Origin of the sequence: Trebonia kvetii, from assembly GCF_007827045.1 — a bacterium.
In the GTDB taxonomy this organism is placed as follows: domain Bacteria; phylum Actinomycetota; class Actinomycetes; order Streptosporangiales; family Streptosporangiaceae; genus Trebonia; species Trebonia kvetii.
This window is the reverse complement of the sequence record NZ_RPFW01000004.1, coordinates 229,399-456,604: the sequence shown is the minus strand read 5'-3', so window position 1 is coordinate 456,604 and position 227,206 is coordinate 229,399. Positions and strand designations below refer to the sequence as shown.

At 70.3% G+C, this 227,206-nt stretch carries 206 protein-coding genes and 1 pseudogene (2 of these 207 running past the window's edge); 83 read left to right on the top strand and 124 right to left on the bottom strand.

Annotation, left to right across the window (positions count from 1 at the left end):
• The 13 genes and pseudogenes from EAS64_RS22070 to pyrR form a co-directional block, all read right to left on the bottom strand.
• Positions 1–460, bottom strand: partial view of an MGH1-like glycoside hydrolase domain-containing protein gene (locus EAS64_RS22070; protein WP_187366096.1) — the start only. Its footprint begins 2,405 nt before the window's first position; only the first 460 of its 2,865 coding nucleotides appear in the window; the start codon lies at positions 458–460; the stop codon falls past the left edge of the window.
• 67 nt (positions 461–527) lie between these two features.
• A complete protein-coding gene (locus EAS64_RS22065; RefSeq protein ID WP_145855610.1) occupies positions 528–1,817 on the bottom strand; it encodes a bifunctional phosphopantothenoylcysteine decarboxylase/phosphopantothenate synthase in 1,290 nt (429 codons plus the stop codon).
• A 62-nt stretch (positions 1,818–1,879) separates the two neighbouring features.
• Complete coding sequence (gene rpoZ / locus EAS64_RS22060) at positions 1,880–2,140, bottom strand: DNA-directed RNA polymerase subunit omega (protein ID WP_145855608.1); 261 nt, start codon at positions 2,138–2,140, stop codon at positions 1,880–1,882.
• 86 nt (positions 2,141–2,226) lie between these two features.
• Entirely contained in the window at positions 2,227–2,871 is a 645-nt protein-coding gene (gene gmk / locus EAS64_RS22055; protein ID WP_145855606.1) for a guanylate kinase, read from the bottom strand.
• Between the two features lie 53 nt (positions 2,872–2,924).
• Positions 2,925–3,245, bottom strand: a complete 321-nt coding sequence (mihF, locus tag EAS64_RS22050; protein WP_145855603.1) for an integration host factor, actinobacterial type — start codon at positions 3,243–3,245, stop codon at positions 2,925–2,927.
• A gap of 956 nt (positions 3,246–4,201) precedes the next feature.
• Positions 4,202–4,894: pseudogene (gene pyrF, locus EAS64_RS45985) on the bottom strand (orotidine-5'-phosphate decarboxylase); the annotation flags it as partial.
• A gap of 608 nt (positions 4,895–5,502) precedes the next feature.
• Positions 5,503–6,462, bottom strand: coding sequence for a dihydroorotate dehydrogenase (locus EAS64_RS22040; RefSeq protein ID WP_145855601.1), 960 nt, complete (start codon positions 6,460–6,462; stop codon positions 5,503–5,505).
• Between the two features lie 155 nt (positions 6,463–6,617).
• Complete coding sequence (locus EAS64_RS22035; protein ID WP_145855599.1) at positions 6,618–7,538, bottom strand: iron-sulfur cluster-binding protein; 921 nt, start codon at positions 7,536–7,538, stop codon at positions 6,618–6,620.
• 232 nt (positions 7,539–7,770) lie between these two features.
• The gene (gene carB / locus EAS64_RS22030) at positions 7,771–11,103 is read right to left on the bottom strand and encodes a carbamoyl-phosphate synthase large subunit (RefSeq protein WP_145855597.1); all 3,333 of its coding nucleotides are present in this window, start codon (positions 11,101–11,103) and stop codon (positions 7,771–7,773) included.
• 3 nt (positions 11,104–11,106) lie between these two features.
• Positions 11,107–12,315 carry a glutamine-hydrolyzing carbamoyl-phosphate synthase small subunit gene (gene carA / locus EAS64_RS22025; RefSeq protein ID WP_145855595.1) on the bottom strand — a complete coding sequence of 403 codons (1,209 nt, stop codon included), beginning with the start codon at positions 12,313–12,315 and terminating at the stop codon, positions 11,107–11,109.
• Positions 12,312–13,607, bottom strand: coding sequence for a dihydroorotase (locus EAS64_RS22020; protein WP_145855593.1), 1,296 nt, complete (start codon positions 13,605–13,607; stop codon positions 12,312–12,314). The genes carA and EAS64_RS22020 overlap by 4 nt, the downstream gene beginning before the upstream one ends.
• Complete coding sequence (locus EAS64_RS22015; protein ID WP_145855591.1) at positions 13,604–14,575, bottom strand: aspartate carbamoyltransferase catalytic subunit; 972 nt, start codon at positions 14,573–14,575, stop codon at positions 13,604–13,606. Before EAS64_RS22015 ends, EAS64_RS22020 begins: the two co-directional genes overlap by 4 nt.
• Positions 14,572–15,246: a bifunctional pyr operon transcriptional regulator/uracil phosphoribosyltransferase PyrR gene (gene pyrR / locus EAS64_RS22010; RefSeq protein WP_145855589.1), complete on the bottom strand. Its 675-nt coding sequence runs from the start codon at positions 15,244–15,246 to the stop codon at positions 14,572–14,574. Before pyrR ends, EAS64_RS22015 begins: the two co-directional genes overlap by 4 nt.
• 592 nt (positions 15,247–15,838) lie before the next feature.
• Here pyrR and bldD point away from each other — a divergent pair.
• Positions 15,839–16,336: a transcriptional regulator BldD gene (bldD, locus tag EAS64_RS22005; RefSeq protein ID WP_145855587.1), complete on the top strand. Its 498-nt coding sequence runs from the start codon at positions 15,839–15,841 to the stop codon at positions 16,334–16,336.
• Between the two features lie 97 nt (positions 16,337–16,433).
• On the opposite strand, the gene EAS64_RS22000 is transcribed toward bldD, so the two are convergent.
• Entirely contained in the window at positions 16,434–16,940 is a 507-nt protein-coding gene (locus EAS64_RS22000) for an SAV_6107 family HEPN domain-containing protein (RefSeq protein WP_187366094.1), read from the bottom strand.
• A 381-nt stretch (positions 16,941–17,321) separates the two neighbouring features.
• On the opposite strand from EAS64_RS22000, the gene EAS64_RS21995 reads away from it, so the two are divergent.
• The 3 genes from EAS64_RS21995 (at position 17,322) to EAS64_RS21985 (ending at position 19,793) form a co-directional block, all read left to right on the top strand.
• The gene (locus EAS64_RS21995; RefSeq protein ID WP_145850856.1) at positions 17,322–17,741 is read left to right on the top strand and encodes a DUF6788 family protein; all 420 of its coding nucleotides are present in this window, start codon (positions 17,322–17,324) and stop codon (positions 17,739–17,741) included.
• On the top strand, positions 17,636–19,081 hold the full coding sequence (locus tag EAS64_RS21990; protein WP_145855585.1) for an ISKra4 family transposase: 1,446 nt from the start codon (positions 17,636–17,638) through the stop codon (positions 19,079–19,081). The genes EAS64_RS21995 and EAS64_RS21990 overlap by 106 nt, the downstream gene beginning before the upstream one ends.
• A 106-nt stretch (positions 19,082–19,187) precedes the next feature.
• Complete coding sequence (locus EAS64_RS21985) at positions 19,188–19,793, top strand: GNAT family N-acetyltransferase (protein ID WP_145855583.1); 606 nt, start codon at positions 19,188–19,190, stop codon at positions 19,791–19,793.
• Here the strand turns inward: EAS64_RS21985 and metF are convergent.
• The 4 genes from metF to EAS64_RS21965 all read right to left on the bottom strand — a co-directional run bounded on the left by metF (position 19,718) and on the right by EAS64_RS21965 (position 22,143).
• Complete coding sequence (gene metF, locus EAS64_RS21980) at positions 19,718–20,713, bottom strand: methylenetetrahydrofolate reductase [NAD(P)H] (RefSeq protein ID WP_145855581.1); 996 nt, start codon at positions 20,711–20,713, stop codon at positions 19,718–19,720. The genes EAS64_RS21985 and metF overlap by 76 nt on opposite strands.
• A 241-nt stretch (positions 20,714–20,954) precedes the next feature.
• Complete coding sequence (locus EAS64_RS21975; RefSeq protein WP_246115805.1) at positions 20,955–21,299, bottom strand: Rv2175c family DNA-binding protein; 345 nt, start codon at positions 21,297–21,299, stop codon at positions 20,955–20,957.
• Between the two features lie 72 nt (positions 21,300–21,371).
• Positions 21,372–21,665: an ArsR/SmtB family transcription factor gene (locus EAS64_RS21970; protein ID WP_145855579.1), complete on the bottom strand. Its 294-nt coding sequence runs from the start codon at positions 21,663–21,665 to the stop codon at positions 21,372–21,374.
• 10 nt (positions 21,666–21,675) lie between these two features.
• A complete protein-coding gene (locus EAS64_RS21965) occupies positions 21,676–22,143 on the bottom strand; it encodes an SRPBCC family protein (protein ID WP_145855577.1) in 468 nt (155 codons plus the stop codon).
• 208 nt (positions 22,144–22,351) lie between these two features.
• Here EAS64_RS21965 and EAS64_RS21960 point away from each other — a divergent pair, with 208 nt between their 5' ends.
• The 3 genes from EAS64_RS21960 to aroF are packed head-to-tail and all read left to right on the top strand — an operon-like array spanning position 22,352 to position 26,421.
• The gene (locus EAS64_RS21960) at positions 22,352–24,424 is read left to right on the top strand and encodes a Stk1 family PASTA domain-containing Ser/Thr kinase (RefSeq protein WP_145855575.1); all 2,073 of its coding nucleotides are present in this window, start codon (positions 22,352–22,354) and stop codon (positions 24,422–24,424) included.
• Between the two features lie 4 nt (positions 24,425–24,428).
• Positions 24,429–25,337 (top strand): deoxyribonuclease IV, encoded by a 909-nt coding sequence (locus EAS64_RS21955; protein WP_145855573.1) that lies wholly within the window; start codon positions 24,429–24,431, stop codon positions 25,335–25,337.
• A 40-nt stretch (positions 25,338–25,377) separates the two neighbouring features.
• Positions 25,378–26,421, top strand: coding sequence for a 3-deoxy-7-phosphoheptulonate synthase (gene aroF / locus EAS64_RS21950; protein WP_145855571.1), 1,044 nt, complete (start codon positions 25,378–25,380; stop codon positions 26,419–26,421).
• Positions 26,422–26,575: 154 nt separating this feature from the next.
• Here aroF and thiI read toward each other — a convergent pair whose 3' ends face one another.
• Positions 26,576–27,811 carry a tRNA uracil 4-sulfurtransferase ThiI gene (gene thiI / locus EAS64_RS21945; protein ID WP_145855569.1) on the bottom strand — a complete coding sequence of 412 codons (1,236 nt, stop codon included), beginning with the start codon at positions 27,809–27,811 and terminating at the stop codon, positions 26,576–26,578.
• 271 nt (positions 27,812–28,082) lie between these two features.
• On the opposite strand from thiI, the gene EAS64_RS21940 reads away from it, so the two are divergent.
• Both EAS64_RS21940 and EAS64_RS21935 read left to right on the top strand, forming a co-directional pair.
• Positions 28,083–28,523 carry a hypothetical protein gene (locus tag EAS64_RS21940; RefSeq protein ID WP_145855567.1) on the top strand — a complete coding sequence of 147 codons (441 nt, stop codon included), beginning with the start codon at positions 28,083–28,085 and terminating at the stop codon, positions 28,521–28,523.
• Positions 28,524–28,645: 122 nt separating this feature from the next.
• Complete coding sequence (locus EAS64_RS21935; RefSeq protein ID WP_145855565.1) at positions 28,646–30,019, top strand: MFS transporter; 1,374 nt, start codon at positions 28,646–28,648, stop codon at positions 30,017–30,019.
• Here the strand turns inward: EAS64_RS21935 and EAS64_RS21930 are convergent.
• Positions 29,982–30,461, bottom strand: coding sequence for an Lrp/AsnC family transcriptional regulator (locus EAS64_RS21930; protein WP_145855563.1), 480 nt, complete (start codon positions 30,459–30,461; stop codon positions 29,982–29,984). The two genes, EAS64_RS21935 and EAS64_RS21930, sit on opposite strands and share 38 nt — an antisense overlap.
• Positions 30,462–30,567: 106 nt before the next feature.
• Here EAS64_RS21930 and EAS64_RS21925 point away from each other — a divergent pair, with 106 nt between their 5' ends.
• The 3 genes from EAS64_RS21925 (at position 30,568) to EAS64_RS21915 (ending at position 33,431) form a co-directional block, all read left to right on the top strand.
• Complete coding sequence (locus EAS64_RS21925; RefSeq protein ID WP_145855561.1) at positions 30,568–32,628, top strand: amino acid permease; 2,061 nt, start codon at positions 30,568–30,570, stop codon at positions 32,626–32,628.
• Between the two features lie 68 nt (positions 32,629–32,696).
• Positions 32,697–32,960, top strand: coding sequence for a type II toxin-antitoxin system Phd/YefM family antitoxin (locus EAS64_RS21920; protein ID WP_222849500.1), 264 nt, complete (start codon positions 32,697–32,699; stop codon positions 32,958–32,960).
• A gap of 3 nt (positions 32,961–32,963) precedes the next feature.
• Positions 32,964–33,431: a type II toxin-antitoxin system VapC family toxin gene (locus tag EAS64_RS21915; protein ID WP_145855558.1), complete on the top strand. Its 468-nt coding sequence runs from the start codon at positions 32,964–32,966 to the stop codon at positions 33,429–33,431.
• Between the two features lie 46 nt (positions 33,432–33,477).
• Here EAS64_RS21915 and EAS64_RS21910 read toward each other — a convergent pair whose 3' ends face one another.
• The 5 genes from EAS64_RS21910 to EAS64_RS21890 all read right to left on the bottom strand — a co-directional run bounded on the left by EAS64_RS21910 (position 33,478) and on the right by EAS64_RS21890 (position 37,996).
• Positions 33,478–34,302: an ABC transporter permease gene (locus EAS64_RS21910; RefSeq protein WP_145855556.1), complete on the bottom strand. Its 825-nt coding sequence runs from the start codon at positions 34,300–34,302 to the stop codon at positions 33,478–33,480.
• Positions 34,299–35,081, bottom strand: a complete 783-nt coding sequence (locus EAS64_RS21905) for an ABC transporter ATP-binding protein (RefSeq protein WP_145855555.1) — start codon at positions 35,079–35,081, stop codon at positions 34,299–34,301. Before EAS64_RS21905 ends, EAS64_RS21910 begins: the two co-directional genes overlap by 4 nt.
• Positions 35,082–35,256: 175 nt before the next feature.
• A complete protein-coding gene (locus EAS64_RS21900; RefSeq protein ID WP_145855553.1) occupies positions 35,257–35,949 on the bottom strand; it encodes a PadR family transcriptional regulator in 693 nt (230 codons plus the stop codon).
• 219 nt (positions 35,950–36,168) lie between these two features.
• The gene (locus tag EAS64_RS21895) at positions 36,169–37,206 is read right to left on the bottom strand and encodes a 6-phosphofructokinase (protein ID WP_145855552.1); all 1,038 of its coding nucleotides are present in this window, start codon (positions 37,204–37,206) and stop codon (positions 36,169–36,171) included.
• Between the two features lie 10 nt (positions 37,207–37,216).
• On the bottom strand, positions 37,217–37,996 hold the full coding sequence (locus tag EAS64_RS21890; RefSeq protein WP_145855550.1) for a lysophospholipid acyltransferase family protein: 780 nt from the start codon (positions 37,994–37,996) through the stop codon (positions 37,217–37,219).
• 70 nt (positions 37,997–38,066) lie between these two features.
• Between EAS64_RS21890 and EAS64_RS21885 the strand changes: the two genes are divergently transcribed.
• The 3 genes from EAS64_RS21885 (at position 38,067) to EAS64_RS21875 (ending at position 40,071) form a co-directional block, all read left to right on the top strand.
• Positions 38,067–38,825: an alpha/beta hydrolase gene (locus tag EAS64_RS21885; protein WP_145855548.1), complete on the top strand. Its 759-nt coding sequence runs from the start codon at positions 38,067–38,069 to the stop codon at positions 38,823–38,825.
• Positions 38,826–38,936: 111 nt separating this feature from the next.
• The gene (locus tag EAS64_RS21880; protein WP_145855545.1) at positions 38,937–39,632 is read left to right on the top strand and encodes a hypothetical protein; all 696 of its coding nucleotides are present in this window, start codon (positions 38,937–38,939) and stop codon (positions 39,630–39,632) included.
• A gap of 187 nt (positions 39,633–39,819) precedes the next feature.
• A complete protein-coding gene (locus EAS64_RS21875) occupies positions 39,820–40,071 on the top strand; it encodes a hypothetical protein (RefSeq protein WP_145855543.1) in 252 nt (83 codons plus the stop codon).
• A 74-nt stretch (positions 40,072–40,145) separates the two neighbouring features.
• Here the strand turns inward: EAS64_RS21875 and EAS64_RS21870 are convergent, their stop codons facing one another.
• Positions 40,146–40,925: a metallophosphoesterase family protein gene (locus EAS64_RS21870; protein WP_145855541.1), complete on the bottom strand. Its 780-nt coding sequence runs from the start codon at positions 40,923–40,925 to the stop codon at positions 40,146–40,148.
• 19 nt (positions 40,926–40,944) lie between these two features.
• On the opposite strand from EAS64_RS21870, the gene EAS64_RS21865 reads away from it, so the two are divergent.
• On the top strand, positions 40,945–42,771 hold the full coding sequence (locus EAS64_RS21865) for an AMP-dependent synthetase/ligase (RefSeq protein ID WP_342782063.1): 1,827 nt from the start codon (positions 40,945–40,947) through the stop codon (positions 42,769–42,771).
• Between the two features lie 7 nt (positions 42,772–42,778).
• Here EAS64_RS21865 and EAS64_RS21860 read toward each other — a convergent pair whose 3' ends face one another.
• The 3 genes from EAS64_RS21860 to EAS64_RS46805 form a co-directional block, all read right to left on the bottom strand.
• Positions 42,779–43,912 carry a glycosyltransferase family 4 protein gene (locus EAS64_RS21860; protein WP_145855539.1) on the bottom strand — a complete coding sequence of 378 codons (1,134 nt, stop codon included), beginning with the start codon at positions 43,910–43,912 and terminating at the stop codon, positions 42,779–42,781.
• A 40-nt stretch (positions 43,913–43,952) separates the two neighbouring features.
• Positions 43,953–44,996, bottom strand: a complete 1,044-nt coding sequence (locus EAS64_RS21855) for a C40 family peptidase (RefSeq protein WP_145855537.1) — start codon at positions 44,994–44,996, stop codon at positions 43,953–43,955.
• Positions 44,997–45,157: 161 nt separating this feature from the next.
• Positions 45,158–45,286 carry a hypothetical protein gene (locus EAS64_RS46805; protein WP_281283298.1) on the bottom strand — a complete coding sequence of 43 codons (129 nt, stop codon included), beginning with the start codon at positions 45,284–45,286 and terminating at the stop codon, positions 45,158–45,160.
• 285 nt (positions 45,287–45,571) lie between these two features.
• Between EAS64_RS46805 and EAS64_RS21850 the strand changes: the two genes are divergently transcribed.
• A complete protein-coding gene (locus EAS64_RS21850; RefSeq protein ID WP_222849499.1) occupies positions 45,572–46,387 on the top strand; it encodes an exonuclease domain-containing protein in 816 nt (271 codons plus the stop codon).
• An 84-nt stretch (positions 46,388–46,471) separates the two neighbouring features.
• Complete coding sequence (locus tag EAS64_RS21845) at positions 46,472–46,756, top strand: Lrp/AsnC family transcriptional regulator (RefSeq protein WP_145855533.1); 285 nt, start codon at positions 46,472–46,474, stop codon at positions 46,754–46,756.
• Between the two features lie 74 nt (positions 46,757–46,830).
• Here the strand turns inward: EAS64_RS21845 and qcrB are convergent, their stop codons facing one another.
• The 4 genes from qcrB to ctaE all read right to left on the bottom strand — a co-directional run bounded on the left by qcrB (position 46,831) and on the right by ctaE (position 51,127).
• Entirely contained in the window at positions 46,831–48,492 is a 1,662-nt protein-coding gene (gene qcrB, locus EAS64_RS21840; RefSeq protein WP_145855522.1) for a cytochrome bc1 complex cytochrome b subunit, read from the bottom strand.
• A gap of 73 nt (positions 48,493–48,565) precedes the next feature.
• A complete protein-coding gene (qcrA, locus tag EAS64_RS21835; RefSeq protein WP_145855519.1) occupies positions 48,566–49,636 on the bottom strand; it encodes a cytochrome bc1 complex Rieske iron-sulfur subunit in 1,071 nt (356 codons plus the stop codon).
• The gene (qcrC, locus tag EAS64_RS21830; protein WP_145855517.1) at positions 49,629–50,456 is read right to left on the bottom strand and encodes a cytochrome bc1 complex diheme cytochrome c subunit; all 828 of its coding nucleotides are present in this window, start codon (positions 50,454–50,456) and stop codon (positions 49,629–49,631) included. Before qcrC ends, qcrA begins: the two co-directional genes overlap by 8 nt.
• Before the next feature lie 14 nt (positions 50,457–50,470).
• On the bottom strand, positions 50,471–51,127 hold the full coding sequence (ctaE, locus tag EAS64_RS21825) for an aa3-type cytochrome oxidase subunit III (RefSeq protein WP_145855514.1): 657 nt from the start codon (positions 51,125–51,127) through the stop codon (positions 50,471–50,473).
• Between the two features lie 128 nt (positions 51,128–51,255).
• Here ctaE and EAS64_RS21820 point away from each other — a divergent pair, with 128 nt between their 5' ends.
• Both EAS64_RS21820 and trpD read left to right on the top strand, forming a co-directional pair.
• Positions 51,256–51,657: a hypothetical protein gene (locus EAS64_RS21820; RefSeq protein WP_187366091.1), complete on the top strand. Its 402-nt coding sequence runs from the start codon at positions 51,256–51,258 to the stop codon at positions 51,655–51,657.
• A gap of 80 nt (positions 51,658–51,737) precedes the next feature.
• On the top strand, positions 51,738–52,844 hold the full coding sequence (trpD, locus tag EAS64_RS21815) for an anthranilate phosphoribosyltransferase (protein ID WP_145855511.1): 1,107 nt from the start codon (positions 51,738–51,740) through the stop codon (positions 52,842–52,844).
• 255 nt (positions 52,845–53,099) lie between these two features.
• Here the strand turns inward: trpD and EAS64_RS21810 are convergent, their stop codons facing one another.
• From EAS64_RS21810 to EAS64_RS21795, 4 genes are read right to left on the bottom strand one after another with little or no spacing between them, the layout of a single operon-like run.
• On the bottom strand, positions 53,100–53,819 hold the full coding sequence (locus tag EAS64_RS21810; protein WP_145855509.1) for an ABC transporter permease: 720 nt from the start codon (positions 53,817–53,819) through the stop codon (positions 53,100–53,102).
• Positions 53,820–53,830: 11 nt separating this feature from the next.
• Complete coding sequence (locus tag EAS64_RS21805; RefSeq protein ID WP_145855507.1) at positions 53,831–54,742, bottom strand: ABC transporter ATP-binding protein; 912 nt, start codon at positions 54,740–54,742, stop codon at positions 53,831–53,833.
• Complete coding sequence (locus tag EAS64_RS21800; protein WP_145855505.1) at positions 54,739–55,704, bottom strand: ABC transporter permease; 966 nt, start codon at positions 55,702–55,704, stop codon at positions 54,739–54,741. Before EAS64_RS21800 ends, EAS64_RS21805 begins: the two co-directional genes overlap by 4 nt.
• Complete coding sequence (locus tag EAS64_RS21795; protein ID WP_246115804.1) at positions 55,694–56,638, bottom strand: ABC transporter ATP-binding protein; 945 nt, start codon at positions 56,636–56,638, stop codon at positions 55,694–55,696. The genes EAS64_RS21800 and EAS64_RS21795 overlap by 11 nt, the downstream gene beginning before the upstream one ends.
• A gap of 295 nt (positions 56,639–56,933) precedes the next feature.
• On the opposite strand from EAS64_RS21795, the gene EAS64_RS43720 reads away from it, so the two are divergent.
• Positions 56,934–58,427, top strand: coding sequence for a sensor histidine kinase (locus tag EAS64_RS43720; RefSeq protein WP_187366090.1), 1,494 nt, complete (start codon positions 56,934–56,936; stop codon positions 58,425–58,427).
• On the top strand, positions 58,424–59,215 hold the full coding sequence (locus tag EAS64_RS45980) for a response regulator transcription factor (protein WP_145855502.1): 792 nt from the start codon (positions 58,424–58,426) through the stop codon (positions 59,213–59,215). The genes EAS64_RS43720 and EAS64_RS45980 overlap by 4 nt, the downstream gene beginning before the upstream one ends.
• Positions 59,216–59,311: 96 nt before the next feature.
• On the opposite strand, the gene EAS64_RS21780 is transcribed toward EAS64_RS45980, so the two are convergent.
• The 3 genes from EAS64_RS21780 to ctaC are packed head-to-tail and all read right to left on the bottom strand — an operon-like array spanning position 59,312 to position 62,289.
• Positions 59,312–59,707, bottom strand: coding sequence for a cytochrome c oxidase subunit 4 (locus EAS64_RS21780; protein WP_145855501.1), 396 nt, complete (start codon positions 59,705–59,707; stop codon positions 59,312–59,314).
• Positions 59,708–59,722: 15 nt separating this feature from the next.
• On the bottom strand, positions 59,723–61,462 hold the full coding sequence (ctaD, locus tag EAS64_RS21775; protein WP_187366163.1) for an aa3-type cytochrome oxidase subunit I: 1,740 nt from the start codon (positions 61,460–61,462) through the stop codon (positions 59,723–59,725).
• Positions 61,459–62,289: an aa3-type cytochrome oxidase subunit II gene (gene ctaC / locus EAS64_RS21770; RefSeq protein WP_439333621.1), complete on the bottom strand. Its 831-nt coding sequence runs from the start codon at positions 62,287–62,289 to the stop codon at positions 61,459–61,461. Before ctaC ends, ctaD begins: the two co-directional genes overlap by 4 nt.
• A 313-nt stretch (positions 62,290–62,602) precedes the next feature.
• Here ctaC and EAS64_RS47965 point away from each other — a divergent pair, with 313 nt between their 5' ends.
• Positions 62,603–63,175 carry a sulfurtransferase TusA family protein gene (locus EAS64_RS47965; protein ID WP_439333614.1) on the top strand — a complete coding sequence of 191 codons (573 nt, stop codon included), beginning with the start codon at positions 62,603–62,605 and terminating at the stop codon, positions 63,173–63,175.
• Between the two features lie 3 nt (positions 63,176–63,178).
• Here the strand turns inward: EAS64_RS47965 and EAS64_RS21760 are convergent, their stop codons facing one another.
• From EAS64_RS21760 to EAS64_RS21730, 7 genes are all read right to left on the bottom strand, one after another.
• Positions 63,179–64,168 (bottom strand): cytochrome c oxidase assembly protein, encoded by a 990-nt coding sequence (locus EAS64_RS21760; protein WP_145855496.1) that lies wholly within the window; start codon positions 64,166–64,168, stop codon positions 63,179–63,181.
• Positions 64,169–64,366: 198 nt separating this feature from the next.
• Positions 64,367–65,341, bottom strand: a complete 975-nt coding sequence (locus tag EAS64_RS21755) for a carbohydrate kinase family protein (RefSeq protein WP_145855495.1) — start codon at positions 65,339–65,341, stop codon at positions 64,367–64,369.
• 73 nt (positions 65,342–65,414) lie between these two features.
• Positions 65,415–65,765, bottom strand: a complete 351-nt coding sequence (locus EAS64_RS21750) for a HesB/IscA family protein (protein WP_145855493.1) — start codon at positions 65,763–65,765, stop codon at positions 65,415–65,417.
• A 159-nt stretch (positions 65,766–65,924) separates the two neighbouring features.
• A complete protein-coding gene (gene pspAB, locus EAS64_RS21745; RefSeq protein ID WP_145855491.1) occupies positions 65,925–66,518 on the bottom strand; it encodes a PspA-associated protein PspAB in 594 nt (197 codons plus the stop codon).
• Positions 66,519–66,524: 6 nt separating this feature from the next.
• Positions 66,525–67,481, bottom strand: a complete 957-nt coding sequence (htpX, locus tag EAS64_RS21740; RefSeq protein WP_145855489.1) for a zinc metalloprotease HtpX — start codon at positions 67,479–67,481, stop codon at positions 66,525–66,527.
• A gap of 218 nt (positions 67,482–67,699) precedes the next feature.
• Complete coding sequence (pspAA, locus tag EAS64_RS21735) at positions 67,700–67,993, bottom strand: PspA-associated protein PspAA (protein WP_222849498.1); 294 nt, start codon at positions 67,991–67,993, stop codon at positions 67,700–67,702.
• Positions 67,990–68,778 carry a PspA/IM30 family protein gene (locus tag EAS64_RS21730; RefSeq protein ID WP_222849497.1) on the bottom strand — a complete coding sequence of 263 codons (789 nt, stop codon included), beginning with the start codon at positions 68,776–68,778 and terminating at the stop codon, positions 67,990–67,992. The genes pspAA and EAS64_RS21730 overlap by 4 nt, the downstream gene beginning before the upstream one ends.
• A gap of 220 nt (positions 68,779–68,998) precedes the next feature.
• Here EAS64_RS21730 and EAS64_RS21725 point away from each other — a divergent pair, with 220 nt between their 5' ends.
• Positions 68,999–69,661 (top strand): DUF3043 domain-containing protein, encoded by a 663-nt coding sequence (locus EAS64_RS21725; RefSeq protein WP_145855485.1) that lies wholly within the window; start codon positions 68,999–69,001, stop codon positions 69,659–69,661.
• A 78-nt stretch (positions 69,662–69,739) separates the two neighbouring features.
• Here EAS64_RS21725 and EAS64_RS21720 read toward each other — a convergent pair whose 3' ends face one another.
• From EAS64_RS21720 to EAS64_RS21690, 7 genes are all read right to left on the bottom strand, one after another.
• Positions 69,740–69,949 carry a hypothetical protein gene (locus EAS64_RS21720; protein WP_145855483.1) on the bottom strand — a complete coding sequence of 70 codons (210 nt, stop codon included), beginning with the start codon at positions 69,947–69,949 and terminating at the stop codon, positions 69,740–69,742.
• A gap of 129 nt (positions 69,950–70,078) precedes the next feature.
• The gene (locus tag EAS64_RS21715; protein ID WP_145855481.1) at positions 70,079–70,627 is read right to left on the bottom strand and encodes an ATP-binding protein; all 549 of its coding nucleotides are present in this window, start codon (positions 70,625–70,627) and stop codon (positions 70,079–70,081) included.
• A 113-nt stretch (positions 70,628–70,740) separates the two neighbouring features.
• Positions 70,741–71,487 (bottom strand): DedA family protein, encoded by a 747-nt coding sequence (locus tag EAS64_RS21710; RefSeq protein ID WP_145855479.1) that lies wholly within the window; start codon positions 71,485–71,487, stop codon positions 70,741–70,743.
• A 191-nt stretch (positions 71,488–71,678) separates the two neighbouring features.
• Positions 71,679–72,986, bottom strand: coding sequence for a citrate synthase (locus EAS64_RS21705; protein ID WP_145855477.1), 1,308 nt, complete (start codon positions 72,984–72,986; stop codon positions 71,679–71,681).
• Positions 72,987–73,403: 417 nt separating this feature from the next.
• On the bottom strand, positions 73,404–74,291 hold the full coding sequence (locus EAS64_RS21700; protein WP_246115803.1) for an aldehyde dehydrogenase family protein: 888 nt from the start codon (positions 74,289–74,291) through the stop codon (positions 73,404–73,406).
• Between the two features lie 55 nt (positions 74,292–74,346).
• Entirely contained in the window at positions 74,347–75,813 is a 1,467-nt protein-coding gene (locus tag EAS64_RS21695; protein WP_145855473.1) for an aldehyde dehydrogenase family protein, read from the bottom strand.
• Positions 75,814–76,183: 370 nt separating this feature from the next.
• The gene (locus tag EAS64_RS21690; RefSeq protein ID WP_145855471.1) at positions 76,184–77,308 is read right to left on the bottom strand and encodes an amidase; all 1,125 of its coding nucleotides are present in this window, start codon (positions 77,306–77,308) and stop codon (positions 76,184–76,186) included.
• A gap of 190 nt (positions 77,309–77,498) precedes the next feature.
• Between EAS64_RS21690 and EAS64_RS21685 the strand changes: the two genes are divergently transcribed.
• Positions 77,499–77,885, top strand: coding sequence for a DUF3054 domain-containing protein (locus tag EAS64_RS21685; RefSeq protein ID WP_246115802.1), 387 nt, complete (start codon positions 77,499–77,501; stop codon positions 77,883–77,885).
• 32 nt (positions 77,886–77,917) lie between these two features.
• Here EAS64_RS21685 and EAS64_RS21680 read toward each other — a convergent pair whose 3' ends face one another.
• Complete coding sequence (locus tag EAS64_RS21680; protein WP_145855469.1) at positions 77,918–78,319, bottom strand: ricin-type beta-trefoil lectin domain protein; 402 nt, start codon at positions 78,317–78,319, stop codon at positions 77,918–77,920.
• Between the two features lie 49 nt (positions 78,320–78,368).
• The gene (locus EAS64_RS21675; protein ID WP_145855467.1) at positions 78,369–79,016 is read right to left on the bottom strand and encodes a cysteine hydrolase family protein; all 648 of its coding nucleotides are present in this window, start codon (positions 79,014–79,016) and stop codon (positions 78,369–78,371) included.
• A gap of 70 nt (positions 79,017–79,086) precedes the next feature.
• Between EAS64_RS21675 and EAS64_RS21670 the strand changes: the two genes are divergently transcribed.
• A complete protein-coding gene (locus EAS64_RS21670; RefSeq protein ID WP_145855465.1) occupies positions 79,087–79,647 on the top strand; it encodes a hypothetical protein in 561 nt (186 codons plus the stop codon).
• A gap of 96 nt (positions 79,648–79,743) precedes the next feature.
• On the opposite strand, the gene EAS64_RS21665 is transcribed toward EAS64_RS21670, so the two are convergent.
• Complete coding sequence (locus EAS64_RS21665; RefSeq protein WP_145855463.1) at positions 79,744–83,877, bottom strand: PDDEXK-like endonuclease domain-containing protein; 4,134 nt, start codon at positions 83,875–83,877, stop codon at positions 79,744–79,746.
• Positions 83,878–84,113: 236 nt separating this feature from the next.
• Between EAS64_RS21665 and EAS64_RS21660 the strand changes: the two genes are divergently transcribed.
• From EAS64_RS21660 to EAS64_RS21645, 4 genes are all read left to right on the top strand, one after another.
• On the top strand, positions 84,114–85,961 hold the full coding sequence (locus tag EAS64_RS21660; RefSeq protein ID WP_145855462.1) for an ArnT family glycosyltransferase: 1,848 nt from the start codon (positions 84,114–84,116) through the stop codon (positions 85,959–85,961).
• A gap of 93 nt (positions 85,962–86,054) precedes the next feature.
• Positions 86,055–86,465: a GntR family transcriptional regulator gene (locus EAS64_RS21655; protein WP_145855460.1), complete on the top strand. Its 411-nt coding sequence runs from the start codon at positions 86,055–86,057 to the stop codon at positions 86,463–86,465.
• A complete protein-coding gene (locus EAS64_RS21650; RefSeq protein WP_145855458.1) occupies positions 86,462–87,409 on the top strand; it encodes an ABC transporter ATP-binding protein in 948 nt (315 codons plus the stop codon). The genes EAS64_RS21655 and EAS64_RS21650 overlap by 4 nt, the downstream gene beginning before the upstream one ends.
• Complete coding sequence (locus EAS64_RS21645; protein WP_145855456.1) at positions 87,406–88,407, top strand: ABC-2 membrane transporter-related protein; 1,002 nt, start codon at positions 87,406–87,408, stop codon at positions 88,405–88,407. The genes EAS64_RS21650 and EAS64_RS21645 overlap by 4 nt, the downstream gene beginning before the upstream one ends.
• A 106-nt stretch (positions 88,408–88,513) precedes the next feature.
• Here the strand turns inward: EAS64_RS21645 and EAS64_RS21640 are convergent, their stop codons facing one another.
• A complete protein-coding gene (locus EAS64_RS21640; protein WP_246115801.1) occupies positions 88,514–89,545 on the bottom strand; it encodes an LLM class flavin-dependent oxidoreductase in 1,032 nt (343 codons plus the stop codon).
• A gap of 145 nt (positions 89,546–89,690) precedes the next feature.
• Between EAS64_RS21640 and EAS64_RS21635 the strand changes: the two genes are divergently transcribed.
• The 4 genes from EAS64_RS21635 (at position 89,691) to EAS64_RS21620 (ending at position 94,320) form a co-directional block, all read left to right on the top strand.
• Entirely contained in the window at positions 89,691–90,827 is a 1,137-nt protein-coding gene (locus EAS64_RS21635; RefSeq protein ID WP_145855454.1) for a glycosyltransferase family 4 protein, read from the top strand.
• A 43-nt stretch (positions 90,828–90,870) separates the two neighbouring features.
• The gene (locus EAS64_RS21630; RefSeq protein ID WP_145855452.1) at positions 90,871–91,749 is read left to right on the top strand and encodes an SGNH/GDSL hydrolase family protein; all 879 of its coding nucleotides are present in this window, start codon (positions 90,871–90,873) and stop codon (positions 91,747–91,749) included.
• A 187-nt stretch (positions 91,750–91,936) separates the two neighbouring features.
• Positions 91,937–93,148 (top strand): MFS transporter, encoded by a 1,212-nt coding sequence (locus EAS64_RS21625; RefSeq protein WP_187366089.1) that lies wholly within the window; start codon positions 91,937–91,939, stop codon positions 93,146–93,148.
• A gap of 203 nt (positions 93,149–93,351) precedes the next feature.
• On the top strand, positions 93,352–94,320 hold the full coding sequence (locus tag EAS64_RS21620; RefSeq protein ID WP_145855448.1) for an amidohydrolase family protein: 969 nt from the start codon (positions 93,352–93,354) through the stop codon (positions 94,318–94,320).
• Between the two features lie 69 nt (positions 94,321–94,389).
• Here EAS64_RS21620 and EAS64_RS21615 read toward each other — a convergent pair whose 3' ends face one another.
• Positions 94,390–96,093 carry a DUF885 domain-containing protein gene (locus EAS64_RS21615; RefSeq protein WP_246115800.1) on the bottom strand — a complete coding sequence of 568 codons (1,704 nt, stop codon included), beginning with the start codon at positions 96,091–96,093 and terminating at the stop codon, positions 94,390–94,392.
• A gap of 353 nt (positions 96,094–96,446) precedes the next feature.
• Between EAS64_RS21615 and EAS64_RS21610 the strand changes: the two genes are divergently transcribed.
• A complete protein-coding gene (locus EAS64_RS21610) occupies positions 96,447–98,045 on the top strand; it encodes an APC family permease (RefSeq protein ID WP_145855446.1) in 1,599 nt (532 codons plus the stop codon).
• 319 nt (positions 98,046–98,364) lie between these two features.
• Positions 98,365–99,567, top strand: coding sequence for a S1C family serine protease (locus EAS64_RS21605; RefSeq protein ID WP_145855444.1), 1,203 nt, complete (start codon positions 98,365–98,367; stop codon positions 99,565–99,567).
• A 142-nt stretch (positions 99,568–99,709) separates the two neighbouring features.
• Here EAS64_RS21605 and nagA read toward each other — a convergent pair whose 3' ends face one another.
• On the bottom strand, positions 99,710–100,870 hold the full coding sequence (nagA, locus tag EAS64_RS21600) for an N-acetylglucosamine-6-phosphate deacetylase (RefSeq protein ID WP_145855443.1): 1,161 nt from the start codon (positions 100,868–100,870) through the stop codon (positions 99,710–99,712).
• Between the two features lie 87 nt (positions 100,871–100,957).
• A complete protein-coding gene (locus tag EAS64_RS21595; RefSeq protein WP_145855441.1) occupies positions 100,958–102,208 on the bottom strand; it encodes an ROK family transcriptional regulator in 1,251 nt (416 codons plus the stop codon).
• Between the two features lie 323 nt (positions 102,209–102,531).
• On the opposite strand from EAS64_RS21595, the gene EAS64_RS21590 reads away from it, so the two are divergent.
• The 4 genes from EAS64_RS21590 to EAS64_RS21575 are packed head-to-tail and all read left to right on the top strand — an operon-like array spanning position 102,532 to position 107,455.
• The gene (locus tag EAS64_RS21590; RefSeq protein WP_145855439.1) at positions 102,532–103,941 is read left to right on the top strand and encodes an extracellular solute-binding protein; all 1,410 of its coding nucleotides are present in this window, start codon (positions 102,532–102,534) and stop codon (positions 103,939–103,941) included.
• A gap of 21 nt (positions 103,942–103,962) precedes the next feature.
• Entirely contained in the window at positions 103,963–105,021 is a 1,059-nt protein-coding gene (locus EAS64_RS21585) for a carbohydrate ABC transporter permease (RefSeq protein WP_187366088.1), read from the top strand.
• On the top strand, positions 105,018–105,950 hold the full coding sequence (locus EAS64_RS21580; RefSeq protein ID WP_145855436.1) for a carbohydrate ABC transporter permease: 933 nt from the start codon (positions 105,018–105,020) through the stop codon (positions 105,948–105,950). Before EAS64_RS21585 ends, EAS64_RS21580 begins: the two co-directional genes overlap by 4 nt.
• Complete coding sequence (locus tag EAS64_RS21575; RefSeq protein WP_145855434.1) at positions 105,947–107,455, top strand: glycoside hydrolase family 3 protein; 1,509 nt, start codon at positions 105,947–105,949, stop codon at positions 107,453–107,455. The genes EAS64_RS21580 and EAS64_RS21575 overlap by 4 nt, the downstream gene beginning before the upstream one ends.
• A gap of 247 nt (positions 107,456–107,702) precedes the next feature.
• Here EAS64_RS21575 and EAS64_RS21570 read toward each other — a convergent pair whose 3' ends face one another.
• Both EAS64_RS21570 and EAS64_RS21565 read right to left on the bottom strand, forming a co-directional pair.
• Positions 107,703–109,388, bottom strand: coding sequence for an acyl-CoA dehydrogenase family protein (locus EAS64_RS21570; RefSeq protein WP_145855432.1), 1,686 nt, complete (start codon positions 109,386–109,388; stop codon positions 107,703–107,705).
• 109 nt (positions 109,389–109,497) lie between these two features.
• Positions 109,498–110,595 (bottom strand): alpha/beta hydrolase family protein, encoded by a 1,098-nt coding sequence (locus EAS64_RS21565; protein WP_145855430.1) that lies wholly within the window; start codon positions 110,593–110,595, stop codon positions 109,498–109,500.
• A 136-nt stretch (positions 110,596–110,731) separates the two neighbouring features.
• Between EAS64_RS21565 and nhaA the strand changes: the two genes are divergently transcribed.
• Complete coding sequence (gene nhaA / locus EAS64_RS21560) at positions 110,732–112,717, top strand: Na+/H+ antiporter NhaA (protein ID WP_145855428.1); 1,986 nt, start codon at positions 110,732–110,734, stop codon at positions 112,715–112,717.
• A 41-nt stretch (positions 112,718–112,758) separates the two neighbouring features.
• Positions 112,759–114,003 carry an amidohydrolase gene (locus tag EAS64_RS21555; RefSeq protein ID WP_246115799.1) on the top strand — a complete coding sequence of 415 codons (1,245 nt, stop codon included), beginning with the start codon at positions 112,759–112,761 and terminating at the stop codon, positions 114,001–114,003.
• Here EAS64_RS21555 and EAS64_RS21550 read toward each other — a convergent pair.
• The 12 genes from EAS64_RS21550 to EAS64_RS21495 form a co-directional block, all read right to left on the bottom strand.
• Positions 113,980–115,845, bottom strand: coding sequence for a protein kinase domain-containing protein (locus EAS64_RS21550; protein WP_145855426.1), 1,866 nt, complete (start codon positions 115,843–115,845; stop codon positions 113,980–113,982). The two genes, EAS64_RS21555 and EAS64_RS21550, sit on opposite strands and share 24 nt — an antisense overlap.
• Positions 115,846–115,960: 115 nt before the next feature.
• The gene (locus tag EAS64_RS21545; RefSeq protein ID WP_145855424.1) at positions 115,961–116,842 is read right to left on the bottom strand and encodes an anti-sigma factor family protein; all 882 of its coding nucleotides are present in this window, start codon (positions 116,840–116,842) and stop codon (positions 115,961–115,963) included.
• Positions 116,835–117,407, bottom strand: a complete 573-nt coding sequence (locus tag EAS64_RS21540; RefSeq protein WP_222849495.1) for an RNA polymerase sigma factor — start codon at positions 117,405–117,407, stop codon at positions 116,835–116,837. The genes EAS64_RS21545 and EAS64_RS21540 overlap by 8 nt, the downstream gene beginning before the upstream one ends.
• 21 nt (positions 117,408–117,428) lie before the next feature.
• Positions 117,429–117,914, bottom strand: a complete 486-nt coding sequence (locus tag EAS64_RS21535; protein ID WP_145855420.1) for a hypothetical protein — start codon at positions 117,912–117,914, stop codon at positions 117,429–117,431.
• 165 nt (positions 117,915–118,079) lie between these two features.
• Positions 118,080–118,700, bottom strand: coding sequence for a COG4315 family predicted lipoprotein (locus EAS64_RS21530; protein ID WP_222849494.1), 621 nt, complete (start codon positions 118,698–118,700; stop codon positions 118,080–118,082).
• A gap of 173 nt (positions 118,701–118,873) precedes the next feature.
• Positions 118,874–120,121, bottom strand: coding sequence for a type II toxin-antitoxin system HipA family toxin (locus EAS64_RS21525; protein ID WP_145855418.1), 1,248 nt, complete (start codon positions 120,119–120,121; stop codon positions 118,874–118,876).
• A complete protein-coding gene (locus EAS64_RS21520) occupies positions 120,108–120,440 on the bottom strand; it encodes a helix-turn-helix transcriptional regulator (protein WP_187366087.1) in 333 nt (110 codons plus the stop codon). Before EAS64_RS21520 ends, EAS64_RS21525 begins: the two co-directional genes overlap by 14 nt.
• 71 nt (positions 120,441–120,511) lie before the next feature.
• Positions 120,512–121,051: a G/U mismatch-specific DNA glycosylase gene (gene mug, locus EAS64_RS21515; RefSeq protein WP_246115798.1), complete on the bottom strand. Its 540-nt coding sequence runs from the start codon at positions 121,049–121,051 to the stop codon at positions 120,512–120,514.
• Between the two features lie 8 nt (positions 121,052–121,059).
• The gene (locus EAS64_RS21510; protein WP_145855415.1) at positions 121,060–121,938 is read right to left on the bottom strand and encodes an NAD-dependent epimerase/dehydratase family protein; all 879 of its coding nucleotides are present in this window, start codon (positions 121,936–121,938) and stop codon (positions 121,060–121,062) included.
• A gap of 102 nt (positions 121,939–122,040) precedes the next feature.
• Entirely contained in the window at positions 122,041–123,045 is a 1,005-nt protein-coding gene (locus tag EAS64_RS21505; protein WP_145855413.1) for a glutathione S-transferase family protein, read from the bottom strand.
• Between the two features lie 9 nt (positions 123,046–123,054).
• The gene (locus tag EAS64_RS21500; RefSeq protein ID WP_145855411.1) at positions 123,055–123,690 is read right to left on the bottom strand and encodes a DJ-1/PfpI family protein; all 636 of its coding nucleotides are present in this window, start codon (positions 123,688–123,690) and stop codon (positions 123,055–123,057) included.
• Positions 123,691–123,700: 10 nt separating this feature from the next.
• Entirely contained in the window at positions 123,701–124,693 is a 993-nt protein-coding gene (locus tag EAS64_RS21495; RefSeq protein WP_187366086.1) for a GlxA family transcriptional regulator, read from the bottom strand.
• Positions 124,694–124,870: 177 nt separating this feature from the next.
• Between EAS64_RS21495 and EAS64_RS21490 the strand changes: the two genes are divergently transcribed.
• Positions 124,871–126,790 (top strand): S53 family peptidase, encoded by a 1,920-nt coding sequence (locus EAS64_RS21490; protein ID WP_222849492.1) that lies wholly within the window; start codon positions 124,871–124,873, stop codon positions 126,788–126,790.
• A 116-nt stretch (positions 126,791–126,906) separates the two neighbouring features.
• Here the strand turns inward: EAS64_RS21490 and EAS64_RS21485 are convergent, their stop codons facing one another.
• The 10 genes from EAS64_RS21485 to EAS64_RS43715 form a co-directional block, all read right to left on the bottom strand.
• Positions 126,907–128,148 (bottom strand): styrene monooxygenase/indole monooxygenase family protein, encoded by a 1,242-nt coding sequence (locus EAS64_RS21485; protein WP_145855407.1) that lies wholly within the window; start codon positions 128,146–128,148, stop codon positions 126,907–126,909.
• Between the two features lie 45 nt (positions 128,149–128,193).
• The gene (locus EAS64_RS21480) at positions 128,194–128,751 is read right to left on the bottom strand and encodes a GTP-binding protein (RefSeq protein ID WP_145855405.1); all 558 of its coding nucleotides are present in this window, start codon (positions 128,749–128,751) and stop codon (positions 128,194–128,196) included.
• A gap of 16 nt (positions 128,752–128,767) precedes the next feature.
• The gene (locus tag EAS64_RS21475) at positions 128,768–129,112 is read right to left on the bottom strand and encodes a DUF742 domain-containing protein (protein WP_145855403.1); all 345 of its coding nucleotides are present in this window, start codon (positions 129,110–129,112) and stop codon (positions 128,768–128,770) included.
• Positions 129,109–129,558, bottom strand: a complete 450-nt coding sequence (locus EAS64_RS21470) for a roadblock/LC7 domain-containing protein (RefSeq protein WP_145855401.1) — start codon at positions 129,556–129,558, stop codon at positions 129,109–129,111. The genes EAS64_RS21475 and EAS64_RS21470 overlap by 4 nt, the downstream gene beginning before the upstream one ends.
• 2 nt (positions 129,559–129,560) lie before the next feature.
• Positions 129,561–131,069 carry a sensor histidine kinase gene (locus EAS64_RS21465; RefSeq protein ID WP_145855399.1) on the bottom strand — a complete coding sequence of 503 codons (1,509 nt, stop codon included), beginning with the start codon at positions 131,067–131,069 and terminating at the stop codon, positions 129,561–129,563.
• 250 nt (positions 131,070–131,319) lie between these two features.
• Positions 131,320–132,504, bottom strand: coding sequence for a MalY/PatB family protein (locus EAS64_RS21460; protein ID WP_145855396.1), 1,185 nt, complete (start codon positions 132,502–132,504; stop codon positions 131,320–131,322).
• Between the two features lie 136 nt (positions 132,505–132,640).
• Positions 132,641–133,864, bottom strand: coding sequence for an ABC transporter permease (locus EAS64_RS21455; RefSeq protein WP_145855394.1), 1,224 nt, complete (start codon positions 133,862–133,864; stop codon positions 132,641–132,643).
• Positions 133,861–134,577, bottom strand: a complete 717-nt coding sequence (locus tag EAS64_RS21450; RefSeq protein ID WP_145855392.1) for an ABC transporter ATP-binding protein — start codon at positions 134,575–134,577, stop codon at positions 133,861–133,863. Before EAS64_RS21450 ends, EAS64_RS21455 begins: the two co-directional genes overlap by 4 nt.
• Before the next feature lie 23 nt (positions 134,578–134,600).
• Positions 134,601–135,812, bottom strand: a complete 1,212-nt coding sequence (locus EAS64_RS21445) for a peptidoglycan-binding protein (protein ID WP_187366084.1) — start codon at positions 135,810–135,812, stop codon at positions 134,601–134,603.
• Complete coding sequence (locus EAS64_RS43715; RefSeq protein WP_187366083.1) at positions 135,793–136,317, bottom strand: hypothetical protein; 525 nt, start codon at positions 136,315–136,317, stop codon at positions 135,793–135,795. The genes EAS64_RS21445 and EAS64_RS43715 overlap by 20 nt, the downstream gene beginning before the upstream one ends.
• A 327-nt stretch (positions 136,318–136,644) precedes the next feature.
• On the opposite strand from EAS64_RS43715, the gene EAS64_RS21440 reads away from it, so the two are divergent.
• The 4 genes from EAS64_RS21440 to EAS64_RS21425 all read left to right on the top strand — a co-directional run bounded on the left by EAS64_RS21440 (position 136,645) and on the right by EAS64_RS21425 (position 140,295).
• Positions 136,645–138,390: a HAMP domain-containing sensor histidine kinase gene (locus EAS64_RS21440; RefSeq protein WP_145855389.1), complete on the top strand. Its 1,746-nt coding sequence runs from the start codon at positions 136,645–136,647 to the stop codon at positions 138,388–138,390.
• The gene (locus EAS64_RS21435) at positions 138,387–139,037 is read left to right on the top strand and encodes a response regulator (protein WP_145855387.1); all 651 of its coding nucleotides are present in this window, start codon (positions 138,387–138,389) and stop codon (positions 139,035–139,037) included. The genes EAS64_RS21440 and EAS64_RS21435 overlap by 4 nt, the downstream gene beginning before the upstream one ends.
• A gap of 86 nt (positions 139,038–139,123) precedes the next feature.
• On the top strand, positions 139,124–139,744 hold the full coding sequence (locus tag EAS64_RS21430; RefSeq protein ID WP_145855385.1) for a DUF2461 domain-containing protein: 621 nt from the start codon (positions 139,124–139,126) through the stop codon (positions 139,742–139,744).
• Positions 139,745–139,815: 71 nt separating this feature from the next.
• Positions 139,816–140,295, top strand: a complete 480-nt coding sequence (locus tag EAS64_RS21425) for a GNAT family N-acetyltransferase (RefSeq protein ID WP_145855383.1) — start codon at positions 139,816–139,818, stop codon at positions 140,293–140,295.
• 320 nt (positions 140,296–140,615) lie between these two features.
• Here EAS64_RS21425 and EAS64_RS21420 read toward each other — a convergent pair whose 3' ends face one another.
• From EAS64_RS21420 to EAS64_RS21405, 4 genes are read right to left on the bottom strand one after another with little or no spacing between them, the layout of a single operon-like run.
• Entirely contained in the window at positions 140,616–141,722 is a 1,107-nt protein-coding gene (locus EAS64_RS21420) for a DNA polymerase IV (protein WP_145855381.1), read from the bottom strand.
• A 27-nt stretch (positions 141,723–141,749) separates the two neighbouring features.
• A complete protein-coding gene (locus EAS64_RS21415; RefSeq protein ID WP_145855379.1) occupies positions 141,750–142,148 on the bottom strand; it encodes a hypothetical protein in 399 nt (132 codons plus the stop codon).
• Positions 142,149–142,176: 28 nt separating this feature from the next.
• Complete coding sequence (locus tag EAS64_RS21410; protein WP_145855377.1) at positions 142,177–143,019, bottom strand: hypothetical protein; 843 nt, start codon at positions 143,017–143,019, stop codon at positions 142,177–142,179.
• On the bottom strand, positions 143,000–143,434 hold the full coding sequence (locus EAS64_RS21405; RefSeq protein ID WP_222849491.1) for a PadR family transcriptional regulator: 435 nt from the start codon (positions 143,432–143,434) through the stop codon (positions 143,000–143,002). The genes EAS64_RS21410 and EAS64_RS21405 overlap by 20 nt, the downstream gene beginning before the upstream one ends.
• Positions 143,435–143,588: 154 nt before the next feature.
• Between EAS64_RS21405 and EAS64_RS21400 the strand changes: the two genes are divergently transcribed.
• Both EAS64_RS21400 and EAS64_RS21395 read left to right on the top strand, forming a co-directional pair.
• Positions 143,589–145,160 (top strand): 3' terminal RNA ribose 2'-O-methyltransferase Hen1, encoded by a 1,572-nt coding sequence (locus tag EAS64_RS21400; protein ID WP_145855375.1) that lies wholly within the window; start codon positions 143,589–143,591, stop codon positions 145,158–145,160.
• A 32-nt stretch (positions 145,161–145,192) separates the two neighbouring features.
• Positions 145,193–147,925: a polynucleotide kinase-phosphatase gene (locus tag EAS64_RS21395; RefSeq protein ID WP_439333613.1), complete on the top strand. Its 2,733-nt coding sequence runs from the start codon at positions 145,193–145,195 to the stop codon at positions 147,923–147,925.
• Between the two features lie 140 nt (positions 147,926–148,065).
• Here EAS64_RS21395 and EAS64_RS21390 read toward each other — a convergent pair whose 3' ends face one another.
• Positions 148,066–148,989 (bottom strand): aldo/keto reductase, encoded by a 924-nt coding sequence (locus EAS64_RS21390; RefSeq protein ID WP_145855373.1) that lies wholly within the window; start codon positions 148,987–148,989, stop codon positions 148,066–148,068.
• Between the two features lie 133 nt (positions 148,990–149,122).
• Here EAS64_RS21390 and EAS64_RS21385 point away from each other — a divergent pair, with 133 nt between their 5' ends.
• Positions 149,123–149,524, top strand: coding sequence for a VOC family protein (locus EAS64_RS21385; protein WP_187366082.1), 402 nt, complete (start codon positions 149,123–149,125; stop codon positions 149,522–149,524).
• An 8-nt stretch (positions 149,525–149,532) separates the two neighbouring features.
• Here the strand turns inward: EAS64_RS21385 and EAS64_RS21380 are convergent, their stop codons facing one another.
• Together EAS64_RS21380 and EAS64_RS21375 are read right to left on the bottom strand one after the other, a co-directional pair.
• The gene (locus EAS64_RS21380; protein WP_145855369.1) at positions 149,533–149,934 is read right to left on the bottom strand and encodes a DUF2237 family protein; all 402 of its coding nucleotides are present in this window, start codon (positions 149,932–149,934) and stop codon (positions 149,533–149,535) included.
• Positions 149,935–149,998: 64 nt separating this feature from the next.
• Positions 149,999–150,550, bottom strand: coding sequence for a hypothetical protein (locus EAS64_RS21375; protein ID WP_145855367.1), 552 nt, complete (start codon positions 150,548–150,550; stop codon positions 149,999–150,001).
• A 271-nt stretch (positions 150,551–150,821) separates the two neighbouring features.
• Here EAS64_RS21375 and EAS64_RS21370 point away from each other — a divergent pair, with 271 nt between their 5' ends.
• Positions 150,822–152,018 (top strand): aromatic ring-hydroxylating oxygenase subunit alpha, encoded by a 1,197-nt coding sequence (locus EAS64_RS21370; protein ID WP_222849490.1) that lies wholly within the window; start codon positions 150,822–150,824, stop codon positions 152,016–152,018.
• Between the two features lie 99 nt (positions 152,019–152,117).
• On the opposite strand, the gene EAS64_RS21365 is transcribed toward EAS64_RS21370, so the two are convergent.
• The 3 genes from EAS64_RS21365 to EAS64_RS21355 all read right to left on the bottom strand — a co-directional run bounded on the left by EAS64_RS21365 (position 152,118) and on the right by EAS64_RS21355 (position 154,953).
• The gene (locus EAS64_RS21365; protein ID WP_222849489.1) at positions 152,118–152,492 is read right to left on the bottom strand and encodes a pentapeptide repeat-containing protein; all 375 of its coding nucleotides are present in this window, start codon (positions 152,490–152,492) and stop codon (positions 152,118–152,120) included.
• A 63-nt stretch (positions 152,493–152,555) separates the two neighbouring features.
• A complete protein-coding gene (locus EAS64_RS21360; protein ID WP_145855363.1) occupies positions 152,556–153,638 on the bottom strand; it encodes a sensor histidine kinase in 1,083 nt (360 codons plus the stop codon).
• A 130-nt stretch (positions 153,639–153,768) separates the two neighbouring features.
• Positions 153,769–154,953 carry an acyl-CoA dehydrogenase family protein gene (locus tag EAS64_RS21355; protein WP_145855361.1) on the bottom strand — a complete coding sequence of 395 codons (1,185 nt, stop codon included), beginning with the start codon at positions 154,951–154,953 and terminating at the stop codon, positions 153,769–153,771.
• Positions 154,954–155,098: 145 nt separating this feature from the next.
• On the opposite strand from EAS64_RS21355, the gene EAS64_RS21350 reads away from it, so the two are divergent.
• The 6 genes from EAS64_RS21350 to EAS64_RS21325 all read left to right on the top strand — a co-directional run bounded on the left by EAS64_RS21350 (position 155,099) and on the right by EAS64_RS21325 (position 162,393).
• Positions 155,099–156,316 carry an NAD(P)/FAD-dependent oxidoreductase gene (locus EAS64_RS21350; protein ID WP_222849488.1) on the top strand — a complete coding sequence of 406 codons (1,218 nt, stop codon included), beginning with the start codon at positions 155,099–155,101 and terminating at the stop codon, positions 156,314–156,316.
• Entirely contained in the window at positions 156,313–156,684 is a 372-nt protein-coding gene (locus EAS64_RS21345) for a cupin domain-containing protein (RefSeq protein WP_145855359.1), read from the top strand. The genes EAS64_RS21350 and EAS64_RS21345 overlap by 4 nt, the downstream gene beginning before the upstream one ends.
• Positions 156,685–157,007: 323 nt before the next feature.
• Positions 157,008–158,072 (top strand): helix-turn-helix transcriptional regulator, encoded by a 1,065-nt coding sequence (locus EAS64_RS21340; protein ID WP_145855357.1) that lies wholly within the window; start codon positions 157,008–157,010, stop codon positions 158,070–158,072.
• 117 nt (positions 158,073–158,189) lie between these two features.
• Entirely contained in the window at positions 158,190–158,804 is a 615-nt protein-coding gene (locus EAS64_RS21335) for a hypothetical protein (RefSeq protein WP_145855355.1), read from the top strand.
• 92 nt (positions 158,805–158,896) lie between these two features.
• Positions 158,897–159,988 carry a class I SAM-dependent methyltransferase gene (locus tag EAS64_RS21330; RefSeq protein WP_145856609.1) on the top strand — a complete coding sequence of 364 codons (1,092 nt, stop codon included), beginning with the start codon at positions 158,897–158,899 and terminating at the stop codon, positions 159,986–159,988.
• Between the two features lie 29 nt (positions 159,989–160,017).
• Positions 160,018–162,393 carry a LuxR family transcriptional regulator gene (locus EAS64_RS21325; RefSeq protein WP_145855354.1) on the top strand — a complete coding sequence of 792 codons (2,376 nt, stop codon included), beginning with the start codon at positions 160,018–160,020 and terminating at the stop codon, positions 162,391–162,393.
• On the opposite strand, the gene EAS64_RS21320 is transcribed toward EAS64_RS21325, so the two are convergent.
• From EAS64_RS21320 to EAS64_RS21310, 3 genes are all read right to left on the bottom strand, one after another.
• On the bottom strand, positions 162,284–163,054 hold the full coding sequence (locus EAS64_RS21320; protein ID WP_145855351.1) for an SDR family NAD(P)-dependent oxidoreductase: 771 nt from the start codon (positions 163,052–163,054) through the stop codon (positions 162,284–162,286). The two genes, EAS64_RS21325 and EAS64_RS21320, sit on opposite strands and share 110 nt — an antisense overlap.
• A gap of 5 nt (positions 163,055–163,059) precedes the next feature.
• On the bottom strand, positions 163,060–165,282 hold the full coding sequence (locus EAS64_RS21315) for an acetate--CoA ligase family protein (RefSeq protein ID WP_222849487.1): 2,223 nt from the start codon (positions 165,280–165,282) through the stop codon (positions 163,060–163,062).
• A gap of 110 nt (positions 165,283–165,392) precedes the next feature.
• Positions 165,393–167,024 (bottom strand): phytoene desaturase family protein, encoded by a 1,632-nt coding sequence (locus tag EAS64_RS21310; RefSeq protein WP_145855349.1) that lies wholly within the window; start codon positions 167,022–167,024, stop codon positions 165,393–165,395.
• Positions 167,025–167,177: 153 nt separating this feature from the next.
• Here EAS64_RS21310 and EAS64_RS21305 point away from each other — a divergent pair, with 153 nt between their 5' ends.
• Positions 167,178–167,861, top strand: a complete 684-nt coding sequence (locus EAS64_RS21305) for a TetR/AcrR family transcriptional regulator (protein WP_145855347.1) — start codon at positions 167,178–167,180, stop codon at positions 167,859–167,861.
• Between the two features lie 35 nt (positions 167,862–167,896).
• Entirely contained in the window at positions 167,897–169,030 is a 1,134-nt protein-coding gene (locus EAS64_RS21300; protein ID WP_145855345.1) for an ABC transporter ATP-binding protein, read from the top strand.
• 391 nt (positions 169,031–169,421) lie between these two features.
• Here EAS64_RS21300 and EAS64_RS21295 read toward each other — a convergent pair whose 3' ends face one another.
• The 4 genes from EAS64_RS21295 to EAS64_RS21280 form a co-directional block, all read right to left on the bottom strand.
• Positions 169,422–170,387, bottom strand: coding sequence for an ABC transporter permease (locus EAS64_RS21295; RefSeq protein ID WP_145855343.1), 966 nt, complete (start codon positions 170,385–170,387; stop codon positions 169,422–169,424).
• Positions 170,384–171,271, bottom strand: a complete 888-nt coding sequence (locus EAS64_RS21290) for an ABC transporter permease (protein WP_145855341.1) — start codon at positions 171,269–171,271, stop codon at positions 170,384–170,386. The genes EAS64_RS21295 and EAS64_RS21290 overlap by 4 nt, the downstream gene beginning before the upstream one ends.
• Before the next feature lie 13 nt (positions 171,272–171,284).
• On the bottom strand, positions 171,285–172,511 hold the full coding sequence (locus tag EAS64_RS21285; protein ID WP_145855339.1) for an extracellular solute-binding protein: 1,227 nt from the start codon (positions 172,509–172,511) through the stop codon (positions 171,285–171,287).
• A 176-nt stretch (positions 172,512–172,687) separates the two neighbouring features.
• Positions 172,688–174,049 carry an aspartate aminotransferase family protein gene (locus EAS64_RS21280; protein WP_145855338.1) on the bottom strand — a complete coding sequence of 454 codons (1,362 nt, stop codon included), beginning with the start codon at positions 174,047–174,049 and terminating at the stop codon, positions 172,688–172,690.
• Between the two features lie 129 nt (positions 174,050–174,178).
• Here EAS64_RS21280 and EAS64_RS21275 point away from each other — a divergent pair, with 129 nt between their 5' ends.
• Positions 174,179–174,667: a glutathione peroxidase gene (locus EAS64_RS21275; protein ID WP_145855336.1), complete on the top strand. Its 489-nt coding sequence runs from the start codon at positions 174,179–174,181 to the stop codon at positions 174,665–174,667.
• Positions 174,668–174,761: 94 nt separating this feature from the next.
• On the opposite strand, the gene EAS64_RS21270 is transcribed toward EAS64_RS21275, so the two are convergent.
• Positions 174,762–175,343, bottom strand: a complete 582-nt coding sequence (locus EAS64_RS21270; protein ID WP_145855334.1) for a hypothetical protein — start codon at positions 175,341–175,343, stop codon at positions 174,762–174,764.
• A gap of 170 nt (positions 175,344–175,513) precedes the next feature.
• The gene (locus tag EAS64_RS21265) at positions 175,514–176,140 is read right to left on the bottom strand and encodes a hypothetical protein (protein WP_145855332.1); all 627 of its coding nucleotides are present in this window, start codon (positions 176,138–176,140) and stop codon (positions 175,514–175,516) included.
• A 193-nt stretch (positions 176,141–176,333) separates the two neighbouring features.
• Between EAS64_RS21265 and EAS64_RS21260 the strand changes: the two genes are divergently transcribed.
• Entirely contained in the window at positions 176,334–177,047 is a 714-nt protein-coding gene (locus EAS64_RS21260; RefSeq protein WP_145855330.1) for an alpha/beta fold hydrolase, read from the top strand.
• Between the two features lie 417 nt (positions 177,048–177,464).
• Here the strand turns inward: EAS64_RS21260 and EAS64_RS21255 are convergent, their stop codons facing one another.
• Positions 177,465–179,117 (bottom strand): glycoside hydrolase family 53 protein, encoded by a 1,653-nt coding sequence (locus EAS64_RS21255; protein ID WP_145855328.1) that lies wholly within the window; start codon positions 179,115–179,117, stop codon positions 177,465–177,467.
• A gap of 300 nt (positions 179,118–179,417) precedes the next feature.
• Entirely contained in the window at positions 179,418–181,619 is a 2,202-nt protein-coding gene (locus EAS64_RS21250) for a beta-galactosidase (protein ID WP_187366081.1), read from the bottom strand.
• A gap of 208 nt (positions 181,620–181,827) precedes the next feature.
• Between EAS64_RS21250 and EAS64_RS21245 the strand changes: the two genes are divergently transcribed.
• From EAS64_RS21245 to EAS64_RS21210, 8 genes are all read left to right on the top strand, one after another.
• A complete protein-coding gene (locus EAS64_RS21245) occupies positions 181,828–183,201 on the top strand; it encodes an ABC transporter substrate-binding protein (RefSeq protein WP_145855326.1) in 1,374 nt (457 codons plus the stop codon).
• 37 nt (positions 183,202–183,238) lie between these two features.
• The gene (locus tag EAS64_RS21240) at positions 183,239–184,120 is read left to right on the top strand and encodes a carbohydrate ABC transporter permease (RefSeq protein WP_246115797.1); all 882 of its coding nucleotides are present in this window, start codon (positions 183,239–183,241) and stop codon (positions 184,118–184,120) included.
• 6 nt (positions 184,121–184,126) lie between these two features.
• On the top strand, positions 184,127–185,041 hold the full coding sequence (locus tag EAS64_RS21235; protein ID WP_145855322.1) for a carbohydrate ABC transporter permease: 915 nt from the start codon (positions 184,127–184,129) through the stop codon (positions 185,039–185,041).
• Between the two features lie 23 nt (positions 185,042–185,064).
• Positions 185,065–186,072, top strand: coding sequence for a LacI family DNA-binding transcriptional regulator (locus tag EAS64_RS21230; protein WP_145855320.1), 1,008 nt, complete (start codon positions 185,065–185,067; stop codon positions 186,070–186,072).
• Positions 186,073–186,090: 18 nt separating this feature from the next.
• Positions 186,091–186,756: a DUF1345 domain-containing protein gene (locus tag EAS64_RS21225; protein WP_145855318.1), complete on the top strand. Its 666-nt coding sequence runs from the start codon at positions 186,091–186,093 to the stop codon at positions 186,754–186,756.
• A 106-nt stretch (positions 186,757–186,862) separates the two neighbouring features.
• The gene (locus EAS64_RS21220; protein ID WP_145855316.1) at positions 186,863–187,837 is read left to right on the top strand and encodes a sigma-70 family RNA polymerase sigma factor; all 975 of its coding nucleotides are present in this window, start codon (positions 186,863–186,865) and stop codon (positions 187,835–187,837) included.
• A gap of 117 nt (positions 187,838–187,954) precedes the next feature.
• Positions 187,955–188,689 carry a type 1 glutamine amidotransferase gene (locus EAS64_RS21215; protein ID WP_187366080.1) on the top strand — a complete coding sequence of 245 codons (735 nt, stop codon included), beginning with the start codon at positions 187,955–187,957 and terminating at the stop codon, positions 188,687–188,689.
• A gap of 83 nt (positions 188,690–188,772) precedes the next feature.
• Positions 188,773–189,705, top strand: a complete 933-nt coding sequence (locus EAS64_RS21210; RefSeq protein WP_145855311.1) for a sulfite exporter TauE/SafE family protein — start codon at positions 188,773–188,775, stop codon at positions 189,703–189,705.
• A 74-nt stretch (positions 189,706–189,779) separates the two neighbouring features.
• On the opposite strand, the gene EAS64_RS21205 is transcribed toward EAS64_RS21210, so the two are convergent.
• Complete coding sequence (locus EAS64_RS21205) at positions 189,780–190,289, bottom strand: MarR family winged helix-turn-helix transcriptional regulator (protein ID WP_145855309.1); 510 nt, start codon at positions 190,287–190,289, stop codon at positions 189,780–189,782.
• 143 nt (positions 190,290–190,432) lie between these two features.
• On the opposite strand from EAS64_RS21205, the gene EAS64_RS21200 reads away from it, so the two are divergent.
• Both EAS64_RS21200 and EAS64_RS21195 read left to right on the top strand, forming a co-directional pair.
• On the top strand, positions 190,433–190,789 hold the full coding sequence (locus EAS64_RS21200; RefSeq protein WP_145855307.1) for a DoxX family protein: 357 nt from the start codon (positions 190,433–190,435) through the stop codon (positions 190,787–190,789).
• Between the two features lie 81 nt (positions 190,790–190,870).
• Entirely contained in the window at positions 190,871–192,376 is a 1,506-nt protein-coding gene (locus tag EAS64_RS21195; protein WP_145855306.1) for a glutamine synthetase family protein, read from the top strand.
• Positions 192,377–192,388: 12 nt separating this feature from the next.
• On the opposite strand, the gene EAS64_RS21190 is transcribed toward EAS64_RS21195, so the two are convergent.
• Positions 192,389–192,658 carry a hypothetical protein gene (locus EAS64_RS21190; protein WP_145855304.1) on the bottom strand — a complete coding sequence of 90 codons (270 nt, stop codon included), beginning with the start codon at positions 192,656–192,658 and terminating at the stop codon, positions 192,389–192,391.
• Between the two features lie 121 nt (positions 192,659–192,779).
• On the bottom strand, positions 192,780–193,508 hold the full coding sequence (locus EAS64_RS21185) for a hypothetical protein (protein ID WP_145855303.1): 729 nt from the start codon (positions 193,506–193,508) through the stop codon (positions 192,780–192,782).
• 278 nt (positions 193,509–193,786) lie between these two features.
• On the opposite strand from EAS64_RS21185, the gene EAS64_RS21180 reads away from it, so the two are divergent.
• From EAS64_RS21180 to EAS64_RS21170, 3 genes are all read left to right on the top strand, one after another.
• Positions 193,787–194,917, top strand: a complete 1,131-nt coding sequence (locus EAS64_RS21180) for a cobalamin-independent methionine synthase II family protein (protein ID WP_145855301.1) — start codon at positions 193,787–193,789, stop codon at positions 194,915–194,917.
• Positions 194,918–194,943: 26 nt separating this feature from the next.
• On the top strand, positions 194,944–195,462 hold the full coding sequence (locus tag EAS64_RS21175; RefSeq protein ID WP_145855299.1) for a hypothetical protein: 519 nt from the start codon (positions 194,944–194,946) through the stop codon (positions 195,460–195,462).
• A gap of 87 nt (positions 195,463–195,549) precedes the next feature.
• On the top strand, positions 195,550–197,025 hold the full coding sequence (locus EAS64_RS21170; RefSeq protein ID WP_145855298.1) for a hypothetical protein: 1,476 nt from the start codon (positions 195,550–195,552) through the stop codon (positions 197,023–197,025).
• Between the two features lie 57 nt (positions 197,026–197,082).
• Here the strand turns inward: EAS64_RS21170 and EAS64_RS21165 are convergent, their stop codons facing one another.
• From EAS64_RS21165 to EAS64_RS21155, 3 genes are all read right to left on the bottom strand, one after another.
• Positions 197,083–198,780, bottom strand: coding sequence for a formate--tetrahydrofolate ligase (locus tag EAS64_RS21165; protein WP_187366079.1), 1,698 nt, complete (start codon positions 198,778–198,780; stop codon positions 197,083–197,085).
• A 168-nt stretch (positions 198,781–198,948) separates the two neighbouring features.
• Positions 198,949–199,920, bottom strand: a complete 972-nt coding sequence (locus tag EAS64_RS21160; protein ID WP_145855296.1) for a M56 family metallopeptidase — start codon at positions 199,918–199,920, stop codon at positions 198,949–198,951.
• A 27-nt stretch (positions 199,921–199,947) separates the two neighbouring features.
• Positions 199,948–200,388, bottom strand: coding sequence for a BlaI/MecI/CopY family transcriptional regulator (locus tag EAS64_RS21155; RefSeq protein ID WP_145856603.1), 441 nt, complete (start codon positions 200,386–200,388; stop codon positions 199,948–199,950).
• Between the two features lie 240 nt (positions 200,389–200,628).
• On the opposite strand from EAS64_RS21155, the gene EAS64_RS43710 reads away from it, so the two are divergent.
• Both EAS64_RS43710 and EAS64_RS21140 read left to right on the top strand, forming a co-directional pair.
• Positions 200,629–202,113 carry an undecaprenyl-diphosphate phosphatase gene (locus EAS64_RS43710; protein WP_187366078.1) on the top strand — a complete coding sequence of 495 codons (1,485 nt, stop codon included), beginning with the start codon at positions 200,629–200,631 and terminating at the stop codon, positions 202,111–202,113.
• 177 nt (positions 202,114–202,290) lie between these two features.
• Positions 202,291–202,635, top strand: a complete 345-nt coding sequence (locus EAS64_RS21140) for a TMEM14 family protein (protein ID WP_145855294.1) — start codon at positions 202,291–202,293, stop codon at positions 202,633–202,635.
• Between the two features lie 18 nt (positions 202,636–202,653).
• On the opposite strand, the gene EAS64_RS21135 is transcribed toward EAS64_RS21140, so the two are convergent.
• On the bottom strand, positions 202,654–203,358 hold the full coding sequence (locus EAS64_RS21135; RefSeq protein WP_145855293.1) for a response regulator: 705 nt from the start codon (positions 203,356–203,358) through the stop codon (positions 202,654–202,656).
• Positions 203,355–204,665: a sensor histidine kinase gene (locus tag EAS64_RS21130; RefSeq protein ID WP_145855291.1), complete on the bottom strand. Its 1,311-nt coding sequence runs from the start codon at positions 204,663–204,665 to the stop codon at positions 203,355–203,357. The genes EAS64_RS21135 and EAS64_RS21130 overlap by 4 nt, the downstream gene beginning before the upstream one ends.
• 221 nt (positions 204,666–204,886) lie before the next feature.
• Between EAS64_RS21130 and EAS64_RS21125 the strand changes: the two genes are divergently transcribed.
• A complete protein-coding gene (locus EAS64_RS21125; RefSeq protein WP_145855289.1) occupies positions 204,887–207,082 on the top strand; it encodes an MMPL family transporter in 2,196 nt (731 codons plus the stop codon).
• Positions 207,083–207,217: 135 nt separating this feature from the next.
• Here EAS64_RS21125 and EAS64_RS47960 read toward each other — a convergent pair whose 3' ends face one another.
• The 9 genes from EAS64_RS47960 to EAS64_RS21080 form a co-directional block, all read right to left on the bottom strand.
• Complete coding sequence (locus EAS64_RS47960) at positions 207,218–208,348, bottom strand: 1-acyl-sn-glycerol-3-phosphate acyltransferase (RefSeq protein ID WP_145855287.1); 1,131 nt, start codon at positions 208,346–208,348, stop codon at positions 207,218–207,220.
• A 19-nt stretch (positions 208,349–208,367) separates the two neighbouring features.
• On the bottom strand, positions 208,368–209,198 hold the full coding sequence (locus EAS64_RS21115) for a patatin-like phospholipase family protein (protein ID WP_145855286.1): 831 nt from the start codon (positions 209,196–209,198) through the stop codon (positions 208,368–208,370).
• A 58-nt stretch (positions 209,199–209,256) separates the two neighbouring features.
• Complete coding sequence (locus EAS64_RS21110) at positions 209,257–210,033, bottom strand: SAM-dependent methyltransferase (RefSeq protein ID WP_187366077.1); 777 nt, start codon at positions 210,031–210,033, stop codon at positions 209,257–209,259.
• Positions 210,034–210,127: 94 nt separating this feature from the next.
• Positions 210,128–211,303, bottom strand: coding sequence for an XRE family transcriptional regulator (locus EAS64_RS21105; protein WP_246115796.1), 1,176 nt, complete (start codon positions 211,301–211,303; stop codon positions 210,128–210,130).
• Entirely contained in the window at positions 211,290–212,159 is an 870-nt protein-coding gene (locus EAS64_RS21100; RefSeq protein ID WP_145855282.1) for a hypothetical protein, read from the bottom strand. The genes EAS64_RS21105 and EAS64_RS21100 overlap by 14 nt, the downstream gene beginning before the upstream one ends.
• Positions 212,160–212,218: 59 nt before the next feature.
• Positions 212,219–212,803 (bottom strand): helix-turn-helix domain-containing protein, encoded by a 585-nt coding sequence (locus tag EAS64_RS21095; protein ID WP_145855281.1) that lies wholly within the window; start codon positions 212,801–212,803, stop codon positions 212,219–212,221.
• An 18-nt stretch (positions 212,804–212,821) separates the two neighbouring features.
• Positions 212,822–213,604 (bottom strand): SAM-dependent methyltransferase, encoded by a 783-nt coding sequence (locus EAS64_RS21090; RefSeq protein WP_187366076.1) that lies wholly within the window; start codon positions 213,602–213,604, stop codon positions 212,822–212,824.
• A gap of 51 nt (positions 213,605–213,655) precedes the next feature.
• On the bottom strand, positions 213,656–214,981 hold the full coding sequence (locus tag EAS64_RS21085; RefSeq protein ID WP_145855277.1) for a TIGR02679 family protein: 1,326 nt from the start codon (positions 214,979–214,981) through the stop codon (positions 213,656–213,658).
• 202 nt (positions 214,982–215,183) lie between these two features.
• Complete coding sequence (locus EAS64_RS21080) at positions 215,184–219,578, bottom strand: ATP-binding protein (protein WP_145855276.1); 4,395 nt, start codon at positions 219,576–219,578, stop codon at positions 215,184–215,186.
• Positions 219,579–219,769: 191 nt separating this feature from the next.
• Here EAS64_RS21080 and EAS64_RS21075 point away from each other — a divergent pair, with 191 nt between their 5' ends.
• The 6 genes from EAS64_RS21075 to EAS64_RS21050 all read left to right on the top strand — a co-directional run bounded on the left by EAS64_RS21075 (position 219,770) and on the right by EAS64_RS21050 (position 226,445).
• Complete coding sequence (locus tag EAS64_RS21075; RefSeq protein ID WP_145855274.1) at positions 219,770–219,976, top strand: hypothetical protein; 207 nt, start codon at positions 219,770–219,772, stop codon at positions 219,974–219,976.
• A 139-nt stretch (positions 219,977–220,115) separates the two neighbouring features.
• Positions 220,116–220,430, top strand: a complete 315-nt coding sequence (locus EAS64_RS21070; RefSeq protein ID WP_222849486.1) for a helix-turn-helix domain-containing protein — start codon at positions 220,116–220,118, stop codon at positions 220,428–220,430.
• Positions 220,430–221,686: a type II toxin-antitoxin system HipA family toxin gene (locus EAS64_RS21065; protein WP_145855270.1), complete on the top strand. Its 1,257-nt coding sequence runs from the start codon at positions 220,430–220,432 to the stop codon at positions 221,684–221,686. Before EAS64_RS21070 ends, EAS64_RS21065 begins: the two co-directional genes overlap by 1 nt.
• A gap of 99 nt (positions 221,687–221,785) precedes the next feature.
• Positions 221,786–222,001, top strand: coding sequence for a hypothetical protein (locus tag EAS64_RS21060; protein WP_145855268.1), 216 nt, complete (start codon positions 221,786–221,788; stop codon positions 221,999–222,001).
• A 455-nt stretch (positions 222,002–222,456) separates the two neighbouring features.
• Positions 222,457–224,451: a hypothetical protein gene (locus tag EAS64_RS21055; RefSeq protein ID WP_145855266.1), complete on the top strand. Its 1,995-nt coding sequence runs from the start codon at positions 222,457–222,459 to the stop codon at positions 224,449–224,451.
• An 80-nt stretch (positions 224,452–224,531) separates the two neighbouring features.
• On the top strand, positions 224,532–226,445 hold the full coding sequence (locus EAS64_RS21050; RefSeq protein ID WP_145855264.1) for an ATP-binding cassette domain-containing protein: 1,914 nt from the start codon (positions 224,532–224,534) through the stop codon (positions 226,443–226,445).
• An 80-nt stretch (positions 226,446–226,525) separates the two neighbouring features.
• Here EAS64_RS21050 and EAS64_RS21045 read toward each other — a convergent pair whose 3' ends face one another.
• Positions 226,526–227,206: the 3' portion of a class I SAM-dependent methyltransferase gene (locus EAS64_RS21045; protein ID WP_187366075.1), read on the bottom strand. The gene runs 147 nt beyond the window's last position; the window shows 681 of its 828 coding nt (coding positions 148–828); its start codon lies beyond the right edge, outside the window; it ends in the stop codon at positions 226,526–226,528.

Sequence of the window (227,206 nt, the reverse complement as noted above, 5' to 3'; positions counted from 1 at the left end):
TGGCGTCGGTGTAGAAGTAGCACTCCTTCACGTCCTCGCCGTGGTTGCCCTCGGAGTTGGTCAGGCCGAACAGCCGCTCCTTGAGCACCGGGTCGCGGCCGTTCCACAGCGCCAGCGCCAGGCACAGCCGCTGCTTGTCGTCGCTGATGCCGGCCAGGCCGTCCTCGCCCCACCGGTAGGCCCGGTACCCGGCCTGCTCATGCGTGAACGACGACCAGGTGTCGTGCCCGCCGCCGTAGTCCTCCCGTACCGTTCCCCATTGCCGCTCGCTCAGGTACGGCCCCCACCGCCGCCATGTGATGCCGTCCTTGTCCGCCTCGTCTACCCGCCGCCGCTCCGCACTGACCATGGTGACCACGCCATTCGCTCGGTGTGTGGTGAAGTGATCGCAGTCAAGACCAGCGGGTGTCGATCCGGGAATGGCCGCAGGCACCAGCGTCCAGGCGTGCGCCGATGCCACGCGTCACCCGCGCGGAGTGATTCGCCCTGTGGTACGGGCCTGCGTCCCCTCAGGGGGCCCGCCGGGGTCAGGACAGGCGGGCGGCCGCCAGGGACAGCACGACCTCGGCGAGCGCGTCCTTGGAGCGGCGTGGCACCGGCGTGGCGCCGCCGTCGGCGGCGAGCACGACCCACTCGTTGTCGGCCGCTCCGAAGCCCTCGCCGTCGCCGACCCGGTTCAGCACGAGCAGGTCGCAGCCCTTGCGGGCCAGCTTGGATCGCGCCGCGTCCAGGCTCGGGTCGGTCTCGGCGGCGAAGCCGACGATCACCTGGCCCGCCGGGCCGCGCTCGGCGCGGCGCCGCGACAGGCCGGCCAGGATGTCCGGGTTCTCCGTCAGCTCGATCGGCGGCGGCAGGGCGCCGTCCTTCTTGATCTTCGCCTCCGCCCGCACGACGGGCCGGAAGTCGGCGACGGCGGCCGTCATCACGATCACGTCGGCGCCCGGCGCCTCGGCGAGCATGGCGGCGTCCATGTCCCTGGCGGAGACCACCCGGACGACCTTCGCTCCCGCGGGGTCGGGTAGCTCCGTGTTCGCCGCGACCAGGGTCACCACGGCGCCGCGCGCCACCGCCGCCCGCGCGAACGCGTAGCCCTGCCTGCCGGTGGACCAGTTGCCGAGGAAGCGCACCGGGTCGAGTTCCTCGCGGGTCCCGCCGGCGGAGATGAGCACCGTCCGCCCGGCGAGCGAAAGACTTTCCTCCGGAACGGGTGCGTGGTTCCCGCCGCGGGAAGCGTTGCCATGATCCGCGGGCAGCGTGGCGGGCGTGCCGGAGTCAGCCGAACCCGTTCTGTATCCAAGGATTGCCTGTGCGAGGGCGAACAGCGCCTCGGGCTCCGGCAGGCGCCCCTTGCCCGTGTCCTTGCCGGTGAGCCTGCCGACGGCGGGCTCGACCACGATGGTGCCCCTGGCGCGCAGCGTGGCGACGTTGTGCTGGGTTGCCGGGTGCTCCCACATCTCGGTGTGCATCGCGGGGGCGTAGACCACCGGGCAGCGCGCGGTGAGCAGCGTCGCGGTCAGCAGGTCGTCGGACATGCCGGCGACGGCGCGGGCGAGGAGGTCCGCGGTGGCGGGAGCGACAAATACCAGGTCCGCGGTCTGGCCGAGCTTCACATGCGGCACATCGGATACGCCGTCCCACACGCCCGTGGTGACCGGCTCGCCGGATAGCGCCGACCAGGTTGGCTCGCCGACGAAGCGGAGCGCGTCGGGTGTCGGCACCACCCGGACGGAATGCCCGCTCTCCTTGAACAGGCGCAGCAGCTCGCAGGCCTTGTAGGCGGCGATGCCAGCGCCAACGCCGAGGATGACCCGCGCCATGTCGCTACTCCGATGCCGTTGTTGCCCGCGGCGGTCTGGGGCGGTCCCCGGCCCTGGAGGCTTTAGCCCTCGGTCGCTTCGACCTTCAGCAGGCCCTCGCGGGCCTCTCGCAGCGCGATCGACAGCGGCTTCTCCTGCACGCGGGTCTCGACGAGCGGGCCGACGTACTCGAGCAGGCCCTCGCCGAGCTGCGAGTAGTAGGCGTTGATCTGGCGAGCCCGCTTCGCGGCGAGGATCACCAGCCGGTACTTGCTGTCAACGATCTCGAGCAGGTCGTCGATCGGCGGGTTGATGATGCCGTCCGCACCCTGGGTCGCAGCCACCTGTCGCATTGTCCTTCCAGTGAGCTCAGCCCTCAATAAGGAGAGCCGCTATGTGAGCAGCCAGCGAGCCCGGACAGTGCCGGGCTTCAAGGAAGGCTGTTAATCAACGTTACCATCTGCCGGCAAACCTCATCGATCGAAGTGTTCACCAGCGTCACGTCGAACTCGCCTGCCGCGGCGAGTTCTTCCCTCGCCACGGCCAGGCGCCGCTCCACGACGTCGGCCGGCTCGGTGCCGCGGCCGGTCAGCCGGCGGACGAGCTCAGCCCATGAGGGGGGCTCGAGGAAGACGAACAGCGCGTCGTCCTTCATGACCTCGCGAACCTGCCGCGAGCCCGTGAGATCGATCTCCAGCAGGGTCGGCAGGCCCGCGTCGAGCCTTTGCCGCACCGGTTCCGCCGGGGTGCCGTATTTGTTGCCCGCGAACTCGGCCCACTCGAGAAGTTCCCCGGCGCCGACCATGCGGTCAAACTCCGCGTCGTTAACAAAATGATATTCCCGCCCGTTCACCTCTCCCGGGCGGGGCCTTCGCGTTGTCACGGAAACCGAAATCCAGATCTCCGGGCTGCGACGGCGTAGTTCCGCGACGACTGTGCTCTTCCCGACCCCGGAAGGCCCGGAGAGCACAGTCAGCCGCGAATTCTTCCGCTCCGCAGGCAGGCGGGCGCCTTTCGGCCCCCTTTTCTCGGCGGCGGCGGTTTCGCGCGATTTACCGTCGGATGCTTCGGCCATGCCCTCGCACCCGTGACGGCCGCGCTGATCGCACGCCGATCCGGTTAGCCGCCTTACAGATCCGCACCGAACTCCTGCTCAAGCGCGGCGCGCTGGTTCGCACCAAGCCCACGAACTCGTCGCGACTCGGCGATGCCGAGTCGTTCCATGATCTGCTTCGCGCGCACCTTGCCGACTCCGGGCAGCGACTCAAGGAGAGCCGAGACCTTCATCTTGCCAATGACGTCGTCGGTGGACCCGTCCTTGATGACTTCGGAGAGGGTCACGGCGCCACGCTTGAGGCGATTCTTAACTTCGGCGCGTTCCTTGCGCGCTATCGCGGCCTTCTGCAGGGCCTCGGCGCGCTGTTCGGGAGTGAGGGGAGGAAGAGCCACTCGGGGTCACCTCGGGTTTCGTCGAAAAAAAGGTTGGTCGGGAGGGGAAACTAGCGAGTCAGAGACCCTTTCGGCAACGCGAACCTCCGTTTATGTCATCACAAATCTAAATATATTACTCTACATACACGCATCGTGACTCAAAGTAGTCAATAGCAGGTCCTGAGCGTCGACGCGCTCTCACATAGTGAAAACGAAATCGCGCCGAACACCTCCTCGAAGGCTCGCTCTCGCCTGGGTAAAATGTTCCATATGTCTGTTTCACCGGCCGCAGCGCCGCGGCGCGCAACGCGCCCCCGGTGCCCGCCGCCTCCACCATACACGCGACGGCGCGGCCGGGACGTACCGGCGCAAAGCCCTGTTCAGGGACCCGCCTCGGCCCATCGGGACAGGCGCACGCGGCCGCCCGCGCCTGGGCGCGCCCCGGTTCGCCGCCCGGCCGCCATCGGGGCGGCTGCGACATCTGCGCTTTACGCCGACTTATTTCCCGTTTTTCCATAGGGCAGGATGTTCCACGGTCAGTAGTCCCAGGGGGACATATTACCCATCGATGCGCCCCGATCACAGGCCTGGGCCGATGAATCGTCGCAGGTAGGGTTTGTTACGCCGAACACATCTCCGGTCACGAGATAACGTTTGATGCCAGTGTGACCCCTGACGACGCCGCCCGCCACCCCGATCGCGGGACCGGGCGCATTATCCGGGCTTCTCTGAACGCGGCAACATGGGCCATTCCGGGCCGGGCGGCGGCAAGAATGTACCGTTAGGCCTCCTATTGCCGGCCCAACGGCACATTCTTACGGGAAACGAACGTCGTGCGGGCGAGGGCCGCGCGGATGGCGTCGGCGGGGTTGCGGGACAGCGCGGCGTTGGGTGTCAGGTGGCGGTGACGCCCGGGCGGCGTGTCGGGTGGGCGGGGGCTGGGTGTGAGGTGGCGGCGGCGCCCGGGCGGCGTGTCAGGTGGCGGTGGCGGCGCGGCGCAGCGAGGCGCCGATGGCGGCGGCGGCTGCGCCCGGGTCCGGCGCCCTGGTGATGGGGCGGCCGATCACCAGCAGGTCCGCGCCCGCCTTGAGCGCCTCCTCCGGGGTGGCGATCCTGGCCTGGTCATCGCTGGTGGCGCCCGCGAGGCGGATGCCCGGGGTGATGAGCAGGATGTCCGGGCCGACCTCGGCACGGACGGCCGCCACCTCCTGCGGCGAGCAGACCAGTCCGCGCGCGCCCGCGCCGACCGCCAGCGAGGCCATCCGGCGCACCGCGTCGCTGACCGAGCCGTCGACGCCGAGCTCGGCGAGGGCCTTGTCACCGATCGAGGTCAGCAGCGTCACCCCGGCGACCATCGTGCCGGGAGCGGCCTCCACGGCCGCCTTGATCATGTCCGAGCCGCCCGCCGCGTGCACGGTGAGGATCTCCGGCCGCAGCTTGGCGACCGCCCGGGCGGCGCCCGCCACCGTGTTGGGGATGTCGTGCAGCTTGAGGTCGAGGAACACCCGCACGCCGCTGCCGCCGCGGACCGTCGCCACCACAGCCGGCCCGTACCGCAGGTACAGCTCCAGCCCGATCTTGACCGTGGACACGTACGGCGTGACGAGCGTCGCCCAGTGCGCCGCGACCTCGATGTCGGGCGCGTCGAGGGCGACCGCGACCGGCGCGAGCCGCCGGTCCGCCGCGCCGGCCTCCGGCCATCGGTCAAGCCCACTCGAGGCACGGGGGGCGGTTCCCCCGGCGGATGTCTGCACGACACTCTCCTCTCTCGAATCCGGTGGGGGCTCCCCTGCCGGGGCGACCCGCGCTGATGACGCCGGCCCTGCCGAGGCCGGCCGTGCTGACGCCGGCGGTGCCGACGCCAATTGCTGCTTGCGGTCCGCGACCGCCGCCACGGCGCTGCCAATGGCCCGGCTCGCCCGCTCGGTGAGCGCGGCCAGGCTGGCGCGCAGCGCCGCGCGGTCCACGGAGGTGGCGGCGTTGTCCAGCCGCGCCGTCAGCGCTTCCTGCTCCGCCTTGAGCGCGGAGTGCGCCGCCGCGAGTTCGGCGAGCGCGGGCGGTAGCGTGAACGTCCTCGCCGGCTGGTCCCCCGTCCGCATGGCGGCGCTCACCAGGCCCAGGATGAGCGCGCCCAGGTCCCGCATCAGGCCCGCGAGCTCCGCGAGGAGGTCGCCGAGCTCGGCAAGCTCCCGCAGCTCCCCCGCGGGACTGGCAGGGGAGCCCGCAGGAATGTCCTGCTCGCCGTGGCTCATGATCACTCCCCGTTATCCCACCATTACACCCAAGTATGACGCTCCGCGGCATACGCGGCCGGCTGGTGGGCCCGCCCCACGACGTCGGTCACCCGGTCTACCCCGCGCGCGGTCAGTTCCTCCTCTAGTTCCCGCTGGATCCGTGAGCACGCCGACGGGTCATGGAAGAGCACGGTGCCGACGGCCACCAGGCTGGCGCCCGCGAGCAGGAACTCCAGGGCGTCCCTGCCGGTGCGCACGCCGCCGCAGCCGATGATGGGGACGTCGGGCAGCGCCTCACGCACCGCCCACACGCAGCGCACCGCCACCGGCCTGACCGCGGGCCCGGACAGGCCGCCCGCCAGGCCGGCCAGGGCCGGCCGGAAGGTCACCGGGTCGATGGCCATGCCGGGCAGGGTGTTGATCATCGACAGGCCGTCGGCGCCAGCGGCCACGCAGGCCCTGGCCACCGCAACGATGTCGGTGACCTCCGGTGAGAGCTTCGCGAACACTGGGATGTCGTAACGGGTGCTGCCCCGCACGGCGGCCACCACGGCGCCCGCCGCGGCCGCGTCGAGCGCGAACGGCCGTCCCGCCGCCGCGGCGTCCGGGCAGCCCAGGTTGACCTCGAGCGCCGTCACCCCGGCGGAGTCGGACAGCCGGGAGGAAACCTCGCCGTACTCGCGGGTCGTGTGGCCCGCCACGGAAACGAATGCACGGGCGCCGCGCGACAGCAGCCAGGGCAGGTCGCGTTGGAGGAAGCCGTCGAGCCCGGGGCCCTGCAGCCCTGTCGACGACAGCAGGCCGCTCGGCGTCTCCGCCATCCGGGGCGCGGGATTGCCCGCCTTAGGCTCGAGGGTGACCGACTTGGTGATGATCGCGCCGATCCGCGCCACGTCGGAGAACTGCGCAAGTTCCCGCCCGCTCCCCGCGCACCCGGACGCCGTAAGGATCGGACTAGGCAGGTCCAGATGGCCGATCCTGGTCCGCAAATCAGCAGGCAATGCCGACCTCCTCCCCGCGAGCCAAAGCGCGCGCCCCCGTCCTCGGACTGAGGAGGGAGGGAGCGAGGCACGAGCGACCGAGTGACGAGGGAGAAGACGGGGGTCCCGAGCGCGCGGAGGCGAGCGGGGCAGACAGAGTGAGCGGGGAGGAAAGACTAGCTGGCATTGGTGCGCTCCCCGGCGGCGGTGGTGCCCTGCTTCGGCTTCCAGCCGGGCGCGCCGAGTGCGTCGAAGGGGATGGTGCCCACGTCGTCCCAGCGCACCAGGTCGCCGCGGAACACCGGGCCTTCCGCGCAGGCGCGGACCATGCGGGTGACGCCGTCGGTGCCCACCGCGGGCAGCACGCAGCCCATGCACAGTCCGGTGCCGCAGATCATCGCCGGCTCGGACACCAGCGCCTGCACGGGGATGCCGTACCTGCCCGCCATGGCGCACACCGAGCGGAGCACGCCGGTCGGCGCCGAGGCGTAGATGACGTCGGTGCGCGCCTGCTGCACCACTGTCGGCAGCATGTCCACCACCGAGCCGCGCGCGCCGAGTGAGCCGTCGGCCGTGGCGATGATCGCCGAACGGCCGGTGCGGCGCGCGGTCAGCGCGCCGAACACCCGGTCGGCGCTCTCCGCGCCGAGCAGGTAGTCGGTGTGCGAGCCGCGCTCGGCGAGCCTGGACGCCAGCGCGAACAGCGGCGCCGCGCCTGGTCCCACGCCGAGCAGCAGGCACGAGGCCGCGTCGCGCGGCACCGGGAAGGGCCGGCCGAGCGGCCCCACCACGTCGAGGACGTCACGCGAGCGGCAGTCCGCCAGCCACTGAGAGCCCGGCTCGCGCGGCAGGAACACGAACTCGACCGTGCCACCATGGTCGGGCCGCACATCATGGATGGAGAACGTGCGCCGCCCGATCATTCCCGACTGCGGGCCGCCCACCGCGATCGCGACAAACTGGCCGGGCCGGAACCTGGTGGCGATGGCGGGAGCGACCACGGTCATGGCGACGTACGCGTCGACGCGCCGCACGGTGAGCACCGTCCCGCGCACCTGAACCGGCGCCACGCCGCCGTCCCGATCGTTGCCTGCCATCCCGGCCGCCGCCAGTCCCCTCTGTCAGTTATCCCCGCCTACGTTATCCGCCCCTCCGCTGGCCACAGGCCAGCATCGGGGGCGAGTACTCCAATTTTGCGCCGGGGCCGAGAAGCTACTTCCAGCAAGGGCAAAATTGGAGCACTCGTTCGGGGGTCGTCCCCCCGGAAGATGGCGGAGGATTGCGCCCGATATGATGGCGGTTTTTGCCATCGGGCGCAATCCTCCGCGGCTAACCGCGCATCGCCGCCGCATGTTCCTGGAGGGAGCGGACACCCATGTCGCCGCGGATGGTGGCCTCGATGCCCTGCACCGCGGCGGCGAGTCCCGCCACGGTGGTCACGCAGGGCACTCCCCTGCGGACCGCCGCCGTGCGGATCTCGTAGCCGTCGAGGCGCACCGCGGCCGAGGCCGTCGACACCGCGCCGAACGGGGTGTTCACGATCAGGTCTACCTCACCGTCGAGGATGCGGGTGACCACGGTCGGATCCCCGTCGAGACCGGCACCGTCACTCTGCTTTCTGACGATCTTGGCACGAACACCGTTCCTGCGCAGTACCTCCGCCGTTCCCGACGTCGCCCAGATCTCGAAGCCGAGATCGGCGAGGCGCTTGACGGGGAACACCATGGCGCGCTTGTCCCTGTTGGCCACCGACACGAACACCCGCCCCTTGACCGGGAGCGAGCCGTAGACGGCCTCCTGGGACTTGGCGAACGCGGTGCCGAACGATTCGTCGATGCCCATGACCTCGCCCGTGGAACGCATCTCCGGGCCGAGCACGGTGTCCACGCCCGCCCCTGACGCGTCGCGGAACCTGCCGAACGGCAGCACCGCCTCCTTGACCGCGACCGGCGAGTCGAGCGGCAGGGTGCCGCCGTCCCCGGTGGCGGGCAGCACGCCGGAGGAGCGCAGCGAGGCGACGGAGGCGCCCATCATGACGAGCGCCGCCGCCTTGGCGAGCGGCACCGCCGTGGCCTTGGAGACGAACGGGACCGTCCGCGACGCGCGCGGGTTGGCCTCAAGGACGTAGAGCACGCCGGCGGCCAGCGCGTACTGCACGTTGAGCAGGCCGCGCACGCCGACGCCGTGCGCGATCTTCTTCGTGGCCTCGCGGATCGCCTTGATGTCGCTGCCGCCGAGGGTGATCGGCGGCAGCGCGCAGGCCGAGTCGCCAGAGTGGATGCCCGCCTCCTCGATGTGCTCCATCACCCCGCCCAGGTACAGCTCATCGCCGTCGTAGAGCGCGTCCACGTCGACCTCGATCGCGTCGTCGAGGAAGCGGTCGATGAGCACCGGATGATCCGGTGATGCCTGGGTGGCGCGGCTGACATAGCCGCGCAGCGTCGCCTCGTCGTAGACGATCTCCATGCCGCGCCCGCCGAGCACGTAGGACGGCCGGACCAGGACCGGGTAGCCGATCTCGGCCGCGGCGACCGCGGCCTCGTCGGCGGACAGCGCGACCTTGCCGAGCGGCGCGATCAGCCCCGCCTCGGCTAGGACCTCTGCGAACGCGCCGCGGTCTTCCGCGGCGTGGATCGCGGTGGGCGAGGTGCCGACGATCGGCACGCCCGCCACCTCGAGCGCCCGCGCGAGCCCGAGCGGCGTCTGGCCGCCGAGCTGCACGATCACCCCGGCGACCGGCCCGGAACGCTGCTCGGCGTGCACCACCTCGAGCACGTCCTCGAGGGTGAGCGGCTCGAAGTACAGCCGGGAGGAGGTGTCGTAGTCAGTAGAGACGGTTTCCGGGTTGCAGTTGATCATGACCGTCTCGTAGCCCGCCGCGCGCAGCGCCATCGAGGCGTGCACGCAGGAGTAGTCGAACTCGATGCCCTGGCCGATGCGGTTAGGCCCGCTGCCGAGGATGATCACCTTGTGGGTGTCGCCGCCCGGCACCTCGTCGCCCTCGTCGTAGGTCGAGTAGAGGTAGGGCGTGCGCGCCGCGAACTCGGCGGCGCAGGTGTCCACCGCGTGGAAGACGGGGCGGACGCCGAGCGAGTGGCGCAGCGCGCGGATCTCCCCCGCCGTCAGGCCGCGCAGCTCGGCGATGGCGGCGTCGGAGAACCCCTCGGCCTTCGCCGCCCATAGCAGGTCCGTGTCGAGTTCGGCGGCGCCCGCAACCGTTCTGGATACGTCTTTGAGGTGTTCCAGCTGTTCGACGAACCACGGGTCGACGCCGGTAACCTCGGCCACCGACTCGGCGCTCGCTCCGGCGCGCAGCGCCTGGAGCATCGTGTTGAGGCGGCCGTCGTGCGGGGTCCGGCAGTGGTCGAGCAGCTCGTCGGCGGTGGCGTGGATTTTCTCCGTGAACCGCAACGGGCCCGTCTGGCTCTCCAGGCTCCGCTGCGCCTTCTGCAGCGCCTCGGCGAACGAGCGGCCGATCGCCATCGCCTCGCCGACCGACTTCATGTGCGTGGTGAGCGTCTGGTCGGCGCCGGGGAACTTCTCGAACGCGAACCGCGGGATCTTCACCACCACGTAGTCCAGCGCGGGCTCGAACGACGCCGGGGTCTGGCCGGTGATGTCGTTGGGTATCTCGTCGAGCGTGTAGCCGATAGCGAGCCTGGTGGCGATCTTGGCGATCGGGAAGCCGGTGGCCTTGGAGGCCAGCGCGGAGCTGCGGCTGACGCGCGGGTTCATCTCGATGACGACCATGCGGCCGGTCGCGGGGTTCACCGCGAACTGGATGTTGCAGCCGCCGGTGTCCACGCCCACCGCGCGGATGATCTTGATGGCGGTGTCCCGCATCGCCTGGTACTCGCGGTCGGTGAGGGTCATCGCCGGCGCCACGGTCACCGAGTCGCCGGTGTGCACGCCCATCGGGTCGACGTTCTCGATCGAGCAGACGATCACCACGTTGTCGTGGCGGTCGCGCATCAGCTCGAGCTCGAACTCCTTCCAGCCGATGATCGACTCCTCGAGGAGGACTTCGGTCGTCGGGCTGGCGTCCAGGCCGGACCCGGCGATCCTGCGCAGGTCCGCCTCGTTGTACGCGATGCCCGAGCCGAGGCCGCCGAGGGTGAAGGAGGGGCGGACCACGACGGGGAAGCCGAGGCCGTTCCCTTCGTCGGGGGCGCCTGGGCTGCCGTAGGTAGCGGCGAGGCACTCCTCGATGGTGTGGCAGATGAGCGAGCGCGGCACCTCGGCGCCGAGCCCGGTGACGATGCCCTTGAACTTCTCCCGGTCCTCGCACGCCTCGATCGCGTCGATGTCGGCGCCGATCAGCTCGACGCCGTACTTCTTGAGCGTGCCGTTGGCGTGCAGCGATACCGCGGCGTTGAGCGCGGTCTGGCCGCCGAGCGTGGGCAGCACGGCGTCCGGGCGCTCCTTGGCGATCACCTTGGCGAGCACGTCGGGGGTGATCGGCTCCACGTAGGTGGCGTCGGCGAACTCCGGGTCGGTCATGATCGTGGCCGGGTTGGAGTTGACCAGGGAGACCCTGATCCCCTCGGCCTTCAGCACCCGGCAGGCCTGGGTGCCCGAGTAGTCGAACTCGCACCCCTGCCCGATCACGATCGGACCTGACCCGATCACCAGGACGGACTTGAGGTCTTCACGGCGCGGCATGGCTTACTTCTTCCCTCGTCCGTGCGCACTGGCCATGAGCCCAGTGTCCATTAGGGCTGCGAACTGGTCGAAAAGGTCCACCGCGTCGTGCGGGCCAGGCGCGGCCTCGGGGTGGTACTGGACGCTGAAGGCGGGACGGTCGAGCAGCCGGATGCCCTCTACCACGCCGTCGTTGAGGTTCACGTGGGTCACCGCGGCCTCGCCGTACGGTGTGCCGAACGGCTTGCGGGCGCCTGGCGGCACGTGCGCCCAGGCATCGCCTGTGCGGCTGGTGTCGGCCTCCGGCGGGAGCGCCGCGGCGAAGCCGTGGTTGTGGCTCGTGATGTAGACCCGGCCGGTGGCCAGGTCCATGACCGGCTGGTTCACGCCGCGGTGGCCGTAGCGGAGCTTGTAGGTGTCAAGGCCGATGGCGCGCGACAGGATCTGGCTGCCGAAGCAGATGCCGAAGATCGGCACGCCGGCGTCGAGGACGCCGCGCATCGCGGCCACCGCGTACCCGGCGGCGGCGGGGTCGCCCGGCCCGTTGGAGAAGAACACCCCGTCCGGGCTGACGGCGAGGATGTCCCTGGCCGTGGAGGTGGCCGGCAGCACCTTTACCTCCATGCCGCGCTGCGCCATGTTGCGCGGGGTGGCGGCCTTGATGCCGAGGTCGACGGCGGCGACCCGGTACCTGGTGGCGACGCCGCTCGGCGGCGCCACCGTGTACGGGTGCGGCGTGGTGACGATCCGCGCCAGGTCCGCGCCTGTCATGCCGGGGCTGGCGAGGACGCGCTCGAGCAGGCGTGCTGGGTTGTTCTCGACCGTGGATACCGCCGCGCGCATCGCGCCGTGCTCGCGCAGCCGCATGGTGAGCGCGCGGGTGCCAGGCACCGAGATGCCGGTGATCCCCTGCGCCTTGAGCTCAGCCTCCAGGCTGCGCTGCGCCCGCCAGCTTGAGGCGAGCCGCGACGGCTCGCGGACCACGTAGCCGCTGACCCAGATGCGGTGGCTCTCCGGGTCCTCGTCGTTGATGCCGGTGTTTCCGATGTGCGGTGCGGTCATGGCGACGATCTGGCCGCAGTAGGACGGGTCGGTGAGCGTCTCCTGGTAGCCGGTCATGCCGGTGTTGAACACCATCTCGCCGAACGACTCGCCATAGGCGCCGAACCCCTTGCCGCGCAGGGTGGTGCCGTCCTCGAGGACCAGCATCGTGTCGGGGCCTGTAGAGCTCATCGGGTTACCTTTCCGTCAAGTACCGTCGCGCCGCCGCGCAGGAACGTCGCGACCACGGCGCCGGGCAGCGGCATCCCGGTGAACGGGCTGTTGCGGCTCTTGGAGGCGTGCGCGGCCGGGTCCACTGGCGTGGCGGGGACAGCGGGGTCATACAGCGTCAGGTTCGCGGGAGCGCCAGCGGCGAGCGGCTGGCCGTGGCCCGGCACGCGGCCGATCGCGGCCGGGCGCGCGGACATGCGGTCCGCGACGCCGGCCCAGTCGAGCAGCCCGGTGTCGACCATGGCGAGCTGCACGACGCGCAGCGCTGTCTCCAGGCCGGTCATGCCGTTGGCCGCCTCGGCCCACTCTGTCTCCTTGGCCTCCACCGGGTGCGGGGCGTGGTCGGTGGCCACGCAGTCGATGGTGCCGTCGGCCAGGGCGAGCCGCAGCGCCTCGATGTCCGCCTTGGTGCGCAGCGGCGGGTTGACCTTGAACCGCGGGTCGTACTCCACGGCCAGGTCGTCGGTGAGCAGCAGGTGGTGCGGCGTCACCTCGGCAGTCACCCGCCAGCCCTTGGACTTGGCCCAGCGGATGATCTCCACGCTGCCCGCGGTGGAGACGTGGCAGACGTGCAGGGCGGAGTCCACGTGCGCGGCGAGCAGCACGTCGCGCGCGATGATCGCCTCCTCGGCGGCGGCCGGCCAGCCGGCCAGGCCGAGCCTGCTCGACATCTCCCCCTCATTCAGCTGCGCGCCCTCGGTCAGCCTCGGCTCCTGCGCGTGCTGCGCGATCACGCCGTCGAACGCCTTGACGTACTCGAGCGCCCGGCGCATCAGCAGCGGGTCGGCGACGCAGAAGCCGTCGTCGGAAAAGACGCGGACCCGGGCCGCGGAGTCGGCCATCGCGCCGAGCTCGGCGAGCTGCTTGCCGTGCAGCCCCACGGTGACCGCGCCGACCGGGCGGACGTCGGCGTACCCGGCCTGCTCGCCGAGCCGCCAGACCTGCTCGACCACGCCTGCCGTGTCGGCGACCGGCTCAGTGTTGGCCATCGCGTGGACCGCGGTGTAGCCGCCGAGTGCGGCGGCGCGGGTGCCCGTCTCCACCGTCTCCGCGTCCTCACGGCCCGGCTCGCGCAGGTGCGTGTGCAGGTCAACGAGGCCGGGCAACGCAACTAGGCCGGCCGCGTCGAGCACGGTCGCGTCCGGCGCGCTGACGCCGTCGCCGATCGCGGCGATGACGCCGTCCTTGAGGTGAATGTCCTTCGGGTCTCCGCCCGTGACGGCGGCGCCCCTGATCAGCCACTCCTCGCTCATGCAGCTTCCTCCCCATCCGCCATGCCGCCGAGCATCAGGTAAAGGACCGCCATCCGGACAGTCACGCCGTTGGCGACCTGCTGGACGATCGTTGACCGGGCGGAGTCCGCCACGTCGGCCGCGATCTCGACGCCGCGGTTCATCGGGCCCGGGTGCATCACGATGGCGTGCTCGGGCAGCAGCGCCATCCGGCCCGTGTCGAGGCCGTAGCGGCGGCGGTACTCGCGGATGGTCGGGAAGTAGGCGGCGGTCATCCGCTCCTGCTGTACCCGCAGCATCATCACCACGTCGCTCTTGCGCAGCTCGCTGTCCAGGTCGTAGCCGGCCCGGCATGGCCACGTGTCGACCGCGTGCGGCATGAGGGTGGGCGGGGCGACCATGGTGACCTGCGCGCCGAGCGTGGACAGCAGCAGCACGTTGGAGCGCGCCACCCGGGAGTGCAGCACGTCGCCCACGATCGTCACCCGCAGGCCGTCAAGGTCCCTGCCGCGCCGGTCGGCCTCGGCCCCTGCTCCCGCCCCGATGAGCCGCTGGCGCATCGTGAAGGCGTCGAGCAGCGCCTGGGTGGGGTGCTCATGGGTCCCGTCGCCCGCGTTCACCACGCGGCCGCTGATCCACCCGGTCAGCCGCCGCGGCGCGCCGGAGGCAGGGTGCCTGATCACCACGGCGTCCGCGCCCATGGCCTCCAGGGTCAGCGCGGTGTCCTTCAGCGACTCGCCCTTGGCGACGCTCGACCCTTTGGCGGAGAAGTTGATGACGTCGGCGCTCAGCCGCTTGGCGGCGGCCTCGAATGAGGTCCGCGTCCGCGTGGAGTCCTCATAGAAGAGGTTGACCACGGTCCGGCCGCGCAGGGTGGGCAGCTTCCTGATCGCCCGCCCCTCCACGCTGGCCAGTTCCTCGGCCGTGTCCAGGATCAGCACGGCGTCATCGCGGCTCAGGTCGGCCGCGGAGATGAGATGCCGGTTCACGCCTGTCCCTCCCCGAGCAGCACCAGATCCTCGCCGTCGGTCTCGGTCAGCAGCACGCGCACCTTCTCGCGGTGCGCGGTGGGCAGGTTCTTGCCCACGTAGTCGGCGCGGATGGGCAGTTCTCTGTGGCCGCGGTCGACGAGGACCGCGAGCTGGACCGAACGCGGCCTGCCGAGGTCGTTAAGCGCGTCGAGTGCGGCGCGGATGGTGCGCCCGGAAAAGAGCACGTCGTCGACGAGGACCACGGTCTTGCCGTCCACCCCGTCGGACGGCACCTGGGTCCGCTGCAGCGCGCGGGCCGGCCGCAACCGCAGGTCGTCGCGGTGCATGGTCACGTCGAGCGAGCCGAAGGCCGCCTGCGTGCCCTCGAACTCGCCGATCCTGGTCGCCAGGCGCCGTGCCAGGTAGACGCCGCGGGTGGGGATGCCGAGCAGCACGATCCCCTCGCCGCCATGGGTGCGCTCGAGGATCTCGTGGGCGATACGGCTCAGCGCGCGCCGGATCTCCTCCGGGGTGAGTACCGCTTTCCAGCCCGTGGAATCGAGCTTGCTCCCACCGCTTCCGCCGGGAAGCGCGGAGCCACCGGAATCGCCAGGGCCACTGGACTTGCCTGGGCCGCTGGACTCGCCTGGGCCGCTGGGGCCCGGCTCGTGAACTGGTTCAGGCCGCATCGCGCACACCAGTCACGACCTCCTTTCCCGTCTCACGGGACGGTCCTTAAAGGATGCCTACGTCTCCACCGTATCAGCACGATTCCCGCAGGTAGCGGATGCCATGTTTGGCACCGGGCGCGGCGGGCAGGCCGGCACGGACAGTTGGCCACCAGTGGCAACACAATCACCACAGAAAGTCACTAGACTGGTGTTTCCCCGGCTCGCCGATAATCCCCCTCCGTAACTTTCCAGCCCGCCGTCACGAGCAACCTGTCCGCTGATTCCCGGTGCGCCCGTCAGCTGGCCTCACTACACGTCGACCACACGTCCCGGGAAGATGTGATTTGCGTCACATTGGACATACGCCGCCATAACGTTCCGAGAGCGACCGCCAGGCCCGCTTTGACCCCTCTGTGCACGGGAAAGCCGATTACAGCGGGGGTTGTCGCGTTCGGGCGGGGGGTACACACCACTAGGGAAGGGCAATGCCGGTTACTGGACGAGTTCAACCAGTTTTTGCCATTCGGCTTGACCTTGTCGCTATTGCCGCTTACCGTCACTGTGCGTAACCGTTACCGTAAGCGACGACTGGCCGGGAAACCGAGGAAAAATGCCATCTGAGTACGCCAAGACCCTGGGCGCGCGACTGCGCGCCATCCGCACCCAGCAGGGCCTCTCACTGCACGGTGTCGAGGAGAAGTCCCGCGGCCGCTGGAAGGCGGTTGTGGTCGGCTCCTACGAGCGCGGCGACCGGTCGGTCACGGTGCAGAAGCTCGCCGAGCTTGCGGAGTTCTACGGCGTTCCGGTCTCCGAGCTCCTGCCCGGCGACGCGGCGCCGACTCCCATCGCGACGGCGCCGAAGCTGGTGATCGACCTTGAGCGGATGAACCAGCTGCCCAAGGAGAAGGTCGGCCCCCTCGCCCGCTACGTGGCCACCATTCAGGCCCAGCGCGGCGACTACAACGGCCGGGTGCTCTCCGTGCGGCACGAGGACCTGCGGTCGCTTGCGGTCATCTATGACAAGTCGCCTGCTGACCTCACTGAGGAGCTCATTAGCTGGGGTGTGCTTGACGCCGACGCGCGCAGCAACTCCATCGAGTCCTTCTAAGGCTCCCCCTGGGCTTCACCGCCCGGCAGGGGCGTAACGGCCCCGCTGCCCCATCCGGCGTGACCCGGCGATCGCCGGGTGGGGTGGTCACGCTGTTTCAGCTCGCGTGCCGCAGTGACAGCGGCAGCATGGGCTCACCCTCGAGGCCGAGTGCCCGCTCGGCCACCGTCAGGAACGTCCCGGCGTCGCGCAGCAGGTCGTCCGCCTCGCGCGCGGTCGCCGCCCTCGGCAGTCCAGCCTCGGCCGCGGCGCGCTTGGCAGCGCTTGCCGCGAAGAACGCCGCCCACTCGGCGAGCGCCGGCTCCACCTGCGGCAGCAGCTCCCAGACCGATCGCGGCCTGCGGCGTCGCGATCCCGTGCCCGGCTCGCCCCGCGCCGCCACGATCGCCGCCGCCGCGCGCAGCGCGGCCAGGTGCGCGCCAATGTAACGGGTTCCCGTGTCCGTCTCCGTCTCCGCCTCAGCCAGGCCCTGCCGTGCGTTGCGCAGCAGGGTCAGCGCCGTGGCGGGCAGGCGGGCAGGCACAGGAGTCGGAAATGGCCCCGCAGCCTTAAAAGGCAACGCGTTGCCCGCGGACGGTCCCGCCGTCGTCAGCGTGCCGCTCATGGTCATCACTTCCTTCAGGTGATGCGCCGAAGTCCGCCGTCGTCAGCCCGGGGAGGGCCTTGCCCGCGATGGCTTGCCCGCGATCGGGAGAATCCGCCGGCCGGGCGAAGCGCTTCCCCACGCCCCGCCCGGCCGGCACCGGCCGCCAGGGGTCGCGGCGACCGGAGTCAACCCCGTCATTCGAACACATTCTCATTCGAACACAGGTTCGCGTCAAAGTCCAGCCCATTTGCTGACGAGTTCGAAGTTACCCAGGGGGTCTGACATTCCTGGTGCGTGACTGTCGTCAGGGGTGTGCGACACGTTTATTGAGGTCCCGCGTTTTGGCTGGTTATGCTGGGAGCCTGGTTGCTCATGCTGCAATCAGGTGAAGGGGCATCCATGACCGAGCCGACGCTTTCGGATCTGGAGGCGGAGCGGGACCGGCTGTATGCGCGGCTGGCGGCGGTGGGCGACTTCCGTCGGGGGTCGGTGAGCGAGAACTGGCGCCGGTGCGGCAAGCCGAACTGCGCGTGCGCGCAGCCGGGTCATCCTGGTCACGGGCCGCGGATGCTGTGGACCCGGTCGGAAAGCCAGGGCAAGACGGTGGGCCGGCAACTGGCGGCAGGAGAAGTTGACAAGGTCCGCGGCGAGATCGCGCGGCACGCGGAGTTCACCGAGATCTCGCGGAAGATCGTGGAGGTGAACGAGCGGATCTGCGAGGCCAGGCCGGCGGCCGGCACGCAGCCGTCCTCCGTGCCGGAGGACGGCGAAAAAAGGGGGTCTCCGCCGCGCTCGCGGCGGCGTGGTCCGCTGAGGTAGGGCGGCTGGCGGGGGAGGCAGCGCGGGCGCTTGCCCCGGGCGGGGACGGCCTGGCGGCGGCCGAGGCCGTGATCCGGGAGGGCGTGCTGCGGCTCGGCGGCGGGATCCTGGGGGAACTGCTGTCCGCCGACACCGGCTACCGTGGTCCCCGGGTGGCCTGCGGGAACGGGCACGAGGCCGCGTTCACGGGTTACCGGGGCAAGGTCATCGACACCGTCGTCGGGGAGGCACGGCTCCGCCGGGCCTGGTACCACTGCGCCCGGTGCAGGCGCGGGCGCGGGCACGGCCGGGGGCTGGCCCCGAGGGATGCCGAGCTCGGGATCACGGGAGCCTCTCTGTCGCCCGGGCTGGCCGCGATGGCCGCCACCGCCGGGGCAGCTGTCCCGTTCGCCAGGGCCGCGGGGCTGATAAGGGACCTGGCCGGGATCCGGCTGACCGTCAAACGGGTCGAGCGGGCCGCCGAGGCGGCCGGCGCGGCCGGGGCCGCCGCCGCCCGGCAGGAGGCCGGGCTCGTCGCCCGCCGCAAGGTCGTCCCGCTGCCGCCGGCCCCGCTGCCGGACAAGCTCTACGCCGTCATCGACGGCACCGGAGTCCCCGTCACCAGGAAGGAGACCGAGGGCAGGGACGGCAAGGGCGAGGACGGCCGGGCACGCACCCGCGAGGTCAAGATGGCCGTCTTCTTCACCCAGGACAAGGTGAATGACGAGGGCTACCCGGTCCGGGACCGGGCCTCTTCCAGCTACATCGCCACCTTCGAGCCCGCCAGCCAGTTTGCGGGCCTGGTGAAGGCCGAGGGCATCCGCCGCGGCTCCGATCACGTCCGCCAGATGACCGTCATCGGCGACGGCGCCGCCTGGATCTGGAACATCGCCAGCGACAAGTTCCCCGGGGCGACCCAGATCGTCGACCTTTACCACGCCCGCGAGCACCTGCACTCCCTCACCCGGTCGCTGGAGTTCATGCTGCTCGGCCGCAAGGACGAGTGGCTCGCCGCCCGCCTCGAAGACCTCGACTACGGCTACATCGACGGCATCGTGGACGCCACCAGGAAGTATCCCCTGATCGGAATCAAGAAAGACGAGGTCGACAAGGAGCTCGGCTACTTCCTCAACAACGCCCCGCGGATGCGCTATCACTGGTTCCGCCAATGCGGGCTGTTCGTCGGCTCTGGCGTCGTCGAGGCCGGATGCAAGTCCGTCATCGGCCAGCGCCTCAAGCAGTCCGGCATGCACTGGACCGTTGACGGCGCCGACTCGATCATCGCCCTGCGCACCGCCGAAGCCAGCAGCCAGTGGGAAGCCACCTGCCTCAACCGGCACAACCAGACACCAGCCGCCTGACCAGCCGGTCACCAAAGATGATCTTCAGCCCCTACAAAAGTGTCGCGCACCCTGTCGTCAGCCGATGCCGCCGCGGCAGCGTTCGCCTGATGCATACCATTGCCTGATGAGGGTCAGTTACCGCGAGCTCGGGCCCGCGCAGTTCCGGGCCGCGATCCGCGAGCTCCTCGCCGTGTACTCCGCCGCGATGAACCCGCCGGACCGCACGCTGTCCGGGCGGGAGGCCATCATGGAGCGGCACGCGGCGAGCCCTGGCTTCCGCGGCCTGACCGCGCACGACGACGGGCGGCTCGTGGGCTTCTGCTACGGATTCCACGGGGAGAACGGGCAGTGGTGGCACGACATGGTGGCCGCCGCCCTCGGCTCGCGCTGCGGCGGTACGGGCTCCGCTGGCGCGGTCTCCGCGCAGCGCGGCTGGCTCGACGACTCCTTCGAGATCGCCGAGCTGCACGTGCTGCCGACGTCGCAGGGCAAGGGGATCGGCCGCTCGCTGCTGCTGACAATCGCCGCCGGGCGGCCCGAGCGCACCGCCGTGCTTTCCACGGCCGACGCCCCGACCCGCGCCAGGCGGCTGTACCGCGGCGTCGGGTTCACCGACCTGCTGACGGACTTCCGGTTCTCCGGCGGCGAGCCACCCTACGCGGTCATGGGCGCGACGCTGCCGCTCGACGCGAGCGCGGCGCCGCGGTCCCCCAGGCCAAGCAGCTGGTAGATCTCCATCGTCGCGCGCGAGGCGTTGAGCGTGATGAAGTGCAGGCCGGGCACTCCCTCGTCGAGCAGCCTTGCGCACATCTTGGCCGCGTAGTCGACGCCGATGGCGCGGACCGTCGCCGCGTCGCCGCGCGCGTCCGCCTCCCTGAGCTGGTCGAGCAGCCCGACGGGTACCTTACAGCCGCTGAGCTTGATCGAGTTTTCGACAACGCGGAGGCTGGTGACCGGCATGATCCCCGGGATGATCGGCACGTCGCAGCCGTGCCTGCCGACCCGGTCCCTGAGCCTTAGGTAGTCCTCGGGGTAGAAGAACATCTGGGTGATGGCGAAGTCGGCGCCCGCACGGCACTTCTCGAGGAAGTGCCTGGTGTCCGTCTCCTCATCGGGCGAGCGCGGGTGCAGCTCGGGGAACGCGGCCACGCCGACGCTGAAGTCACCAGAGGCCTTGACCAGTTCGACGAGCTGGCTGGCGTAGCGGAAGCCCTCGGGGTGGGCAACCCACGGCCCGTTCGGGTCGCCCGGCGGGTCGCCGCGCAGCGCAAGGACGTTGCGCACGCCGACGCTCGCGAGGCTGCCGATGACGTTGCGCAGCTCGGCAACCGAGTGGTTGACCGCGGTGAGGTGAGCCATCGGGTTCAGCTCGGTCTGCTCGGCGATCGCGCCGGTCATCTGGACGGTGCCCGCGCGCGTGGAGCCGCCCGCTCCGTACGTCACGGAGACGAACGCGGGCTTGAACGGCTCGAGGCGGCGCATGGTGCCCCAGAACTGCTGCTCCGCCTGTTCGGTCTTAGGCGCGAAGAACTCGAAAGAGAACGACTGTCCCGTTTTCAGGATGTCGGCGATCTTCGGCGTTGGCCGTGAGACGCGGCGGGCTTGCTGGGACGCGAGCGAAGCCTTTGGCAGTCGCGGTCTGGGCGGCATGTGTCTAAGCATAACCGGAAGGTCAAGTTTTTATGCTTGGACCACAACATACCGCTCGAGACACCCGGCGAAACCCGACCATCCGGGCACGCCAAAAGCGCGCGTCACGAGATCGCGCGACGGCGTTAGGTGTTGATGACCGCGCTCCGCTCAGCGCGCGGCCCAGCGGAAGGAAGGGCAGGCGCTTGGCGCCGTCGCGGACAGGCATGCGCGCCCGCGACGGCGCGGCCGCCGTAACGGGCTAAAAGGCCAGCGCCTGGGCTCGGCGGTTGACCTCGGTGCCGCGGTGCTTGTAGAGCGCGTCTATCGGCGTGCCGGGCAGCGTCTCGTCGGCCGTGAACAGCCAGCGGAGGGCTTCCTCGTCGTCGAACCCGCAGTCGAACAGGACCGTCAGCGTGCTGGACAGGCCCTTGACGACCTGCTCGCCGTCGAGGAACGCGGCGGGGATCGCGCGATCGCCGTTGGGACGGGTGACCGCGAGGAGCTTGCGGTCGCGGAGGAGCTGCTTGACCCGGCTGATGGGGAGACCAAGCCGGGTGGCCACCTCGGGGAGGGACAGCCATTCGCCGACGAGGGAGTCAGCCACGGGGTTTATTTGTGCCACGAGTCCAATGTCCCACGTCTTTGCCGGTCCCAAACACCCGACATTCCCTCACAATCATGCATCTTTCCCCTGGTCAGCGGAGTCGGGGCCGGTCCCCCAGGCCGCCGCGCGATCGGTCAGCCAGCCCGCGGTGGCCGCCAGGCCCTCCAGACGGACGGTGAACAGCACCCGACGCCCCGCCCGACGGCGGGTGACGAGGCGGGCCTCCTCGAGGACCGCCAGGTGCTGCGCGACCGCCTGTCTTGACACCGGGAGGGCCGCCGCAAGCCCGCCGGCGCTCGCGCCTGGCCCGCTGCCGAGCAACTCGAGCAGTTCGCGCCTGCGCGAGTCCGCCAGCGCGGCGAACACCCGCTCCGGGTCAGCGTCGGGTTGTACGGGGGGTCGTCCCTCCTGGCGGTAACTTCTCTGCACGGGTCCGCAGGCCGGCGAGTTCGTACTGCCAGCTCCCCTGGCTGCCCTTCCACTCGTCCTCGCGCAGCGAGTCGGGCAGGTCGAGTTGCGAGAAGCCGCTCTCCACCACCGTGACGCCGAGTTCGTCGCCGACGGGCCGGAGGTAGAACTCGACGAGCGTCGCCCTTCCCGGCGCGGGCTCGGCGCCGCCGAACCTGCTCGCCCAGCGGAACGAGGCGTAACCCTGCGGCTCGACGCGGACGATGTCAATCACGTACGGCCGGACGTCGCCGCTGTAGGTGACCGACACGCGCCCGGGGCCCCGCGCGGGCTCGGCGTCGCTGCCTGGCAGCCACCAGCCGGGGCGGGTCACAAGTTGCCATACCTTGTCCTGAGTCGCACGAATGGTGATCCGCTGTTCGATACGGTCTTCCATGAAACGCCTCCCTCACCCCTGGGCAACAGCGGCCCGAGTCTTGCACAACGCCGCAAAATGGTGCAACTCGACACTTGCAGATGCAGCCAGCCGGTAAATCCCCGCTCCCGCGCCGGTGATGCGCCCCGGGTCAGCCGTACGCGGGTGATGCTGACAATGTGATTAACACGGCCAAAGCCAGCGGCTGCCGGCCGTAAAATCGCCCCTAATGGAAGCTGCGCCCGCGGACACGCTCGCCGGGCGGATGCTCGACGGGCGCTACCACGTCCGCTCGCGTATCGCGCTCGGTGGCATGGCCACCGTCTACCTCGCCACCGACACCCGGCTCGACCGTGAGGTGGCGCTTAAGGTGATGCACGCCGACCTGGCGCGTGACGCCGACTTCGTCGGCCGGTTCATCGGCGAGGCCAAGTCGGTCGCCCGGCTGTCCCACCCGAACATCGTCGGCGTCTACGACCAGGGCTCGGACGGGCACTACCTGTACCTGGCGATGGAGTACGTGCCCGGGCAAACGCTGCGCGCGCTGCTGCGCGAGCGGGGCTGGCTGCCCTGGCAGGAGGCGCTGAACGTCATCGACCCGGTGCTCGCGGGGCTCGCCGCCGCGCACCAGGCCGGGATCGTGCACCGCGACGTCAAGCCGGAGAACGTGCTGCTCACGGCGGACGGCCGGGTCAAGGTCGTGGACTTCGGCCTCGCGCGGGCATCCGCCGCGGTCGGCAACACGCGGGCGGGCATGATCATCGGCTCCGTCGCCTACATCGCGCCAGAACAGGTCACCGGGGCGCCGAGCGACGCGCGCACCGACGTGTACTCGGCGGGCATCATGCTGTTCGAGATGCTCACCGGGCGGCAGCCGTACAGCGGCGAGTCGCCGCTGGCGGTCGCGTACGCGCACGTCAACTCCGACGTTCCCGCGGTCAGCTCGCTTGTCGGCGGGATACCGCCTGGCGTGGACCAGCTGGTAGGCGCGGCGACGAGCAGGGACCCGCAGCGGCGGCCGCCAGACGCGGGCACTTTCCTGCGGGTGACGCGGGCGCTGCGGGGACTTCCCGACCCCGCCGAGTCCGTCTCCGGCGCCTGGCCGACGCCGACGCAGGCGCCAGCCGGCCAGTACCAGGGTCCGTACAACGGGGCCGGCGGCATGGCGGGAGCGGGCAACGGCGCGGGCGGCGGGTCGCACACGATGGTGGTGGGCCCCGGATTCGACGGCTACGAGAGCGCGGGCTACGGCGCGACCACCGGGCGCTATGACGCAGGCTACGGCGGGACCACCGGCGGTTACGACCGCGGCGGCGCTGGCAGGCTCGGCTCGGCCTTCGCCGGGCTGCTGCGCGGCGACGGCGCGGACGGGCCCGGCGTCCACCGCGCGGCGCACGGCGGCGAGCCAGAACCCTTCCTCCAGCGGTGGCTGTTCAGCAGGCGCTTCGTCTACGTGGCGGCCGCCGTCATCGCGCTGCTCCTGTTCGGCGGCGGCGGATGGTGGCTGACCTCAGGCCGGTACGCGCCCGTTCCCGCGGTCGCCAAGATGACGGCGGCGTCGGCCGAGCGGGCACTGGAGCAGGCCGGGTTCCACGTGAAGACCGGGGCCTCGGTGATCGACGACAACGTGCCCGAGGGCGAGGTGATCAGGACATCGCCGTCCGGGCGCGCGCTGCCCGGCGCGACGATCGTGCTCACCATCTCCAAGGGCCCGAAGATGATCGTCATACCGCAGATCCCGTCGGGCGACACGGCCGCGCAGGCCATCGCACTGCTGCGCGGGGCGGGGCTGGCCGTCAACTCGACACCGAAGCAGGTCGGCGTCGCCAGCAACCCGGTGATCGGCCAGGTCGCGGGCACCACGCCGGCCGCGGGTACCTCCGTGCCGGAGAACCAGCCGGTCTCGGTTAACGTGGTCGCCGGTCTCACGCTACCGAACCTGGTCAACCAGGACATCAACAGCATCCAGGCGTGGGCGGGCGCCAACCACATCACCATCGCGCCCACCAATGTCGACAGCGACAAGCCGCAGGGCATCATCGTGTCGCAGTCCATCCCCGCGGGCACTCCGGTGCAGCCTGGCGCGACGACGGTGAACGTCACCGTGTCGAACGGTCCGCCTGAGGTGGCCTTCCAGGACATGCGCGGCCAGCAGTACGACCAGGTCAAGGCGCAGCTCGAGCAGCTCGGCTTCAAGGTTGTCGGCAAGCACTACTTCTTCGGCAACAAGGTGTTCAGCACGTCGCCGTCCGGCCAGGCACCCGCGGGGTCGACGATCACCGTGTACTACGGCGGGTTCTAGCCGGGTGCCGCTCATCGGATCGCACGCGACCACCACGGGCGGGCTCGCGACGGGGGCGCTCGCCTACGCCGCGGCGGTCGAGGCCGAGGTCATCCAGGTCTTCGTGTCCAACCCGCGCGGCTGGGCGGCGGGCCAGGGCGACGCCGCACAGGACGCGCTGCTTCGCGACGCCGATGTTCCGGTGTTCGTGCACGCCACGTACATGATCAACCTCGGGTCAGGCAACCAGGAGGTGGCCGCGAAATCGGCCGACGCGGTGGCGTACGCGCTGCGGCGTGGCGCGGAGATCGGTGCGCGCGGCGTCGTGGTGCACACCGGCTCGGCGGCCGGCTGGGCGCCCGACGATGGCGGCCTGCCGGGCAGCGCCCGCACCGCCGGGGACAGCACCGCCAGGGAACGGGCGCTGCGGCAGATCGGCGAGGCGGTAGTACCGCTGCTCGACAAGCTGGGCGACGACGACCCCGACCTGCTGTTCGAGCCGATGGCCGGGCAGGGGCAGATGCTCTGCGCGGCGGCGGGCGACCTGGCCGAGTACCTGACCGCGGTGGAGTACCACCCGAAGGCTGGCGTCTGCCTCGATACCTGCCATGCCTTCGCCGCCGGCCACGACCTGACGGCGCCAGGCGGAGTGGCCGCGATGCTCGGCGAGGTGTGCGCTGCCGCGGGTCCTGGCCGGGTCAGGCTGGTGCACGCGAACGACTCGCTGCTCGGCTGCGGGTCGCGGCGCGACAGGCACGAGACGATCGGCGCGGGCACGATCGGCACCGAGCCGTTCCGTGCACTGCTCGCCCATCCCGCGCTGGCCGGCGCGCCGTTCGTGGTGGAGACTCCCGGTGGCAAGGCCGGGCACGCCCGGGACATCGCTACCCTGAAGGGACTGCGCGGCGGCGATATGACGAGCCGCGCCGGCTAGAGGGTCGGGGCATACGGGTCGGCCGGAGGAGCTGGGTCAGATGGTTGTTGTGATGACCGCGGACGCGACCGCGTCCGACGTGGATCATGTGGTTGCCGTGGTGCGCGACGCGGGCGGCGAGGCGTTCGTCAGCCGCGGCGAGTCACGGACGATCATCGGGCTCAGCGGCGACATCGAGCGATTCACTGCCACGCTTAACCTGGCCAGCCTGCCCGGCGTGGCCGACGTGGTGCGCATTTCTGTGCCGTACAAGCTGGTCTCACGCGAGCACCGGCGCCAGCGCTCGATCATCAGGGTGGCGGGGGTGCCGATCGGCCCCGACACACTCACCGTGATCGCCGGGCCGTGCGCGGTGGAGACGCCCGAGCAGACCCTGGCGGCCGCGCAGATGGCCCGCGCGGCCGGCGCGTCGCTGCTGCGCGGCGGCGCGTTCAAGCCCCGCTCATCGCCGTATGCCTTCCAGGGGCTCGGCGAGACCGGACTGAAGATCCTCGCCGAGGTCCGCGAGGAGACCGGGCTGCCCATCGTGACCGAGGTCATCGACCAGCGCGACGTGGACCTTGTCTCCAAGTACGCCGACATGCTCCAGGTCGGCACGAGGAACATGCAGAACTTCCCGCTGCTGCAGGCCGTCGGCGCGGCCGGCAAGCCGGTCATGCTCAAACGCGGCATGTCGTCCACCATCGAGGAGTGGCTGATGGCGGCCGAGTACATCGCGCAGCGCGGCAACCTGGACATCGTGCTGTGCGAGCGCGGCATCCGCACGTTCGAGAAGGCGACGCGCAACACCCTGGACATCTCGGCGGTGCCGGTCGCGCAGCGGCTGTCGCACCTGCCGGTGATCGTGGATCCGTCGCACTCCGGCGGCCGCCGCGACCTGGTGCTTCCGCTGTCCCGCGCGGCGATCGCCGTCGGGGCGGACGGCATCATCGTCGACGTCCACCCGCATCCGGAGAGCGCGCTGTGCGACGGGCCGCAAGCGCTCATCGACTCCGACCTGCGGGAGCTGGCCAGCATCGCGCAGCACCTGTCGCCGCTGGTGGGTCGCACCCTCACCCCGGCCCCGGTTGCCGCCCGCGCGTAGCCCCGCCACGCACGTAGCCCCGCCACGCGCGCAGCACGCGACCGTGCGGCGCGCAGCGCCGCACATCGGGGGTACGGGGGTCGCCCCCCGGGAAAATATCGGCTGGCTGACGGCGCGATAAGATGGCGATTTTTGCCATCGCGCCGTCAGTCAGTCAGTCAACCGGCCGGTACTCCTGGGCGCTGGCGGCCAGCTGCTCGGCGAGCTCCGCCACGTCGAGGCGCCCCTCGATCTTGTGCAGGTCGTCGATCTTGGCCCTGGTCTCCGCGCGGCGCGGCGTGAGCAGCGTGCAGCAGTCCTCGTCGGGCAGCTCGGAGATCGCCAGCGTGCCGAGGCGCCGCGCCTCCGCCATGATCTCGGTCTTGTCCCAGCCGAGCAGCGGCCGCAGGATCGGCAGCCGGACCGCATCGTCGAGCGCGGTGATGTTCGGCAGCGTCTGGCTGGACACCTGGCCGAGCGAGTCGCCGGTGACAAGCGCCGAGGCGTGCAGCCGCGCGGCGAACACCTCTGCCGTCTTGAGCATCAGCCGCCGCTGCGCCATCACCTGCAGCCGTCCCGCACCCGAGGTGGCGAGCGACTGCTGCGCCTTGCCGAACGGAACCACGTAAAGCCGCGACGCGCCCTGGAACCGGTCGAGACCGCGGACAAGCGCGTAGGCCTTGTACACCGACTCGGGCCCGGTCAGCGGCATCCCGGAGAAGTGCACGAAGACGCAGCGCAGCCCGCGCTTCATCATCCGGTACGCGGCGACGGGCGAGTCGATGCCGCCCGACATCAGCGCCACCGCGCGGCCGCTCATCCCGACCGGCAGTCCGCCCTGACCCGGCAGGCCCTCGGTGAACACGAAGACCTCGCGCTGGTCAACCTCGATGAAGACCTGGGTGTCCGGGTGCTTGAGCGAAACCGGCAGCCCGTGGACCGCCTGGATCTCGGCGCCGATGCTGGCGTTGAGCTGCTCGGAAGTGACGGGGAAGCGCTTGTCACGGCGCCGCGCCCGCACCGCGAACGCGCCGCTGTCCGCGCTGGTGAGGGCGAGCGCGGCGGCGGTCGCCGCCTCCGGCGTCTTGTCGACGCGCAGCGCACGGCAGATCCGGACGATGCCCGGCACGTCGGCGACCCGCTCCGCCACCCGGTCCACGACCGCGGCGTGCTCCGCCGGCGTCCGGCCGTCGCGGGCCACGCGCAGCACGAGCACCCCCTCGCGCACGGTCAGTTCGGCGGACAGCCCGGCACTGCGCACGGCGCCGCGGACGTTCGCCTGCAGTATCCGCTCGAACTGCTGCCTGTTCCGCCCCTTGAGGAAGATCTCCCCCTGCTTCAGCAGGACGCACGGCTCGCCGACACCCGGCACCGCTGTTCCGGCGGCCGTGACCGCATCGGTGATGGCCATCCCTCCAGTTTGCCAGCATTGCCGCCATGCGGCGGTCCCCGAGCGGCCGCACCAGCAGAAAAAAGAAAATACGGATCCATCCGAACGGGTTCGTGGCTCCGCCTGTCCCCCCGGGTCCCTCTGGGGGCCTCCGGCGCTCCGGCCCACGGGGCACGCTTCGGTCCCGCTCCGGGTCTCCGGCACTTGCGCCCAAGGTCCGCCCGCCGGCGTGGCGGCGCGGATCTCCCGGGTTTCCTTGCCGGCCGGGCCACATGCGATATAACGTGTGCGCGTGAACGTCAACGAGCGCGACGAGATCACCGCTTCAGTCGCTGCCCACGCCGAACTCGGATCGCGGTACGACTCCGCCGTGGCCGAGGGCCTCGTCGAGCGGATCGGCGAGGAGATCGACAAGCGCATCGACGCCCGCCTCGGCGGGCAGCAGGCGCAGGGGAACCGGGCGCCCGCCGCGCCGCCGCGCCGCTCGGCGCCCGCCGCGTACCAGCCGCCGGCCGTGCCCACACCGAGCGGGCCCGACTCGGTGCCGCCGCCAGCCCGCCGCAACAGCGGGCTGAGCGGGATGGTTCTCGGCCTGGGCTCGATGGGCCTCGGCGTCGGCGCGACCGCCGTCGTGGTGAGCCATCACGTTGTCACCTCGGGTGCGGTCGTCATGGTGCTGCTCATCTGGCTCGCGATCACGATCATCAACATCGCGCACTCGCAGCGGAAGTAGCGGGCAGGGAGCGCCTGGCTCGTTGCTGTTTAGCCGTGGTGCGCGGAGAAATTAAATTGCCGCAGGCCGGCGTTGCCGCATAAGCTCAGCTGCTCTCTTGCCTTTCACGAAGGATTTTCGTCATGCTGTGGCGTGCGCCCGCTCGCCGGTATCCAGTGCTCGCCATCCGTGACTTCCGGATCCTGCTGGCCGACCGGCTGCTGGCTCCGTTTTCTGCCGGCTTCTCAATGGTCGGCGTCTCGTTCGCGGTGCTGAACCTGACTGGTTCCACCGCCGACCTGTCGTACGTGCTCGCCGCGCAAATCGCGCCCATGCTGGTGTTCTCGCTGATCAGCGGCGTGTTCGCGGACCGGTTCAAGCCGCAGTGGGTGATCGCGGCGGCGAACGCCTGCATCGTGCTCGGCGAGGGCACGTTCGGCGTGCTGGTGCTGACCGGGCACCCGGCGCTGTGGGCGATGATCGGCCTGGAGACGCTGAGCGGCATCGGCATCGCGCTGTTCTATCCCGCCTCGCAGGCGCTGCTGCCGCAACTGGTGCCTGACGCGCTGCTGCAGGAGGCCAGCTCGATCAGCAGGCTGGCGATGAACACCGGGCAGATGACCGGCGCCGCCGTGGCCGGACTCGTGGTGGCCGCGGCGGGCCCCGGCTGGGCGCTCACGCTGTGCGCGATCGGCATGACCGGCACCATCCCGCTGATGTTCCAGGTGAAGGGCAACGTGCGGCCCGTCCGCGACGTGGCGCACCAGCCGAACATGATCTCCGAGCTGCGCGAGGGCTGGACGGAGTTCCGCTCGCACACCTGGCTGTGGGCCACGGTGATCCAGTTCTGCCTGGTCATGATGGCGTTCAACGGCGGCACCATGGTGCTCGGCCCGGTGGTGGCCAGGACTCACCTCGGCGGGCCCGCCGCGTGGGGCGCGATCACCGCCGCCGACGCGTTCGGCCTGATTGTGGGCGGCCTGATATCGCTGCGGTACACCCCGCGCAGGCCCATGCTGTTCGTGGTGCTGACGGGAGGCACGATGGCGATACCGCCGCTCGCGCTCGCGCTCGTGCTGCCGCTGCCCGCCATCTGCTTCGTCGCCTTCAGCATCGGGGCGCTTGCCGAGGTGATGATGGTGCAGTGGACGGTGCAGATGGCCACCAGGATCCCGGCGGACAAGCTGGCCCGGGTGTCGTCCTACGACGCGCTCGGCTCGATGGCCGCCATGCCGATCGGCGCGCTGGCCGCGGGTCCGCTCGCCGCGGGTATCGGCGTGTCCGCGACCCAGTTCGCCTCCGCCGCGGTGATCGTCGTCGCGTCCGCGTTCACCCTGATCCCGCGGGACATCTGGACGATACGCAACGACGACATCGCCGGCCGTGCCGCGGTGACGGGCAGCGACGCGGCGGTCGATGGCGACCTGGCCGTCCCCGACGCGGTGCTCGGCACCGGCGCTGCGCTCGGCCGCACTGGCGTTATCGCCAGTGCTCAAGCGGGAGCGGACCTCTGCTGACGATGGTCCTGATGGCGAACGTCGACCTCGCCTCGGCGACCGACGGTATCGCCAGCAGCTGGTCGAGCAGCACCCGCTCGTAGCTGGCGAGGTCCGGCACGGCGGCCTCCACCAGGAAGTCGTCGCTGCCGGACACCAGGTAGCAGGCGACAACGGCGGGGATGCCAAGCAGCGCCTCCTCCACCTGTGAGGAGGCCTCGCGGGAGTGCGCCGCGACCTTCAGCCCGATGAACACGGTGAGGCCGAGCCCTGCCTTGGCGCGGCTGACCTCGGCGCGGTAGCCCGCGATGATCCCGTCGGCCTCGAGCGCCCGCACCCGGCGCAGGCAGGCCGACGGTGACAGGCCCACCGCGTCGGCGAGGTCGACGTTGGCCATCCTCCCGTCCCGCTGGAGCTGGGCCACGATGGCACGATCCACCCTGTCTGGGACATGCTCTGACATGTTCCACAGCTTAGACCCCGTGGCGCGCAATTTTATGGCGTTGCAGACCGCCAGCGCGCCCGAAATTTGCCATCGCGTGCGACGCGTTTTGGCGCAGCATGAAGACATGACGCAAGCAACGCTTCCCTCGCCAGCCGCCCGTCCTGACGGGGCGCCGCTGACCACCGGCCGGGGTGCCGCGCTCTACATCGGAGCGCTGTTCGGGCCCGGCCTGCTGCTGCTCCCCGGCCTGGCCGCCGCCGAGGCGGGCCCGGCCTCCGTGCTCGCCTGGGCCGGGCTGCTCGTGCTCTCCGGCCTGTTCGCGGCCGTCTTCTCCGCCCTCGGCCGCCGCTTCACCTCGGCAGGCGGCGTCATCGGGTACGTCGGCGCCGGGCTCGGCGCGCGCGCCGCCACCGTTACCGGCTGGTCGTTCCTGACCGGGGTGGTGGCGGGCGCGCCGGTGGTCTGCCTGATCGGCGCCGGTTACGTCACCGAGCTGACCGGCGGCGGCCGCCCGGAGCGGGCGCTGATCGCCGCGGCGCTGCTGATCGCCGTGCTCGCGCTCGCCGCTGGCGGCCTGCGGACCTCCGCGTACGCGCAGCTCGTGCTCGTCGCGCTGCTGCTCGTCGTGGTGATCGTCGCCGTCGCCGGGTCGGCACCCGCCTCGCACGCGGCCAACTGGACGCCGTTCGCGCCGCACGGCTGGCAGGCGATCGGGCACGCGGCATCCACGCTGATGCTGTCCTTCGTCGGCTGGGAGGCGGTCGCGCCGCTGACGGCGCGGTTCGCCGACCCGGCCAGGCAGCTGCCGCGCGTCGTTGGCATCGCGCTCGCGGTGACGAGCGCCGCCTACCTGGGGCTCGCGATCGCCACGGTCAGCGTGCTCGGCTCAGGTGCGGGGACAAGCGCTCCGCTCGCCGCCCTGCTGCGCACGGCGGTCGGGCCCGCGGGGACCGCGGCGGCCGCGGTCGCGGCCATCGTGCTGACGCTCGGCGCGGTGAACGCCTACGTGACCGGCGCCGCCGCGATGAGCGGCGAACTGGCCCGCCCGACCGGCCAGGCCCGCGCCGGCACGGCTGGCGACTCCGCGACTGAAGGTCCGGCGCGTCCTGCCCCGCGGTTCCTCGCGGCGATCGCCTGCTTCGGGTTCGCGCTGATCGCGCTGTACGGGTTCGGCCTGGCCAGCCCGGCCGCGCTCGTCGCCATCCCAACAACGCTGTTCCTCGTGGTCTACCTCGGCTGCATGACCTCCGCGGTGCGGGTGCTGAGCGGCCGTGCGCGCCTGGCGGCGGCTCCGGCGGCCGTGATCGTCGCGGTCGTGCTCGGCTACTGCGGCTGGGCGCTGCTCGCGGCGCTCGCGGTGGCCCTGGCCAGCTTTCTGGCTCGTCCGCTCATGACCGCGATCAGCCGCCGCGGGCGCGCGGCGGCCGGAGCGGTGCTGGTTTCGCACTCTTCGCGCTTATGCTCGGTTTATCCCTGGCGAGCTGGAATGTCAGACCCTCGGCGTAGCGTTTGTTCCATGAACTTCCCCAAGCGTAATTCCGGTCGCCGCAGCAGACCGGAGTGCGCCGGCCACGCGCGGGAGGCCGGCGAGCAGGAGCGTGACCCCGAGCTAGCGGCCTACATGAGCTGGGTGGCGAGCACCGTCGGCGAGCATGGCTGGGCGATCTCCGGCAGGCACGGCGACCGGGAGGCGCCGCCGTGGGCGTACAGCGTCGGCATGTGGCTGTCGTGCCAGGCGCCGGAGCTTGTGGTGTGCGGACTGCCGGTGGAGATCGCCGCGGCGCTTATCAACGCGATCGGCGCGCGGATCGCCGACGGCGAGCGGTTCGGACCCGGCGACGTGCTCGACGACATCTTCCCGTCAGGCGCTGCCGCGCGCGCCGCCCACCCGGCTGGGCGGGTCATCCGCGGTGTGGTTCCCCAGGGGGATCGCCGCACGGCGCTGCTCACGTTCCGCCCGGTGGAGATCGACTGGCGGGCGCCCGGCCGCCTGCTCGCCATCTCCGACACCTTCTACGGCATGGTCCGGCCCCCGTACCTGCAGGTCGTGTGGTCCGACGGGAACCGGCGCTTCCCCTGGGAGCCGGGCTTCCACGCCGGGTTCGGCGGACTGCAGCCGCTGCTGTGGCTGCCACGCGACGACAACCCGCCCTCGGCGTGGACCCGCCTTGACCAGCTGACCTGAGCCTGTCCGGAGAACCGGCGGAATCGCTTCTGTACAGATTAGACGTGACCATAATGTACGTTAGAGGCATGGAAGTTCCGGTGACCGAGCTGCGAGCGCACCTCAGCGACTGGCTCGACCGAGTACGCGCCGGAGAAGAGGTCATCGTCACCGACCGGGGAGTGCCGGTGGCGAGGCTTCTCGGCATGTCGGCGACCGGCACCCTGCAGCGGCTGGCTGCCGACGGAGTGATCGGCAGGGACCTCTCGGCCCGTCGGCCGTCGGCCACCGGCCGCGGCAGGCCCCGCCCGCTGCGTCCCGTGTCTGACATCGTGAGCGAGCAGCGGGGGTGACTCGTGGCGCTCGTCTACTTCGATTCAAGCGCCCTCGTGAAGCTGGTGGTCGAGGAGGCGGGGAGCCAGCTCGCCGCTGAGCTCTGGGATGCCTGCGACGGCGCGCTGTCGAGCCGCCTTGCCTATCCCGAGGTCCGTGCGGCGCTCGCGGCTTCCGCGCGGAACCACGACCTTGGCGCCGGGGATCTGGTCCGGGCCGAGCAAGCCTGGGAGGAGTTCTGGGCCGCGACGAGGAAGGTGGAGCTGACGGCGGAAGTCGAACAGCGCGCCGGTCATCTCGCCCGTGCTCACGCGCTGCGCGGAGCGGACGCGGTTCACCTGGCAAGCGCACTGGCCGTCGACGACGATGACCTTGTCGTGGCCGTCTGGGACCGCCGCCTGCACGGCGGCGTTCTCGCCTCGGGGATGCGGGTGGCGCCCGCAGGTCTCGATGCGAGCGGCGACTCAACCGTCGCCGTGTCATCGACGTGACAGAGCGCGGCGCCGCACGAGGCGGCGCCGCGCTTGAGCGGGCGGGTCAGACGTTCTTGGCGTAGCTGCGGAATGTGGTCACCGAGATCGCGACCGCGATCAGGGCGAGGGCCAGCAGGCCGCCGCCGCGGACCGCGATGGCCGCCCAGTCGGGGTTGGCGGACAGGGCGTCGCGGCCGATCTGCACCTCCCAGTTCAGCGGGTTGCGCGAGGCGATCGCCTGCATCCAGCCGGGCAGGAATCCCGTCTGCATGAAGGCGCTTGACAGGAACATCAGCGGCAGCATGAAGAACGTGTAGACGCCGATGATCGCCTCACGGGAGCGCAGCAGCATGCCCGTCATGTTGGACAGGCCGCCCCAGAAGATGCCCACCAGGATCGCCGCCGCGGTCAGCACCGCGATGCCGGCCGCGCCGCCCGGGTAGCGGGCGCCCCCGGCGTAGCCGAGCACCACGATGATCAGGGTCTGGATCGTCGTGCCCACCGCCTGCTCCACGACCGAGGCGTTCATGATCGCCAGGCGGCTCGCCGGGGTGACCAGGAACCGGTTCAGGGTCCCCCTGTCGATCTCCTCGATCATCACCATGCCCGCCCACATGTTGCCTGACATGGCGTTCATCGCCACCACGCCGGGGACCAGGTAGGCGAGGAACGAGCCCTGGTAGCCGAAGCCGGGGATGTCGATGACCTTGTGGAACAGCTCACCGAACAGGAACAGCCAGATCGTCGGCTGCGCCACACTGAAGACGAGGACGAACGGCTGGCGGACCAGGGCGCGCAGCTTCCTGCCGGTCAGGTACCAGGTGTCGGAGAGCACGGCGGGGGCCGGAGCAAGCCCCACTCGTGCTGGATTGACGGTTGTCGTGGTCATCGTCCCGCTACCTCCGTCACCCGGGTGGCGTCGCTGTACCGGCGTCCCGCGTAGCGCAGGTACACCTCATCGAGGGAGTCGGTCTCCAGGTCCCGCTTGAGTTCCTCCGGGTCGCCCTCGGCGACCACCCGGCCGCGGTCCACGATGGCGAGCCGGCCGGCCAGCCTGTCCGCCTCGTCGAGGTAATGCGTGGTGAGCAGCACCGTCACCTGGTCCACGGCCGCCAGCGCGGTGATCTCCTCCCACATCGCGGCGCGCGATTCCGGGTCGAGCCCGGTGGTCGGCTCGTCGAGGAACAGCACCGCGGGCCGGTGCATCAGGCCGAGCGCCACGTCGAGGCGGCGCTGCATGCCGCCGGAGTAGGTGCGGACGAACCGGGAGGCCGCATCGGTGAGCCGGAAGCGCTCGAGCAGTTCCGCGGCACGGGCCTTCGCCGCCCCGGTGGACATGCCGTACAGATGTCCCTGCAGGACCAGGTTCTCCCTGCCGGTGGCACTTGGGTCGGCGCCCGAGCGCTGCGCCACCACCCCGATGACCCGGCGGGCCTGGGCCGGTGACGTGCGCACGTCGATGCCCTCCACGGTGGCCGTGCCCTCGTCGGGGGTGGCCAGCGTGGTGAGGATCTTGACGGTGGTGGTCTTGCCCGCGCCGTTCGGGCCGACGACGGCGAAGATGGTGCCGCGGGCGACGCTCAGCGTCAGCCCGTCCAGCGCCCTGATCCGGGTCTTGCCCGGGCCTGGGTAGGTCTTGACAAGGCCCTTGGCCTCGATCGCGTGCATGGTGAGAACACTCCTCGTTGCTATGACTCGTGATCGGTCTCAGTTCCGCGAGGAGGGACCCGGCATACAATCGTGTTGGGCCTCGATGCCGCCGGTTCCCGCCTGGTGCGGAGCTAGTGGTGAGGTTTGCGACCTCGGTTCGCGGTGTTGCAGCACCGTGGACCGGGGTCGTTCGCTATGGGGTGTCGTCGCTGTCCGCGGCCGCCGGCCCCGGCTCTTCCGTCCACCCCCTCTTCGCGAGCTCGTCGAGTTCGGCGAACTCGGCCGGCGGCTCGCCGGTCTCGTGCAGGTGCCGCCAGGCGTCCATGCCGCTGATCGTGCCCGCGACGAGCTCGCCGAGCAGCCCGCGCAGCCAGGCCGCCTGGGCCAGCCGCATGGCGAGCTGGTACTCGCTCTCCACGAGCAGCACCCGTGGCAGCCGCTCGGTCCACAGCGTGAGGTCGGCCTGGTGCTTGGCGTTGTCCTTGTCGAGGGTGGCGAGCCGCGTGGTGAGCAGCCCGATCACCTCATCCGGCGGGAGAATCCCGCCCTCGGACAGCGCCGTGACGAAGCCGCCCTGCTCGTCTTCGGGGACGCTGAGCAGCTCGCCGAGCCAGTCCCGCAGCTCGGCCAGGCCGGCGCCGGTGATCTGGTAGGTGGTGCGTTCGGGCTGGCGGCCCTCCCGCTCGGTCGACGCCGCCTCGATGAACCCGTGCTTCTCCAGGTTCTGCACGACGGTGTAGAGCGAACCCCAGTTGATCTTGAAGTTCTGCTCCTTGCCGCGGACCCGGAGCATCTGGGCCATCTCATACGGGTACATCGGCTTCTGCGCGAGCAGGGACAGCAGCGACAACGCCAGCAGGTTGCCCACCTTGCGCCGCTTAGCCACCGGTCCCGCCCTCCACTGCTCGTCTGCCCGATGCTCGTTGCCAAGTACTCGTACACGAGTACCTTGCATGAGTATAGACACGATGGCACGCGATACACAAGACCTATCGCGAGTGTGAGTACTCCGCGCCGGGGCGCCCGACGGCGACGGGGGGCGGAAAAAGAGCCAGCCGCACCCGTTATGGATGCGGCTGATGGTGACCTTGGCGTTTCGCGACGGTCAGCCGAAGAAGACCTCGGCCTCGGCATAGCGCTCGACCGGGACCAGCTTGAGCTCTCTGGTCGCCTCGATGAGGGGAACGCGGACGATTTCGGTGCCGCGCAGCGCCACCATGTTGCCGAACGCCTCGTCGTGCACGGCCTCGATCGCGTGCAGGCCAAAGCGGGTCGCGAGTACCCGGTCGAATGCGGTCGGGGTGCCGCCGCGCTGGATGTGCCCGAGCACCGTGCAGCGGGCCTCCTTGCCCGTCCGCTTCTCGATCTCGCCGGCCAGGTACTGGCCGACGCCACCGAGCCGGACGTGACCGAACGCGTCGAGCTGCCCTGACTGCAGCGCCAGCTCCTCGTGCTGCGGGTGCGCGCCCTCGGCGACCACCACGATCGGCGCGTAGCGCGTCTGGAAGCGGTGCTCCACGTAGGAGATGACCTTGTCGATGTCGAACGGCCGCTCGGGGATGAGGATGACGTTGGCGCCGCCCGCCAGCCCCGCGTGCAGCGCGATCCAGCCCGCGTGCCTGCCCATGACCTCGACGATCAGCGCCCGGTGGTGACTTTCCGCCGTGGTGTGCAGGCGGTCGATCGCCTCCATCGCGATATTCACCGCGGTGTCAAAGCCGAATGTGTAATCGGTGGCGCCGAGGTCGTTATCGATGGTCTTCGGCACGCCGACCACGGGAATTCCCGCCTCGTTCAGCCGCGCCGCGGCGCCGAGCGTGTCCTCGCCGCCGATCACCACCAGCGCGTCGACGCCGAGGCCAGCCATATTGTCCTTGATGCGCTCGACGCCGGTGCGGCCTGGCCCGCTCTCTTTGAATGGATTGGTCCGCGACGAGCCGAGAATGGTCCCCCCGCGTGGCAGGATGCCCCGCACGGCCGTGATGTCGAGCGGCATCGTGTCCGCCTCGAGCGGTCCGCGCCAGCCATCACGGAAGCCGACCAACTCGATGCCGTAATCCTGGATCCCGCGTCGCACCACGCCGCGGATAACCGCGTTCAGCCCCGGACAGTCGCCGCCCCCGGTAAGGACTCCCACTCGCATACGGCAAAGCCTAGCCGTCAGGAAGAGTCTTGCAATGGCTGCGGGAAAATGCCCGGTAAACAATCGCTCGGGTTACCTCCCGCGGCACAGATAACTGCGTATCCGACTCGGCCGCCCGCAACTGCTCCTTCGCCGCCTTCGCGTAGATGTTGACGTATTCCTGGCCGGACAGCCGCCCGATCTCGGCCATGATCTCGTCGGTGACCGCGCGCAAAGCCTCCCGGTCGGTCTCCCGGCCGTAATACCTGGAGAACTCCATCGGCTTGCCGAAGATCACGCCTGGCCTGATGCCGAACTTCGGGTTGTGCGACCCAGACGGCAGGAACTCGAACGTGTGGATCATGGCGCACGGGACGACAGGCGCGCGGGACTCCAGGGCAAGCCGCGCCACGCCGGTGCGGCCTCGGTAGAGGCGGCCGTCGGGTGACCGGGTGCCCTCCGGGTAGATGCCAAGCACGTTGCCGCCCGCGAGCACCCGCAGGCCCGAGTGAAGTGCCCGCTCGCTGGCCTCGCCGCCGGTCCTGTCGATCGGAATCTGGCCGACTCCGCTGAAGAACGCCCGGCTCGCCAGCCCCTTAATGCCCTTGCCTGTGAAGTACTCGGCCTTGGCCAGGAACACCACCTTGCGCGGCAGTGGCTCCGGGCCGAAGAAGTGGTCGGCGAACGACAGGTGGTTGCTCGCGAGGATGACCGGGCCGTGCCGCGGCACGTTCCTGCGCCCGCGTGACCAGGATCGGAACACCAGCCTCAGCGTGATGCCCAGCGTGTACTTAGCTACCCAGTAGAACACGGATACATCGTCGCACGTCCCCGGAAAACTATGGGACTATGCAAGGGTGTCGTCTATAACACCGGGGCCCGTGCCTGGGCCAGGGGCAGACTCGGCGCCCTTCGCAGCCGACGGGGGGCCGGTCGGAGTCCTGGTCCTGCACGGATTCACCGGATCGCCGCGAACCGTGCGGCCGTGGGCGGAACATCTGGCCGCGGCGGGGCTCACCGTCCGGGCGCCACTGCTCGCCGGACACGGCGCAGGCTGGCGCGAGTTGTCCGCCACCGGTTGGACCGACTGGCTCGCCTCCGCCGAGCAGGCCTTCGCGGAGATCTCCGCGAAGTGCGAGCAGGTGTTCGTGGCGGGGATCTCGATGGGCGGCTGCCTGGCCTTCCGGCTCGCGGAAATCCATGGCGAGCGGGTGAGCGGCCTGGCGGTGGTCAACCCGTCGCTGGCGGGCGACAACCCGCTGATTCCGTTCACGCCGGTGCTCAAGTACGTGATCAGGGCGATACCGTCCATCGGCGGCGACATCAAGAAGCCCGGAGCGCAGGAGGGCGCGCTGAAGAAGACGCCCGTCGCGTCGGTGGCAACGTTGCCCAAGATGTGGAAGACGACGGCGGCCGAGCTTGCCTCGGTCACCCAGCCGGTGCTTGTGTACCGGTCCACGATCGACCATGTGGTGGGACCGGCCAGCATGAAGGTTCTGACCAGCGCACTTCCCGGCGCGCAGGTTCGACTGCTCGCGGACAGCTACCATGTGGCGACGCTTGACAATGACGCGCCGGAGATCTTCGATGGCACTCTGGCTTTCGTTCAGAAGCACAGCATCGAGCGGCAAAACGGGTAAGACTACAGGTGGAAGGTGCCGACGGGACCGGGAGGCCCCGCCGCCTAGGTTAGGGGTACAGGGGCGGTCCCCGTGAGTCAGAGGGAAGCGGCAACGTGACAGGGGAACCCCGTGGCTGACGGGGACGTACCGAGCGGAACCGGCGCGGGCAGCGGGGCTGGCGGCGACGGCGACGAGGCGGTCTGGCTGGACCTGGTCGCCCGCTTCGACGCGCCTGCGCCTGCCGACGCCGATCCGCCCTGGCCGGACAGGGAGGACCTGGCTGGCCCGGTCCACGTCAGGCCCGCGGTGCCGCCGGGCGTGCCGCCCACGGCGCCCGAGACGGCGCCACGGGAGCCGCCGACCAATCCCACCGGACTGCCCGGCCTGCCGCTGCACGGCGGGCCGCCCACGATGCCCGATCAGCCCAGGCCCGATCAGGGCCTGCCCGGTCAGGCAGTGCCTGGTCAGGCAGTGCCTGGTCAGGCAGTGCCTGGTCAGTCCGTCACGGGCCGGGCGTGGCCGGGTCTCGGCGGCAGCGGGCCACGGGACGTCGCGCCCATGGACGACCCGGCGAGCGAGCACTACGTCCCGCCAGTCCCGCCGCCGCTGCCCCGGCTCGACCCGGCGACCAAGCTGGCGTGGCTCGCGCTATTCGGCGGGCCGCTCTATCTGCTCGTCGCCACCGCCACCAGCAGTCCCATCTCCGGCCTCGCCGCGTTCCTCGCGGTCGCCGCCTTCGTGGGCGGGTTCGTCGTCCTGGTGCTGCGGATGGACAACGGTCGGCCACCCGATTCCGGATCCGACGATGACGGTGCCGTGGTCTGAGTGCGACTGGCCTGAGCCGTCATGCCCGTCCGCGGCGCCATCGGGCGCCGCATGACCCTGCGGGTCGGCGGCGCGCTGGTCCGCCGGCGGCCGCTCCGCCGTCGGCCGCTGGCCGGCGGGGGGACGCGTCGCTGACTTCATCGCCGCGTCGAACAGGCTGAAGGCGTCCCTGGTCAGCCCGGCCAGGGTGTCACTCACCCCGGCGAGCTGGCCGCCAATGGTGGCGCTCGACGGCGCCCCCGTCCCGCCCGACTCCCGGTACCTGCGGGCCGCCCGGCAGACCGGGCACCACTGGCACTCGGGCGGTTCGGTTAGGTCCTCGGTGGTCGCGGTCTCCCAGACGTCGGCGTTCTTGGTGCCGCCGCCCATCGTCGACCGCACCCGGCCGGCGACGTCCCTGCCGAGGCTCCTGGCTCCCGCCTTCATCAGCCACCGCTGAAAATCGCCGATCGGGTCGCTTCCCTGCTCAGTGCTCATACAGGCAGGGTAACTCGCCGGAGCGGGTGCATCGCGTCATAGCTCAACGACATACGGGACCCGCGTGGCGCGGAAGTGCCCCACGTTGACGCACTCGGTCCTGCCGATCCTGACCCGGCGGGCCAGCGGATTGTGCACATGGCCGAAGAACGCGTACCTGGGCTGCGTCTCGCGGATCATCTCGAGCAGCGCGGTCGAGCCAGTCTCCAGGCGGCGCGCCTGCACGTCGTAGAGGAGTTCAGGCACGGCGGGCGGTATGTGCGTGCACAGCACGTCAACGGCGCCGACCAGGCTCAGCTTGGCGGCGTAATCGGATTCCGGCACCTCGTTCGGAGTTCTGTAGGGAGAGATCAGCCCGGCGCCGACGAATCCGAACGTGACTCCCCCGACCACCGCCCTGCCTCCGTCGATGATCGTGTGGCCCGGCTTGCGATAGGCGTCCCACAGGCTCGGGATGTCGACGTTGCCGTAGGTGAGGTAGGCGGGCTCGGCGAGGGCGCCGAACAGGTCCGCGTACTGCTTCCTGATCGCATGCTCGCTGAGGGTGCGCATGTCGGCGCCGTGCTCCTGTATCAGCCGGGCGGCGATGCCCGCGGTGAGCTGCCGCGCCTCGTCGAACCGCCGCGCGGTGCGCAGGTCGATGTACTCCTTTGCGTGCTCCGCCCCGTAAAGCTCGGCGAAGATTCCCTGCGTGTGGTCTGCGTAATCGAGGAAAAGGAGCAGGTCACCCAGGCAGATCAGCATGTCCGCGCCGTCACCCGCCACCGCGAGCGCGTCGGCGGTGCCGTGCACGTCGCTGACTACATGGACCCTCATGCGATAAACATAGACTCGGGTGAGTTCGCTGAGAACGGAGAAGTCCTTGCGCGAGTACAGCATTCCGGCCCTTGCGGAGATCCCGCCGTCGGCCACCGCGGCGGATGTGGTCAGCCGCCGGGCGGCGGAGCAGCCGGGCGCGGTCATGCTGCGCCGCAAGACGGCGGGCGGTACCTGGGAGGATGTCACCGCGCGCCAGTTCAGGGACGAGGTGCACGCGCTCGCCAGGGGCTTTGTCGCCGCGGGGGTCGCGGCGGGCGACCGGATCGCCCTGATGTCGAACACGCGGTACGAGTGGACGCTGATCGACTACGCCCTGTGGACCGCCGGCGCGATCGTGGTGCCGATCTACGAGACCTCGTCGGCCGAGCAGGCCGAGTGGATCCTGGCCAACTCCGAGGCGCGCGCGGTCATCGCGGAGAACGACCGCTTCGCCGCGATGATCTCGGCGGCGCGCGACCGGCTGCCCGCACTCGAGCACCTGTGGCTGCTCGAGACCGACCTGCCGACGCTGACCGCGGGCGGCGAAGGCGTATCCGCGGAGGATCTCACCGCCCGTACGCGGTCCAGGTCGGCCGCGGACATCGCCACCGTGATCTACACCTCGGGCACCACCGGGCGGCCCAAGGGCTGCGAGTTGACGCACGAGAACCTGCTGTGCGCGGTGAGGAACGCGTTCATGGGCCCGCTCGCCACCATCCACGCGGCGGGCACCGCCTCCACGCTGCTGTTCCTGCCGCTCGCGCATGTCTTCGCCCGGGTCATCGAGGTCGGCACCCTCGAGGCGGGCATCGTACTGGGGCACACCCCCGACATGGCCGACCTGCTGCCCGACCTGGCGTCCTTCCAGCCCACGTTCGTGCTCGCCGTGCCGCGCGTGTTCGAGAAGGTGTACAACGGCGCCGAGGCGCGCGCCATCGGCGAAGGCAAGGGGAAGATCTTCGCACGGGCCGCGCAGGTGGCGGTCTCCTACAGCGAGTCGCTCGACTCCTCGCGCAGCGCCGGCCTTGGCCTGCGTGCGCAGCACGCCCTGTTCGACCGGCTCGTCTACGGCAAGCTCCGCGCCGCGCTCGGCGGCAAGGCCGAGTGCGCGATTTCCGGCGGCGCGGCGCTCGCGCCGCGGCTCGGGCACTTCTTCCGCGGCATCGGTGTCTCCATCCTGGAGGGCTACGGGCTGACCGAGACCACCGCGCCGGTGTCGGTGAACCGGCCCGAACGGCTGAAGATCGGCACCGTCGGCCAGCCGCTGCCCGGCGTCGCGGTGCGCATCGGCGACGACGGCGAGGTCCTTGTCCGCGGCAAGTCCGTCTTCCCCGCCTACTGGCGCGACGAGACGGCGACCAAGGACGCGTTCACCGCCGACGGCTGGTACGCCACCGGGGACATCGGCGAGCTGGACGACGAGGGCTACCTGACGATCACCGGCAGGAAGAAGGAGATGATCGTCACCGCGGGCGGCAAGAACGTCGCGCCCGCGGTGCTCGAGGACCGGATGCGGATGCACGCGCTGATCTCGCAGTGCATGGTGGTCGGCGACGGCCGCCCGTTCGTGGGCGTGCTCGTGACGATCGATCCGGAGGCATTCGGCCCGTGGAAGGAGCGGCTCGGCAAGCCGGCGTCCGCCACCGTCGCGGACCTGCGGGACGACCCGGACCTGAACGCCGAGGTCCAGGCGGCGGTCGACGACGCGAACATGGCGGTGTCCCGGGCGGAGTCGATCAGGAAGTTCCGCATCCTCGACGGCGACTTCACCCAGGAGCAGGGCCACCTGTCCGCCAAGCTCGGCATCAAGCGCTCGGTGCTCGCCAAGGAGTTCGCCGCCGACATCGAGGCGCTGTACTCCTGACTTCTAGCTAGTCCTCATCAATCAGGGCGCGCAGGCGGGCGGCGATGAGATCCCAGTTCCAGTCGCGGTCCACCCAGGCGCGGCCCTTGTCACCCATCGCCTTCGCGCCGGCCGGGTCGGTCAGCAGGGCGATCAGCCGGGCGGAAAGCGCGTCCACGTCACGGCCGCCGACCACGTAGCCGGTCTCACCGTCGCGGATCGCGTCGGGTGCGCCGCCGGAGTCGCCGCCGACGACGGGCAGGCCCGTCGCGGACGCCTCCAGGTAGACGATGCCGAGGCCCTCCACGTCCAGGCCGCCGCGCCTGGTGCGGCAGGGCATCGCGAAGACGTCGCCCGCGGCGTAGTGCGCGGGCAGTTCGTGCTGCGGGACCGGGCCGGTGAACCGGACGGCGCCCGCCACCCCCGACTGCTCCGCGAGCCGGTGCAGCGCCGGGGCGTACGGGCCGCCGCTGACGATCAGCAGGGCCGCCTCCGGCACCGCGGCGAGCACCGCGGGCCAGGCGCGCAGCAGCGTGTCCTGGCCCTTGCGCGGGACCAGGCGGGAGACGCAGACCACCACCGGGCGGTCGCCGAGGCCGTAGCGTTCCCTGATCGCCGCCCGGGCCTGCGGGTCGGGGCAGAAGGTGGCGGCGTCCACGCCTGGGTGCAGGCGGGTCATCCGTGCGGCCGCCTCGGGGGTGAGCGCCGACGCTAGCCTGACCCGGAAGTAATCGCCCAGGTAGGTCAGCACGTCGGTCTCCTGGCCGATCCGCCGCAGCAGGCTGCGCGCGACGGGAAGCGCCGCCCAGCCGGCCTCGTGGCCGTGCGTGATGGCGATCGCCCGGCGGACACCCGCCTTCCGCAGCACCGGCGTGATCAGCCCGAGCGGTGCCGACGCGCCGAAGATGACCACCTCGGCCTGCCGCGAGCTCGCCAGCTCGGCGGCCCGGCGGCGGACGCTCGGCCCGCCGATCATCAGCGAGGTGGGGTGCCTGACCACCTCGAATGGCTGGGCGGCGTCGAAGGCGGCGTCGCCCTCCCACTTCGGGGCGTAGACGGTGAGCGGTTCCGGGTCCAGGCGGCGGGCAAGCTCATGGACGAAGGACTGGATGCCCCCCTGCCTGGGCGGGAAGTCATTGGTGACGATCAGGGTACGGCGCATGACGTCCCTCAGTGTACGAGGGTCGTTACCCGTGACACGCCTACGGGCGGGCTGCGCCGTCGACGGTGCTTGAGTACCAGGCGGTGTTCATGGACAGCTCGCGGACCGGCTGGCCTTCCGTGGGCGCGTCGATGATCATGCCGCCGCCTACGTACATCGCGACGTGGCCGATGCCGTTGTAGTACACCAGGTCGCCCGGCTGCAGAGCGCTTAGGGAGACGTGCGGGAGCGCGGCATACTGCGAGTAGGTGTCACGTGGTATTGAGATGCCCGCCGCCGCCCACGCCGACATCACCAGGCCTGAGCAGTCGAAGCCGACGCTGCAGGGCCCCGTCGCGCCGTAGCTGTAGGGGCAGCCGAGCTGGGCGAAGACGAACGCCACCGCCTTCTCCGCCTGGGTGGCGGTCGGCCCGTTGTAGTGGGCGTGGGTGTTACCGCCGCCGCTGGTGACCGTGCCCTGCTGCACCTGCGTCACCTGCTGCGCGGTGAGCGTGCTGAGGATGCTCTTCTGGTCCGATAGCAGCTTGGCGATGTGGTTCTTGGTGTGGCTCCGTTTCGCGGCGAGCTGTACGATGCCCGCCTCCGTGCGCTGCTGCTCCTGCTGCACCGAGGCCAGCTGGGTGGCGTCGGCGAGGAATGCCTTCGCCTGCAGGTTCCTCGTCCCGGTCAGCTGGAGCAGGAGCGACGCCTGGGTGAGGACCTTCGTCGGGTCGTTGGTGGTGAGCAGCCCGGCCAGCGAGGTCGATCCCGAGTCCTCGTAGGTGGAGGCGGCGATCTGCACGACCAGCTTCCGCGACGCCTCGAACCGCGCCTCGTCGCGGGCCATCTGCTTGTTCACCTGCTTCAGCCGGGTCTTGGCGGCCGTGAGCTGCTGCGCCACCTGGTCGTACTGCTGGTTGGCCTTGTCGAACTGGCCGGTCAGCGCGTTGATCTTGGCCTGCACGTCACTGATGCTCGGCTGCGGCTGCGCGCCTGCCACCTGCGCGACGGCGGTGGCGAGCCCGGCCGCGATGACAACGGCGGCGCCGATGACCGCGACCCGGCGCTTACCGCGAAACGTGATGGCGAGTCGCGTGCCCAGCATGAACCTCAGTCCCCTCACCTTGCTCACAGCCGGAAAACCCTCGCAACGCTATTGAAGTGATAACCGAGGCTTCAACCGGGTTATGGCAATTGTGACCATTGGGTGACCGATTTTCCGCGATCGCCGACCGCGCTGTCACGGTCCGCTGATCAGGGGCGGGCTCAGGAGGCCCTGGCGAGCCGCGGGGCGTACCGCAGCGGCGGAATCATGCCCGCGTTCGCAAGCACGGTCAGGGCGCGAATCTCGGCCGGGTCGAGATCGGGGTACTCCTGCTCCCCGATGTGGGTCACCGCGCAATTGCCGCAGCCGAGTCCGCGCGCCTGGCACTGATGGCAGTCGATAATCATGGCCGTCGCCTCCAAGCAACGCTGGCATTCGCCGATTACTGTTCGCTGACAATCGTCACGCTAAAGCAGGCCACCGACATTCGAGCACGCGTTCGGGACCGGGGCGGCGCGATAGCGGATTAGGCGGGGTACCGGGCGGGGCACGATGCGGCGAGGCGACACAGCGCCGTTCCGGCGCGCGGGCGTGTCCGGGCAGAAATGTCAGTGCACCGGCCTAACGTGGGAGTTATGACAGATCGCGTGGCCGCAGCCGTCCCTGGCATCCGGTCCGCGCCGCTGAGCGAGCTTGCCTTCACGGTCGTGGACATCGAGACGACCGGGTGGGCGCCGGAGGACGCGGGCATCACGGAGATCGGCGCGGTCCGGGTGCAGGGCGGCACGATGCTCGCCGAGTTCGGCTCGCTGGTCAACCCGGGCATTCCGGTTCCCGAGGCGATCACCACGCTGACCGGGATCAGCGATCAGATGCTCATCTCCGCACCGCCCGTGGACGACGTGCTGCCCCGCCTGCTCGAGTTCGCCGAGGGCAGCGTGCTCACCGCGCACAACGCGCCGTTCGACCTGCGTTTCCTCACCGCCGCGTGCGCCGCCATGGGACGTGACTGGCCGGGCTTCGAGGTGCTCGACACCGTGCGGCTCGCCAGGCACCTGATGGCCACGCCGCAGGAGGTGCCGGACAGGAAGCTGGCGACGCTCGCCCGGTTCTTCGGCACGCCGGTGCGGCCGTCGCACCGGGCGCTTGACGACGCGCGCGCCACCGCGGTCGTGCTCGGCGAGCTGCTGGGCCGGCTAGCCGACCGCGAGGGAATCATGACCCTTGAGCAGCTCGACACCTGGCTCGCGGCTCGCGACGCCGAGGCGATGGCGCAGGCGGAGGCGGCACGTGAGGCACAGGCCGCGGCCGCCGCGCCCGCTGCCGGCGGCGTCTCGCGGACGGCGGAGCGGCTCGCCGCGATCGTCCCCGCCCGGTTCCGCCTGCGGGTACTGCGGGCCCTTGGCGTGGCCGCCGCGGCGCTTCCCGCCCGGAGCAAGACGCCGGCGTGACTCAGCCCCCGTCCTGACGCCGGCCGGCCGTGCGGGGATAGGGTGGCCGGAAAGTACCGGCCGCAGCGTTCCTGGAGGCAGTCAGTGGTCACCGCCATCGTGTTGATCAAGGCCGAGATCCACCGCATCCCCGAGGTCGCCGAGACCATCGCGCAGATGCCGGCGGTCAGCGAGGTGTACTCGATCACCGGGGACTACGACCTGGTGGCGATCGTCCGGGTCCGCGCCCACGACGAGCTCGCCGACGTCATACCCGGCGGGCTGAACAAGGTAGAAGGCGTGAGCGTGACGCAAACGCACATCGCGTTCCGTACCTACTCGCGGCACGACCTCGAGTCCGCGTTCTCGATCGGCCTCGCGGACGTGTAGCACGCACCGCGATAACGCGCAGAGCGCCCCGGTGCCGCACGGCACCTGGGCGCTCTTGTCGTAGCAGGCGGAGCCTAGTGCTCCTCGGAGGAGCCGACGGCGGCGTGCTCGTCGCCCTCCACGGCGGGCCCGTGTCCGTTGCCGTGCCCATTGCCGTGACCCTCGGGGAGCTCGATGGTCTCGGTGAAGGCCCGGTTGGCGAGCGCGCGGGCCCGGCCGAGCGGGCCGCGGGCCGCGGGGGCCGGCACGCCGTTGGCGTCCGCATCCTGCGGCGCGGGCAGCGCCTGGATTTCCTTCTTGGAGTCGACGACCGCGCGTTCCTCGTCGGTGAGCGGCCGGGATTCCTCGATGAACTCACCGGACGGCAGCTGGCGGATGATGCCGATCTCCACGCCGTGGGTGAGCATCTCGGCGTCCTTGCGCTGCAGGCCGAGGCATATCCGTTTTGTCACGAAATAGCCGCCAATGGGGAGCACAAAGACCGCGACTCGCGAGATCCAGGTAACCGTGTACAGCGGGATGTCGAACGCGTTGGCGAGGACGTCGTTGGCGCCCTCGGCCAGCAGGACGCCGTAGAAGGCGATCGCCGCCACGCCGATCCCGGTGCGCACCGGGGCGTTGCGCGGCCGGTCGTTGATGTTGTGGAAGCGTTTATCCCCGGTCGCCCATTGCTCGAAGAACGGCCACAGCGCGGCCCCGGTGAAGATGATGCCGAGCGGCAAAAGGGCAGGGATGGCCACGGAAAGCGACACGGTATGCCCGAGGAAGTTGATCTCCCAGGCGGGCATCATGCGCAGCGAGCCCTCCAGAATGCCCATGTAGAAGTCGGGCTGTGACGCCGATGAGATCGCCAGCGGGGTGTACGGTCCGTACAGCCACACCGGGTTGATCTGCGCGAAGGTCGAGAGCGCCACCAGCGTGCCGAAGATGAAGAAGAACCAGGCCTGGCCCTTGAGCAGGAAGTACGGGAAGAACGGCTGCCCGACCACGTTCCGCTCGGTGTTCCCCTTCGCAGGCATCTGCGTGTGCTTCTGGTGGAACATGATGAACAGGTGCGCGGTGATCAGCGACAGGATCAGGCCGGGGACCAGGAACACGTGCAGGATGTACATGCGCGGAATGACCGCGGTGCCGGGGAACTCCCCGCCGAAGAAGAAGTACGCGAGGTAGGTGCCGACGATCGGCACGCCCTGCATGACGCCCTCGGTGATCCGCAGGCCGGCGCCGGACAGCTGGTCGTCGGGGAGCGAGTAGCCGAACAGGCCCTCGATCATGCCCATCGTGAACAGCACGATGCCGATCAGCCAGTTGACCTCGCGCGGCTTGCGGTACGCGCCGGTGAAGAAGACCCGGAGCATGTGCGCCATGATCGCGACCATGAACATGATCGCGGCCCAGTGGTGGATCTGCCTGATCAGCAGGCCGCCGCGGACGTCGAAGGAGATGTTCAGCGTCGTGGCGTACGCCTGCGACATCGTGATGCCGTCGAGCTTGGCGTAGGAGCCGTGGTAGACCACCTCGGCCGCCGACGGGTTGAAGAACAGCGCGAGGTACGTGCCGGTGAGCAGCAGGATCACGAAGGACCAGAGCGCGATCTCGCCCAGCATGAACGACCAGTGGTCGGGGAAGACCTTGCGCATGAGGACCCGGACGCCCTTGGCGCCGTGGAACCTGTCGTCCAGCCACCCGCCGACGCCGGAAACGGCGGGCGGGATCTTCACTGCGTCGTCGCTCATACGGCCACCTCGCTAGCGCTCGGAGTCCGCATTCGCGGACGCGCTGTACTTACCGAATCGCTCGCAAGCTCGCTCATCCGCGCTCCCAGAAGCTCGGGCCCACCGGCTGCGTGAAGTCGCTGGCCGCCGCCAGGTACCCGTCGGCGTCCACCATCAGCGGCAGCTGCGGCAGCGCGCGCGGCGCCGGGCCGAAGATGACGTTCGCGCCGTTGGCCGCGTCGAAGGTCGACTGGTGGCACGGGCACAGGATGTGGTGGGTGGTCTGCTCGTACAGCGCCACCGGGCAGCCGACGTGCGTGCAGATCTTGGAGTAGGCGACGATGTTGTCGACCGTCCAGTTCATCGTCGACACCAGCGTCCCGCCGTTGTAGTTCGTCGGGATGTGCAGCTCGCCAGGCGCGAACTTGATCAGGATCACGCCGGCCTTCGCCAGGGCGTTCGCGTCGTCCTGGTAGCCCTCGGGGATGACGGTGATCATGGAGCCCGGTGTCGCCAGGTCCGCGGAGCGCAGCGGGCGCAGCCCGCCGAGCGTCACCGCCTTCAGCCCCTTGCGCCAGACCGTGTGGCGCAGGTCGGTCTGCGGCAGCGGGCCGAGGTCGCGCAGCAGCACCAGCGGCGCGAGCGCCAGCGGCGCGGTCGCGAGCAGCAGCGTGCGACGCATCAATGGCCGCTTGGTGACCTGGGAGATCGCCGCGCCCTCCGCGAAGTCCCGCGAGAACGCCTGGCGGTCCTGCGGCTCGGACGGCAGGTCGTGCCGCTCCTCCTCGATCTCGATGTTCGGGGTCAGGTGCCGCACCCAGATGATCGAGCCGGCGCCCAGGGCGAGCAGCGCGACCGAGAGCGTCGTGCCAAGCGCGTAGTTGGACCGCATCGCCGCGACGACCGGGTTGGCGCCCTTCGGGATCGTGCTGACCCCGACCTCGATCGCGACGAAGGCCCAGATGAACGCGACGCCCGCGAGGAAGGCGAGGATGAACAGCGCCGCCACCAGGCGCTCGGCGTTATCAGCGTGCCTGGGGGCCGGCGGCTCCGCGCTGAACGCCGGCTCGGTCGGCTCGACGTGGACGTCGACCGCCTTCGGGGCGGGGAAGGGAGTTCCGATGACCCGGTGCGGGCCCGCCGGCTCTTCCGGCGTCTCACTCATGAGTCTGCTCCGATTCGGCCTTGAGGTGGTCCCGCCGCTTGGCGGTAAGCCACATGGCGATGAGCACGAGGAAGCCGAGCCCGCCGAGCCAGCCAAGCAGGCCCTCGGTGGTCGTGCCGGTCCGGCCGAGCGAGAAGCCGCCGGGGTTGGCCTCGTTCCGCGTCGCATCGATGTAGGCGATGATGTCCTTCTTCTCGGCGGGCTTGATCGTCCCGTCGCCGAAGACCGGCATGGCCTCGGGCCCGGTCAGCATCGCCTCGTAGATCTGGGTCGGCGTCGACGCGTTCAGCGACGGCGCGTTCTTGCCGTACGTCAGCGCGCCGCCCGCCCCGGCGAAGCCGTGGCACTGGGCGCAGTTCGTGCTGAACAGCTGCGAGCCGAGCGCCGTGTCGGCACCGCTCGTCGAAACCTGTTCCGCCGACGGGATCGCCGGACCGCCGCCGAGCGAGGCGATGTACGCGGCGATGTCGTGGATCTGCGCCGTGTTGAACTCCACCTGCGGCTTGCGTTCGTTCTCCGCCGTCAGGGCCTTGGCGGGCATGCGGCCCGTCGACATCTGGAAGTCCACCGCGGCCGCGCCCGCGCCGATGAGGCTCGGCGCCTGCGACGTGCCCTGGGCATCGAGCCCGTGGCACGAGGAGCAGCTTGTGATGAACAGCGCATGACCCTGCGAGACCTGGGTCGTGTCCTGGGCGGGTGCCGCCGCTGACGCGCCGCCGCCGGACAGCGTGCCGTAGAGCACGCCGAACACAACGAGGCCGCCGGCGACCGCCGCGTAGCCAGCGGCTGGGTGCCTGCGCCGGGCGATGATCGAGCTCACTCGGTTTCCCCTGCTTACTGGATGAGGTAGATGGTGGTGAACAGGCCGATCCAGACGACGTCGACGAAGTGCCAGTAATAGGACACGACGATCGCGCTGACCTGCTGTTCATGCGTGAAGCGCTTGGCGGCGTAGGTGCGCCCGAGCAAGAAGAGGAAGGCGATGAGACCGCCGGTCACGTGCAAGCCGTGGAACCCGGTCGTCAGGTAGAACACCGAACCGTAGTTGCTCGACGAGATCGTCAGGTGGTCCTCCCGGACCAGCTGCGAGTACTCGTATCCCTGCCCGAGAACGAAGTACAGGCCCATGAGGAAGGACAGCACGTACCACTCGCGCAGTCCCCACTTCATGAAGTTGAAAATCGATCCCGCGCGCCCGATCTGGCCACGCTCAACCGCGAACACGCCCATCTGGCAGGTCACACTGGACAACACGAGCACGGTCGTGTTCGTCGAGCCAAGCGGAAGGTTCAGATGAGCCATGGGCCAAGGCTGGCCCTGCCCTTTATCTACCGAACGGATCGTGAAGTACATCGCGAACAGCGCAGCGAAGAACATCAGTTCGCTGGACAACCAGATGATGGTGCCCACGCTAACCAGGTTCGGTCGGCTGGCTGGGGTACGCGGTACCACTGCCGTCTCGGTCACGGATGCTGTCGCCACAACCGTCATTATTACGACACCTCGTAGGGGATGCGCAGCCGACCCCCTGTTTTCCTCTGTTTCCCGGCTGAAAGCTGAAGGTTGCGGGTCCGCATCCGCCTGCTGGCCGACCATCGCCGGCCAGTAGGATGCTCGCCATGAAGGTCGTTGTTTACAGCCATGACGCCGACACGCGGGCCGAGATGCGGCTCGCGATCGGCGAGCGCCCGGCCCCCGACGCCCCCGAGGCGGAGATCATCGAGGTGGCGACCTCGCCGGCGCTGTTCCGGCTGCTTGACGCCGGCGGTGTCGACGTCATGGTGCTCGACGGCGAGGCCCAGCCGGCCGGCGGCATGGGCGTCAGCCGCCAGGCGAAGGACGAGATCTACCACTGCCCGCCGGTGCTGCTGATCATCGGCCGCGCCGACGACCAGTGGCTCGCCACCTGGTCGCGGGCGGACGCGGTGATCGCGCACCCGATTGACCCGGTGGCCCTCGCCCGCGAGCTCGCCGCCCTGATGCGCGCCCGCCCGGCAGCACGCGCCATCACAGCTCAGTAACGAATTCCGAACGGGTGCGCAGCCGGGCTCGCACCGGCCTCGTCCCTCCCCTCCCAGACCCCGCTGATAGGTGCTGACCGATGGACACACCGAGCTGGCCCGCGCTGATCCGCGCGCTGATCGGCAGGCAGGCGCTGACCGCCGAGCAGACCTCATGGGCCATGAACGAGATCATGGAGGGCGCCGCCACCCCGGCGCAGATCGCCGGTTTCGGGGTGGCGCTGCGGGCCAAGGGCGAGACCGCCGCGGAGATGTCCGGCCTGGCCGCGTCGATGCTCAGCTTCGCCACCCCGATCAGCATCCCCGGGCCGGTGACCGACCTGGTCGGCACCGGCGGCGACGGCGCGCACACGGTCAACGTGTCGACGATGGCGACCATCGTGGCCGCCTCGGCCGGGGTGCGGATCGTCAAGCACGGCAACCGGGCCGCCTCCTCCGCGTGCGGCGCGGCGGACGTGCTCGAGGCGCTCGGCGTGGTGATCGACCTGCCGCCGACGGCCACCGAGGAGCTGTTCGCCGAGATCGGGGTCGCATTCCTGTTCGCCTCGCTATACCACCCGTCGTTCCGGCACGCCGGGCCGGTGCGCAGCCAGCTCGGCGTGCCGACCGCGTTCAACTACCTCGGACCGCTGACCAACCCGGCGCGGCCCACCTCGCTCGCGGTCGGCGTGGCCGACCCGCTGATGGGGCCGGTGCTCGCCGGGGTGTACGCGGCGCGCGGCGTCTCGGCGCTTGTCTTCCACGGCGGCGGGCTCGACGAGCTGACCACGACCGGCCCGTCCACTGTGTGGATCGCCGCCGAGGGCACGGTGTCGCAGACCGCGTTCGACCCGGCCGCGCTCGGGCTGCCCAGGTCGACGCTCGCCGACCTGCGCGGCGGCGACCCCGCCCACAACGCGGCCGTCGTCAGGGCCGTGCTGGCCGGCGATGCCGGCCCGGTTCGCGACATCGTGCTGCTCAACGCGGCCGCCGCGATCGCCGCCGCCGACGGGCTCGGCGAACTGACCGCCGCACGGACCGCAGACCCGGACGCCACCGCCGTCGCGACGGGCGAGGCGCTGGTCAAGGTCCTGTCCGAGGGGCTGGCCCGCGCCGCGACCGCCGTCGACTCCGGCGCCTCGGCCACCCTGCTCGCCCGCTGGGTCGAGACAAGCGACCGGCTGTCCGCCTCCCGCCCCCGCGGCTAACGCCCCGCCCCCGGCTCACGGCCCCCGCCCGCGCGGCCAACCTTCTCGCCCCGCGAGCGCTCCGCGCTTCTTGCTGTTATCCGCTTGGCTTCGTGGTGGCGGCCCGATGGTTGCGGCAACCATACGGTCCTGACCGTATGGTTGCCGCAACCATGCCCCTCGGCCGCGCCCGCGCTGGAGTGAGGGTTGCGGGCCGCGGGCCGGGAGAGGTTGCGGGGCGGGGAGAGTCAGCCGCAACCGTTCCGTGTGATGGGTTTAGATGGCGTCGCCGGTTAGGGAGAAGGACTGGAGGCGGCGGGTCGCCAGGTACAGGCCGCCTACGGTGATGATGATGGCGAGGACCACCGAGGTGGTCAGGGTCAGGCCCGCCTGCAGGTTCTTGTCGGGGTAGATGGCGTTGGCGACGCCGAGTGAATAGTGCGCGATGGACAGGATGCGCACGCCGCCGACGAGGTTGCTCAGCAGGCCCTCCCAGATCGCCACGTACAGCAGGCCGAAGGCGATCGCGCGCGTCGTCAGCACGGACGCGAGCAGGAACACCGCGCAGTAGACGACCGAGCCGACGAGCGCGCCGATGAACAGCGCGAAGGCGAGCTTGCCCGAGTGCGGCGCGAGCAGGCCGGCGATCAGCTCGGGCACGGCGGCGAACAGCGCGGTGAGGCCGACGGCGACGGCGAACTTGGTGGCGATCACGTCGGCGCGGCGCACCGGGGTGGCGAGCAGGTGCACGACGCTGCCGTCGTCGATCTCCGCGCCGAGCACGCCGGTGCCGATGATCAGCGCGGTGAGCGGCAACAGCACGGAAAAGCCGAAGTCGCCGAGCACGTTGTCCGGCCAGGACACGCTGTCGGGATGCGATGCCCGCAGGATGAGGGTGAGGGCGATCAGGATCGCCGCCGGGATCGCGAACAGGATCGCGCGCCTGCGGCCGAGCGTGGCGCGGAGCGTGATGCTCGCCACCGTCGGGTTAAGCATGGTCGGAACTCCTAGTTCGTGATCAGGTAGCCGAAGACGCTTTCCAGCGACTCGTCGGTGGGCAGCAGTTCGGTCAGCCGGATGTTCTCGTCGCGGGCGAGGATGGCGATCTGCTCGCAGAACGCGCCGAAGTCGGACGTGCGCACCTGCAGGCCCTTGCTTGTCAGCTCGACCGCGTGGGTGTAGGGGCGGCCGACGAGCGCGGCGGCGAGCCGCCTGTCGTCGGACGTCCTGACCCGGAACACGTGGGGGCGGCTTGTCATCAGGCGGCGGATGGCGCGGAAGTCGCCGGAGGCCGCGAGGCGGCCCGCGACCATGACCTGGATCGTGCCGGAGAGCCGCTCCACCTCCTCAAGGATGTGCGAGGAGAACAGGATCGTCCTGCCCTCGTCGCCGAGCCGGGACAGCAGCTCCATCATGTGCAGCCGCTGCCTGGGGTCCATGCCGTTGAACGGCTCGTCGAGCAGCAGCACCTCCGGGTCGTGAACCAGCGCCGCCGCGACCTTGATCCGCTGGCGCATGCCCTTGGAGTAGGTCGAGATCTTCCTGTCCTTCGCCTCGGCCATCTCGGTGATGCCGATGGCCCTGCTCGCCGCCTGCTCCGGGTCCGCCAGCTTGTGCAGCTTCGCGGTCGCGGTGACGAACTGGTCGCCGGTGAGGAAGGCGTAGACCGAGTCGCGCTCGGGCACCAGACCAAGCCGGCGGTATACCTCGGGATTGCGCCAGGTCGCGGCGCCGTCGAGGGTGAGCGAACCCTTCGACGGCTCGAGGAAGCCCGCGATCATGTGCAGGATCGTGGACTTGCCCGCGCCGTTGGGTCCGAGCAGGCCGGTGACGCCGGGGCCGATGTCCATCGTGATGTCGTTGACCGCCACCACGTTGCCGTACCAGCGGCTGACATTGCGCAGCTCAATGGTGGTCATGACAGGCGCGCCTTCCGGTAGCGTGCGGCCAGGCCGTACAGGCAAAGACCGAAGAGAATCAGCAGAACGAGTGCGTACGCCGCCCCGAACCCGCCGGGGTCCGCCACGTTGTCGGCGTGATGAGAGGGGCCGCCGAGCCACATCCGCACGCCGTCGAACAGGGTGAACGGGCTGAACAGGCCGGCCACCTTCTCGGCTAGCGGCACGGCGGGCGGTCCGCCGACGCCCAGGCCGAAAGCCGGTCCCCCCCTCGTGGCCTGGGATTCCACCTGGAGCAGGATCTCGGCCAGGGTGTAGGTGAGCAGGAAGAAGATCGCCACGGCACCGGTCGCGAAGGCGCGCCTGCCGGTCAGCGACGCGAGCACCAGGCCGATCGCGGCCAGCACCACCGCGAACATCAGCGCGACGAGCAGTCCGGGAATCAGCGCCCTGGTCTCCGCCCACACGGCCGAGCCACCGTGCACGTTGGCGATCGACCCCGCGTACAGCAGGAGCAGCGGCACCTCGAGCATCACCAGCAGGGCGGCGGTGAAGCCGGGGTACTTGGCGAGCGGGTAGTCGCCGGTCTTGATGGGCCGGGACAAGTACAGCGGCAGCACCCGGCTGCGCAGGTCGCGGCTGACCAGTTCTGGCGCCTGGACCGCGACGAAGACGATCATGATGAGGTTGCGCAGCACGGGGGTGTAGGTGTCGTAGTCGACGACCCGGGCATTGCCGCGGGACATGGCGAACGCGTTCACCACCGCGGGCAGGCACAGCGCGAGGAAGGCGATCACCGGGACGACCTTGGCCTTCGCGCCGCGCCCGAGGCCGAACGCGGACCGGAAGCTGTGCCAGGCGAGCGCGGCGACGATGCGCCGCCTGCCCAGGCGCGGGCCGTCGTAGCGGCGGTAGCCGAGGTCGTGGATGACCCCGGAGGTCTGCATCGCGGCAGTGCCGTCAGTTGCGGCCTCAGCGGGCATCGGCGGCCTCCATCTCATCGAACTGTCCCTGCTGGCCTGGCTCACCGTCGCGGAAGATCTCTTCCACCTGATGGCGGCGCTGTTCCAGCCGGCTGAGCGGCAGGCCGAGCGCGGCCACGCTGTCGCGCACCGTGTCATAGGTGTGCTCGCCCGCGATGGAAACCACCAGTGCCCGGCGGTAGGGGCGCACCTGCAGGCCGCGCCTGGCGAGTTCGTCGCGCAGCGCGGCGGTGCCCTCTTCCACCTCGATGAGCAGCGTCTGGCTCGCCCTGGTGAAGCTGTCCATCGTGTCGGCCCGCAGCAGCCTGCCCGCCTCGACCGCCACGAGGCTGTCGCAGATCCGCTCGATCTCGCCGAGCAGGTGGCTCGCGACCACGATCGGGATGGCGAACTCCTGGCCGATCCGCTCGATCAGCTCGAGCATCGCGTTGCGGCCGGCCGGGTCGAGGCCGTTGGTCGGCTCGTCGAGCAGCAGCAGCCGCGGGTCGCCGACCAGGGCCTGAGCGAGCTTCACGCGCTGCTTCATGCCGGTGGAGTAGGTGCCGATCTGCCGGTAACGCTCCTCGTGCAGGCCGACGTGGCGCAGCGACTCCGCGGCCCGCTCCTTCGCGGCGGTGGCCGGCAGGCCGGACATGCGGCCCATATGGGTGACGAATTCCGTCGCCGTGATGTCCGGCGGCAGGCAGTCGTGCTCGGGCATATAGCCGACAAGCCGCCTGATCAGCTCGCCGTCCTTGACGCAGTCGTGGCCGAGCACCTTGGCCGTGCCCTGGGTGGGCTCGAGCAGGCCGAGGAGGATCTTGATCAGGGTCGACTTGCCCGCGCCGTTGGCGCCGATAAGCCCGGTCACGCCCCTGCCGAACGACACGGTAAGGCCGTTGAGCGCGGTCACGTCGCCCGGGTAGATCTTGGTCAGCGCCGTGGTCTCAATCACCGGGGGGTCAATCACTGGGGTGTCAATCACTGGGGTGTCAATCACTGGGGTCTTAGCGGCCGTGGTCTCAATCAGCGGGGTGGCGGGCGCCGCCCCGGCAGGCGCCCGCTGACCCGGCTGCGGCTCCGGTTGCGCCGGAGGAGAAGCTCTCATGGCCCATAGGGTCCCAGAGACGGCGCGTCTCCGCGTCCGCCCTTGCGATGAAATCGGGACTTTACCGCCCGCGCCCAATCACCATCGCGGGCTACGCCCCTGGGATGAGGCGTTCTGGCCGCGCTGGGACTACCTTAAGAGGGTGGGCTCACAACGCGACATGTCGCAGCAGGCCGGCGACCCGCGGTCGTCGGCGTACCCGGCCTATCCCGGGCCCACGGCACAGGCGTCTCGTCCGCCGCTGACAAAGCGGATGCGGCGCGGCCACTGGATCGCCATCGACTGCGCGGCAGGCGGCTTCATCGCGGTGTCCACCACGGTCGTCGGGACGCACGCCACCGATTCAGCACGCACCGGGGCATTCCCGCTCGCACTGCTGATGCTGATCTCGATCTTCTTTCCCGTCGCGCTGCGCCGCCTGGCGCCGATCATCGCGTTCGGCGTGCTGCTCGCCCTCGGTGTGCTGTTTTCCGTCTTCGGCTCGGCGGTCACCGCGGCGATCTACCTGGCTGCCGCCTTCGTGCTTTACACGGTGACGGTGGAGAGCCGCCGTCGGACCGGCTTCGCCGCGCTCGGGCTGTTGCTCGCCGTCATGCTGGCGCTCGTCGGCGTTAGCACCGCGGTACGGCCGCGCGCCGACGCGGGCACGCTCATTCCCGTCGGCCTCGCCAGCGTCATCGCCTGGATGACCGGCTACTCGGTGCGGCAGCGGCGGCTGTACGTGGTGACACTGCAGCACCAGGCGGCCAACAGCGCCGTCGCCGAGGAGCGGCTGCGGATCGCGCGCGAGCTGCACGACGTCGTGGCGCACAGCATGTCGGTGATCGCTGTGCAGGCGGGCTACGGCCAGTACGTCATCGACGCGAGCCCCGACGGCGCGAAGAACGCCCTTGGCGCGATCCAGGCGACGAGCAGGGACGCTCTCGAGGAGATGCGGCGGATGCTCGGCGTGCTGCGCCAGCAGGACGTGACGCCAGCTGCGGCGAACGGCGGCCCGGCGCCGGGCGGCCTGGGGACCGCAGGCGTAGGGACCGGGGACAGCGCGACCGGCGGTCCGGCGGTCGGACAGTTGGCGGCCGACGGCCGCGCCGTACCGCGGCCAGCGCCGCTCGCGCCCGCGCCGGGCCTCGCCGGGCTCGACCGGCTGGTCAGGCGCACCTGCGGCGCAGGCGTCCGGGTCACCGTCCAGGTGTCGGGAGCGGTCAGGCCGGCGCCCGCGGGCGTGGACCTGTCCGCGTATCGGATCATCCAGGAGGCGCTCACCAACGTGGTCAGGCACGCGGGCACCGGCGCGGTATGCGTCGTCAGCCTCGCCTATACGGACGCTGACCTGGTGATCCGGGTGACCGACGACGGCGGGCTGCCGGGCCTCGCCCCGTCCGGCGTCGCCACCGCGGGGACCGGGCACGGGATCATCGGCATGCGGGAACGGGTGCACCTGTGCGGCGGCACGTTCGCCGTCGGCCCCGTGCCCGAGGGCGGATTCCAGGTCACGGCGGTGCTGCCGCTGCCCATAGGCACCGCGCCGGGCGGCGCGCCGGGGCCTGGCGTCGCCGAAATCCCAGGAACAATCGCGACGCCCGCCGCCGCGGACATGGCCGGGATCACGTTCGCGAGTCACGGCGGGCGTGGATGACGATCTCGGTTGCCGTGGCCGACGACCAGGCGCTTGTCAGGGTCGGCTTCTGCGGGATCATCGCGGCCACCGACGGCCTGACCGTGGTGGGCGAGGCCCCCAATGGCGCCGAGGCAGTCGCCATCGCCCGTTCCGCCCGGCCCGACGTGCTGCTGATGGACGTGCGGATGCCGGTGCTCGACGGCATCGAGGCGACCAGGCAGATCACCTCTTCCTCCGGGGTCCGGGTGATCATCTTGACCACCTTCGACCTTGACGAGTACGTGTTCGGCGCGCTGCGCGCCGGCGCGAGCGGGTTCCTGCTGAAGGACACGCTCCCGGAGGACCTGATCACGGCGATCCGGGTGGTCGCCGCCGGTGAGGCGCTACTCGCCCCCAGCGTGACGAGGCGGCTGATCAGCGAGTTCGCCAGGACGCCCGCGCTCGGGCTGTCCGGCGGCACGCCGGGGCTGCCCGCGCCTGGGCTGCCCGCGCATCCGGGAGGCGCGCCGGGGCGCGCACTCGGGGCGTGGCCCTCGGCCGGATCCGCGCCAGCCAGGCCCGGGGCGCAGTCGGCCGGCCGCGCGGACGGGAACCGGGTCACCGGACTGCTCACCGACCGCGAGTGCGAGGTGCTGCGACTGGTCGCGGCGGGGATGTCCAACGGGGAGATCGCCGATCACCTGCACATATCCCCCGCGACCGCGAAGACCCACGTCGCCCACCTGCTCACCAAGCTGGACGCCCGCGACCGGGTGCAGCTGGTGATCATCGCCTACCAGGCCGGCCTGGCCCGCCCAATCCCCTGAGGGGACTCACTCATGAATGAGTCCCGTTGGGCCGGCCAGAGCCGGCCCAACGGGACTCACATGATGCCTGCGCCGGGCGAGTGCACGGCACGCCGGTTAGTGGGCGAAGTGGCCCCGGTAGTACTCGAAGACGAAACCGATGGTTGTCATCACCAGCAGCAGGACGCCGATCAGCACCAGCCACCAGCCGACCGCCGCGCCCACCGCGGTCACCGCGCCGGCCAGGGCGACCCAGAGCGGCCACCAGCTGTGCGGGCTGAAGAAGCCGATCTCGCCGGTGCCCTGGGCGATCTCGCCCTCTTCATCGTCCTCCGGCCGGACCGGCAGGCGCCGGCCGGTGAACAGCAGGTAAAAGCCCGTGAGCAGCGCGAGGCCGACCGCGAGCGCGAGCGCCGCGGTGCCGGTCGGGTCAAGGGACACGTACCAGTAGACGATGTCGGCGCCTGCGAAGAAGACGCCACAGCCCAGGAAGAGCCAGCCTTCGACCTTCATGTGAGATACACGCCCCTAGTTCTTGCCGGCGCCGACGGGTGACTGGGTGCCCGCGCTGATTGGCGGGATGTCCTGCACGAGGCCTCGGGACGCTGCCCCGGCAACGATGTGCGGGTAGTGCGCCTCGAACGCCGGGCGCTCGGAGCGGATCCGCGGGATGCGGTAGAAGTTGTGCCGCGGCGGCGGGCAGGAGGTGGCCCACTCAAGCGAGGAGCAGTAGCCCCACGGGTCCTCCTCGACCACCTTCTCGCCGAACTTCGTGGTGATGTACACGTTCCAGATGAACAGCAGGATCGACAGGGCGAGCAGCCATGAGCCGACCGTCGAGATGACGTTCAGCGTGGTGACGTCGCCCGGCAGGAACGGGTAGTTCGCGGTGCGCCGGACCTGGCCCTGGACGCCGGCCCAGTGCTGGACGAGGAACGTCATGTTGAAGCCGATGAACATCAGCCAGAACTGGACCTTGCCGATCCGGTTGTTCAGCATCTTGCCGGTCATCTTCGGCCACCAGAAGTACAGGCCGGCGAACATCTCGAACAGCACGGTGCCCGCCAGCACGTAGTGGAAGTGCGCCACCACGAAGTAGGAGTCGGAGACCGCGAAGTCCATCGGCGGCGAGGCCAGGATGATGCCGGTGATGCCGCCGAACAGGAACACGACGAGGAAGCCGATCGTGTAGAGCATCGGCGGCTCGAAGGACAGCTGGCCGCGCCACATGGTGCCCGCCCAGTTGAAGAACTTCACGCCGGTGGGGATCGCGATCAGCAGCGTCATGAACGAGAAGAACGGCAGCAGCACCGCGCCGGTGGTGAACATGTGGTGCGCCCACACGGTCATCGACAGGCCGGCGATGGCGATCGTCGCGGCGATCAGCGTCTTGTAGCCGAACAGCGGCTTGCGGCTGAACACCGGGAGGATCTCCGTCGCGATGCCGAAGAACGGCAACGCGAGGATATAGACCTCAGGATGGCCGAAGAACCAGAAGAGGTTCTGCCAGAGGATCGCGCCGCCGGAGTTGGCGGCGAAGACCTGGGCGCCGAGGCGGCGGTCGATCTCGAGCACGAGCAGGGCGGCCAAGAGGACCGGGAAGGCGAGCAGCACCAGGATGGAGGTGAGCAGCGCGTTCCAGGTGAAGATCGGCATGCGGAACATCGTCATGCCCGGGGCCCGCATGCAGAAGATCGTGGTGATGAAGTTGACGCCGCCGAGGACGGTGCCGACGCCGGACAGGGCCAGGCCCATGATCCACAGGTCGGCGCCGATGCCCGGCGAGTTCGTCGCGCTGGTCAGCGGCGCGTAGGCGTACCAGCCGAAGGCGGCGGAGCCGCCGGGAGCGAGGAAGCTGCCCAGCAGGATCAGCCCGCCGAACAGGAACAGGTAGTAGCTGAGCAGGTTCAGCCGCGGGAACGCCACGTCGGGCGAGCCGATCTGCAGCGGCACGAGCTCGTTCGCGAACCCGACGAACAGCGGGGTGGCGAACAGCAGCAGCATGATCGTGCCGTGCATGGTGAACAGCTCGTTGTAGATCTGGTCCGACAGGAAGTTGGAGTCGGGGCTCATCAGCTGAATGCGGATGAGCAGCGCCATGATCCCGGCGAACAGGAAGAACACGAACGACGTGATCAGGTACATGTGCCCGATGATCTTGTGGTCCGTGGAGGAGAGCCACCCGGCAAGGATCGAGCCCTTACGCTCGGTCTTCGCGGTGCGGGCGGCCGCCCGAATCGCTTGCGGGTGGTTTTCTACGGTTGTCACTGGGTGCTCCCTGAGGCCGTCTTCTGGGCCGCCTGCTGCTGAGCGATCCAGGCCTTGAACTGGTCTTGCGTCACGATCTTGAGCGTGAACAGCATCCGGCTGTGGTACAGGCCGCATAGCTCGCTGCAGTGCCCGGTGTACGTGCCGGTCTTCGTGGCGGTGATCTGGAAGTGGTTCGGGTGGCCGGGGATGACGTCCCGCTTGAACAGGAACTCGGGCACCCAGAACGCGTGGATAACGTCCGGTGAGGAGAGGTTGAACTGCACCGTCTCGTTGACCGGGATCTCGAGCAGCGGCAGCGGCCCCTGGCCCCACATGTAGCCGTCGGTGGTGACGGACCCGCCGCCGACGGTCTTGTACTGCGGGTAGTTGAACTCCCATGACCACTGGAAGCCGGTCACGTTGACCGTCACCGCCGGGTTGGCCGGCAGCGCGTCGATCGTGTTCTCGTCCTTGGCGGTGTAGTAGAACAGCACCGCGATGAGGACGAACGGCACAACCGTGTAAAGAATCTCGATCGGCATGTTGTAACGCACCTGGGGCGGCAGCTTGTCGCCGCGCCTGCGGTGGAAGATCACCGCCCAGATGATTATGCCCCAGACCACCGCGCCGACGAGAAGGCCGGCGACCCATGAACCCTGCCAGAGGGACAGCGTGACCGCGCCCTGCTTGGTGATGGGGTTCGGGAAACCCATGCGGGTGAGGTCGTTATTCCATGAGCACCCGGCGAGGGGCAGCAGCATGGCGGCAAGAAGGCCGACGCGCGCCGCGTTTGCCCGGCGGCTGCGCGGCGATCGCGTGCGCTGAGCGGTGTCACGCGGGCCAATACCACACGGCTCAGCGCCACCCGGGGCGAGACCGCGCCCGCCTGGCGCGGCATGCCGGCGAATCAGAGTCAAAGGAGCGCCTTCCCAACAACGTCGCCCGGCCGCCCGCTTTCTCTTCGAGCGCCGGTCCACGGTCTTCTACAGCGTGTCGTGCAAACAGTATCGCGCGCCTCCGGGGGCTCGCAGGGGACCCCCGGCGTTCGGGTGGTTCGGCGGACAGATGCCCACGCAGCGCCCCAATCGTGCCTCTTTGCGTATTCGTGCGCGTAGCGCGGCAACAGCGGGGCACTATGGACGGTGTGAGGGTCACCGCATGAGCGCGTCGTGGCTTGGCCGTCGTGGTCGGCCGGCCGGACGGCATGCCGCCCCTCGCGGCCGGGCGGTTGATTCCCGCGACGGCGACTCGCCTGCCGCCGCCGCTCCCGGTTTCTTCGCCGACGAGCCCGCTGTCTTTGCCGACGAGGCGGTCCCCGCCGCGGCCATCGGCACGCCAGCCCCGCCGCCCTGGGATTCGCCGCCGACCGCCGCCGCGCCGGATGCGGGTTTTCTCGGCGCGCCGCCGATGGCGGACGCGGTGTTCATCTCGCAGGTCACGGACGCCGCACGGGCAGCGGTGGCGGACACCGTGGTCCCCCGGGTTGTCCCGCCGGGGGCCGAGCCGCTCATGACCATTGACTCGCTTGGCCGCAAGTGCCCGATCCCGATCATCATGCTCGCGGCGCGGATCGTCGAGGTCCCGGTCGGCGCGGTCATCGCGGTGCTCGCCGACGACCCCGCCGCGTACACCGACGTTCCCGCCTGGTGCGGCCTGAAGTCGCATGACTGCGTGTTCCGCACGGACCTGCGAGTCGGCGGCTGGGCGTTCGGCGTCCGACGCCGCTACTAGGCGCTACGCCTGCTTGAAGCGGTCGGTGAGCCGGGAGTCGGACTCCCACCAGGGACGTTCCGCCGTCTCCGGCTCGGCCCCCGTGCCGGTGATGGCGTCGGCGGGCTGGCCGGCGGTTTCGCGTGCGTCGAGTTCGGCGTCGATCTGCTCGGCCTCGCGCTTGTCGGCGCGCATCATCTGGATGAGCTGAACCGCAAGGAACGGCAGGCCGACGAAGTCGCCGAGTATCCAGATGATGCCGCCACCGATGACCTGGCTGGTGGCCAGGCTTGGACCCCACGGGTAGCCGACCGCGCGATAGTGCGCCTCGGCGATGATGCTCGTGTTCGCGATGATCGCGATGCCGAAGAACGCGTCGCCGACCACTTCGGCGGCGGCGATCCACATCCCGACGCCGTACGGGTACTCCTTGGGCACCGGGTCGACGCGCAGCAGCGTCCAGAAGAACGCGTACCCGGGAACCAGCAGCGCCAGGTACGTCAGCTCGCGGATCGTGCCGCTGTTGAAGACCGCCGTATACCAGGACGTGAAGTACATGCTCATCGGCACGGCGATCAGCGCGATCGCGGTGATCGCGGGGAAGGTGACCACCCTGGCGGCCCGGCTGCGCACCATCCGCTCCATCCGGTGGCCCGGCCCCGGGTAAGCGGTGGTGAGCAGCGTCAGCGGCTTGCCCATGGCCAGGAACAGCGGCACCACGAGGACAAGCAGCACCGTCTGGGTGGCCCTGGCGTAGAACAGGACGCCCTCGTACACCCCCGGCCAGCCCATCGTCGCGATGGTCCAGAAGCCGAGGCCGAGCACGACGAACGCGAAGCCGCGCCCGCTCCCCCACTGGCCACCGCCCCGTCTGACCTTCCGGACGGACAGCAGGTACCAGGCGGCGGCGGCCAGGATCAGCAGCAGCATCGGGACGTCGAGCCGCCACTCGGTGAACGCCGTGTGCAGCGTCAGCTTGGGGGGGCCGGTGTAAGCGGCCGCGAGCGGGGCCATACCGCAAAACTACCCCCTGTCGTAGCCGGCGCGGCCCCCTGGGCCGGCCGGGGCACGCGGGGTGGGCGGGACGGCGGCCGAGGAACGGTGGCGGCGACGCGGAGCACGAACCCGTTCGGGATGACGGGTCTTTGAAAAGCAGATACCCCGCGCGGAGAAAATCTGGTCTCCGTGCGGGGTGGCTGCCGACGTGCTTGGTCAGACCGGGAGGTGGGCGGCGATGTCCGCGGCGGCCTCGGGGCCGTAGGAGGCCTTGGCGCGGTCGGCCAGGGTGGCGGCGGTGAAGGCGTACTCTTGGGGGCCGACGGTCTCAAGGACGTGCACGGCCATCAGGTTGCCGAGCTGGATGGCGCGCTCGGTGGGCAGGCCCCAGGCGGTGGCCGCGAGGAAGCCGGAGCGGAACGCGTCGCCCGCGCCCGTCGGCTCGACGAACGTCGCGTCCTTGACCGGGCCGACCACCACCGGCTCGGCGCCCTTGCGCTCGACGCGGGCGCCTGCCGCGCCCAAGGTGATGATCCTGGTTTCCACGCGGTCCAGAATGTCCTGGCTTGTCCAGCCGGTCTTCTGCTCGATGACCGCTTCCTCGTACTCGTTGCAGAACAGGTACGCGGCGCCGTCGATGAGCGTGCGCATCGACGCGCCGTCCAGGAAGGCGACCTGCTGCGAGAAGTCCGCCGCGAACGGGACGCCGGCGGCGCGGCAGTCGCCGGTGAACCGCTGCATCGCGGCCGGGTCGCCGGCGCCGATCACCACCAGGTCAACGGCGTGCGCGTTGCCAAGCGAGATGATGTCGATCTCGCCGTCCTCGCTCATCGCCCCCGGGTAGAAGGAGGCGATCTGGTTGCCCGTCTCGTCGTTGGTGGCGGTGAACCTGGCGGTGTGCCTGGTCGCCGACGTGCGGACACACGAGGTGTCCACGCCATGCGCCGTCAGCCAGGCCGCGTACTCAGCGAAGTCCTGGCCGACGGAGCCGACGAGCAGCGGACGCAGGCCCAGGCAGCCAAGGCCGAACGAGATGTTCCCGGCCACACCGCCCCGCCTGATCTCCAGGTCGCCGACGAGGAAGGACACCGAGAGCTTGTCGATCTTCTCGGCGATGAACGTGTCCGTGAACTTGCCCGCGAACATCATCAGGTGGTCGGTGGCGATCGACCCGGTGACTGCGATCCGCATCGTTGAGGGGTTCTCTATTCGGCTATCGACGGATGGGTGATGTGCCTGCTTGCGTGCCGCTAAGCGATCAGCGTCAGTGGAACGAGTCGCCGCAGGCGCACGAGCCCGTCGCGTTCGGGTTGTCGATCGTGAAGCCCTGCTTCTCGATGGTGTCAACGAAGTCGATCGTCGCGCCCATCAGGTACGGGGCGGACATCTTGTCGGTCACCACGCCGACACCGTCGAAGTCCTTGGCGACGTCGCCGTCGAAAGAGCGCTCGTCGAAGTACAGCTGGTAGCGCAGCCCCGAGCAACCACCCGGCTGAACGGCCACCCGCAGCCGCAGGTCATCCCGGCCCTCCTGGGCGAGCAGCGCGCCAACCTTGCTGGCGGCGGCCTCGGTGAGGGTAATCCCCTGCTGCGTCACTTCGTCCTGAACGGTCATCTGTGACTAGCTCCCGTCGTATTCATATTGGCTGCCGCAACGCGCGGCACCGTCGTTCGCTTTTAACTCTACGCATGCTCGCGACATTCCTGCCATGGGGCGTGAAGTCAAGCCCGCGCCCCCGTCAAACGTCACAGCACACAATCAGGACCGGTTGGGTCACAGGCCAGGCGCCCCCCACACGGGGAACCAGCGGGCGAGGTCGGGCTCGATCTTGAGCTCGTTCTCCAGTATGCCCTTGACCTGCAGTTCCAATGCGTTGTCGCGCCGGTCCTGGCGGCCGGGCACCGGGGCGAACGGGTAGAACGTGCCCCGCTTGTACAGGTACACAAGCGCGAACGGACGGTGCGCCTCGTCCCTGAAGGCCACCAGGGTGCACAGCAGCTGCGGGCCGAAGCCGTTGTCGACAAGCGCGGAATTCACCGCGTGCAGGTCGGTGACCAGGCCGTCCATCTCGTCGCTCATGTGGTTGCTGACGAGCCAGGTGTATCCGTAGTCGTCCTTGGTCACCTCGACGGGCAGCCCCGCCTCGCCCGGCTTGCCGGTGTCCATGTCGAGCAGTTCCCTGACGTCCTTCTGGATGTCGGAGAACGTCTTGCCCTCCACGGCGCGGAAGCAGACCGAACCGGAGCCGGTCGGCGTGAACCCGGTCGCCGCCTGGAGCTGGATGGCAGCCCCAGGCAGCGCGAACAGGTCATCAAGCTTCGGCTGCACCGGCTTGGTGCGGCCGAAGAGGGTGTCGAGGATGCCCATCGCCGGTTACCGGTTGTCCGGTGCGACCTGGCCGAGCTGCTTCTGCACCTTCGCCAGCTCCTCGAGCCGCCGTTCCAGGCTCGGGTGCGTGGAGAAGATGTTCGCAAGCGACTTGCCGTTGAGCCGCATCGCCGGGGCGAAGTAGAAGGCGTTGAGCGCCTCGGCCGACCGCAGGTCCTTGATGGGGATCTGCGACATCGCGCCGCTCACCTTCTGCAGCGCGGAGGCCAGTGAGCTCGGCTGCCCGGTGAGCAGCGCGCCGCTACGGTCGGCGGCCAGCTCGCGGTACCTGGACAGCAGCCTGATCAGCAGGAAGCTGATCGCGTAGACGACCGCGGAGACCAGCATGATCAGCGGGATGATCAGCGCCGCGTTGCCGTCGTTGCTGTTGCGGCGGCCGCCGCCGAACAGCTCCGAGTAGAACGCGAACCGCACGAGCAGGCCCGCCACGATCGCCAGCAGGCTGGCGTAGGTCATGACCTGGACGTCCTTGTGCGCGACGTGGCTCAGCTCGTGCGCGAGCACGCCCTCGAGCTCGTCGTCCTCGAGCCTGCGCAGCAGGCCATCGGTGACGCACAGCACCGAGTGCTTGCTGTTACGGCCGGTGGCGAAGGCGTTCGGCAGGTCTGTGCGGGAGATCGCCACGCGCGGCTTGTCCATGTCGGCCAGGGCGCACAGCCGGTCAACGATCGCGTGCAGCTTGGGGGCCTCCTGGGGGGTGACCTCCCGCGCGCCAGCGGCGGACAGCGCGATCCTGTCGCTGTAGAACAGCGAGATGAACGCCGTGCCTCCGCCGAACACCAGCGCGAAGAAGATGATCGCGCCGCTGCTCACGTGCGCGGCCGTCAGGATGCCGATAATCAGCGCAACGAACGCAACGAACACCAGGCCGAGGAAGAACATCGTCGCTGTCATCCGGACGGTCAGGCCCCGGTCGGGCGCATACCTCGTATGCGTCGCCATTACGTACCTCCGTTCCAGCCAGGCTAGCGACTTGTCGGGTTTTGTCGTCTCGTGCCTGGCTGTCTAATGCAATCTATCTGAACAACGCTGAGTGCTCGCTGAATCGTTCCGCCGAGCCGCCTCTAGGCTGCGGAAATGGTTCTGCCCACGGCGAATCCGCGGATTCGCCGTGGGCAGGGTGCTCCGTTGCCTGCGGCCTTGGTACGGCCTTGTTCGTGTTAGGGCAAGCCGACCGAGTCGCCGGGGATGGTGCCGTCCGCGAGCAGCTTGCGCACCTCGTCCACGGTGGCGTCGGAGAACGGCAGGATGTAGTCGGCGGTTACGATCTCGTCGGCGGCGAGCGGCGTGCCCTGGGCCCGGACCAGCGCCACCGCCGCGTGCAGCGCGGCGGCGAACGCCGCCTGCTGCTCGTCGCGGACAGCCGCGTCCAGGTCCTTGTCGAGCGCGGTCAGCGTGGTGGCGGCATCCTCGTCGACGCGGAACTGCCCCTCACCGAGGATCCGCACGATCACGCTCCATCACCCGCCTGCTGCTCGGCAGGCGCTGCCTCCTGCTGCGGGGAAGCGGCGCCGTTGCCCTCGATCTGCTTCGGCGCGCTCGCGGCGATCTCGCCCTTCATCCTGGCGAGCTCGGACTCGACCTCGGTGCCCGCACCGATTTTGTCGAGCTCCGCCTGAATCTGGTCCGTGCCGCCGCTCACGTGGTCCTCGAGGGCGCCGGACGCGAGCAGTTCGTCGATCGCGCCGGCCCGCGCCTGCATCTGCGCGGTCTTGTCCTCGGCACGCTGGATGGCCAGGCCGACGTCGCCCATTTCCTCGGAGATGCCGGAAAAGGCCTCGTTGATCCTAGTCTGCGCCTCGGCCGCGGTGTAGGTCGCCTTGATGGTCTCCTTCCGCGTGCGGAAGGCCTGCACCTTGGAGTCAAGCCGTTGCGCGGCGAGGGTCAGCTTCTCCTCCTGCTCCTGCAGCGAGGCAAACTGCGCGTCCAGGTCGGTGTACTGGCCCTGGAGCTGGGCCTTGTTCTGCAGCGCGGCTCGGGCCAGGTCCTCGCGGCCCTTGCTCAGCGCGTCCCTGGCCTGAGTGTCGCGCTTGTTGATCTCCTTCTGCAACGCGTTCATCTGGAGTTCAACCCGCTTGCGCGAGGTTGCCACGTCCGCGACCCCGCGCTTGACCCGGGTCAGCATCTCGACCTGCTGCTTGTACGAATAGTCGAGGGTCTCGCGTGGGTCTTCCATCCGGTCCAGCGCCTTGTCGGCCTTGGCCCGGAATATCAGCGAGACTCGCTTCATCACGCTCATAGACGCGGCCGTCCCCTTCATTTAACGATGCGTCGCCTCGGCGGTACCGCACCCCCGGGCGACGGCTAGTTGCCGCCGGCTCACCGCAATCAACCCTACGCGCTGCCGCGAGTGGTAGCCACTTATCCTCCCCTGTATCCCCGTAGCGCTACGGGTCAAATCGGGCAACGGGTGACTGGCTACTGTCCGCCGCAGACAAAACAGCCACTAAGCTAGCGCTGTGTTCCGACGCAACAGCGCCGGGGCGACGGACAGCAACGCCCAGGGCTCGCAAGGTGCGCAGGGCACGCAGACCCCGGACGCCCCGGCTAAGAACAAGCCAGCCGCTCAGGCGGCCAAGGGGCGCCCGACGCCCAAGCGCAGCACGGCCGAGGCCAACCGGTACCGCACCGTCACCGGCTCGACCACCAGCGGCCGTGGGTCAACCAAGCCCGCCGACCCCAAGCGCAAGCTGACGCCCGATGAGAAGGCGAAGGCGCGGTCCGACCGCAACCGCCAGCTCCAGGCCATGCGCGCCGGCGAGGAGTGGGCGCTCGGCCCGCGCGACCGCGGGCCGGTGAAGAAGCTGGCCAGGGACTACGTCGACGCGCACCGGCGGCCGATGGAGTTCTACATGTACGCGCTGATCCTGCTGATCATCGCGCTGTTCGCGGGCAAGTCCAACACGGGGCTCGCGAACTACATGCAGATCTTCCTGCTCGCGATCATCGCGGTCATCGTCGTCGACGGCTACCTGCTGCGCCGTACCGTCATGAAGCTGGCCGCCCAGCGGCTGCCGAACGAGTCGACGCGCGGCATCGGCTTCTACGCGATCATGCGCGCCCTGCAGATCAGGCGCTTCCGCACGCCCGCGCCGCGGCTCAAGCCGGGCGACGACTTCTAAGTCCGCAATAAACGTCCGTGGGCTGCCGGGGTTCTCCCCGGCAGCCCACGTTTTTTGTGTCGCTGTCGCGCGCGGTCGTCAGCCTTCCGGCTGTAGCGACATCGGGCCGTATTCCTTGCGTGCGTCGTCGAAGAGGCTGACCTGCTCCACGCCGTTGTCCAAGAGCTCCCGCCAGTTCTCGCCCAGCCAGCTCTCGGCGTCCCCCTGACTGGCGAAGATCGCCTCCTGCTGGCCGACACCGCTTACCACAGCGCCGTCCGCCTTCTCATACCGCCAGGTCCAGGGCATACTGCCGCGCCTCCTTCGCGTTTGCGTCATGCGAGGTTAGCACCGGCGAACCGCTGCTAACCGCCTGACCCGGCTCCCCCCTCCACGGGCCGGGTCAAGCGGTTAGCCGCGGACAACCAACCAAACCGGTCAGGCGCAGAACAAGATCGCCCAGACCGCCTTGCCACGGCCGGCGACCGGGGACCAGCCCCAGACGTCGCTCAGCGCGTCCACCATCTGCAGACCCCGTCCGCACTCCTCGGCCGAGCCTGGCGCCTTGAGCACCGGCGCGTCATCGGACGAGTCGAGGACGGCGCAGATCACCTCGCCGGTGCGGCGCAGCAGGCGCAGCCCCAGGCCATCCGCCGCCTGCTTGCGCGACAGCTCGAGTGCCGCGGCATGGGTGACCGCGTTCGCCACGAACTCGCCAACGATTGCCTCCGCGTCCTCCGCGAGGAACGCCAGGCCCCAGTCGCGCAGCGTGTTGCGGGTCAGGCGCCGGGCCGCGCGCGCCGATTGCGGGCCACGGGACAGCGAGCACACCACCGCCGTCGGAGCGTCCCACCAGTCGGCGGGCATCCGCATCATCCGCGGCCGCCGGGGTGCCGGGTCAAGTCTGGCCGACGTGTCGAGCGGCTGCCGCGCGGCGGGATGAACGCGCGTGCGGGTGGGCAGCGTTTCCAGCTGGTGCAGACTCATCGTGACCCCGGGGTGTGGTCTGGCATCATCCGGGTGATTGACGCCAGCACCTATCCTGCCGCATCAGCGCATGCACCTGCAAGGCCAACTGCACGTTCAATATGCACGTGCAGCTACCTTTGCGTCCGCACACCCCGCATTTGGCCGAGCACCACAAGAACGACGATGGCTATTGTTACCCACAGTCCATACCTGGACACTTCTTGTGCAACAGTGACCGCGCGATGCCCCAGTTCGTAGCCAAGTCCCGCGAGCATCCCGGCCCAGGCCAGGGAGCCGATCGCGTCCAGGATCAGGAACGTGACCAGCCGCATTCCCGTCCAGCCGGCCACGCCATAGATGATGGCGCTAGGGAACGGCAGGAACGGGGCGACGATGACGGCGGGCCAGGTGAACCAGCGGCCCCAGCGGTGTACTCGCACCACAAATCTTTCCGCGCGCCGGCGCGAGCGCTCCTTCTGCCCGGCGAACACGTGCACGATCCGCTCGCCCCACAGGCGTCCGGCCCACCAGAAGATCAGGTCGAACTTCATCAGACCGGGGATCGAGGCGAGCAGCACCCAGGCCAGCGTGCCGTGGTTCACCCGGGCGAAGGCGGCCGTGGACACGATGCCCTCCGTCGACCCGTTAAGCAGCACGAGCACGATCGGGTGGGTGCCGACGAGGCTGGCGCGGAACGGAAGGATGGCGAAGTAGTAGAGGCCGCTCAGGGTGATGGCCGCCCAGCACGCGATGTCCACCCGGCGCGGCTTGCCCTCCCAGGGCAGCCGGGGGTCGCTCCACGGGTCCTTTTCCGCCTGGGGCGATTCGCTGGCCTCAGCCAGCCCGTCCGTGTCGGCCTGCGTCGGCTCTTGTGTCACGGCGCCACGCTATCCGCGCCGGGCCACCGCCTCAAACAAAGCCGGGCCACCGCCTCAAACAAAAGGTGATCCCGAACGGGTGCGGGGCTTCGCGGGCCGGCTCGACGTCATTGTCGAGCGGGCCCGCCAAACAACCGCACGGTGTCATCTGGGACCGGCGTGCCCTGTTCGCAATGGGTGGGTAGCGGCGGCTACCGCTTCTCGATCTCCAGGAAGTCGCGCTCGGCGGGGCCGGTGTAGACCTGGCGCGGCCGGGCGATCTTGGTGGCGGGATCGTGGATCATCTCGCGGTAGTGCGCGATCCAGCCGGGCAGCCGGCCAATCGCGAACAGCACCGTGAACATCTTGGTCGGGAAGCCCATCGCCCGGTAGATCAGGCCGGTGTAGAAGTCCACGTTCGGGTACAGCTTGCGGCTGATGAAGTAGTCGTCGTGCAGGGCCACTTCCTCCAGCTGGGTGGCCAGCTCGAGCAGGTGGTCGTTCGGCGCCAGCTTGGTGAGCAGCTGGTCGGCGGTGGCCTTAACGATGCGGGCGCGCGGGTCGTAGTTCTTGTAGACCCGGTGGCCGAAGCCCATCAGCTTGACGCCGGGCTCCTTGTTCTTCACCCGGTTAACGTAGGCGTTGACGTCGCCGCCCTGGTCCCTGATGTCCTCGAGCATGTCGAGCACCGCCGCGTTGGCGCCGCCGTGCAGCGGGCCGAACAGGGCCATGATGCCGGCCGAGATACTCGCGAACAGGTTCGCCTCGCTCGAGCCGACGACGCGCACCGTGGAGGTGGAGCAGTTCTGCTCGTGGTCGGCGTGCAGGGTGAACAGCATGTCCAGGGCCTTGGCGACCTCTGGGTCGATCTCGTACGGCTCGGCGGGCAGGCCGAAGCAGAGCCGCAGGAAGTTCTCGACGTAGTTCAGCGAGTTGTCCGGGTACAGCAGCGGCTGTCCGACCGACTTCTTGTACGCGTAGGCGGCAAGCGTGGGCACCTTGGCGAGCAGGCGGATGGTGGACAGGTGCACGTTCGGCTCGTCGAACGGGTTCAGGTTATCCTGATAAAAGGTCGACAGCGCGGAAACGGCGCTGGACAGAACGGGCATCGGGTGCGCGTCGCGCGGGAAGCCGTCGAAGAACCGTTTGAGGTCCTCGTCGAGCAGGGTGTGCCTGGTGATCTGCTGGGTGAATTCCCGCAGCTGCGTGTCCGTGGGCAGCTCTCCGTGGATCAGCAGGTAGCTGACCTCGAGGAAGGACGACTTCTCTGCCAGTTGCTCGATCGGGTAGCCGCGGTAGCGAAGGATGCCCGCGTCTCCGTCGATGTAGGTGATCTCCGAGGAGCACGCGGCCGTGTTGACGAACCCCGGGTCAAGGGTGACCATCCCGGTGGTCGCCAGGAGCTTCGTCACCTCGATTCCCGCGGAACCCTCGGTGGCGGACTTGACCGGCAGGTCGAGTTCGCTGCCTTCGCCGTAATGCAGCGCTACTTTTCCATTGCCGGACGATGCTTCGGGCATTCGCGTCCCTTTCACGCTCTTCGCACGGGACGAGCGCATGATCGATTGGCCGGGATCGCCGACCGCGGCACCGCCCCGTTGGGGTCCAGAAGTCTTATACCCGTACGCTAGTCCGCCTTATGCCCAGGTGAAACCAAGAAAAGATGGGACAACCGTCACAGTTGCCGCCAGCGGGCCCCCGAGGCCGAGCCTGGCGGGGCCAATGTCAAAAATCGCGATTCTTTCGGCCCCGCCGTACTCGACAAGAGCCCCGGCGATCACTCGCGAGGTAACCGGCCGCTGGCGTTGCCCCGCGCCCCATGCCTGGCGCCGTCGGCGAACATCGGCTCCGGGCCGCGAAGATCATTTCGAAAATTGCCTTGTCATTACCGGGGTTATAACCCCGGTAATGACACGGGCAACGGCTTAACGATCTTGTCAGGTGCCGAGGGGGTGCCAGATGGTCTTCGTTTCCAGGGTGGCGAACATGCGCTCGAGGCCTGGTTCCGTGGTCCAGTCGGCGGCGGGGAAGCGGACGACGCGCTTGAGTGTGCCCGCGGCGGCGACGGCGAGGTCGTCGGCGAGGGCGCCTGGGGCGCCGGCCAGGTCGATGGCGTTCACGTCCTGGTGGGCTGCCAGCCACGGGGCGATCTCCGCGACTTCGCCGGTGAGCACGTTCACCACGCCGGCCGGCAGCTCCGCAGCCGCGAGCGCCTCGGCGAGCGCCACGGCGAGCAGCGGATGGCGCTCGCTGGCGACCAGGACAGCCGTGTTGCCGCTGACGATGGCCGGCGCGAGCACGCTGACGAGGCCGAGCAGGGCGCTGTCCTGCGGGGCGAGGACGGCGGTGACACCGACGGGATCCGGCAGCGACACGGTGCCAAAGGGGCCGGCCACCGGGTTGACCGTGCCGCGCACCTGGGTGATCTTGTCCGCCCAGCCGGCGTACCAGGTCCAGCGGTCCACCGCCGCGTCCACCTCGGCGTAGGCCGCGTCAGCGGAGCCTCCCGTCGCCCGCCGTACCTGGCCGGCGAACTGGGCGCGATGCTCCTCCATCACCTCGGCGACCCGGTAAAGCGCCTGTCCCCTGTCGTATCCGGACATGCCGGACCAGGCGGGGAACGCGCCGCGCGCCGCCACCACCGCGTCCCTCGCGTCCCTGCCCGCCGCCAGCGCGGCCCTGGCGAGGAAGGCGCCGTCCGCCCCGTGCACGTCGAAGGTCCGGCCGCTCGCCGCCCGCGGGAACGCGCCGCCGATGAAGAGCCGGTGGGTGGTGCGCGGTGCGGCGCGGACGCGGCTCGGCGCGCGCGGCGGCGCATCCGGCACCGTGCCCTCCCGGGGGACGACTCCCGGACCCCCGAAGGCGGGAGTGCCTGCCGTGCTAGTAGACATCGACCGCCCCGAGGCCAGGGATGTCCAGGTAGGCCTCGAGGCCGTGCCTGCCGCCCTCCCGGCCGAGGCCAGACTCCTGATAGCCGCCGAACGGGACCGCCGGGTCGAGCCTGCCGAATGAGTTCGCCCAGACCACGCCGGCCCGCAGCCGCGCGGCGAGCCACGCGTTCAGCGCGCCCTGCCGCGTCCAGACCCCGGCGGAAAGGCCGTAGCGCGTGCCGTTCGTCCGCTCCACCGCCTCCTCGGGGGTGACGAACGAGGACACGGTGAGCACCGGCCAGGACAGTTCCTCCCTGGCGATGCGCTGCTCCTCGCCGACGCCGCTGAACATCGTCGGCGGGAACCAGAATCCGCGGTCCGGCTGCGTGCACGGCGCCGACCAGCGCACCGCGCCCTCCGCATCGGCGGAGCTGGCGAGCTCGCTGAGCTTATCGAGGTGGCTCGCGGAGTTGACCGCGCCGATGTCGGTGCTCTCGTCGAGCGGGTCACCGGAGCGCAGCAGCGACATCCGCAGCTTGATCGCGGCCATCAGCTCGTCGAGCACCGCCTCCTGCACGAACACCCGCGAGCTCGAGCAGCACGCGTGGCCCTGGCGGATGAACACGCCCTCCACGATGCCGCGGGCCGCCGCGTCGACGTCCGCGTCGGCGCAGACGATGTTCGCGGCGGTGCCGCCGAGTTCCAGGGTGAGCCGCTTGCCCCACAGCGCGGCCGACTTCGCGATCTCCTTGCCGACCTCGGGCGATCCGGTGAACGCCACCTTGTCGATACCCGGGTGGCCGGCCACGAGCTGCCCGGCGAGACCGTCGCCGGTCACGATGTTGACTACACCGGGCGGCAGCCCGGCGTCGGCGCAGATCTCCGCGAACGCGAGCGCGGTCAGCGGCGTGCTCTCCGCCGGCTTGAGCACCACGGTGTTCCCGCAGGCCAGGGCCGGGGCGATCTTCCACGCCAGCATGAGCAGCGGAGAGCTCCAGCCGATCACCTGGCCGACCACGCCAAGCGGCCGCGCCGGCCCGCCGGCGGCCGCGCCGAACCCCGCGTAGGCCAGCTTGTCCGCCCAGCCCGCGTGATAGAAGAAGTGCGCGATCGCCAGCGGCAGGTCCACGTCCCTCGTCTGCCTGATCGGCTTGCCGCTGTCGAGCGACTCGAGCAGCGCGAGTTCTGGTGCCCGGTCGCGGAGCAGCCGCGCGATCCGCAGCAGGTACCTGGCCCGTTCCCTGCCCGGCATGATGGACCAGACCCGCTCGTAGGCCTGCCTGGCCGCGGCGACCGCCCGGTCCACGTCTTCCGTGGTCCCGTGGGTCACCTCGGCGAGGACTTCCTCGGTGGCCGGGGAAATCGTCTTGAATACCGAAGAGCCCCGCACGAACGAGCCGCCGATGAAAAGCCCGTACGAGCCGCGCAGCGTCAGCTGCGGGCTTACTCCGGAAACCGGGCCGAACTCAGACCGCATACTCAAACCCTCAGTCCACCGTCAGGCAGCCGGGCAGTCCCGGTCCAAGGCAGACGGAAGATGATGTCTTCCACAGCGACGACCCCCGTACCCCGGCCGCGCGCCTCCCGCAAAGGCGTTGATATCCGACGCGCATGACTAGCGTGACCGGAAGCGTAGCAGCGCCCGCGCCACCGCAGCAGGCACTCTCGACCAAGTCCACGCTGAGCAGCATCGATCACGGCCCATTGGGCGCCGCGACCACCGCCGCCCCCCGTCCCGCCCGGGCACCGTCGGCACTCCTGTGGCGTGAGAGGCGCGATGTGCATCCGCCTATTGTCGCGCACCGCCCCGGTCCCCGGCCCGCCGGGCGGGCGAACCGGCGGCCGTCTCAGCCGCTGACGGCCTTCTCCACAGCGCGTCCGAACGCGAGCACCTGTTCCTCGGTGGCCCCGATCACCTGCATGGACACGATCAGGCCGTCCGGCGCGGGCACCGGCAGCGACAGCGCGGGCAGCCCGGCAAGGTTGACGGGGGCAGTCAGCGCGGTCAGCGGGTAGCTGTGCCCGCCGAGCAGCGGCGGCGGCCCGAGCAGCGTCGGCAGGACGAGCACGGGGAAGTCGGCGAGCAGCGCGTCGAACGCCTCGTGCACCGCGGTCTTGCAGCGGTCCGCCTCCGCGCGGTCGGTCCGGGTCAGCCGGGCGCCGCGCTCGAGGTTGCGCTGCACGTGCGGGCTGAGCTGCCGCAGGTACGGCATCAGGTAGGCGTTGCAGCGGAATCCCTCGGCGTCGGTGATCACCCCGGTGGCGGCGAGCGCCGCGCCCGCGTCGAAGCCGGGCACGGCCGTCACCGCGACACCGGCCGCCGCCAGGGCGCGGTCGACGGCGGTGTCCACCGCCGGGTCAGGTCCGCCGCCGAGCGGCGGCGTGCCGATCCGTCCGGCGATGAGCCCCCCCGGCGCGTCCGGCACACGGAACCCCGGCTCGAGCAGCCGCATGCCGAGCTCGAGCGCGGCCACATCCGGGCCGATCGGTCCCACCGTGTCGAGCGACGGCCCGAGCGGGTAGACGCCCTTCACAGAGACCCTGCCGTAGCCGGTCTTCAGGCCGGCCACGCCGCAGCAGGCCGCGGGAATCCTGACCCCGCCGGTGGTGTCGGTGCCGAGCGCCACGTTGGCCTCGCCGAGCGCGACCGCCACCGCGGAACCGCTCGACGAACCGCCTGCCAGCCGCCTCGGGTCGCGCGGGTTGACCGGCGTGCCCGACCAGTGGTTGATGCCGTTCGCCGACCAGCACAGCTCGGTGAGCCCGGTCTTGCCGACGATCCTGGCGCCGCCCGCGCGAGCGGAGGCGACGACCATCGCGTCGGCGTTGGCGGGTTCTGCCATCTCCGCGACCACGGGGCAGCCCGCCGTCGTCGGCAGCCCCGCCACATCGATACAGTCCTTGACCGCGAGCCTAGGGCCGACGCCGTTGTCTTCCGCACCGGCGGCGATGCGGATCACCCAGGTACCCATCTCCCCATGATCGCCCCGTTACCTGAAAATCAGATAAGCAAAGATCCAAGCGCACCCCCCAAATACGCAGATATGCGGGTATCCGCCGCCATTGTTTTCCGCTACCCCGAACGAGTGCGCGGCTCCGCCTGCTCCCGCCCCACCGGTGCCATGACGCGCGGCCAGGGTCAGCCCGCACACGTTCTGGCGGATGATCGGTTTCACCGCCGCGGCTAAGCTTGCGGGCATGCGCCTGGCCAGGGTTTCCGCGGTTGTCGACGTCTGCTGCGTGCTGATCTTCGTGGTCATCGGGCGCGCCAGCCACACGCAGGGCGAGACCATCGCCGGGATCGCGTCGACCTCCTGGCCGTTCCTGTGCGGGCTCGGGGCCGGCTGGGCCGCGTCGCGCGCCTGGCGGCGACCGCTCGCCATCCGGCCGAGCGGCCTCGCGGTCTGGCTGTGCACCGTGGCGCTCGGCATGATCTTGCGCGTCGTTTCCGGTCAGGGCACAGCCGCCGCGTTCATCGTGGTGGCGCTCGCCTTTCTCGGCCTTTTCCTGCTCGGCTGGCGCCTGCTCGCCCGCGTCGCCACGCATTAACGCCACGACGCGGGCCGAGAGGTCAGGTCTTCCTAATTCGCCGAGTTGGTGGGCAGCTCAGCCCAGTACTGGTTGGCGTCTCCCTGGTTGTTCTGGGTCAGCCCCCCCGACGAGTTCCCGGTCATGTACAGGTGACTGTGATCATTCGTGAACTGGAAATCCGGACCTTCGCTGCCGAAATTCCATTCGTCGACGGTGACATCGGTGCATTTACCGCTGCCCGCGGCTGTCGGGCCGGTGAGCCAGACGCCGGAACCAGGCGTCGCGCCGGTCACGATCATGCAGAAGTCGCTGTGCATGTTGACGATCTGACCGTAGGTGTTCTGGATCCACAGGGCGGAGTGGTTGATGTCGGTGCGCGAGGCATCGGGACAGGTCGTCAGGTAAAGCTGGTCAAGGGTGCCGTTCTGCACGGCGCACTTTTGCAGGCCCACGTTGAACAGCAGGAAGTGTCTGGTGACGACGGCGTTGGCGGGTTGACCGTCAGGCGGAGGCGAAGACCGGGGACGGGAGGCGGCCGGCGGTGCCCGCGGGGTTTCCCGCATCGAAGCCGTCGGTGACGCTGGCGATCTCGGCGAGCTCGTAGCTGCTGAGTACCTCGATGGACAGCTCGTGCAGGCGGCGGGTCTTGGCCGCGCAGCAGTCGGCGAGCAGTGTGACGGCGAAGTCGCGCATAAAGGCCGAGCGGGCGGTGGTCTCCACGCAGATGTTCGTGACCACGCCGCAGATCATCAGGGCGTTGACGCCAAGGCCGCGCAGCAGCGGCTCGAGCGACGTCCACTGGAAGGCGTCGAAGCGGACCTTGTCCACCACGAGGTCATCGGGGGCGCAGCCGAGCTCGTCGCAGACCTCGGCGTCCCAGGTACCGACGGCGAGGCCGGACACGCCGGCCAGCTCGGGGCTGTTCCCGATCAGGGCGGCGCCCTCGTCGGGGCGGCCGGGCCGGTACACGTGCCTGGTGAAGATCACGGGAACCCCGGCGCGGCGCGCCTGGCCGACCGCGACCGCGGCGTTGCGAACGGCGTCCATCGCGCCCTCGCAGCCGCGTCCGATCCTCTCGAACGAGCCGTCCGGGTGGCAGAAACCGTTCTGCATGTCAACCACGAGCAGTGCGTACAGGTCGCTGGCCATCGGGGTACTCCTTCGTCAGTGCCTCGACTCAACCTAACATCCAGTTTCCGGCCGGCGTATCGTGCCGGGAATGGGGAAACGTTCCGTGATCGCGGATATACGCGACGCGTTCGGCAGTGAGCTCGACACCGGGCAGCAGTCGGCGCTCATCAGCTGGCTGGCCTTCACGGGGACCTTCGCCGGGGTGCGGGGGATTACCCACGCCATCAGGGCCGGCAACGGTCCGTTCAAGAACCTGAGCGTCGGCGGCGAGCACCTGCACCATTACATGTGGGGCATCGGCCTGCTCGCCGGCGTCGGCGCGGTCGCCGTCCGCGGCGACGAGAAGCTGCGCCGTCACCCGGTCACCGGGATCGCCTACGGCTCGGGGCTCGCGCTCATCGTCGATGAGTTCGCGCTGCTCCTCGACCTCAAGGACGTCTACTGGGCCAGGGAAGGCCGGGTGTCGGTCGATGTCGGGGTCACCGCGAGCTCGGTGGTGGGCAGCTACTTCGCGGCACTGCCCGTGCTCCGGGAGGTGGCGCGCAAGCGCGGACTGCCCCCGCCGGCCTCGCCGCCGCCGAAAATCCGGGCGGCGGCGAATAGCGCGGATCCCGCGGGCCAGGCGGCCGGGGAACCGGGCTCATCCTGACGTCCCAGGCTGGGCGGCCCACCGGGCCGCGACCGGGTGCAGGCGGCTCCACCGTACCCGGCGCCTGCGGCGCGGGCGCGGGGGGACGTAAAGGGGTCAGCTGTCCTGGGGGTCACTGGCGGAGGGGAGGGCGCGCAGGCCGGTGGTGCTGCCGGAGACGGGGAGGGCCCTGGGCGCGGGGCCGCCCAGTTGCCGACGCTCGCCTGGGCCTAGCGGGATCGCGCGGCGGGGGTCGCCGGTTCGCGGCCACGACTCCTCGTCCCGCTGCCAGGGCTCCGCGTCGGGCTGCCGGGACTCGGGCGCACGCGTCCCCCCGGGCGACGATGAGGCACCCGTTAGTGGATCGGGTTTGGGCTCGGGCTCGATCCTGGCCGTCGGCGCGGCCGTGGGGCCTGCCGGGGTGCCTGTGCCGTCGAGGGCCTCGTTGCCGTCGACGGTCCCGGTGCTTGACGGGGCTTCGGACTCCGGCTCGGGTGGGGGCGGCGGCGCGGCGCGGACGGCGGAGTCGAAGGCCCGGCGCAGCTTCGCCAGTTCGCCCTCCGGATCGGTGAACCAGGCGGTTGACCAGAGCCGGTGCACGCGCCAGCCGAGCCGCTCCAGGTGCTCCTTGCGCAGCCGGTCGCGGTCGCGTACGCCGCCCGAGTCCCGGTAGCCCGCGCCGTCGGCCTCGATGGCGAGGATCATCCGCGACGCGTCGTCGGGGTGCGACGCCGCGAAGTCGACACGGTACCCGCCGACGCCGTACTGCGGGACCACGGTGATGCCCAGGTCGCTGAGCCGCGCCGCCACGTCCGTCTGGAAGGCCACGTCGGCCCCCTGTCCGCCGGCACCGCCCTGCGGCTGGCCGTCCGCGTCCGCGTAGCCCGCCGCGGCGACCGGGACGCCGCCCGCGCGGGCGTACTCCAGATACTCGGCGAGCATCCGCGCGCCGGGCGCGCTGAGTCGTGACGGGTCGACGTCGTGGCTGGAGAAGGCGCTGACTACGGTGAGGCGCCGCCGCGCGCGGGTCGCGGCGACGTTGAGCCTGCGCTCGCCGCCGTCGCGCAGCAGCGGGCCCCACTGGTAGCGCATCCGCCCGTCGGGGTGCTTGCCGTAGCCGACGGAGATGATGATCGCGTCCCGCTCGTCGCCCTGCACGCGCTCCAGGTTCTTGACGAAGAACGGCTCGGGCACGTCCTCGGCGAAGAACGACTCGAGCTCCCGTGCCGCCGCGGACGTGAGCAGTCGCGCCGGGGACGCGGGGGCGGCGGTGGCCGCGGTCAGGGCGTCGCGCAGTGCGGTATCGATGCGTTCCGCGTGCTTGACGCCGAGCGCGATCACGCCGAGCGATTCTGCGGGGCGGGTCCTCGCGTGCTCGAGGATGAGCCGGACCACCTCGGTGACCTCGTCGGCGGTCCCGTCGCCGCCCTCCCCCACCACGACGTGCCGCAGCACGTCGTCGCGGGCCACGCCGGGGAACGTGGTCAGCGCCCCGCCGTAGATCCGCTCGTTGGAGAACGCCACCAGCCGTTCGTCCCTGCTGCGGTAGTGCCAGGTCAATGGGCAGGTCGGGAGCAGCGGCCGCAGCGCGTCGAGCACCGACTCGAAGCCGGCCCGCAGCGAGACAAGGCCCTCGTCTGGATCGTCGTCCTCGGGGTCACCGGGATCGATCTGGTGGAAGAAGCTGGTGGGCGGCAGCTGCCTGTCATCGCCCGCCACCACCACCTGGTGCGCCCTGATCATGGAGCCGATCGCGTCGGCGGGCACCACCTGGCTGGCCTCGTCGAAGATGACCACGTCGAACAGCCGGGCGAGCGGCAGCACCTGGCTGACCATCAGCGGTGACATCGCCCAGCACGGCTTGAGCCCGAACAGCACGTCACCGGCCTGGTCGAGGAGCCGACGCAGCGGCAGGTGCCCGCGGCGCAGCGCCGCCTGCTTGCGGATCACCCGGGCCTGCAGCGGATGCTGGTCAACCGTCTCGCGCAGCCTGCGAGCCCAGGCACCGCGCACCCGCGCCCTGTTGGCGCCGAGGTGCTCCGCATCGTAGCGGCGGAAGTCGTCGGCGAGCTCGTCGAGCGCGCCTCCCCCCTCGGCCGCGTAGTCGGGATCGGCGACGCGGATGTCATCGAGGATCGCCCGGTACCACGCCCAGTCGAACGCGGCCGCGACGAAGTCGGGTGCGCTGTCACCCGATGCCGTCATGGCACCGCCGCCGAAGCCGCCCGCGGTGGCCGGGTCCACCGCGGGCGACTGCTCGGCGACCAGCTGCTCGGAGGCCAGCGGGGCGACCTCGTCGAGCAGCGGGCCGAGTCCAAGGTCGGCGAACCGCCTGGCCAGCTTGTACAGCCGGGGCAGCCGCCACGGCGTCTCCTGGTCGGCGGCCAGGGCCGCGACGGCGGAGTCCGGATCAGAGTCGAGGCCGGACAACGGCGCGAGCCTGGCGAGCTCCGCGAGCTGGCGACCGCATTCGCGCCAGCTGAGCACGAGCGCCGGGTACTCCCGCGGCAGCCTTGGCTCGCTGTCCGGCCCCACTCCCGGCAGGGCCTGCCACTCCGCGCGGACCTGGCGGCGCAGCGCCCTACGGTCGAGGAAGCTGTGCTTGCCCTGCTCCGCATCGTGAGTGCGGGCGAAAATCTCGGTCAGCCGCGTCCGTTCGCGATGATTGGACAGCAGGTCCCTGGCGGGCAGGTCAAGCTCCTGGCAGGCGGCGGCGAGGCGGGTGATCGCCTCGGGGAGCGTCCTGGTGTTCAGCGTGACCGCGAGGTCGATCGCGGCACGGGCCTCCTCGCGGGTGCGCAGCGGCGCGCCGAACCAGGGGGTGGCGCCGGGGTGGGCCTCGAAGCCGCCGAGGCGAGTGAACTCGCGGAGCTCGTCGCGTAGCTGTTCGGCCAGCTCGGCAGTGATTCGGTCCGGCGCCGCCAGCCTGGTGGCGACCCGCGCCCTGTCCGGGACGCCGAGCAGCGCGGACTGGACCTGGTAGGCGGACAGCTGCCATGGCTCGTGCGGACGGTGCAGCGCCGCGGTGTGCCTGGCGAGGCGGCGCTGCCTGTCGGTCAGCCTGCGGTGCAGCGCGGAGGTGTCCGGGTCGGCCGCGCGGACCGCCTGGTCCAGGGTGACGCCGAGCCCGGCCGCGATCCGCTGCCTGTCCCTTGCCCCCTCGTGGATGTCGAGGACCAGATCGGCGAGGCCCGCGACGGACAGCCGGGAGAGCACCGCGTCGATCGCGGCGCGCTTCTCCGCCACGAAAAGCACCTTCCTGCCGCGGGCGACCATCGCGGCGATCAGGTTGGCGATTGTCTGCGACTTGCCGGTGCCCGGCGGCCCGTGGATGACCAGGCTCCGGCCGGCGAGGACGGCGTCAATCGCGGCGCGCTGCGAGGAGTCGGCGTCGAGGATGGAGTAGTCGGCCACCGGGTCGGTCATGCCGGCCAGGGTGGGTTCGGCCAGTTCGGCGTCCACCGCCGCGTCGGGGGCGACCGCCAGCTGCGCCTGCGGGTCGCCGGCGATCGCCGCGACCAGGTCGCTGTCCGCGAGCAGGTCGCCCGCCGCCTCCAGGTCGCGCACCATGGGCAGCTTGGCGTAGGTAAAGGTGCCGATGACCTTGCGCTTGTCGATGCGGAAGCCCGGGATCTCCGTGTCGCGGGCGGCCTTGGCCAGCTGGCCCGCGATCCTGTCGGGCGCAGGCCTGTCGATCACCGCGTCAAACACGGTGCCTAGCTTGTGCAGCAGGACGGGGTTGACTTCGGTGTCGTCATCGAGCGTGAGGTCGAAGTCGTCGTACCGCGCGCGGGTCGGCGCGATCGTCAGCGGGCGGAGCAGGACCGGTGCGGCCGGCTCGAGGAACAGCTCGTCCCAGCGCGCGAGGCCGGTGGCCAGGTAGCCGGCCTTGATGCCGCGTTCCTCCTGCAGTTCGCGCGCCTTGCGGTAGATCGCCTGCATGCGCCGGATGGCGTCGGCCCTGATGTCCGCGTCGGCGAAGAGCTTGGTGAGCCTGATGTGCCCGCTCTTCTCAAAGCGCTCGACGGCATCCGGGTCGGCGTCGGCCAGGTCAAGCGTCCCTGCCCTGCGGTCCTTGTAGTACAGCAGCGTGTTGCGGCCGCCCAGATCGGTCAGCGCGTCCGTCCACTGCCGTTGCGCGGCGGCGACCAGGGCAAGCCGTCTGGCCTCGCCTACATCAACGGGGCTTTCGTCGACGGGCTCGGTGAGCACCGGCTGGATCGGCTCTGGGCGCTGGCTCGGCTCGCTCACGCGCGGTCCTCCGCGGTCTTGCGCGCCGCGGCGCGCGCTCCTAGGGGAGTCCCAACTACCCGGCTTCCGACGGCGCAAACGGCGGCGGGAACGGCACTGTGCCCGGCGGTCCGCCGCCTTGGCATCGTGGTGACTTCGTGATCGTGGTCGGCATCCCGGTGAGCAGTGCCTTCCGGTAGCTTTACGGCATTCGTTGGCTTTTGTTTTTCTCTCGACCAAAGGAATTACTCAGCCAGATGCAGTCGCTTGAGAGCGGGATCGGCACGGCTCGGGTGGAGATCCCCCGGGCATCGCGCTTCGCCCGGCACAAGGTGAGCGCCGCGGTGCTCGCCGGGCTCCTTGTCATCGTCGGCCTGGCGACCGCGTGGAACCTCGAGGGCTGGCCCGGCCGGGTCGATGACGACGAGGGCACCTACGTCGCCCAGGCCTGGGCGATCGTCCATCAGCACACGATCACGCATTACAGCTACTGGTACGACCACCCGCCGCTCGGCTGGGTGCAGATCGCGCTGTTCGGCTGGCTGACCGACGGCTTCAACCGGGTGGCGGCCGCCGTCTTCGTCGGCCGCCAGTTCATGTGGTGCCTGACCCTGGCCGCCTGTGTGCTCCTCTACGTGCTGTGCCGTCGGCTCGGGATGCGCCGGACCACGAGCGCGATCACCGTCGTGCTGTTCGGGCTGAGCCCGCTCGGCCAGTTCTTCCACCGCCTCGTCTCGCTGGACAACATCGCGACCGTCTGGGTGCTCGCGGCGCTTGTCGCCGCCACGTCGCCGCGCCGCGGCTGGGGCCGCGCGTGCCTGGCCGGCGCCTGCGCGGCCATCGCGGTGCTGTCCAAGGAGACGGCGCTCTTCCTGCTGCCGGTGATCGCCTGGGTGCTCTGGCAGCACACCGGCGCGGACGGGGGCGGTGCTGTCGACGGGGCCGCGGTGGCGGCAGCGGGGCGGACGACCTCCGCGACGGGAGCAAGAGTCCAGGACGACGCTGACTTGGGCGCGGCCGTCCCTGGCACGGGCGCTTCCGGCACGGGCGGCCTTGGCACTGGCGACGCTGGCACGCCAGCCGAGGGCGGCGCGGAGGCGGCGCCGGTGTGGATGCCCGACTTCCGGGCCTTCGCTGGTCAGCATTCCGCTGAGATCGCACGACTTCGCGGGCTGCTGCGCAATCCTGGCACCCTGCTGCCCGGGCCCGCCACGCTGGGCAGGCTCCCCCGGCGCGTCAGGCACCTGCTCGTCTTCGCGGCGACCGGATGCGTGATCGTGGCGCTCTATCCCATCTACGCGCTGCAGCGCGGTCAGCTGCCGCTGATGTGGGACACGTTGTGGTGGCAGTTCTTCACCAGGCCAGGCAGCGGCAGCCTGCTCGACCCGAACAGCGGTACCTACGCCGTCGCCCGCGGCTGGGTAAGCAGTGACCCGTGGCTGCTCATCGCCGGCTTCGTCGCGGCCCTGGCGCTGCTGCTCTCCCGGCGGCTGCGCCCGTTCGCCGTCGCCCTGCTGCTGCAGATCCTGGTGCTTGTCAAGGGCGGCTACCTGCCGTTCTTCTACGTCACAGGGATGCTGCCGTTCGCGGCGCTGGCGATCGGCGGCGCGGCGGACACGCTGTGGGACGTGGCCGACCCTGACTGGCTGGCGCGGCGCCGCGGCTCGCTGCCCGCGTTCGCCCGGCGCTGGCGGGGTCCCTACCTCGGCCAGGGGATCGTCGCGGTGGTGGCGCTGCTGCTCGCGGCGATCGCCGTGCCGTCCTGGGTAAGTCAGCTGAATACGAACTCCACTGCCAACGGCGACGCCCCCTACCTGGCGGCGGCCAGCTGGGCGGAGAAGAACGTGGCCAAGGGCGACACGGTCGCCGTCGACGACTACCTGTGGGTCGACCTGAAGCGGCAGGGGCTGAACCCGCTGTGGATCTGGAAGATCGACCCCCAGACGGCACCAGACGGCTGGAAGTCCATCGACTACATCATCCTTCAGCCGCAGTCGCCAGGCACCCTCGCCGGCATGCCCGCCCTGCAGGGCGCCTACGCGCACTCGGTCCTCGTGAAGGACTTCGGCAACGGCCTCACCGTTCGCCGGGTGACCGGGGGCTAGCGGGTTCAGTTCGCCGGGGGCGGCCCGTCGTTGACGGGCCGCCTCTTTGTGTCTTAAAGTACTATGCGACTAAGACACTAGGAGTGTAGGTAGATGATTAGCTTCCGGGTTGACGGGCGATCGGGGGTGCCGCCGTACCTGCAGCTCGTCCAGCAGGTGCGCCAGGCGCTGCGGATGGGCCTGCTTGAGGTTGGCGACCAGCTCCCGACGGTGCGAGAGGTGGTGGCGGAGGTGGCAGTGAACCCGAACACGGTGCTCAAGGCGTATCGCGACCTGGAACGCGCGGGTCTCGTAGAGGCACGGGCCGGGCAGGGCACGTTCGTGCTGCGGCGGCCGGCCGGTCCCCCGCCAACGACCCACTCGCGGCTCGGCAGGTCCCTGGCCCGCTGGGTCTATGAGGCGCGAGAGGCCGGGCTCGACGACGAGTCGATGGAATCGCTGCTCCGTGTCACCCTGCAGGCGTCCGACCCCGCCGTCTCCGACCGGCACGGGGAGACCGCATGAGCGCGGCGATAAAGCCAGTGCCGGTCGAGTCGGCGGCGGTCGAGACGATGGCGATCGAGACCAGCGGGCTGACCAAGCGCTACCGGCGCGGCACGGCGCTGAGCGACTGCACGATCACCGTGCCCGAGGGACGAATCAGCGCGCTCGTCGGGCCGAACGGCGCGGGCAAGTCCACACTGCTGCGGCTGCTTACCGGGCTCGCCCGGCCGACCGGCGGGTCCGCGCACGTGCTCGGCGGCGTGCCACGGCAGGATCCCGCGTTCCTCGCGGACATCGGCTACCTGGCGCAGGACGTTCCGCTGTACCGGCGGCTGTCCGCCGATGACCATCTCCGGGCCGGGGCGCACCTGAACCGACGATGGGACGGCGCGTCCGCGCGGGTCAGGCTGCGCCAGCTCGACGTACCGCTCGACCGCGCGGTCGGCACGCTGTCCGGCGGTCAGCGGGCGCAGGTCGGCCTCGCGCTCGCGCTGGCGAAGCGGCCACGGCTGCTGCTACTTGACGAGCCGGTCGCGGCCCTCGACCCGCTGGCCCGCAGGCACTTCCTAGCCACGCTGACCTCCGCGCTCGCGGAGGCGGAGGGCAGGCTCACCATCGTGCTGTCCTCGCACCTGATCGTCGACCTTGAGCGGATCTGCGACCACCTCATCCTGCTCGCCGAGTCCCGCGTCCAGCTCTGCGGCGAGATCGACGAGCTTCTCGCCGAGCACACGGTGCTCGTCGGGCCGTCCAAGGACACGGGGCCGATCGAACGGGCGCACACCATCGTGCACGCCACCCGGACACCACGCCAGACGACGCTGGTCATCCGGCGCGGCGGCCCCGTCATCGACCCCGCCTACCAGGCCGAGGACATCAGCCTCGAGGACCTGGTGCTCGCCTACATGGGCGCCGCCGCACCGGCGGCCTACGCCCACCTTTCGACGGTTGGAGAAGAACAGTGAGCTGGCTCGTCTGGCGGCAGTATCGTGGATCGACCGCCATTACCGGCGTGCTGATCGGCTTGTTCGCGGTGCTGGTCGTGATCACCGGGCTGGCGATGGCCCGCCAGTTCCACGCCGACTTCGGCGCGTGCCTCGCCGCGAACACCTGCCGGTTCCCCAGCGACAACGCCTCGCTCGGCAGCGGCCTGATCGGGGCCGTCGTCGAGTTCAGCCTCGCGGTGCCCGCCCTCCTCGGCATGTTCTTCGGCGCACCCGCCGTCGCGCGCGAGGTCGAGACAGGCACCGCCCACTTCGCCTGGACCCAGGCTGTCACCAGGCGCCGCTGGCTGACCGTCAAGACCGGGTGGCTGCTGCTCGCCGCCGTCGCCTGGGGCGGCGCCGTCGGCGCGCTCGTCACCTGGTGGGCGGGGCCGCGGAACACCGTGGCATCAAACCAGTTCAGCCCCGGCACCTTCGACGTGCAGGGCATCATGCCCGCCGCCTACTCGCTGTTCGCGATGGCGCTCGGCATCGCGGCGGGCACGCTGATCCGCCGGGTGCTGCCCGCGCTCGGCGTCACCCTCGGCGTGTTCTTCGGGGTCCGGCTGATGATCATGGGCTGGGTCCGCCAGCACTACATGACGCCGGTCACCGACGTCTACAACATCAGCCAGGACATCATCTTGCCGCCCAAGGGCGCGGCCTGGATCCTCGGCCAGGGGGTCCGCGGTCCGAACGGGCCGCTGACCATGCCGGGCGGCCCGGTTCAGATCGTCGGCAACGGCTTTCCCGTCGCCGACGTCCCCGCCGCGTGCCACGCGTACCTGACGGACGGAGGATCCCACGTCAATAGGCAGCTCTTCCCCTGCCTCACCAGCCATGGCTACTCGCAGTACATCACCTATCAGCCCGCCGCCAGGTACTGGCCGTTCCAGTTCATCGAGTCCGGCATCTTCATTGCCCTCGCCGCGGTGCTGATCGCGGTGGCGTTCGCGGTCATCAACCGCCGCGACGCCTAACCCAGCCCGGCCCGGAGACGCCGGGGCGATGATTGCGGCAACCATACGCCTATGGCCGTATGGTTGCCGCACCCATACGGTGCGGCAACCATGCCATGCGGCTGCGTTAGGCGGTTGCGGCGCGGGCGGCGGCGGCTATCAGGTTGAAGGAGTGAAGGCGGTCGGCCGGGTCGTGGGTCTGGGTGATGAGCATCAGCTCGTCGACCTCGGTGGTCTTGATGAGTTCGGTCAGGCCCGCGAGCACCGTGTCTGGCGCGCCGATGTGCTGGGTGGACTGACGGTCCTCGATGAACGAGCGCTCCACGTCGGAGTACGGGTAGTCCGCTGCCTCCTGCGGGGTGGGCACCTTGCCCGGGCGCCCGGTACGCAGCTTGAGGAAGGACAGCGCGGAGGCGCCGGCCAGGAACTTCGCCTGCTCATCGGTGTCGGCGCAGATCGCGCCTGCGGCGATCATGCTGTACGGCTTGTCGAGCGCCGACGAGGGACGGAACGACTTGCGGTACAGGTCGAGGGCGGGCAGCGTGTTCTGCGGCATGAAGTGGTGCGCGAACGCGAACGGTATGCCGAGCGCGCCCGCCACCTGGGCGCTGTAGCCGCTCGAGCCGAGCAGCCACAGGTCGGGGCCGTCGCCCTCGCCGGGTATCGCGTGCACCTGCCGGTATGGGTGCTTTTCCGGCCACTGGCCGGTGAAGAAGCCGATCAGGTCGGTTAGCTGGCGCGGGAAGTCGTCCGGGCCGCCGTGCCGCAGTGCCTGCGCGGTCGCCTGATCCGTGCCGGGGGCGCGGCCGATGCCGAGGTCGATGCGGCCGGGGTGCAGCGCCTCGAGCATGCCGAACTGCTCCGCCACCACGAGCGAGGAGTGGTTCGGCAGCATCACGCCGCCCGAGCCGACCCTGATGGTGCTTGTCGCGTCGGCGATGTGGCCGATCAGCACCGGGGGCGAGGAACTGGCAACTCCAGGCATGCCATGGTGCTCGGCGACCCAGAACCTGGTGAAGCCGAGTTCCTCGGTCTTCTTCGCCAGGTCGATTGTGGCGCGCAGCGCGTCTCCGGCGGTCGATCCCTCGGGGACGGGGGCCAGGTCGAGCACGCCCAGCGGAACGCCGGCCAGGGTAAGGGGAGTAATAACGTCAGCCACGCCTTCGCACAACACCGCAGAAGGGCCACTTCTTCCACGGGGATGCAGGTTGCCGACTCAGGGGCGATAAGCCTTCATGAAGCGTTCGTTTCTGTGTAACGGCGTCGTGGCTGAATTCGAACACCGTATGGCGATCTTGGAAGACATGAGGATCGCGATCATTACGGAGTCGTTCCCGCCTGACGTTAACGGGGTCGCGCACTGCGTGGTACGCGTGGCGGAAAACCTCGTACGCAAGGGGCACCATCCCCTGGTCATCGCGCCGGAATCCAGCCGCGCCATGGCTGACGACGAGTTTCCGTACCCGGTGGAGCGCGTGCCTTCTGTTCCGCTGCCCGGCTACCCCACCTTCCGGCTCGGCCTGCCGACCCCGCGGACGCGCAAAGCGATCGTGCGCCACGGGACCGAGGTCGTTCACCTGGCGAGCCCGGTCGCGCTCGGCGCGTGGGGCGCACGCGTCGCGCGCGCCGAGCACCTGCCGATGATCGCCGTCTACCAGACCGACCTGCCGAGCTACGCGCGCGCCTATCACCTCGGCCGGGCGACAGAGGCGTTCGCCTGGCGCTGGCTGCGCGACATCCACAACACGGCGAGCCGCACCCTCGCCCCGTCCAGCATGACCGCGGCCGACCTCGACACGCACGGGCTCGAGCGGGTCTGGCTGTGGGGCCGCGGCGTCGACACCGAGCGGTTTCACCCGGCACGGCGCGACGATCGGCTGCGGGCCGAGATCGCACCAGGCGGCGAGGTGATCGTCGGCTACGTGGGACGGCTCGCGATCGAGAAGCGAGTCGACCTGCTCGCCGCCGTGGCCGCGCTGCCCGGGGTGAAGCTCGCGGTCACCGGCGGCGGCCCGATGGAGGAGGAGCTGCGGGCGGCGCTGCCATCGGCGGCCTTCCTCGGCATGCGCTACGGTGCCGACCTGGCGCGGATCTACGCCTCGCTGGACGTTTTCGTGCACACCGGGCCGTTCGACACGTTCGGTCAGACGATCCAGGAGGCGTCCGCGAGCGGCCTGCCCGTGGTCGCGCCTGCCTCCGGTGGTCCGCTTGACCTGGTGGACGACGGCGCGACCGGCTACCTGGTCTCCCCAGGCGAGCCCGGCGAGCTCGCCGCGGCGGTCGGCAGGCTCGCGGCCAGCCCCGCGCTGCGCGAGCGGTTCGGCGAGGCGGCGCGCCGGCGCGTGCTCAGCAGGACCTGGTCCGCGCTGACCGACGAGCTACTCGGCCACTACGCGGCCGTCACCGGCGCGGACGCCGTGCCCGCGCGGCTCGCCGCATGACCGCGATGAGCAGGCAACCCCCGTCCCCTTGGCAGGTAAAGGCATGACCCGAATCGTGACGCTCGGCGACTCGATCACCCTAGGCATGGGCGACCCGGCAGCGGGCGGCGGCTGGCGCGGCTGGGCCAGCCTCCTCGCCGCCGGCCTGCCGAAGCCGGAACTGCACAACCTGGCGACGAAGGGCGCGCAGGCCAAGCACGTCGAGCGCGACCAGTTGCCCACCGCGCTGCTGCTGCGGCCGCACGTCGCCAGCGTGGTCGTCGGCATCAACGACACGCTGCGGGCCGGGTTCGACCCGGTGCGCACCGGCCAGGCCACGGCGCGGACGGTGGCCGCGCTCACCGCGAGCGGAGCTACCGTGCTGACGATGCGGCTGCCCGATCCCGCGCAGATGTTTGGCCTGCCGCCGGGTCTCGCGCGGCCGCTTTCCCGGCGGATGCGGGCGGTCAACGCGGAGCTCGACAGGATCGCCGCCCATTACGGCACCCTGCACTGGGACGCGTCCACCGACCCGGAGACCTACGACAAGCGCAACTGGTCGGTGGACCGGCTGCACCCGAACGAGCGCGGGCACCGGCTGATGGCCTGCCGCTTCTGGGAACGGCTGGACGCCGCGGGCGCGCCGGTGACCGAGCGGCCAGGCGCCGAGCCGACGAGCCCGCCGCCGACCCGCAGGGACGACGTGCTGTGGATGGCGACCAAGGGAACCAAGTGGTTCCTGCGCCGCTCCATTGACCTCATCCCCTACATGCTGTTCATGGCCGCGCGTGAGGCTCTGATCCCGCCGCAGGAATGGCCGGTCACGGCGGCCGCCCGGCCAGTGCCGGTGACGGGAGAGGCGTCGGTACCGGGAGCGTCTCCGGACGCCGGAGAGGCCCCGGTGTCCAGAGAGGTGCCGGCCGCGGAGCCCGTCGCGGAATAGGCCCCCGCCTGGCATTTCCACAATGTGGGGGCGCTATTTCCATAATGTGAAGATCTGCCGGGTTCACGCGCAGGCGCGTAGCTTGCGCGCTGCGAGATGACCGTGAACGCGTGCATTGTCACGATTCTGCATCTACGCTTTGATGGCGATGAAAGCAGGGGCGGGGAGCCGTGATCTGATACCGGCGTTGCTGCGGGACCAGGTCTTCCGGCGGTACTGGGGTGCGTCGACGGTGTCGATGTTCGGCGACCAAGTCTCGTCGGTCGCCGTGCCCCTCACGGCCGTCCTGGTGCTGCACGCCGTGTCCTATCAAATGGGCGTGCTCACCGCGCTGGAATGGCTACCGAGCCTGCTGTTCGCGCTGCACGCCGGCGCGTGGGTGGACCGGCGCGGCAAGCGGCGCAGCGCGATGATCCTCGCGGACCTCGGCCGGGCGGTGGCGTTCGCGACCATTCCGCTGTGTTACAAGCTGCACGTGCTGACCTTCGCGCAGATGTGCATTGTGACGTTTGCGGCAGGTGCGCTCTCCGTGCTTTTCACGGTGTCCGACGGAACGCTTTTCATGTCCATCGTGCAGCCGGATAAGTACGTCGACGGCCAGTCGCTGCTTTACGGCAGCAGGGCACTGTCCCTGCTCGGCGGCCCCTCGGTCGGCGGACTGCTGGTTCAGGCGCTGACCGCGCCCGTCGCGGTGCTTGTGGACGCCCTGTCGTTCCTCGGTTCCGCCGCCCAGCTCGGCTCGATCCGGCCGGTCGAGCCGCCGGCCGACAAGCAAGACGGCGTGACGGCGGGCATGCGGTTCATCGCCGGGTCGCCGATCGTCCGCGCTTCGCTGACCGGCGTGGCGGTGGTCAACTTCTTCAACGTCATGTTCCAGGCCCTGTTCATGCTCTACGCGGTGCGCATGCTCGGGCTCACGCCCGGGCTGCTCGGCGGGGTGCTCGGCGCGGCCTCGGTCGGCGGAATTCTCGGCTCGGTGCTGTGCAAGCGGCTGACCTCGCGGCATGGCGCCGGGCTCGTCTACGTGGCGAGCTGCTTCGTGTTCACCCTGCCGCGCGCGCTCGTGCCGCTCGCGCCGCCCGGCCACCGGACGCTGATCCTCCTGATGCTGTTCACCTCCTGCTTCTGGAGCGGGTTCGGCGTCATGGTGCTCGACATCAGCAGCGCGGCCATCTTCGGCGTGCTGATTCCCGGCGTCCTGCGGTCCCGGGTGGCCGGCGCCTTCCAGGCGATCAACTACGGCACCCGGCCGGCCGGCGCGCTGCTCGGCGGCATGCTCGGCGAGATGCTCGGCGTGCGGCACACCCTGTGGATCGCGGTGATCGGCGGGGTCGCGGGCTCGCTGCTGCTGCTGCCGTCGCCGCTGTCCGGGTTCCGGATGCCGGCCTCGGAGACCTGAGGACCCGTTCGCAGTGCCTTTTGGCCGGCACTGCTTTTGGCCGACACTGCCTTTTGGCCGGCACTGCTTTCTGCTGGCACTGCTTTCGGCTGGCACTGCTTTCGGCTGGCACTGCTTTCGGCTGGCACTGCTTTCTGCTGGCACGCCCGGGCAGGCGCGTGGCCGTGGGCGAGGATGCCGCACCCGTTCGGGATGATGGGGTTATGCGAACGATTGCTCTCGAGGAGCATTTCTGGACCGATGAACTCGCGGCGGCCCCGGGGACGGGGGTGCTGGCCAGGGCCGGCGGGGCGCGGCTCGATGCCGAGCTGCGGGACGTGGGCGCCGCGCGGATCGCGGACATGGATGCCGCGGGGATCGACGTTCAGGTGCTGTCGCATGCCCAGCCCGCGGCGCAGGCCATGGCGGGCGAGGCGGGGATCGAGGCCGCGGTGCGCGCCAACGACCGGCTGGCCGCGGCGATCGCGGCGCACCCGGGGCGGCTCGCCGGGTTCGCGACGCTGCCGACCGCCTCGCCTGCCGCGGCGGCCGTCGAGCTGACCCGCTGCGTGGAGTCGCTCGGCTTCGCCGGCGGTCTGGTGCACAGCACGATCGGGCTGAACGGCGCATTCCTCGACGACCCGCGGTACGCGCCGCTGCTGTCGGCGTTCGAGGCGCTCGACGTGCCGCTGTACCTGCATCCCGCGCCGCCGCCCGCCGCGGTGCGCGCGGCGTACTTCGACGGGCTGCCCGCCCCGGCCGCCGGGGCGCTCGCGACCAACGCCTGGGGATGGCACGCCGAGGCGGGTCTTGCCACGCTGCGGCTCGCCGCCGCAGGGACGTTCGCCAGGCATCCGGGCCTGCGGGTGATCATCGGGCACGACGGGGAGATGATTCCCTTCATGCTGCACCGGGTCGACGACATGATGCCGCGGGCGGTGACCGGGCTCGACGAGGAGGTTTCCGACTACCTGCTGCGGCACCTGTGGGTGACGACGAGCGGGATGTTCAGCCTGCCGCCCGCGGCCTGCGCCCTGTCGGTGTTCGGAGTGGACCGGGTGCTGTTCAGCGTGGACTACCCGTTCGCCGCCAACTGGCAGGGGCGGCAGTTCCTCGACGCGCTGCCGCTCTCGCCGGCCGATAAGGCGAAGGTGGCCGGCGAGAACGCGGCGGCGCTGCTGCGCCTGGCGTAGACCAGGCACAGCGCACACGGCCAGAGAATGCGGCAGAGCGATTCCAGCAGAGCGGTTACGGCAGAGCGCTTACACCAGGTCGCGCAGCAGCCCCACCGGCGGTGAGCCGTGCCCGAGCATGGCGTCGTGCGCGGCGCGCTGGGACATGCCGCGCTCGCGCAGGTCGCTGGCCAGGTCGGCGACCTCGGTGTAGCCGACGTAATAGGTCGACAGCTGCGCCGAGGTGAGCTGCGCGCGCCGCCACTTGCCCGCCGCCTCGCCGTCCTCCTGGAAGCCGGGGCCGGTCATCAGCGCCATCGCCTCTGCTTCGGTCATCCCGTGCGCGTGCACCCGGGCGTCGAGGATCGCGTTGATGATCATGCGCAGCTGCATCTTGAGCTGCTGCATGCGGACCGCCCTCGGGTCGCCCTCGCCCGGGTACTCGTGGGCGGCCATCAGCTCCTCGGCGTAGACCGCCCAGCCCTCGACGAACGACCCGGACCACAGCGCCGCACGCAGCCGGGTCGCACCGCTGAACCGGCGCGAGTGCTGGAGCTGGAGATAGTGGCCTGGCATCGCCTCGTGCACCATCAGGTTGTGCACCATGTGCCTGTTGTACTCGCGGTAGAACGAGGCGACCCGCTGCGGCGTCCAGTCCTTCGGCGTCGGCGAGACCGCGATGAACGTCGCGCCAGGCACCGGCTCTAGCGGGCCGGGCGGGTCGCAGTACGCGACCGCGACGCCCCTGTCGATCTCCGGCATGTCGATGATCTCGACCGGATCGTCGTACAGCGTGACCAGGTCATGGGCGCGGACGAACGCGGTCTGCGCCTCGAGCGCCTGCGCGCAGAACGCCAGGATCGTCGCCTCGTCCGGCACGGCGGCGCCGAGCCTGCCGAGCACCTCGCGCGGGGTGCCGCCGAGCCGGCCGGCCGCCGCGGTGATCTCCTCGGTGACGCGCTCCAGGTCGGCCTCGGCGCGGGCAAGCACCGCTCCGGCGTCCGCGCTCGCGGACAGCGTGAGCGCCAGCTTGCGCGCGAATAGATCCGCGCCGATCCGCGGGTCGGCGAATCCGCCGCGGCCAGCGTGGTCATCACCCGCGAGCCTGGCCGACAGCCAGTCCTTGTGCTCGGCGAGCGCGTCGAGCGCGGCAGGCCGAACCCGCTCCACCGCGGCGACGGCCGCCGCGACCGCCGGGCTCGCGCCCGTGCCGTCCGTCGCCCGCCGCAGCGCCGCGTTCGCCTCCTCGGTCGCGAGCCCGATCGTCCCGCCGAACTGGGCGATCGCCGTCTCCAGGTGCACCTTCGGCATCTGGCGCAGTGACTCGCGCGCCGCCGCCAGCGCGCCGGGAATTGCGGCGAGGCGGCCCGCCAGCGAATTGAGGCGCTCGCCGAGCGGGGCGTAGTCCCTGGCGAGCAGCAGGTAGAGGGCCTGGCCCGGGTTGGCGAGCAGCGGGTTCCAGGTGTGCTCGCGCAGCTCGGTGATCTCGAAGATCCGCCGCTGCACGCCGTTGGCGAGCATCGCGGCGTCGACGCGCAGCTCCGGGTCGAGGCGGGCCTGATCGATGGCGGCAAGCCGGGCGGCGAACCCGTCGAGCTCGCGGCGCTCGTCGTCGAGCGCGGCGGCCCGGTGGTCGGCAAGCCGGTCGTCGAAGCGGTGGTCGCCGAGTTCTGTCGCGCGGTCGGGGTGGCGGCTGGCCAGGTGGTCGAGGTACTCCCCGGCGAGTTTGCGGAATTGCTGGCCGGCTTCCCCGGCCGGTTCCACTGGTCCGTCCGGGGCGTTTTCTGCGCTCACGTGTACTCCTCATGAGGGGACATGACCGATGGTGCGGGCCGCCACGCACACGTTCCGAATGCCCTGCCTGCCCCCGGATCACCATCCGTTTCCCGCGGATCTCGGCCAGGGCAAGGGCCGGGAGTGCGGGGAGCGGCGTGCGGAGCAGGGCAGCGCGTTCGTCGCTGCCCACTCTACGGAGCGGGGCCGAGGGTAGCGCAATCGTTGCCTGAAACAACCTTGACGTTAAACCTATAAGGTCATATCTTTTCCCGCTAAGGCAGCGGCCTCGCTCATCGGGGACAAGGCGCACAGCAGCCCAAATGATCACACTATAGACCCAGGTCTCATAAAAGGACTGAGGGAGGACCTCAATGCAAGAGGCCACGCCGCAGACGTCGGCGCTGACCGACGATGACGACGCGAGGCTAGCGAGTCTCGGCTACAGCCCCCAGCTCAACCGGGTTCTCGGCCTGTTCTCGAACTTCTCCGTCGCGTTCACCTACCTGTCGCCGGTCGTCGGCATCTATTCGCTGTTCGCGTACGGCCTTGGCTTCGGCGGGCCCGCCTACATCTGGACGACGCTGATCCCGGTCGCCGGCATGCTGCTGGTCGCGCTGATCTTCGGCGAACTGGCCAGCCACTACCCGATCGCCGGCGCCATCTACCAGTACAGCAAGTACAACGTGGGCCGCCGGTACGGCTGGTTCGTCGGCTGGTTCTACGGCATCGCGCTGCTGGTGACCGTCGCTTCGGTGGACACCGGCGTCGTCGGCTATTTCACGGCGCTGGTGAACAACTGGTTCGGCTGGAGCATCGACCCGACCAGCCACCTGAACATCCTCATCATCACGCTGGTGCTGCTCGCCATCCAGACAGGGCTGAACATCACCGGCGCCAAGGTGATGGCCCGGGTCGCCCAGTTCGGCGTTTACGTCGAGATCCTCGGCACCCTCGGTGTCGCGATCGCGCTCGCCATCCACGGGTTCCACCACGGCTTCAGCTACCTGTTCACCACTGAGGGCGCGGCGAGTCCGAAGACCAACGCGCTCGGGCTTGACTTCGGCGGGTCTCATCTCGGCGTGCTGATCGTCGCGGTGCTGGTACCGGTGTATATCTTCTTCGGCTTCGAGTCGGCAGGAGACGTGTCCGAGGAGACCAAGGACGCGGGTCGCCAAGTGCCGCGTGCCATGCGGTACACGATGCTCTGGGGTGGCCTCGCCTCGCTGATCCTCACAGCGGCACTGATCCTGGCCATCCCCGGTGGCCCCAAGGGCCTCAGCGACGTCGTCTCTGGCGGCGGCATCCCGGTGATCTTCGCCCAGCTGCCATCGTGGCTGCAGGACTTCGCGCTGCTCTTGGTCATCTTCGCGTTCTTCTCCTGCGGCACATCGATCCAGGGGGCCGGCTCACGGCTAGCGTTCTCCTACGCGCGAGACGGCGCGCTGCCCGGCGCCAAGTGGATCTCCACCGTGCACCCGAGGTTCAAGACCCCGGTCAACGCCCTGCTCGGCGGTTCCGTCGTGACGGCGCTGTTCGTCCTGCTGGTGTTCGCCTCACCGTCGAAGGACCTGCACATCCTCTGGTTCACCTACCCGGCCCACACCAACGCGCTGGTCTCCCTGGTGTCCTTCGGCACCAGCGGCATCTATCTGTCGTTCCTGCTCACGGTCGTCGGCGTGATGATCGCCCGGCGGCGCGGCTGGGTACCTGAAGGCAAGTTCACGCTCGGCAGGTGGGCCTGGCCTGTGTACATCATCGGCGCGGCCTACCTAATGGTGATCCTGGTGGACATCGTGGCGCCGACCGGGCTGTCCAGCCCGCGGGCGTTCATGAACCTCGACTGGATCACGCTGGTCGTCATGATGATCGTGCTCATCGTGGGCGCGGTGTTCTTCCTGCTCTCACGGGGCGGCAAGGCACTGGAAGCGCACATGCGCGACGACGCGGAGAAGCCCGCCGCGGTCAAGTAGTCAGCCAGAACGGATGCGGTCGATTCCCCCGCCGTGCAAGGGGCGCACGGCGGGGGAATCGCGTTTTCTGGGCTTTTCTCACTCAATGCCTGGTTCTTGCCACGCATGGCCGACCCGGCGCCGGGTAGCCGGGAACCTGGTTGGGCCGGCGGGCAGGCGGCAAAATGAGCGAAACTCCAGGTTCCTGAGGGAATCTTCAGGCAACTGGTAGGTTCGGCTAATGGTCCCTTCGGGGTCCGCCCAGGTTCAACGGCGATTCTTCGTGTGTAGCCAGGAACGCAGAGCAGAGCCGTGAACGGATTCGGGGTGGCAGGACCAAATGAGTGAGCCATTCGCACAGTACCCCTACGGACAGTACGGGCCCTACCCGGCACCAGAGCCGCCGCGCCGGCATTACGGCCGGACGGCGCTCGGGCTGACCGCGACGGCCATCGTGGCCGCCGGGGTCGGGGCAGGGGCGGCCATCGGGCTGTCCAACGGGTCCTCCGGCGGGTCGACGGCGACGTCGACCTCAAAGGAAGTGCTGTCCACGTCGCAGATCGCCAACCGGGTCGACCCCGCCATCGTGGACGTGACGTCCACGCTGGGTTACCAGGAAGCCACCGCCAAGGGCACCGGCATCGTACTCACCGCCAACGGCGAGATCCTCACCAACAACCACGTGATCAACGGCGCCACGTCGATCAGCGTCACCGACATCGGCAACGGCAAGACCTACAAGGCGACCGTGGTCGGCTATGACGAGTCGCATGACATCGCGGTGCTCCAGCTGTCCGGGGCGTCCGGGCTGACCGTCGCGTCGACGGGGAACTCCTCCACGGTCGGCGTCGGCGACAGCGTGGTGGCGCTCGGCAACGCGGGCGGCACGGGCGGGACGCCCGCCGTCGCGGCGGGCGCGGTCACCGCGCTCAACCAGTCGATCACCGCGTCCGACGAGTCGTCCGGCTCCTCCGAGCAGCTCACTGGCCTGCTTGAGACCAATGCCGACATCCAGGCGGGCGACTCGGGCGGCCCGCTCGTAAACGAGCACGGCCAGGTGATCGGCATCGACACGGCCGCCTCGTCCGGTTACCAGTTCGGCGGCGGCGGTTCCGGCGGCGGCGGCTTCGGCGGCTCCGGGTCCTCTGGTTCTTCGGGCACCGGGTCGGCGACGCAGGGCTACGCGATCCCGATCAACACCGCCCTCGACATCGCCAAGCAGATCGAGGCGGGTCAGGCGTCCGCGACGGTGCACATCGGCGCGACGGCCTTCCTTGGCCTGGAGATCGCGAGCACCCAGTCCGGCCCCTACCAGGGCGTGACGCTCGCGGGCACCAAGTCGGGCACGGCCGCGGCGGAGGCCGGGCTCGGCCAGGGCGACGTGGTGACGGCGCTCGACGGCAAGTCGGTGACCAGCGGTACCGACATCACGAAGATCCTCGTCGGCCACCACCCTGGCGACAAGGTGAAGATCGCCTGGACAGACACCTCGGGGCAGTCGCACACCGCGACCCTGACCCTGGGGACCGGACCGGCGGCCTAACGCGCCGACCGAGACGTGAGGGCCTGCCGATTCCCTCGAGCGGCAGGCCCTCACCCGTATTCTGGCGGCAAGCAGCCGCACGGCGTCATGAATGTACCGTTGGGCTGGAGCCGGCCCAACGGTACATTCATCGGTGCTAGGGCTAGGGAGCGGGCACCTCGACGCCACGGGCGATGACCGTGGTGAGGCGGAAGGTGTCGTCGAGCAGGATGAGGTCGGCGGCGAGGCCGGAGCGGAGGGCGCCGGTCTCCGCTGCCAGGCCGAGACGGCGGGCCGGGTTAGCGGCCGCGGCCGCGGCGACGTCGGCGACGTCAAGGCCGGCGGCGGTGATGGCGTGGCGGACCACCGCGTCCATCGTGGCGGTCGAGCCGGCGATGGACCCAGGGGCGCCGCCGGGCTCGGCTGACGCCAGGCGTGCGACGCCGTCGGTGACCAGCACGTCGAGGCTGCCAAGGCGGTAGGGGCCGTCGGGCATGCCCGCCGCCGCCATCGCGTCGGTGATCAGCACCAGGTTGTCACGGCCGGCCGCGCGGGCCGCCAGCCGGATCACCGTGTCGTGCAGGTGGGTGCCGTCGGCGACGACCTCGCAGGTGACCTGCCTGTCGAGGAGGGCGCCGGCCGGGCCCGGATCGCGGTGGCCGAGCGGGCGCATCCCGTTGAACAGGTGGGTGGCGTGGCTGACACCGGCGTCGACCGCCGCGGCGGTGACCTCGGCGGAGGCGTCAGTGTGGCCCGCGGCGGCGATCACGCCCGTGGCGGCCGCGGCCCGGATGAGCTGCGTCGCGCCAGGCAACTCGGGTGCGATCGTGATCATGCGCAGCCAGCCGCCCGCTGCCGCGTTCAGCCGGGCGAATGTCGCCACGTGGGGTGCGATCAGGTAGCGGGGATCCTGGGCGCCGCAGCGTGACGCGGCCAGGAACGGCCCCTCCAGGTGGATGCCGTCGATCACGCCATCGCCCGCGAGGCCCGCCAGCATCCGCAGGCGATGCTCGAGCGCGTCGACAGGCGCGGTGACAAGGCTGGCGATGATCCTGGTGCTGCCGTGCGCGCGGTGGAACGCGGCGGCGCGGCGCGCCTCGTCCGCGCCGCCCTCGGTGAACGACGCGCCGCCGCCCCCGTGCACGTGCATGTCGATGAACCCGGGCAGCGCCCAGTGGCCGCGGAGGTCGGCGGGCGCACCGGGTTCGCCCTCCCCCACCGCCGCGATCCGGCCCCCGGAGATGGTCAGCCAGCCGGGTGCGAGCACTCCGTCGGCGGTGACCACCCGGTCGGCGGCGACCGTGAGCTGCCCGGTCACACCCATGTGCAGAAGACCTCCCCTATCCGCCAGACACCTTATTCACCCGACACTGCCTTACTCGCCAGACACTGCCTTACACGGAGTACCGGCCTACTCGGAGGTACTGCCGAGCGAGGTGAACATGCTCGTCCTGGCCTGGGCGAGCGCCGCCTGCATCGCGCCGAGGAGCACCGGCTCGCCCGGCACCGACGTGGGCACCACCCGCGGGCGGGCCAGGCACAGCCGCGGCACCTCGGCGGCGACCCGGGCGGCGAGTTCGGCGCCGCCCGCCTTGCCGATCGTGCCGCCGAGCACCACGAGGCCCGGGTCAAGGACGACGCAGACGGCCGCGACGCCGATCGAGACCCGATGCGCGAGCTCGTCGATGAAGGCCGCGCCGCTGCCCTGCGGTGCGCGGTCCAGGTCGGCGAGCGCCGCGGCGATCGCGTCGCCCGGTGTGGCGGCGGCGAAGCCGTGCTCGGCGGCGAGCGCCTGCACGGCGAGCCCGCCGGCCAGCGCCTGCAGGCCCGCCTTGCTCGGGTGCTCGTTCCCCGCGGGCAGCGGCGCGCCGTGCACCGGCATCCAGCCGATCTCACCGGCGGCGCCGCCGACGCCCCTGCGGACCTCGCCGTTGATCACCGCGGCCAGGCCGAGGCCCCCGCCGAGCCACACGAACGCGAAGTCGTCGAGGCCGGCCGCCGCACCGTCGGCGCGCTCGGCCATCGCCGCCAGGTTCACGTCGTTCTCGATGAGCACCGGGGTGTGCAGCACCTCGCGCAGCGCGTCGAGCACGCCCTCGTGCCAGGTGGGCAGGTTCACCGCGAGCCGCGGCGCGCCTGTTCGCGGATCGAGAACGCCGGGGCTGCCGATGACGACCGCGGAAAGCGCGGAGAAGTCGATCCCGGCGCGCTCGCAGGCCTGCTCGATGGCCTCGCGGACCACGCCTACCGGGTCGTCGGCTCCGTTGGGATCCACGCTGACGTCGGCCACCCGGGTCCCCGTCACATCCGCAACGGCGGCACTGACCAGGTCGGATTCCACATATAGTCCAGCAACGAAAGCACTTGAGGGGACAACGGAGTACAAGGCGGCATTCGGGCCGCGACCGCCCGCCTGCTCCCCCGCGACCATGACCAGGCCTCGGTCTTCCAGCCTGGCGAGCATCTGGGAGACGGTGACCTTGGAGACCCCAGTGCGCTCCGAGAGCTGGGCACGGGTGAGCGGCCCCTCAGCGAGCAGCAGCTCAAGGGCGGCCCTGTCGTTCAGCTCCCGCAGCAGGCTCGGCGTCCCCGGCTTGGTCCGCCGCTGTTCCGCCCCGCTCGCCTTCCCGGCCGGCAGGCCCTCGTCGGCCGCCGCGGTCATCGCGCCGGTCCCGTCAGACGGGGGGTACGGGGGGTCGTCCCCCCGGGAAAAAGGCCGGGTTGCGTGGCCGATACGATGGCGGCTTTTGCCATCGGGCGCGCAACCCGGCGAACGCGGGAGATGTTCCCCCCGGAAGTCATCCTCATCGTCTCCCCTTCGAACGGCCGCAAGCCAAGCAGGTTACGACCAGCACCAGCTTGGCGGGCCATTGTTAAGATCTGGCAACAGGTCTATCTTATAGGAAAGTTTCCAGTTAGTTTCTAGCCATCGGTCGTTCAATCAGTGTGACCGCAAAGATCACCCTCGCAGAAGGAGTGCCAGCAGTGGGACTCAGGAAGAGATCGGCCGCGCTCGGCGCGGTCGCGGGCGCCGCCGCTGCGGCGCTGGCAATCGCTGGCTGCAGCTCCAGCACCAGCACGACTCCTGCCGCAACGGGCAGCACCACCCCGGCCGGCGCGTCGAGCGCCGCCACCTCCCCGAGCGCGGCGGCGTCAGGTCCGGCGACGCTGACCGTCTGGCGGATGGGCGGCTCCGTTCCGTCCCAGGTCACCTGGATGGACAACGTCGTCAAGGAGTTCAAGACCGAATTCCCGCAGTACGCCAACACCCAGGTCAAGGTCGTGTGGGTCCCGTGGGGCAACCGCACCGCGGACTGGAACAACGCGCTGTCCTCCGGCAAGAACATCCCGGACATCACCGAGCTCGGTAACACCGACACGCCCACCGAGGCCGCGAGCGGCATCCTCTCCCCGCTTAACAGCAACCTGAACAGCTGGTCCGGCACCAAGGGCCTGGTCTCCGGGATGCTCGCCAACGACACCCAGAGCGGCACCACCTACGCCGTGCCGTGGTTCGGCGGCGTGCGCGCCGTGTGGTACCGCACCGACCAGTTCAAGAAGGCCGGCATCACCTCCACGCCCACGACCTGGGCGGAACTGCAGGCCGACGCGGTGAAGCTGCAGAATGCCTACCCCGGCACCACCGGCTTCGACGCGATCACCAACGACACCAACGCGTTCGCCAGCTTCATCTGGGGCGCCGGCGGCCAGATCGCCACCCAGGACTCAAGCGGCAAGTGGACCGGCAACCTGACCGACCCGAAGACCGAAGCGGCGATCAAGTACTACGTCGGCCTCTACACCACCGCCAAGGTCTCCTCGTCCAAGTACCTCGGTGAGACCGAGCTCGGCGTCACCGGGGCGACCTCCGGCGGGCCGAACGAGGACTTCGGCCTCGGCAAGCTCGACATGTACATCGACGGATCGTGGGCCAAGGCGACGCTGCCGAAGAACTCGGTGGACACGACCAACATCGCGTCCTTCCCGATCCCGAGCGAGAACGGGCCGAACCCGGCCCCGGTCTTCGCCGGCGGCTCCGACCTCGCGGTCTTCAAGACCAGCCCGAACCAGCAGGCGGCCTGGGACCTGATCTCGGTCATGGACAACCCGGCCAACTCCACCAGCTTCGCCACGCTTTCCGGCTTCTTCTCGCCTTACTCCGCGGAGATCGCCAAGAGCGAGAGCACCGGCGGCGCGTTCAACGCTGGCTTCGCCAAGGCGGCGCTGAACGGGCAGACCGCTCCGCTGAACGCCAAGAACTGGCCCACCGCGGACAACGGCAAGCTCAACATCATCCCGACCATGCTCAAGCAGCTGATGCAGGGGGCGCCGTTCGACTCCACGGTGGCTGCCGCCAACACCCAGCTGGCGAGCGTGCTCAACACCGGCAGCTGAAGCTAGCCGTACCTTCCTATGGTGACCTCTTCGCAGAGCCGGCCGGGGAACTCCTCCCCGGCCGGCTCCACCCCCCAAGAGCAGGAGCCGGACGGCTCGCGTAACACGGCCGGGCGTTCGGCATCGGCTGCCTCTCACCTGTCAATCCAGCAGCGGCTCGCCATCTGGACCAGGAAGCACGGGGCGGGCCCCTACCTGCTGCTGCTCCCCGCGACCGCGGTCATCGGCGCGCTGATCCTGTGGCCAGCCATCCAGGTCGGGCTGTTCTCCTTCCAGGACTACGGGCTGATGCAGATCAGCGGCGTCCTGCCCGCCCACTGGATCGGGTTCTCGAACTACAGCCAGATCCTGCACGACCCGGAGTTCTGGCAGTCCCTGAAGACCAGCGTCTACTTCGCGCTTGTCGTGGTGCCGCTCACGCTGATCGTCGGGACCCTCGTCGGGCTGCTGCTCGTGCGGCTCGGGCCGAAGATGCGCACGTTCGTGTCCGTGTCCGCGCTGCTCGCCTGGGCGACGCCGGCGGTGTCCGCGAGCGTGATCTTCGCCTGGCTCGTCGACCCGGACGGCGGCGTCGTCGACTGGGCGCTTGCCAAGCTCCCGTCCTGGCTGGGCGGCGGGGCGCACTGGGCCAGCTTCTCCTGGACGAACGCCACGCTGCCCGCCTATACCGTGCTGACCGTGATGCTGGTCTGGACCGGCTTCCCGTTCATCGCGGTCACCGTGCTCGCCGGGCTGCGCACGCTGCCGTCCGAGCTGCTCGAGGCGGCGCGGGTGGACGGCGCGGGTGCCTGGCGGACCTTCTGGAAGGTGACGTTCCCGATCCTGCGCCCGGTGTTCCTGGTGCTGGCCCTGCTGTCGACGATCTGGGACTTCGGCATGTTCACCCAGGCGTACATCATCACCGGTGACCTCGGGAACCGGGACGAGTACAACCTCGGGCTCTATGAGTACTCCCAGGCGTTCACCCAGCCGCCGCACTACGGCCTCGCCTCCGCGGCCGCGTTCGTCCTCACGATCATCCTGCTCATCGTCACGGTCGGGTACGTCCGTGCCGCCATCAAGCAAGGGTCACTCGCATGACGTCCGTCCCCGTGTCTGGCACTGGCACCGCTGTGTCTAGCCGTGCCGTGTCCAGCCGTGCTGTGTCCGGTCACGGTGGCCGGCGCTTCGGCCGCGTGTCACGCAAGGCCGCACTGAACCTGGCCGGATTGCTCGTTGCCCTGTTCGCGCTGTTTCCCGTGCTGTGGATGATCTCCACGGCGTTCAAGCCGGCCAGCGAGTTGTACTCGCTGACGCCGCACCCGATACCGCTGCACCCGACGCTGGCGAACTTCCGCAACGTCTTCAGCGGTTCCGTGATCGGGATGTCGTACTGGAACTTCCTCAAGAACAGCCTCTTCATCACGATCGTCTCGGTCGCGGTGTCGTCGCTGGTCGGGCTGCTCGCCGCGATCGCGCTAGGGCGGTTCAAGTTCAGGTTCCGCACCACCTACCTGATCATGCTGCTGATCGTGCAGCTGCTGCCGCAGCAGGCGCTCGTCGTCTCGCTGTTCATCGACTTCCGCAAGCTCAACCTGCTCGACAGCCTCGTCGGGCTGATCGCCGTCTACACCGCGTTCGCGCTGCCGGTCACGATCTGGATGCTGCGCAACTTCGCGGCGACCGTGCCGAAGGAGCTTGAGGAAGCGGCGGCGATCGACGGGGCCGGGGCCTGGACGCGCTTCTGGCACATCCTGCTGCCGATGGTGTCCCCCGGGCTCGTCTCCACCAGCGTGTTCGCGTTCATCTTCGCCTACAACGAGTTCGTGTTCGCGCTGACCTTCCTCGGCACCGACACCGCTAAGTTCACCCTGCCGTTGTACGTGCAGTACTTCTACGGCCAGAATTCCACCGACTGGGGCGCGATCATGGCATCCTCCACCCTCTTCACCATTCCTGTCCTCGCGTTCTTCCTGCTCACCCAGCGCCGGCTGGCGAGCGGCCTGGTCGCAGGCGCGGTGAAGGGATGACGGCTCTGGATTCCGTTGAGCCGCTGGAGCCAGACATCGACCCGGGGCTCGCCGCGCTCGCCGACGCCATCCTCATTCCGCCGTTCTTCGGCACGACGCCACCCCCGTGGCTGCTGCGCGCGCTCGGCCGCGGGCTCGCCGGAGTCACCTTCTTCGGCTCGAACATGACCGGAGACACCGCCGCCCTGACCGCGACACTGCGTGACGCGGCCAAACGAGGGGGGGCTGGGGCCGAGCCGATCATCGCCATCGACGAAGAGGGCGGCGACGTCACCAGGGTGACGTATACGTCAGGTTCGCCCTACCCGGGCAACGCCGCGCTCGGCGCGGTGGACGACGTGGCACTCACCAGGTCCGTGTACGCGGCGATCGGCACCGACCTGGCGCGGCTCGGCATCAACACCGACCTCGCGCCGTGCGCCGACGTGCTCGCTCCCGACGGGAGCCTGGTGGTCGGCACCCGGTCGTTCGGCTCCGACCCCGCGCTCGTCGCGCGGCACGTCGCGGCCGCGGTGGCCGGCCTGCAGTCGGCCGGGGTGGCCGCCTGCGCCAAGCACTTCCCCGGGCACGGCAGCACCGCGGGCGACAGCCACCGTGAGCTCGCCACCGTGGCCGGGACGATGCGGGACCTGCGCGTCCGCGACCTGCCGCCGTTCGTCGCGGCCGTCGAAGCGGAGTCGCTCGCCATGATGCCGGGACACCTGCGGGTGCCCGAGCTGACCGGTGAACTGCCCGCCACGCTGTCGCCCGCCGCCATCACCGGCCTGCTCCGCGGCGAACTCGGCTTCGACGGCGTGGTGATCTGCGACGCGTTGGAGATGAAGGCGGCGAGCGCCGCGTTCGGCATCCCGGAGGCCGCGGTGCTCGCGGTGATCGCCGGCACCGACCTGCTCTGCCTCGGCCGGGACACCGACGAGGCGATGTACCACGCGGTGCGCTCCGCGCTCGCCGACGCGGTGACGTCGGGCAGGCTCCCCGCGCGGCGGCTCGAGGAGGCGGCCGCGCGGGTCGCCGGGCTGCGGGCGCGGCTGACGGCGGACCGCGACGCGTCAGGCATCGCGGCCGACGGCGCGGTCGGCGCGGGCGACGGCATCGGCCTTGTCGCCGCGCGGCGCGCGCTGCGCAGCTCAGGCCCGGTCCCCGGCCCGCTCACCGACCCGCTCGTGGTCGAGGTCGAGCCGGAGGAGAACATCGCCGCCGGCCGGTTCCCCTGGGGCTTCGAGCCGTGGGCCGACGTTCACCGCGTCGAGCTGGCCGACGACGACGGGGCGGCGGCGGCCGGGATTCTCGCGGATGCCGAGGGCCGGTCCCTGGTGCTCGCGGTGCGGGACGCCCGGGGCGTGCTCCCGCTGATCGGCGACCTGGTCAAGGCGCGCCCCGACCTGATCCTCGTCGAGATGGGGGTGCCCGCCTGGGCGCCGCCGGCCGAGATCTCCTACCTGGCCACCTACGGCGCCTCGCGGGCCTGCGCGCAGGCGGCGGCGGAGGCACTGGGCCTCGCCTGACCCTCCGGAACCCTCCCTCCGCATCGGGGGGTACGGGGGGTCGTCCCCCCGGGAGAATCGCTTGCTGAGCGCCCGATACGATGGCGCCCTTTGCCATCGGGCGATCAGCAAGCGGGGGTACGGGGGTCGTCCCCCGGGTTGTCAGGTGACGGGGGCCCGGGAATTACGTGGCGCGCTGCGCCCGGCATTCCCGGCCCGAGGACGGCGCCGGGCGGGTAACACGCCGGACCCGCCCGGCGCCGGTTATTTATGCGCCGTTGTCCGGGGTCGCCCTCGCGACGATGTCCGCGAAGGACACGCCGCGCGGCAGCGTGCCGTAGGCGCGGCCGCCACCCGCCGCCAGCCGGGTGGCCGCGAAGGCGTCAGCGATCGCCGGGTGGCCGTGCCTGACAAGCAGAGACGCCTGCAAGGTGACCGCCAGCGACTCGGCGAGGCGCCTGCCGCCGGCCTCCGACGGTTCCGCGGCGTCCTTGCGCAGCCGGTCGAGCGCGTCGTCGAGCCTGCCATCGGCGCCGCGCGCCAGGTCGAGTTCGGCGAAGAAGGCATCGGCGGCCTCCGGCTGGCGGGTCAGCGCGCGCAGCGTGTCCAGCGCGGCCACGTTGCCCGAGCCCTCCCAGATCGACCCGAGCGGCGCCTCACGGTACAGCCTGGGCATGCCGGACTCCTCCACGTAGCCGTTGCCGCCCAGGCACTCGAGCGCCTCCGCGGCATGCGCCGGGGCCAGCTTGCACACGTGGTACTTCACGGCGGCCAGCGCGAGCCGGCGGAACGCCCGTTCCCGCTCGTCGCCGCCCGCCGCCCGGTCCGCCGCGGCGGCCAGCCGCATCGCCACCACCGTGGCGGCCTCGGATTCGACCGCCAGGTCGGCCAGGACGTTGGCCATCAGCGGCTGGTCAAGCAGCGGCCTGCCGAACGCGCTCCGGTGCCGCGCGTGGTGCGCGGCGTGCAGCACGCCGAGGCGCATCCCCGTCGCCGCGGCGAGCACGCAGTCGAGCCTGGTGGCGTTGACCATGTCCAGGATGGTCCGCACCCCGCGCCCCTCCTCGCCGACCAGCCAGGCGGTCGCATCGGAGTACTCGACCTCGGCGGAGGCGTTCGAGCGGTTGCCGAGCTTGTCCTTGAGCCGTTGCAGGTGCATGCCGTTGCGGCTGCCGTCGGGCAGCACGCGCGGCAGCAGGAAGCAGGACAGGTCCGCCCCTGGCGTGCGGGCGAGCACCAGGAACAGGTCGCCCATCGGGGCGGAGGTGAACCACTTGTGGCCGGTGATGCGGTAGCTGCCGTCCGCGGCGCTGACCGCAACTGTCGTGTTGGCGCGGACGTCGGAGCCGCCCTGCTTCTCCGTCATCGACATGCCCGCGGTCAGGCCCTGCTTGGCGGCCGCCGGGCGGTGGCCCTTGTCGTACACCGTGGCGGCGAGCAGCGGCTCGTACCGTGCGGCCAGCTCTGGAGCGTGCCGCAGGGCCGGGACGACCGCGTAGGTCATCGAGACGGGGCAGAGGTGGCCCGCCTCGGCCTGGCCCCACAGGTAGAACCGGGCGGCACGATCCAGGTGCGCGCCGGGACGCGGGTCCTGCCACGGGGTCGCGTGCAGCCCGTGCTCGATCGCCGTCGTCATCAGCTCATGCCAGGCGGGGTGGAACTCCACCTCGTCGATCCGGTGGCCGTAGCGGTCGTGGGTGCGCAGCTTCGGCGGGTTCTCGTTGGCCAGCCTGCCCTGCTCCTGCGCGCGCTCGCTGCCCGCGAGGCGGCCGATGCCGCGCAGCTGGGCCAGCGCGGTCTGCGGACTGTCGGGAGTGTCGGGGCCCGGAGCGGCGCCAGCACCCTGGCGTCCGTCCGGGTGGAACGCGCGCAGGGCGTCGTGCAGCGCGGGGTCGGCCGACGCGTCGTAGCCGGCGAGCGGCGGCGGCTGGTTGGTCACCTGGTGCGTGGGCATCGCGGGGCCTCCCTGCGCGCGGCGCTGTCGTTGACGGGCCGCGCCTGCGACGATGTGACGTGCGGCGGGGGTGGCGGGAACCACGCACCCGTTCCGGATGATCCCGAATTTAGGGGACCAGCCTGGCGGTGAGCCAGTCGGCCATCCGGGAGCGCGACTCGTACGCGCGGTTGGTGACCCCGTGGCTGCCGTCTGGGTAGATCAGCAGTTCGGCGGCGGGCAACCGCGAGGCGAGCCGCTGCTGGTGGTGGGCGGGGATGATCGTGTCGCGGCCACCGCCGACGATCAGCAGCGGTGTCGCGATGTGCCCGGCCGCCTCTTCGAGTGTGAGCTCGGCGGCCTTGGCCCTGGCCTCGTCGGCGGTCTTCGCGCCGGAGCGCGCCTGGAAGGTGGCCCTGGTCTGCGGCGGGAGCTCGTCCCAGCCGAGGTCAAGCCGGTACGGGCCGGCCAGGGCGACGACCGCCTGCAGCCTCGGTTCGTAGGCGGCCGCCCGGGCGGCATAGTAGCCGCCAAGACTCACGCCGAACAGGCCGATCCGCGTCGCTTCGATCTCGTCGCGGCCGCACAGGTAATCCACGGCCGCGGTGGCCACCTTCTCGTAGCGGGGCTCGATGGGCAGCTCGTATTCGGCCTCGCCCTGGCCAGGGCCGTCGATGGCGAGGGTGGCAAGCCCGCGGGCGAGGAAGAACTCCGCGTTCGCCTGCAGCTCCTCCTTGGTTGAGTCGAGGCCGGGGACCATGATCACCGCGGGCGCCTTCGCCTCGCCAGGCGCCTCGCCAGGCGGCACGCGCAGGTAGGCGGCCAGCGCGTGGTTCCCGTAGGGGACGTGGACGAGCTCGGCGGGCGGGGTGAGCGCCGCGGCGGCCCTGCGGAAGCAGGCGACGGTCCGCTCGTGCGCGGCGCGCTGCTGCACCGGGTCGTCGGTGAAGACGAACTTGCCCCAGTGCCAGGCCAGGGCGGCGCGCTGCCAGGCGCCCGCGGCGGTGGCGGCCTGACCCGCATCGTCGGCCGCCTCGGCGAGCTGCTCGTAGTGCGCGGCAGTGACGCCCCATTCCCGGCACCAGTCGGCCCAGCGGGTGATCCGCGCCAGGGTCGCGATGAAGTCGCCGTAGTCGGTGCCGTTCGCGATGAATCGGAAACCCCAGTGCGCGGCGGCGCCCGCGACGCGGGCATCGGTGGGCGTTTCTGGTTGTTTGTCTGGCGTCATGGGGCGATCCTAGGCCCGGCGCCGACGGGGGTCATCCTGCCGTGGCGCATTTCCCCGCTCGCCTCCTGGCACGGCCTTGGCTCGCGGTGGCGAACGAGCGCGAAAAGCAAAACGAGTCTTCAGGGACAATAGACGTATGACCGAGCCCCAGCAGGCCAGCGACGAGCGGGCAGGAACTGTCCGGCAGGCCAGCCCCGATCTGCCCGGCAACGACCCCGGCACCGGCTCCGGGACCGCGCCGCCGGCGCCGACGAGCACAGCCTGGACGTCGAGCGGGCGGACGCCGCTGCGGAACTTCCTGCGCACAGAGACCGGCTCTGCCACCATTCTCGCCCTGGCCACGCTCGCGGCGCTGATCTGGGTCAACGTCGCCGGGGGCAGCTACGACCGGCTGTGGGCGACCGAGCTGTCTGGCCGCGTCGCCGGGCACGCGATCACCATGAACCTGCACGAGTTCGTGAACTCGGGCCTGATGGCGCTGTTCTTCCTCGTCGTCGGCCTGGAGGCGCGGCGCGAGTGGGACATGGGCGAGCTGCGGGTGCGCAGCCGGCTCGCGCTGCCGTTCTGCGTCGGGGTCGGCGGCATGGTGGTCCCGATCGCGATCTTCCTGGCGATCAACGCCGGGCGGCCGACCGCGCACGGCTGGGGGGCGGCGGCCTCCACCGACACCGCGTTCGCGCTCGGCGCGCTCGCGCTGGCGGGCGGCAGCCGGCTGCCCGACCGGGTGCGCACCTACCTGCTGACCTTCTCGGTCGTCGATGACCTGTTCGGTCTCGCGATCATCGCCGTGTTCTACAGCGGCCACGTCTCCTGGCTGCCGCTGCTGATCGGCGGGGCGCTGCTCGCGACGTACTTCGTGCTGAACAGGCGGGGCTTCCGCAACCCGCCCGCCTACCTGCTCATCGGGGTGGGCGCGTGGGTAGCCTTCTTCGAGTCCGGAGTCGACCCGATCGTCTCCGGGCTGGTCATCGGCCTGCTGACCTGCGCATACCCGGCGGCTCGGGAGAACCTCGAGCAGGCGAGCGACGCGTTCCGGCTGTTCCGCGAGCAGCCCACCGCGCGCCTGGCGGCCGAGGCGCGCGAGACGGTGCGCGGCGCGATCTCGCCGAACGAGCGTTTGCAGGAGCGCTACCACGGGATGACCAGCTACATCATCGTCCCGCTGTTCGCGCTGGCGAACGCGGACATCAAGATCAGCGGGTCGTTCCTCGCGCACGCCTACACCTCGCCGGCCACGCTCGGCATCATGATCGGCTACGTCGCGGGCAAGCCGCTCGGCACCGCGGGCATCGCGTGGCTGGTGAGCAAGGTGACCAAGCGCCGTCTGGCGCCGCCCGTCGGCTGGGGCGCGGTGCTCGGTGTCGGCACGGTCGCCGGGATCGGGTTCACGGTGTCGCTGCTCATCGCCTCGCTCGCCTTCACGGGCAACGACTTGGCCGAGGCGAAGCTCGGGGTGCTTTCCGGCGCGATCTGCGCCACGCTGCTCACCTGGCTGGTGTTCCGCGGCATGGGCCGGCTCTCGCCGCGGACCAGGCTGCGCGCGCTGTACGGCACCACGGGGACCCTCACCGACCTGGCCGTCCCCGTCGACCCCGAGCGCGACCACATCCGCGGTCCGCGCGAGGACGCCCTGGTCACGCTCGTCGAGTACGGCGACTTCGAGTGCCCGTACTGCGGCCAGGCGGAGCCGGCGGTGCGCGGCCTGATCAGGGAGTACGGTGAGCTGCGCTTCGTCTTCAGGCACCTGCCGCTGACCGACGTGCACCCGCACGCGCAGCTCGCAGCGGAGGCCTCGGAGGCGGCGGACGCGCAGGGCGCGTTCTGGGAGATGCACGACGCACTGATGGACCATCAGGGCGCGCTCACCTTCAGCGACCTGATCCGGTACGCGCGTGACCTGGGACTCGACACGGCGCGGTTCACCACTGACCTGCGCAAGCACTCCGGCGCCTACCGGGTCGCCGAGGACGTGGACTCCGCGGACCTGGCCACCGTGTCCGGCACGCCGACGTTCTTCATCAACGGCAACCGCTACTACGGTGCGTTCGACCTGGCCGCGCTGAAGGAGGCCGTGCGGGCTGCGAAGGCGCGGGCGGTCATCGGCGAGCGGTCAGCCGTATGACCCGTGTGCTGTGATACGACCGGTTAGTCAGCAGGAATCCGTTGACCGAAGGGGCGGTGGCGTTGACGCTTGACGACCGGAGCGGCCGGAGCATCGCGATCACGGGCGGGTACGTCGTCCCTGTCGAAGGCGAGCCCATCGACGGCGGCACCGTGCTGATCATCGACGGCAGGATCGCCGAGGTCGGCCCCGGCATCCAGGTTCCGCCGGGGGTGGAGGTGATCGACGCCGGCGGCCGCTGGGTGCTGCCCGGGCTGATCGACGCGCACACCCACCTGGGCGCCCGCGAGGAGGGAGAGGGCTGGGCCGGCCACGACACCAACGAGCTCACCGGCCCGATCCAGGCGCAGGTCCGGGTGCTGGACGCGATCAACCCGGCCGACGAGGGGTTCCGCGACGCGATCGGCGGCGGCGTGCTGACCGCGGGCATCACCCCCGGTTCGGGCAACCCAGTCGGCGGCCAGACGGTCGCGATGCACACCTGGGGCCGGACCGTGGATGACATGGTGCTCCGCTCCCCCGCCGGCATGAAGTCCGCGCTCGGCGAGAACCCCAAGCGGGTGCTCGGCGAGCGCCGGGTCAACCCGTCAAGCCGCCTCGGCACCGCCGCCGCGATTCGCGCCGCGCTGGTGGACGCGGTCAACTACCTGGAGAAATCCCGAGAAGATCCATCCGAACGGGATCGGGTTCCACCGCCACGCGACCTGAAACTCGAGGCGCTTGGCCGCGTGCTGCGGCGTGAGATCCCCTGGCGCCAGCACTGCCACCGCGCCGACGACATCGCGACGGCGCTGCGGCTTGCCGCGGAGTTCGGCTACGACCTGGTCATCGACCACGGCACCGAGGCCTACCTGATCGCTGACAAGATCGCCGCCGCCGGCGTCCCCGTGGTCACCGGTCCGCTGATCACGGCCAGGTCCAAGGTCGAGCTGCGGAACCGGACGATGGCCAACCCCGGGCTGCTCGCGGCGGCCGGGGTCACCATCTCGATCGCGACCGACCACCCGGTGGTCCCGGTTCACCTGCTGATCGTCCAGGCGGCGCTCGCCGTCAGGGAGGGCCTGGACCGGGAGACCGCGCTGCGTGCGGTCACCATCAACCCGGCACGGATCATGCGCGTCGATGACAGGATCGGCTCGCTGGTTCCCGGCAAGGACGGCGACGTGGTGCTGTGGTCGGGCGATCCCTTCGATGTCATGTCCCGGGTCGAGCAGGCCTGGATCGGCGGGCGCGAGGTGTACCGCTACGACTACACGGCCCGGTCAGGCGTCTTCGCGGCACCATAAGGTGCGCCGATGAGCATCTTCATTGCCCAACTGGATTGTGACGACCGTGCCACCGATCAGTGGCGCGACCACGACCAGGGGGATGCCGACATCCCCCGGCACCGCCCGCAGCACGAGAAGGACGGCCGCTGCGCTGGCCGTCAGGAACAGTGCTGCTGCCAGGGCGGCCATGCGCACCTGAGTGAACCGAGCGCTCACCGCGGCGATCGCACCTGTCACCGAAAGCAGGGCGACCGGGATGAATAGAAACAGCCACGGCCAGGATTCCCAGTTCAAGGCAGTTGCGCCGACGTCAAACGCGACCGTGGTCGCGGCGAGCAGCCAGGCCGAACTCGCGACGGATATTGACCACGGCAGCAGTTCTGCCTGCCGCTGGCGCCGGGCGGCCTGCAACTGAGCGCGAGCTTGGGCGGCGCTAATGCGTTTTTCCGCCTCGGACAGCCGCACCTTGGCAAGGGCGTGCAGGACTCCCGCGTCGTCGGCTGACATCAGGTGCTCCATGACGATCTTGCGTCGGCCCATGTCAATAGCGTCGAGCACATCGAGGGCGTGCGACCTTTCCATCACCACGAGCGCGTGAGCGAGAAACCGCTCCTCAAGCGACGCCGTCAGCCTTGCGGCCGTTGCCGGCGGCATGGCGTCGAGAATCAGTCCGGTCACATTGGGCTTGCGGAAGCTGGCTGCGATGCCGGCTTGCTGTTTTGAGCCCACCCGCCCCAGGATCCGCGCCGCGTGCACAGGTTCCCGCAGGACCTCCAGGAAGGCTGCGGCCCGGGCGTGACTGAGCAGCCTCAAGATCGCCGCGACTTCGTCGTCTTTCATGTCGTTCAGCGCGTCGGCCGCCGTGTCAGGGGAGCGGACCTTCTCAAGGTAGTCCGCGGCGCTCTCGGGTCCCATCGCGCGCAACTCCGCAGCCGTGATGGGGTGTGGCGGCGGCGCGTTACGCGGCCGGTCGGCGCGAGGTGCCTCCTGCCCCCGTGGTTGTTCCTGTCGACGGCGGCCGCCCACTCGTCCGGTCTCGATCTCTCTCAGCTTTTCCGCGACGACGGACGCTGACCGTGGCCGCTTGGTCCGGTCCCGTTGGAGCAGCCCGAGGATCAGGGAGGTGAGCTCCGGCGGAACGGGCTCGATGCCGCGGGGCGACTGGGGCGGTACGTCCCATTGGGACCGGTCGACCCTCGCCCAGTCATGGGCCCTGCCGAAGGGCGGGAAGCCGGTCAGCATTTCGTACACGACACAGCCGAGCGAGTACAGGTCTGAGAGTTCGTCCGCTGCGTCGGCGCTACCACTCTGCTCCGGCGACATGTACGCGGGGGTTCCCATGACGAGCCCGGGCTGGGTACGCGTCCTGTCACCGCCGACCCACTTCGCGATGCCGAAGTCGCAGAGCTTGAGGTGGTCGTCACTCACGATGAACAGGTTCGACGGCTTGATGTCGCGGTGCACTACGCCCTTGCCGTGGGCTGCGGCCAGCGCCTTCGCCGCCTGGACCGCGAGCGCCACCGTCCTGGCCACAGGCAGTCCGCCGGAACGTGACTCGAGTATCGCGGCAAGGTCACTGCCCTCAAGCAATTCCATGACGATGAAAAATTGCCCGTCATGTTGTCCGCAGTCGTAAGCGACGGTGATCCCCGCATGATTGAGATTGCCCAGGATCTCTGCCTCGCGCCGGAAGCGGCTGATCAGCTGGGGATCTGGGTGATCGCTCCGCAGGACCTTGATCGCGACCTTGCGGTTGAGCCTGGGATCATGGCCGCGCCAGACAGCTCCCATGCCGCCGTTGCCCAGCACTTCATCGACCCGGTATCTCTCGTCGAGGATCGTTCCCGGTCCGACGGCCATGCCCCACCTCGCACCAGTCTCTGGATCGACGCGACCGAAACTGTGACGTTCATTCAGTCTAGATCGATTCGTCTGGATTGTGCCGCTGGACTTGCGCGGTTGAGGCCGACTGACGTTATGCGGTGTTGAAGGTGCCGGTGGCGATCACGGTCCCGTTGTTGTCGACCAGCCGGGCCCCGCTCAGGTCCCCCAGGTATGCCGGGGCGGGGGCGCCCCACGCGCCCTGCCCGTCGGCGAGCCGGAATGAGCCGATCGTAGTGACCCGGCCGTCCTCGCCGATAACCTGGCAGGTCACCTCTCCGTTGCCGGAGCCCATGTCGATGGACATGTATAGCCATTCCGGCTTACCCGAGTACGAGTAGAGGAAGACCTGCCCGACCTGCTTGTTGTTCGCGGACACCAGGTTGCCTGAGGTCAGCGGCCCGCTCGCGGACACTGCCGCGGGCGCGTTGGCCACGCCTACCCGCCAGCCGCCGAGGCCCGCCACGACGATGGCGAGACCCACCCCGCCGGCTGCCAGCATCCGGCGCATCCGGCCGGGACCGCGCCTCCTGGTTCCGCCGGGCCTGCTTCCGTCTGGCCCAGCGCCGTCGGGTCTGGCCTGGGGCGCGCCGGGCTGTTCGGCGCCGGGACGCCTCGTGTCCCTGCCTGCCTCCCGGTGCCGCGGCGTAAGCGTTCTTGCCGGGATCGGCGACGGACGTGTCTCCTGCTCGTCGTCGTCCTCGGGGTCCTGCGCCACCTCGTGCTCCGCGGGCGCCGGCAGCCCGAGCCGCTCAAGCACCCGGATCTCGAATCCGGCAGGCGGCTCGGCGGCAGGCAGCAACTCCCGCAACTGCTCGCCGGTGGCCATCAGCTGGCGCACATGCTCGCGGCACGCGTCGCACCCGTCCAGGTGCGCGATCGCGATCGCGCGCTCGCGACCCGTCAGCACGCCGAGCGCCAGCTCGGCGGCGGCGTCGGCCAGTTCTGGGCATGTCATGTCGTTTAGCTCACTCATCTCCCGCCTCCTCCGGGAGGAAGGCGGCCCGCAGTTTCTGCATGCCGTCTCTTATCCGCGTCTTCGCGGTACCGAGGGGAATTCCCTCAGTATCGGCGATTTGTCGTGCTGTCATGCCATATATCCCCGCCATGGCCACCGCACGCGCCTGAGGCTCGGGCAGCCGGGTGAGGGCCCGTCGCACTCCCTCGGCGCTGTCGTTGGCGACCGCCATCCGCTCCGGGCTGTCGGTCATCGCGGCGAGCAGCACCGGCAGGTCATCCGGGTCCATCGGCACCGCTGAGCGGGCACGGACGACGTCGATCGCCAAGTTGTGTGCGATCGTCGTCAGCCATGTCCTGACCGAACCGCGCCGGGAGTCGTACACCGACGCGTGCCGCCACGCCTGCTCGAACGCCTGCTGCGCGACGTCCTCCGCAGTGGCCGAGTCGCCGGTGACAGCGAGCGCCACGCCGAAGACGATCCGCTGGAAGCGGCGGACGAACGCCACGGCCGGCTCGGCGTCGCCCGCGCCGAGGCCGGCGAGCAGCGACTCATCGGACTGCCTGTCGCCTGCCGTGCTCATGATGCCCATTGTCCGCGTGCCTCAGGTACGTGTCGGCACCGGTGACCGTCGGCCGACTACCTGCGCGGCCGGCTGTGCGAACGCGAGCAGGCACGCGGCGACGAGCAGCACGAAGGCGGCGGTGAACTCGACCGCCAGGGAGAGCTCCGCGTAGGGAGATGCCAGGCTCTCGGTAAAACCGAACAGCCCGACGTTCACGCTGAGCAGCAGCCCGACGGCGGTCGCGACGCCGGTCACCGCGCCGATGACGAGCAGCGCGAGCCAGCGAAACGCCACGACGGCCACCGCGATGACGATGCTCGCGATGCCTTGCAGCAGGAACAGCGGCCCGATCACGCTGATGTCCTTGTAGCCGTCCGACCACAGCATCAGGTGGATCACGCCGGACCAGACGAGAAAACCAGCTCCTGTCGTGGTCAGCGCGAGGACGGCCCAACGGGCGATCTGCGAGTTCAGCGCACCCGGCCTGCGGAGCAGGAACCCGATGACGCTTTCGCGGTTGAACATGACACTTACCCCCTTGGTGTGTCAGGAAGATCCGATGGCCGGCCCGGGGAGTGCCTGCACGCCCTCCCCGGGCCGGGTCTGGCCGGCCACGGACCGGGTTTGGCCGGCGCTGTTGCCCGGCATTCCGGCGAGGAACATGGCCATCCCAGAGTCCGTGATCGCCGGTCAGTAGCCGCCGACGGTCTTCATGGTTGGCGCCTGGGTAGCCGGCGAAGACCCGCCGGCGCTCGTGGTGAACGAGCTCACCGACGCGGTCACGTCGCTGCCCCTGGGCGAGACGAGCCACCACTTCGCGCCGAACTGAGTGCTCCCCTGGCCGCTGGCCGTACCCGATCCCGAGTCGCCGACGTAGTAGTACAGCGCGTGCCCGTCGTAAGTCACCTGCTTGCTCCCGTCGGACCGGGTGATCGAGCCCAGGTCGCTGGCCTTGGCACTGCCGGAGGCGGTCACGGTGCCGCTCGCCATCAACGGCGGCCAGGCTCCGGCGCACGCCCCTGAGCAGGCGGACATGCCGCTGCCGTCCTTCGTCCACAAGTACACGGCGCGACCCGAGCCGTCGGTCAGGATCGTGCCAGCCGACGACGAGGCGGTCTTAATGACCGTGGAGCCCGATCCGCCTGCACTGCTTGACGCGCCGGCCGGAGTTGCCGCCGCGCCCCCAGGACTGCTGCTTGTGCTGCTCCCGCTGGAGCACGCTGCCGCAAGGACCGCCACGGCGGCCGCGCCGCCCACGCCAGTGGCCAGCTTGGCCGCCGGGGACATCCGCTTCACCATGGACCTTGTCATTCTGTTCATCTCCCGTCTAGCGCGGTACTGCCGCGCCAGTGCATCGCCCCAAGCACCTATCGATACCAGTACGGGCGATGAGCAAAACGGGATTGGTACCGGACGGGGGAAAGGGTGTGATCCCGGCCACTGCCGCGTGTTAAGGTGCCGCGGCGCGCCCAGCGGCGGTGCGATCAATCACGGAACACGAATTCGTTGAGGATCTCCCGGCCGAACAACTGCCGGCGATCGAGTTCGGTCAGTTGCGCGGTGTCCGCCGCGTCACGCCACTGGGTCCTGATGATCTCGACTTGGGTGTCGATGATTGCTTTCGCTTCTGCCGCGGCCAGCAGGTACACCTCGCTTGCGCCGAGGCAGGTGCTCAGCTGGCTGGAACGCTCCCCGGCCCGGCCGATCGCCATCGCCTGGTTCGCCTGGGGGACGGATCTGGGCTGCGGGCAGATGTCATACGCGGGAGTGAGGGTCAGGCTGCCGTCGGCGTTGACGAACGCGGCGTGGTTGCGCGGATGATCGTCGGTGTTCCCGACGAGGACATTGAACACGATGCGGCCGAACAGCTCCCGCAGCGTGTCGGCGGGGTCGGTGAATGACCGGCGGACGTGGTCGGCCAGAGTCGCGTAGCTGCCGTACCGGGCCCCGGTGAAGTCGTCAAGGCCGAGAATCGTCAGTGCGGACACCATGTGGTGCCGCCGTCCGCCGCCTGGCCGGTCGAACCTGTCCACGAGCAGTACGTCCTTACCCGCGACGCGGGCGACCTCGGACCCAGCGACCTTGAGTCCGCAACGGCGGGCCAGTTCCATGGCGACGGCCTCTGCCTTCACGACTGGCCGGATGTCGCTGGTGGAGGAGAATTTCGCGATCAGGCTGCGGCCTGCGGCAGTCAGCAGCACCTTCGGGCGGGCACCGCCGATCGAGGAACCGCGCGTGAGCGCCTCGGCCAATGCCGGCGGCAGCATCCGTCCCGTCTCGATGTCCGCGGCCGCCGCCATGAGCTGTTCGAGTGTGGCCGACGGCGCGTCCCGAGGGACGTACTCGGCGGGGCTTTCCAGGAAATCCAGCGCGCCGATCCGGTCTGAGCCCGATTCGAGCAGGTAGGTCAGCATGCTGAGTTCACTGGTGTCGCTGTCACCGGTCAGGTGTCCGATGTGCCGTGCCAGGATGACTCGCTGTCCCCACGAATCCGGGGCGGCATCACGCAGGCAGCCGGCGATGGTCAGGCCGCCGTGCGGGCGCAGCACCCCCGCGCTGACCGGAAGCTCCGGCTCATACAGTGCCATGGCATCGGTCCGCTGCCGGTAAGACCGAGCGTACGTAAACGTGTGCAGCGGCCCCTCGACGTCGATCCGGCCGACCACGACCGGCTCGGCCGCTCCGGGAAGCCAGGTCCAGGCAAATGCGCTCCGCGGGTCAGAAGTCGTCATCTGGTGCCTCCTGCCGCGGGTAGACGCGGGACGGCAGGACTGCCAGGCGGTCGCGTTCACGGGCGGACAACGCGCTCAACTGGCCTGCGGGAACCCCGAAGAGCTCAACGCCGACCAGCGCCGCGAGTTCGAACATCACGCCGATCGCTACCGTCGGCTCGCCGCGCTCGGCATTGCGCAATGTCGTCGAGGAAACGCTTGCGCGCTCGCACAGTTCCGCCTGCGTCCACCTCCGCAGGCGGCGCCCTTCGGCAATCCTGAGTCCAAGCACGCGCGCGGCGTCGAGAACTTCCGGTGAGTAGGAATGGGGACGACGCACGAGGACCTCACAACCAGGAAGCGCTGGTATACCATCGCTATCAAGCGTTATCCATGATATACCATGCTTCTCTAAGGACCTACAGCTTCATTCAGCTCGCGGAACGCCTCGGCGAGCCTGGGGAGTTGCCAGGAGGCGTTGAGGCCGCTTGGGTTTGGGAGGATCCACAGGCGGGCGCGGCCGAGGGTTTCTGGCTGGGGGCCGATGGCCGCCTTGGGGCGGCCGAAGGCGACGCGGTAGGCGGTGACGCCGGCGATCGCGACGAAGCGGGGACAGCGGGACTCGATCAGGGCGAGGAGACGCGCGCCGCCCTCCTTGAGCTCGGCGACCGACAGCTCGGCGGCCTGGGCGGTCGCGCGGGGCGCGACGTTGGTGATGCCGAGGCCGTAGCGGGTGAGTTCCTGCTGCTGCGAGGGCTTGAGCAGGGTGGGAGTGAAACCCGAGCCGTGCAGGGCTGCCCAGAAGCGGTTGCCCGGCCTGGCGAAGTGCCAGCCGGTCGCGGCCGAATACAGCCCGGGATTGATCCCGGTGAACAGGACGCGGAACGGCTCTCCCGGTGCGGGCAGCACGTCCGGCAGCGTCGCATCGCGCGCCGCCTCGAGGTCGACCACGCCGATCCTCACCGGATGTGGTCGCGCCAGGAGTGGCGGGGGTGATAGCCGAGCAGCTGTCTGGCACGGTCGATGGCCAGCAGCGTGCCGTGCTCTGGAATCTCGGCGGTGAGCGGGACGTCGGGGAAGACCTCGGCGAGGACGTCGCGGGACGGGCGGTTCATCACCGTGTCGGCGGCGGCGATGATGACGTTGTCGCTGCCGGCCACGTCGGCTTCCAGTCCGAGCCGGCAGGCGGCGGCGACGTCGCGGACGTCGACGTAGCCCCACAGGTTCCACTTACGGGAGTGCGGCTGCGCCCAGTACTCGGGGAAGCGCTCGTAGTCGCCCGGCTCCATGATGTTGGAGATGCGCAGGCCGATGAACGGGATGCCCGACCAGCGGGAGATGTGCTCGGCGATGGTTTCGCTTGCCACCTTCGACAGCGCGTAGGTCGACGCCGGGAAGGGGAAATGGTCCTCGTCGACGGGCGCATAGCGCAGCTCGCCAGGCGCGCCAGGCTCCTGCTCGAGGCCGTAGCCGAACGGCAGGCCGAGCGTTGTCTCGCTCGACGCCCAGACCACCCGGCGAAGCCCCAGCGCAGCGGCCGCGTGGAAGACGTTGAAGTTCATCGTGACGTTGGCGTTGAAGGTGACCGCGGGGGTTGACACGCCGGGTGCCGGGATGTTCGCCAGGTGCACCACCGCGTCGCTTCCGCGCAGCGCCTCGATCGCCTGACCGTAGTCGGTCAGGTCGGCTCGCAGGACGTCGTTCGCCACGTCTTCACGGCTCACGGCAGCGTCCGTGGCCACCACCTGATAGCCGTGCTCGCGCAGTTCCCTGACGGCGGCGCGGCCGGCCTTGCCGGTCGCTCCGGTAACGCAGATCCGGCTCTGAGTGTTCGCCATGCCACTGAGCCTAAGACATGTCTAAAAGTGACGGATCGGCGCAGTTGCATGCCCGTAGAGCCATACCTCTGGAATGCCTACGATCAGACACGTAGGGCACTTTTAGACATGTCTTTGAGCCGTGTGGCTGAGCGGAACGCGCTCCGGCTCGGGCGGCGGTCCGGGCGGCGTGCCGTCGCCGAACGGGCGGCCGCCGAGTTCTTCCCTGTGGTGCGGCGTCAGCCAGCCGGACAGATCCGGGCCGTCGGGGACGATGCCTGAGGGGTTGAGGTTCTTGTGCACCAGGTAGTAGTGCTGCTTGGTCTGGACGAAATCGATGGTGTCGCCGAAGCCCGGGGTCTGGAACAGGTCGCGCGCGTAGCCCCACAGGGCCGGCATCTCGATCAGCTTGTTCCTGTTGCACTTGAAGTGGCCGTGGTAAACGGCATCGAACCTGGCAAGCGTGGTCCACAGCCGGACGTCCGCCTCAGTGATCGTGTCGCCGACCAGGTAGCGGCGGTTCGCGAGGCGCTCCTCGAGCCAGTCGAGCCGGGCGAAAAGCGCGCGGTACGCCTCGTCGTAGGCCCGCTGGCTCGAGGCGAAGCCGCAGCGGTAGACCCCGTTGTTGACCTCGCGGTAGATGGGGTCGCTGACCTCCTCGATCTCGGCTGCCAGGGCGTCCGGATAGAGGTCGGGCGCGCCGTCACGCTGGTAGGAAGTCCACTCGATTTCCATGTCCCTGGTGATCTGCCGGAAGTCGGAGGTGACCACCTTGCCGCTCGGGATGTCCACGATCGCGGGCACCGTCACGCCCCGCTCGTAGCCGGGGACGGCCTTCTCGTAGGCCTCGCGGAGCCAGTGGATGCCAAGCACCGGGTCCTTCTCCCCCGGGTCCAGGTCGAACTGCCAGGAGCGCCAGTCGTGCGTGGGGCCGCAGATGCCCATGCCGAGGGCGTCCTCAAGCCCGAGAAGCCTCCTGACGATCATGGTCCTGTTGGCCCACGGGCAGCCGCGGGCCACCACCAGCCGGTAACGGCCGGCCTCCAGTGGCCAGCCGTCCCGGCCGTCGGCGGTGATGCGCCCGTCCAGGTAAGTGGTATCGCGCTTGAACTCGCCGGCTGTGCTCATGGCTCAAGCCTAGACGCGGGCGAAGCGGCTCCTCGCGACGAAGGGCGCGACCGTCTCCGGGCTCGCGGTGGCCGGCGAGCCCGACTGGTACGGGGGATGCGGGTCGTATTCGATAGCCAGCTGGATGCGCTTGGCCTCCTCGTCGCCCGCGACGCGGCCCGCCAGGGCAAGGGCCATGTCGATGCCCGCGGAGACTCCCGCGCCGGTGACGTACTTGCCGTCGAAGACGTAGCGCTCGCGCTTCGGCACGGCGCCGAGACGGCCGAGTTCCTCCATGGCGAGCCAGTACGTGGTGGCAGCGCGGCCGGTCAGCAGGCCCGCCGCGGCGAGCACCAGCGCGCCGGTGCACACCGAGGTGGTCCAGGTGCTGGTCTTGTCCGCCTCGATGAGCCAGTCCTGCAGCGGCCCCGGGGTCATCTGGGCGGCCTGGCCAGGCCCGCCGGGTACGACGATGATGTCCGGACGCGGGACATCGGCGTAGGACGCCTGCGACTGCAGGGTGAGGGTACCGGACTCGTCGGTGATGCCACGAACCCGTTCTGCGGCGAAGATTACTTCGGCATCGGGCAGGTGATGCAGGACCTGGTGGGGTCCGACGGCGTCCAGCGCGGTGAAGCGGTCGAACAGCGCGATGACGATTTGCATGATGCTCCTCCTACTGTGAGCTCGGTGCGGGACGGAAACGGCGGCGGTACTCGGCGGGGCTGGCGCCGAGGGCTAGCAGAAACGCGCGGCGCATCGCCTCGGGGGTGCCATACCCGCAGGCACGCGCGGTCTGCTCGATGCCTTCCGCGGTGTCCTCCAGATGGCGCCGCGCGGCTTCCAGGCGGGTGCGCTCCACGTACTTGCCCGGAGACATGCCGGTCTCGGCTGCGAACGCGCGGGCGAACTGGCGCGGCGACAGGCTTGCCCTGCCCGCGAGCGCCTCGACGGACAGGTCGGCCGCTGGGTGCTCGGCGATCCACTGCTGTACCCGGCGCAGCGGCGTGCTCTTCGCCACCTGGGCCGTCAGCTGGACGCTGAACTGCGACTGGCCGCCGGGCCTGCGCAGGAACACCACCAGGGCGCGGGCGACAGTGAGCGCCTGGTCGCGGCCGAGGTCATCCTCCACGAAGGCGAGCCCGAGGTCGATGCCTGCGGTGACGCCCGCCGACGTGGCGATGTCGCCGTCCTTGATGAAGATCGGGTCCGGGTCGACGTCGATGGCCGGATAGCTCTTCGCGAAGTCCTCGCACCGTGACCAGTGCGTGGTGGCGCGCCTGCCGTCGAGCAGCCCGGCCTCGGCGAGCAGGTAGGCGCCGGTGCAGACGGAGGCGACGCGCGATGCGCGCGACGCGTGCTCGCGGAGCCACTGGACGAGTTCCGGCAGGCGGCGGCGCGCCCCGTCACCGCCGGGGACGAGGAGCAGGCTCAGCTGGCTCGTGTCCACGGCGGCCAGGTCGTCGTCGGGAACCAGGGTGAGGCCGCTCGACGCGCGCACCGCGGCACCGCCGAGACTGGCGGTGCGCACCCGGTAGGCGGGACCGCCGTCGTGGCTGGCCGCGTGGGCGAAGACCTCAAGCGGGCCGGTGACGTCGAGGGATTGCACCCCGTCGAACACGATGATCAGAACTGTTCGCACGCCACCAGTGTGGCCGGGCGACGTCATGGCAGCAATGACGAAAAACCCACCAATCCTGCCATGGAGGTCGGCCGACGGTCTCGCCGGCCACGGAATTTTCACAGGAACTGTCGGCCGTTCGTACAAAGCGCAGTAACAAGAAATCCCGAGTTGACGATTTCCGTAATGAGAGGTGGACCACAATCAATCCTTCAGGAGGAGCGTATGCGCCGACTGCCCGCACTCGCCGCCGTGACCGTTCTCGGCTCGGCATGCGCGATCACCGCATTCGGAACGGCTAACGCCGCGTCAGGGAAGGCCGTCCTCGCGGGCAGCATCCCCGCGTGGGCGAATTCGAAAAACCTCGTTGGGACTGCCGACCCGGCCGGCGACGTGGGCTTCCGCGTTTACCTCGGCTGGAACGACCCAGCGGCGGTGGCGTCGCTCGCCGCGGCGGTGTCCGACCCGAGCAGCGCGTCCTACCGGAAGTTCCTTACCCCCGCCCAGTTCCGCCAGCAGTTCGCGCCGTCCCAAGCGCAGGTCGGCGCGGTGCAGAGCTGGCTCAAGAGCCAGGGCTTCAGCGTCGAGTACACCCCGCAGAACAACCACTACGTGTCCGCCGAGGGCACCGTCGCCCAGGCGGAGGCGGCGTTCGGCACCACGTTCGGCGAATACAGCGTGTCCGGGCTCACCGTCAGGTCGCCGGAGGCGAACGTCGCCATCCCCGACTCCCTGTCCGGCATCGTCACCGGGGTCGCCGGCCTCGACGACAGTGCCCAGTTTGTCCAGACGGACCACACCAACGGGGACGCGCCACCGCCGGCCGCGTTCGTCAGCGCCCAGCCGTGCTCCGCCTACTGGGGCGAGAAGCAGGCGACCGGCTTCACCAACCCCTACGGCTCAGGCACGCTGCCCTACGCCCCCTGCGGTTACACACCGCAGCAGGTCAAGGGCGCGTACGGCATCTCCGGGTACGACGGCAGCGGGCAGACCGTGGCGATCATCGACGCCTACGCCGCCCCAACCCTCGCGGCCGATGTGAACCAGTGGTCGGTCAACCGCGGCCTGCCCACCATGTCCGGCAGCCAGCTCACCCAGGTCGTCGCGCCAGGCACTTACCACCACCCGGAGTCTGGCAAGAAGCAGGATCCGCAGGGCTGGTACGGCGAGGAGACCCTGGACGCCGAGGCCGTGCACGGCATGGCGCCCGCGGCCAAGATCGTCTACGTCGGCGCGCCGAACAACTTCCAGGACCTGGACGCCGCGCTCAACAACGTGGTGGACAAGCACCTGGCGGACATCGTCACCAACTCCTACGGCTGGGACACCGAGCAGCTCCCGCCCGGCTTCATCAAGCCGTACGAAGACACGATGATGCAGGGCGTCATCGAGGGAATTGGCATCTACTTCTCCTCCGGCGACAACAGCGACGAGTCGCAGGTGGTGGGATACCGGACCGCCGACTGGCCGGCCTCAAGCCCATTCGTCACCTCCGTCGGCGGCACCACGCTCGGCGTCGGTGCGTCGAACAACTACTTGTTCGAGACCGGCTGGGGCACCACCACCTCGACCTGGAACGGCACCGCGTGGGCGTCCACGCCGCCAGGGCCGTGGCTCTACGGAGCGGGCGGCGGCGTGAGCACGCTGTTCGCCGAGCCGTCCTACCAGCAGGGCGTCGTCCCGGCCGGCGTGTTCGCCGCGCAGGGCCGCACCGGCCGGGCCGTTCCGGACATCGCGGCGCTCGCCGACCCCAACGCCGGTTACCTAATCGGCGAGACCCAGACGTTCCCCGACGGCACGGCGAAGTACTCCGAGTACCGCATCGGCGGCACCAGCCTGGCCTCGCCGATCGTCGCGGGCATCATGGCGCTGGCCAACCAGGCGGCCGGCCAGCCACTCGGCTTCGTCAACCCGCTGCTGTACAAGCTCGCTGGCTCCGCCGCGTTCAACGACGTGGTGAGCCCGTCGGCCACGATCGCCGTGGTCCGCTCCAACTACAAGAACAGCGTTGACGCCACCGGCGGCCTGAGCTACGTGCTGCGCACGGCCAACCAGACGCTGAGCCTGCAGACGACGCCCGGTTACGACGATGTGACCGGCCTCGGCACGCCGACCAGCTCATTCCTGTCCATGATCAGCAAGTAACTGGCACGAAAAAGGCCGGCCGGGCGCACGCCCGGCCGGCCTTTTTGCTGCGCTGAGGGTGAACCTGTGGCCAGTGTTGTCGCGCCTGATGTTGTTGTCCCCCCTGGCGCCGGCGGCTACTGCGGGTGCGCGGCGGCGACTTGTTCCAGGTAGGCGGCGGCCTTGGCGGGGTCGAGCAGGAAGTCGTGGATGGTGGCCGGGTGAATGAAGATGTCGGCGAACCGGTCGGCGATCTCCTGGAACTGTGCTGCCGCCCCGAGCACCTGCTGCGCGTGGATGGGCATCGGCTCGAGCATCATCTGGGTGAGGATGCAGGAATTCTGCGCGTGTGCCCAGAACGTGTCGAAGGTCTGCTGCATCCACTGTGGCGTGAACGGCGCGTTGCCGCGCTCCAGGATGGCCCTTAGGTACATCCCTGACGCGTGGGCGGCGTTGTTGGCGCCCTGACCGCTGATCGGGTCGTTGACGACGACCACGTCGCCGATGCCGAGGACATAGGCGCCAGGCGCGACCTCGGCGTAGGGGCGGCGGACGGTGCCGGGGAACGCGCCGATCAGCGACGCGCGCGCGTCGGTGGGCTCGGCGTTCCGGTACAGCTCGGCCTCCCACGGGAAATGCTCGGCCAGCATGGCGTGCAGCCGCCGCAAGTGCTCGGCGGGCGACGGGCGGTCGGTGAAGATGTCGAACGGACCGCCGGGCACGGCCTCGACGAGCAGCACGTCACACGGGCCGGTGAGCGTGTGGGACTGCATGTGCAGGTACTCGCCCGCGCCCGGCCGCAGGTTCACCCGCATCCGCGGCTCGGCGGCCCCGGGGAACGGGTCGATCCCGTTCACGTAGATGGCCGCCAGGTTCCTCGCGGGCCTGGCGTAGAGCGACCGCTCGGCGTCCCTGTCGAACATCTCCACGATCTCGCCCTTGCCCGCGGCGATGATCGTCAGGTCGTACATCGGCGCGAGGCCGGACAGGTCGGAGGTCATCACCGAGTGGTAGATCATCCGGCCGCCGCGCTGCTCGAACAGCTCGATCCAGGTCGACATCTTGAGCCGCTGGTCGACCGAATTGCCCGGGCGTGCCCACGCGCCGGAGAAGGAGAAGGCCGACACGCCGGGGGCCGGGGACAGGTTGAAGCCGATTCCGCCGATCGGCGTCGCGGTGTCGTCCCAGAAGTTGAGGCTGACCTCGCGTTCCCTGTCCAGGGCCCGGTACATCATCACCTGGGTGGAGGTCGGCCACCCGTTGCGGATTTCGTCGGGTGTGCGAGCCGACATGACGGTCACGTCGTAGCCTTCGGCCTGCAGGCTCAGCGCCAGCTGAAGCCCGGCCTGGCCGGCGCCTACGATGAGAATTCTGCGCACGGGGGGAACACACTCCTTGAGTGGGGCCAGCGCCTTACGCCGGATTCAGCGAGTGGCGACCGGTGACGTTTTTTCCAGCGTGTTAGTCAGGCCGGCGAGCAATGCCTGAACGGAGGAGCGGCGTTCACGCGCGTCGACGGTGACGAGCGGCACCGTGTCGGCGACGCCCAACGCGTCGCGGACCTGGTCAAGCGGGTGGGTCTGGCGGCCGTCGAACAGGTTGACGCCCACCACGAACGGCACGTCGGAGTCGTTCTCGAAGTAGTTGACCGCGGGGAAGGAGACGTCGAGGCGGCGCGTGTCCACCAGGACGAGCGCGGCGCTCGCGCCGCGGCACAGGTCGTCCCACATCGGCCAGAACCGCGGCTGTCCCGGCGTGCCGAATAGGTACAGGATGAGGTCTCTGCCCAGAGTGACGCGGCCGAAGTCCATGGCGACCGTGGTGGTGGTCTTCTCGTCGGTGCCGTGCAGCGGGTCGACCGTCTTGCTCGCCTGGGTCATCCACGCCTCGGTGTTGACGGGCGGAATCTCCGAGACCGTACTGACCAGGGTGGTCTTTCCCACGCCGAACCCGCCAGCGACGACGATCTTCGCCGAGGTCACACTCGGCGCCACCCTGTCAGGCGAACTCGCGAAGGCCATCGATCACTCTCTTCAGCAGCCGGTGGTCGTACGGAGACGCGTACGCCTCCTCGTTGATCTGCACGTGGTCCGTGGCGGCGAGGTCCTCGAGCAGCACACGGGCGACGCCGAGCGACACGCCGCAGTGCGCCGACAGCTCAGCGACCGACTGCGGGCCAAAGGACGCCCGCTCGTACAGCCTGCGCGCCTCCGGCGACAGCCGGCCCGACGCGGCCGGGTCGTAACGCTGCACCGAGACCAGGGTGTGCACGTACAGGTGGTGCCGGGTGCGTGTCCGTCCCCCGGTCAGCACATAGGGGCGGACCCAGGGATTGGCGGTCATCGCGGCGCCCCTCCGTTCATGGCGTTCAATCGGCGCAGGTCGTCGCGGAGCTGCGGCGTCAAGACGTGGCCGACAGCGTCGACCAGCTGAGCCATCTGGTGGGCAACCACGCCGAGGTTCGCGCCGTCGCGCACGAGCACGGCGAACCCGGCAAGGTTGCCGATGCCCATAAAGAGGAAGTGGCCGGAAGGGAACTTGAGCATCACCTGGTCGCAGCCGGGCTCGCCGACCTTGCCCGCGATGTTGTTGCCGAGGCTGATGATCCCGCTGGTCATCGCGGCCAGCGGATCGGCCAGGTCGGGCGACATCCCGCCGGCCGCGATCAGCGGCAGGCCGTCGGCGGAAACGATAAGCGCGTGGGTGACCCCCGGCGTCGACGCGGCGAAGTTGTCGACGAGCCACCCGAAGTCCTGCGGGTCGCGCGGCAGCACTGCGGAGTTGGTCATGGTTAGGCTTCCTCCTCGGGTGCGTTGTCCTCGGCGGTGTCCAGTACGCCTGCCGTGCCAAGCGAGAAGGCGTTGAGCTCGTCGGCGAAGGCCCGGCGCGCCGCAGCCTGCTGCTCAGGCGTGGGCACCGGGGCGGGCTCCTGCTGCTTCGGCCGTGGCTCGTCGCCGCGCAGGCTGGCCCGCTCTCTTCGCGGCAGGTCGCCGGGCTGCCGCGCTTGCTGGTCCCGGTCGGGCAGCTCGGGCGGTTCCCAGACGGGCGGCTGGCCCGGCTCGTCGCGGGGCAAGTCGGGTACCGGCGGCCGGGGCGCGGGCTGCGGCGCGGATCCGGCGGCCGGGGCGGGCCGGCGCTGTTGCTCCTCCACGGGAACCTCGCAGAGCAGGTGCGGCGGGAGTGTCACCATCGCGACCGTGCCGCTGTTCGGCAAGGGGCGCGAGGCGAGCCGCACGCCAATCGAGTGCTTACGGGCGATCCGGTGCACAACAGGGAATCCGGTGTGCCGTCCGGTGCGCTCATCGACCTCGGGTACTGGCCCGGCCAGGGTCGCGTTGAGGGTGTTGACCTGCTCCGTCCCGATGCCGATGCCGGTGTCCTCGACGCGGAACATCACGCCGCCGTCTTCGAGCAGATGGCAGCTCACGGTGACCGTGCCTGGCGAGTACCTGGTGGCGTTGTCGAGCAGTGCCGACATCAGCGACCCCACGTCGTCCGCCGCGTAGCCGAGCACAGCGAGGTCGGTGACGCGCCCGACGGAGACCTGGGTGTACCGCTCGATCGCCGAGGCCGCCATCCGGATGACGTCAAGCAGCGAGGTGGTGAACCCGGCCAGTTCCTCTTCGCTTCTTCCGGCGAGGGTGCGCAGGTCCCGGCTGGCGCGCCGCATCCGGGTCACCGCGTGGTCGACCTGATAGAGCCGCCGTAGCCGCTCCGGGTCGCCCTCGTCCGATTCGAGCTCGTCGAGCGAGGCGCGCAGCTGCTCGGCGAGGACGAGCAGGTGCAACCCGAACTGGTCGCAGATGTCCGGCCATGAGCTCGGCCGCGTCGCGGGCTCGATGACGCCCGGCTCGGTCAGCGGCTCCCGCACCGCGGCGGGCGCGCTGGCGGCCGGCTGCGCGGATCCCTGCGCAGATGCCTGCCAGGCCGGCGGCTGCGCGGGCGCGAGCACGGCGACACCGCCCGGTTGCGGACTCGCTACGGGCTGGCCAGGAAACTGGCCAGGGGAGGCCGCGCCGTACTGGCCGGCACTGTACTGGCCGGCACTGTACTGAGGCGCGGCCTGCTGTCCGGGTCCCGCCGGGCTCGGTGTGGTGTCGATCACGCCGTACGGCCCGGTCCCCGACGGAGCCGAGCCGGGTAGCGCACGTCCGCGACCCGGCTCGAACCAGTTAGCCCGCTTCGCGGTGCCTGGCTGGCCCGCCTTCGCCGGGTCCGGCTGGCTCGCGGCCCCCGGCTGATACTGGCGCTCAGTGTCCTGAGTTACCCCAAAGCGGCGCCTGAGGCTCCACCGAGTCATCGCAGCAAGCTCTTCCCGCTTCGACGGAAAAACGGACGATGATCAGATTGGCATAGACGAGCGGCAATTGCGCACACTTCACAGCATGAATCCTCGTTTGTATCGATAATTCCCGCCTTGCGAAAATGCCCCATCGACGCCAATATGTCTCATTCTTACCAAATAAGACAAACAAGACATTTATCCGAACGGTTCCGGCTGACTGCGACACCCCATGCTCGTGAAATCGCCCCGCGCGACCCCCGGAATGTCACCTGCCATTCACCGCGTCCGCCAAGCGGCGGACCATCTCGGCGAGGATCGGGCGCGGGGTCGCGAAGTTGAGCCTGACGTGACCCTGGCCCGCGTCGCCGCAGGCCGCGCCGTCGGTCAGCAGCACACGCCCCCGCTCGAGAAAGAAGTCAGCCGGGTTCTCCTCGATGCCCCGCGCGGCGAACAGCCCGCGGCAGTCAAGCCAGGCGAGATAGGTGCCCGCTGGCGGCCGGTAGCCGATCTCGGGCAGCCGGGCGGCGAGCAGTTCGGCGAGGAGCAGCCGGCTGCCGTCCAGGTAGCCGACGACGTCGGCGAGCCAGTCGCCGCCGTCGCGGTAGGCGGCGGCCGCGGCCCAGGCGCCTGGGGTGGACGTGCCGTGCTCGAATGTGAAGCCGCGCTCCGCCCACAGCACCGCGTCCGCGTCGTTGGACAGCACAAGCTGCGCGCACTTGAGCCCGGGCAGGTTCCACCCCTTGGACGCGGCGGTGCCCGTCACCGTGTGCCTCGCCGTTGCCTCGCTCAGTGAGGCATAAGGGATATGCCTGCCTCCGGGATACAACAGCGGCGCGTGGATCTCGTCGGCGAACACCCGGCCGCCATTGGCCTCGACCACGCCGGCGACGGCGGCGAGTTCCTCCGCGCCGTACACCCGGCCGACAGGGTTGCTCGGATTGCACAGCACGAGCAGGTGACCACCCCTTTTAAACGCCGCCGCGATGCCGTCGAGGTCCAGGACGTAGCGACCGCCGTCGGCCGCCATCGGGACCTGGATAATCTCCCGGCCCAGGGTGGCCGGCCAGGTGAGAAACGGCATGTAGGCGGGTGTCGGCAGGATCACCGGGCTGCCGGGGCGGGAGAACACGCTGATCGCCGCGGCGAGGCCGGTGATCACGTCGGGCAGCGGGCGGACGCGTTCCGGGTCGACCTCCCAGCCATACCGCTCCCGCTGCCAGCGCGCGCACGCGGCCGCCATCGCGTCCGACGCTCGCTGGCTGAGATAGCCCAATTCCCGCCGCTCGATCACGCCGAGCAGCGCTTCCTCGACCGGCCGCGCCACACCGAAGTCCATCTCGGCCACGAACGCGCCGATCACGCCGGGCCCGCCCTTCGCCCACTTCCAGCTGCCGCGCGCCCTGAGTTCGTCGGCGGTGGTCCGGTCGATGATCTCCGCGAACGACGTCATGACCCCATTGTCCCCGGGACCACCCGGGTCGCCGCCGTGCCGGCCGCTGGCCCGGCGTACCCGCGGGCCCGGAGAACGACGGGTCACGGCGGCCGATGGGCGCGGCTGCCGGCTCTGATCTACTGCTTGACCGGCTTCAGGTGGTGCGGAGCGCTTCGGCTGGGGCGAGGCGGGCGGCCCGGGCGGCCGGGTAGAGGCCGGCCAGGGCGGCGACCGTCACCGCGACCCCGAGGCCGGCCCATAGCGCCGCCGGCGGGATGAGGGGGGTCCAGTGCCTGGCACGGGCCAGTGCGACCGTGATGACCGTTCCTGCGGTCAAGCCCGCGATGCCGCCGAGGGTCCCTAGGAGGATGGCCTCGGTGAGGAACTGAGCGGCGATATGGATCCTGGCCGCACCGAGAGCCCGGCGCAGGCCGATCTCCTGCCTGCGCTCAAGAACCGCGATCACCATCACGTTGGCGATCCCGATGCCACCGACCAGCAGCGCCACGGCGCCGAGGCCGAGGAACAGCGTGGTGGACGCCTGGGCGACCGCGAGCCGCGCGGTCAGCGCGGCCGACGGCTGGCTTACCGCCACGTCACCCGGCGTTTCCGGGTCCGCTGTCGGGCCGAGGAGTGCGGCTACCTGGTTCGTCGCGTTGACATCGGTGCGGACGTAGATCCGGCTCGGATGGCCGTCGTAGCCGAGCAGCGTGGCGGCGACGGGGAAGCCGACAAGCGCGGAGCGGTCAATCTCCGGGGCGAGCGGCAGCGGGTTCAGGATGCCGGCCACGGTGAACCAGCGGCCGCCGATGAAGACGCGGGGCGGCGGGCCGCCGAAGGCGGCGATGCCGAGGGACCGGGCGGCCTGGTAGCCGAGCACGGTGACCGGGTAGCGGCCTTCCGCGGCGTTGAGGAAGGTTCCCTGCCGCAGGGTGCCGCCGAGCACGGCGAGCAGTGACGGGTCTGCCGCCCGCGTGGCCAGGCCTCCGGTGTCGTAGGGCGAGACTTTGTCGGTGCGGTAGACGCGGGCACTGGCCAGAATGGCCGTCGGGGCAGCCCGCTCGACGCCCGCGATGCGCCGGATCATCGGGGTCGCGGCGACCGGGAGCTCGGCCTCCTGTCCGTCGAACGTCTGGCCGTTGGTCACGGTGAGCAGGTTGGTGCCGAGCTGGTCGATCTCGGCGAGCAGCGCCGACTGGCTGGACCTGGTGATGCCGAGGACGGCGACGAGGGCGGCGATCCCGATGGCGATCCCGAGCGCCGACAGGGCGGCACGGGCACGGCGGTAGCGCAGGCCGAGGAGGGCGGTGCGCAGCGCGTCGCCTGGTCGCAGGGTGGATCGCCGCAATGTGGGCCGGGGGCCGGCGGGACGGGTCATCGCTGCGCTTGCCTTTCGCGGTGGTCGGCGACGACGCGGCCGTCGCGGAGCTCGATGCGGCGTGACGCGGACGCGGCGATCGACGGATCGTGGGTGATCACGGCCAGGGTCACGCCATGGTCGGCGTTCAGTGCGCGGAGCAAGGCCATGATCTCCTGGCCGGTGGTCTGGTCAAGGTTGCCCGTCGGCTCGTCGGCGAGGACGAAGGCCGGGTTCCCCACCAGGGCCCTGGCGATCGCCACGCGCTGCTGTTCGCCGCCGGACAGCTGGCGGGGCCGGTGGGTCATCCGGTGGCCGAGGCCCACCAGGTCGAGCATGGCCGCGGCGGCCTGCCGCCTGCGCCATGCGGGAACGCCCTGGTAGAGCAGGGCCGCCGCCACGTTATCCAGGGCGGTCAGGGCGTCGAGCAGGAAGAACTGCTGGAAGATTACGCCGACTCGCCAGGCGCGCAGGCCGGCGAGCTCGCGGTCGGACAGCGCGGACACGTCCTGGCCCGCGATCGCCACCGAGCCTGCGGTGGGACGGTCAAGGCCGGCGGCCAGGTGCAGCAGGGTGCTCTTGCCTGAGCCTGACGGGCCGACGATGCTGGCCATCTCACCGGGCATGACGTCCAGGGTCACGCCCCTGACGGACTCCACCGGGGGGGTGCCCGGATAGATCTTGCGGACGTCGCGCAGGCTGAGCGCCGGCGTGCGTCGAAGTTCCGCGGTCATCGGCGGGCTCATCGGCTGGCCCGTCATCCCTGCGCGACCGTCACGGCAAGGCCGGGCGCCAGCCCGGAGCCCGTGACCGCGACGAGGCCGGTGGCATCATCGAACAGGCCCGTCGTCACCGGGATCAGCCGATCGCGCGAGCCCGCGACCTGAATCTCGTAGCCGCCGCCTGGCGCGGCAAGCAGCGCGGTCACCGGAACGGCGAGGACGCCGTCGGCCCGCCGCTGGGTGATCGACACCTGAACGGGCGCCTGGTCGAGTCCGGCCGGGATCGCCGCGCTGATGGTAATCGTGACGGGGATCTCGGCAGCCTGGCTGCCGCTTGAATTCGCGCTGCCGCCCTGGCCACTGCCACTCGCCTGGCCGCCCGACGCGCCGGGCACGGTGGCCACGCTGCCGACAGCGGTCACGGTGCCTGCGACGGTGGTGGTCCCGTCCGGCATCGTGACGGTCACCTGGTCGCCACGCCTGACAGCCGGGCCGCCGACCGGCAGCCAGACCTGGACGCCGGCCGTCAGCGACGTTCCGGAGACGACGCTGGCGCCGGCCGCGACAGGAGCGCCTGGCTGCTCCGGCGTCGCGGTGACGCGCAGCGGCCCGGGCAGGAACGCGACCGCGCCGAGGGGAATCGTGCCGGTGACGGTCTCGTCACGGGACTGCTGCCACCGCTGCACCGCGAGCTCCGTGCCCCAGCCGAACACGCCGTCAGCCGGGCCGGGATCGAAGCCGAGGGCGGCGAGGTTGCGCTGGAGCTGCCGGACGTCGGGACCGGCGGTCATGCCGGGAACGAACGGCCGCCAGGCGGGGAGCGAGCCATACAGCAGCGTCACCGGCTGGCCGTCGACGGCGAACAGCGGCTGCCCGCGGCGCACGATGTCTCCTGCTGCGGGCAGCCAGGTGATTATCCCGCCGCCCGACTCGCTGGCGACGGTGAAAAAACCCTGGTAGCCGAGGGTGCCGGCCACCAGCTGGCGAGCGGACAGGTCGGTGCGCACCACCAGAGCGGTCGCCGCGGTGACCGCCGCGGCGACCGGCGGATGCGTACCGCCCTGCCACAGCCCCCGAGCCGCGAAGCCCGCCACCGCGGCGAGCACGACTCCGGTCACCCCCACCGCCAGCGGACGCCTGCCGCGGGCCGGCGCCGGCGGCGGGGCGGCATGCGGCGGCCCCGCCCGCAGCGCTTCCTCATGCGCCAGGCCCGTGCCTGGCGCGGAGTCAGGAGACGATGTGGACATCGATGTGCCCGCTGCTCGGCAGGTACCGCTGGCAGGCGGTCCCCGCGGCCTGGTTCGCGGCGTCCTTCGGGTTAATCGATGACGGCAGCGGGAACGAGCCGTCCGGGTCCGGGTCCGGCCAGTTGGGCACGCCGTGCTGCCTGATGCACTCGGCGTACCTGACGAGCTTCTGGAACTGGGCCTGCGGCACTGGCGGCGAGGCGTTGCTCGACGGGAACAGGTGCTGGCATGCCTGCTGGGTGCTTGCCGGGGCGGATCCCGGTGAGATGGCGAAGTGCCACCGGCCGTCGCTCGGGTCGTAGACGGGGTCGGGGAACGACGGATCGCCGTGCGTGCGGTAGCAGGTGACGATCGACATGGTCTCGTCATCCGGGGTGGCGGAACTGGTGCCGGCCGTCGTGCCGCCGCCGGCCGCCGAACCGCAGCCGGCCAGGGCGCCGGCAGCGAGCATGATGCCGGACACGAGCAGCGCCGTGCCCTGTCCGCGGCGAGTGAGCTGAGTCATTGGCTGTCCCTTCTGGTCATCGAGCCCCCGTCCGCGGCATGCCTTCTGCCTTGAGCCACGGCGGTGCACCGATTCCTGTGCCTCTCCGACAGTGGCAGCGGCGGGCGCTGCGGCACATCACGGCCCGGAGCGAACCTGCCTCCCCCATTCCGGGCAGCGTCCCTCCCCCGCCAGCGGGTGGAGCGGCGCTGAGCTGCGGGTTACTGTTATCGCCGTGGGCGTCCCCCCACGCCCGCCAAGGCGCGTCAAGTCCCGGTCCCGCCGGAAGGCGCGCGATCGAGCCGGGCGTGTGCGGCGCGGTAATGGCCGAGGCACAAAGGAGCTGGCATGACGAGGCGCTGGGGGCTTCAGGCCACGATGACCGCCACCTACGTGGCGGTCACCGCGGGGGTGGTGCTGCTCACCGAACTGGTGATCTTCGGAGTCGCGGCACTCAGCCCGCCGACGCCGCTGACGAGGCAGGCGGTGCAGGGACTTGCCCAGGCGACGGCGCAGGGGATGACGGCCAAGCTGGACAACGTCATAGGCAAGCTCGGGACGCCGAAGGCGACGCAACTGGACGGCGACCTCACCACCGGCGGCGGCCAGGTCGCCGCCGGGCAGGCGCGGCCGGACGGCAACGGCGGGGTGGTCATCCCGCGGCTCACGACGGCCGAGTGCGACGTCGCCTCCGCTTCCTTCGCCGTCGTGGTATCCAGGGCCGGGCTCGTGCTCGCGTCCTCCTACCCTGCGTGCTTCCCCCGGGGCAGCCACGGATCAGACGCACAGCAGGGCGTGCCGCGCAAGGTACTAAGCTCTTTCGTGCGCTGGGCGATACAGGGCGGCGGGCAGGCACCGCTCCCGTCGGGAAACGTGGTGTGGGCGACCGCGCCCATCACGGCGGGGCCGGGCGCCGACCAGGTCAAGGGCGCGCCGTCCGGTGCGCCGAGCCCCACGGCAACCGGCGGCGCTGCGGGTTCAGGCGGTGCGACGGCGGTCGCGATGCTCTACCTGGAGGTCCCGGCCACCGCACCGGGGATCGGCGGTGTCACCGTGTCACCCGGCCTAGTAAGGACGGGCATGGTGCTGCTCGCCGCCGCGATCCCTGTGGGGCTGGCGTTCGGGCTGCTGTCCACCCGGAGGCTGACCCGGCGTCTCGGGCGGCTCGCCGCGCTGACCCAGCAGGTGGGCGACGGCGACTTCGGACTGCGGGTTCCGGTGCACGGGCACGACGAGGTGTCCCGCCTCGAGGAGAACTTCAACCGGATGGCGGGTCAGCTCCAGGCCTGGCTCGACGCGACCCGCCAGCTCGGCGCGGCCAACGCCAGGCACGAGGAGCGCACCCGCATCGCACGCGAGCTGCACGACTCCATCTCCCAGGAGCTGTTCTCACTAAACGTGCTCGCCGGCGGGCTGCGCCGGGCGCTGCCCGCGAAGTCCCCGGTGCTTCCCCAGGTGGAGATCATGGAGCGGACCGCGGGCGACACGATGCGCGAGATGCGGTCGCTGCTGCTCGCGCTGCGCCCGGTCGCGCTCGAGGAGGCCGACCTGCCGCGCGCCCTGGACGGCGTCTGCCAGGCCTATCGCGACCGGCTTGGCATCCCCGTCCGTGCCGAGGTCGACCTGGCAGGACTCGAAGCCGACGGGCTACCGCCCGCGGTCGAGCACGCGATGCTCCGGGTGACGCAGGAGGCGGTAGGCAACGCCGCGCGGCACGCCGACCCGGCACGGATCACCGTCCGGCTACGCGGCGACCGCGGGCAGGCGGTCCTTGAGATCAGCGACGACGGCCGCGGCTTCGACGTCGCCGCGCCGCGGCATGAGGAGGCCGGCGGCCTCGGGTTGCATACGATGCGGGACCGGGTCGCCGAACTCGGCGGCCTGCTGACCGTGCAGAGCGCTCCGGGCGAGGGCACAACGATCCGCGCCCGCTTCCCGCTGCGCGAGGCCATTGTCACCGGCGAGGCGGCCGTCGGCGAAGGGGTCGCCGGCGGCGGCGCCGCCGGTTCCGGGGTCGCCGGCGGAGGGGTCGCCGGTTCCGGGGTCGCCGGCGGAGGGGTCGCCGGACAGAGCATCACCGAGGAGGCCCGATGATCCGGGTGCTTATCGCCGACGACCACCAGGTCGTCAGACAGGGACTGCGCTTCCTGCTGTCCGGCGAGCCGGGGATCGAGGTCGCGGGCGAGGCAGCGGACGGCGAGGCCGCGCTCGACGCCATCCGCGCGCTCCGCCCGGACGTGGTGCTGCTCGACCTGCTCATGCCCCGGCTCGACGGGCTCGGGGTGCTCGGCAAGCTGCAGGAGGAGGGCCTGGCCGTCGCCGTCCTGGTGCTGACCTCTTCCGCCGACGACCAGCATCTCGTCCAGGCGCTCAAGGCCGGGGCGCTCGCCTACCTGCCCAAGACCGCGGGCGTGGACCAGGTCGTCGAGGCGGTGCGCGCCGCCGCGCGCGGCGAGAGCGTGCTCCAGCCGGCCGCCACCGCGCGGATGCTTCGCGAGCTGCGGCGGGCCGCCGCCGACCCACTCGCGCAGCTCACCCCGAGGGAGACCGACGTGCTCAAGGGCCTGGCCCAGGGCCGGTCCAACCGGGAGATCGCACGAGCGCTTTCTGTGTCAGAGGAGACGGTGAAGAGCCACGTGTCGAGCATCCTGGCCAAGCTCGGGCTTGCCGACCGCACCCAGGCGGCCATCTTCGCGCTGCAGCGCCGCCTGGTACCGCTCGACCAGGCACTCGGGCAGTGAGATTGGGGAGGGGGCGAAGGCAGGCAACCGTTCGGTGGTGGCCTGTTCTTGCCGTTGACCTTGGATCACCGTCGTAGTCTTGGGCCATGGCGTTCAGCGGGTGGCCGGCCGAGGCGCTTGCCTTTTATGCGGGCCTCGAGGATGACAATTCGAAGGAGTACTGGACCAGCCGGAAGGCTGTCTACCAGGAAAAGGTCTTGCACCCGATGGAGGAGCTGCTCGACGAGCTCGCTCCCGAGTTCGGCGAGGCGAAGGTCTTCAGGCCGTACCGCGACATCCGGTTCAGTCACGACAAAACGCCCTACAAAACGCACATCGGTGCCACGCTCGGCGGGACCAGCTACGTGCAGCTGTCGGCGGACGGCCTGTCCGCGGGGGCCGGGCGGTGGCATCTCGAGGCCGACGAGCTGATCAGGTACCGGGCCGGGGTGGCCGGGCCGGACGGCGCGGAGCTCGCCGCGATCGTGGACGCGCTGGAAAAAGACGGCGTCGAGGTGCACGGGCACGGCACGCTCAAGTCCACACCGCGCGGGTATTCGGCCGATCATCCGCGCATCGGGCTGCTGCGGCACAAGGGGCTGACCACGTGGCAGCACTGGAACCCCGAGCCGTGGCTGGCGACTTCCGCCGCCTCGGCGAAGGTCGGCGACTTCCTGCGGTCGAGCGCAGACCTCTGTGACTGGCTCATCTCGCACGTCGGGGAGTAGGACCCGCGGAGTCTGGGCTTCACGCGTTAAATGGCTCGCGGCAGGTGCGGGCGGCGCGGGAGCATGGCGCCATGGTGTTTGTGCGTGAGATTTCCGCCGATGACTGGGAACTGATGCGCGATGTGCGGCTGGCCGCGCTCGCCGAGGCGCCGGACGCGTTCGGTTCGACGTACGCGCGTGAGGTCGCCTTCGGCGAGCCGCAGTGGCGCGGGCGGATCAGCGAGCGGTCGGTGACGTTCTTCGCCTATACCGACCCTGATTCGTCGCCCGCGGGGCTGGCCGGCGTGTACGTCGAGGACGGCGTGGCGGACCTCGTGTCCATGTGGGTGCGGCCCGGCTTCCGCGGCCAGCGGGTCGGCGAGGCGCTCATCGAGGCGGCCGCCTCGTGGGCGAAGGCGCGTGACTTCGGCACGCTGTGGCTGTGGGTCACCGACATGAACGACGCGGCGCGGCGGCTGTACGAGCGGTCCGGGTTCACGGCGACCGGGGAGGAGCAGCCGCTGCCCTCCAACCCCGCGCTTACCGAGATCCGGATGAGCCGGGCGCTCTAGCCGAGACCGATCCCTTGGCGGCCGCGACGATGAACCAGTGCCGACCGGTCGCGGGGCATGTCGGGGATTTGCAACCACGAGGGCATCACTCGTCCCACTAGTCCCGCCGTCCCCGGCTGCTTCGCCGAACCGAGGGATGATCACGGAACTTTCGATTACCGCGGAATTTTTCTACCCAATTCCGGTAGAAAAGTTCCGTCATAATCAAAGTTTCCGTGATCATGTTCGAGATGCCGTGGCGCGTGAGAACGAGGTGGCCCGTGAGGCGCGGGATTGGTCTGGCTCGACAGTCCAGGCTTGGCCCGGCAGCCTGACCGCGGTCACTCGGGGTTGTCGGCGAACTCGGCGCGGACGCCGAGGAGGCGGACGGGGCGGCCGGGGGTGAACTTCGCGAGTGCGACCTCCGCGGCCTGTTCGATGACGGTGGCCCAGGCGGCGTCGGCGTCCCCGGGCGCGGGCGAGTCGTCGAGTGGCAGCGGTTCACCGTAGAGCTGCGGGATGCCGGGCGGTGACTGCGTTCCCGGTGCGAGCGGGGCGCCGTGCGTGATGGTGTCGAAGGGGGCGTAGCGGACCTTGACCACCACGCGGGCCACCGGGCGGTCGGTGACCTCGCCAGCCACCTGGCGGGCCAGCCGGGCGATCTCCGTGCCCACCTGCGCCCAGTCGGCGAGGTTGCGCTGGAAGGTGACCTCGCGGCCGTGCGAACGGGGGACGTAGGGGGTGGAGTCGACGTCCTTCTCGCCGCGGCCGTTGCCGAGCAGGACAAGCCAGGGTCCCGTGGTCGGCCCGAATTCCTTCGCCAGGCGGTCCATGTCGGCGGCCGCGAGCTGCCGCACGGTGGTGATGCCGAGGGTCGCGAGCTTGGCCAGCGTCTTCGCGCCGATGCCCCAGATGGCGTCCGGTGGCTGGTCGCCGAGGACCTGGAACCAGGTCTGCGTGGTCAGCCGGTAGACACCGGCCGGCTTGCCGTAGCCCGTGGCGATCTTGGCCTGGAGCTTGTTGTCGCCGATGCCGACCGAGCAGTCGAGTCCTGTTGCCTCCTTGACGTCGGCGGCCAGGCCGCGGGCGAAGCCCTCGGGATCGTCGCTGGTAACGCCGATGAAGGCCTCGTCCCAGCCGAGGACCTCGACGGGGCAGCCGGTCTCCCGGAGCACGTCCATCACCACCGCGGAGACTTCGTTGTAGGCGTCGGCGTCCACCGGCAGGAACACGCAGTCCGGGCAGCGCTTGGCCGCCGTGCGCAGCGGCAGGCCGGAATGCACGCCGAACTCCCGCGCCTCGTAGGAGGCGGTGGAGACGACGCCGCGCTTGTTCGGGTCGCCGTCACCGCCGACCACGATCGGCTTGCCGCGCAGCTCGGGCTTCCGCTGTTGCTCGACGGCGGCGAGGAACTGGTCCATGTCCAGGTGGAGCACCCAGGAGGTCACGGCAACAGTCTTACCCTGGCTCGCCGGTCAGTGGCACTCGGTTCTCTTGACGCCGGACAGTTCCCAGAAGTCATACAGTGGAATGTCCTCTGTCCTGGTGAAGATGCCGACGCGGACGGTGAGCACGACCTCCTGGATGGCCGCGCCGCTTGTCGGTGGCATGCAGATGTCCGACTTCCACAGCACGCGCAGCAGCCGGAACGAGTGGGGCGGGATGCTGCCACGCGACGACCAACTGAGCGGGCCGGCGGCGCTTCCCGTGTCAACCCACTTGCCGCTAGCCACGGCGGCCTGAAGGGGCTGATCACTGAACGGCTGCCAGTTGGGGCCGACGCTGACCACGGTCTGGGTCCAGTCGCTGTTGTTCACGAGGCCGACCAGAATGCCCTGTTCCTGACCGAAGCGCTCCGGGACGGCGTCGCTCATCGGCGGGCTCCTTCCCCATGACGACGTCTTAAGAGCAGCGGCCGGAACTCGGGCCCGCCAGCGCGAAGTTCTCCCCGGCGAGCCTCACGTCCTCGGTCCTCGTGATGACGCCGACCCGGACCTGAAGCGGGATGTCGCCGAACCACGTTTCAGTGCCGTTCCCAACGAGGCAGATATTCGACGTCCAGGTCACGCGCACGAAACGGTAGGAGTGCGGCGGAATGACGCCAGGCGACAGGAAGCGAGCGCTGTTGTACGGCTCGCCCACCTGGTTAAGGTGCGGTCCGCTCTCGACGTCGACCTGGACATCGGTGAATTCTGCGTAGTACCAGAGAGGATCGGTCCCGAGGATCTCTTGCGTCCAGTCGCTGTTGTTCCATACGGCGAGCGTGATCCCCTGGCGTTGTCCCGACCGAACGGGGACTGTGGTCTGGTTGGCGCCGGCCGCCGTGGTATCGATCGCTCGTTGCTGGTCGACGGGATACAGCCAGCCGGTCCCGGAAACGTGTAGCGGCGCGGCGCTGTTCATCGAGTCGAGGAAACCAGCCCACGTGCCGAGCGCCGCGACGAGTATCGCGAGCGCGGCCCACACCCACCAGCGGACGTGGCCGAGCCAGTTGCGCAGCCGCCTGGCGATCGGCTGCCAGCCAGGACCTGCCACTTCAGCGGCCAATGATCGCGGCCGGCCGAGCCGGGTGAGTTCGGCTCGCACTTCGGCGTCGGTGGCGTCAGGCGGCAGCGCCTCGTCTAGGTGGGCGGTGATCTGCTCGCGCAGCTCACGCGCCTGCGCGGCCGGCAGGGTGACGCAGGCCGCACTGAGTTCGTGCAGGTAGCTGCGGACCAGGAGATGCTCAAGCACCGTGTCGCTCATGGGCGGCTCCCTCCCCGTGTGCGTCCCGTGCCGGGGAGTCCGAGGCGCCTGATTTCTTACTGTTATCTGCTTGAGGCGTGGCCGAGGACGGGAACAGGACCGACTGGATAATCGCGGCGAAGTCGGTCCACTCGGCGCGGAACGCCTTGAGCTGCTCGCGGCCCTCGCCGGTGATGAAGTAGTAGCGGCGCGCCCGCTCCCCCGCCTGGTCCTGCCATTCGCTGGTTACCAGGCCGGCGTCACGGAGCCGGTTGAGCAGCGGATAGACAGTGCCGTCGCTGGTCAGCAGGCCGCCGGCGGCGGCCAGGTCGCGGACGAGCTCAAGGCCGAAGCGCGGGCGCTCGTCGAGCAGCGCGAGCACGCACGGGCCGAGCACGCCGCGGCGCAGCTCTGTCATGCCCGGGTCACTGCCCATGTCGCACATGATGTCTTGTCACGCAAGATAAAGTCAATGGCCGTGCGATGAGAGCTCGTGCCGATCGGAAATCAGCGGGGCTGGCCAGGGTCAGCCGCACTCGTTCTGGATAACTGGTTTGTGTCTCTCAGCCGGCGTCCGGGAGAATTCTGGGGTGCTGCTGACCGTTACCACCACCCGTGCGCCCGCCACCGACCTGGGATTCCTGCTGCATAAGCATCCAGGGCGGGCGCAGGCGTTCGGCGTGGCGAGCGGGACGGCGCACGTGTTCTACCCGGAGGCGTCCGACGAACGGTGCACCGCGGCGCTGCTGCTCGACGTGGACCCGGTGGCGCTGGTGCGCGGTCCTGGGGACAGCGTCACGCACTACGTGAACGACCGGCCGTATGCCGCGTCCAGCCTGCTCGCCGTCGCGCTCAAGGGGGTGTTCGGCAGCGCGCTCGCCGGGCGGTGCGAGGCGCGGCCGGAGCTGGCCGCCGCCGCGATCCCGCTGGAGATCCGGGTGCCAGCGCTGCGCTGCACCGGCGGGCCCGCGCTCGCGATGAGGATGTTCTGCCCGCTCGGCTGGGACGTGCACGCGGCGCCGGTGCCGCTGGAGCCCGCGTCCTGGGGCGACTCGGCCTACGTCGACCTGCGGCTGACCGGGACCGTGCGGCTGGCGGACGCGCTCAACCACCTGTACGTGCTGCTGCCCGTGCTTGATGACGCCAAGCACTACTGGGTGTCGACGGATGAGGTGGACAAGCTGATCCGCGCGGGCGCCGGGTGGCTGGCCGGGCATCCGGAGCGGGCGCTGATCAGCCGGCGGTACCTGCTGCACCGGCGGGCGCTGACCGACGCGGCGCTTGCGCGGCTCGCCGAGTCTGACGACCTTGACCCGGCCGAGATCGACAACGCGGTGCCCGAGCTCGAGCCCGAGACGCCCGACGCGACGGCCGAGCCCGGCACCCCGGAGGCCGAGACGCAGGAAGCGCGGACGCTGGAAGCCGAGACGTCAGAGGCCGAAGCAATGCACGAGGGCGAAGCACAGCCCGAGGGCGAAGCCGAGCCTGAACGGCCGGTTTCGCTCGCGGTGCTGCGACGCCGGGCCGTGCTCGCCGCGCTGCGGGAAACAGGCGCGCGAACCGTGGCCGACCTGGGCTGCGGTGAGGGCGCGCTCACCGGCGACCTGCTGCACGACGCCGCGTTCGCCCAGGTGATCGCCGCCGACGTGTCCGCCAGGGCCCTCGCGCAGGCCGCGCGGCGGCTGCGCCTTGACCGGATGCCCGAGGCACGCCGGGCGCGGCTGACCATGTTCCAGTCCTCGCTCACCTACCGGGACGCACGGCTCGCCGGACTCGACGCCGCCGTGCTGATGGAGGTCATCGAGCACGTCGAACCGGACCGGCTTGGCGCGCTCGAGCGCGCCGTGTTCGGGTTCGCAGCGCCCGGCGCCGTCGTGGTCACCACGCCGAACCGCGAGTACAACGCCGAGTACCAGATGGCCGAGGGCGCGCTTCGGCACCGCGACCACCGGTTCGAGTGGGACCGCGTCCAGTTCGGGGAGTGGGCCTCCCGGGTCGCCGCGGCTTACCGGTACGAGGTCCGGTTCGCAGGGGTCGGCCCGGAGTCGCCCGCCGCCGGGTCGCCGACGCAGCTGGCGGTCTTCACCAAGGCCGGGGCCCCGACTGGCACTGTCACGGCACATGCCGGCATCCAGGTGACCGCGAACGGTGGTGCCGCATGAGCGAGCTCTCCATTCCCTAGCTGTCGCTCGTCGTGCTCGTCGGGGTGACCGGGTCGGGTAAGTCGACGTTCGCCCGGGCGAACTTCATGCCGACCGAGGTGATCTCCTCCGACTTCTGCCGCGGCCTCGTCGCCGACGACGAGAACGACCAGTCGGCCACCGTGGACGCGTTCGACGTGCTGCACTACATCGCGGGCAAGCGGCTCGCGGCCGGGCGGCTCACCGTCGTCGACGCGACGAGCGTGCAGCCAGACGCCAGGGCGCCGCTTGTCGCGCTCGCCCGCGAGCACGACGTGCTGCCCGTCGCGATCGTCCTCGACCTGCCGGCGTCGGTGTGCGAGGCGCGCAACGCCGGGCGGGCGGACCGCGACTTCGGCGCGCACGTGATCAGGCGGCAGCACGCGGCGTTGCGCAAGTCGCTGCGGAACCTCAAGCGCGAGGGGTTCCGCACGGTGCACGTGCTCCGCTCCGCCGACGAGATCGCGGCCGCGACGATTACCCGCACCAGGCTCTACAGCGATCTGCGGCACGAGACCGGGCCGTTCGACGTGATCGGCGACGTGCACGGCTGCCTCGCCGAGCTGACCGCGCTGCTGGAGAAGCTCGGCTACACGCTCGACCGCGACGAGGCCGGGCGGCCGGTGAACGCGGCGCACCCCGAGGGGCGGCGTGTCATCTTCCTCGGCGACCTGGTGGACCGCGGCCCCGACTCCCCCGGCGTGCTGCGCCTGGCGATGGGCATGGTCGCGGCGGGCACCGCGCTCGCCGTGCCGGGCAACCACGAGGACAAGCTGCTGCGCGCGCTGCGCGGAAAGAACGTCCGGGTGTCGCACGGGCTCGAGACCACGCTCGCGCAGCTCGCGGCGGAACCCGCGGAGTTCCGCACCGCGGTCGAGGCGTTCCTCGACCGCCTCGTCGGGCACTACGTGCTCGACGGCGGCCGGCTCGTCGTCGCGCACGCGGGCCTGTCGGAACGGCTCCAGGGCCGCGCGTCTGCCCGGGTCCGCTCGTTCTGCCTGTACGGGCAGACCACCGGCGAGACCGACGACTACGGACTGCCCGTTCGCTATCCGTGGGCGGAGGACTACCGAGGCCGCGCCATGGTGCTCTACGGTCACACGCCGGTGCCCGCGCCGGAATGGGTGAACAACACGCTGTGCCTAGACACCGGCTGTGTGTTCGGCGGCTCCCTCACCGCACTGAGTTATCCCGAACGGGTTCTTGTCTCCGCCCCCTCCGCCCGCGTCTACTACGAGCCCGCAAGGCCATTCCCGCCGGTCTCTGCGGATTCCGCGGACAGCGCAGGAGCGCCGGAGACGGCGGGCGCCCCGGACTCGGCCGCCCGCGCGGCTGCTACTGCCGGCCCGGTGCCCGCCGTCGCGGCTCGGCGCGAGCCCGACGTGCTCGACATCACGGACGTGACAGGCACCAGGATCATCGACACCGGCTACGTGCCGCGGATCAAGATCGGCGAGGCGAACGCGGCCGCCGCCCTTGAGGTGATGAGCCGGTTCGCGATCGACCCGCGCTGGCTGCTGTACCTGCCTCCGACCATGTCCCCGGTGAGCACGTCACCGGACGGCGACCTGCTCGAGCACCCGGACCAGGCGTTCGCGGCGTTCGCCGAAGCTGGCGTTCGCGAGGTCGTGTGCGAGGAGAAGCACATGGGCTCGCGCGCCGTGGTCCTGGTGTGCCGGTCCGAGGCCGATGCGATGAACCGCTTCAGCGTGACCGCGGGCATGGGCGGCGGTGCGGTGTGGACACGGACCGGGCGGCCGTTCTTCGGCGCGGAACTGACGGCCGCGCTGCTCGACCGGGTGCGGTCCGCCGCGACGGCGGCCGGGCTGTTCGACGAGCTGTCCACCTCCTGGCTGCTGCTCGACGCGGAGCTGCTGCCATGGTCGGCCAAGGCGGGGCAGCTGCTTCGCGACCAGTACGGCGCGGTCGGTGCCGCCGCCCGCGCGGTACTGCCGGCGGCGGTCGCCGTCCTTGAACAGGCGGTAACGCGGCTGGCGGACGCGGGGCCGGCCGGGACGGCCGGGGAAGCCGGCGCGGCCGGCACGGCCCGGGAAGTCGGCGCGGTCGGGGAAGCCGGGGAAGCCGACGGCATCGTCGTGCCGCGCGGGAGCGCTTCAGCCGGAGCGCTCACGGACCTGCTCGCGCGGACCCGGTCCCGGCAGGCCAACGCCGACGGCTTCGCGGCCGCCTACCAGCGGTACTGCTGGCCGGTCGACGGCCTGAACGGGCTGCGGCTGGCGCCGTTCACGGTGCTCGCCGCCGAGGGCGCCGCGCACGCCACTCAGCCGCACTCCTGGCACCTGGATGTCGCCGCCCGGCTGGCGGCAGCCGACCCGGAGCTGTGCGCGCAGACCAGGCACGTGTACGCGGACACCGCCGATGCCGCCTCCTGCGCGGCGGCCGCCGACTGGTGGCTGGCGCTGACCGAGTCCGGCGGCGAGGGCATGGTGGTCAAGCCAGCCTCGGGCCTGGTCCGCGGGCCGAAGGGCCTGGCCCAGCCGGGGCTGAAGGTGCGCGGCCGTGAGTACCTGCGGATCATCTACGGCCCCGACTACACCGAGCCGGAGAACCTGGCACGGCTGCGGACCCGGTCCGTCGCCAAGAAGCGGTCGCTCGCGCTGCGCGAGTACGCGCTCGGCATCGAGGGGCTAGACCGGGTGGCCAGCGGCGAACCGCTGTGGCGGGTGCACGAGTGCGTGTTCGGCGTGCTCGCGCTCGAGTCGGAGCCCGTCGACCCGCGGCTGTAGCGGCCGGCGACTTGATGAGGGCAGCGGGGTCGGCTTGGCGCGCCGGGCCTGCGTGATGTGCCTGGCGAATCCGCCGGTCACCGGCGCGCTCGCCGTGGCGTGAGCTCGGCTGATCCAGGCTGACCAGGGCAGCGGTGTTATCAGGGCAACGGAAGCCGCTTCCTTGCCTCCTCGTACAGGTCGGCGGGCAGCGGTCCCCGCTCCGCCACCGCGATGTTGGACGCCAGGTGTGCCCGGTTCGCGGTGCCGACGATCGTGGTCGACAGGCCGGGGTGGCTGAGCGTGAAGCGCAGGATGAACTCCATCCGGCCGATGCCGGCTTCATGCAGCAGGTCCTCGATGCCCGAGTCTTCCCAGTTCCGCCTGCCGACACCGGGTTCCTGGGTGAGCGGACCGTTACGCCAGTTCTTCTCCTCCGACGCCGCGCCGCGCGCGGCACCGCCTCGGATGAGCGTGCCCGCGCCCTGGTCCGCCGCCTCGGCGATCAGGCTCTCGTGGTCGCGCTGGACCGCCGAGTAGGGGATCTGGAAGGCGTCGAACACGTTCATCTCGATGTGGTCGGCCAGGTCGGGGAGGATGCCCGACATGCCGATGAAGCGGAGCTTGCCCTCGCGCTGCAGCTCGCGCAGCGTCTCGACGGTGCCGTTCTCCTCCAGCGTCGCCTTGCTCGGTGACATGTGCACCTGGACCAGGTCCAGGCGGTCGGTGCGCAGGCGGCGCAGTGACTGCTCCACGTCGGCCCGGACGTTCCTTGCGCTGTAGTCGTGCGGGTAGGGCGGCGGTGCGTCGGTGGGGAACTCGAGCGGGCAGCCGCACTTGGAGGCGAGGAAGTACTCGTCCCTGCGGTGGCCGAGGTACGTGCCGATCAGCTCCTCGCTGCGACCGTAGTCCGGCGCGGTGTCGATCAGGTTGATGCCGCCGTCGAGCACGGAGTTGAGCAGCCGGCCCGCGTCTTCGTCTGCTACCTCGGGGCCCCTGGGCAGCCCGCGCAGCTCCATCGCGCCATAGCCGAGGATGGTCACGTCCGCGCCGGTTCGCCCGAGGACTCGTGTCATGATCGCCATGCCGCCCACGCTATCCCGGCGGCCGTTGCGGCCGCGATGCGCGATCCCGCCCCGCTCGCCGGGCTGAGGGCCGATGAGAATCGCCGGAGATTCTCGTCATCCTGGTGAACATCGGACAGCTGGGAGGCTGGGCATGACCATCAAGTACGACGGCTACCTCAACGTGCTCTTCGTCGCCGACTACCGCAAGGCGCGGGACTTCTACGAGAACGTCATGGGCCTTGAGTGCGCGAACGCCACCGACGGTGTCGACGCGTTCTACAACGTCGGTTCGAACGGGATGCTGCTCATCGCCAGGGACATCGCCGATGACCTGCTGAGCCCCGGCGACGTGGACCACGAGCCGTCGCGTGGTGGCCGGTTCGTGATGGCCACCGGCGTGGACGACGTCGATGACGCCTACGAGGAACTGCGGGCCAAGGGCGCGACCTTCATCCGGGAGCCTGAGGACCGGCACTGGGGCCTGCGGTGCGCGCACTTCACCGACCCGGACGGCAACGTCTGGGAGATCCACGCTCCGGTCGCCAAGGGGTAACGCGGCGGTCAGTGGCCCTTGTCCTCGAGCGCACTCGCGTCGGCGGGAACGTCGACCGAGTGCTGCTTGAGCGCTGTGATCGGGATGATCTCCAGGGCTCGCTCATGGGTGGACGCGAGCACGACCGGGGCCGCAAGGCCGTCCTGGTACGCGCGCAGCCAGTTCGCCGCCGTCACGCACCACCTGTCCCCCGGCACCAGGCCGGGAAAGCGGTACTGCGGCATCGGCGTGCTCAGGTCGTTGCCGATGCTGCGCTGGTGCTCGAGGAACTCGCTCGTCACCACCGCGCAGACGGTGTGACTGCCGCCGTCTTCCGGTCCGGTGTTACAACAGCCGTCCCGGTAAAAGCCGGTAAGCGGGTCAGTCCCACATGGCTCAAGCTCGCCGCCGAGCACGTTCCGTGCACCCATCCCAGAAGTATCGACAGCTGTGCCCCGCATACGCAACCCTCGGCGGCCGAACAGCGCAGGCAACTCACCTGATCGCGCTCATCACGGCGAGCAGGAAAGTCCCGATCGCGGCGAAGCCGTGGGCGACCGGGACGAGCACGGCCGGATTCGGCCGGATCGGGCCCGGCCCGCGCGGCAGGGCCGGATTTGCCATCAGCTGGGCGATCATCTCGTCGGTCACGGAGAATTCCGGCTGCATACCCGACTGCTCACCCGGCTGCTCACCCGGTTGCTGACCCGGCTTGGGCGCGTCCGGTGCGGCGGCCGGCCGGCGCTCCCCAGGCTTGTGTGCCGGATACGGAGTCCACAGCGTCACCGTGCACAATCCGAGACCGACCGCCACCATGAGCAGGCCGACCGCGGCCCAGGCGAGCGGCCGAACGCCGGAGGCGAGGAAGGCGGACCAGATCAGCAGGCCGCCGACGGCCGCGCAGGCGTGGCCGAATACCAGCTGCGGCGGCAGCCCGCCCGGCTTGACGCGCTCCCGGTCGAGCCCGCCACGCGCCAGCCAGGCGTGGAGCATGAACGCGCCCAGGCTCGCGGTGACAAGCCAGCAGATCAGAGTCGCGAAGCGCATGTGTCACGTAACTTCCGGCTCGTCGTGACAGCCGCGGCGGGTGCTCGCCGTTGAGGGAAGTGTGGCCGAGGTGCCGCGCCACGGCAATGGCGGCGCGGAAGCCTGCCCGGTTAGTCCTGGTAAGTCCGGGCGGGCAAGTCCCAGCGGGGAAGTCAGGTCTGTGTCAGTCTTCATATAGACAGCCTTTGAACAGTTGCCTAGCCTTGACTGTATGGTCAGTCAGGATTTCGCGTCAGCCGTAGCCATTCCTCCTACTCACGGCAGTGATCGCTTGCCGCCGGCGCCACTCGACAACGGTCAGCTGGCGACGGCCCTGCGGCCGTTCGGCGAGAGCCGGATGCTGCCGCCTGCCGCGTACACGTCCGCCGAGGTGTTCACCTGGGAGCGGGAGCACTTCTTCGGCGGCGGGTGGACGTGCGCCGGGCACGCGTCGCAGCTGCCCGCGGCCGGGGACCAGATCGCGGTCGGCACCGGGGCCGGGAGCGCGCTCATCGTGCGCGGTGACGATATGACGCTCCGGGCCTTCGCGAACACCTGCAGGCACCGCGGCCACGAGCTGCTGCCGTGCGGCGGCCCCGCTGGTAACGGCAGAGCCACCAACGCCCGGGCGATCATCTGCCCGTACCACTCGTGGGCGTACACGCTGAAGGGCGAGTTGCGCGGCGCGCCGGGCTACAAAGGCCTCACCGCCAGCGAGTGGTCACTGCGCGAGCTGCCGGCGGCCGAATGGCACGGGCTGGTGTTCGTCGACGGCTCAGGCGGCGCGGCAGGGCCGCTGCCGCTCGCCGCCCTCGACGAGCTCGTCGCGCCGTACGAGCCGGAACGCCTGGTGGTGGCCGCGACACACGTCTACGACGCGGCGTCCAACTGGAAGATCCTCACCGAGAACTACCACGAGTGCTACCACTGCCCCACAATCCACCCGGAACTGTGCAGCGTGTCGCCACCGCACAGCGGCGCGAACTACGAGACGACCGGCTCCTGGATCGGCGGCTGGATGTCGCTGCGCGACGGCGCCGCGACGATGTCGCTTGACGGCTCGAGCGGCGGCGTGCCGCTGCGCGGCCTGTCGGCGACGGCGCTGCGCGAGGTCATCTACGTCGGGATCTTCCCGAACGTGCTGCTCAGCCTGCACCCGGACTACGTCATGACGCACGTCCTGGTCCCGGAGGCGGCCAACCGGACGCGGATCACCTGCTCATGGTCGTTCGCGCCCGAGGCGGTCGAGTCGCCTGGGTTCGACCCGTCGTACGCGGTCGACTTCTGGGACCTGACCAACAGGCAGGACTGGTCGGCGTGCGAGTCGGTGCAACGCGGGCTCGCCTCGCCGTTCGCCGCGCCCGGGCCGCTGGCGCCTGACGAGGACGCGGTGTACTCGTTCGTCACCACGGTGGCGCGCGGCTACCTCGGCGAGCGGATCGGCGAGTGGCGCGCCTCGCATGTGCAGGCGGCGGCGTCGTCCGAGTGATGAAGATCAACTAGCGAATGCCCGTGCAGTTTCCGGGGTCAGGACCCCGGAAACCGCACGGGATCGCGGCGCTTGGACGCTTACCCGGCCGCGAATGCCTCAACGCCGCCGGAACGGGTGCCGAAGTAAACGATGCCGTTCGGTTAGGTTGGCCTTGGTGAGGTCAGCGCCCGAGAGGTCGGCGCTGTCAAAGTTGGCCTTGGTGAGGTTGGCCGCGGTGAGGTTGGCGTCAGAAAGGTCGGCGAGCAGCAGGCTGGCGCTCGTCAGGTTCGCGCCGACCAGGTCGCAGCCGCTCCAGTCAACGGAGGGGGCTGGCGCGGGCGTGACAGCGCCGGTCGCCGGGTCGACCGTCGGGCACGTCACGGTCGCGGCACGCGGTGCGGCCGACACCGGGACCGCCGCTACCGCCCCTGTCACCAGCAGCAGGGCGGCACCCGTAGCGCCTGCCCAGATCCGCCAACTCAGCCTGTTCACCGCGGTCGCCTCCGGCTCCTGGCCCAGTAAACCTCAGCTAGACGCCCGGCGCGACTGAACGGGTTACGTCAAGGGCTGCGCGCCGGCCCCCGCGGGTATCAGGAGCTCGAACGTCGAACCCTCGCCCGGGGTGCTGCTCACCCGGACCGAGCCACGATGGGCCTCGGCGATCGCCGCCGCGGTCGGCAGCCCGAGCCCAAAACCGCCGGACTCCCGGCTCACGTAGGGGGTTGCGCGGGAGAACCGGTCGAAGATCCGCTTCAGGTCGGCTTCCGCGATGCCGCAGCCGGAATCGGCCACGGTCAAGACGACTTGCCCGTCCTCGGCCCGGGCGCTCAGCTCGATGAGGTCGTCCTTGCCGGTGTGCGCGATCGCGTTCTCCAGCAGCGCGTCAAGCGCCACCGCCAGCCGGTCACGGTCACCAGAAACGGTCGCCTCAGTCATTTCCCCCAGCCGCCACCTGCGCGGCGTATAACCCCAGCGGTCCAGCGCCTCTATCACGATCGAATCGATACCGACCGGCGCCAGGTCAAGGAAGCCAGGGCTGCCGGCCGAGGCAAGGAGCAGCAGGCGGCTGGACAGCCTGCGCAGTCTCGCCAGCTCGCCGATCACCACGCGGACGTCCTCGACGACCGTCTTGTCGGTGACCGACTGCTCGATGAGCTCCGCGTGACCGAGCGCCACGGTGATCGGCGTGCCCAGCTCGTGTGAGGCATCGACAAGGAACAGTTGCTGCTGCTCAAGCAGCTGCTGGTTCTCCCGGGAGATGCGCTGCACTTCGGCCATCGCCGCGAGCCGCTCCAGGAGCGCCGCCTGCCGTCGCCGCCCGTGCCAGACCATCGCCAGGAACATCAGCGCGACCAGCGGCACCTCGATCAGGTAGTCAGCCTCCTGCTGGCCGTCCACCACCTGGGCCACGATGATCCCGCCGGTCGCCAGCGTCACCAGGCCCACCGTCAAGATGGCCGGCTGCAGCCGCCACATCCGGAACCCGTAAACGAGCGTCAGGCTCACCCAGATGACCAGGAAAGGAATCGTCGACCAGGCACCCATCGCACGCATCGCGAGCAGGTTCACGCCGACGAACAGCACCCAGGTGATGTCCAGCCACGACGACCGCAGCCGGTGCCGTATCCGCCGCAGCATTGGCGCCTCCCGCCAGACGGCATCAGGGTACGCCGGACGCCTGTGCCATCTACGGTAGGAGCCCGCAGCCGGCGGGACCAGTAACCCGCGCAAAGATGACCAATCCGTCATCGGGCCGTGACGACGCGAGTCAGGCCAGGGCGGTGACGCCGCGGTTGGCCAGCTGACGGGCGATGATCATGCGCTGGATCTCGCTGGTGCCCTCCCAGATGCGCTCCACGCGCAACTCGCGGAAGAAGCGCTCGGCGACGTTCTCCCGCATGTAGCCGCGGCCGCCGAAGACCTGGACGGCGCGGTCGGCGACCCGGCCGGCCATCTCCGAGCAGTACAGCTTGGCCATCGAGCATTGCGCGTGCGCGGTCCTGGTGTCCGCCGGATCGCGGTCGATGCCGCGGGCCGTTTCGTACAGCAGCGAGCGGGCGGCGAACAGCTCCGTGACGCTGTCCGCGAGCATGCCGGCGACCAGGCCGTGGTCGGCGATCCGCGCTCCCCCGGCGACCCGGGTGGTGGCGAACGCGGTCATCTCCGCGACCAGGCGCTCGGCGGCGCCGGTGCAGCGGGCCGCCACCATCAGCCGCTCGAAGCGGAACCACTCGCGCGAGTACAGCATCCCATCGCCCTCGCCGCCGACCAGGTTCGCGGCGGGCACCCGGACGTTCTCGAAGGCGACGATCGGATGGTGGTGGCTGATGGTGTGCGAGTAGGCGGGCGTGCGGACCACGGAGACGCCGTGGCTGGGCAGGTCGACCAGGAAGAGCAAATGGTCGGCGTCGGGAGCAGGCCGAACCCGTTCCGGGTCATCGGTCTTTTTCGCCTGGAAGAAGGCGTAGTCGGCCGTGTTGTAGGACGTGACGTGCCACTTGACGCCGTTGAGCACCCAGTCGGCGCCGTCGCGGTAGGCGGTGGCCTCGATCGCGTCCACGTCCGAGCCCGCGCCCTCCTCGGTGATCGCGTAGCACTCCTCGCGCTCGCCGCGGACCGTGGGCTTGAGGTAGCGCTCGAGCTGGTCTTCGGTGGCGACCGGCGGGAGCCAGGACGGCGGTGTGGCGGCGACCCAGCCGAGCGCGTTGGTCACCCGGCCGACCTGCTCCTGGACGAGCACCTGCTGGAGGCTGCTCGCGCCGATGCCACCCAGCTCGCGCGGCATGTTCGTGGCGTAGACGCCGAGTTCCATGGCGCGCTTCTTGTGCGCCTGCGTGACGTCGTCCGGCAGGCCGCCGTCGAGTTCCGCCTGGACCTCGAACGGTATCAGCTCATCGGCGAAGGCGCGGGCGCGCGCCTGGATGTCCTCATCTGCCGCTGACAGGCCGTACATGCGCGGCTGCCTACCTCTCTGCCGGTCTGCCGGCTGGCCTGACGGCTTTTGCCGCCGCTGTTTCCGCGTGGCGGTGTCTGCGTGGCGGGGCGAGCCGGCGGCTGAAGCATTGACTGAATGTTCAGTCTAAGCCTAGCATCGAGCCATGCCAATGAACCTGCCGAAACCCGCCGACGCGGTGGTCGTGGGCGGGGGAACCGTGGGCGCCTGGTGCGCCTGGTTCCTGCGCCGGGCCGGACTTGACAACGTGATTCTCATCGAGAAGGGCCTGCTCGGACAGGGCGCGTCGAGCCGGGCGGCCGGCGTCGTCCGCGTCCAGGGCGGCACCCCTGAGGCGGTGCGGCTCGGGCGCTGGACGCGCGAGTTCTACTTGCGCCAGCGCGAGGAGATCGGCACCGATTCGGGATTCACCCAGCAGGGCTACCTGCTGCCCGCGTTCACCGAGCCGGAGGTGGCCGCGGCGCACGCCAGGATCGCGATGCAGCAATCGCTCGGCCTTCCGGTGCGGTGGCTGACTCCTGCAGAGGTCGACGACATCAACCCGACGATGGCGCACGGCGTCACGCTCGGCGCCTCCTACTGCGACGAGGACGGGTTCATCACGCCGCCGCGCAACGTCGCCGCGTACACGGCGGCGCTGGCCCTGGCCGGCGTGACGGTGGCCGAGCGAACCCGGTTCACCGGGCTTTCCGCTGACGGCCGTACGGTGCGGACGTCGCTTGGCGAGGTCGAGGCCGGGCTTGTCGTGCTGGCCGGCGGGCCGCGGCTCGCCGAAGTCGGCGCCCTGGCGGGGATCTCGGTCCCGGCGGGCGGCGTGCAGCACCAGGTCTTCGTCACTGAGCAGCACCAGGCCTTCGCGGACACGCCGATGGCCTTCGACGTGCCGTCCGGTCTCTACTGGCGGCCCGAAGAGGGCGGCCTGCTGTTCGGGATGAGCGACCCTGACGAGCCACCCGGTGAGAACAGGACCATCGACTATGACTACCTGGCGCTGATGCGGACGCGGCTTGCCGCGCTCGTGCCGCTCACGGCCGGGCTTGGCATCCGGCGCGCCTGGGCGGCGACGATCGACTTCACGCCCGACCACCTGCCGATCATCGGCGCGGCGCCCGGCTACTCGTCGGTGTTCGTGGCGTCGGCCGGCGGGGCGGGGATGATGTGGGGACCCGCGGTGGCCCGGGCCGCCGCGGACCTCGCGCTCACTGGCGCCTCGGACATCGTTGATACCACTGACCTGGGGCTCGACCGCTTCGACGCGAGCGGGCACAGTAGGCTTGCCGCCGATCCGATCGCTCTGCCTTTCCCGGAAAAACTGGCCTTCCCGGAAAAACTGGCTTCCCACGAGAAAGCGTCCCGCGCATGACCGATGCACCGCCCGTGATTGACACCGCCCTGCTCGCCGCCGCGGCCACCGCGGAACTCGAGGACTGGGGGCCGCTTGAGGAGGCGACCTCGGCGGACATCCCGATGTCGACCCGGGGGCTGACCATCTGGTCCGCCGCTGACGATTCGGGCGCCTCAACCGGCATCTGGGAGTGCACCGCGGGCCCCTCGTACTGGGTACAGGACGAGACAGAGGTCATCTACGTGCTGTCCGGCAAGCTGACCGTCACGCCGGACGGCGGGTCGCCCACGGATATCGGCCCGGGTGACGTCGCGGTGTTCCCGCGCGGCTGGGCGGGAACATGGCAGCTGCACGAGACCGTGCGCAAGGTCTACGTGATCTTCTAGCCGTTCTCGGCTCAGAAGTCGACGCGCATCACCACACGGCGCACGCTTGGTGTGCTGACCTCGCGGAAGCCAGCGTCGGCGTACGCCTGCCGCGCGTCTTGTACCGCTGGCAGTTGCACCGGCCGGGATCCACGGTGCCGAAGATGGCGCTCAGGTCCGCCCGGTTCGCCGGGACGACCGTCACGTCGTCGGGGCTGATCGGTCCTTTGGGCGGAATCCGGAATGCAGTCGGGGGTGGAGTCGGCATGAACCGTCACGGTAGCGTGGATCGCGGACATTCCGCTTCCTGAATTGTTCCCTGAATTGCGTGTGAGGTGCTGCCAATGGCACACGAGGTGAGTCCGACCGCCCGGGCACTGCTCGCCCTCGAGGCCATCCAGAACGTCCCCGGCATCACCGCGCGGCAACTCGGCGACCGGCTCGGCGTGACGGAGCGCGCCGCCAGGCGCTACGTCGCGATCCTGCGCGAGGCCGGGCTGCCCATCGACTCGGTCAGCGGCCCCTACGGTGGGTACCAGGTCGGGCGCGGGCTGCGGCTGCCGCCGCTGACGTTCACCGCCGCCGAGGCGGCCGGCCTTGTGATGGCCGTGCTCGAGGGGCACCGGCCCGCCACGGATCCTGCCGACCTGGTGGGCGGGGCGCTCGCCAAGATCATCCGAGTGCTGCCGACCCCGGTGGCGCCGCTCGTCCGGTCGATCCGCGACGTTTCCGGCGCACCGCCGGGCTCCGCTGCTCCCGGTTCCGCGGTGGAGACCGGCGAGTGCTCACCGCCCGCCGAGGCGCGGGTGAGCCCGGTGCTGACCAGTGCGCTGATCGAGGCATGCGCGGCCGGGCGGCGGCTGCGGCTGACCTACCGGCTGGCACCGCGCTGGGACGGTGACGATACGCCGGAACGTCCCATGGAGGTCGATCCGTGGGCGGTGGTGCTCAGGCACAGCCGCTGGTACCTGCTGTGCTGGTCGCATACCAGGGATGCCCGGCGGGTGCTGCGGGTGGACCGGATCCAGTCCGCCGAGCCGATGCCTTTCATGTTCACGCCGCCACCCGGCCTTGACGCGCTGCGCACCCTCGAGGAGCACCTGTCGCAGGGCTGGAACTTCCCGGTCGACGTGCTGATCGACGCGCCGCCCGACGAGGTCGCGTACTGGCTGCCGCGCTCGCTCGGCGTGCTGAACCCGTGCGGCGAGACCCAGACGCGGCTGCTTGCCTCCACCGACAACCCGACCTGGTACGCCGGGCGCCTCGCGGTGCTGCCGTACCGGTTCGAGGTCACCGAGTCCGCCGAGCTGCGGTCCGCGGTGGTGAAGCTTGCCAGGCGCCTGCTCGCCGCCGCCGGTGACCGGCCTCAAGATTATCCGGAACGGGTGCGGCTGACTCCCGCGACCTAATTACTCCAGGCAGGCGTGCTGGCCGGTTCCGCGACGTGGCACGCGGAACGGGTGTTAGGTTGCCCCTAGGTTGCCGCTCAGTGACCGAAATCGCCGCACGCTGGAGTCGTCCCTTTGATGAGGATTCCCACGGGTATGGTGTCCTGCTCGATCGTCGTCCTCGCCATGGCCTTGGCCACCGGGTGCAGTCCTGACGGCTCCAGCACTCCGGGCGGCAGTTCACCCAGCACCGGCACCGGGCGCCCGACCGGCGGCGCGTCGCCGTCCTGGGCGAGGTCGCTGGGCTCCGGCGTGACCGTCACCACGCCGGGCGCCGCGGCATCCGGATCGCCCGGAGCGGTTCTCACCAGCGCGATCGCGGCCATCGAGGCGGGCAACTACGCGAAGATCTGCCACTATCTGCAGCCCTCCCAGCAGCCGAAGTGCAAGTCCGAATTCGGCTCGGCACAGGCGTCCGCCATAGCGACGGCGATGCCGACGTTCAAGAACCTGACCGTGTCCTACACGGCCACCGACGGCACGAAGGCGCTTGTCGGGCTGACCGGCACCATTTGCAGCCCCGAGCAGAAGCCCTCGTGTGTCACTAACAACGACGCCGCCGCCATCTTCGACAGCGGCAAGACGTTCGCCGAACTGTGGATGGAATCGGTCACCTCAATCTCGAACGGCTACTCGCTCACCCCGATGATCGAGGTCAACGGAAAGTGGTACGGCTACTCCACCGGCTTCTGAGTTTCTCGGGGCAATACCGTAGCCCTACGGTATCGGCGCAGGTAAACGCCGTTTTAGCGTGTGGTCACCCAACAGGAAAGAGGGTGATCAGCATGGACATGGACGCGTTCATGGCGTTCGTCGGCAAGTTCGCGGGGGACCTCGGCGCGGTCGTCGCGGCGGGCAACGTGGTCGTCGGAGACCGGCTCGGGCTGTACCGGGCGCTGGCCGATTCCGGTCCGGCCACGGCGGCCGAGCTCGCCGCGCGGACCGGGACCGACGAGCGGTACGTGGCGGAGTGGCTGGCCGGGCAGGCGGCTGGCGGGTACCTCGAATATGGTGAGGGCCGGTTCTCGATGACCGCCGAACAGGCGTTCGCGCTCGCCGACCCGTCGGGGCCGGTAGACGTGGCGGGGGCGTTCCAGCTCGCACTCGGCGCGGTCGCGGCGGTGCCCGCGATCGCCGAGGCGTTCCGCACCGGCGCGGGCGTCGGATGGCATGAGCAGTCGGCGGACGTGTTCAGCGGCTGCGAGCGATTCTTCCGTGCCGGGTACGCGGCACACCTGGTGCAGGACTGGCTGCCCGCGCTGCCGGGGATCGCGTCCCGGCTCGCGGCGGGCGGCAGCGTGGCGGACGTCGGATGCGGGCTCGGGGCATCGTCGGTGCTGCTGGCGTCGGCATTCCCAGCTGCGCGGGTGAGCGGTTCTGACTACCACGCCGAGTCCATCACGCTCGCGGTCAAGCGGGCGGCCGACGCCGGGGTGGCGGACCGGGTGACGTTCGAGACCGAGTCCGCGACGACATTCTCCGGCACCGGGTACGACCTGGTGACGACGTTCGACTGCCTGCACGACATGGGCGACCCGGTGGGGGCCGCGCGGCACATCCGCTCCGCGCTCGCCGCCGACGGGTCGTGGCTGATCGTGGAGCCGATGGCCGCGGACAGCGTGGAGGGGAACCTGAACCCGGTGGGACGGGTGTACTACAACTTCTCCACGCTGCTTTGCCTGCCGAACGCGCGGTCGCAGGGCGGCTCTAACGGTTCTAGTGAGTCTGGCGGGTCTGGCGGGTCCGGCGGCGGGGCGATGCTCGGGGCGCAGGCCGGGGAGGCGGCGATCCGTTCCGTGGTGCTTTCCGCCGGGTTCGGGTCATTCCGGCGGGCGGCGCAGACCCCGTTCAACCTGGTGTACGAGGCCAAGCCCTGACAGGCTTGCGGTGTGAGGGGGCATACCAGGTGAGCGGGCCGACGGGCGATCCGGGCAACGGATCGCCCGGCGGGCGGGAGAGCGCGCGACTGCGGGCCCGCGCGGCCCTCATCGACGCCGCGGACGCGCTCTTCGACACCCACGACTACGCGGGCGCCGACCGAACGCTGCGGCTCGCCCTCGACCTGGATCGGGATGGCGCCGCGGGCGACTGGCCGTGGCGGTTCCCGGTCATCGACCGGCTCGCGCGGTGCGCCGAGATGCGCTCCGAACGCTCCACCGCGATTGACCTGCTGTGCGAGCTCGCCGACGGGCACCGCGCGACCGGCGACCTGCCGGGACTCGCCGCGGCGCAGCGCCGCCTCGCGACGGTTCACGAACTGGGCGGCGACTGGGCCGCGGCACTCGCGGCGCGGGAGACGGCCGCGGCTGCGTTCCGGCGCGCGGGGCGAGCGGGCGACGCGGCGGCTGACCGGCTCGCCATCGCGGTCCACCTGCGCGGCGCGGCCCGCTACTCCGCCGCCCTATTGGCACTCGACAAGGTCCTGCCGGACGCACGGGCCGGCGATCGGGCTGACCTGGTGCTGCGCGCCGAGGGACTGCGCGGCAACGTGCTGGCCCGGCTGGGACGGCCGGGCGAGGGAGTTCCCGCGGTCCGCGCCGCGCTCGACGCGGCGCTCTCGCGCCGGGATCTCGACACGGCGGCCGAGCTGCAGCAGCGGCTTGCCGACAGCCTTGAGCACGGCGGCGACTACGACGGCGCGGCGACCGCCTACCGCGCCGCCTACCTGTACTGCGACACGCACGGCGCGGACGCGACCGGCCGGCTGTGCCGCGCCTGCGCTACCGCGGTGCTGTTCAACCGCGGCGAATGGGACCTCGCCGTCGACGTATGCCGTGACGTTCTCGCCGAGCCGGGCACCGCCGCGCAGCCGCGCGCCGTCAGCTCATGCCTGCTCGGTCTCATCCACGCGCTGCGCGGCGAGGCCGCGAAGGCCAGGCCGCCGCTCACCGAGGCGGCGGGCCTGTCCGCGCGGATTGAGCTTGTCGCCGTTGAGCTGCTCTCCGCCTGGGGGCTCGCCGTGCTGGAGGCCCAGTCGGGCGCCGTGACGGCGGCAACCGACCGGATCAGGCAGGCGCTCGCCAGGCTCGGCGAAACCCAGGAACGGCATTACTGCCTGCCGTTCCTCCAGTGGGCTGCCACGTTCCTTACCGGGCACGGACTCGCCGACGACGCCCTGGCCTGCGCGGCGGCGCTGTCGAGCATCTGCGAGGCGACCGGGCAGGCCGAGGCAGTCGCGGTGCTCGCCCACGTGCTCGGCGAGACCAAGCTGGCCGGCGACCCGGCGGGCGCCGCGGGCGAGCTGCGACGGGCGGCCGCGATGTTCGGCGAGCTTGAGCTGCCGTTCGCGGCGGCTCACGCGGGACAACGCGCGGCGGCCGCCCTGCGTGTCACCGGTGACGCGCGGGGCGCGAGAAAGATGCTGCTCACGGCCACGGCGGCGGCCGAGCGGCTCGGGGCCCGCCCGCTGCTCGGCGACTGCGAAACGGCGCTGCGCGAGCTCGACACCGCTCCCCGGGCCCGAGGTGCGGCCGAGCCGGCGGCGCGGGCCGGAGAGGCAGGCGCGACAGAGCCGGCTGGCCGGGCCGGATCGGCGCGCGGGACCAGGCTGGCCGATGAGGCGCGCGGCGACGGCACCGGACGCCGTTCCCCCGGTGCGGCGCGGGCGCTTGCCGGGCTGACCGCCCGCGAACTCGACGTGATGGTGCTCGTCGCGGCGGGTAACACCTCGCGGGAGGTCGGCGCCGCCCTGTTCATCAGCCCGCGGACGGTGGAGATGCACGTCCAGGGCTGCTTGCTGAAGCTGAACTGCCGCACCCGCGCCGAAGCCGTCCGCAAGCTGACGGAACTCGGCGCCCTCTCCTTACCAACGGGCACAGACGATCCCCTCATGAACGGGCAGGCTCCTCGGCGGGTCAGTCGCCGACCACGGACGGCCGAAAGCATGGCGCGGGCAGTCGGCCGATTCATCGTCTATCTCAGACGTATCCGCTGGTCACGTATGCCTCAGCGAATCGAACATGATCATGGAAATTCGGATTACAACGGAAACTTTTCCCCCGAACCGGGGTTTTTGTTTCCGCCAGGAGAAAAGTTTCCAAGATCCTGGTCGACGGTGCGGGCGGATCGGCGGGCTCGCGGATCATGCGGCGCCGGGCCGGGTGATGCGACGCATCTTTGGCCTCGCCGACACCAATCGCACCAGGCGGCGCTGGCTGGGCGGGGCGGCGCGGCTAGGCCGGGAGGAGAGTGCCGGTTAGCTTGGCGCAGATGGCCAGGAGCGACTCCTGGAGGGTCTCGTCGTACGCCTCGGGGTTGGCGCGGAGGTCTTGCTTCCACTTGAAGTAGCGGCCGGTTACCTGAGCGGCCGGGTCGTCGGAGGTGGCCAGCCAGACCTGGGTGGACGCGCCGATCGGCAGGTTGTCTGAGGCGCTCGGGCCGCCGAGCTTGGTCTTGATCCAGCCGGGGTCGACCGCGTTGCTGCGCAGCTGGGGGTAGCGGCGGGCGACGGCGAAGGCGAGCAGCACATCGTAGAGCTTTGAGTCGCTGTAGGCCTGCATCGCGTTCCACCGGCGGTGCTCCCACTGCAGGTCATCCAGGTTGACCCGGCCGACCGACTCAAGGCCAGAGGTGAGGTAGACCAGGCGTTCCGGCAGGCCCATCAGCGCGGTCAGCAGGTACGGGGCGAGCACGTTGATCGCGAAGATGTGCTCGAGGCCGTCGCCGGTCGGCTGCCTGGCACCGCCGCTGCCGACGCCCGCGTTGTGGACCACCGCGTCGTACGGGCCGAGCGCTGTCGCGGTCTCGGCCGTCTGGTGCATCCCCTCGAGGGTCGACAGGTCGCCGATGGCGACGCCGCGCGCCTCAGGTACCGCGTCGGCGGCCTGGTCGGCCCGCGCCTCGTTGCGCGCGTGCAGGATGACCTGGTGGCCGTCGCGGACAAGCTGACGTGCCGTCTCTTGCCCGATGCCGTCCGATGAGCCGGTGATGAAGATTGTCGCCATGCGCCTCACGCTAGCAAGGGCCGCGACGCGGCCGCCGGGGCGGCCAGGGCGTCGACGGCGAGGACGCCGGACGGGGAGCAGATCAGCGGGTTGATGTCGAAGCCGTCGAGGTGCTCACCAAGGTCGGCGACCAGGACGGAGAAGGCGGCGATCGCGGAGATCACCGCGTCAATGTCGCACGGTGGCTGGCCGCGCACGCCGGCGAGGATCTTGGCGAAGCGCTGGCCGTCTAGCAGCGCGCTCGCGGACTCGTGTGTCAGCGGGGGAAGCGCCACGGAACGTTCGGCCAGGTGCTCGGTGAGGATGCCGCCGGCGCCGACCACGATGAGCGGGCCGAGTGCCGGGTCGCGGGCCATGCCGAGGATGAGTTCCTGGCTGGGGCGGGCCATGGCGCAGACGAGCATCTCCGGGCCGAGGCGCACGCTGAGGTCGTCGTAGGCGGCGGCGAGCGCGCCCGGGCCGGCGATGCCGAGGCGGACACCGCCCACGTCTGACTTGTGCGCGATGTCCGGCCGGCCGGTCTTGAGCGCGACCGGATAGCCGATCGCGTCCGCGGCGGCCAGGGCCTCGTCTCTGGTGACGGCGGAGCGCACGGCGACGGCCGGGATGCCGTAGTCGCGCAGCAGGTCGAACAGGTCCGCGCCGCCTAGCGGGCCGGCCTCAAGGCGCGCCACCCAGCGGTCGCGCCGCGGTGCGGGGCCTGCAGGGGCGTCGGCTCGGCCGGCTAGGAGAGTGTCTGCTGGGGCGTGAGCGAGCCGAGCGTGGGCGAGCAGGTGGCGGAGGGCGAGCAGGCCAGTGCGGGTCGATTCGAGTACCGGGACTCCCGCGGCGCGCAGCCTGCTCGCGGCCGCCGCGTCGATCGCGGCGGGAATCGAGGCGAGGACGGCGACCGGCTTGGCGGTCTTCGCCGCGGCGGTGAGCACCGCGTCGCGGTATGAGTCGTCGCCGTCGTATTCGGGCACCAGGTCCACGGCGAGCGCGACCGCGTCCACGCCGGGGTCATCGGCGAGGGCCGAGAGCGTCTCCGTGAACAGTTCCTCGGAGTGGCGGCCGGTGCTCCACACGTCGAGCGGGTTGCCCGGTTCGAGTCCCGGGTCGAGGACGGCGGTGAGCCGCCGCATCGTCTCCTCGGTCAGCGGCGCGAACGGCACGCCGACTTCGGCCGCCACGTCCGCGACGTGCGCCCGCTCGAACCCGGAGTCATGTACGGTCGCGATCCCCCGCCCGCCTGCGGAAAGGCCGCGCGCCCCGGTCTCACGAGCGGAGGTGGGGTGGCCGCGCCCGGCGCCCGCGCGGGTGAGGCAGAACAGTTCCAGGGTGTCCGCCAGTTCCGCCAGGTCGCCGACCCGGTGCACGCCGTAGGCCGAGGCGAGGGCCTGCCAGGCGCCGTCGCCCGCCGCGAGGGCGCCGGAGTGCGCGGCGACCAGTGAGCGGCTCGCCACCGAGGTGCCCGCGGCGAGCAGCAGCACGGGGATGTCCCGGCAGGCGGCGTCCGCGAGCACGGCCCGCAGCGCCGCGGCGTCCCTGATCGCCTCGAGGATGAGCGCGAGGACCTTCGTCTCCGGAAGGGTCAGCGCGTACCTGGCGTAGGACGCGGCCGGCGTGACGAGCTCTTGACCCGAGGAAACCGCCACCGTGAAGCCGAATGCCCGCCTGGTCCGCAGCAGCGCGGAGAACACGGAGCCCGAATGCGTGACGAGCGCGACAGGGCCGGCGGGCAGCGTGTCCTGCTCGGTGTAACCGATCGCCCGCAGCCCGCGCGCCACGTTCACGAACCCCATGCACCCGGCACCGCACAGCGGCATCCCCGCCTCCCGCGCGACCCCGGCGATCCGCTCTCGCAGCCCAGGCTCGGACCGCGCGTCGTCCACGCCCACGGCGCGATCCACGGCGCTGTCCACGGCAGAGCCAAAGATCACCGCGGACCGCGCCGCACCGCCCGCCGCCGCCGCCCGCACTTGCTCCTCGAGCGCAGAGTCGGGCACGGCCAAGAGCGCCAGGTCCACCGTTTCCGGCAGCTCCGCGAGACTCGGGAAGCAGCCAACCTCGCCGACCGACGCGTACCGCGGATTGACCAGGTAGGTGCGCGGCCGGCTAGCCGACTTAGCGACCTCCTCGATCATCCGCGCACCCAGACTGCCGAGGCGCGGCGACGCGCCAACCAGCGCGACCGACCGAGCCTCGAGCATGACCGCGAGCGGGTCGACGCCCTCCTGCCGCACGCTCACCCAATCCCCTTTCTTGCTGTTATCAGAACGCTTGCCGCGCGGCACCCACGAGGATGAACGGGTGCGGAGAACTGGAACCCCGCACCCGTTCGGGATTATCCGTTTTGGCATTAGGCACGGCGCGAGCGAGCGCGGCGGCGGTCGGAGATGGCCGCCTTGGCGGCCTGCATGCCGGGGATGCCACAGACGCCGCCGCCCGCATGGGTCGCCGAGCTTGCGTAGTACAGGCCGGGTACCGGGGTGCGGTAGTCGGCGAAGCCCGGGGCGGGGCGCATGTGGAACAGCTGCTCGAGTGACAGCTCGCCGTGGAAGATGTTGCCCCCGATGAGGCCGTAGTCGTGCTCCATCTCGTACGGGCCGACCACGTCGCGGTGCAGGATCGCGGACTTGAAGTTGGGCGCGACCTCGTTGTAGGTGTCGATCACCCGGTCGGCGTACGCCTCGAGTTCCTCGCGGTGCGGCTCTTCGCTCCAGCTGGCCGGGACCCACTGGGTGAACAGGGACATGATGTGGTGCCCCTCGGGCGCGAGGGTCTTGTCGAACGAGGTGGGAATCACCCCGTCGGAGAAGGGGCGCAGCGCGGCGCGGCCCTCGCGGGCGTCGATGAAGGCGCGCTCGATGTACTCGACGGACGGCGCCATCTCGACCGAGCCGGTGTGGTGCTCCTGCAGGTGCGTGCCGGGGTTGGCGGTGAAGTCCGGCAACTCGGCCAGGGCCAGGTTGACCTTGACCACGCCGGACCTGGTCTTCCAGTGCTCGATGTCGGCGGCGAAGTCCGCCGGCAGGTTCTCCTTGCCGACGTGGTCGAGGAAGGCGGTCTTCGGGTGCAGTGAGGTGACGACGATCTTGGCAGTGATCTCGTCGCCGTTGTCCAGGACGACGCCGGTGGCCCGGCCACTGCCCGGAGCTAGGGTGACCTTGGCGACGCGTGCGCCGGTCCTGATGGTGACGCCCAACGACTTGGCGGAGCTGGCGATCGCTTTGGCGACGCCGCCCATGCCGCCCTCGGGAAAGCCCCAGCTGCCGAGGCGGCCGTCGCCGACGTCGCCGATCGAGTGGTGCGCCATCACGTAGGCGGTGCCGGGCTCCATGGGGCCGGCCCAGGTGCCGATCACGCCGTTGACCGCGAGCGCGCCCTTGATCTGCGGGCTCTCGAACCAGTCGTCGAGCAGGTCGGCTACGGACTGCGTCATCAGCCGTGTCACGTCGGCGATGGTCCGCACGTTAAGCCCGCGGTGCCGCCAGGCGAGTTTGAGCGTTTCCGCGAGGTCGCGCGGCTTGCGTGAGCCGATGTTCGGCGGGACGGTCAGCAGCAGCGGGCCGAGCACGTCGGCGAGGCCGCCGAGCCATGCGTTCCACTTCGGGTAGGCGTCGGCGTCCTTCTTCGACCACTTGGCGATCTCGTCGTAGGCGCGCTGCGAGTCCTCTTCGTACAGGGTGAGCGAACCGCCCTCGGGAAAGGCCTGGTAATACGGGCCCATCGGGAAGATCTTGTAGCCGTGCTGCTCCAGCTTGAGGTCGTTGAGGATCGTCGGCGGCAGCAGCGACATCACGTAGGACAGCCTGGTCACTCGATACTCGGGCGCGTCGTCCCATGGTGCCTCGGTGGTCGCGGCGCCACCCGGCTGCGATCTCGCCTCGAGTACCAGGGTGTTCGCGCCGCTCCTGGCCAGGTAGGCGGCGGCCACCAGGCCGTTGTGCCCACCGCCGACGATGATCGCGTCGTAGCTCTCGCGTGCCATGCTGGCTTGCCTCCCGCGCGGCGTAGCCGCGCTGTGCGGCCGGCGCCAAATGTTTGACTGAACATTCAGTCTAGGTTCCTGCTACGATTTGACACAAGGCCACCGGGTGACGGCACCCGGGGGCGGCGACCCGGGCGGGGGCTGCGAGAAGAGATGGCACAGGGACCGGTGGACGGCCAGGCAGGAACAGACCGGCGCGAGCAGCTGCTGCGCTCCGCGCTCGAGGTGATCGTGGCGCGCGGCTACGCCGACACGCGGATCGCCGACGTCGCCGAGCATGCCGGGACCTCCCCGGCGCTCGTCATTTACTACTTCAAGACCCGCGACCAGCTGCTGACCGAGGCGCTGCGCTACTCGGAGGACAAGTGGTACGCCGCGGGGACGCAGCGGCTCGACACCATCGGCTCAGCCGTCGGCCGGCTGACCGAGCTGATCGCCATGACCTGCCTGCCGGACACCGATCCGGCGGCGCGCACCGAATGGCTGCTCTGGCTCGACCTGTGGGCGCTTTCCCCGCGCAATCCGGGGGTCGCGGCGGTGCGCCGCAAGTTCGACGAACGGTGGCGGCAGTCGATATCGAGCACGGTGCTCGCGGGCCAGGAATCCGGTGAATTCGACGCCGCCATCGACGCGGACGAGTTCGCGGTGACGCTTTCCGCGCTTCTCGACGGTATGGCAGTACAAATTGCCTTGGAAGATCCTGATATTCCGCCCAACCGCGCTTATGATCTCGCCATGCGCTACGCGGCAGGCCAGCTCGGGTTCTCCTGGGACTCATCCGCGGGCGGACGACAGAAGCGCGAGCCGCGCCCGCAGGCGAAGCGCGGGAAAAGCTGAGCGACCGCAGGGGTCGCAGGGACGGAGCTGATTTCATGGCCGCAGGCATCGAGCTCGTCGGGCTGACCAAGCGATTCGGCCACGGGACCGCGGAGCACACCGCGGTCGACGGCATTGACCTGTCGGTTTCCGGCGGCGAGTTCTTCTCGCTGCTCGGGCCGTCCGGCTGCGGCAAGACGACCACCCTGCGGCTGATCGCCGGCTTCGAGGAACCGACGGCCGGACGCATCCTGCTCGACGGGAACGACGTGTCGCACATCCCGCCGCACAAGCGGAACGTCAACACGGTGTTCCAGTCCTACGCGCTGTTCCCGTTCCTCTCCGTCTTCGACAACGTGGCGTTCGGCCTGCGGCACGCCCACGTTGCCAAGGCTGACCTGCGCAAGCGGGTCGGCGACGCGCTCGCCCTGGTCTCCATGTCCTCCTTCGCGTCGCGGCGGCCCGGCCAGCTGTCCGGCGGCCAGCAGCAGCGGGTCGCGCTGGCCCGCGCGCTCGTGCTCAACCCGTCGGTGCTGCTGCTCGACGAGCCGCTCGGCGCGCTCGACGCCAAGCTGCGGCGCTCGCTCAAGGTCGAGCTCAAGGCCCTCCAGGAACGAGTGGGGATCACGTTCATCTACGTGACCCACGACCAGGAGGAGGCGCTGACCATGTCCGACCGGCTCGCCGTCATGGACGCCGGGCGGATCGCGCAGATTGGCACGCCACGCGAGGTGTACGAGTCGCCTGCCGATGCCTACGTGGCCGACTTCCTCGGCGCCGCGAACCTCCTCGACATCACAGTCGCCGAACGGGTTCCTGACTCCGCCTCCACCGTCAGTCTTGGCGAGATCTCGCTCAGCACCTCCGTGCCGGTTCCTGTCGCGCAGGGCGCCACGGCCCAGGCGGTGATCAGGCCGGAGCGGATCCGCGTCGAGGCGCACGGCTCCGCAGGCCCCAACCGGGTCCCCGCCCTGGTGGAGCGCGTTGTCTACCTGGGCGCCGCCACCCAGGTGCATCTGCGGCTCGCGACCGGTGAGTCGCTGCAGGCGGAGATTCCGAACGAGGGCGCGGACGGCGCGTCCCTGGCCCAGGGCACCCCCGTGCACGCCTACCTGCCCGCCGACGCGCTGCGAGTGCTGTCCGGGTCGCCCGCCGCGGCGCCGGTGGCTGCCGAGCCGCTGGCCAGCTGAGGTGCTTGCCGCGCCCGGCCCGCGCGGCCGGCCGGGCGCGCGATGAAGGGGCGGTCCGGTTTACCTGACCGCCCCTTCATCGTCCTCGTGGCGCATTAGGCCGGCGCTCCCATTTCGCGGGCATGGCGAGAGTGCTGATTGCCCGCCTCGCGCTTAGGCCGTTTATATCCGCCATTTCCTCTCAGGTGCCGGCAGCGTGACTAGATGGCGGGATGATCACGGAAGAATTTATTTCAACGGAGCTTTTCTCCCCGGATCGGGGAGTTTATTTCCGTCAGGATCCAAAGTTCCGTGATCATGGTCGGCCACGGCGGGCGAGCCGGGGTTCATGGTGCTGAAGCGCGCGGCGGTGCGGGAGATGCCGGGCCGGCGCGGCGCGCTGCGGGGGCGCCTAGGTGCCCTCCCCGCTGATGGCGGTGAGGGCGGCGAGGCCGCCGCCGCGTTCGCCCCGGGTGAGCAGGCGGTAGCCGACGTAGCCGATGATCACGATGATCAGCGACATCGCCAGCATGATGGAGCCGAGGGCGTTGAGCGCGGGGCCGCCGTTACCGCCATGCTGCGTCGAGTAGATGATCACCGACATCGGGGTGTTGCCCGCGCTCGACGACAGCAGGTCAACGATCACGAAGTCGTCGATCACGCCGGAGAAGACGAGCACGGCGCTGGCGAAGATGGCCGGGGCCAGCAGCGGGACCATGACGCGGCGCATCACCTGGAACTGGTTCGCGCCGAGGTCGGCGGCGGCCTCCTCGTACTGGCGGCCGATAGTGACGAGGCGGGCCTGGACCACGATCGCGGGCCAGGAGATGTTCCAGGTGACCAGGCCGAGCACTTCGGCCAGGGTGCCCAGGTGCACCGTGCTGAACAGGGTAGTGAAGACGAAGAACATCGACACGCCGAAGATCAGCTCGGGGATCACGTAGGACAGGATCATCACGAAGTTGAACGTGGACGGAACCGGGCCGCGCCAGCGGTTGATACCGAGCGCGAACAGCACGCCGAGCGGCACGGCGATGACCGTGACCAGAACCGAGAGGCGCACGGTCTGGATGACGGCCGCGTGCAGCTGGGGGTTGTGCAGCACCGAGTTGGTGTGGTCACTGAAGTACCAGCGCCAGGAGAAGCCCTGCCAGACCGACTGCGAGCGGCCGTTGTTGAACGAGAACAGCACCGCGATCACGATCGGCACCAGCGACCAGATCAGGTACAGCCAGGTGAACCCCTCGAGGAACCAGGGATGCCGCCACGGGTTGCGCCAGAAGGGGGGCCTTCTGCTGCGTTCGGCGATACTCGGCGCTCGGCCGGCTGGGGCCGCGGGAACGGCGGGCGGCTCGCCTGGGGCCTTGGTCGCGGTCATCGCGTCGCCTCCGCACGGTTGGTCGCGATCACGTAGTAGATCATCGGGATCAGCAAGACGAGCAGGAGCATCAGCGACAGGACGGCGCCCTGGCCCTCCAGGCCCGGGGTCCCGAGCTGGCCCTGGATCAGGTTGCCTATCATCGACGTGGACGCGGCGCCGGACAGCATCTGGTTCGTGTAATAGTCGCCGAGCATCGGCAGCACGGTGATCAGCAGGCCGGTCAGGATCGCCTGGCGGCTCAGCGGCAGGGTCACGTGCCAGAAGGTGCGCGCCCTGCCGAGGCCCAGGTCGCGGCCGGCTTCAAGAAGCGCCGGGTCGATCCGGTCGAGGCCCGCGTACAGGACCATGATCAGGTACGGGATGTAGCCGTAGACCAGGCCGAATATCACCGTGACCGCGTGGCCGCCTAGCCAGTAGTGCGGGGAGAGACTGAACCAGCCGAGCGCCTTGTTCACGTAGCCGTTAAAGGACAGCAGGTCGATCCAGGCGAGCATCCGCATCATGTAGCTGATCCAGAACGGCGCGATGAGCAGCACGAGGAACAGCGCCTTGCGGCGTCCGGCGAACCGGGCGACGAAGTAGGCCGCCGGATAGCCGATCAGCAGGCACAGCAGCGAGGCGACGGCGGTGTACAGCACGGTGCGGCCGATGATCGGGCCGGCGAACGCGCTGCCGCCGAAGATGTCCCGCCAGACGTTGATGACGCCTGAGGAGCTCCAGTCGAACGGGTTCCACACCGCGACCGGTGCCTCGATGAGCTGGTTCAGCTTGCCCATCGCGATGGACAGCACCGCGTAGAACGGCACGATGAACAAGATCGCGAGCCACAGGATGCCGGGGGCCGCAAGCGCGACCCAGAAGAGGTTCTTTCTTTTGCCCATCTCGCCTCTCTCCCTAGATCCCGTTGCTTACGACGAGCCAGGCCTGCTGCCACAATGCGTCCGCGTCAACCGGGAGCTGCAATTCGAACAGGCCGGTCCTGAAGTCCGACGGCACCACCACCGTCGAGGTCAGCGAGGGCGGCAGGATCTGCTCCTTGATGAGCACCTGCGGGGTCACACCGGTTAGCGGCTGCATGTAGCCGTTCCATGAGATGTTCTCGAGCACGTTGGGCAGGTCGAGCAGGTAGTTGAGGAACAGGTGGGCGAGAACCGGGTTGGAGGCCGTCTTCAGCACCACGTTGGTGTCGTTGTTGATCGGTCCGCGCCCGTTTCTCGGGAACCAGTAGCCGATCACGTCGACGTTGACGCCCTTGGGCATGTAGGACGGTGCGGCCGCCATGTCACCCGACCAGGCGCTGCTGATCCAGGTCTGCCCCGCCGGGACGTCGGAGTAGTCGGTCTGCGAAATCCGCAGGTTGACCAGCGAGCTGAGGTCCAGCAGGGACTGCCTGGCCAGGGCGATCTGCCTGAAGTCGGTGGTGTTCAGGTCGAAGATGCCGTTCTTCATCAGGCCGAGGCAGATGCCCTCGCGGTAGTCGTCGAGGATGGCGACCCGGCCCCGGTACTTGGCCTGCCAGGGCATGGCCCACGGGTTCTTCATCGTGTAGGGGTTCTCATGCACCAGGTCCTTACGCCAGGTGATCCCTGTCGTGTAAACCGTGTACGGGACCGTGTACTGCCAGCCCAGGTCGTAGAACGGGTTGGTGTAGTCCGCCCAGGCCTGAGCGATGTTCGGGATGTAGGAGTGGTTGAGCGGCTGGGCCAGCTGGCCTTCGACGAGCTGGCCGAGCACGTCCGGCGTGGCGCCGACGAGCACGTCGAACGACAGGCCGCTGCGCAGCTTGGACAGCGCCTCGTTCATCGTGTTGAACGTGGTCAGCTGCACCTTGCACTTGTACTTCTTGGCGAACGCGTTCACCACGTCCTGATTGATGTACGCCTCCCAGATGTACCCCTGGAGGGTCGCGCCCTGTTCGGGCTTGAGCCCGGGCTTGATCGCGGTATTGCCCGCGAAGACCGGCCATTTCACCGGGTTGTCGCGCCGCGGCAGCGGCAGCGTGCCCGATCCGGTCAGGTCGGAGGCGCAGCCGGTCAGCAGGCCAGCTGCAGAGGTGGCGCCGCCGAGCGCGGCGAGGGCGGAAAGGCCGGCCCCGCCCTGGAGGAAGCGGCGGCGCGGCATGCCATGACCCTGCCAGCCTTCACGCGGATGTACCAACGGCCGACTCCCTGCACTAAGGAATGCTGCCTCGATCTGGCTCGGTCCTACTGACTGAATGTTCGGTCAATTGAACTCTCCGTGCGGCACCGCCGCAAGGTTTTCGGCTGTAAAGAATCTGTTGCGCCTGTGTTCGTTTCTTATGCGCTAATCGCGGCGGCGAAGGAGCGGAAGTTGGCGATGAGGCGGTCGATGTCAGCTTCGTCGTGTTGCACGGAGATCAGCCACTGCTCGATCTTGCCCCAGGGCGGCAGGAACACCCCGCCGTTGTGCTGGAACAGCCAGTGGGCGTGGCTGAGCGAGTCGTCGACGGTGAGGAACTCGCGGTAGTCCCTGATGGCCTGCGGGCCGAAGACGACGCAGCCCTTGGCGCCGGCGGTCATCACCCAACCGTTCAGTGCGTACTCCCTGATCGCCGCGCTGATGCCCGCAGCGGCACGGATACGCAAGCCCTCGATGCGGCTGTAGGTCTCCTCGGTGGCGACCTCGGTCAGCATCGCGCGCGCCGCGGCCATCGCGAGCGGGTTGCCGTTGAACGTGCCGACCATCTCGTAGCCGCCGCTCGCCACGTGGTCCATCAGCGGGACCGTGCCGCCGATCGCGGCGATCGCCACTCCCCCGCCGAGCGACTTGGCCAGGCAGACGAGGTCAGGCGTGACACCCGACTGCCTGGTCACGCCGCCGGGGCCGACGGTGAGGCCGGTCTTGACCTCGTCGAACGTGAGCAGCGCGCCGCGGGAGTGCAGGAGTTCCCGCAGGCCAGCCAGGTAGCCGGGCAGCGGTGCGATGATTCCGGCGTTCATCATGATGGGCTCGACGATCATGCCGGCGACCTGGCCGGGGTGCGCCTCGAGGAGCCTGGCGACGCTGCCCAGGTCGTTGAACTGGGCGATCAGCGTGAGGCTGGTGATGGCTCGCGGTATGCCGCTCGAGGACGGAACGCTGTTGGGGTTTTCCTTCGGGCCCGCGTCGTCTTCGTCCGGCATGACAGAGACCTGAACCGAGTCGTGGTGGCCGTGATAGCCGCCCTCGACCTTGATGATCAGGTCGCGGCCGGTGTAGGAGCGCATCAGGTGGACGGCGTCCATGGTGGCCTCGGTGCCGGAGTTGGCGAAGCGCCACCGCGGCAGTCCCCACCGTCCGGCGAGTTCCTGTGCGACGACGATGGCGTTGCGCGTGGGCTGCGCGAAGTGGGTGCCGTTGTCCACCTGGGCCTTGACCGCCCTGACGACGGCCGGATGAGCGTGGCCTGCCAGGGCAGCGCCGTAGCCGCCGTGCAGATCCACGTACTCGTTGCCGTCGACGTCGTAGACCTTGCCGCCCTTGCCGTGGCTGAGCCAGACCGGCTGCGGCTGGGTGATCTGCCAGTTCGAGGTGACGCCGCCGGCGAGGACTTCGGTCGCCGCCGCGGCCAATTCGGCCGAGCGCGGCTGGCGCCTGGTGAAGATTTCCTCCTGCTCGGTGATGATGGCGGCGAGCCTGGTGTCTGCTTCGGTGAGCACTGTTGCTCCTCTGCATGCTGACTGAACATTCAGTCATAGGCTTGACTGAACGTTCAGTCTAGGCGCGTCTGCTGATCCGGGCAAGCCTCGTGGCGGCCGCGACTGTGCGGGAGAGGTAGCGTTACGCGCGTGAGCATCTACGACATCCCGGTGAAGACCCTGGCCGGGGAAGATTCTTCGCTTGGCGCGCTCGCGGGCAAGACCCTGCTCGTGGTGAACGTCGCCTCCAAGTGCGGGCTGACCCCGCAGTACACCGCGCTCGAGGAACTGCACGAGCGGCTGGCGCCGCGCGGCTTCTCCGTCGTCGGATTCCCGTGCAACCAGTTCGGCGGGCAGGAGCCCGGAACGGCGGACGAGATCGAGCAGTTCTGCTCGACCACGTACGGCGTGACGTTCCCGATGTTCGAGAAGATCGAGGTCAACGGGCCTGGACGGCACCCCGTCTACGACTCGCTTACCGCGGTGCCCGACGCGTCCGGTGAGGCCGGTGACATCCAGTGGAACTTCGAGAAGTTCCTGATCGGGCCGGACGGCTCGGTCGTGGCGCGCTTCAGGCCGCGGACCGTGCCTGACGACCCTGAGGTCCTCACCGCCATCGAGTCTCACCTGCCTGGCTGAGGCATCCGTCTTTAGACAGCTTTAGACAGCGATGAGCCGGCCCCGGCGTCTTTGACGTCGGGGCCGACTTGTTGCGTTACTCGGCTGGCGCTTGCTAGGGCAGCTTGATCTTGCCGACAGCCTGAATCTCCTGCTGCTGACCGAGCGCCCGAGCGGTCTGGGACGGGTTGCACGTCCCGTTCTTGAGCTTGGGACCGATGCCGATGACGGACAGCGCATAGGTGCCGCTGCCGCTGATGCCCTTGTACTTGCCGGATCCGCTGCCGAGCTTGAACGTGCCCTTTTCCGAGTACATGAACAGGCAGGTCTTCGGGTTGAACGACTGGTCCTGCGTCCCCTTCTTCGTCGTGTGCTTCACCAGGAAGGTGCCGCCGGAGAGGTGGAACGTGTCGGTGCCGTTCGCGTTCTGGTGGTCCACGCCCGCGGAGGTGATGACGCCCCAGGCGAGAAGCGGGTTATTGATCGTGGTCTGGCTGGTGCTGGTGTTCATCATCTGGAAGTGCTGAGTGCCGCTGACCGCGGCGGGCCTGGCCGTCACTTGTGCCGCGCCGGCCGGGACCGCCAGCCCGACGACCGCCGCAGCCGCGGCGGTGCCGGCCGCGGCGAGCACGGCCGTCCGTGTCCGCCCCGTTCCCGCGAGGCGGCGCAGGCCCGTTCCCCTGTTCCCCGTTTCCATCTCGTGCCCCTTCCCCTCTCGTAGCGTGTCGCGCCCGGGACTCCCCTCCGGCGCCCCGGGTGCGTGACATCACGGAAAGCATGGGCCCGGCGGCGGTGCCGGGGCATCACGGTGGGTACCACCAGATTTGCCCCGGAGCCGTCATTGCGGTGTCGACCAGTCGACCGCGGTTACGGGAGCTTGATCTTGCCGACCGCGTTGATCTCCTGGTGCCAGGCGACGGGCACCGCGTTCTGTGACGGGTTGCAGGCGCCGCTCTTGAGCTTGGCGCCGATGCCGATGATGCTCAGCGCGTAGGTCCCGCCGCCGCTGACGCCCTTGTACTTGCCCGTTCCGCCGGTGAGCTTGTAGGTGCCCTTCCCGGTGATCTGGAGCAGGCACGTCTTGCTGTTGAACGACTGCTTGCTCTGGCCCTTGGCCGGGGTGTGCTTCAGCCCGATGGTGCCGCCGGAGAAGATGAAGGTGTCGGTGCCGTTCGCGTTCTGCCGGTCGGTACCCGGTGCGGTGAGCGCGCCGTAGGCGATGAGCGAGCTCTTGGTCGCCGTCGGCGAGGTGGTCATCATCTGAAAGTGCTGAGTCCCGCCCACAGCCGACGCGGCCACCGGCGACGCGCCCGCCGGAAGCGCCAGCGCGGTCACCGCCGCGGTGGCGGCGAGGCCCGTCGTCGCGAGCATGGCGGCCCGCCTGCGTCCCGCTGCCGCGCGGCGGATGAAAACTGTTGCCCTGGTTCCCTGTCGCATCGTGCGCCTTCCCTCGTGCTGTCCCGGAACCCCGTCGGCCTTCCGGGTCTCTGTCATCTGGGTAAATCCTCGATCACGCAAAGCGGCAGGACATCACTGAAGACACCACAACCACTCGGGGACTAGCACGCCGGCGAGCGTGGGGGTACCACGCGGGCGAGGGTTCGTTAGCGAGCCATACGACCGCGGCACGCGGATTTGGGGGGACGCATATTGCCGGCCGGCGGTGCGCGGGTCTAGCGTCCGCGCCATGACGACATTTGTTCTGGTCCACGGGGCGTGGGGCGGGTCATACGGGTTCAGGTACCTGCGCGGGCCGCTACGGGAGGCCGGGCACGAGGTGTTCACCCCGTCGCTCACCGGGATCGGCGAGCGGGTGCACCTTTCGTCGCCGCAGGTGAACCTCACGACGCACGTCACCGACGTGGTGAACACCATCCTGTACGAGGACCTGACGGACATCGTCCTGCTCGGTTACTCCTATGGAGGCATGGTGGTCACCGGGGCGCTCGAGCACGTCGCTGACCGGGTGGCCCACCTCGTCTACCTGGACGCGTTCAAGCCCGCCGACGGTGAGTCGCTCGCCGACCTGTCCGGTGCGCCCTACCGTGCTGCGGCGATCGGTCCCGGCCGTGACTGGCTGGTGCCGCCGCTGTCGCGGCCCATGGAGGACGCGGCCGCGGCGGACTGGTTCGGCTCACGGCGCAGCCCGCACCCGGTGGGCTGCTTCCTCGAGCCGGTCCGGCTGCGCAAGCCGCTCGAGGAGTACCCGTTCAGCCGGACCTACATCAAGGCGCTGCAGGAGGCGCCACGGCCGGACAACGGCGGGCCGAGCGCGTTCTGGCGGGCCGCGGCGGCCGTCAAGGCCGATCCTGCCTGGCGGTACCGGGAGATCGACACCGACCACCTCATCCCGATCAACCGCCCGGCGGAGCTGACAGAACTGCTGCTCGAACTGGTCTAGCGCGGCGCTTCGCCCGGCGGCCGCTCACCTGCGGGCACGACACCCGCCCCGCAGCGCGGCGCTTCAACCGCAGCGCGGCGCTTCAACCGCAAACGCGGCGCCTTCCCAGAGTTCTTGCTGTTATCAGGCGGTGGCCCGGCATTGTGGCGTTTAGGGGCAAAACGGTTTTGGCTCTGTGTGCCACAGGACCAATAGGGCTAGCTCTGTGTGCCGCAAGGCCAGAACGATCGGCGCTGGGTGCCTGGATTCGGTGTGTCCTGGATTCGGTGTGTCCTGGATGCGATGCGCCGGAAACGGCGCGGCCGTGGGGGGACGGGGCCGCGCCGTTTCCGGTCGGCGGCTAGCAGGCGGGGTGAGCCGGCCAGCTGGCTGGATGGTTGGCGGGGTTGAGTGGCCAGGTGGTCCGTGGCCAAGGGGTCAGCGGGCGGCGAAGTCCGAGATCACGGGCAGGGCCGTGTCTGTGTAATCCCACATGGCCTGGTTCTCCCAGCCATCGCCCGACGATGGGTCGGTCGGGTCCCAGCCGTTGCCCTTGACCACCGTCCAGGTCGGCTCCCAGTAAAAGGCGCCGAGGCCCATCCCGTTCGGCACCGCCTGGACGACCGACAGGACGTCGCGGAAGTTGGCCGCCTGCCCCGCCGGGGTGGCCGGGTAGCCGGGATCGAGCGAGGCGGGGTCGGAGAACGACAGCGACGCGGTTGGGTCGTTGCTTGCCAGAGTGAACGGGTAGGCGGTCTCTACGACCATGGCCGGCTTGCCGAACTGGGCGGTGAGCCCGTCCAGGTCGCCCTGCAGTACGTCGAGCCTGCCGTGCCAGTAGTCGTAGTAGGACAGCCCGATGATGTCGAACGGCACGCCGTAGGACTCGGCCTGCGAGTACCACCAGGCGAGACCGGACTCATCCCACGCGGCGGCCAGGTGCAGCACGATCTTGGCGGGCGGGAAGGCGGCGTGCACGCCCGCGATGCCCGCCTTGAGCAGCCCGGCGAGCTGCGCGAAGTCCGACGTGGAGCCGCTCGGCCAGAGCAGGCCGTTGTTGATCTCGTTGCCCACCTGCACCATCTGCGGCGGGGTGCCCTGCGCGACGAGGGCGGCGACGACCTGCTTGGAGTAGGCGTACATGTCCGCTTCGAGCTGCGGGAAGGTGTCACTCGCCCAGGCGGCGGGCGGGCTCTGGTGCCCTGGGTCGGCCCAGGTGTCGCTGTAGTGGAAGTCGAGCAGCAGGTGCTGGTGATGGCGCTTGGCCTCGCGCGCGCTCGCGAGCAGCTGCACCTCATCGTTCATGCCGTCAGCCGGGTTCACCCACACCCGGAGCCTGACCCAGTTCATCCCCGCGTCCGCGAGCTGGGCGAGCGCGTTCTCCGGCCGGCCGGACGCGGTGTAGTAGACGCCGCCGTCCTGCTCGCCGCGGTACAGGGTGGAGACATCGCCACCGCGGATGGGCAGCGACGCGGTGCCCGAGGTAAAGGTGACCCCGGTGAAGTTGGTCCAGTCGCCCGCGTTGCCGGCGGTGACCAGGTTGATCGTGCACCGCCGCGCGGTGACGTGGACCGAGGTGACGATCTGCACCCAGTTGCCGTCGGAGTCGGCGGGAACCGCGGTGGGAGTGTTGTCGCCGCCGCAGCCGGTGAGCGCGATGTAGTCGGATTTGTGGCCGCCGCTCGACCTGGTCCACACGCCGAGCGTGTAGAACCCGTTCGGTATCCCGGTCAGCTTCTGATACGTGTCGACGTGGTAGGCGGCCGTGGACCAGTGGGTGAGCTGGTAGGAATCGCCGTTGTAGCCCTCCGCCGTCCACTCGGTATAGGAGGCACTCGCGGTGCCGTCGGGCGAGTAGGTGCTCCAGCCGGCCGGCGTCGCGGTGCCGGTGCCATCGGCGTCGAAGCCGGGGTTGACGACCGTGACGGCGCCGCCGCCGGCCTGGCTCGTCGCGGCGGCGGTGGCCGACGCCGTGACGGCGGGCGTGATGAGCAGTGCCGTCGCGGCGGCTGCCGCGACGAGGGCCTGTCTTGCTCGGCGCGGTGAGCTCCCGCCGTCCGCGGGGCCGGGGAGCGGGGTGCGCGGTTTCATGGTGCTTCTCCTTTGATCACCAGGGGTGTGTTGCGTGCGCGGGCGCGGCCGGGAGCCACGCGGGCGGGGCGGCCGCCTGGCGGGGCGGCCGGTGCGTGCGAAGCGCGGGCGGTGCGAAATGCAACGGGTGGGCGGGTGAGAGGAGGTACCTGCGGAGGCGGGGTTGACGGGGTGCTGCGGTGTCGGAGCGGTGCGCTGCGGGTGGCGCGGTGTCGGAGTGGCGGGAAAGCGGGTGGTGGAAAGCGGAGTGGCGGTTTGTTCGGCGAAGGGAGAGCGGTGCCGCGGGGTGGAGTGGACGGTCTAGTCGAGCGGGTCGGGTGAGGCGGGCAGGTCGGTGATGACCCGGACGTCGCCGCCGGGTACCGAGATGGCGCGGTCGCCGACGAGCACCGATGTCGTGTCGGGGCCGTGGTTGATGAGGAAGGTGTACCGGCGGCCGGGCCGCGACCTGCGGACGACCTCCAAGTCGCGGGGCCAGGGGGTCCCGTCGGCGGGGCCAACGGGGGCAGTGGAGCCGGCGGGGACGGAGAGGCCCGCGGAGGCCGAGAGACCCGAGTCGGAGAGACCCGAGTCGGAGAGACCCGAGTCGGAGAGACCCGAGTCGGAGAGACCGGAGGCGGAGAGGCCGGAGGCGGGAGCGGGGGCGATGGGGACGACGGGCGTGGTGAGGCCGGCCGACTCGCAGGCCACGGCGAGCAGTGCTGCCGTGGTCGGCGCGTCGGTGCGCGCGGAGACATACCAAGCGCGGCCGGCGCCGAGCTCGTGCCTGGTGACGGCCGGACCTCCGGCGGCCGGGCCGTCGGCATACCAGGCGACCGGCTTGGCGTCGCCGAGGATCACCGCCTCGGTCCAGGCGTCGGCGGCGCCGAGTACCTGGCTGGTGCCCGCCAGGCCGGCGGCGCCGCCCGGCTCCCCGGTGAGAGTGACACTCTCGCCGGCGCGCAGCGGCAGCCATTCCTCCACGTGCAGGCCGAGTATGTCGCGCAGCACCCCCGGGTAGGGGCCGGGGTGCACCCGGTCGTGCTCGTCGACGATGCCGGAGAAGCAGCAGACGACGAGGGTGCCGCCTGCCTCGACGTAACGGCGCAGGTTGGCCGCGCCCCGTTCGGTGGCCAGGTAAAGCGCGGGCGCCACCACGAGCGGGTACCGGCTGAGGTCGGCCTCCGGGTGAGCGAAGTCCACGGTGAGGCCGGCCCGAAAGCACGCCTCGTACCAGGCGCGCATACGCTCGAGATGGCCGAGGTCGGTGCTCGGCCGCCACTCGAACTCGAGCGCCCACCAGGATTCCCAGTCCCACAGCAGCGCGAGGTCGGGCTCGACCGTGGTACCGCGCAGGCCGGCCAGGTCGCGCAGCTCGCCCCCCAGCTCGACGACCTCCCGCCAGATCCGGCTGTCCGTGCCGGCCTGTGGCAGCATCGCCGAGTGATGCTTCTCCGCGCCGTACCTGCTGGCCCGCCACTGGAAGAACAGCACGCCGTCGGCGCCGCGGGCCACATGGGCCAGGGAGTTGCGGCGCATCTCGCCCGGGCGCTTGGCGATGTTCCTCGGCTGCCAGGACACGGCGCTCGTCGAGTGCTCCATCAGCACCCACGACCCGCCTCCTGCCAGGGACCGTGTCATGTCCGCCGACATGGCGAGATCCAGCTGATTGTCGGTCCGTTCGGCGATCAGGTAATTGTCGTTGGAGATCACGTCGACCTCGGGCGCCCACCGCCAGTAGTCCACGCTCTTGCAGTTGTTCGCCATGAAGTTCGTGGTGACGGGCACGCCGGGTGACAGCTCGTGCAGGATGTCCCGCTCGCGGCGGAAGCAGGCGAGCAGCGCGTCTGAGCTGAACCTGGCGAAGTCGAGCCGTTGCGCGGGGTTCACCACGGTGGTGGAGGTTCGCGGCGCGTCGATCTCGTCCCATTCGCCGTAGCGCTGCGACCAGAAGGCGGCGCCCCACCGGTCGTTGAGTGTGTCCAGGTCGCCGTAGCGGTCGCGCAGCCAGTCACGGAACGCTGCCACGGATGTCTCGCAGTAGCACTCCCCCATCGGCGCGCCGTACTCGTTGTTGACGTGCCAGAGCACAACCGCCGGATGCGATCCGTAGCGCTCCGCCAGCTTGCGGGTGATCCCGGCGCAGGCGCTCGCGTACGCGGGGCTCGACGGGCAGTAGGCCTGGCGCGACCCGCCGCCGAGCACCTGCCCGTCCCTGGTGACCGGGTGCGCCTCGGGATGCCGCCGCAGGAACCAGGGCGGCGGCGCGGCCGACGGGGTGCCAAGGTCCACCGCGATGCCCGCGTCGTGCAGCAGGCCGAGCACCTGGTCAAGCCAGCCGAAGTCGTATTCACCTGGCCGTGGCTCGAGCATGCCCCAGGAGAAGATCGCCACCGAGACGAGCGTCACCCCGGCCTCGCGCATCAGCACGACGTCCTGCTCCCACACCTCCGCAGGCCACTGGTCAGGGTTGTAGTCCCCGCCGTAGGCGAGTCCGTCGATCCGTGGCCAGCGTGAATGCATGGGAAACTCCGTCGTTCCGTGTGTCAAGATCTGGGACCGCTCACAGGCGAATAACAGAATGAAAGCAGTGGAAGCCGACTCTTGACAAGTATTCACAACGGGTTAACTCTGGGAGCGTTCACAGACATCGGGCTGTGGCGTTCGCGACATCGCGGACAACTCGGCACTAAGCGGATAATCTCGTACGATCCTTCACTGCGGAGGGACCATGAAGCTCATCAACACCCGGCGGGTGACGGCGGCCGCCGGCGCGGCCATCGCCGTCCTTGTCGCCGCGGGCTGCTCGTCAAGCAGCTCGACCTCGTCGCCGCCCGCCACGGGCACGACGTCCTCGGCCGCGCCCGCCTCCTCGTCCGCGGCCGCGTCCTCGCCGGCCGCGTCGGGGCAGAAGGTCACCCTGTCCTTCTGGACCTGGGTACCCAACATGGACAAGGTCATCGCGATCTGGAACAAGGCGCACCCGGACATCCAGGTGCAGGTGCAGGTGCAGGCGGGCGGCGACGCCGAGCTCACCAAGCTGCTCACCGCCGCGAAGGCCGGCAACCCGCCGGACCTCGCGCAGGTCGAGTACCAGGTGCTGCCGACGCTGGTGTCCAACAACTACCTGGCCGACATCTCGAAGTACGACGGCAGCCTGAAGAGCGACTTCCCCGCCGGCAACTGGAACCAGGTGACGCTGGGCAGCAACGCCCTGTACGCGATTCCGCAGGACGCCGCGCCGATGGCGCTGTACTACCGTGCCGACCTGTTCACGAAGTACCACCTGACCGTGCCGACGACCTGGGCGCAGTTCGCCGCGGACGCGACCAAGCTGCACTCGGAGGCGCCCGGCGTCTTCCTTGGCACGTTCTCCGCGGTCGACCCCGGCGAGTTCGCCGGCCTGACGCAGCAGGCAGGCGCCCAGTGGTGGTCAGCCTCCGGCAGCACCTGGACGGTCGGCATCGACGGGTCCGCGAGCCAGAGGGTCGCTTCCTACTGGCAGTCCCTGGTGGCCGGCGGCGGCGTCGACAACCAGCCGCAGTGGACCGCCGCATGGAACAAGGGCATGAACAACGGCAAGTACATCGCCTGGGTCTCCGACATCTGGGCACCCGGTGACTTCCCGTCGGCGGCGCCGTCCGGCGCGGGCAAGTGGAAGATCGCCGAGCTGCCGCAGTGGACCGCGGGCGCGCACGTCGTCGGCAACTGGGGCGGTTCCTCTACCGCGGTCATGGCCGCGTCGAAGAACCAGCAGGCCGCGGCGCAGTTCGCCGCCTGGCTGAATACCGACCCGACGGCCACCGCCGCGCTGGTGTCCGATGGCGGCATCTACCCGGCCGACAGCGACGCGGAGGCCGCGCTCTCCACTCCGCCGGCGTACTTCTCGAACCAGTCCAACTTCTGGACCCTCGGCAAGCAATACGCGTCCGAGGCGGCGAACGTCACCTGGGGACCGGATGTGAACGTCGCGTACAGCGAGTTCTCCACCGCCTTTGGCGGCGCGGTAACCAGCAAGGGTTCGTTCCTCACCCCGCTGTCCGCCGTGCAGTCTGCCGTGCTGAGCGACATGAAGAAGAGCGGCTTCACGGTCGCGGCCGGCTGACGTGAGCCAGACACCGAAGAAGCGTACGGCGCCCCGCGTGGCGCCGTACGCCTTCGTCACCCCCGCGGTGGTGCTCTACGCGCTGGTGCTGCTCATCCCGATCGGTTACACCCTGTACTTGTCGGTGGAGAAAACCCAGGTCAGCGGCCTCGGGCTGGGCACGGGCGCACGGAAGCAGGTCTTCGCCGGGCTCAGCAACTACGCGAGCGCCCTCACCGATGCGGCGTTCCTGTCCTCGCTGCTGCGCGTTGTCGTCTACAGCCTGATCCTGGTCCCGGTGATGCTCGGTCTCGCCCTGCTCTTCGCGCTGCTGCTCGACGCCAGGCGGGTGCGGTTCCAGCAGTTCAGCCGGCTGGCGATCTTCCTGCCCTACGCGGTGCCGATTGTGATCTCCTCGCTGCTGTGGGGATTCCTCTACCTGCCCACCGTGTCGCCGTTCCCGGCCATCTTGAGCAAGTTCGGGCTGTCCATGCCCGACCTGTTCACCACGCACGTGGCGCTGCTTTCCGTGGCCAATGTCGGGGTCTGGGGCGGCACGGGCTTCAACATGATCGTCATGTACACCGCGCTGCGCGCGGTGCCGTCTGAGCTGTACGAGGCGGCACGGATCGACGGGGCGTCGCAGCGGGCGGTGGCGCTGCGGATCAAGATCCCGATGATCGCACCCGCCCTGGTGCTCACCGGGGTGTTCTCAATCATCGCGACCCTTCAGGTGTTCAGCGAGCCGGAGACCCTGGCGCCGCTGACCAACACGATCTCGCCGCAGTGGATGCCGCTGATGCGGGTCTACGACCTAGCGTTCAACGACAACAACAGCTACGAGGCCGCCGCGCTGTCGGTGATCATCGCGGCCGTCATGTTCGTCGGCTCCTTCTTCCTGCTGCGGGTCAGCAACAAGCGTGTCTTCCAGGGACGGTGAGCCGCGATGGCTTTGACGAGAACCGAAGGCGCGCTCACCGAGGCGCCATCCGCCGCGGCGTGGGCGGGCCGGCACGGCCGGGCAGGCGCCGAGCGGCGCACGGCCGTGCTGCCGACCGCGATCTTGCTGCTCGGGGCGGTGTACTGCCTGCTGCCGGTGGTCTGGGTGCTCATCGCCTCGACCAAGAACGACGCGCAGCTGTTCAACACGTTCACCCTGGAGCCCAACGGCTCCCTGTTCTCGAACATCCACGACCTGTCGTCCTACGCGGACGGTGTCTTCTGGCACTGGATGCTCAACACCGCGCTGTACGCGGGCGGCGGCGCGCTGCTGTCCACGGCGGTCTCCGCGCTGACCGGCTACGCGCTGGCCAAGTTCGAGTTCCGCGGCCGGACGCTGCTTTACAACCTGCTGCTCGCCGGCGTGCTCGTGCCGCCGGTGGTGCTCGCGCTGCCCCAGTACCTGCTGCTGGCCAAGTTCAGCCTGACCAACACCTACTGGTCGGTGCTGCTGCCGTCGATCCTGTCGCCTTACGGCATCTACCTGGCGCGGATCTACTCCAACGCCGCCGTACCCGACGAGGTGATCGAGTCGGCCCGGGTGGACGGCTGCCCCGAGGGCAGGCTGTTCGCGCGGATCGCGGTGCCGATGATGGTGCCCGGCCTCGTGACGATCTTCCTGTTCCAGTTCGTCGCGGTGTGGAACAACTTCCTGCTGCCGTTCATCATGCTCAGCGACGAGAACAAGTTCCCTCTCACCGTCGGCCTGTACACGCTGCTCAACCGCGGCTCGTCCGCACCCGCGCTGTACAGCCTTGTCGTGACCGGGTCGCTGCTGTCGATCATCCCGCTGATGATCTTGTTCCTCGCGATGCAGCGGTACTGGCGCACCGACATCGCCTCCGGCGCGGTCAAGCAGTGACCAGGTCGCGGTAAATATTAGGTATGAATGGCGGGCGGCGGCGGCCGACGATCGAGGACGTCGCGACGGAGGCGGGCGTGTCCCGCGGCACCGTATCCAGGGTGCTCAACGGCGGTCACTACGTGTCGCCGGTCACCCTGGACACGGTGAACCGGGCGATCAAGAAGACCGGCTACGTGGTCAACCAGCACGCCAGGTCGCTGGTGACCCAGCGCTCGGAGTCGGTCGCGTTCATCTTGTCCGAGCCGACCGAGCGGTTGTTCACCGACCCGAACTTCGCCGTCCTGCTTCGCGGCTGCACGCAGGCGCTCGCGGAGCACGACATCGGGCTCTTCGTCTGCATCGCCGCGTCCCACTCGGAGCGCACCAGGATCGCTCGCTTCCTCGCGGCCGGCCACGTGGACGGCGCTCTGCTGGTGTCGGCGCACGCCGGCGACCCGCTGCTCGGCCTGCTCGGCTCGGCGAGCGTGCCCTGCGTCGCCGTCGGCGCGCCGCTCGGCTTCGAGTCGAAGGTCTCCTACGTGGCGGCCGACGAGCGCGGCGGCGCGCGCACCATGGTGGAGTACCTGCGCCAGCTCGGGCGGACCCGGATCGCCACCATCACTGGGCCGCTGGACACGTCGGGCGGGCGCGGCCGGCTTGAGGGGTACCGGGACGTGATCGGCGGCTCGTTCGACGAGTCCCTTGTCGAAGAGGGCGACTACTCCCAGGACTCTGGCGAGCGGGCGATGACAAAGCTGCTAGAGCGGCACCCTGACCTGGACGCCGTGTTCGCCGCATCGGACGTGATGGCGGTCGGGGCGCTGAACGCGCTGCGCCGGGCCGGCCGCCGGGTGCCGGAGGACGTTGCCATCGGCGGGTTCGACGACTCGTCGGCCGCGGTCGCCGCCCGGCCCGCGCTGACCACGATCAGGCAGCCATATCACCGGATCAGCAGCGAGATGGTCCGGCTGCTGCTCGGGGCGATCTCCGGCGACGAGCCGTCCGCGGTGGTCCTGCCGACGGAGTTGGTGCGCCGCGGAAGCGCGTGAGACTGCCATCATTGGGGCATGGACCCTGAATCCACGGGCCAGCATCCCGCCGCCTCCCGCGCGGTCGCGTCGGCCCAGACGAAGCTGCTCGTGTCGCTCGGTGCGGCCATCGTCGGCGGTGCGATCGCCGCTCTGGCAGGCCCGCTCCGCAATGCGGCGCTCATCGGGTGGGACATCCTCGCGTTCGTCTACGGCGGCTGGGTGTGGTTCACCGTGTGGCCGTTCGACCCGGCGTCGACGCAAGCCCATGCCACACGGGAGGATCCCAACCGTGACCTGGCTGACCTGTTGATGCTGTGCGCGGCGATCGCCAGCCTGATCGCCGTGGGGATGGCCCTGTTCGGGTCGGCCAGCGGAAACGCGAGGTACGGGCAGGCCGCTCTCGCCGTCGTCTCCGTATTCCTGTCCTGGACTCTGCTGCAGACGGTGTTCACCCTGAAATACGCGCGGCTCTACTACTCGGACACACCAGGCGGAATCGACTTCAAGGACCCAGAGGCGCCCGACTACCACGACTTCGCCTACCTGGCCGTTACCATCGGGATGACCTTCCAGGTCTCCGATACCGACATTCAGTCCAAGCAGGTCCGGCGGGCCGTGCTGCGGCACGCCTCGCTGTCGTTCCCGCTGGTCGCGGTGATCATCGCGACCACCATCAACCTGGTAGCCGGGCTCGCCAAGTAATAGACCGGATCGAGGGTCCGGCCGAAGGAGAAATGATGCGCGGCCGGAGTCAGCCGCTCCCGTTCGGGCCGCAAAATGTCAGACCCACCGCCTACAGTGTGGAACTGTGACGGCGACAGCAACCACTGACGACCTTGAGTTCTACCGGCGTGAGCTGACCGGGTACTGCTACCGGATGCTCGGTTCGGCCTTTGAGGCGGACGACGCCGTGCAGGAGACCATGCTGCGGGCGTGGAAGGGTGCCGACGGCTTCGAGGGGCGCGCCTCGCTGCGCTCCTGGCTGTACCGGATCGCGACCAACGTCTGCCTTGACGCGATGCGCGGCGAGAAGCGGCGGGCGCTGCCGATGGACCTCGGGCCCGCCTCGCCGCCGGTGGAGTCGTACATGCGGCCTGCCCCGGCCGAGGACCTCTGGGTGACGCCGATCCCTGACGCGCGGGTGGTGCCCGAGCAGGGAGACCCGGCCGAGATCGCGGCGGTCCGGGACTCGGTGCGGCTCGCGTTCGTGACCGCGCTGCAGCACCTGCCGCCGCGGCAGCGTGCGGCGCTGATCCTGTGCGAGGTGCTGCGGCTGCCGGCGGCCGAGGCGGCCGGCGTTCTCGACTCCTCGGTTGCCTCGGTCAACAGCGCGCTGCAGCGGGCCCGTGCGTCCCTGGCGGAACTGCCTGAGCACCAGCGGCCCGCCGAGGTCGAGCCGGAGAACGCTGAGCTGCTCAGCAAGTACGTGGACGCGTTCCAGCGGTACGACATGAAGGCGCTCCTCGCGCTGCTGCGCGAGGACGCGTTGCAGACCATGCCCCCTTTCGAGATGTGGATTCAGGGTGCGGACGCCATCACAACCTGGATGGTGCAGCCGGGACCGAGCCAGTGCGCTGGATCCATTCTCGTGCCCGTGCGGGCCAACGGCGTCGTCGGCTGGGGGCAGTACAAGCCAGATCCCGAGCATGGCGGCTACGCGCCGTGGGCGCTGCAGGTACACGAGGTAGTCGGCGGCCAGATCAGCCGGATGACGTACTTCCTCGACACCGAACGGCTTTTTCCGCTGTTCGGTCTGCGGGACAGAGTCTTCGACGATCGCTGACGCTCGCCGCCGGCCGAGCGACGAGCGCTCCGGCGCTGGGCGTCCCGGCGCCGGATGGACCGACCCGCGGCGAACGCCGGGATTAGAGTGGCAGAGTGTGCCCGTTATGCTGGGTTTGTGCGGGTTCTCTTTGTTATGCAGGATCACACGTCGCCCGGTGGGCTGGTCGGCGATGCGTTCACCACAGCCGGCTGGGACGTTTCGGAGATGCTGGTGGTGCCGAAGGAGCGCTACCACTCGCCCGACGTCCCCGTGACGTTCCCCTCCCCTGCCGAGTACGACGCGGTGACCTTCTTCGGCGCGGTGTGGTCGGTGTACGACACGGCGACGATCCCGTGGATCTCCGACCAGATCGGCTACGCGCGGTCGCTGATCTCGCTTGGGGTGCCGACGCTCGGCATCTGCTTCGGCGGGCAGATGCTCGCCGCCGCGGTGGGCGGAACGGTCGCCAAGGCGCCGATCCCCGAGGTCGGCTGGGTCTCCGTGGCCTCAGACGAGCCCGCCCTCATCGACGCCGGCCCGTGGCTGCAGTGGCACAACGACCGGTTCACGCTGCCCGCCGAGATACCGGTGATCGCCAGGACGGCCGTCGCCAACCAGGCGTTCGTCTACGGCCGCGCGCTCGGTGTGCAGTTCCATCCCGAGGTGACGGACGCCGTGCTCGAGTCCTGGCTGGACACCGGCGACTCCGAGCGGCTCGCGGAGGTGGGCATCGACCCCGGCCCCATGATCGAGCAGGCGCAGACGCTGGCCGACGGCGCGGCGGCCCGCGCGCACGGCCTCGTCCGCCGGTTCGTGCTCGACGTGGCGCGGCGCCCGGCGCAGCCGCTCCCCGCCGTGGCGGGCAGCTGACGGAGTCCGCGGTGGCGGGCTGAGACCGTTCTCACACCGTGCGGGCAGCCATCGGGGCGGCCGCCGGGATTAGCGTGAGAAGCGTGTCCCACGATCTGCTGCAGGCCCTGGCCATCTTCGCGGCCGGCCTCGCCGCTGGCACGATCAACACCGTGGTCGGGTCAGGGACGCTGATCACCTTTCCCACGCTGCTCGCCTTCGGCTACCCGCCGGTCGTCGCCAACGTGTCGAACAACGTCGGGCTAGTGCCCGGCGGCGTCTCCGGTGCGGTCGGTTACCGGGCCGAACTCAAGGGGCAACGGCGGCGCGTCATCCGGCTCGGGGCGGCGTCGCTGTGCGGCGGCCTGGTCGGCGCCATCCTGCTGCTCGTGCTCCCCGCCGCTGCGTTCAAGGAGATCGTCCCCGCGCTGATCGGGATCGCGCTGGTCATGGTGGTGTTCCAGCCGCGGCTGTCGAAGTGGGTAGCCGCCAGGCAGGCGGCGCAAAGCGGCGGTGCCGACGGGCCTGACGGGCCTGGCGCGGCGGGCGGTTCGACGGCGGTGGACGGCGGTCCCACGGCGGTGGACGGCGGTCCCACGGCGCTAGCCGGCAGTTCCACGGCGGCGGATGGCGGTTCCGGCACGGTGGGCGTGGTCACGCCGGTGGCAACGCAGACGATCGTGCAGGTCGGCGGCCCGGTGCTGTGGGTGCTTGTGTTCCTGTCCGGGGTCTACGGCGGGTACTTCGGCGCGGCCCAGGGGGTGCTGCTGCTCGGGCTGATGGGCGTCGCGTTCACCGACAGCATGCAGCGGATCAACGCGACGAAGAACGTGCTCGCCGGCCTGGTCAACGGGGTCGCCGCGGTCGTGTTCATCGTGGCGGGGCACGTGAACTGGGGCGTCGCCGGGCTCATCGCGGCCGGCTCGATCCTCGGCGGACAGGTCGGCGCGCGGGTCGGCAGGAAGCTGCCGCCGTGGGGGCTGCGCGTGCTGATCGTCTGCGTCGGCACCGCGGCCCTGGTCAAGCTGCTCGCCTAATCGCTTCGCCGTGCCGAGCGGGCCGCCGCTCGGCGGTGGCGTGCTCGGCGGTGGCGCGCTCGGCGGTGGCGCGCTCAGCGGTGGTGCTCGAAGCAGCGGTCGCCGGGATCGATGGCGCCAAGGATGCGCAGGCAGATGTCGCGGAGCTGGCGGGTCTTCGCCTTGCTCAGCGGGTCGAAGACAAGGTTCCTGACGGTCTCGACGTGACCGGGAGCGGCGGCGACCACGGCGTCGCGGCCCGCCTCGGTAAGTACCGCCAGGGTGTAGCGGCCGTCGTCAGGATCGGGGGTCCGGCGGACCAGCCCACGGCGCTCAAGCCGGGTGATGACCTGAGATAGCCGGGGTAGCGAGCCGTCGGCGAAGGCAGCGAGGACGCTCATCCGCAGCGAGCCTTCCGGCGCCTCGGACAATCCGGCGAGCACGTTGTACTCGAAATGACTGAAGCCGGCGTCCCGCTGAAGCTGGGCGTCAAGCGCCGCGGGCAGCTTGATCAGCAGGCTCACCACGGACAGCCAGGTGGCGCGCTCCTCGGTATCGAGCCAGTGCGGCTCCACCTCCGCCGGCGCCTCGCCAGGGGTCCCCATGCCGACCAGCATAACTTAACGATTGAAGTCGTACCCGCAGTCGCACCCAAACCGCGATCACTTGCATCTTGAAGTCATCTCCGGCTATTGTTCGGTTCACGCTTTAAGTGATCTGAGCTCATCCCCCGTTGCCAGGAGAAGTCATGAATATCTTGCTGTGGATCGTCGCTGGCGTGCTTGCTGCCATGTTCCTGCTGGCAGGCGCGATGAAGGTCGCCACGCCCAAGGAGAAGCTGCTCGGCACCATGAAATGGGCGAAGACCTGGCCAGAGCCGCGGCTGAAGGCCCTTGGCGCGGTCGAGGTGCTCGGCGCGATCGGGCTGATCCTGCCGCGGGCGCTGAACATCGCCCCCGTCCTCACGCCGATCGCGGCCGTGGGCTGCGCGATCGTCATGTTCGGCGCGACCATCACCCACTTCCGCATGAAGGACTACACGGGCATCGCGATGCCCGCCGTGCTGCTGATCCTCGCCATTGTCGTCGCGGCGGGCCGGTTCTAGCGGGTCCGTGCCGGGCCGATCGTGTCGGGCCGATCGGAAGTGGGCCTGTCGGAATGGCGCCGGGGTGCTTAGTCTGCTTGCGTGAGCACTGGTGCGGATGCGGGTGTTGGGCAGCCAGATTTCATCGCGCGGCACGGGCTGCTTTCCGGCTCGTCGGGCGCTCTCGCGGGCGAGGTAGCGGAACGGATCCTCACCCACGACCTGCGCACGGTGCGGTTCGCCGTGGTGGACCAGCATGGCGCCGTGCGGGCCAGGGCCCTGTCGCCGGACGCGGCGGTCAGCGCGTTCAGCAACGGCCTCGACTTCTCCGGTGCCATCTACTCGCTGGACACCGGCAACAACGTGTTCGTGCCCGCGTTCGCTGCCGGCGGCGGGTTCGGTCTCGCCGAGTTCACCGGCTTCCCGGACATCGTCCTTGTCCCCGACCCCACCACGTTCCAGATCCTGCCATGGGCGGACCGGACCGGCTGGGTGCTGTGCGACGCGTACTTCGCCAACGGGCAGCCGCTGCCACTAGACGGCCGGGGACTGCTGCGGCGGCAGCTCGCCGCGGCGGCGCGTCTCGGCTATGACCTCACCGTCGGGCTCGAGATCGAGTTCTCCATCTTCACACCGGAGGGCGGCCCGCTCGCGGCGGAGAACGCGGGGTTCACTCCCCCGCCGCCCGCCGTGTCGATCTTCGAGCGCGGCTACCAGTTCCTGTCGGAGAACCGGCTCGACTCGATGGCACCCGCGCTCGACGCCATCAGGGACGCGCTGTGGGCGCTCGGCCTGCCGCCCAGGGCCATGGATGACGAGTGGGGGCCCGGGCAGGTCGAGATCTCGTTCGCGCCGATGAGCGCGCTCGCGGCGGCGGACGCCGCGGTGCTGTTCCGGTCCGCTGTCAAGCAGGTTTGCCAGCGACGCGGCCTGCTCGCCACCTTCATGGCGCGGCCCGGCCTGGCGAACATCACCTCGTCGGGCTGGCATCTGCACCAGTCGCTCGTCTCGCTACCCGGTCGCCGCAACACGTTCGCCTCCGGCCAGGCGGCGCTGTCCGAGCTCGGCATGTCCTACGTGGCCGGCCTGATCGAGCACGCCGTGCCGTCGCTGCCGTTCGCCGCGCCGACCGTCAACGGGTACAAGCGGTTCCGGCCCTACTCGTTCGCGCCGGACCGGGTCGCCTGGGCGATCGAGAACCGCGGCGCGCTTGTCCGTGTGCAGGGCTCACCGGGCGACGCGAGCGCGCACGTCGAGTACCGGGCCGGCGAGCCCGCCGCGAATCCGTACCTGTACATCGCCTCGAGCCTCGCCGCCGGCCTGGACGGCGTCACGCGCGGGCTCACGCCGCCTCCGCCGGTCGAGGCCGACCCGTACGCGGCCGAGGATCTGACGCGGCTGCCCACTTCGCTGTCCGCCGCGGTGAAAGCGCTCGATGGCGACGCCTTCTACCGGGAGGCGTTCGGCGACACCTTTGTGGACTACATCGTCATGATGAAGCGCGGCGAGATCGGCCGCTACGAGGCCGCGCTCGCCGAGGCAGGCACGGCCGACTCAGCGGACGAGGTCACCGACTGGGAGATGCGCGAGTATTTCGAGTTCTTCTAGCTGGTTCCCCGGTCAGTGAGCCAACTGAGTCCGTACCGTGTCGACCATCGGCCAGTTGCCCGCCTCGTAGGCCGCCGCGAAATCGCTAAAGCCGCGGTAGATGTGCGACACGGGCGTTGAGCCGAAGTCAGACCGATCGACGACGGCAATATGCCCCTTGCTCATGAGGACGATCCACATGTGCGCGGCGTCTTCGTCGAGCACCTTGCGGCCGCGGATGGTGACTGGGCGCCCCGTAGCGTCGACGGTCTCGATCTCGACGGGCTCGAACTGGTCACTCACTGTCATCGTCCCCCTTTGGACGTGGTCTGACAGTCCGATCATGCCCTGACCGGCAGCCAGGCACCGTACAGCGGTGGCACCGACCTAAAAGAGCTTGTCAGTCGCGAGGCGGGCTGCTGGGTTAGAAGCCGAAGGCTGAGCCGTCCATGGTTTGGCTGGCCGGGGGTGCGGTCAGGGTCACCTGCTTGCCGACGCCGAACTTGATCTGCCCGGTACTGCCGCCTTGGCCCGTGGTGTTGGTGATCTGGACGATCTGCGGGGTGGACGAGTCGGTCACGTCCATGGTGCCGCCCTTGGTCTTGTCGGTGATCGGCAGGACCGGTACGCCGCCGGCCGTGGTGACCTTGCCCTTGGTCAGGGTGCCCGTCTCGGTGAAGAACTTGGTCATCTGGTTCACGTCGCACACCGCCGTCAGCGAGGCCACATTGGAGTTGCTGGTCGAGCCCTTGAGATAGCGGCCCTTCAGCAGCGCGATCGCGGCCGCCGCCTGGCTGCCCGCGCTCGACTCGAGGAACTTGTCGCTCGGCTTGATCCAGGCGGTGTTGCCGATCACCACGAAGGCGATGCTGCCCTTGCTGCCCTCAGACACGGTGCCGGCGCAGCCCTTGCCCTTCACGTAGCCGAGGTCGACGCCAAGCGTCTCGCCCGACTGGTTGACATCGCCCGTCATGGTGAAGCTGCTCGCCGACTTCAGGTCGCCGACGGCCGTAGCCACCACCTGCTTGGCCGACATGCCGGACAGCGGGTCAGAGCCGCCGCCCCCTCCCCCTCCGCCGCCACACCCGGCCACGGCCAGGCAGGCTGCGGCGGCCGCCGTCAGCGCCAGTGCGGCGCGGCGGCCGGCTCTCACCGGATTGATCCGAACGGAGGCGTGATAACCGTGGCTCGCCATAGCAACTCCCCTGGGCCGGCCCTCCCCGGGGTCGGCCGACTGTTCCAGGCCGATGGGTGCACTTGAAGCTAACCACAACACCTTCACGCAACCCCGGACATTGGCCGATTCATAAAATGTGCACCCAATCGTGGTGAAGTCCCCCAATTTACTTCGATGGACGTTCGCGGAAGATTGGGAGACGCATCTTGATCTCTCTGGCAACAGCCGGCACACCGCGCAAAGGAGACGGGCCCATGGCGGCGGACAATCACCCACGGGACATTCACGCCGAGCACGTCGGCAGCCTGCTGCGGCAGCCCTGGCTGCTTGCGGCCAGGGCGGATCACAAGGCCGGCACGATCACCGAGGGTGAGCTGCGGGCGGCCGAGGACCGCGCGGCGGCGGAGAACATCGAGGCACAGCGGTCGGCGGGGATCGGGGTGTTCACAGACGGCGAGGTGCGGCGGACCAACTGGATGACCGGCATCCTCGAGTCGATCGGCGGGATGTCGCCGGTCCGCACGCCAATGGTCACCTGGCACCGGGCGGACGGCGAGATCCCGCCCGAGGAGGAGACCGACTTCGTCATGACGGCGGCGGCCGCCAAGGTGTTCCAGAAGGACCACCTGACCGCCGTCGAGGCCGGCTACATGGCCGCGCACGCACCCGGCCCGTTCAAGGTCACCATGATGTCGGCGGCGATGGGCGGCATGACATGGCTGGCCGGGGTGAGCGACACGGCCTACCCGGATCCGGCGGAACTGGTCGACGACCTGGTGGCGCTGCAGGTCGCGGAGGTCGCCGAGCTGGCCGCCCTGGGGACACGGTGGGTGCAGCTCGACTCGCTGTCTTACAACCAGGTGTTCGACGACGAGTTCCGGGCGGCGACGCTGAACCCGATGGACCCGAATGTCATCCTTGCCGCCTCCGTCGCGGCGGACACGGCGATCGTCAACGGCATCAAGGCGGCGAACCCCGACGTCACCGTCGGCATGCACATCTGTCGCGGCAACAACCGCTCCGCCTACATGGCCAAGGGCGGCTATGGGCCGGTCGCGGAGCAGCTGTTCGGCACGGTGCCGGTCGACCGCTTCCTGCTCGAGTACGACGACGAGCGGTCCGGCGGGTTCGAGCCGCTGCGCTTCGTCCGGCCCGGTGCGACCGTGGTGCTCGGCCTGGTCTCCTCCAAGACGCCGGTGCTCGAATCGCAGGACGACCTGCGGCGGCGGATCGAGGCCGCGGCCCGCTACGTGCCGCTTGAGAACCTCGCGATCTCGCCGCAGTGCGGGTTCGCGTCCACCTCGGCAGGCAATGTCCTGACGCCGGACGAGCAGAAGGCCAAGCTCGCCCTGGTCGCCGAGACCGCCGCAAGGGTCTGGGGTTAACGGCCGGCGAGAGTTACGCTAACGCCGTGCGCTGGGTCGTGATGGCGGCGGTAGCCGCGGGTTTTCTCGGGGTCGCGGGCTGTACCGGGGGCGCCGCCGCGTCCGCCCACGTTGCGAGGGTGACGGTGCGGCTGCCAGCCTGCGCCTCGCACCTGGACGGGTACCCGGGGATCAGCTCCGGCCAGAAGCCGGCGTCCGCCCACGCCGGGGCGCCGGTGCCTGGGCACCCGGTCGCGGCGGTGGTGTGCCGGTATGCCGGGCCCGACAGCGGACTCGCGAGCTCGCACGCGGTGACGAGTCCGGCCCGCGTCGCCCAGTTGCAGAGCGCCATGGACAGGAGCAGTGTCATCCCGCCTGGCGTCCCCATGTTCTGCCTGCAGAGCGACGGCGAGTCGGCAGTGGTGCTCTTCGTGTATCCACCGGGCACGCCGGAACGCATCATCGGCGTCGACCCCTGGTGCGTGACGCTCCTTACCAGGTCGGCGCGGTATCTCGCCAACGGCGATGCCCGGCAGCTGCTCGCAGACTGGTCCGGGAAGTGGTAGTGCCACCGAGAGCTGCACGCCGCACTCTCGCCACAGGGGCTTCACCGGAGCACACGGCGGGGGCTGGCGCATCACTACGATGGCGTAATGGCGAAGAAGGGCAGCGGTAAGCGACATCACTCGGGGCATGGGGCGCTCGACAGTGCCCTGGCCCAGCTGCGGACGTCGATTTCCTCCGGTGACGTGCTGCATGCCGAGATGCAGGTCAGTCTCCTGCTCTCGCTGCCGCTGCTGGGTGACGGCACGGAGGAGGAGTACGGCCTGCTTGCCGACGCACTCATTGACAGCGCTGAGGCGTGGGGAGACGTGCCGGAGGGAGCGGCCTTCCTCCGGCTGCTGACGGCGCTCGGTCCCAGGCCCGTCAAGCGCCGGGCAAGCGAGGCGCTTGCCTACTACACCGACGCGGGAATCTACCCGCCGGAGTGGGTGAGCGGCATCGGCAAGCCGTCTCCCGGACTGGCGTACGGTGGCCGCGACGTGTTCGGTGACCGCGAGGTCATCCTCGTCACGTTCAGCTATCAGGACGCGGAGCACGCGCTGTTCGTCATACTTGATCTCGCCGAACTGCCCATGGTCATGTCCGTGGACATGACCATGGATGTTGCTCGGCTGCTGAAATTCTTCGAGGGCGGCGGCGAGCTCGTCGAACGCCTTGAGCCGGTCACGCTGTCCGAGGCGCGGCGCCGCATCGAGGAGCCGCTGGCACGCGCAGGCGAGAATCCCTATGTCGAGCTCCCCGAAGACACGCTGCTGCTCGTGCCGCTCGCCCGGTCCCGCGTCCGCCGACTGCCCGCACCGGAACCGGCTGCGGTCACCTACACCGCCGCCGACCGCGCGGCCGCCGTCGGCGAGTTCCTGGCGTGTCCGGAGGCTGCCGATGCCGGCGACGCGGACGTGGCGCGCTTCTGGGCGCAGGCGCTTACCGGGTACAGCGGCCGGGTTCCCGACGAGCCACCAGGTCAGGTCGGCAAGCACAAGCTTGACGCGGCGCTGCTTGGCTACGTGGCGAGCACGTTCACGCTCTCGGCCGCGCAACTCGGCGGGATCGCACCTGCGGTCACCGCGTGGGTCCGCTGGGCGGCGTCTCGGCAAGGCCTGGATGAGGCGGCCGCCGCGACCCTCATGACGCATCTAGCGACGGCGCTCGGCGACTTCCAGGCCACTTACGACGATCCCGGGAGCGTCGCGGCGCGCGGATATGTGCGTGACATCGCCACGCCGGACGTGGATGCGGCCTGGCTGGCGGGGTGCAGGGCCCGGCGGGAACTCGCGGTCCCGCTCCCGGAGAACCGCGAGGCGCACTGCGAGGTCATCGACGCCGCGGACCCGGATGGCCGGGCTGTTATCGTCACGTCGGAGTTTGCGTCGTGCAAGCCAGACGGCATGCCCAAGGGGGATTTCCTGTCGGCAGCGATGCGCGTGGCCAACGAGCTGTGGCAGGACGAGCCGACCGCGACCTGGCAGAGGGGCAAGACGCTGCTCGCCGAGGGGCATGACCGGCACGACGTCATCCACCTGCTGGCAGAGCCCAGGTACGGAGTGAGAACGCCGGCCGCGGGCTAGGGACGCGGCGGATGGTTCCGCGCCTGCCCTAGCCCTCGGTTGCCGTTGTCCTTGGGGTTAGTAGAGTCCGACGATATTGCCGTCGTCGTCTAGGTCGATGCTGATCGCGGCGGGCTTGCTTGCCAGGCCTGGCATGGTGCGCATGTCGCCGCAGATCAGGTAGACGAAGCCGGCGCCCACGCTGGCCCTTGCCTCGCGGATCGGGAGGCGGAAGCCGGTGGGCGCGCCCTTCAGGTTCGCGTCGTGGCTCAGGCTGTACTGGGTCTTGGCGATGCAGACCGGGAGATTGCCGAAGCCGTTCTTCTCGTAGCCGTCGAGCTGCTTGGCGGCAAGCGGCGCGTAGTCGACGCCGTCGGCGCCGTAGACCTTGCTGGCGATCGCCTCGATCTTCTGCCTGAGCGTGGCCTCGCTCGGGTAGAGGAAGTGGAAGTTGTTCGGCTTGCTCGCCACCTCGGCGACCGCCTCGGCGATCTCGGTGGCGCCGCGGCCACCGTCGGTGAAGTGGGTGCCGACCGCGGACTTGATCCCCATCGAGGCGGCAAGCTCGTGAATGACGCGGCGCTCCGACGCGAAATCCGACGGCATCCCGTTGATCGCCACCACCGGCTCGACGCCGTGCGCCCGGATGTTCTCCAGCTGCTTGCGCAGGTTCTCCGCCCCGAGCGCGACGTCGTCCGGGTTCTCCTTGAGCATGTCCTCGGGAAGCGGACGGCCGGCCACGACCTTGTACTTGCCCGAGTGACTCTTGAGCGCCCGCACCGTGGCGACCACCACGGCGGCGTCGGGCTTGAGGCCGGAGACCCGGCACTTGATGTTGAAGAAGCGCTCCGCGCCCATGTCCGCGCCGAAGCCGGCCTCGGTGACGAGGAACTCGCCGGTGTGGATGCCGATCAGGTCGGCGACGACGCTGGAGTTGCCGTGCGCGATGTTGCCGAACGGGCCCGCGTGCACGAAGACCGGGGTGTTCTCCAGGGTCTGCAGCAGGTTGGGCTTGAGCGCCTCGCGCATGATGACCGCCGCGGCGCCGGCCGCCTTGAGCTGTTCGGCGGTGACCGGCTCGCCCTGCTTCGTGTAGCCAACGACGATCCTGCCAAGCCTCGCTCGCAGGTCCTTCAGGTCCTTAGACAGCGCAAGCACCGCCATCACCTCGCTCGCCGCGGTGATGTCGAAGCCCGCCTGCCTCGGGACGCCGTCTCCCGCCGCGCCAAGGCCGATCACGATGTTGCGCAGCGCGCGGTCGTTGACGTCGAGCACCCTCTTCCAGGTGATCTGATTGAGGTCAAGGCCGAATTCGTTGCCCAGGTAAAGGCTGTTGTCCACCATGGCGGAGATCTGGTTGTGCGCGGCGGTCACCGCGTGCATGTCGCCGGTCAGGTGCAGGTTGAGCAGTTCGAACGGGACCGCCTGGGAGTAGCCGCCGCCCGCCGCGCCGCCCTTGATGCCGAACGTGGGGCCCATGGAGGCCTGGCGGATCGCGATCGTCGCCCGCCGGCCGATGTGACTGAACGCTTGCCCGAGTCCGATGGTGGTGGTTGTTTTTCCTTCGCCCAGTGGAGTGGGGGTAATCGCGGTGACGACGACGTACTTGGCCTTGGGCTGGTCTTTGAGTTCTTCGATCGCCTTGAGGTCGATCTTCGCGACGTGCTCACCATGCTGTTCGATGAGCCACGGGGGGATGCCGATGTCCTCGGCGATTTCCGCGATCGGCTTTAGTGTGGCTTGACGTGCGATTTCCAGTGCGGTTGGCATCGTCATGTCGGTAACCTCCGGCCCCTGTGACGGCTGTCCTTCCGCGATTGTTGCGCTGCCAGAACCGGCTTCCATCGGCGCAAAGCCAAAACCCGTGGCGAGAATTTATTCACGAGGCACAATGGCGAACTCGGTTACCTGGCCGCCGAATGCCCCGCGCTTAGCGGACGGCTATCAGCCGCGCGGCGTCTGCGCGAGCTCGATGAGCTGGTGAAAGTTCCTGGCAGCCTCCGCCGCTGAGGCGCCGGACACGATCACCAGCGCCGCCGCCGCGACCAGCAGCAGCGGCGACAGGCCGGGAGGCTGCGCGAGCAGTGCGGCGACCCGCCGCGGTACCGGGCCAGGACGCCCGCGCCGCCCGGACTCGGCAGGCCGCCCCTGCTCGTTCTCGGTGATCAGGCCGAGGGCGGCGATGGCGGGGTCACGGTCCGGCGGTGCGGCGGAGGCGGCAAGCGCCGCACGGGCGATCGCGCGGGCGACCAGCTTCCTGTCTCCCGCCTGCGCCGCGGCATGCTCGTCGGCCCAGCGCTCGACGACGTAGCAGACTTCGCCTGCGACCGGTCTGAGCAGCGGGTTGGCGGCGGCCGCAAGCCGGGCGGCCGAGGTGAACAGGTAGTGCGCGTTCCTGGCGTGCGCGCGCTCGTGGGAGAGCAGCACGCCGCGTTCCTCCCCGGCCAGGGCGCTGAGCATCCCGCGGGTGATCACGATCCGGCAGGGCCAGCCGGGGATGGTGTAGGCGTCGGCGGCCGCGTCTTCCGTCACGACGATCTCGCCGGCTCCGGGGAGCGTGCGGGCACGCCGGTAGGCCGCCCCGATCGCGCCGGCGCGCCACCACACGGCGCGCGTCGCGGCCACCGCCACCGCCGCGAGCAGGCCGCCCGCGATGATCGCCACCGGGAGCGACACCGCGTCGCCACGGCTGATCACCGGGTCGGACAGGTGCCCGACCCCGGCCACGAACGGGATCCGCAGCAGCGCGGACAGCGCGAGCATGCCGAGCACGGCGCTTGACGCGGCGGCCAGGGCAAGCGCGCTGAGCGTGAGCAGCCAGGTCGCGACCACCGGGCGCAGCCGGGCGGCGAGCGGCCGCGCGGCCAGCGCGGCGAGTGCCGGGATCAGCAGCGGCACATAGATGGCGACGTGCATGTCAGCGCCTGCCCTGGCCTGGCACGGCTAACCCCCGAGGTCCGGTTCTGCCAGGCTGGAGTCGGCGAGCATGCGGCGCAGCAGGTCCTCGTCGCTTTCCGACAGCGACGAGACGAACCTGGCGAGCACCGCGGCCCGGTCGTTCTCCTCGTCGAGTACGCGGGCCATGCGCCGTGCCGCAAGTCCCGGCTGGTCGGAGACGGGAGCGTAGCGGAAGGCGCGGCCGGCCTTGTGCCTGGCGAGGACGCCCTTCGCGTGCAGGCGGGAGAGAATCGTCACCACCGTGGTGTAGGCAAGGTGCCCGCCGATCAGGTCCTTCACCTCGCCCGGCGTCAGCGGGGCGTCGGCACGCTGCAGCGCGCCGAGCACCTCAGCCTCGAGCTCGCCGGATCCGCGGCGCCCCGGCTCGCCGGCATCCGCGTCGCCGGCCGGGTTCTTGGCCTCCGTTTCGCGCGCATCCTCGCGCATTGCCACGTATTGCTCCTTCAATTCGGCTAGCATCTACGAGCCTGTAGAAATTCTAGCGCGTGCCGGGCCGGGCGCTAGCCGGTATGCCACGGATCGTCCGGCCTCCGGCTAGTCTGGTCGCTTGTCGGCGCACGGCCCGGGTCAATCTGGGGGGCGGTGCGATCCGCCGGCATCCGTTCGGGACCGTCTTATTGGTTCTGCCCTGTCCAGCGGGGCGGAACAGCGGAAAGGGGAGGCCTGATGTCACACCACCTCACGTACCTGGAGGCGGTGGTCACCGGTCTCGTCCAGGGCGTGACCGAACTGTTCCCGGTCTCGAGCCTCGGGCACAACGTGCTGATCCCCGCGCTGCTCGGCGGGAGCTGGGCGAAGACGCTCAACGTGTCCGACCCGAATTCGCCGTACCTGGCCTTCGTCGTCGGGCTGCACGTGGCGACGGCGATCGCGATGATCGCCTACTTCTGGCGGGACTGGCTGCGGATCGCGCGCGGGTTCTTCTCCTCGCTGCGCAACCGGTCGGTCAGCACGCCGGACGAGCGACTGGCCTGGATGATCATCCTGGCGACGATTCCGGTGGGCATCGTGGGCGCGGCGTTGCAGAAGGAGTTCGTCAAGGTCTTCGCCAAGCCGGAGCTCGCCGCCGCCTTCCTGGCCGTCAACGGGGTCATCCTGCTGGTCAGCGAGCGGATGCGGCGGTCGCGCGATGACGCGGCGGCCGCTCGGGTGCCGGCGGCGGCGGCCGGACCGGTTCCGTCGGGCGGCCCGGTTTCCTCGGGCGCGCCCGCACGGCTTGACGGCGACCCGCAGGGGTACGCGCAGCGCCAGCAGCCATGGCAGCAGCAGTGGCAGGGGCCCGATCCGCGCTACGGCGAGGAGCAGCCACGCCAGGACCAGTACGGGCGTCCGCCGTGGGACGAGCGGCCGGCCGCGCCGGGCGGCGCGGACCCGCGGTACGCGGGAGACCCGCGGTATGGTCAGCCCCAGCCTGGGCAGCCGCAGTACGGTCAGCAGCCCCAGTACGGCAGCCAGCCGCAGTACGGTCAGCAGCCCCAGTACGGCCAGCCGCAGTACGGTGAGCAAGCCCAGTACGGCCAGCAGCCGCAGTACGGCCAGCAGCCGCAGTACAGGCAGGACCCGCGCGTCGCGCGTGACCCCCGCGAGCAGCCGGACGGGCAGCAGCGAGGCGGGCGGCATGGACACGGTGGCGGCCACGCGTCCGGGCAGGTCGCAGGGCGCGGCCGCGGTCACGTCGCGGGGCACGCCGCCGGTCACACGCCCGGCGGGCACGGCGCCGACATCGCGGCGGCGACCGACGAGGCGGTGGCCGCGGACCGGCGGCTGTCCACCATGGGATTCGGCCGGGCGGTGCTCGTCGGCTCCGCGCAGATCCTGGCGCTGCTGCCCGGCATCAGCCGGGACGGCATCGTCACGGTGGCCGGCGTGTCGCGCGGGCTCAACCGGGCGGATGCGGTGCGGTACTCGTTCCTGCTGTCCGCCCCGGTCATCCTGGCCGCGGGCGCGCTGAAGGCAAAGGACCTGGCCGGGCCGATGAGCAAGGGCATGCACGGCCCGATTCTCGTCGGCTCGCTGATTTCGGGAATTTGCGCCTATCTGTCGATCAGGTTCCTGACGAAGTACTTCAGCGAGGACAAGTCGCTCAATCCGTTCGGGATTTACTGCCTGATCGCGGGGCTTGGGTCGCTCGCTTACCTGGTGCTCAAGTAGGACGTGTCTAAAAAGTCCCCTTGCGTGCTTGGTCTCAGCGTCTGAGCGGTGTGACTCCGCCAGCCCGTGAGCTGGCCCGACCCGTATTTTTAGACACGTCCTTCCTGGCGGGCCGCGGAACGCGGCCCTACCATTGGCCTTAACCGAGCGTCTCGTCGGGAAACGAAGGCGATGGCCATGGGCCGTGAGTTCTTGCTGCCGGAACAGGCTGATTCCTGGGGCGAATTCAACGCGCGGCTCGAGTTCGAGCTGGCGGGCCAGGATCATGCTCACCGCCTGACGCCGCTGTGGTGGTCGTTGGGCGGATTGCTCTTCGGTGTCGCGCTCATCACTTCCGCCTACGCGTTCACCGACCACCACTGGTGGCTATGGCTGTGCATGCTCGCGGCGCTCGCGGCCTGCCTCACGATGGCGGTGCGGGCCGTCGACCGCGCCGACCGGGAGCGCAGCAGGAGAGCCGAGCTGGCGCGCCTGCAGGAAGCCTGGCAGGACCACCTGGATCGCGGGTCATCCGCTCGGTAGCCGCCCGCATTCCGCCCGCTAGGCGGTAACGCCCGGGACGACCAGGCCCGATTCGTAGGCGATGACGACCAGCTGCGCGCGATCGCGGGCGGCGAGCTTGGTCATGATGTGGCTGACGTGGGTCTTCGTCGTCAGCGGGCTGAGGTAGAGGCGGCCCGCGATCTCGTCGTTGGACAGGCCCTGCGCGACAAGTGCCAGCACCTCGCGCTCGCGCTCTGTCAGGCGGTCAAGGCCGGGGCCGGGCCGCGCCGGGTTTCCCTGCTGACGGCCGGCCGCGGCCGGCGGCGCGCCCGCCGTCCGGCTGGCGAGGGAGGCGATCACGCGGCGGGTCACGCTCGGCGACAGCAGCGCCTCGCCGCGGTGCACCACGCGGACGGCCCGGATCAGCTCTTCCGGCTCGGCGTCCTTGACGAGGAAGCCGCTCGCGCCCGCGCGCAGCGCCTGGTACACGTACTCGTCGGTCTCGAAGGTGGTCAGGATGACGACCTTCACCCCGTCCAGCGTGTCGGCCGCGGCTATCTGGCTGGTGGCCGCGAGGCCGTCGGTGCCCGGCATCCTGATGTCCATCCGGATGACGTCGGGCCGCTCGGACTTCGCCAGCTCCACGGCCTGATCGCCGTTGACGGCCTCGCCGATGACCTCGATGTCGTCCGCCGCTTCGAGCAGCACGCGGAAGCCGGCGCGGATCAGTGCCTGGTCGTCGGCAAGCAGGACGCGGATCATCGGGCCGCCTTCTGAGTCGGTGCGGCCGTGTCGGCAGTGGCCAGCCAGTGGTCGTCAAGCGGCAGGGTCGCCGCCACGCGGAAGCCGCCCGCCGGGCGCGGGCCGATCTCGAGTTTGCCGCCCGCCGCCGCCGCGCGCTCGCGCATGCCGCGCAGTCCGTGGCCCGCGGTGCCGGCCGGGACGGCGTGACCGGGGAGGCCGCGGCCCGTGTCGGTGACCTCGACGCGGATGGCAGAGGCGCCGTAGTCCACCGTCACCGCCGCCGTGGCGGGCCCGGCGTGGCGCAGCGTATTGGTCAGCGCCTCCTGGATGATGCGGAATGCCGACAGGTCGGTGACGGCCGGCAGCTTACGCCGCCTGCCTGTCACCGTCACGGTAACCGGCAGGCCCGCCGCGCGGACTCCCGTCACGAGGTCGTCGAGCCTGCTCAGGCCGGGTGTCGGCTGTGTCGGATCCGCGGGCTCTTCCCCGTCGCCTGTCGCGGTCCTGAGCACGTCGAGTATGGCGCGCAGCTCACGGAGCCCGTCCTTGCTCGCCGCGCGGATCGCCTTCAGCGACTCGGCCGCCTCGTCCGGGCGGTCGCGCAGCAGTTGCGTCGCCGCGGCGGCCTGCACGGTGATGGTGGCCATCGTGTGTGCCACCACGTCATGCAGCTCGCGGGCGATCCGCAGCCGCTCCTCCTCGACGCGCCGCTGCGCGTCGAGCGCGGCCTGCCTGGCCTGCTGCACGCGGGCGGTGTGCACGTAGCTCCGGTTGGCGATGGCGATCCCGACGAACAGCGCCACCGCGTTGTCCGCGGGGATGAGCCAGAACGACCCGCTGTAGGTGCCGAGCGGGTTGCTCGGCGCGGTGGCCGCCATCAGCACCAGGGTGACCGCGAGCGCCCAGGCCGTGGAGACGCGAACGGGGAACCTGGTCGCGATCGTCACCAGGGCGAGGGCGGGCAGCAGGACCGGCGCGCCGTTCACGTACCCGGGCAGGGAGTAGGCGACCACCGCCGCCGTGGCGACGCAGAGCACAAGCCGGGGATAGCGGTTCCGCCAGGCGAGGACCACGCCGCCGAGCAGGACAAGCAGCAGCGCGGGGGTGGGCGTGTGCGGCAGGTGGTGCCCGTTGGTGAAGTAGGCGCTCGGGTTGGTCGGATGCGCCTCGCCGTAGGCGGCGAGCAGCGCGACGACCGTGACCGCCCCGGCGATCGCGATGTCGCGGGCGGGCGGCCGCCGCGGGCCGCCGGGCTCGGTCCAGGCGCGCCGGGCCCAGCCGGGCAGCCACCCGGGCAGTGGACGCGTCTGGAGTTCTGTGCCCATGTGACGCAGCGTAGGCCCATTTCACCGGGCGCACCATCTACCGGGGTTGCGTGCCGACTACTCCCCAGGGAGTACGCCGGCCGCGGATACGGTGCCCGCTACTCGCCCGGTGGTAGCCGGCACTGACAACTTTCGCGGGACGCGCGAGTACGCGGGGTGGCGAGACCCTAGCGGTGGCTGGCGGACCTGCCGCCGGATCCCAAATGTGAGGAAGGCCCGAGATGCAGGCGCTCACCCGCTTCGTACTCCGCCACAAGGCGCTGGTTGCGCTGGCGTGGCTGCTTGTCGCCGTGGCCGGCGTCATGACGGTCGGCGGCACGACCCACCGGATGACCAACGACTTCTCCATGCCTGGGCAGGCATTCAAGACCGACAACCAGATTGTCGCCGAGTACGGCAACGGCGGATCGCAGGCACCCTACGTGCCCGTGCTTACCGTGCCGGCCGGGCAGCGGGCCACCGACCCCGCGGTCGCGGCGCAGGCCGGCCGGGTGTTCGCCGCGATCGCAGCGTCCGCACCGGGGCTCCGGGTCGCCGACTACAGCTCGACGCGGAACACGGCGTTCGTCACCAAGGACGGCCGAAGTACGTTCGCGCTCGTGTTCACGCCGCCGTCGACCTCCTTCGGCGGCTCGACGCAGGCCCCGGCGATCACCAAGGTCGCGGAGGCGGCGCTGCCCAAGGGCTGGCACTTCGGGCTGACCGGCGAGGACCTGCTGGCGAACGGCGCGCCGTCGTCCAAGGGCACCGGGATCATGGTGGAGACGATGATCGGTTCCGTGGGCGCGCTCGTGGTGCTCGCGCTGGTCTTCGGCTCGTTCCTCGCGCTCCTCCCGCTGCTGATCGGCGGGGTGTCCGTGCTCGGCACGTTCCTGATCGTCGGCGGGCTCACCGAGATCACCGGGATCAGCCAGATCGTGGAGTTCCTCATCGCCCTGGTCGGCCTCGGCGTGGCGATCGACTACTCGCTGCTCGTGGTGAGCCGGTGGCGCGAAGAGCGCGCGGCAGGACACGCCAATGAGGACGCGGTGACCATCGCGATGGAGCACGCGGGCCGCGCGGTGGTGTTCTCCGGGCTGACCGTGGCGATCGGGCTGCTTTCCATGATCGTGCTGCCGGTGCCGATGCTGCGCAGCGTCGGGTTCGGCGGAGTGCTCGTGCCGCTGGTTTCCGTGCTTGTCGCGATCACGCTGCTGCCGGTGATCCTGGCGTCGGCTGGGCCGCGGCTCGACTGGCCACGGCTGCGGACCGAGCGGCGACCGTCGCGCGTGTTCTCCTCCTGGGCCGCGGTCGTGTACCGGCACCGCTGGGTGTCCGCCGCGGCCGGCCTGGCGATCATGGGGCTGCTGATGGCGCCCGCGCTGTCGTTGCACCTGGGGCTGCCCGGCTCAGCGGCGGAAGCGACCGCCGGCCCCGCGCACGACGCGCTCGCCACCCTCACCTCGGGCGGCGTTCCCTCCGGTGTGCTCACCCCGGCCGAGGTGCTGACCTCGAGCGGTAGGCCGGCCGCGGTGGCCGCGCGGGCCGCGGGCCTGCCGGGCGTGTACGCGGCGGTTGCCCCGGGCTCCGCGGCGGGGTTCGCCCACGCCGGGACCTCGATCGTGGACGTGCTGCCTGTCACCGAGTCGACGCAGCCCGCCGGGCAGGCCGAGATCGCATCGGTCGAGGACGCGCTTGTGGGCGGCGCCGGTGTCATCGGTGTCGGCGGCGACGGCGCCTCGCTGATCGACTTCGACCACACGGTGTACGGGGACTTCCCGCTGATGCTGTCCCTCATCGCGGTCGCCACGTTCTTCCTGCTGACCCGGGCGTTCCGGTCGGTGGTGCTCGCGCTCAAGGCGGTCGTGTTCAACCTGATCTCGCTCGCCGCCGCCTACGGCGTGATGACCTGGGTGTTCCAGGACGGGCACCTGTCCAAGGCGGTGTTCGGCGTGCCGGCCACCGGGGCGATCACGATGTGGGTACCGCTGATGGTGTTCGCGTTCCTGTTCGGCCTGTCGATGGACTACGAGGTGTTCATCCTGAGCAGGATCAGGGAGGCCTACGACTCCTCGCGTGACGCGCGCAGCGCGGTGGTCACCGGCCTTGGCAGGACCGGGCGGCTGGTGACGAGCGCGGCGGCCATCCTGATGCTCGGCTTCGTGTCGATGTCGACGTCCGGGCAGACCGACCTGAAGATCCTCGCCACCGGGCTCGGCGCGGGCATCCTGGTCGACGCCGTGGTGGTGCGGTGCCTGCTGGTGCCGGCGATGGTGGCCCTGTTCGGCAGGGCGAACTGGTGGCTGCCCGGCTGGCTCGGGCGCGTGCTGCGGATCGCGGAGCCCGCGGCTACGGCGACGGTCCCCGTAGCAGCAGCGGCGATGCCGCCCGGGATCGCGAAGTCCCCTGTCCCGGCTTCCTGGCAGGGCGGAGCCTGACAGACCGGGTGCGCCCGATGGATGTGCAGTTGGGCCGGCGGGGGCCGGCCCAACTGCACATTCCTGGTTTCGGCGCCGGTGCTGGCGGATGATCCGCGGGGATAAATGGGATGCTTGGCCTTGGCGTGAAATCGGCTAGCCATCCTTGGCATCGGCCCCCTGGACGGCGATGGAGCTGGCTCCTACGGCGGGGCAGGCATCCGCCGGGCCGCTGTCCCGCGGCGCGGCGTTCTCCTCGGTGATCCAGGCGTCGATGCGCTGCCACCAGTCGTACAGCCAGCTGACCTGGGTGTCGTGACTGGCCGAGCGGGGGACTCCTCCCGCGGGTACGCGCCACCATTTGGCGCGGACCTCCATGTCGCCGAGCAGGCCGCGCCACACGTCGCGGACGCTGACCAGGCGGTCGAGGCCGGTGTGCGCCACGAAGATCACGTCCGCGGCCGGGCAGGCGGCGATCGCGGTCAGCGCGCCGCTCGCGTGCGGCGGCAGCACGTTGGGCATCGCGGCCGCGCGTTCCGCCAGATCGCGGCGGCCGCGGCGGCGCAGGTGGTCGATACCCCTGCGCCAGCGCAGCGGGGTCCAGTTGCCGCCCTCGGGGAAGATGACGAGCGCGCCGCGGCCGCTCAGGCCCGCCGCGAGCCGCCTGATCTGCTCGGTGCGGTGATGCGCGGCGGGCACGCCCACCTTCGGCTGCTTGTGCAGGAACGCGTTGGGCAGGCGGTTGGCCAGGATGTCCACACTCGGGTCGAGTTGCAGCGTGGCCTTCATGACCACGCGGGGACGGCGCTCGCACACGCTGAGCAGGTGGTGGATGAGCAGCAGCGAGTCGCCCGGGCCGGCGTGCCTGCTGAGTACGATGAGCGGGCGGTCACCGCCGGCGCTGACGCCGGTGCCGTGGGGGCCCGTCACCGTGACGCGCAGGCCGCAGGCGCGGTGCGCCGCACGGAAGATCTGGTCGAGGAACCGCCGCATGACGCTGTACTGGCGGGCCTGGTAGGGCTCCGTGTCCAGTCGCCCGCCGAACCCGCTCGCGATCCACAGGCAGAGGAAGACGGTCAGCGCCGCGATCTCGCCTGCCGACCAGGCGAGCCCGAAGAAGATCACCCGCAGCAGCCGCGAGCGCCGTTCCCCGTCGGCCCGCCGCCTGATCAGGCTGTAGGCGGCGGTGAGCATGGCCACCGGCGGGGTCAGCGCGGCAAGCGCGCCGGCGATGAGGACGACGAGTGGCACGAGGAGCAGGCGGCGAATCGGTGTCGGCGGCAGCATCGGCGGCTCCTGATCGCGGTCAGCGCGCGGTCCCTGCCACCTGGGCAAGGTAGGCAGCCGAGGCCGCGTATGAACGTTCGATACTGGTACTTACCTGATTCTTGCCTCTGTAACGGAACTGCCGCAGACCAGGCGGAAGACGTTCGCCGCCGGTGGGCAGCACGTGCACGCGGACTCCTGGCGGCAGCGCGGACATCTCCTCGTGAAACCGGTGCCGCCGCGCGATCTCGAACGCGACGAGACCCACCTCCCAGGGGCGCTTGGGCACGGGCAGCGGGCTTTCTATCCTGCCGACCTGCAGGACGTAGACGGTACTCGCACCGAGCGCCACGGCGCGGCCGACCGGGATCGAGTCGACGAGACCGCCATCGAAGTAGTGGGCTCCGTCGATCTCGACCGGGGGCAGCAGCCCGGGCACCGCGCACGACGCCATCACCGCCTGCACGAGCGGACCGCTGCTGAACCAGCGGGCGGTCGCGTTCTCGATGCTCGCGGCCACGCAATGGAACGGCAGCTTCAGGTCGGTGAAGTCGGCCGCGGGCAGCGCGTCGGCGAGCAGCCGGTGCAGCGGTTCTATCGCGTGCAGGTGCGTGCCCGAGCGCACCAGCCGGACCGTGCGGCCGAACATCGTCTCGCTGAACACCACGCCGAGCGACTCCCCTGCCCACAGGCCGGCCAGCCGTTCCGCCGCCCCCTCCGGGTCAGCCCCGACGAACGCGCCGTTGACCGCTCCGATGGACGTGCCGACGACCAGGTCCGGACGGATCCCCGCCTCGGCGAGCGCGCGCAGCATGCCCACCTCGTGGGCACCGAGGAGTCCGCCGCCGCCCAGAACGAATGCAATCGTCACCTGGTGAAGGCTTACCAGCGGGACCCGACGCAAACCCACGGGGGGTGAGCGGCCGGGCCTAGGGCACCTGCGCCACGCCCACGATCATCACCGCTTCGCGCTCCGGCGGGACGGGGACCTTCGGCCAGCCGGGACGCCAGGTCCGCGCGTCCCCCACGCCAGGCGGGATAAGCGGCAGCTCGCCGAAGAACGACGCGAACTCATTCGCGGAATGCTTGTAAAGCGGGGCCGATCCCCTCTTGTTGTACAGATCGAAGAACTTGTCCGCCGCCGGCCCGTCCGCCAGGCCCATGGTGAGTATCACGTAGCTGCCTGGCGCGAGCCGCGCCGTGTACCGCGCCACCAGGTCCTGCCCCGTCTCCACGGGGAAGAAGTGCAGCAGTGCGGCCATGATCACGCAGGCGGGCTGGGACAGGTCGAGGCCCCCCGACACCGCGTCGATCACTTTCTCCACGTCGCGCACGTCGCCGTCCACGATGGTCAGCCCGGCCTGCTGCCTGGCCGGCAGGCAGCGCAGGTGGCTCAGCACGATCGGGTCGATGTCGACGTACGCCACCCGCGCGTCCGGCATGCTGATGCGCGCCGACTCGTGCGTGCCGGGCGACGTGGGCAGCCCGCAGCCGATGTCGATGAACTGGCCGATCCCCTGCCCCGCGGCCCAGCTGACGGCGAGGTCGAGGAACCGCTTGTTCTCCGTGACGGTCACCGTGATCGGCGGGAAGATGTCGATGAGACGCTGCGCGAGCTCCCGGTCGGCGGCGAAGTTGTCCTTGCCGCCGTTGATGTAGTCATAGACCCGGGCGATGGAGGGCGTGGTTGGGTCAAAGTCGGCCACGAACCGCATGGTACGCCGGTTTGATCACGCTGTCGGGGCCCAATGCTGCGGTAAGAGTCAGCCGAACCCGTTCGGGATAATCCTGTCGCTTGTGCTAGCCGAACAGGGACACCACGGGGGAATGATCTCGCGCGGGCGGGCCGGCCGGCGACGGCGCGCGGGACGTGACGGTGCGGAAGATGCCCGCGGGGACCCGGCACTGGTCGAGGAGCGAATCCTCGCTGACGCCCTCGGCGGCGAGCAGCTCCAGCGCCCGCGGCAGCATCGACGGCTGCTCGAGCACGGTGATCAGGCCGGGCTCGCTGCGTCGCCAGCCCCGGCTGGTCAGGGTGTTCATCGCGTTGCGGTAGCTCACCTCGGACAGGGTGCCGAGGCGGCGTGCCCGGTACAGGAGCGCCTGGATGCTCGTGCCCCAGTGTTCCTTGAGGCGGGCCAGGACCTGCCAGGCACCGCGGTTCATCGCCGTCGGCAGGTGCTCGCGGATGTCCGCCCGCGGCATGAGGAACTCCGCCGCGAACCGGTTCGCCTGGTCTTCGATCATCCGGCCGCCCGGCTCGGCGTCGGCGTGCATCACCAGGTGGCCGAGCTCGTGGGCGACGTCGAACCGCTGCCGGTAGTAGTCGTGCTTGACCGGGTTGAGCACGACCACCGGGCGTAGCCTGCTGTCGAAGGAGTACGCGTCGACGTTCGCGGTCTGCGGCGGGCTGAATACGACGAGCACGCCGTGGTTTTCCAGCAGGCGTACCAGGTGCGGAGCCGGTCCGGGCGCCATCGCCCACCGCCGGCGCACCTCGCGGGCGGCCTGCTCGGGTAGGTCGTCCGCGCCTTCCGCCGCCGTCTCGGGCGTGACGGGCAGGAGCGGGAGATCCGGCTCCGGGTACTCGACGTGCTTTTCCAGGCTCGCCGCGATGTCGACGGCCAGCTGCCCGTAGCCGAACGCCTGGTCGCGGGCCAGCTGGGTGGTGGAGCGGAGCGAGCGGAAGTGCGGCGGACCGGACAGCGCGGCGATATCGCTCGGCCGCATCGCGAAGAACCCGGGCTCGACGCGCAGGCTCAGCGCCAGCCTGGCCACCGTGGCGGGCGTCGGTCGCTTGCCGCCTGACTCCCAGCCCGCGACGGCGGTGGGGGTCATGCCGACCAGGGCCGCCAGGTCGGACTTGCGCAGCCCCGCCAGGTGGCGCGCGAGGGTGAGGCGGGCGCCGTCGAAGAACGCGGCGGCATCCGCGGCGCGATCGGCGCGCCCGGCACCGCGGGGATCAGCCGGAATCACGGAGTCGTTCGCCCTTGACCACGCGGAGGCGGACGGCGGCGTCGGGGACCGCCGAGGCGCCCGGGTCCTGGTGGCGAGCCTCGGCCGGTGCGCCAAGGTCGGCTGTGCCTGGGTCGCCTGAGCCGGAGTCCGCTGAGCCGGGTTCGGCAGCGCCGGGTTCGCCGGTGCCGGCCAGCGGGATGGCGAGCAAGTCCTCGTGCCAGTGCCAGGCGGGGTCGCCGCGGACGTTTAGCTTCGGGCGGCCGAAGAGCAGCTCGGCATCGCCCGTGGTCGCGTCAAGGCTGTGCGCGACCATGTAGGTGACCGGGTCGAGGTGGCGCTGCGCGGCGCGCAGCAGTTCGTCGAACGGCGTTGACCCGTCCGCGGGCACCTCTTCGAAGAGGGACGGCTGCCGCGGATGCGGGTCCGGGCTGACCTGCATGGCGACGATCTGCTTGGTGGTCGACCGCTCGGACCAGGGCAGGGTGCGCAGCCTGCCGAACTCGCCCGCCGCGAGCAGGAACCGCCGGTCGCCGTACGTCCAGCCCGCGCTGCCGTACAGGTCGGTGCGGGTGACGTGGCCGGGCGCGATCCGCGGCATCGTCGTCAGGTCGTGCTCAGACAGCTCGGCGTACAGCACGTCCGCGTCCCTCGTGCCGTCGTCGATGGACACGGCGTACCGCTCGCAGGAGAACACGCGGTCAAGCCGGTCGCGGAACAGGGTGAACCGCGTCATGCCAAGCCACGCGTGGTCGTGCCCGTCGTCCTCGCAGAAGGACTCGAGCGAGCGGCGGACGGCCGACTCGTAGGCCCAGCGGATGCCGGCCAGCACGCCGCCCGCCCGCAGTTCCGCGATCACTTCCTGCTGTTCGCCCATAGGATGAAAATACACCGCTGGCAGTAAAAAGCGTCTGATTATGAACCGGCGTGGCGCGGTTAGTGCGAGCCGCTCCACGGCGCGGGCGCGATGACCCAGAGCACCTCACTCGGCCCCTCGCTGGCATTGCGCCAGGTGTGCGGCTCGCGGCCGGAGAAGGTGACCGTGTCGCCGGCGGCGAGGGCCTTCGTCTCGTTCTCGAACGTCACGGTGATCGCGCCGGACAGCACGTGAACGGCCTCCACGTCGCCGTTGACCGTGTACAGCTCCGCTCCCCCGGTGGCGCCGGCCGCGAGCCGTGACCTGATCAGCTGGAGCCGGGACTCTGAGCGCGGCGTCAGCATCCGCTCGGTCGCGCCGCTGCCGCCCATGTTGATCAGCGGTGCGGCCGTCAGCGTGACAACCTCGTGCGCGGGGCTCTCGAACAGCGACCCCACCGGGATAGACAGCACCTCGCACAGGCTCACAAGCGTCGTGACGCTTGGCGAAGTGACGTCGCGCTCGACCCGGCTGATGAACCCCTTGGTCAGCCCGGTCGCCTCGGCCAGCTGGTCCATCGTCATGCCCTGCGCCTGGCGCCCCGCCCGCAGCCGCGCACCGATCCGCAGCCGCTCGTTCGACGGGGACGGGAGCAGGGGACGCATGGCACCGACCCTAGCTGGTCACCTGGTCACCAGGGCGACGCCGGCCAGCGTCTCGCCGTCGCGCGGCGGCACGGGCTCGGACAGCGGGACGTCGGGCCGCCATTCCCTGGCGTCCACCAGGCCGGGTGGCATCAGCGGCAGCGAGCCGAAGAAGCTGGCGGCATCGGCGGCCGAGTGGTTGTACACCGGTCCGGCCCAGTTCGAGTACGCGCGGAAGAACCCGACGGCGCGCGGGCCGTCACCGCGGCCGAGCGACAGGATCAGGTAGCTGCCGGGGACAAGAGCTGCGATGTAGCCCGCGACCACGGCCCGTGCCTCGGCCGCGGGGAACAGGTGCAGCAGGCAGCCAAGGATCACGCAGGCCGGCTGGCTGAGGTCGAGGCTGCCCGACACGTACTTGAGCACTCCTGCCACGTCGCGCACATCGGCTTCGACGACGGAAACGACGCCCTCGTGACCGTGCTCGGACAGCGCCCTCAGGTGCGAGATCGTCACCCGGTCGCAGTCGACGTAGACCACCTTGGCGGCGGCGTCGACTGCCTGCACGACGTCGTGCGTGGTCGGCTCGGCCGGCATGCCGCAGCCTAGGTCGAGGAACTGGCGGATGCCCCGGCGCGCCGCCCACGCGGACGCGCGCGCGACGAATTGCCGGTTCTCCGCGACGAGTTCCGCGAGCTCCGGGAAGATCATGATCAGTTCGTCAGCGACGGACCGGTCGACGGCAAAGCTGTCCTTGCCGCCGAGCAAATAGTCATAAATCCGCGCGCTTGATGGCGTGTGCGGATCGAACCCCCCGTGCACACGGATGATGCTACGGATTGCACGTGCATTCGACCACCCCGGATTCGGGGTTCATGATTTGAGGTCGGCGACAAGGGTCGCGGCGACGGCTTCCTCGTACACTGCGCGGCCGTGCACGGTCATGGTCTCCTCGAGCCCTGGATCCCACGGGGTCGGCCGACCGCTTCCCGCCAGCCGCACGTGGTCGGCGTCGGCCTTGATCGCCGCCTCGTAGTCGGGGGCGGCGAACCGCCAGGGCGTCGCGTGGTGCCTGTCGATGATGCTCGCGGCGATGCCGACGCCTGGCCAGTCGAAGTCGCCGTGGTAGCGCAGCGCGCCGTCCGCACTGGTGATCGCGGCCGCCAGCCGGTGAAAGGCCGTCGACGGCTGTCCCTCGGTGCAGATCAGCGGCCGGGCGGCGGGGCCCAGGTCCCCGGCGGCGCGGCGCAGCACGGCCGGGTTCTCGCAGGCGTGCACGATCACACCGGCCTGGATGGCGAGCGGCATGGTGACCAGCTGGTGCAGGGTGATGTAGAACGGAATGCCGTACGTGCTCGCCGAGGTGAGCCACTCCCCCAGGCCGCGCCCCTCGGCCGGCAGGTTCAGCACCAGGACCCGGCTGGCCAGGTCGTCCACGACGATGCCGCACTGGTCCCACAGGTCGCGCCGCTCCTCGGTGGTCCGCGGGCGCGACGCCCCCTGGCGGAACGCGAGCGCCCGCAGCACCAGCGTGGCGAGCGCGGTGCCCTGGCCGAGCGCCTTGGTGTCGCCGGTGATCGTCGCCGCGAGCTCCGCCAGCTGCGCCGGCGCCGCCTTCAGCTCGAGGCGCTGCTCGATCCATTCGAGCACCCGCGCCGCCTGCCGCAGCTGGGCCGCGTCGCCGGTGTTGACCAGCTTGGTCAGCGACCCGTCGGCGGCGAGCCCGGCGAGCCACGCCTTGAACCAGTCCCGCTCGCCGAGGAAAGACTTTTCCACCGAACGGGTTGTGGCTTCGCGTCCGTCGGCCAGCCGCTGCCGTTCCGCCGGGCGGTCCCGCAACGCCGGGCCGAGCCGTTCGAGCAGCTCGATGAGGCCGTGGCCGGAGGCTTCGCGGATGGCGTGATCCAGGTCGGCGAGGCGCACGGCGAGCACGCTGACTCCCTCTGGCCGGTACTGGCCGGTGATCCCGATGATCGCCCGGCGCTCCTTGTCGTCGGGCGTCTTCACCGTGACGGTGCGGGTCAGGTCGCCGCCCGTCCGCTCGAGCGACTTGCGGGCGGCATCGAGGAGACGCCGGTAGTCCGATCCCGCGTATCCCCGGACATCTCGTGGCGCGATCTGTCCCTGGACGGCGTGCCCGTGGGGGGCGGCGCCGTTGACCGCTGTGGTCTCGGCGTCCTCGACGTCTTCGTTTGGCATCCGGCGTGGCCTCCTCTCCGTTTCCGGCTAACCACCGCCGGCACGGGGCGCTATCTGAGTGTGCACTCTACAGAGTGTGACTCCGGAGGGGCCGCACTAAGCGTCGCCACTCCGGTACGGAACGTGCGATTTAGCGGCGGTGCGGCTTGCTTGACCGCTCCGGCACCGGACGAGGCCGGCCGGAAGTAAGTCCCGGCAGTGACTAGAAGTAGCCGTGGGCGGCGGCGAGGATGAGCGCGTCGTCGAGCAGGCGCGCCGTCTCGTCCGGGTCGTCGGGGCCGTCGGAGCCCCAGGACTCCACTGCGACGGAAAGGGCGGCCGTCAGGTCGTCGGGCAGCCACTGCTGCGACGGGTCGGTGATCTGCCTGGCGGCCGCGACGGCCGCGGCGGTCTCGCCGGCCGCGAGGTGGGCGGCGAGCAGCGGGAACAGGTACACCCACCGGTACATCGCACCTGAGCCGAGCGTGGTCAGCCGCGCCGCCCCGAGCTCGGCGGCGCGCCTGATCACCTCATCCGGGCGGCCGTCTTGCCAGGCGAGCCAGATCGCGACGGCCATGCCCCCGGTCAGCCGGCTGGTCTCGCCGCCGACTTCCTCCGCCGCCTTGAAGGTCCTGGACAGCAGGGTGCGCACCGCGCGCGTGTCGCGGCGGCGCAGCGCGGTCAGCGTGAGGGACAGCAACGCGAAGTCGCGCAGGTGCGACTCGCCGATCCGCTCCGCCAGGCGCACCGCCCTGGTCAGTTGCTCGGCCGCCTCAGCCAGGTCGCCGCGCAGCCACAGCGCCCAGCCGAGGAAGTGGGTGGCGTAGCCCACGTCCTTGTCTCTGTCCTCGCCCGCGTGGTCGGCCGCCTCGATGCTGGCGCGCAGGTTCGCGATGTCCTCGTCCTCGACACGCAGCCGGTTCCGCAGCAGCTTCTGCAGCGTGCACAGCCGGTAGAAGATCGTCTTTCGCGGCGGGGCGCCGCTGGCCTCGACAAGCGGCCGTGCCTGCTCGAGAACGGCGAGCGCCGGGTCGGGATCGAGGCGCATCACGTACATGTCGGCGCGGCCGTCAAGCATGAGTTCGAGCCACAGGTCGACCTGCTCGGGGCCGGCGTCCGGCCGCATGGCATCGCCGCCGAGCAGCGCCTCGGCCGCGGTGAACTCCGCCTCGGCCGCGTCGTAGCTGAGCTCGGCGAGTTCCAGGCGACCGAGCCTGATCCGAAGGCGCGCCCGCAGCAGCCGGTCGAGCGGGTGCGGGCCCGCGTCGGCGATGCGCAGCGCCGACTGGAACGCGCTCCTCGCCTCGTCGCGATGTGCCGTCCGCCACAGCACGGCGGCGAGCTTGGCGTGCAGCCGAACGGCGTCCGGCGGCCCCGCGCCGTCGGGAATTCTCGCCGGGGGCCCGGCCGCGTACCGTTCCGTCACCGCCAGGGCCTCGCGGAACGCTGCGATCGCCTCGTCGTTGGCGAACGCCTCCCTGGCGTGGTCGCCGGCCAGTTCGAGGTAGTGCACGGCGCGGCCGGCATCCTCGGCGCTCGCGTAGTGACGGCCGATCACCGCGGCGAGCTCGGTGAGCCTGTCCCCCTTCACGGCCTCGAGCGCCCGGGCGGCCCTGCCATGCAGGTCACGGCGCTCGGTCCGCAGCAGCGCCAGGTAGGTCGCCTCCTGGATCAGCGCGTGCCGGAACCGGTAGACCGAGCTCGGGCGATCGTGCGGCTCGCGGTGCACCAGGTCGCTCGCGGACAGTTCGGCGAGGACTCCGGCGAGCGCGGCCGGCCCCGTGCCGAGCGTCCCCGCGAGCCAGTTCGTGGTGAACTCGGCGCCGAGGACAGCGGCGGCGCGGATCGCGTCGCCCGCCGCCGGGCTGAGCCGGTCAAGGCGAGACCGCACCAGCCGTTCGAGCACCTGCGGAAGCGGCGACTCCGCCGACTCGCTCAGCTCCCAGGTGCCGTCCTGCCTGACGAGCGCCCCGGTTTCCAGCATCTCGGCCAGCCGCTCCTCGAGGAACAGCGGGTTGCCCTCGGCGCTCGCCAGCGCGGCGGCGAGCACCTCGGGACCGCTGACCTGCCCGATCAGCGACCGGGCGAGCGTCACCGCGTCCGCCTCGCCGAGCGGGCGCAGCCGGATCGCCAGCGCCGGCGGCGTGGCCCGCTGCGCGGTGCGGGTCCCGGTCCGCGTCGCGGTCTGCTCCGCGGGACGCGCGGCGAGCGCGGTCAGCGTGCCGGCCGCGGGGCCGTCGCCCGGCCTGCTCGTCGCGAGAAGCAGCAGCGGGCGGCTGACCGCCAGGTCCGCGAGCTCGACGGCGAGGCGCAGCGAGGTCGGGTCCGCCCAGTGCAGGTCCTCAAGGACGAGCACCGTCGGCGCCATGGCGGTGAACCTCGCCACGAGGGCACGGACCGCGGCGAACGCCTGGCCCCGCTGCTGCTCCGCGCTGACGTGGCCGCCGTCCCGGCCGCCGTCCCTGCCGCGGTTCCGCGATGCCGCGATGCCAGGCTCGGCCGGCGGGAGGCCCATTAGGTGGCTGAGCGGCGCGAGCAGGTTCGTGTTGCCCATCAGGTGCTGCAGCGCGTCGGCCAGGGCAGCACGGATCTGCGCGGGCGGCTGGTCGAGTGCGATGCCGATCCAGCTCGCGATCAGGTGGCGGAACAGGCTGTACGGCGTCGCGGAGGCGTAGGAGGGGGCGCGGCCCTCGAGCCACAGCGGGCGCCTGCCGGTGCCCGCGCCGACCCAGCCGATGAACCGGCCGCGGGACTCCTGGACCAGGCGGGTCTTGCCGAGTCCCGGTTCGCCGGTCAGCAGCACGACGCGGCCGCGGCCCGCGACAGCCTCGCGCAGCGCGTTGTCGAGCAGGCGCAGCTCGGCCTGGCGGCCGATAAGCGGCGCGCGCCCGCCGAGCCTGGGCCGCCGGTCCGCCGCCCTGGCAAGCGGCGCGTCCAGGTAGGCGGCCGCGAGCGGCGGCGCGCCAGGCGCGACCGCCACCTCCTCGGTCTCCCCCCAGCTGAACAGGTGCGCGGTCACCGCCCTGGTCGCCCGGCCGACGAGCACCGCGCCTGGGCGTGCCGCGGATTGAAGCGCCGCCGCCACGCTGACGACGTCGCCAAGCGCAGCGTATTCGACCTTCGCACCGCCGCCGATCGGTCCCACGAGGGCGGGACCCGACTCGACGCCGATCCGCAGCGTCGGTCCCGTCGCCTCGCCGGAGTCCGGCCAGGAGCCGTCGGCGGCACCGCCGCCGACCGCCGGGGCCAGTGCCAGCGCGGGCACGCTCGCCGCCGTCGCCGACAGCGCGCGGTAGGCGGCGCGGACCGCCCGTTCCGGGTCGTCCTCATGCGTCTCAGGTGCGCCGAACATGGCCTGCAAACCGCGGCCGGACACCGAGCTGACGGTGCCGCCGAGCGCCTCGACCTCGGCGATTACCGCCGCGAGCGACGCACCGACGTGGTCCCGTAGCGCCTCTAGGCCGAGCCGTGCGGCGAGGCCGGCCGGGGCGGCCACCTCGGCGAACAGCATGGTGACCAGCCGGCGCTCCTCACGGGGCACGCGCGGCGGCTCGTGACGCGCAGGGTGGCCGCTCGACACGGCGGCGCCGCTGGTCGCGGGGCCGCTCGTCGCGGCGGGACTGTTCGTCGCGGAGCCGTACGTTGCGGCGGGGCCGGGCGGGGCGGCGAAGCCGGGCGGCTCGGGCACGGGACCGGGGCCGAACGGTCCTGCCCGGTGCGCGGCGTGCGCGCCTTGCGTCGCCTGCGCGCCTTGCGTCGCGTGCGCGGATTGCGCGGCGGCGGGCCACGTCGGCGGCGCGGGTTCGGCGGACGGCGCTGGCGGCGCCGGGGAGGGGAGCCTTCTGGCGTCCGCCGCCGCGTAGACCCGTTCGAGTGACGGGGAAATCCGCAGGCCGAGCTCTTCGAGTGCCGCGCGGCTGCGCTCGAAGACCCGGGCGGCCTGCTCGGGCCGGCCGGCGCCGAGGTAGCCGCGGATCAACGCGGCGGCGGCCTCCTCACAGGCAGGGTCGTGGTCGAGGACGGCGAGCCAGGCCGCCGTCACGTCATCGGGCGCGCCGCGGCCCGCTCCCTTGGCCCGGTCGCGCGCCAGCACAAGGCGGCCCTCCTGGCGCAGCCCGTCCAGCCGGTCCCGCGCCCGGTCGGCCCACTCAGCGTACGGCTCGTCGGATAGCAGCTCGTCGTCTTGTGCTAGCGCCGCGGACAGCACGTCGTCCCGCTCAAGGCCCGGCCCGAGGGCAAGGCCGGCGCGCACCGCGGTCGCCTGGAGGTCGGCGTCGACCTCCAGCTCGGGCGACAGCCAGACGTGCGTCAGGTCCGCGCGGAGCAGCGAAGCGCCCGGCTCTCCGAGCTCGGCCAGCGCGGCGCGGGCCATGGACAGCGCCTTGGACAGCGAGCGGGCGGCAGCGCGCGGCGCCAGCCGCGGGAACAGCTCCTCGCAGGCGAGATCGCGGGTCATACGCCGGCCTGGCGTAACAAGGAGGAGCTCGCACAGCCGCCGCGCGCTAGGCCTCGTCCACGAGCCGGCGACCCGGTCGCCCGCCGTGACGGTAAAAGGGCCAAGCAGCCTGACCCGCACCGTCTGCCCGGCAGGCGCGTCCTGCGCGATTCCCGCGACCACCCATTCATTATCGCGGCGCGGACCGACATTCCTGACATGCTTTTTCCTGCTCTACCGCGCCCACGCTCCGTGCCCGCCGGACGTCTTATTCCCGCGCCCCGCCGCCGCTCCGCCAAGGCATCAGCCGCTCCGCCCGGCGGGAACACCGCGGGAACAGCACCTCCCTAACTTAGATTTCGGAGGTAAGAACGATGAACATCTCGTACCTGCTCTATCAGGCGGAACGGCCGCTCACCGCGGCACAGCAGCGGGAAGCCGACATCACGACTGGACAGATGGCCGCCGCCATCGGACGGGCCGGGCACACGCTTCGGCTCGCCGTCACGGGGTTCGCGGGGACGAAGCGGGCGCACCGCCGACCGGTCGTCGCGACGTGCGCGGTGCCGCGTCCGCGTTAAGCCCAGAAAGCCAGTGAGCCGGTGACCACCTGGCGGGGTCACCGGCTCACTTCTCTCTTGCCGTCTCGCAAGGCTGGTTCGGCGGAGACTGCCGATCTAATGCCTACTACATTCGTCATTATCGGCTATGATGAAGAATGTGTCAGCCGCTAGGGATCAACTCGCCACGCCGCTCTCTGTCGCGCGTTCGCTGCGCGTGCTCGGCACGCACGTGTCGAACTGGCGGAAGCTGAACCGGCTGACTGCGGCCCAAGTGGCCGAACGGTCCGGGATCTCGCGGGACACCCTCCGTGCGATCGAACAGGGCAAGGGCACCGTGAGCATGGAGAACCTGTTCCGTGTGCTGCGGACCATCGGCATCATGGACGCCGTGGTTAAGGCGGCCGACCCGTACGAGACCGATGTCGGCCGGCTCCGCATGGATGAGATCCTGCCCAAGCGGGTGCGCGACTGATGGCCGAGCGCCTTCCCGTCGAGGTCACCGTGGAGATCGACGGGCGCGAAGTCGTCGCGGGAACGCTCTGGGTGCACGGGCGCGGCGGACAGTCCGCGTCTTTCCGCTATGCAGATTCCTATCTGACCAGTTCCCGTGGTTACTCACTTGACCCGGTGCTGCCGAAGGCGGCCGGGGTGTTCCACACGCCACCTGGTCGGGCGATGTTCAGCGCCTTCGCCGACAGCGCCCCAGACCGCTGGGGAGAGAATCTCATGCGGCGCGAAGAGCGGGAGCGTGCCCGGGCGTCGGCCAGCACGCCGCGAACGTTGGGCAAGGCGGACTTCCTGCTCGGCGTCCGGGACGACACCCGGCAGGGGGCCATAAGGTTCCGGCAGTCAGGGAGTGACAGCTACTACTCACGGCATCACCATGCGGTCCCGCGACTGATTGAAGTCGCCCGGCTCATGCGTGCCGCGGAGCGACTGGAGTCTGAAGGCACCTTCGACAGGGACATCGCGGACCTCATCGATGCCGGCAGTTCACTGGGCGGTGCGCGCCCGAAGGCGGCGATCACCGATGCGGCCGGGCGGCTGACGATCGCGAAATTTCCGCGGGCCGGCAGCGACCAGTGGGATGCGCCTGCCTGGGAAGAGGTGCAGCTGCGGCTCGCCCGGCGGGCTGGCGTAACGGTGGCCGAGTCCGAGTTGCTCCCTGTCGCAGGGCGGCACGTGCTGCTCGTGGAACGATTCGACCGACGAGATGGCCAGCGGATCGGCTTCACCAGCGCGCTCACCATGCTGGAGGCAGGCGACGGCGAGCGGCGCAGCTACCTCGAGATCGGTGAGATCATCGAGCGGCACTCCCCCCGGGCCGGTGGTGACCTGCGTCAGCTTTTCCGGCGGATCGTCTTCTCGATCCTCACCGCGAACACCGACGATCACCTACGCAACCACGCCTTCCTGCGAGAGCGTGACGGGTGGCTTCTGTCACCTGCCTACGACCTGAATCCCAGTCCGGACAGTCCAAGCCGGCTGACCACAGCGATCGACATCGATGACGACGCCGCGAGCATCGAGACCGCGATGTCGGTGAGCGGCTACTTCCGGCTCCCGGCGCACGACGCTGCCGCGATCGTCACCGACGTCGAGCGGGCCACGGCCGGCTGGCGGCGAGTCGCCGCCGATCTCGGACTGCCCAAGGCTCAGGTCGTTCGGATGGCCGACGCCTACGAGACTGACCAGCGCCGCATCGCCCGGTCGCTGAGCACCGCCTGAGTGCGTCTTCGCGGTCGGGCCAAGGCAGCCACGGCCACCTCGCGGCGGGAACACCGCGGGAACAGCACCTCCCTAACTTAGATTTCGGAGGTAAGAACGATGAACATCTCGTACCTGCTCTATCAGGCGGAACGGCCGCTCACCGCGGCACAGCAGCGGGAAGCCGACATCACGACCGGACAGATGGCCGCCGCCATCGGACGGGCCGGGCACTCGCTCCGGCTCGCCGTCACGGGGAACGCGGGAACCAAGCGGGCGAACCACCGCCCGGCTGTCGCGAATTGCGCGGTACCGCGTCCACGTGAAGCCCAGTGAGCCGGCGAGCCAGTCTCTTCCGTTGAGTGAGTACCGTTAGGCCGGCCAGAACCGGGCCAGAACCGGCCTAACGGTACTCACTCGTCTACGAGGCATCGTCTTCGTCGTCTTCCGGGTCGTCTGGGGAGGACACGGCGGGGACGTAGAGGGTGGCGTCGGTGCCGAGCGGGGTGTGGCGGGTGGGGCGATGCTTGCGCCATTCCGGGCCCGCCATGCCCGATTTCTTCCGTCCCGTCCATCTGGCGCAAACGATATCGGGGTGCGCATTCGGTTGCGGAAAGGAGATTTGCTAACTCTCGCGCGTTATCGCATGACTGACCGTAATCTTTGCATCACGGCATCGATGAGGTTCTTCATCCTGCCCTTCCTCCTGAGGTTCTTGGGGCCAGAACGATCAGGATTAAAGAGGATCACAATTGGGGCGCGGTCACGATGCCGAGGGGGCAGGTGTGCCGATGGATGGTGAAAGAATCGACGTTCGGCTTGAGCCGCTTGTAGTGCGTGACGGGTGCGCGCCGGGGCGCACGCCGGCCGGGCGGTGGCCGTCGGATGGCGTGCTGGTGCGCAGCGAGCAGTTCGCGGTGAACGAGGCCATCGCGGAGCTTGGTGACGGCGGGCTGTTCGCGGTGCACGCACCGCCGGGAACCGGGGTGTCCGAGGTGTACGGCGACCTGGTCGCCGCGATCGTCACCGAACGGGCGCGGCGCATCGCCGAATTGCCGGACCCGGGGGCGGCGTTCGGCGAGCCGCTGGCCTGGGGCTCGCACATCGTCGTCGCGCCCGTACCAGAATTGGTGGGCTCCGAGATCGTGCTCGCGTCACCGGAGCGCGCCACCGGGGTGCTGCGCCAGTCTCCCGGCCTGCCGCCGCTCGGTGCGCGCTGGCGCGACCGTGCCGCGCGGGTCGACTACTTCGCGTCCACGGCGCGGCTGTCGGACGGGGTCGGCGCGTGGGCGATGCTCGCCGCCCGGCTCGCCGACCAGCCCGCCAACCGGGGCTTCGCCGAGCGCTGGTGGCACGGCACGATGCGGGGCACCGACGTGCTGTTCCCCGCGGGCGAGTCCATGGCCGCCGCGCTGCGGCGGCTGAAGGGCACCACGATCTACTGGCCGGCCTGCGTGGAGTGGTTCCGCTCCACGATGGGAAAGGCCGAGAGGCTAGCCACAGAACGGATGGCGGTCGCAACCGCACTCACCCGCCTCTCTCAACTCGAGCAGGCCTGCGAGGAGGCATCCTGTCGCGTCGAGTCCGCGCAGGCCGGCGTCGCGGACCTGGAGAAGCGTGAGCCCGCGGCCAGGGAACGGGCGGCCGCGGCGGAGGAGGAGTACCGGACCACGCTCGCCGCGCTCGGTGCCCATGACCTGAGCCGGCCGGCCATGACGACCGTGACACCGCAAGGGGTGGAGGCGCTGCGGTCGCGCGGTGCGCTGTCGGTCGCAGTGGCCGGCGGGGTGCGCCGCGGCAGGAACTGGCGCAGCTGGTCGCTGGGCCGCCGCGAGCTGCGCACCGCGTGCGAGGCGGCGGAGCAGCGGTGGAAGGCGGCGCTGCGCGACGCGGAGGCACTGCACGCAAGCGTGACGGCGGCGCATGCCGACGCCGAAGAGAAGATCGCCGAGGTCGCCCGGCTTGCCGCTGAGATGGAGCCGCACGCCGAGGCGGTCGACGCGGCCAGGCAACGGTGGGGCGACCACGTGCCGGTAGGGCCGTCGCAGAACGAGACGGAAGACCCCGCGCTCATCGAATGGCGGGAGACGTCGGCGCCGTGGGCCGACGAGGAGTACGTGAACGCGCGCACCGAGGCGTTCATCGCCGCCATCGAACTGCACAAGGCGCTCATCGTGGCGCGGGCGGAAGTGTTCGAGGCCAACCTGGCCGCGCTCATGGACCTTATCTCCGGGGAAAATTCGGCCGTCGCCGATCAGGCAGCCGACGATCAGGCAACCGATGCACAGTCGGCGGCGCGGCTAGCCGCCTGGCAGTCGTTCTTCCTGGTGGTGCCGGTCCTCCAGGTGCCATTCGAGGCGGCCGGCACGCTGCTCGACGGTCTCGGCGCCGAGGCGCTCGGCTGGCTCTTGGCAGCGGGCACCGATCGGATCGCGGCCGACGACGTGCCACGCCTGCTGCGAGGGTTCCGCCGCGCCGTCTTCGCCGGCGACACGGTTCTCGCGGGCGAAGTTGACGACGCCGCCGTCGAGGGCGCGGCTGCCGAGCCGCTGGCGGCGGAAATCGCGGACGTTCCGGTGCTTGCGCAGGCAACGGCGCAGCATCTGGCCGACGGCATGGTCCGCTACGGCACCTGGCTGCCGTCCGGGTCCCCCGGGCCGGCCGACGACGCCCGGCTGCGCTGGGTCGGCACGCCGCTGCGCGTAGTCCACGGCCAGGACCGCAGCACGGTCGACCGCCGCAACGACCTCGCCTACGACGGCCTGCTGATCACCGACAGGGAATAGCGGCCTCACTGGCTGACATCCGCACCGCGCAAGCGAAAACCGGTGCGTCGCATGGCCGGATAGGCGCGATCATGTGAGATATGTACGTCCCCTCCGGGCCGAGTCCGGGAGGTAAGCGCGCCGGGCCGACGATCTTCGAGATCAACGCCATGGGCGGTGGCCGCTCTGCCAGGGACATTCCGCGGCTGGTGGCGGCGGGGCTGGCCATCACCTGGCGCGCGGGACGGCGCGAGCTGATCGTGATCGCCCTGCTCGAGGTGCTGTCGGGCATCGGGGTCGCGGCCGAGGTGGTGGTGGGCAGGCGGCTGCTCGAGTCGGTGCTGACGGCGCAGCACACGACCGCCGGCCTGGCCGGGGTGTGGCCGAGCGCCGCCGTTCTCGGCGTCATCACGGCCGGGCTGGGGGCGGCAGGGGCGGTGCTGCGGGAGCAGCAGCGACTGCTGACCGAGCTGACCTCGCGGTACGCGCAGGACAAGATCCTCGACGTGACCTGCGCTGTCGACCTTGCCGCATTCGATCAGCCGGAGTTCCACGACCACGCGGCGCGGGCCCAGATGGGCGTGATGCGCGTGCCGCAGCTGGTCTTCGGCCTGCAAGGGCTCGGGCGCTCGCTGGCCGGCGCGATCGGTGCGGCCGTCGCGCTGCTCGCGGTGGCGCCCGAACTCGTGCCCGTGGCGCTGCTCGCGCTGATACCCGGCTGGCTGGCCAGCGGCCGCCGCGGCCGCGCCTTCTACGTGTTCGGCGCCATCATGACCCCGCGCGACCGCGAGCGCAGCTACCTGGCCAGCCTGCTGACCGGACGCGACGCGGCGAAGGAGGTCCGCGCGTTCGGCCTGGCCGGCTTTCTGCGCGCCAGGCACGACCGCCTCTACGACGAGCGCATCGCGGAGATGCGCCGGGTCTCGTCCAGGCAACTGCGCACCGTCGTGGCCGCCGACCTGGCGAGCTCCGCGACGATCGCGGTCGCCATCATCGGCATCCTGTGGCTCGCCGTCTCCGGTCACCTGGCACTGTCCTCGGCGGGCGCGGGCGCAGCCGCGCTCGTCATGCTGGGCCAGCGGCTCGCGTTTGCCGGGCAGAGCGCGGGGATGCTGCAGGAGTCGGCGATGTTCCTCGACGACTTCCTCGCGTTCGCCGGCCCTGCCGCCACTCCCCTGCCAGCCGCGGCGGCCGATCCAACGGCGTCGACGACGCGGCCGCCCCGGTTCGGCTTGATCACCGCGGAGCGGGTGAGCTTCCGCTATCCGGGCTCAGAGCGCGTCGCGCTGCACGAGGTATCGCTGCGCATCGAGCCTGGCGAGGTGGTCGCGCTTGTCGGCGCCAACGGGTCGGGCAAGACTACGCTCGCCAAGCTGCTCGCCGGGCTTTACCTGCCGGGCGAGGGGCGGATCTGCTGGGACGGGCAGGACACCCGTGAGGTCGAGAACCGCGAGCTGCTGAGCAAGTCGGCGATCATCTTCCAGGACTTCATCAGGTACGCGCTGTCCGCCGGGGACAACATCGCACTCGGCAGGCACGAGCGGCACGCGGACACCGCCTCGATCGTTCGCGCCGCCGAGCGCTCTGGCGCCGACGCGGACATCGGCACGCTGCCCGAGGGATATGAGACGCTGCTCGGCCCTGCGTTCATCAACGGCGCGCATCCGCGAGCTGCTCGCCGGCCGTTCCGTACTGCTCATCTCGCATCGCTTCTCCACCGTTCGGTCCGCCGACCGTATCTACGTGCTCAGCGGCGGCCGCCTCGCGGAATCGGGCACCCACGAGGAACTGATCGCCGCCGACGGCATCTACGCGGAGCTGTTTTCTTTGCAGGCGCTGCCCTACCAGTGACCGAGGTCTCTGATCGCGTCGTGCACGTGCCGCCGCATTCCGCGCCCTTGGATGCCGGGAAAGCCGACGGGGTTATCGTTTTCTGCCACCCCATGGAATCATGGTATTCGTCGGCACTGACATTCGAAGGCCTGTCGGCCAACTATTCGGGCATTTCTTCTTAGTGGCACAATTTGCGCAATGCCAGATAGCGCGCGAAAGCGGATAAGACGGGGAATTGGCGTTCTCTGCTGAAGGCCGGCCCTCAGTCGGCGGGGCGCAGGGCCTGCCATGGAAGGGTCAGCTCGCCGAGGCGCCAGCGCCGGGGGCCGCCGCGCGGTGGCTGGCGGAGCACGGGCCAGTCGGCGGACAGGGCGGCGATCGCGGTCAGCCAGCGCTGGCGGGGGCCGAAGGCGGAGTAGGGGGCGGCGTGGTCCCAGGCTCGGTCCAGGTCGCGCAGGAACTGATGGACAGGCTCGCCTGGCACGTTGCGGTGGATCAGCGCCTTGGGCAGGCGTTCGGCCAGGTCGGACGGGCGGTCTAGGGAGGCGAGGCGGGCGGAGAAGGTGATGAGCGCCTCGCCGTCGCCTGGGGTGGCGGGCAGCGTGACCCAGACGGCGCGGCGGCCGATCTCGTCGCAGGTGCCCTCCACCAGCAGGCCGCCGGGCGCCAGGCCTGCCTGGAGGCGGGACCAGGCCGTGGCCACGCGTTCCTCCGGGTACTGGCGCAGCACGTTGAACGCGCGTACGAGCATCGGCCGGCGCGGCGCGGGCAGCTCGAAGCCGCCGACCGCGAAGGACAGGCCAGGCAGGTCGTCCCCCGCGGCGCGCAGCGCGGCAAGGCGGTCGCGGGCGGCGGTTACCCGGCCGGGATCGATCTCCAGGCCGGTGACCTCGGCGTCCGGTGCCACCGAACGCACCCGGCGGTACAGCTCGATCGTGGTCAC

Excerpts from the sequence above, each read along its gene's own strand:
- EAS64_RS22065 (WP_145855610.1), bottom strand. The coding sequence starts at position 1,817 with ATGGCGCGGGTCATCCTCGGCGTTGGCGCTGGCATCGCCGCCTACAAG.
- gmk (WP_145855606.1), bottom strand. The coding sequence starts at position 2,871 with ATGGCCGAAGCATCCGACGGTAAATCGCGCGAAACCGCCGCCGCCGAG.
- EAS64_RS22035 (WP_145855599.1), bottom strand. The coding sequence starts at position 7,538 with ATGGCAGGCAACGATCGGGACGGCGGCGTGGCGCCGGTTCAGGTGCGC.
- carB (WP_145855597.1), bottom strand. The coding sequence starts at position 11,103 with ATGCCGCGCCGTGAAGACCTCAAGTCCGTCCTGGTGATCGGGTCAGGT.
- carA (WP_145855595.1), bottom strand. The coding sequence starts at position 12,315 with ATGAGCTCTACAGGCCCCGACACGATGCTGGTCCTCGAGGACGGCACC.
- EAS64_RS22020 (WP_145855593.1), bottom strand. The coding sequence starts at position 13,607 with ATGAGCGAGGAGTGGCTGATCAGGGGCGCCGCCGTCACGGGCGGAGAC.
- pyrR (WP_145855589.1), bottom strand. The coding sequence starts at position 15,246 with ATGCGGCCTGAACCAGTTCACGAGCCGGGCCCCAGCGGCCCAGGCGAG.
- bldD (WP_145855587.1), top strand. The coding sequence starts at position 15,839 with ATGCCATCTGAGTACGCCAAGACCCTGGGCGCGCGACTGCGCGCCATC.
- EAS64_RS22000 (WP_187366094.1), bottom strand. The coding sequence starts at position 16,940 with ATGAGCGGCACGCTGACGACGGCGGGACCGTCCGCGGGCAACGCGTTG.
- EAS64_RS21995 (WP_145850856.1), top strand. The coding sequence starts at position 17,322 with ATGACCGAGCCGACGCTTTCGGATCTGGAGGCGGAGCGGGACCGGCTG.
- EAS64_RS21985 (WP_145855583.1), top strand. The coding sequence starts at position 19,188 with ATGAGGGTCAGTTACCGCGAGCTCGGGCCCGCGCAGTTCCGGGCCGCG.
- metF (WP_145855581.1), bottom strand. The coding sequence starts at position 20,713 with ATGCCGCCCAGACCGCGACTGCCAAAGGCTTCGCTCGCGTCCCAGCAA.
- EAS64_RS21965 (WP_145855577.1), bottom strand. The coding sequence starts at position 22,143 with ATGGAAGACCGTATCGAACAGCGGATCACCATTCGTGCGACTCAGGAC.
- EAS64_RS21960 (WP_145855575.1), top strand. The coding sequence starts at position 22,352 with ATGGAAGCTGCGCCCGCGGACACGCTCGCCGGGCGGATGCTCGACGGG.
- aroF (WP_145855571.1), top strand. The coding sequence starts at position 25,378 with ATGGTTGTTGTGATGACCGCGGACGCGACCGCGTCCGACGTGGATCAT.
- thiI (WP_145855569.1), bottom strand. The coding sequence starts at position 27,811 with ATGGCCATCACCGATGCGGTCACGGCCGCCGGAACAGCGGTGCCGGGT.
- EAS64_RS21935 (WP_145855565.1), top strand. The coding sequence starts at position 28,646 with ATGCTGTGGCGTGCGCCCGCTCGCCGGTATCCAGTGCTCGCCATCCGT.
- EAS64_RS21930 (WP_145855563.1), bottom strand. The coding sequence starts at position 30,461 with ATGTCAGAGCATGTCCCAGACAGGGTGGATCGTGCCATCGTGGCCCAG.
- EAS64_RS21925 (WP_145855561.1), top strand. The coding sequence starts at position 30,568 with ATGACGCAAGCAACGCTTCCCTCGCCAGCCGCCCGTCCTGACGGGGCG.
- EAS64_RS21920 (WP_222849500.1), top strand. The coding sequence starts at position 32,697 with ATGGAAGTTCCGGTGACCGAGCTGCGAGCGCACCTCAGCGACTGGCTC.
- EAS64_RS21910 (WP_145855556.1), bottom strand. The coding sequence starts at position 34,302 with ATGACCACGACAACCGTCAATCCAGCACGAGTGGGGCTTGCTCCGGCC.
- EAS64_RS21905 (WP_145855555.1), bottom strand. The coding sequence starts at position 35,081 with ATGCACGCGATCGAGGCCAAGGGCCTTGTCAAGACCTACCCAGGCCCG.
- EAS64_RS21895 (WP_145855552.1), bottom strand. The coding sequence starts at position 37,206 with ATGCGAGTGGGAGTCCTTACCGGGGGCGGCGACTGTCCGGGGCTGAAC.
- EAS64_RS21870 (WP_145855541.1), bottom strand. The coding sequence starts at position 40,925 with ATGAGGGTCCATGTAGTCAGCGACGTGCACGGCACCGCCGACGCGCTC.
- EAS64_RS21860 (WP_145855539.1), bottom strand. The coding sequence starts at position 43,912 with ATGCGCCGTACCCTGATCGTCACCAATGACTTCCCGCCCAGGCAGGGG.
- EAS64_RS21855 (WP_145855537.1), bottom strand. The coding sequence starts at position 44,996 with ATGCTGGGCACGCGACTCGCCATCACGTTTCGCGGTAAGCGCCGGGTC.
- EAS64_RS21850 (WP_222849499.1), top strand. The coding sequence starts at position 45,572 with ATGACAGATCGCGTGGCCGCAGCCGTCCCTGGCATCCGGTCCGCGCCG.
- qcrB (WP_145855522.1), bottom strand. The coding sequence starts at position 48,492 with ATGAGCGACGACGCAGTGAAGATCCCGCCCGCCGTTTCCGGCGTCGGC.
- qcrA (WP_145855519.1), bottom strand. The coding sequence starts at position 49,636 with ATGAGTGAGACGCCGGAAGAGCCGGCGGGCCCGCACCGGGTCATCGGA.
- ctaE (WP_145855514.1), bottom strand. The coding sequence starts at position 51,127 with ATGACGGTTGTGGCGACAGCATCCGTGACCGAGACGGCAGTGGTACCG.
- EAS64_RS21820 (WP_187366091.1), top strand. The coding sequence starts at position 51,256 with ATGAAGGTCGTTGTTTACAGCCATGACGCCGACACGCGGGCCGAGATG.
- trpD (WP_145855511.1), top strand. The coding sequence starts at position 51,738 with ATGGACACACCGAGCTGGCCCGCGCTGATCCGCGCGCTGATCGGCAGG.
- EAS64_RS21810 (WP_145855509.1), bottom strand. The coding sequence starts at position 53,819 with ATGCTTAACCCGACGGTGGCGAGCATCACGCTCCGCGCCACGCTCGGC.
- EAS64_RS21805 (WP_145855507.1), bottom strand. The coding sequence starts at position 54,742 with ATGACCACCATTGAGCTGCGCAATGTCAGCCGCTGGTACGGCAACGTG.
- EAS64_RS21800 (WP_145855505.1), bottom strand. The coding sequence starts at position 55,704 with ATGCCCGCTGAGGCCGCAACTGACGGCACTGCCGCGATGCAGACCTCC.
- EAS64_RS45980 (WP_145855502.1), top strand. The coding sequence starts at position 58,424 with ATGACGATCTCGGTTGCCGTGGCCGACGACCAGGCGCTTGTCAGGGTC.
- EAS64_RS21780 (WP_145855501.1), bottom strand. The coding sequence starts at position 59,707 with ATGAAGGTCGAAGGCTGGCTCTTCCTGGGCTGTGGCGTCTTCTTCGCA.
- EAS64_RS47965 (WP_439333614.1), top strand. The coding sequence starts at position 62,603 with ATGAGCGCGTCGTGGCTTGGCCGTCGTGGTCGGCCGGCCGGACGGCAT.
- EAS64_RS21760 (WP_145855496.1), bottom strand. The coding sequence starts at position 64,168 with ATGGCCCCGCTCGCGGCCGCTTACACCGGCCCCCCCAAGCTGACGCTG.
- EAS64_RS21755 (WP_145855495.1), bottom strand. The coding sequence starts at position 65,341 with ATGCGGATCGCAGTCACCGGGTCGATCGCCACCGACCACCTGATGATG.
- EAS64_RS21750 (WP_145855493.1), bottom strand. The coding sequence starts at position 65,765 with ATGACCGTTCAGGACGAAGTGACGCAGCAGGGGATTACCCTCACCGAG.
- pspAB (WP_145855491.1), bottom strand. The coding sequence starts at position 66,518 with ATGGGCATCCTCGACACCCTCTTCGGCCGCACCAAGCCGGTGCAGCCG.
- htpX (WP_145855489.1), bottom strand. The coding sequence starts at position 67,481 with ATGGCGACGCATACGAGGTATGCGCCCGACCGGGGCCTGACCGTCCGG.
- EAS64_RS21730 (WP_222849497.1), bottom strand. The coding sequence starts at position 68,778 with ATGAGCGTGATGAAGCGAGTCTCGCTGATATTCCGGGCCAAGGCCGAC.
- EAS64_RS21720 (WP_145855483.1), bottom strand. The coding sequence starts at position 69,949 with ATGCCCTGGACCTGGCGGTATGAGAAGGCGGACGGCGCTGTGGTAAGC.
- EAS64_RS21715 (WP_145855481.1), bottom strand. The coding sequence starts at position 70,627 with ATGAGTCTGCACCAGCTGGAAACGCTGCCCACCCGCACGCGCGTTCAT.
- EAS64_RS21705 (WP_145855477.1), bottom strand. The coding sequence starts at position 72,986 with ATGCCCGAAGCATCGTCCGGCAATGGAAAAGTAGCGCTGCATTACGGC.
- EAS64_RS21695 (WP_145855473.1), bottom strand. The coding sequence starts at position 75,813 with ATGCGGTCTGAGTTCGGCCCGGTTTCCGGAGTAAGCCCGCAGCTGACG.
- EAS64_RS21690 (WP_145855471.1), bottom strand. The coding sequence starts at position 77,308 with ATGGGTACCTGGGTGATCCGCATCGCCGCCGGTGCGGAAGACAACGGC.
- EAS64_RS21685 (WP_246115802.1), top strand. The coding sequence starts at position 77,499 with ATGATCGGTTTCACCGCCGCGGCTAAGCTTGCGGGCATGCGCCTGGCC.
- EAS64_RS21675 (WP_145855467.1), bottom strand. The coding sequence starts at position 79,016 with ATGGCCAGCGACCTGTACGCACTGCTCGTGGTTGACATGCAGAACGGT.
- EAS64_RS21670 (WP_145855465.1), top strand. The coding sequence starts at position 79,087 with ATGGGGAAACGTTCCGTGATCGCGGATATACGCGACGCGTTCGGCAGT.
- EAS64_RS21660 (WP_145855462.1), top strand. The coding sequence starts at position 84,114 with ATGCAGTCGCTTGAGAGCGGGATCGGCACGGCTCGGGTGGAGATCCCC.
- EAS64_RS21655 (WP_145855460.1), top strand. The coding sequence starts at position 86,055 with ATGATTAGCTTCCGGGTTGACGGGCGATCGGGGGTGCCGCCGTACCTG.
- EAS64_RS21650 (WP_145855458.1), top strand. The coding sequence starts at position 86,462 with ATGAGCGCGGCGATAAAGCCAGTGCCGGTCGAGTCGGCGGCGGTCGAG.
- EAS64_RS21635 (WP_145855454.1), top strand. The coding sequence starts at position 89,691 with ATGAGGATCGCGATCATTACGGAGTCGTTCCCGCCTGACGTTAACGGG.
- EAS64_RS21630 (WP_145855452.1), top strand. The coding sequence starts at position 90,871 with ATGACCCGAATCGTGACGCTCGGCGACTCGATCACCCTAGGCATGGGC.
- EAS64_RS21620 (WP_145855448.1), top strand. The coding sequence starts at position 93,352 with ATGCGAACGATTGCTCTCGAGGAGCATTTCTGGACCGATGAACTCGCG.
- EAS64_RS21610 (WP_145855446.1), top strand. The coding sequence starts at position 96,447 with ATGCAAGAGGCCACGCCGCAGACGTCGGCGCTGACCGACGATGACGAC.
- EAS64_RS21605 (WP_145855444.1), top strand. The coding sequence starts at position 98,365 with ATGAGTGAGCCATTCGCACAGTACCCCTACGGACAGTACGGGCCCTAC.
- nagA (WP_145855443.1), bottom strand. The coding sequence starts at position 100,870 with ATGGGTGTGACCGGGCAGCTCACGGTCGCCGCCGACCGGGTGGTCACC.
- EAS64_RS21595 (WP_145855441.1), bottom strand. The coding sequence starts at position 102,208 with ATGACCGCGGCGGCCGACGAGGGCCTGCCGGCCGGGAAGGCGAGCGGG.
- EAS64_RS21580 (WP_145855436.1), top strand. The coding sequence starts at position 105,018 with ATGACGTCCGTCCCCGTGTCTGGCACTGGCACCGCTGTGTCTAGCCGT.
- EAS64_RS21575 (WP_145855434.1), top strand. The coding sequence starts at position 105,947 with ATGACGGCTCTGGATTCCGTTGAGCCGCTGGAGCCAGACATCGACCCG.
- EAS64_RS21570 (WP_145855432.1), bottom strand. The coding sequence starts at position 109,388 with ATGCCCACGCACCAGGTGACCAACCAGCCGCCGCCGCTCGCCGGCTAC.
- EAS64_RS21565 (WP_145855430.1), bottom strand. The coding sequence starts at position 110,595 with ATGACGCCAGACAAACAACCAGAAACGCCCACCGATGCCCGCGTCGCG.
- nhaA (WP_145855428.1), top strand. The coding sequence starts at position 110,732 with ATGACCGAGCCCCAGCAGGCCAGCGACGAGCGGGCAGGAACTGTCCGG.
- EAS64_RS21550 (WP_145855426.1), bottom strand. The coding sequence starts at position 115,845 with ATGGCCGTCGGACCGGGAACGATCCTCGACGAGAGATACCGGGTCGAT.
- EAS64_RS21545 (WP_145855424.1), bottom strand. The coding sequence starts at position 116,842 with ATGAGTGAGCTAAACGACATGACATGCCCAGAACTGGCCGACGCCGCC.
- EAS64_RS21540 (WP_222849495.1), bottom strand. The coding sequence starts at position 117,407 with ATGAGCACGGCAGGCGACAGGCAGTCCGATGAGTCGCTGCTCGCCGGC.
- EAS64_RS21535 (WP_145855420.1), bottom strand. The coding sequence starts at position 117,914 with ATGTTCAACCGCGAAAGCGTCATCGGGTTCCTGCTCCGCAGGCCGGGT.
- EAS64_RS21530 (WP_222849494.1), bottom strand. The coding sequence starts at position 118,700 with ATGACAAGGTCCATGGTGAAGCGGATGTCCCCGGCGGCCAAGCTGGCC.
- EAS64_RS21525 (WP_145855418.1), bottom strand. The coding sequence starts at position 120,121 with ATGACGACTTCTGACCCGCGGAGCGCATTTGCCTGGACCTGGCTTCCC.
- EAS64_RS21510 (WP_145855415.1), bottom strand. The coding sequence starts at position 121,938 with ATGGCGAACACTCAGAGCCGGATCTGCGTTACCGGAGCGACCGGCAAG.
- EAS64_RS21505 (WP_145855413.1), bottom strand. The coding sequence starts at position 123,045 with ATGAGCACAGCCGGCGAGTTCAAGCGCGATACCACTTACCTGGACGGG.
- EAS64_RS21500 (WP_145855411.1), bottom strand. The coding sequence starts at position 123,690 with ATGCAAATCGTCATCGCGCTGTTCGACCGCTTCACCGCGCTGGACGCC.
- EAS64_RS21495 (WP_187366086.1), bottom strand. The coding sequence starts at position 124,693 with ATGACGTCGCCCGGCCACACTGGTGGCGTGCGAACAGTTCTGATCATC.
- EAS64_RS21490 (WP_222849492.1), top strand. The coding sequence starts at position 124,871 with ATGCGCCGACTGCCCGCACTCGCCGCCGTGACCGTTCTCGGCTCGGCA.
- EAS64_RS21475 (WP_145855403.1), bottom strand. The coding sequence starts at position 129,112 with ATGACCGCCAATCCCTGGGTCCGCCCCTATGTGCTGACCGGGGGACGG.
- EAS64_RS21470 (WP_145855401.1), bottom strand. The coding sequence starts at position 129,558 with ATGACCAACTCCGCAGTGCTGCCGCGCGACCCGCAGGACTTCGGGTGG.
- EAS64_RS21465 (WP_145855399.1), bottom strand. The coding sequence starts at position 131,069 with ATGACTCGGTGGAGCCTCAGGCGCCGCTTTGGGGTAACTCAGGACACT.
- EAS64_RS21460 (WP_145855396.1), bottom strand. The coding sequence starts at position 132,504 with ATGACGTCGTTCGCGGAGATCATCGACCGGACCACCGCCGACGAACTC.
- EAS64_RS21455 (WP_145855394.1), bottom strand. The coding sequence starts at position 133,864 with ATGACCCGTCCCGCCGGCCCCCGGCCCACATTGCGGCGATCCACCCTG.
- EAS64_RS21450 (WP_145855392.1), bottom strand. The coding sequence starts at position 134,577 with ATGACCGCGGAACTTCGACGCACGCCGGCGCTCAGCCTGCGCGACGTC.
- EAS64_RS21445 (WP_187366084.1), bottom strand. The coding sequence starts at position 135,812 with ATGTCCACATCGTCTCCTGACTCCGCGCCAGGCACGGGCCTGGCGCAT.
- EAS64_RS43715 (WP_187366083.1), bottom strand. The coding sequence starts at position 136,317 with ATGACTCAGCTCACTCGCCGCGGACAGGGCACGGCGCTGCTCGTGTCC.
- EAS64_RS21440 (WP_145855389.1), top strand. The coding sequence starts at position 136,645 with ATGACGAGGCGCTGGGGGCTTCAGGCCACGATGACCGCCACCTACGTG.
- EAS64_RS21435 (WP_145855387.1), top strand. The coding sequence starts at position 138,387 with ATGATCCGGGTGCTTATCGCCGACGACCACCAGGTCGTCAGACAGGGA.
- EAS64_RS21430 (WP_145855385.1), top strand. The coding sequence starts at position 139,124 with ATGGCGTTCAGCGGGTGGCCGGCCGAGGCGCTTGCCTTTTATGCGGGC.
- EAS64_RS21425 (WP_145855383.1), top strand. The coding sequence starts at position 139,816 with ATGGTGTTTGTGCGTGAGATTTCCGCCGATGACTGGGAACTGATGCGC.
- EAS64_RS21415 (WP_145855379.1), bottom strand. The coding sequence starts at position 142,148 with ATGAGCGACGCCGTCCCGGAGCGCTTCGGTCAGGAACAGGGCATTCTG.
- EAS64_RS21410 (WP_145855377.1), bottom strand. The coding sequence starts at position 143,019 with ATGAGCGACACGGTGCTTGAGCATCTCCTGGTCCGCAGCTACCTGCAC.
- EAS64_RS21405 (WP_222849491.1), bottom strand. The coding sequence starts at position 143,434 with ATGGGCAGTGACCCGGGCATGACAGAGCTGCGCCGCGGCGTGCTCGGC.
- EAS64_RS21390 (WP_145855373.1), bottom strand. The coding sequence starts at position 148,989 with ATGGCGATCATGACACGAGTCCTCGGGCGAACCGGCGCGGACGTGACC.
- EAS64_RS21385 (WP_187366082.1), top strand. The coding sequence starts at position 149,123 with ATGACCATCAAGTACGACGGCTACCTCAACGTGCTCTTCGTCGCCGAC.
- EAS64_RS21380 (WP_145855369.1), bottom strand. The coding sequence starts at position 149,934 with ATGGGTGCACGGAACGTGCTCGGCGGCGAGCTTGAGCCATGTGGGACT.
- EAS64_RS21375 (WP_145855367.1), bottom strand. The coding sequence starts at position 150,550 with ATGCGCTTCGCGACTCTGATCTGCTGGCTTGTCACCGCGAGCCTGGGC.
- EAS64_RS21360 (WP_145855363.1), bottom strand. The coding sequence starts at position 153,638 with ATGCTGCGGCGGATACGGCACCGGCTGCGGTCGTCGTGGCTGGACATC.
- EAS64_RS21355 (WP_145855361.1), bottom strand. The coding sequence starts at position 154,953 with ATGTACGGCCTGTCAGCGGCAGATGAGGACATCCAGGCGCGCGCCCGC.
- EAS64_RS21350 (WP_222849488.1), top strand. The coding sequence starts at position 155,099 with ATGCCAATGAACCTGCCGAAACCCGCCGACGCGGTGGTCGTGGGCGGG.
- EAS64_RS21345 (WP_145855359.1), top strand. The coding sequence starts at position 156,313 with ATGACCGATGCACCGCCCGTGATTGACACCGCCCTGCTCGCCGCCGCG.
- EAS64_RS21340 (WP_145855357.1), top strand. The coding sequence starts at position 157,008 with ATGGCACACGAGGTGAGTCCGACCGCCCGGGCACTGCTCGCCCTCGAG.
- EAS64_RS21335 (WP_145855355.1), top strand. The coding sequence starts at position 158,190 with ATGAGGATTCCCACGGGTATGGTGTCCTGCTCGATCGTCGTCCTCGCC.
- EAS64_RS21330 (WP_145856609.1), top strand. The coding sequence starts at position 158,897 with ATGGACATGGACGCGTTCATGGCGTTCGTCGGCAAGTTCGCGGGGGAC.
- EAS64_RS21320 (WP_145855351.1), bottom strand. The coding sequence starts at position 163,054 with ATGGCGACAATCTTCATCACCGGCTCATCGGACGGCATCGGGCAAGAG.
- EAS64_RS21310 (WP_145855349.1), bottom strand. The coding sequence starts at position 167,024 with ATGGCACGCGAGAGCTACGACGCGATCATCGTCGGCGGTGGGCACAAC.
- EAS64_RS21305 (WP_145855347.1), top strand. The coding sequence starts at position 167,178 with ATGGCACAGGGACCGGTGGACGGCCAGGCAGGAACAGACCGGCGCGAG.
- EAS64_RS21300 (WP_145855345.1), top strand. The coding sequence starts at position 167,897 with ATGGCCGCAGGCATCGAGCTCGTCGGGCTGACCAAGCGATTCGGCCAC.
- EAS64_RS21295 (WP_145855343.1), bottom strand. The coding sequence starts at position 170,387 with ATGACCGCGACCAAGGCCCCAGGCGAGCCGCCCGCCGTTCCCGCGGCC.
- EAS64_RS21290 (WP_145855341.1), bottom strand. The coding sequence starts at position 171,271 with ATGGGCAAAAGAAAGAACCTCTTCTGGGTCGCGCTTGCGGCCCCCGGC.
- EAS64_RS21285 (WP_145855339.1), bottom strand. The coding sequence starts at position 172,511 with ATGCCGCGCCGCCGCTTCCTCCAGGGCGGGGCCGGCCTTTCCGCCCTC.
- EAS64_RS21270 (WP_145855334.1), bottom strand. The coding sequence starts at position 175,343 with ATGGAAACGGGGAACAGGGGAACGGGCCTGCGCCGCCTCGCGGGAACG.
- EAS64_RS21265 (WP_145855332.1), bottom strand. The coding sequence starts at position 176,140 with ATGACAGAGACCCGGAAGGCCGACGGGGTTCCGGGACAGCACGAGGGA.
- EAS64_RS21260 (WP_145855330.1), top strand. The coding sequence starts at position 176,334 with ATGACGACATTTGTTCTGGTCCACGGGGCGTGGGGCGGGTCATACGGG.
- EAS64_RS21255 (WP_145855328.1), bottom strand. The coding sequence starts at position 179,117 with ATGAAACCGCGCACCCCGCTCCCCGGCCCCGCGGACGGCGGGAGCTCA.
- EAS64_RS21250 (WP_187366081.1), bottom strand. The coding sequence starts at position 181,619 with ATGCATTCACGCTGGCCACGGATCGACGGACTCGCCTACGGCGGGGAC.
- EAS64_RS21245 (WP_145855326.1), top strand. The coding sequence starts at position 181,828 with ATGAAGCTCATCAACACCCGGCGGGTGACGGCGGCCGCCGGCGCGGCC.
- EAS64_RS21235 (WP_145855322.1), top strand. The coding sequence starts at position 184,127 with ATGGCTTTGACGAGAACCGAAGGCGCGCTCACCGAGGCGCCATCCGCC.
- EAS64_RS21230 (WP_145855320.1), top strand. The coding sequence starts at position 185,065 with ATGAATGGCGGGCGGCGGCGGCCGACGATCGAGGACGTCGCGACGGAG.
- EAS64_RS21225 (WP_145855318.1), top strand. The coding sequence starts at position 186,091 with ATGGACCCTGAATCCACGGGCCAGCATCCCGCCGCCTCCCGCGCGGTC.
- EAS64_RS21205 (WP_145855309.1), bottom strand. The coding sequence starts at position 190,289 with ATGGGGACCCCTGGCGAGGCGCCGGCGGAGGTGGAGCCGCACTGGCTC.
- EAS64_RS21200 (WP_145855307.1), top strand. The coding sequence starts at position 190,433 with ATGAATATCTTGCTGTGGATCGTCGCTGGCGTGCTTGCTGCCATGTTC.
- EAS64_RS21180 (WP_145855301.1), top strand. The coding sequence starts at position 193,787 with ATGGCGGCGGACAATCACCCACGGGACATTCACGCCGAGCACGTCGGC.
- EAS64_RS21170 (WP_145855298.1), top strand. The coding sequence starts at position 195,550 with ATGGCGAAGAAGGGCAGCGGTAAGCGACATCACTCGGGGCATGGGGCG.
- EAS64_RS21165 (WP_187366079.1), bottom strand. The coding sequence starts at position 198,780 with ATGACGATGCCAACCGCACTGGAAATCGCACGTCAAGCCACACTAAAG.
- EAS64_RS21160 (WP_145855296.1), bottom strand. The coding sequence starts at position 199,920 with ATGCACGTCGCCATCTATGTGCCGCTGCTGATCCCGGCACTCGCCGCG.
- EAS64_RS21155 (WP_145856603.1), bottom strand. The coding sequence starts at position 200,388 with ATGCGCGAGGATGCGCGCGAAACGGAGGCCAAGAACCCGGCCGGCGAC.
- EAS64_RS43710 (WP_187366078.1), top strand. The coding sequence starts at position 200,629 with ATGTCACACCACCTCACGTACCTGGAGGCGGTGGTCACCGGTCTCGTC.
- EAS64_RS21140 (WP_145855294.1), top strand. The coding sequence starts at position 202,291 with ATGGGCCGTGAGTTCTTGCTGCCGGAACAGGCTGATTCCTGGGGCGAA.
- EAS64_RS21135 (WP_145855293.1), bottom strand. The coding sequence starts at position 203,358 with ATGATCCGCGTCCTGCTTGCCGACGACCAGGCACTGATCCGCGCCGGC.
- EAS64_RS21130 (WP_145855291.1), bottom strand. The coding sequence starts at position 204,665 with ATGGGCACAGAACTCCAGACGCGTCCACTGCCCGGGTGGCTGCCCGGC.
- EAS64_RS21125 (WP_145855289.1), top strand. The coding sequence starts at position 204,887 with ATGCAGGCGCTCACCCGCTTCGTACTCCGCCACAAGGCGCTGGTTGCG.
- EAS64_RS47960 (WP_145855287.1), bottom strand. The coding sequence starts at position 208,348 with ATGCTGCCGCCGACACCGATTCGCCGCCTGCTCCTCGTGCCACTCGTC.
- EAS64_RS21100 (WP_145855282.1), bottom strand. The coding sequence starts at position 212,159 with ATGGGCGAACAGCAGGAAGTGATCGCGGAACTGCGGGCGGGCGGCGTG.
- EAS64_RS21095 (WP_145855281.1), bottom strand. The coding sequence starts at position 212,803 with ATGCGTCCCCTGCTCCCGTCCCCGTCGAACGAGCGGCTGCGGATCGGT.
- EAS64_RS21085 (WP_145855277.1), bottom strand. The coding sequence starts at position 214,981 with ATGCCAAACGAAGACGTCGAGGACGCCGAGACCACAGCGGTCAACGGC.
- EAS64_RS21075 (WP_145855274.1), top strand. The coding sequence starts at position 219,770 with ATGAACATCTCGTACCTGCTCTATCAGGCGGAACGGCCGCTCACCGCG.
- EAS64_RS21065 (WP_145855270.1), top strand. The coding sequence starts at position 220,430 with ATGGCCGAGCGCCTTCCCGTCGAGGTCACCGTGGAGATCGACGGGCGC.
- EAS64_RS21060 (WP_145855268.1), top strand. The coding sequence starts at position 221,786 with ATGAACATCTCGTACCTGCTCTATCAGGCGGAACGGCCGCTCACCGCG.
- EAS64_RS21055 (WP_145855266.1), top strand. The coding sequence starts at position 222,457 with ATGGATGGTGAAAGAATCGACGTTCGGCTTGAGCCGCTTGTAGTGCGT.
- EAS64_RS21050 (WP_145855264.1), top strand. The coding sequence starts at position 224,532 with ATGTACGTCCCCTCCGGGCCGAGTCCGGGAGGTAAGCGCGCCGGGCCG.